This is a genomic window from Pseudomonas sp. T8 (assembly GCF_024610635.1).
GTDB lineage: Bacteria > Pseudomonadota > Gammaproteobacteria > Pseudomonadales > Pseudomonadaceae > Aquipseudomonas > Aquipseudomonas chlororaphis_I.
On the sequence record NZ_CP102374.1, the window covers coordinates 3,068,963 to 3,296,348 of the forward strand.

Consider the following 227,386-nt stretch of genomic DNA (forward strand, 5'->3'; position numbering starts at 1 on the left):
TCAACAACATGGCCTGGTTCGTCTTCGGCAACTTCACCGATCCGACCACTGGCGCCCTGGTCACCGGGGATATCTCGCGTTACTTCGCCGGCGATCCCAAGGGCGGCCAGTTCATGACCGGCATGTTCCCGATGATGATCTTCGGCCTGCCCGCCGCCTGCCTGGCGATGTATCGCAACGCCTTGCCGGAGCGGCGCAAGGTGATGGGCGGGATCCTGCTGTCGATGGCCCTGACCTCGGCCCTCACCGGGGTGACCGAACCGGTGGAATTCGCCTTCATGTTCCTCGCCCCCTTTCTCTACCTGGTGCACGCCCTGCTGACCGGCCTCGCCATGGGCCTGACCAACTTCCTCAATATTCACCTGGGCTTCACCTTCTCCGGCGGCGCCATCGACATGGCCCTGGGCTGGGGCAAGTCCACCAACGGCTGGCTGATATTTCCCGTGGGCCTGCTCTATGCGGTGATCTACTACACGGTCTTCGACTTCTGCATCAAACGCTTCAACCTGAAAACACCGGGCCGCGAAGACACCCCAAGTACCGAAAAAGCCGCCATGACCAACAATCAGCGCGCCGGTGCCTATATCCGGGCCCTGGGCGGCGCGGACAACCTGATCACCGTCGGCGCCTGCACCACCCGCCTGCGCCTGGAACTGGCCGACCGCAACAAGGCATCGGACAGCGAGCTCAAGGCCCTTGGCGCCATGGCCGTGGTGCGTCCCGGCAAGGGCGGCAGCCTGCAAGTGGTGGTCGGCCCGCTGGCCGACAGCATCGCCGATGAAATTCGCCTGGCCATGCCCAGCGCCGGCAAGCCACTGGAGCAGCCAGGCCCCGCCGCTGCGGCCTTCGAAGCACCGGCAGCGGTGAGCATCGCGCCCCAGGAAGCCGTGAAATGGCTGGACGCCTTCGGCGGCAGCGACAATGTGCTGCAACTGGACTGCGTGGCCATGACCCGCCTGCGGGTGCAACTGGGCGACAACAAGGCGCTGTCGGAATATCAGCTGAAGAGCCTTGGCTGCCAGGGCTCGAGCCAGCTCGATGATGGCGTCTGGCACCTGCTGATCGGGGAAAAGGCCGCGAGCCTGGGCCAGGCGCTGGATACCCTGATCAACCGCAGCGAGGTCAGCGCCAAGGTCTGACGGGCTCGCATGCTGTAGGAGCGAAGCTTGCTCGCGATCAGGTCCACAGTGAAGAAGATGGCGCCTGGACGGGCGCTATCGCGAGCAAGCTTCGCTCCTACGGGGGTGGCAGCGAACCGGCACAAAAAAGCCCGCTGACCGTTACCGGTTCAGCGGGCTTTTTCATGGGCGGGGCCTTAGAAGTCTTCCAGACGCCAGACTTCATAAGCCGGTGTCTCGTAGGGATGGCTCTGCTTGAGGGCCATCACCACGCTGCGGATCAACTCGTCGGCCACCACCAGCTCGACTTTCCATTCCTGCACCTGCTCGACCTGGCCGGTCTGCCCGAGAAACGGCTGGCTGCCGTCCAACGGGCGGAACTGGCCCTGGCCCAGCACCTGCCACGCACACTGGTCGTAAGCGCCGATCCGTCCGCCACCGGCGGCGAATACGGCGTTCTTGACCACTTCCACGTGGCTGGGCGGGACGAAAAAGCTGAGCTTGTACACGGGCCTTAGTTCACCCACACGCGAGCGTTACGGAACATGCGCATCCACGCCGCATCTTCGTTCCACTCTTCCGGACGCCAGGAGTTCTGCACGGCACGGAATACCCGCTCAGGGTGCGGCATCATGATGGTGACGCGACCGTCGCGGCTGGTCAGGCCGGTGATCCCGCGCGGCGAGCCGTTCGGGTTGGCCGGGTAGCTTTCGGTGACCTTGCCGTGGTTGTCGACGAAGCGCAGGGCCACGCAACCGGACAGGTCGGCTTCGAGCAGCGCTTCTGCGCTTTCGAATTCCGCATGGCCTTCGCCGTGGGCGATGGCGATCGGCATCCGCGAACCGGCCATGCCCTGCAGGAAGATCGAGTTCGACTCCTGGACCTGGACCATCGCCACACGGGCCTCGAACTGCTCGGACCGGTTGCGCACGAAGTGCGGCCAGAACTCGCTGCCCGGGATCAGCTCGTGCAGGTTGGACATCATCTGGCAACCGTTGCACACGCCGAGGGTGAAAGTGTCGTTGCGCTCGAAGAAGCCCTGGAAGGCGTCGCGGGCACGGCTGTTGAACAGTGCCGACTTGGCCCAGCCCTCGCCGGCGCCGAGTACGTCGCCGTAGGAGAAGCCGCCGCAGGCGACCATGCCCTTGAAGTCGTTGAGGTCGACGCGACCGGCGAGGATGTCGCTCATGTGCACGTCGATCGCGTTGAAGCCAGCGCGGTCGAACGCCGCGGCCATTTCCACCTGGCCGTTGACGCCCTGCTCGCGCAGCACCGCCACCTGAGGACGCACGCCTTTCTTGATGTAAGGCGCGGCGATGTCCTGGTTGACGTCGAAGCTCAGCTTGACGCTCAGGCCCGGGTTGTCTTCTTCCAGCAGGACGTCGAATTCCTGCTCGGCGCAGTCGGCGTTGTCGCGCAGGCGCTGGATCTGGTAGCTGGTTTCAGCCCACTGGCGCTGCAACAGGCGACGCTCGCCGGCGAAGACGCTTTCGCCGTTGAAGCTGATGTTGATATGGCCGTTGTTGACCGGCTGGCCGATCACCGCCACGCAGTCGCCCAGGCCGGCGGCGCTGAATTGCGCCAACACGCCCGGGGTCGCGTCCTGGCGCACCTGGATCACCGCACCCAGTTCTTCGTTGAACAGGATGGCGGCGATCTCGGTCGAGGTCTCGGCCAGGGCGTCGAGGTTCAGGTTCAGGCCGCAGTGACCGGCGAAGGCCATTTCCACCACGCTGGTCAGCAGACCACCGTCGGAACGGTCGTGGTAAGCCAGCAGGTGACCGTCGGCGTTGAGGCCCTGGATCACCGCGAAGAAGGCTTTCAGGTCTTCGGCGTCATCGACGTCCGGAGCCTGCTTGCCGAGCTTGCCGTGCACCTGGGCGAGGATCGAGGCGCCCATGCGGTTCTGGCCGCGACCGAGGTCGATCAGGATCAGATCGGTGGTGCCCTTGTCCATGCGCAGTTGCGGGGTCAGGGTCTGGCGGATGTCGGCCACAGGCGCGAAACCGGTCACGATCAGCGACAGCGGCGAGGTCACGCTCTTGTCGACGCCCTTGTCGTTCCAGCGAGTGGCCATGGACATGGAGTCCTTGCCCACCGGGATGGTAATGCCCAGCTCAGGGCACAGCTCCATGCCAACCGCTTTCACGGTGTCGTACAGACGAGCGTCTTCGCCTGGGTGACCGGCAGCGGACATCCAGTTGGCCGACAGCTTGATGTCGGAAATCTTCTCGATGCGCGAAGCGGCGATGTTGGTCAGGGTTTCGCCGATGGCCATGCGGCCCGACGCCGGAGCGTCCAGCAGCGCCAGCGGAGTCCGCTCGCCCATGGCCATGGCTTCGCCGGTGTAGACGTCGAAGCTGGTGGCGGTGACGGCAACGTCGGCCACCGGAACCTGCCACGGGCCGACCATTTGGTCACGGGCCACCAGGCCGGTGATGGTGCGGTCGCCGATGGTGATCAGGAAGCTCTTGCTGGCCACGGCCGGGTGATGCAGGACGCGCTCGATGCTTTCGGCGATGTCCAGGTTGGCCGGATCGAAATCGTCGCCCAGTTCAGTCTCGCGAACGGCCGAACGGTGCATGCGCGGAGCCTTGCCCAGCAGCACTTCCAGCGGCATATCCACCGGGCTGTTGCCGAAGTGGCTGTCGGTCACGGTCAGTTGCGGCTCGGCAGTGGCTTCGCCGACTACCGCGAACGGGCAGCGCTCACGCTCGCAGATGGCCTGGAAGCGTTCGAAATCAGCGGCGCCGACGGCCAGGACGTAACGTTCCTGGGATTCGTTGGACCAGATTTCGTGCGGGGCCATGCCCGGCTCGTCGTTCGGAATATTGCGCAGTTCGAAGCGACCGCCACGGCCGCCATCGTTGACCAGCTCCGGGAAGGCGTTGGACAGGCCGCCCGCGCCGACGTCGTGGATGAAGCTGATCGGGTTCTTGTCGCCCAGCTGCCAGCAGCGGTCGATGACTTCCTGGCAACGGCGTTCCATTTCCGGGTTTTCACGCTGTACCGAGGCGAAATCCAGGTCGGCCGAGCTGGTGCCGGTGGCCATGGAGGAAGCAGCGCCGCCGCCCAGGCCGATGAGCATCGCCGGGCCGCCGAGGACGATCAGCTTGGAGCCGACGGTGATCTCGCCTTTCTGTACGTGTTCGGCGCGGATGTTGCCCATGCCGCCCGCCAGCATGATCGGCTTGTGGTAACCGCGAACTTCTTCACCGCGCGGGGTGTTGATGGACTGTTCGAAGGTACGGAAGTAGCCGGTCAGGGCCGGACGGCCGAATTCGTTGTTGAACGCCGCGCCGCCCAGCGGGCCTTCGATCATGATGTCCAGGGCGTCGACGATGCGCTCGGGCTTGCCGTACGGCTTTTCCCATGGCTGTTCGAAGCCCGGGATCTGCAGGTTGGACACGGTGAAACCGGTCAAGCCGGCTTTCGGCTTGGCGCCGCGACCGGTCGCGCCTTCGTCGCGGATCTCGCCGCCGGAGCCGGTGGAGGCTCCCGGGAATGGCGCGATGGCGGTCGGGTGGTTGTGGGTCTCGACCTTCATCAGGATGTGCACCGGCTCCTGCACCGCGCCGTACTGGCGGGTATCCGGATTCGGGTAGAAGCGCCCGGCAACGGAACCGACGATGACCGCCGCGTTGTCCTTGTAGGCCGACAGCACACCTTCGTTGTGCATCTGATAGGTGTTCTTGATCATGCCGAACAGGCTTTTTTCCTGGCTCTGGCCGTCGATATCCCAACTGGCGTTGAAGATCTTGTGGCGGCAGTGCTCGGAGTTGGCCTGGGCGAACATCATCAGTTCGATGTCGTGCGGGTTGCGCTTGAGCCCCTGGAAGGCGTTGACCAGGTAATCGATTTCGTCTTCGGCCAGGGCCAGGCCCAGCTCGGTGTTGGCCTGCTCCAGCGCGGCGCGGCCACCACCGAGGATGTCGATGGCGGTCAGCGGCTTCGGCGTGGCATGGCTGAACAGGCCGGCAGCCTGTTCCAGGTTGCCCAGCACGATCTGGGTCATGCGGTCGTGCAGGGTGTCGGCGATCAACTGCGCTTGCGCGTCGCTGAATTCACCGGCCACGTAGAAGGCAATACCGCGTTCCAGGCGCTGGATCTTGCTCAGGCCGCAGTTGCGGGCGATATCGCTGGCCTTGCTCGACCATGGCGAGATGGTGCCGAAACGCGGCAGCACCAGGAACAGACGACCGGTAGGTTCTTGCACCGGTACGCTTGGGCCGTACTTCAGAAGGCGCGCAAGCACCTGCTGTTCGTCGCCGGTCAGGACGCCGGTAACTTCGGCGAAGTGAGCGAATTCAGCATACAGGCCACTGACAGCTGGAACCTTCTGGCTCAGTTGCTCAAGGAGTTTGCTGTGGCGAAAGGCAGAAAGGGCAGGAGCGCCGCGCAGGATCAACATCTTCGGGACAGCCTCGGGAAGGGGGTGTGCTTTGAGGCCGTGCATTCTAGCCTAAACCGCCCGCGACGGCACCCGAAACGGCACGCCCGAGCACGGCCAGACGTCGGCCCGTGCGCAGCCCCCTGCGACAAAGGCTTATCCGGCCCCTTCGGAAGGGTTATTTGAACCCTCTCGGCAAGCCGCGAAGGCCCACTCCCGAGGGCTTTGGCCGGGGGCCGGGACCTCTAGCAGACAAGCCCTTCGCTGTCGAGATATGGCGGTTGTTGTCCTTTGCGTATACTGCGCAGATGTTTTCCCCAATGGCTTTACGTCCGCGCTGTGCCCGATGGCTCATCGCAACCGGACTCTTCCTGATGCTCAGTGCCTGCGTTGAGAAACCCAGCACACTGGAGCGAGTAAAGGAGGATGGCGTGCTGCGGGTGATCACCCGTAACAGCCCGGCCACCTACTTTCAGGATCGCAATGGTGAAACCGGCTTCGAATACGAGCTGGTGAAACGCTTCGCCGACGATCTGGGGGTGACGCTGAAGATCGAAACCGCGGACAACCTCGACGACCTCTTCGACCAGCTGGGTAAACCTAACGGCCCGGTGCTGGCTGCTGCCGGTCTGGTCAGCAGCGAGAAACGCAAGCAGCAAGTCAGGTTTTCCCACACCTACCTGGAAGTCACCCCGCAGGTCATCTACCGCAACGGCCAGTCCCGCCCCACCGATGCGGGCGACCTGGTAGGCAAGAAGATCATGGTGCTCAAGGGCAGCACCCACGCCGAGCAACTGGCCGAACTCAAGCTGAAATACCCCGGCATTCAATATGAAGAGTCCGACGAGGTCGAAGTGGTCGACCTGCTGCGCATGGTCGACGAAGGGCAGATCGACCTGACCCTGGTGGATTCCAACGAAGTGGCGATGAACCAGGTGTATTTCGCCAATATCCGCGTCGCCTTCGACCTGGGCGATGCCCGCAACCAGAGCTGGGCCGTGGCCGCCGGCGAAGACAACAGCCTGCTCAACGAAATCAACGACTTCCTCGACAAGGTGCAGAAGAACGGCACCCTGCAGCGCCTGAAGGACCGTTATTACGGGCACGTGGACGTCCTCGGTTATGTCGGCGCCTACACCTTTGCCCAGCACCTGCAGCAGCGCCTGCCCAAATACGAGAAACACTTCAAGGCCTCGGCCAAGGAAGAAAAGGTCGACTGGCGCCTGCTGGCGGCCATCGGCTACCAGGAATCCTTGTGGCAACCGAGCGTCACCTCCAAGACTGGCGTGCGCGGCCTGATGATGCTGACCCAGAACACTGCCCAGGCCATGGGCGTGTCCAACCGCCTGGATGCCAAGCAAAGCATCCAGGGCGGCGCCAAGTACCTGGCGTACATGAAGGATCAACTGGACGACAAGATCGAAGAGCCGGACCGCACCTGGTTCGCCCTCGCCGCCTACAACGTCGGCAGCGGCCACCTGGACGACGCCCGCAAGCTGGCGCAAAAGGAAGGGCTGAACCCGAACAAGTGGCTGGACGTGAAGAAAATGCTGCCGCGTCTTTCGCAGAAGCAGTGGTACAGCAAGACCCGCTATGGCTACGCCCGGGGCGGCGAGCCGGTGCATTTCGTCGCCAACATCCGTCGTTACTACGACATCCTGACCTGGGTCACGCAGCCGCAGCTGGAAGGCGACCAGGTGGCCGAAGGCAATCTGCATGTGCCGGGCGTGGACAAGACCAAGCCGACCCAGGAAACCCCGCCGCTTTAAACCGCATCGCGAGCAAGCTCGCTCCTACAGAGATAGACGGAGGCCACTATTTCCGTGCACGCCGCCAACCCTGTAGGAGCGAGCTTGCTCGCGATAGCATCAAAGACTGTTACCTGGCCGCCGCCAGGATTAGCGCCTTCATCTCCGCCACCGCACCCTTGAAGCCGACGAACAGCGCATGGGCCACCAGCGCATGGCCGATGTTCAGCTCGTTGATGCCCTTGATCGCCGCGACCGCCTCGACGTTGTGGTAATGCAGGCCGTGGCCGGCATTGACGATCAGGCCCTGGCCCAGGCCGAACGCCACGCCATCGGCCACGCGTTGCAGCTCCTCGGCCACCTCGCTCGGCGTTTCGGCATCGGCGTAACGCCCGGTGTGCAACTCGATGGCAGGTGCGCCCACCCGACGGGAGGCTGCAATCTGCCGCTCATCGGCATCGATGAACAGCGACACTTCGGCGCCGATCTTCGACAGGCGCTCTACCGCCGCCTTGATCCGCGCCTCCTGCCCGGCGACATCCAGGCCGCCTTCGGTGGTCAGCTCCTGGCGGGTTTCCGGAACCAGGCAGATGTGCGCCGGACGGATGCGCTCGGCGAACGCCATCATTTCCTCGGTGACGCCCATCTCGAAGTTCATGCGGGTTTGCAGCACGTCCTTGAGCAGCAGCACGTCGCGCTCCTGGATATGCCGGCGGTCCTCGCGCAGGTGCACGGTGATGCCGTCGGCCCCCGCCTCTTCCGCGTCCAGCGCCGCCTTGACCGGATCAGGGTAACGAGTACCCCGGGCCTGACGCAGGGTGGCTACGTGGTCGATGTTCACGCCAAGAAGAATGCGATTGCTGGTGGTCACGGAAGCGCTCCTGAGGAGTTAGAGATTCGGTGCACAGCATATAGTGTCCGCTGGCGAAAATAACTGCCGGCGTTCGGCCGTGCAGCCCTCAAAGTCGAGTCGGATCAGGATTCAAGCGGATTTGTGCAACAAGACAGGCTAAGGCTTGCGAAACAATTCGCGACTGACCAATGGCCGACCGCCCAGGTGCACCGCCAGCGCCTGGCGCATCAGGCGCTTGGCTGCCACCAGCGCCCCGGGGGCGCTCCAGTCGGCTTGCGCCATGGCCAGCAGCTCGGTGCCGTTGAACAGGCCCGGTTGCAACAGCTGAACCTGCTCCAGGCCGGCATCCACCTGCAGGCGATACATGCCCTGCGCCTCAATCGGCGCGCCGTGGATATCCGTGTCCAGGGCAAAACCGTAGCCCAGGTCGTCCAGCAGGCGCCACTCGAAGGCACGCAGCAAGGGTTCGAGGGCCCTGCCCTCGGCCAACGCCAGCAAGGTCGCCGCATAGTGCTCGAAGATCGCCGGATGCGGATCTTCGGCGGGCAGCAGGCGGATCAGCAGCTCGTTGAGGTAGAGACCGCTGAACAGCGCCTCGCCGTTGAGCCAGGTGGAGGTTCCCGCGCTCTCCATGCGCCCGACGTTTTTCAGCTCGCCGCGCCCACGAAACTCCACTTCCAGCGGCACGAACGGCCGCGCCAGGGTCCCGGCCTTGCCCCGCGCGCCACGCAACACCGCGCGCAGCCGCCCTTGGGGCGTGAGGAAGTCCACCAACGCACTGCTCTCGCGATAGGCGCGACTGTGCAGGACGTAAGCGGGCTGGCCGATGGGAGGGTTACTGGACATAGGTGTCGGGGGATCTCAAGGCTTGAGAAAGTGACAGGTCCGGAATTATCGCGAGCAGCACACCCGCTCCCTTGTAGGAGCGAGCTTGCTCGCGATTGAGCGCAAAGCGCTCGCAGGAGTTACAGGTCGCCGTAGCCCAGCGAACGCAGGGCGCGCTCGTCGTCGGACCAACCGCCTTTGACCTTGACCCACAGGTTGAGCATGACCTTGGAGTCGAACAGCAGCTCCATGTCCTTGCGCGCTTCCATGCCGATGCGCTTGATGCGCTCACCCTTGTCGCCAATGATGATTTTCTTCTGGCCATCGCGCTCGACGAGGATCAAGGCATGAATGTGCAGGGTCTTGCCCTGCTGCTTGAACTCTTCGATTTCCACGGTGATCTGGTACGGCAGCTCGGCACCCAGCTGGCGCATGATCTTCTCGCGCACCAGTTCGGCGGCGAGGAAACGGCTGCTGCGGTCGGTGATCTGGTCTTCCGGGAAGAAGTGATCGTTTTCCGGCAGGTGCTTGGCGATCAGGCCTTCCAGGGCTTCCAGGTTGTGGCCCTGCTGGGCCGACACCGGAACGATCTCGGCATTCGGCAACTGTTCCTGCAACCAGGTCAGGTGCGGCATCAGCTCGGCCTTGTCCTCGATGCGGTCGGTCTTGTTGATCGCCAGGATCACCGGGCCCTGCACGTACTGCACACGTTCCAGCACCAGTTGGTCTTCGTCGGTCCACTTGGTGCGGTCGACGACGAAGATCACCACGTCGACGTCTTTCAAGGCCGCCGAGGCGGTCTTGTTCATGTAGCGGTTCAGCGCCTTCTCGTTGCTCTTGTGCATGCCCGGGGTGTCGACATAGATCGCCTGGATGGCGCCTTCGGTCTTGATGCCGAGCATGTTGTGCCGCGTGGTCTGCGGCTTGCGCGAGGTGATGGCCAGCTTCTGCCCCAGGATATGGTTCAGCAGCGTGGACTTGCCCACGTTCGGACGGCCGACGATGGCGACATAGCCACAGCGTGTTGCGGTTGTATCAGTCATGGCCATTCTCCACGCCCAGGGCAATCAGTGCTGCGGCGGCCGCTACCTGTTCGGCAATACGACGGCTCACACCCTGACCTCGGCTTTTTTCGTTCAGTAGGGTGATTTCACATTCGACGAAGAACGTCCGGCAATGGGGCTCACCCTGGATATCCACCACTTCGTAGCGGGGCAATTCACAGGCACGCGACTGCAGGAACTCCTGCAGGCGGGTCTTGGGGTCCTTGTTGGTGTCGACCAGCGTCAGGCTGTCGAACTCGGACGTCAGCCAGGACAGCACACGCTCACGCGCGACCTCCATGCCAGCATCCAGGTAGATCGCACCGATCAGCGCTTCCAGGGCATCGGCGAGGATCGACTCACGGCGGAAGCCGCCGCTTTTCAACTCACCGGAACCCAGGCGCAGGTATTCGCCCAGATCGAAACCGCGGGCCAGTACGGCCAGGGTTTCTCCCTTCACCAGGCGCGCGCGCAGACGCGACAGCTGGCCTTCGCGGGCCTGGGGAAAACGCTCGAACAGCGCTTCGCCGGCGACGAAGTTGAGGATGGCGTCACCGAGGAATTCCAGGCGTTCGTTGTTGCGCCCGGCAAAACTGCGGTGAGTGAGGGCCAGGACCATCAGCTCCTGGTCCTTGAAGGTGTAACCGAGCTGACGCTCGAGACGGCTCAAAGAAACGCTCACGGTTTACCCACGCTGAGTTCGTGGTTGAATTTCACCACCTTGGAGACGAGGCACGAGGTGCCTGTGGCAATTAACGCTGTGTTCAAATCCACATCCTGAATATCGTTGACTGCTGCTTCTGGTGACGCCTGGGAGGCTGCCGAACCTGGCGGGCCGGTGTTCTGCAAGATCCAGAAAAGCATTCGGCGCTGTGTTCAACAGCGCCGTGTTTGATTACTTGATCAGGCCAACCCGCGAGAAATTCGGCAGGTGGCTGAGTTTCGGTTCGGGCCAGCTCATCCAGACTGCGAAGGCCTTGCCGACGATATTCTTGTCGGGAACCATGCCCAGCAGGTCCTTGGGAATGCTCGGGTCATCCCAGTAGCGGCTGTCGTTCGAGTTGTCGCGGTTGTCGCCCATCATGAAGTAGTGCCCGGCAGGCACGGTCCACTGACGGTCCGGGGTCGCCCGGTAGCGGCTCATTTCCTTGCGGATCAGGTGCTCGGCGGCGCCGAGTTTTTCCTTGTAGAGCTCCGCGCTGCCCAGGGTGCCCGGCTCGGAGCCGACCAGCTGTTCGGCGACCGACTGGCCGTTGACCAGCAGGCGCTTGTCGCTGGTGTAGCGCACTTCGTCGCCCGGCAGGCCAACCACACGCTTGATGTAGTTGACGTTCGGATCGCTCGGGTAGCGGAACACCATCACATCGCCGCGCTGCGGATCACCGACCTCGATGATTTTCTTGTCGATCACCGGCAGGCGGATCCCGTAAGAAAACTTGTTCACCAGGATGAAGTCGCCCACATCCAGGGTCGGTTTCATCGATCCCGAAGGAATCTGAAACGGTTCCACCAGGAACGAACGCAGCACCAGCACGATGAACAGCACCGGAAAGAACGATTTGCCGTACTCGACCAGCATCGGCTCCTTGTTCAGTTTCTCGATGACCAGTCCATCCGGCTGGCTGACGCTGCCCTGATAGTTGGTAATGGCGGCACGCCGACGCGGCGCCAGAAAGACCAGATCGAGCAACGCCAAGAGGCCGCAGACGGCGACGGCGATGACCAGCAACAGCGGGAAATTTAGCGACATAGGACCTAACTATCCAACCTGAGCACGGCAAGGAAGGCTTCTTGTGGAATCTCCACGTTACCCACTTGCTTCATGCGTTTCTTACCGGCCTTCTGCTTTTCCAACAGCTTGCGCTTACGGCTAACGTCACCACCGTAGCATTTGGCCAGTACGTTCTTTCTGAGCGCCTTGACGGTTGTCCGCGCCACAATCTGCCCGCCAATGGCGGCCTGGATTGCCACGTCGAACATCTGCCGAGGAATCAGTTCCTTCATCTTCTCGGTCAACGCACGCCCTTTGTAGTGCGCGTTGTCACGGTGCACGATCAATGCCAGGGCGTCGACTTTCTCACCGTTGATCAGCACATCCAGCTTGACCAGATTAGCCGATTGGTAGCGATCGAAATGATAATCCAGCGAAGCATAGCCACGACTGGTGGATTTGAGGCGGTCGAAGAAGTCCAGGACCACTTCGTTCATCGGCAGGTCGTAGGTCACCTGGACCTGGCTGCCGAGGAACAGCATGTCGTGCTGTATGCCGCGCTTCTCGATGCACAGGGTAATGACGTTACCCAGGTGCTCCTGCGGCACAAGGATATTGGCCCGCACGATCGGCTCGCGCATGTCCTCGATGGACGACAGATCCGGCAACTTCGACGGGTTATCGACGTAGATCGTCTCACCATTCTTCAGTTGCAGCTCGAAAATCACCGTCGGCGCCGTGGTGATCAGGTCCAGGTCGTATTCGCGCTCCAGGCGCTCCTGGATGATTTCCATGTGCAGCATGCCGAGGAAGCCGCAACGGAAGCCGAAGCCCAGTGCGTCGGAGCTTTCCGGGGTGTATTGCAGCGACGAGTCGTTCAGCGTGAGCTTTTGCAGGGCTTCGCGGAAGTCTTCGAAGTCGTCGGAGCTGACCGGGAACAGGCCGGCGTAGACCTGCGGCTGAATGCGCTTGAAGCCGGGCAGCACTTCGACGTCAGGGGTCGAGCTCAGGGTCAGGGTGTCACCAACCGGTGCACCATGAATGTCCTTGATGCCGGCGATGATGAAGCCCACTTCACCGGCCTTCAGGTCGGTGGTGGCGGTGTGTTTCGGGTTGAATACACCGACGCTGTCCACCAGGTGGATCTTGCCGGTGGATTTCACCAGGATCTTGTCGCCCTTTTTCACGCGGCCATGGCGCACGCGAACCAGGGACACGACGCCCAGATAGTTGTCGAACCAGGAGTCGATGATCAACGCTTGCAGCGGATCCTCGATGTTGCCGGTCGGCGCGGGAATGGTGGTTACCAGGCGCTCCAGCACCTCGTCGACACCCAGGCCGGTCTTGGCGCTGCAGGTCACGGCGTCGGTGGCATCGATACCGATGATCTTCTCGATCTCTTCCTTGACCCGGTCCGGATCGGCCTGCGGCAGGTCGATCTTGTTCAGCACCGGCATGACCTCCAGGCCCTGCTCGATGGCGGTGTAGCAGTTGGCGACCGACTGCGCTTCCACGCCCTGGCCAGCGTCGACCACCAGCAAGGCGCCTTCACAGGCGGCCAGCGAGCGGCTGACTTCATAGGTGAAGTCCACGTGGCCCGGGGTGTCGATGAAGTTCAGCTGGTAGGTGATGCCGTCGCGAGCTTTGTAATAGAGGGTAACGCTGTGGGCCTTGATGGTGATCCCGCGTTCACGCTCAAGGTCCATGGAGTCCAGAACCTGGGCTTCCATTTCGCGCTCGGCCAGGCCGCCGCACATCTGGATGAAGCGATCGGCCAGAGTCGACTTGCCATGGTCAATGTGGGCGATGATGGAGAAATTGCGGATATGACTCAAATCACTCACGGATCAACACTCAAAAAGGCTGCAGGCATAGCCCGCCGAAAAATAGCCGGGAATTGTACCTGATAGACGACGCAAGCGTCACGTTCGCCTGTCAGTGGTGCATAAACGCAAAACGCCCCGGTCTTTCGACAGGGGCGTTGCTCTTGCGCGTGGCGTCATTGGCGCCGGTCAGCCGGCCCGGCGCATCAGCCAGAACCCGGCCAGGGCACAGAAACCGGCGGGAACCAGCACCGCGAACAGCGGCGAGAAGCCAAATACCAGGCTCGACGGGCCCAGCAGGTCCTGGGCGATGCGGAAGGTGAACCCCACCAGCACGCCGGTGAATACCCGCTGGCCGAGCGTCACGGAACGCAACGGACCGAAAATGAACGAAATCGCCATCAATACCAGGGCCGCGGTGACCAGCGGTTGCAGCACCTTGACCCAGAACGCCAGCCAGTAGCGACCGTTGTTCAGGCCCTGATCGGCCAGGTAGTGGATATAGCCCCACAGACCGCTGATCGACAGGGACTCCGGCGCCATCACCACAGTGCTCAGCAGTTGCGGGCTCAAGGCCACGTCCCAGCGTTCCTGAGGGGTATTGATGACTTCGGTATGGCCTTCACGGAAATAAGTGGTGGTGACGTCGCTCAGCTGCCAGTAGTTCTCTTCGAAGCGGGCCTGGCGGGCGAAGCTCGAGGACAACATGTGCCGTTGATCGTCGAAGTGGTAACGGGTCACGCCATACAGCAGGCCATTGGGTTGCACGGCGTTGATGTGGATGAACTCCTCGCCCTGACGGTGCCACAGGCCGCGCTTGGAACTTTGCGCGTCGCCCGAACCCTGGGCCAGCGCGCGACTGGCCTGTGCCTGGCTTTCCGTGGCGGGAGCGACGTACTCGCCGATCAGCACACCGGCCAGCATCAGGAACAGCATCGGCTTCATCACCGCCCAGACGATCCGCCCGATGGACACGCCAGCGGCGCGCATAATGGTCAGCTCGCTGTTGCTGGCCAGGCTGCCCAGGCCGATCAGGCAGCCGATCAGGGCCGCCATCGGCAGCATTTCGTAGAGCCGGCGCGGCGCCGTCATGACCACGAAACTCAGCACATCCATCACGGTGTAGTTGTCGCTGACACTACCCATTTCGTCGATGAAGGCGAACAGCGACGCCAGGCCGAGAATGATCCCCAGTACCGCCAGAATGGCCAGCAGGACACTGTTGCCGATGTAGCGATCGAGCTTAACCACGAGCCACCTCCTTCATGCTGCGGCGGCTCGCCAGTTTCAGACGCAAGGGTTCCCAGTACAGCAATCCGAGGCCAATCAATAGAAACAGTCCGTGTACCCACCACAGGCCCAGCGCCTGCGGCAGCTTGCCCTTTTCCAGCGAGCCACGGGCCGCGATCAGGATGGTCAGGTAAGCCATATAAAGAAGAATCGCCGGCAGCAGTTTGAGGAAGCGGCCCTGGCGCGGGTTGACCCGGGACAGCGGCACCGCCATCAGGGTCACGACAAACACCAGCAGCGGCAGGGAAATACGCCATTGCAGCTCGGCATGGGCGCGCAGTTCCGGGTTGCCGATCAGGTCGCGGGTCGGCATGGCGTCGCGGTCGGTGACTTCGTCGCTGACGTCCGGCTTGGCCAGCAATACGCCGTAGGTGTCGTACTTGATGACCCGGTAATCGGCCTGGCCGGGGTTACCGTCGTAGCGGTAGCCGTTTTCCAGGATCAGGTAGCGGTTGCCGTCCGGACGAATGTCCTGGTGCCCCTTCTCTGCCACCAACACCGAGATGCCCTGGTCCTTCTTGTCCTGGCTCAGGCGTTTTTCCGAGATGAACACACCGCCCAGGTTGGCGCGGTCATCGGACAAGTGTTCGGTATAGGTCACCCGGGTACCGTCGTTGAGCGCCTGGAAGCGCCCCGGCACCAGGGTGTCGAATTCGGTCATGGCGTCCTGCTTGTTCAGCAGCAGCTGGAACTGATTGGCCCCCTGCGGCGCCAGGCTCAGGCTCAGCCACGCCACCAGCAGGGCCACCAGCGCGGCCGGGATCATGGTCATGCCCAGCAGGCGCTGCTGGCTCATGCCGGTGGCCGACAGCACGGTCATTTCGCTTTCGAGGTACAGCCGGCCGTAGGCCAGGAGAATGCCGAGGAACAACCCCAGCGGCAGGATCAGTTGCAGGAAGCCTGGCAGGCGAAAGCCCATGATCAGGAACAGCGAGCCCGGGTCCAGTGCGCCCGAGGCCGCTTGCGCGAGGTATTTGACGAAACGTCCGCTCATGATGATGACCAGCAGAACGGCACTCACGGCGCTCAAGGTCAGCAACACTTCGCGGGATAGATAACGGAAGACGATCAAACCAGACACTCCAGGGTTGTCAGGCTAAGGCGGCCAAACAAGCAAACACGGCCCGTGAAGCCGAGCCGCCGAAAAAAGATGGCGCATTATCCTGTGATTGCATGCGCCTGTCACTGCGCATGCTCACGCAGGCCTCTAAAGCGGCGAAGTTCGCTCATGGGAGGGTTGTCAGCCTCGACCGCCCGGGTTCAAACTGGCGGCCCTGTCGTTGGCCGCTGCCGACGCCTCTCCTTATAAAAGCTACAGACATGACAAGCCTGGCGCACGGCATTGGCCCTGCGCTCTTTGACCATTAATTCAGGGACCCGGACATGGAACTGGTTGTAAAAAGCGTTAGCCCGGAAACGTTGAAGACCGCCACCCTGGTGGTCGCCGTCGGCGAAGGCCGCAAGCTCGGCAGCGTTGCCAAACAACTCGACGAGCTCAGCGGAGGCGCCATCGGCGCGGTACTCAAGCGCGGCGACCTGGACGGCAAGGTCGGCCAGAGCCTGCTGTTGCACGCCCTGCCGAACCTGAAGGCCGAACGTGTCCTGCTGGTCGGTACCGGCAAGGACGCCGAACTGGGCGACCGCCCGTTCCGCAAGATCGTCAGCGGCATCCTCGCTACCCTCAAGGGCCTGGGCGGCAGCGATGCCGTGCTGGCGCTGGACGAAGTGGTGGTCAAGGGCCGCGACAGCTACGGCAAGACTCGTCTGCTGGCTGAAACCCTGGTGGACGGCGAATACAGCTTCGACCAGTTCAAGAGCCAGAAAGCCGAACCGCGCGCCCTTAAGAAAATCACCCTGCTGACCATCAAGGCCGCGCTGGCCGAAGTCGAGCGCGCCGTGGTCCACGCCAAAGCGATCGCCAACGGCATGGCCTTCACCCGCAACCTGGGCAACCTGCCGCCGAACATCTGCCACCCGACCTTCCTCGGCGAACAGGCCAAGGCCCTGGGCAAGGAATTCAAGGCCCTGAAAGTCGAAGTCCTCGACGAGAAGAAGATCAAGGAACTGGGCATGGGCTCGTTCTATGCCGTGGGCCAGGGCAGCGCCCAGCCGCCACGCCTGATCGTCATGCAATACAACGGCGGCAAGAAATCCGAGAAGCCGTACACCCTGGTCGGCAAGGGCATCACCTTCGACACCGGCGGCATCAGCCTCAAGCCTGGCGCCGGCATGGATGAAATGAAGTACGACATGGGTGGTGCCGCCAGCGTGTTCGGTACCCTGCGCGCCGTGCTGGAACTCAAGCTGCCGATCAACCTGGTGTGCATCCTGGCCTGCGCCGAGAACATGCCGAGCGGCACCGCTTCGCGTCCGGGCGATATCGTCACCACCATGAGCGGCCAGACCGTGGAAATCCTCAACACCGACGCCGAAGGCCGCCTGGTGCTGTGCGATGCCCTGACCTACGCCGAGCGCTTCAAGCCACAGGCGGTGATCGACATCGCCACCCTGACCGGTGCCTGCGTGGTCGCCCTCGGCTCCCATACCTCGGGCCTCCTGGGCAACAACGACGAGTTGATCGGCCAGTTGCTGAGCGCCGGCGTCCAGGCTGACGACCGTGCCTGGCAACTGCCGCTGTTCGACGAGTACCAGGAACAGCTGGACAGCCCGTTCGCCGACATCGCCAACATCGGCGGCCCGAAAGCCGGCACCATCACCGCTGCCTGCTTCCTGTCGCGCTTCACCAAGCAGTACAACTGGGCGCACCTGGATATCGCCGGGACCGCCTGGACCAGCGGCGGCAAGGACAAGGGCGCCACTGGCCGTCCGGTTCCCCTGCTGACCCAGTACCTGCTGGACCGCGCCAAAGCCTGAAACCTATGACCTCGGGGTGCGCCGCCCACCCGCGGCGCACTCCCGGGTTCAGGAACCGCAATGACCAAAGTCGACTTCTATATCCTTCCCAGCGCGGATCCTTCGGCACGCCTGGACTTCGCCTGCAAGCTCACCGACAAGGCCTGGCGCATGGGGCACCGCATCTACCTGCATTGCAGCGACGCGGCCCAGCGCGATGAGCTCGACGCCCGGTTGTGGCGCTTCAAGGGCGAAACCTTCGTGCCCCACGGCCCCGCCGAAAGCGAGCCGGATGGCCTGATCGTTCTCGGCCTGGGCGACGACCCCGGCGAGCACCATGACCTGCTGGTCAACCTGGACCTGAAAGTCCCGGCATTTGCCCAGCGGTTTGCCCGCATCGCCGAAGTGGTGGTGGAAGACCCGACTATCCGCCAGGCCGCTCGCGAGAGTTTCCGTTTCTACCGCGAACAGGGCTATCCTCTGCAAGATCACCGTTTACAGCGACTCTGAGCCATCGATGGACACTCCCAAACCGCTGCAAAAGTCCGCGCACCTGCTGGATGACCTCGAGTCCATCCGCCAACTGCTCGGCGATGACGACCTGCAACCTCCGCTGCTGACCGAGACCGTCGACGGCGAAGTGCAGATTCCACTGCTGTTCGATATGGTCGGCGGCAAGCCTGCCGTCGAAACCCTCGAAGAGGCGCCGGCAGAGCCACAACCGGCCCCCGCTCCGGTGGTCGAACCGCCACCTGCTCCTGTAGCGGCCGCTCCAGCCCCTGCACCAGCACCGACACCAAAACCCGCTCCAGCGCCCAAGAGCCAGGATGCCCTGCTGCACCTGGACAGCGAACTGCGCGCCGCCGCGCAACTGATCATGCAAGACGTGATCGACGACTTCGCCCCGCACATCGAAACCGAAATCAAGCGCCGCCTCGACGCGCGCATGGATCGCTTGCTCGCCGCAGCGACAAGCGGCAAGCCATAAGTCGCAAGTTGCAAGTTGCAAGTTGCAAGCAAAAGCCGGGTATGGCGATCTTGTCACTTGGAACTTGCCGCTTGTGGCTTGCAGCTACCCCCCTCCGCTATACTTCCCGGCTTTTCCTGAATAAATGCCAATAGGGTCCCGCCGCGCATGGATAAGACCTACCAGCCGCACGCCATTGAAACTTCCTGGTACCAGACCTGGGAGTCAGAGAATTACTTCGCCCCGCAAGGCGCGGGCGACTCGTACACCATCATGATTCCGCCACCGAACGTCACTGGCAGCCTGCACATGGGCCATGGCTTCAACAACGCGATCATGGATGCCTTGATCCGCTTCCGCCGCATGCAGGGCCGCAACACCCTGTGGCAGCCGGGTACCGACCACGCCGGTATCGCCACCCAGATGCTGGTGGAGCGTCAGATCGAAGCCCAGGGCCAGAATCGTCACGATCTGGGCCGGGAAAAATTCCTCGAGAAAGTCTGGGAGTGGAAGGATCAGTCCGGCGGCAACATCAGCCGCCAGATCCGCCGCCTGGGCTCGTCCGTGGACTGGAGCCGCGAGCGCTTCACCATGGACGACGGTCTTTCCGAAGCCGTTAAAGAAGCCTTCGTGCGCCTGCACGAAGACGGCCTGATCTACCGCGGCAAGCGTCTGGTCAACTGGGACACCAAGCTGCACACCGCGATCTCCGACCTCGAAGTGGAAAACCATGACGAGAAAGGTTCGCTGTGGAACCTGCGCTACCCGCTGGCCGACGGCGCCAAGACCGCCGAAGGCCTGGACTACCTGATCGTCGCCACCACCCGTCCGGAAACCATGCTCGGCGACTCCGCCGTGGCCGTTAACCCGAACGACGAACGCTACAAGGCGCTGATCGGCAAGTTCGTCGAACTGCCGCTGGTGGGCCGTCGCATCCCGATCATCGGCGACGACTACTGCGACCCTGAATTCGGCACCGGCTGCGTGAAGATCACCCCGGCCCACGACTTCAACGACTACGAAGTCGGCAAGCGCCACAACCTGCCGCTGCTGAACATCTTCGACAAGAACGCCGAAGTGCTGCCGGCTGCCCAGGTGTTCAACCTGGACGGCACGCTGAACGAAAGCATCGATGGCAAGATCCCGGCCGAATTCGCCGGTCTCAACCGTTTCCAGGCGCGCAAGGAAATCGTCGCCGCGTTCGACGCCGCCGGCCTGCTGGTCAGCGTCGACGACCACGCCCTGAAAGTGCCGAAAGGCGACCGCTCCGGCACCATCATCGAGCCGTGGCTGACCGACCAGTGGTACGTCTCCACCAAGCCGCTGGCCGAGCCGGCCATTGCCGCCGTGGAAGACGGCCGCATCGCCTTCGTGCCGAAACAGTACGAAAACATGTACTTCTCCTGGATGCGCGATATCCAGGACTGGTGCATCAGCCGCCAGCTGTGGTGGGGCCACCGCATCCCGGCCTGGTACGACGAGTCGGGCAAGGTCTATGTCGGCCGCGACGAAGCCGAAGTGCGCGCCAAGCACAACCTCGGGCCTGAGGTTGCACTGCAACAGGACAACGACGTCCTCGACACCTGGTTCAGTTCGGGCCTGTGGACCTTCTCCACCCTGGGCTGGCCGGAGCAGACCGAGTTCCTCAAGACCTTCCACCCGACCGACGTGCTGGTGACCGGTTTCGACATCATTTTCTTCTGGGTCGCCCGGATGATCATGCTCACCATGCACCTGGTGAAGAACGAAGACGGCACCCCGCAGGTTCCGTTCAAGACCGTGTACGTACACGGCCTGGTTCGCGACGGCCAGGGCCAGAAGATGTCCAAGTCCAAGGGCAACGTCCTTGACCCGCTGGACATCATCGACGGTATCGAGCTCGAAGCCCTGGTGCAGAAACGCACCACCGGCATGATGCAGCCGCAACTGGCGAAGAAGATCGAGAAGCAGACCCGCCAGGAGTTCGCCGACGGCATCGCCAGCTATGGCACCGACGCCCTGCGCTTCACCTTCTGCTCGCTGGCGTCCACCGGCCGCGACATCAAGTTCGACATGGGCCGCGTCGAAGGCTATCGCAACTTCTGCAACAAGATCTGGAACGCCGCGCGCTACGTGCTGGACAAGGGCGAGGACTGCGGTCAGAACGGCGAAGCCTACGAGCTGTCGCTGGCCGATCGCTGGATCATCTCCCAGCTGCAGCGCACCGAAGCCGAAGTGACCCGCCAGCTGGACCAGTTCCGCTTCGACCTGGCGGCCCAGGCGCTGTACGAGTTCATCTGGAACCAGTACTGCGACTGGTACCTGGAATTGTCCAAGCCGGTGCTGTGGGACGAAAACGCGCCGGTCGAGCGCCAGCGCGGCACCCGTCGCACCCTGGTGCGTGTACTGGAAGTGGCGCTGCGCCTGGCCCATCCGTTCATGCCGTTCATCACCGAAGAAATCTGGCAGCGCCTGGCGCCGCTGGCCGGCATCCAGGGCAAGACCATCATGCTGCAACCCTGGCCGGTGGCCGTTGAAGCGCGCATCGACCAGGCCGCCGAAGACGACATCGAATGGCTCAAGGGCCTGATGCTCGGCACCCGTAACATCCGTGCCGAAATGAACATCGGCCCAGGCAAGCCACTGGCATTGTTCCTGAAGAACGCCAGCGCCGAAGACCAGCGCCGCCTGAGCGAAAACGAGACCCTGCTGAGGAAGCTGGCCAAACTCGAATCGATCACCGTGCTACAAGCCGGCGACGAAGCACCGCTGTCCGCCACCGCCCTGGTCGGCGAGATGGAAGTGCTGGTGCCGATGGCCGGCCTGATCGACAAGGGTGCCGAACTGGCGCGCCTGGACAAGGAAATCCAGCGCCTGCAAGGCGAAGTGCAGCGGGTCGGCGGCAAGCTGTCCAACGCCGCCTTCGTCGACAAGGCCCCGGCCGAAGTGATCGACAAGGAACGCGCCAAACTGGCCGAAGCCGAACAGGCTCTGGGCAAGCTGGCCGAGCAGCACGCACGGATCTCCAGCCTGTAACGGCGATTCGAGCGGTCATAAAAAGGGAGCCCTGCAAAGGGCTCCCTTTTTTATACCCGACCGAAAGGCTCATGCCTCTGTAGGCGCGAGGCTTACCCGCGAAGCGTTATTCCTGGCACACCGCGTTATCCTGGCGGCGCCGCTGCCGGGGCAGATATGGGACAATGCGCGCCACTTTGAGCCATACCCGAACCGATTTCGCCCATGACCGCCCCCCGCCCTCCCAAAGTTCCGCGCAAAAAGCCTCAACCTCCTGCCCCGGCCAAGGCCGTCGCGCCGCGAGAAAAGGCCAGCCTGCACCCGCGCAATCGCCATCAAGGCCGCTATGACTTTGCGCAGTTGATCAAGAGCACCCCGGAACTGGGGGCTTTCGTGATCATCAATCCCTACGGCAAGGAGAGCATCGACTTCGCCAACCCGGCGGCGGTGCGGGTGTTCAACCGGGCATTGCTCAAGGCGTTCTACGGCATCGCCCATTGGGACATCCCGGCCGACTTCCTCTGCCCTCCGGTACCCGGTCGCGCCGATTACGTGCACTTCCTCGCCGACCTGCTGGCCGCGCATAACGAAGGCGTAATTCCCCGCGGCGCGGCGGTGCGGGTGCTGGACATCGGGGTCGGCGCCAACTGCATCTACCCGCTGATCGGCCACTCCGATTACCGCTGGCAGTTCCTCGGTTCCGACATCGACACCACCGCCCTCGCCGCCGCCAAGGCAATCGTCCAGGCCAACGGCCTGAACAAGGCCATCGGCCTGCGCCAGCAAGCCAACCGCAAGCAGATCCTGCTGGGGCTGCTGGAGAGCGACGAGCGCTTCGACCTGACCCTGTGCAATCCGCCGTTCCATGCCTCCCTGGAGGAAGCCACGCGCGGCAGCCAGCGCAAATGGCGGGCCCTGGGCAAGGCCGATCCCAAGCGCAAGCTGCCGGTGCTGAACTTTGGCGGCCAGGCGGCGGAGTTGTGGTGCGAAGGTGGCGAAGCGCGCTTCGTGACCCAGCTGATCGGCGAAAGCGCCCAGGTGGCGCAACAGGTGCTGTGGTTCAGCACCCTGGTGTCGAAAGCCTCGAACCTGCCGGCGATTCAGGCCGCGCTGAAAAAGGCCGGGGCGCTGGAGAGTCAGGTGGTGGAGATGTCACAGGGGCAGAAACAGAGCCGCTTCGTCGCCTGGACCTTCAAGGACAAGGCACAGCAACAGGCCTGGCGCCAGGAGCGTTGGGTTCGGAAGGGATAGTACGAGGGGGAAAACGGCGATTTACCTTGCGTAAATCGTTGCGGCCTTAAAGCCTGAAAACCGTGCCCGGAAGTGTTCCGAGGCACGGTCTTACTGCAGTCTTACTTGTTGATCGAGTCGGTCAGGCCTTTAGCCACAACCAGCTTGATAACTTTCTTGGCAGCGATTTCGATGGCAGCGCCAGTCGATGGGTTACGGCCAGTACGGGCAGGACGCTCGGTCACTTTCAGTTTGCCGATACCTGGCAGAGTGATTTCGCCGCCATTTTCCAATTGATCAGCAACGATCTGGGCCAGTTGGTCCAGAGCGTTACGCGCGGTGGTTTTCGGCGCGTCGATAGCTTCAGCGATATCAGCGATCAGTTGGTCTTTAGTAATAGCCATTGTGGTGTTCCTTCCCTATCAAATTCATTTGGATTGCAGAGTGCAGTGTCAGCCATCGAGCCAGATCTTGTGGATCTGGCACCCCGGTCACAACCACGAAAGATCGGGGTTATAGATACCGAAATCAGGGTTTGGTTCGACCTGACAAATGCTGAATGCACGCTTAACGCCGAGACATCGCGTAAGACGGGGCAAAACTAGCACAGAGACGGGGAAATATCCGCCTCTACCTAGCCATTTGGTCAGCTTTATTGCTCTAAATCCGTAAAAAAATGCATAAGCTTGACCCAGGCCGCCCTCCACACCCTTCAAACAGCGCCAAAACCAGCGGGTGCGGTACACTGGGCACTTTTTCGGGGAGTCACGCCCTCTCCCGCCAACCAGCCGAGAAGCCCATGCCGATCCGCCATTGCATCGTCCACCTGATCGACAAAAAACCCGACGGCACACCCGCAGTTCTGCACGCCCGCGATTCCGAACTGGCTGAATCCGCGGCCATCGAGAACATGCTCGCCGATCTCAACGAAAGCTATAACGCCAAACAGGGCAAAGCCTGGGGCCTGTTCCACCCGGAGTCCGGCGCGTTTCCCTTCAGCGGCTGGCTGAAGGAATACCTCGACGGCGGCCAGGACTTCACCGCCTTCAGCCGCGTCGCGGTCGAGCACCTGCAAAAGCTGATGGAAGAATCCAACCTGTCGGTCGGCGGCCACGTGCTGTTCGCCCACTACCAGCAAGGCATGACCGACTACCTGGCCATCGCCCTGCTGCACCACAGCGAAGGCGTGGCGGTGACCGACGAGCTGGACGTGACCCCGTCTCGCCACCTGGACCTGGGCCAGTTGCACCTGGCCGCGCGGATCAACGTCTCCGAGTGGCAGAACAACAAGCAGTCGAAACAGTACATCTCGTTCATCAAGGGCAAGAACGGCAAGAAAGTCTCGGAGTACTTCCGCGACTTCATCGGCTGCCAGGAAGGCGTCGACGGCCCGGGCGAGACCCGCACCCTGCTCAAGGCGTTCAGCGACTTCGTCGAAAGCGAAGACCTGCCGGAAGAATCCGCCCGGGAAAAGACCAAGGCCCTGGTGGACTACGCCAGCAGCCAGGCCAAGCTCGGCGAACCCGTGGGCCTGGAAGAGCTCTCGGAGCTGATCGACGAGGACCGCCCCAAGGCGTTCTACGATCACATCCGCAACAAGGACTACGGCCTGTCGCCGGAGATCCCGGCGGACAAGCGCACCCTCAACCAGTTCCGCCGCTTCACCGGCCGCGCCGAAGGCTTGTCCATCAGCTTCGAGGCGCACTTGCTGGGCTCGAAGATCGAGTATGACGAAGAAGCCGGGACCCTGATCATCAAGGGCCTGCCGACCCAACTGACCGATCAGCTCAAGCGCCGCAACTGATGCTGCAGGGCGTGCTGAAGAAGTTCCTGCTGATCCTGCTGGTGGTCGTGGCGTACCAGAACTGGGGCAAGCTCGAGCGCCTGTTCAACCCCTCGCAGGCCGCCTCGGAGCAGGTCCGGACCAATGCCCGGGTGGTGCTCTACGCCACCGACTGGTGCGGCTACTGCAAGGCCACCCGGCGCTTTCTCGATCAGAAGGGCATTGCCTTTCGCGAGTTCGATATCGAGAAGGATGCCGAGGCGCGCAAGACCTATGAAGCCCTGGGTGGACGAGGAATTCCGATCCTCGATGTGAACGGCACGCTGATCCGCACCTACGACCCGGACCAGATCATGGCGGCGTTGCAGCGCTAAAACCTTCATCACGGGCCAGCTCACTTCTACAGCGAGCTGGCCCGCGATAAATTCTCAGCCTTACAGCGCCTCGATGCGGAACCCGAAATGCGGGAAGTGCACATGCACCACCCCGCCGCGCGGGTCTTCACGACGCAGGATCAACTCCTCGCGCCCGGCAAACAGCAACTCCCCCTCCACCGGATCGACGCCATAGTCGGTCGCCGCAATCCGCACCCGCTGGCCGGCGTGGAAACCGTTCGGATCGATGAAGACTTCATCCGGCAAGGCTGCCGGGGTAGCCCTGCGCGCCACTTCCAGCGCCTCCTCGGAGGTCATGGCACTCGAAGCGCCATGGCCGAAACCCAGTACCCGGGCCAGCCATGCCGCCACCGCCGGATAGGCGTCCACCAGCGGTGCGGTCACCGGCGTGCCCTTGAGGAACCACAGGGGGTGGGCCATGGCGAAGTCGGCAATCGACGGATCGCCGAACAGGAAGTCGCCCTCCTCGCGCTGCAACTGCTGTTCCAGGCGCGCCATCAGCGTCGGCCATTGATGCTTGGCCAACTCCAGCGGCACTCGGGCAGAACTACCGCCGCTGAACAGCCCGGCGCGGTCGGCCATGAAGGCCTTGACCGCTTCCGGCGGCAAATGGCCGAAACGCACGGCCGCCGACTCCGGCTGGAACACCAGGCTCACCGTATGCTGGAACACCACCGAATCGGCCCAGGCCGCGAAGGTCGCGCTGACCATTTCCCGGCCTTCAGGAAACAGTGCCGGCGAGGCCTTTTCCTGCTCCAGCCGCCGGGCGATCAGCGCCGTGTCGCAATAAATGTCGGCGCCGACCTGCAGCACCGGGGTCTTGCGGTAACCACCGGTGAGCGCGGTGAGATCGGGTTTGGGCATCACCGGTGAGATCTTCACCGAGCGCCAGGACAAGCCCTTGAAGCCGAGCAACAGCCGGGCTTTTTCCGCGAAAGGAGAAGTTGGGTAATGATGCAGAATCAACTCTGACATGCTGGGGTTCCACTGGATAAGTAGGAAGAGCCAGCTTAGCGTGCAATCTCCTGACAGCCCACCGATCTGCCTGATGGCAACGTATCAGTCCGCTTGATAAGCCACGACGGCCGAGGCCACCAGGCATTCCTTGGCGCTTTTCCGGAGTTTCTTGATCAGCCGTTCCTGGCGCAGGGCTTCGCTCTTGTCGCGGCAGGCTTCGGTGTAGACCAGCGCGACGGCGGGGCTGGAGAGGAAGAAGCGTGCGCCCTTGCCGCTCTGGTGCTTGGCGAAACGCTTGACCGGGTCGTCGCTGATGCCGCAGTACAAGGCGCCGTTGGCGGCACGCACCAGGTAGACAAACCAGGGTTTGCTCACCACGGGTACAGATTCTGCGTCGTTGGCGGGGGATTGGCTGGGGCGGGTCACGGTGATCGCGGCATGTGGATAACAAGCCGCGATCTTACCAGAGGCAACGATTCAGCGGCCGGCCTGGAAGGCTTTCAGGCCCTTGCGGGCCTGGGCGCGCACGGTGTTTTTCAGCAGCGGGGTCCAGCCGAGGATCAGGCCCTTGGTGCCCAGGGCCTGGCGGGCCCAGCGCCACATATTGAAATGATCGTGGTGCTCGCAGATCTTGCCGTCACGGAACACGAAACGCGCCTGGATATCGTTGACCACGGTATTGCCGGTCTGGCTGAACAGGTAGGTCGCCACCCAGTGGGCTTCGCCGCTGCGCTCATCGGCGCGCACCTTGTCGAAGGTCAGGGAGAAGTCCTTGGCCCGGGTGGTGAGCATGCGCCACATGTCCCCGGCATCGCGGCCGCGCAGTTCGCCGAACGCCGGATCACTGAACAGCACATCCTCGGTGTAGCAGGCGGCCATGGCCTCGGCATCCAGGCGCTGGAAGGCGCTATAGAACTCAGTGATCAAGGCGCGGTGGGCGTCACTCATGAAACAGGCTCCGACTCAGGGAAAGATGCCTGCACGATAGTCTGCAAACCCGGGAAACACTATCGGCATTCGCCGCGCAAATACCGACAGTGGGACGGATCAGATTTTTTCGCTTTCGACCTGCACGTAGAGCGCACGCCCGGCGCCCAGGCCAGCCACTATGGCCCCCAGGCCGATCACCGCGAAAATCCAGCCCAGGGCGGTCCAGCCACCGGTCCAGTCATGCACCAGGCCGACCGCGAACGGGCCCATGGAGGCCAGGGTGTAGCCGATGCCCTGGGCCATGCTCGACAGGTTGGCCGCCACATGGGCGTCCTTCGAACGCAGGACGATCAGGGTCAGCGCCAGGCTGAAGGTCCCGCCCTGCCCCACGCCCAGCAGGATCGCCCAGCCCCACAGGCCGTCGATAGGGGCATACAGGCAGCCGAACAGGCCGCCGAGGGTGAGCAGCATCACCACCACGATCGCCAGGCGCTGGTCCTTGCCCCGCGTCGCCAGCCAGGGCGCGGCCAGCGAACTGGCGAGCTGGACGATCACCGAGCCGGACAGCACCAGCCCCGCCTGGGTCGGGCTCAGGCCACGGCCGATCAGGATCGACGGCAGCCAGCCAAACACGATGTAGGCCAGCGAGGATTGCAGGCCCATGTACAGCGTCACTTGCCAGGCCAGCGGATCGCGCAGCAAACCGCGCACCCGATAGGCCACATGGTGCGCGCCTTGCCGCTTGCCGACCTGGGGCAGCCAGAACAGCGCCGCCGCCAGCGCCGGCAACGCCCAGAAACCGAGGCCCAGCGCCCAGCTGTTATCAAAGTGCTGGCTCAAGGGCACGGTCGCCCCCGCGGCCATCGCCGCGCCCAGGCACAGGGCCATGGTGTAGACCCCGGTCATGGTGCCGGCGTGTTTGGCGAAGTCGCGCTTGACGATGCCCGGCAGCAACACCCCGATCACACCGATGCTGGCGCCACCGAGGATGCTGCCGGCGAACAGCCCGACGTCCCCCAGGGAGCTGCGCAGGATAATCCCGCACGCCAGCGTCAGCAGAATGCCGAGCACCACCCGCTCGGCACCAAAGCGCCGCGCCAGCACCGGGGCCAGCGGGGCGAACAGGCCCAGGCACAGCACCGGCAAGGTAGTCAGCAGGCCGGCCTGGGCCGCCGACAGCCCGAGGCTGCGCGACACCTCGCTGAGCAGCGGCGCCATGCTCGACAGCGCCGGGCGCAGGTTCAGCGCCACCAGGATCAGCCCCAGCAGCAACAGCCACGGGCGACGCGGCGCCGGGTGGCTCTGCTGGACCTCGGCATCGTCGGCCTCGGCGTCGATCAGCAGCTCTTCGAGCTCGGCCTCGCGTCGAGGGACAGCAATAGGTGGCGGGTTATTGGCCTGGTGGCTGGACATGGTGCTCTCGGTCTCAAGGTTCATTGATCAGCTGCCGGGAAATGGCCTTGGCCCGCTCCGGGTCGCGCTGCTCGACGGCGTCCAGCAGGTCGATGTGCAGATCGAACACGGCCTGGCGCCGGGGATGGATGTTCAGGGTCTGGCGCAGTTGCGCGCCGACCACGCTGGAGAAATAGCGGTACAGCTCGCTGAGGGTGGGGTTATGCGCGGCGTCCACCAGGCGCCCGTGAAACACCAGGTCGCAGGCGATGTAGCTCTCCAGATCGCCGTGATAGTGATCGCCGCTGAGGGCCAGGGCTTCGCGCAATTCCAGCAGATCCTGGTCGGTACGTCGCAAGGCCGCCAGGCCGATGGCCTCCGTCTCGATGATCTGCCGGGTTTCGCGCGCCTGCTCCAGGGAGCACTGGGACAGGGCCTTGAGGGTATCCAGCGGATCGACCACCGCGCGCAGGTAACTGCCGTCGCCCTGGCGAATCTCCACCAGGCCGGAAAACGCCAGGACCCGCATGGCCTCGCGCACAGTGTTACGACTGATGCCCAGTTCCGCCGCCAGCTCCGGCTCGGTCGGCAGGCGCTGGCCGATGCTCCATGCACCGTCATTGATGCGCTGGCGCAGTTGTTCCAGGGCCTGATCGACCAGGGAGCGTTTAATCAAAGGAGAAATTTCTGTCATATGCAGTCGCCTTTTCATCCAATCATCGGATGAATTTTTTTGGCATATTAGTCAGCTTCGCGTGGGTGAACAACAAAGCCGATGCACGCAGGTAGCAAGCGGAAAGGAAATCCGATTGCTAAAAAACCCTTTAAGGGTAATTTCATCTCGACTCCAGGTGTCTTATGGAAAAGCACACACCTCATTACGACCTGTCGGTGATCAAGGCGGATGTCGCCCGGCTAGGGGCAGTCGCCTTTACCCGCACCGCCCTGGTCAGCGGCCGGCACCTCGGCCTGACCTGCCGGGACATGCAGCAGGTGATTGCCGGGCTGCTGGGGAAAATGCTCTACAGGTCGATGACCAGCTATCTCGATCATCGAATCTGGCAGGACGTGTATTACACCCACATCGATTCCGTGGAGCTGTACATCAAAGTCACTTACCGCCCCGGCGGCGGTCCCCCTGTGATCTCCTTCAAGGAGAAACACCCATGAAACAAAGACAATGCGTCAGCTGCGGTGCCCCGGCCGGCATGCAGCCGTTCAACAATCGCAGCGAGCTGATCGATTACAAGCACCTGCTGCGGCAGGTCGACGGCCTGGATGGCTGGGAATGCCAGGCCTGCGGCGAAATCGAATTCGACCCGGCCAGCGCCGAACGCTACGCCAGCGCCGGCGACCAGTTGCTGGAGGACGGCCGACAGTTCATGGCCAGCGAGATGAAGCGCATCCGCCGCAAGCTGCACCTTTCGCAGAAGGATGCGGTGAGGCTGCTCTCCGGCGGTGGGCATAACGCCTTCTCCCGCTACGAGCGCGGCGAGGTCGCCCCACCCCAGCCGCTGTTCATGCTGATGCGCCTGCTCGATCGTCATCCCGAACTGATGGCCGAGGTACATGCCCTCAGCGCGCAGCAGGCCCCAGCGACGACCGACGACCAGCCGCAGCAGCCGCGCCTCGCCACCTCATGAACGCCGGGCAAAAATAAACCCGGCGCCAGGCCGGGTTCATTTTCAAGGCTGTGCCTGGATCAGTGCAGGATCTGGCTCAGGAACAGCTTGGTCCGCTCGTTCTGCGGGTTGTCGAAGAAGTCGTTAGGCGCGGCCTGTTCGACGATTTCACCCTTGTCCATGAAGATCACCCGGTTGGCCACGGTACGGGCGAAGCCCATTTCGTGGGTCACGCAGAGCATGGTCATGCCGTCTTCGGCCAGGCCGATCATGGTGTCCAGCACCTCTTTCACCATCTCCGGGTCGAGGGCCGACGTCGGTTCGTCGAACAGCATGATCTTCGGCTTCATGCACAGCGCCCGGGCAATCGCCACACGCTGCTGCTGACCGCCGGAGAGCTGGCCCGGGTATTTGTTCGCCTGCTCCGGAATGCGCACGCGCTCCAGGTAATGCATGGCGATTTCCTCGGCCTTGCGCTTGGGCATCTTGCGTACCCACATCGGCGCCAGGGTGCAGTTCTGCAGGATGGTCAGGTGCGGGAACAGGTTGAAGTGCTGGAACACCATGCCGACTTCCCGGCGGATCGCTTCGATCTGCTTGAGGTCGTTGGTCAGCTCCACGCCATCGACCACGATGCGGCCCTGCTGGTGTTCTTCCAGGCGGTTCAGGCAGCGGATGGTGGTGGACTTGCCCGAGCCCGAAGGCCCGCACAGGACGATGCGCTCGCCCTGCTTGACGTTGAGGTTGATGTCCTTGAGCACGTGGAACTGGCCGTACCACTTGTTCACGCCCTGCATCTGAATAATGCCTTCAGGGCCCACAGGCTTTTTGATCGCTTCACTCATGGAGATACTCCTAACGCTTGTGGCCTGTGTCCAACTTACGCTCCAGATGCATGGAGTAGCGGGACATACCAAAACAGAAAATCCAGAACACCAGGGCCGCGAAGACATAGCCTTCGGTGGCCATACCCAGCCATTTCGGGTCGGCGGCGGCTTGTTTCACGCTGTTGAGCAGGTCGAACAGGCCGATGATGATCACCAGGCTAGTGTCCTTGAACAGGGCGATGAAGGTGTTGACGATGCCGGGGATCACCAGCTTCAGGGCTTGCGGCAGGATCACCAGGCCCATGCTGCGCCAGTAGCCCAGGCCCATGGCCGCAGCCGCTTCGTACTGCCCCTTGGGAATCGCCTGCAGCCCGCCGCGCACCACTTCGGCGATGTAGGCCGACTGGAACAGGATCACCCCGATCAGCGCCCGCAGCAGCTTGTCGAAGTTCATGCCTTCGGGCAGGAACAACGGCAGCATCACCGAGGACATGAACAGCACGGTGATCAGCGGCACGCCGCGCCAGAACTCGATGAAGGTCACGCAGACCACACGAATCGCCGGCATGTTCGAGCGTCGTCCCAATGCCAGCACAATGCCCAGCGGCAAGGCGCCGACGATGCCGACAGTGGCGATCACCAGAGTCAGCATCAGGCCGCCCCATTGACTGGTCGCCACGTTGCTCAGGCCGAGATAGCCACCGTGCAGCAGGCTGTAGGCAATGATCGGGTACAGCACCAGGAAGCTCAGGCCATAAATGGCCTTGTGCGGAACCCGGGCGATGAACAAGGGCGCCACGCCGATCACCGCCAGCCACACGGTCAGGTCCACGCGCCAGCGCAGGTCCACCGGGTAGTAGCCGTACATGAACTGGCCGAAGCGCTGCTGGATGAACACCCAGCAGGCGCCTGACTGGGTGCAGTCGGCGCGGGTGGTGCCCACCCAGTTGGCGTCGAAGATCGCCCAGCTGAGGATCGGCGGCACCACCAGGTAGATCAGGTAGAAGGCAAACAGGGTCAGCAGGGTGTTGATCCAGCTGGAGAACATGTGTGCCCGCATCCACGCCACGATCCCGATGCTGCTGCTCGGAGGTGGCATGTCGGGTTTGAAAGTATGAGTGCTCATGCGCGTTTCCTCACCGCTCGATCAGCGCAATGCGCTTGTTGTACCAGTTCATCAGAAGGGAAATGCTGATGCTGATCGCCAGGTACACGCTCATGGTGATGGCAATGACTTCGATGGCCTGGCCGGTCTGGTTGAGCACGGTACCGGCGAACAGCGAAACCATTTCCGGGTAACCGATACCGGCCGCCAGGGACGAGTTCTTCGCCAGGTTCAGGTATTGGCTGGTCAGCGGCGGAATGATCACCCGCAGGGCCTGCGGGATGATCACCTTGCGCAGGGTCGGACCGTTGCGCAGGCCGAGGGAACGGGCCGCCTCGGTCTGGCCATGGCTCACCGACTTGATCCCCGAACGCACGATCTCGGCGATGAACGCCGCGGTGTAGACGGTCAGGGCCAGGGTCAGGGCCAGCAGTTCCGGGATCAGCACCCAGCCACCGACGAAGTTGAAGCCCTTGAGCTCCGGCATTTCCCAATGCACCGGCGCGCCGAAAATCAGCGTGCACAGCGCCGGGATCACCAGGAACAGCGCCAGGCCGACCCAGAACTTGTGGAACGGCACGCCGGTGTCTTCGAAGCGCTTGTTGGCCCAGCGGCACATCAGCACGATGGCGACAATCGCCACCACGATGCTGATCACGAACGCCCAGAAGCCGTCGGCCACCAGGGCCGCCGGCATGTTCAGGCCGCGACTGCTGACAAAGAAGGTGTCACCGAAGTTGTGGCTGTTGCGCGGCCCCGGCATGGTCAGGAACACCGCGAAATACCAGAACAGGATTTGCAGCAGCGGCGGAATGTTGCGGAACACTTCCACATACACGGTCGCCAGTTTGCTGATGATCCAGTTCTGCGACAGGCGCGCCACACCGATGATGAAACCGAGGATGGTCGCCAGGATCACGCCGATGAAGGTGACCAGCAGGGTGTTGAGCAGGCCGATCACGAACACCCGGGCATAGCTGTCCGCTTCGGTGTAGGAGATCAGGTGCTGAGCGATGCCGAAGCCGGCGCTGCGCTCGAGGAAGTCGAAACCGGAAGTGATCCCCCGGTGCGCGAGGTTGGTTTGAGTGTTGTTGAACAGGAACCAGCCCAGCGAGATCACCGCGACAATCGTGACGATCTGGAATAACCACGCACGCACTCGTGGATCGCTGAGACTGAGCCTCTGCTTTGGTGCGCCGATTGAATTTTGCATGAAGTGCCCCAGGAATAATGGAACAGAACATCACCCGGTGGTTGGCCCACCGGGTGATAGAACCATCAGCGCACAGGTGGTGCGTATTGAATGCCGCCGTTGTTCCACAGCGCGTTCAGGCCGCGGTCGATGGCCAGTGGAGTGCTCTTGCCGAGGTTCTTCTCGAACACTTCACCGTAGTTGCCGACTTGCTTGACGATCTGTACTACCCAGTCCTTGCGCAGCTTCAGGTCCTTGCCGTATTCACCGTCGGCGCCCAGCAGGCGAGCGACGTCCGGGTTCTTGGTGGACTTGGCTTCGGCCTCGACATTCTTCGAGGTGATGCCGGCCTCTTCGGCATTGAGCATGGCGAACAGGGTCCACTTGACGATGCTGAACCACTCTTCGTCGCCTTTACGCACCACCGGGCCCAGCGGCTCCTTGGAGATGGTTTCCGGCAGCACGACGTAGTCGGTCGGGGTCGCCAGCTTGCTGCGCTGTGCGTAGAGCTGGGACTTGTCGGAGGTCAGCACGTCGCAGCGGCCGGACTCCAGCGACTTGGCGCTTTCATCGGAGGTGTCGAAGGTGATCGGGGTGTATTTCAGGCCGTTGCCACGGAAGTAGTCGGACACGTTCAGCTCGGTGGTGGTACCGGCCTGGATGCAGATGGTCGCGCCGTCCAGTTCCTTGGCGCTCTTCACGCCCAGCTTGTTGTTCACCAGGAAACCGATGCCGTCGTAGTAGGTCACGCCGGCGAACACCAGGCCCATGCCCGAATCGCGGGAACTGGTCCAGGTGGTGTTGCGCGACAGTACGTCGATCTCGCCCGATTGCAGCGCGGTGAAACGCTCCTTGGCATTCAACTGGCTGAATTTCACTTTGGTCGCATCGCCGAATACCGCGGCGGCTACGGCGCGGCAGACGTCGGCGTCGATGCCGAGGATCTTGCCGGTGGCGTCCGGTACCGAGAAGCCCGGCAGACCGTCGCTCACACCGCACTGCACGAAGCCTTTCTTCTGCACGGCATCCAGGGTCGCACCCGCCTGTGCGAAGCCGCTCATGCCCAGTACCGCGGCGGCCGTGACCACAGCCAGGGTGGATTTCAACATCTTCATTCAAACCTCCAGTTTTGCTCTTGTTGTGTCGGAGCTTGAGTCCTGCCGCACCCTTATGAGGCGCTGTTGACCCTTGTTGGCTTTTTATGGGGTCAAGCGGCGTAGGACTTTAGCTATGAGTCTAGTAGGAGAAAATCCATTTAAGAGAAAACCCATACTCACCAAGCGACCGAACGGGCTGTAGCCCTTGCATGTTCGCGAAGCCCGTAGCGGCCATTGGCGAACGTCCATCATCGGATCTTTGCTATCCCACACCCGCCAGTAGCCTGATAGTGTTACCGGCAGGGTGAACGCAATCACTTCACGCAACGGCTATAGCAAAGCCCGTACCAGAGTGCCGGCTAAAGCGGTTCCGGCAGGGGTCAAGAGCAAAACTTGCAGCCTTGCGACATCTTCTTCACTGATCAACCGACCGCGCACCTCGATCACGCACCGCTTGGGCGCGTGCGCACATATTTGGAGCAACCATGACCGAGCCCTTGATTCTTCAGCCCAGCAAGCCCGTCGATGCCTGTGTGATCTGGCTTCATGGCCTGGGCGCCGACCGCTACGACTTCCTGCCGGTGGCCGAAGCGCTGCAGGAAAGCCTGCTGACCACCCGCTTCGTCTTGCCCCAGGCACCGACCCGCGCCGTGACCATCAATGGCGGTTATGCCATGCCCAGCTGGTACGACATCCTGGCCATGAGCCCGGCGCGGGCGATCAACCGCGAACAGCTGGAGGAGTCGGCAAAACGCCTGAGCGACCTGATCGAAGAACAGCGCGCCAGCGGAATAGACCCTTCGCGGATTTTCCTCGCCGGTTTTTCCCAGGGTGGCGCGGTCGTCCTGCACACCGCCTTCCTTAAATGGCAGGGTCCGCTGGGTGGCGTGCTTGCCCTCTCCACCTATGCCCCGACCTTCAGCGACGAACTCGAACTGTCGGCCAGCCAGCAACGGATTCCGACCCTGTGCCTGCACGGCCAGTACGACGAGGTGGTGCAGAACGCCATGGGCCGTACCGCCTACGAGTACCTGAAACACCATGGTGTCACCGTGACCTGGCAGGAATACCCAATGGGGCACGAAGTGTTACCCGAAGAAATTCGCGATATCGGCGCCTGGCTCGGCGAGCGTTTGCGCTGAATCGATAAGTTAGGTAGCCCGTTGAGCAATCCACTACGCCGCGCCCGATTCTTGCATTACACTGCCCGGCGTACATTCCTTAACCAATTGATGAGATGACCGTGCTCAAAGCACTCAAGAAAATCTTCGGTAAAAGCGAGGCTGAGCAGCTCGCGCCAGGCTCCAGCCCATCTTCCTCCAGCCCCAGCAGCCGCACCGACGGCCATCAGCCGGAACGGACCGCGCCTGCCCCCGTGGCCAAGCCAGAGCCGGTGACCGCAGCCGCCCCGACGGCCCAGACCGCGCGCAGCGACAAGCCAAAGGCCGAGCAGCCGCGCCGCCCACGCGCCCCGAAGCCACCGGTGAGCACCTGGAAACTGGAAGACTTCGTCGTCGAACCGCAGGAAGGCAAGACCCGCTTCCACGACTTCAAACTCGCGCCGGAACTGATGCACGCGATCCACGACCTGGGTTTCCCCTACTGCACGCCGATCCAGGCGCAGGTCCTGGGGTTCACCCTGGCCGGCAAAGACGCCATCGGCCGCGCCCAGACCGGTACCGGCAAGACCGCCGCGTTCCTGATCTCGATCATCACCCAGCTGCTGCAGACCCCGCCGCCGAAAGAACGCTACATGGGCGAGCCAAGGGCGCTGATCATCGCGCCGACCCGCGAGCTGGTGGTGCAGATCGCCAAGGATGCGGCCAGCCTGACCAAATACACCGGCCTCAACGTGATGACCTTTGTCGGCGGCATGGACTTCGACAAACAGCTCAAGCACCTCGAAGCCCGCCATTGCGACATCCTGGTCGCCACCCCGGGCCGCCTGCTGGACTTCAACCAGCGCGGCGACGTGCACCTGGACATGGTCGAAGTGATGGTGCTGGACGAAGCCGACCGCATGCTCGACATGGGCTTCATCCCCCAGGTACGCCAGATCATTCGCCAGACCCCGCCGAAAAGCGAACGCCAGACCCTGCTGTTCTCCGCCACCTTCACCGACGATGTGATGAATCTGGCCAAGCAGTGGACCACCGACCCGGCGATCGTCGAGATCGAAGCCGAGAACGTGGCCAACGCCAACGTCGAACAGCACATCTACGCGGTGGCCGGCGCCGACAAATACAAGCTGCTGTACAACCTGGTCAACGACAACGGCTGGGAACGGGTCATGGTCTTCGCCAACCGCAAGGATGAAGTGCGGCGCATCGAAGAACGCCTGGTACGCGACGGCGTGAACGCCGCCCAGCTGTCCGGCGACGTGCCGCAGCACAAGCGCATCAAGACCCTGGAAGGCTTCCGCGAAGGCAAGATCCGCGTGCTGGTGGCCACCGATGTCGCCGGTCGCGGCATCCACATCGACGGCATCAGCCACGTGATCAACTTCACCCTGCCGGAAGTGCCGGACGACTACGTGCACCGTATCGGCCGTACCGGCCGGGCTGGCGCCGACGGCGTGTCCATCAGCTTCGCCGGCGAGGACGACTCCTATCAGCTGCCGTCGATCGAGGCGCTGCTGGGCCGCAAGATCAGCTGCGAAATGCCGCCGACCGAGCTGCTGCGCCCCGTGGAGCGCAAACGCCCAAAAGCCTGAGCAGCATCGTTGTAGGAGCGAAGCTTGCTCGCGATGAACGATAACGCGCAGTGTCAGCAATGACGCCTCGCGGGTAAGCCTCGCTCCTACAGATACAAGCCTGCCCGCAAAAAAACGCAGCCCGACCACAGGCTGCGTTTTTTTTCGCCTGGATATTGCCCGACAAAACTAAAAGTCCATAATGGACAAATTAGTTTATTTCTTGGGAGCACCCGCATGTCCAGCACGCCTTGCGTGATTACCCAGCCTCAAGCCCGCCAGTTGCTGGCGCAGGTCGACGTCCCGCAGATCCTGCGCAAGCTGTTCCACGACCTGGCCGCCGGGCTTGCCGTGCAGCCGGCGCAGCAACTGGTGGAGTTTCCCCAGGGCGCCGGGGACTTCATCAACTACCTGGGCGTGCTGGCCGAAGAGCGGGTCTACGGGGTCAAGACCTCGCCCTATATAGTCCGCGCCGAAGGTCCGCTGGTCACCGCCTGGACCCTGCTGATGTCAATGGACAGCGGCCAGCCGCTGCTGCTCTGCGACGCTGGCGAACTGACCACCGCGCGTACCGCGGCCACCACCGCCGTGGCCGTCGATGCCCTGGCAACAACCGATGCCCGGCACCTGGCGATCATCGGCAGCGGCCCCGTGGCCCAGGCGCACCTGCATTACGTGAAAGCCCTGCGCGAGTGGCAATCCATCCGCCTGTACTCCCCTGGCCTGGCCGGCAAATCCGCCGAGGACATCACGCGCCTGAAGGCCCTCGACCCACGCCTGCAGATCGTCAGCCAGCTCGATGACGCCTTGCAGGACGCCGACGTGATCATGCTCTGCACCTCCTCCGCCAGCCCGGTGATCGACCCGCGAACCTTGCACAAGCCGGCGCTGATCACCTCCATCAGCACCAACGCGCCACGGGCCCATGAAGTACCGCCCGCCGCGCTGAAGGACATGCAGGTGTATTGCGACTATCGTCAGACCACCCCCGGCTCGGCCGGCGAGATGCTGATCGCCGGCGAACGGCACGGCTGGGACAAGGCCGAGATTCTCGGCGACCTGCCCGAACTGCTCAGCGACTTGGCCCAACGACCGGAGCCGGGGCGCCACGTGTTCTTCCGCTCCATCGGCCTGGGCCTGGAAGACATTGCCCTGGCCAGTGCGCTGTACCGCTTGCAACGCACTCACTAAATACCAATGGCATATCTGTAGGAGCGAAGCTTGCTCGCGATTGACGGCCCCGAGCGAACCACCGTGACAGGCTCAAGATCGATCGCGGGCAAGCCTCGCTCCTACAGACGCGCGTTATCCATTTTTACGGAGGCTCGAATGACCCAGGCAGACTTCATCATCATTGGCGGCGGCATCGCCGGGGCATCCACCGGCTACTGGCTGTCACGCCATGGCCGGGTGCTGGTGCTGGAACGCGAATCGCACCCGGCCTACCACTCCACCGGGCGCTCCGCGGCGCTCTATACCGCGGCCTACGGCACGCCCCAGGTGCGCGCGCTGACCCTGGCCAGCCGGGATTTTTTCGATGCCCCGCCGCCAGGTTTCTGCGAACACCCGCTGCTGAGCCCGCGCGGCGAAATGACCGTGGACTTCACCGGCGACCCCACCGAGCTGAACAACCAGTACCTGAGCGCCAAGGCCACGGTGCCGGAGATGCAGCTGCTGAGCGCCGACGAAGCCTGCGCGCGCCTGCCGATCCTGCGCCGCGAGAAGGTCCACGGCGCGCTCTACGACCCGAGCGCCAGCGACATCGACACCGACGCCCTGCACCAGGGTTACCTGCGCGGCATCCGACGCAACCAGGGCGAGGTGCGCACCGACTGTGAAGTGCTGGGGCTGAGCCGCGACCAACAGGGCCAGTGGCAGGTCCAGACCGCCGGCCAGACCTTCAGCGCGCCCATCCTGATCAACGCCGCCGGTGCCTGGGCCGACCAGGTCGGCGTCATGGCCGGCGCCCGGCCCCTGGGCCTGCAGCCGAAACGCCGCGCGGCCTTTATCTTCGCCGGGCCCGAAGGTGTCGATATCCATCACTGGCCGATGCTGGTGAGCCTCGACGAATCCTTCTATATGAAGCCCGACGCCGGCATGTTCCTCGGCTCGCCGGCCAACGCCGACCCGGTGGAACCCCACGATGTGCAGCCGGAAGAGCTGGACATCGCCATGGGCATCTACCAGATCGAAGAAGCCACCACCCTGACCATTCGCCGCCCGACCCGCACCTGGGCCGGCCTGCGCAGCTTCGTCAGCGATGGCGACCTGCTGGCCGGCTTCGACACCCAGGTCCCGGGCCTGTTCTGGGTCGCCGCGCAAGGCGGCTACGGTATCCAGACCTCGCCGGCCATGGGCCAGGCCAGCGCCGCCCTGGTGCGTGGCGAAGCCTTGCCCGAGCAACTGGCGCGCTTTGGCCTGGACGCCGCCATGCTCTCCCCTGCCCGCCTTGGCTGACCCGCTCAGGTGACGCGCCCCAACGATTGCGGCACACTCGCAGCGCCCCGCCTCGCGGGGCGCTGACACCGCCTGGAGAACCGCCCATGACCTCACCCGCGCAGGACCCTGCCCTGGACAACTTCCGGACGATCGCCGACGCCATCGCCACGCTGTTCTTCCCCCATGCCGAGGTGGTGCTCCACGACCTGCGCACGCAGAAGATCGACTACATCGCCAACAACATCTCCAAGCGCGAAGTGGGCGACGATGCGGCCCTGGACGACATGCTCGGCGAGGACAGCAACGAGCGGAATATCGGCCCCTATGAAAAGCTCAACTGGGACGGCCAGAAGATCCGCAGCCTCAGCAGCGTGCTGCGCGACAGCAACGGCCAGCCGCTGGCGGTGCTGTGCATCAACCTGAATATTTCGCTGTTCGAGAATGCCAAGGCGGCGCTGGACCTGTTCCTCTCGCCGAGCAAACTGATCCCGCAACCGGACTCGCTGTTTCGCGACGACTGGCAGGAACGCATCAACACCTTCCTGCACAACTGGCTGCGCGAACGGCAGCTGGGCCTCAACCTGCTGACCCGCGAACACAAGCGCGAACTGGTACTGGCGTTGCACGCCGAAGGCGCGTTCAAGGGCAAAAGCGCCGCCAACTATGTGGCCAACGTGCTGAACATGGGGCGGGCGACGGTGTACAAGCACCTGAAGGAATTGAAGGGCTGACCACCCTCTGAAAAGCATCGCGGGCAAGCCTCGCTCCTACAAAACGGTAGGAGCGAGGCTTGCCCGCGATGGCGTCCTCACGAACGCCACACGGCATCAGTCGCCGTAGATGTCGGACTTGAAGTACTTCTCGGAAATCTTCTGATACTCGCCACTGGCGCGAATGCCATCGATGGCGGCATTCAACTGGCTGACCAGCTCGGCATTGCCCTTGCGCACCGCGATCCCCGCGCCCTCACCCACGTATTTCGGGTCCTTCAGCTCCGGCCCGACAAACGCATAGCCCTTGCCGCGCGGCATCGACAGAAAGTCATTCAGCGGAATGGTGTCAGCGAAAATCGCATCGAGACGCCCGGCCGCCAGGTCCATGTAGATCTCTTCGTTGTTGCTGTAGCGCTTGACGTTGATGCCCTTGGGCTCGAACACCTCGGTGGCGTAGCGGTCGGTGGTGGTCGCCCGTTGCACACCGACATTCTTGCCCTTGAGGCTGGCGTACTGGTCATCGACCGTCGCGCCTTCCTTCATCACCAGCCGCGAGGAAGTGAAGTAGTACTTGTGGGTGAAGTCGACCGACTTCTTGCGGTCTTCATTGATGGTCATCGACGACAGCGCCATGTCGATTTTCTTCACTTTCAACGAAGGAATCAGGCCATCGAATTCACCCTCGACCCATAGGCACTTGACCTGCATCTGCGCGCACAAGGCATTGCCGATGTCGTAGTCGAAACCGACGATCTCACCTTTGTCGGTTTTCGAGGCGAACGGCGGATAAGCCGCCTCGATGCCGATGCGCAGGGTTTTCTCGGCGGCGAACAGGCTGCTGCACGCCAACAGGCTCAGGACCAGGCCACTGATGAGGGGGAGTTTCTTCATATTCGTTCTCTCGCGGGTTGTTGTTGGTTTGGCAAGACAGAAGAAAGGAGTGAAACGGTGAAGCCTTGTTTTGTACTTGTAAATCCATACTGGACTTTTACGTATATTTCGTCAACGGAGCGGATACGCTTCGTCCCGCCTTTGGTCGAGATACCAAATCGAGAGAGAAACAGGGAAGTCGAGGGTGTAACTGAGGGCCTATCGCGGGCAAGCCTCGCTCCTACAGACGGTGTTGATCGTAGGAGCGAGGCTTGCCCGCGATGGCGGACTTGCGGTCAATACAGAGGGATCAGGACGTCACTCTTTCCAGCGATCCGCCGCCGCATGATCGCTGTCACGGCCTTCCACCCAGCGCGGGCCATCGGCGGTGGTTTCCTTCTTCCAGAACGGCGCGCGGGTCTTCAGGTAGTCCATGACAAAGGCACAGGCATCGAATGCCGCCTGGCGGTGGGCGCTGGCGGCGCCGACGAAGACGATCGGCTCGCCCGGCTCCAGCGCACCGATGCGATGCAGCACTTCCAGCTTGAGCAGTGGCCAGCGCTGTTCGGCCTCGGCGGCGATCTTGCCCAGGGCCTTCTCGGTCATGCCCGGGTAATGCTCGAGAAACATCCCCGCCACGTCCAGGCCGTCGTTGAAATCACGCACGTAACCGACAAAGCTCACCACCGCGCCGACGCCGACATTCGCCGCATGCATCGCGTTGACTTCCGCCCCTGGATCAAAGGCGCCCGATTGCACGCGAATCGCCATATCAGCCCCCGGTCACGGTAGGAAAAAACGCCACTTCGTCGCCGTCGCTCACCGGCTCGTCGAGCTGGCAGAGGTCTTCGTTGCGGGCGCACATCAGGTTCTGCTCGCTGAGCACCTCGGCGCCCTCGCGCTGGGCCAACAGCGCGCGCACATCGTCGACCGTGGTGAAATCGCCGGCGACCCGCAGCGAATCCACGCCCAGCGCCTCGCGGTAGCGGGCGAAAAACTTCACGGTCAGGTTCATTGCTCGTCCGCCTGGTAATGGCCGCTCTTGCCGCCCAGTTTCTCCAGCAGGCGCACGCCTTCGATGGTCATGCCGCGGTCCACGGCCTTGCACATGTCGTAGATGGTCAGGGCCGCGACACTGGCGGCGGTCAGGGCTTCCATTTCCACCCCGGTCTGCCCGGCCAGCTTGCAGCGGGCAACGATGCGCACGCTGTCCTCGCCTTCGGCGCTGAGCTCGACCTTGACGCTGGTGAGCATCAGCGGATGGCACAGGGGGATCAGATCGCTGGTCTTTTTCGCCGCCTGGATGCCGGCGATGCGCGCCACGGCGAACACATCACCCTTGGGGTGACCGCCGCTGACGATCATTTGCAGGGTTTGCGGGAGCATGCGCACCCGGGCTTCGGCCGTGGCTTCGCGGGACGTCACGGCTTTGTCGGTGACGTCGACCATATTGGCGCGACCTTGGGAATCGAGATGAGTCAGCACAGCCTTACTCCTGATCAGGAAAGGCGATTGTAAACCCGAGGGTCAATTTTCCGCACGCCTGATTATCCGCGTGCCCCCGATCCCGTAGGAGCGAGGCTTGCCCGCGACCCAGGCAACGCGGTGCAGCAGTACAAGCACGGTGATGCCATCGCGGGCAAGCCTCGCTCCTACGGAAGACAGGTTTTGTTCGGGCACAAAAAAACGGGCGGCCTTGCGGCCGCCCGTTGGGTGAAGGTTACAGATGGGATTCGGCGTATTCGGCCAGGATCGAGCGGGGAACCCCTTGCAGGGTGATGTGCACCCCGTTGGGGAAGTCCTTGAAGCGTTCAGTCAGGTAGGTCAGCCCGGAGCTGGTCGCGGACAGGTAAGGGGTATCGATCTGCGCCAGGTTGCCCAGGCACACCACTTTGGAACCGGCGCCGGCACGGGTGATGATGGTTTTCATCTGGTGCGGGGTGAGGTTCTGGCATTCGTCGATCAGGATCAGGCTCTGCTGGAAGCTGCGGCCGCGAATGTAGTTGAGGGATTTGAACTGCAGCGGCACCTTGCTGAGGATGTAGTCGACGCTGCCATGGGTGTTTTCGTCATCCATGTGCAAGGCTTCGAGGTTGTCGGTGATGGCGCCGAGCCAGGGCTCCATTTTTTCCGCTTCGGTGCCCGGCAGGAAGCCGATCTCCTGGTCCAGCCCCTGCACGCTGCGGGTGGCGATGATGCGCCGATAACGCTTGCTGACCATGGTCTGTTCGATGGCCGCGGCCAGGGCCAGGATGGTCTTGCCTGAACCTGCGGCCCCGGACAGGTTGACCAGATGGATATCCGGATCGAGCAGGGCGAACAGCGCCAGGCCTTGATAGATATCGCGCGGTTTCAGGCCCCAGGCTTCCTGGTGCAACAGGGGTTCCTGATGCAGGTCGAGAATCAGCAGCACATCGGCGCGAATCTCCTTGATCCAGCCGACGAAACCCTGTTCGTCGATGATGAACTCGTTGATGTGCACCGCCGGCAGGTTGTCGGTGAGTTGCACCTGGTGCCAGGTGCGGCCGTGGTCCTGGCGGGTTTCCACCTTGCTCACGCGGTCCCAGAAGGAGCCGGTCATGTTGTGGAAGCCGTTGGGCAGCAAGGCCACGTCGTCGACCAGCTGGTCGGTGCTGTAGTCTTCGGCGGCGATCCCGCAGGCGCGCGCCTTGAGGCGCATGTTGATGTCTTTGGTCACCAGCACCACGCGCAGCTCCTTGTTGCGCGCGTGCAGGTCGATCAACTGGTTGATGATGATGTTGTCGTTGAGGTTTTCCGGCAGCAGGCTGTTGGGCTCAGAGCGTTTGCTCATGAGGATCGACAGCAGGCCTTTGGGGCCGCTCTTGCCACGCTGGATCGGCACACCCAGCTCGACATCTTCCGGCGAGGCCTCACCCAGGGTCTTGTCGATCAGGCGAATGGCCTGGCGGCATTCCGCTGCAACGCTGTGATGGCCGCTCTTGAGCTTGTCGAGTTCCTCCAGGACGATCATCGGGATCGCCACATGGTGTTCTTCGAAGTTCAGCAGGGCGTTTGGATCGTGAATCAATACATTGGTATCGAGTACATAAAGGATTGGCTGGTTGGAGGAAGGGCTACGTCCGTGGTCATCCATACTCGGTCACCTTATGTGGGGGCCAGTCGACGCAATACCATGGCGGTGCTGCGCCTCGAATCGACCGTCGAATTCACCCGCGAAGGTTCGAGTGAAGTGCACACAAAAGGAGTCTTGGGAGACGCCACCTGTGTTGCAGGTTTCGGCGGTCTGACTTCGTAATACTCCAAAACCTGTGACAGGAAAAAGCACTTTGACGCTTTTTTTAAGTTTATTTTGCAGAGTGACGAATAGCCCTTGGCGCGCTGCCCAAGCACCGTTAAAGTCGGAAGTCCGCTTGTATCGAAATCCTCGCCAAAATCGGCAACCTTCCCCCTTCGCCCCGCAAATACGGACCTTTCGTCGTTTCTAGCGAAACGCGTCCTGACAATCCTCCCAACCGATTCCGCTCTGCGCCGTCTGTGTCAGCAGCCAGGGCAACGCCGTCTTCACCGCGTCCTGCCGGGCATTGAAATTAATCACCCCGTGCCGCCACAACAGCATCAGGGTCAACACCCGCTGGCCGCTCTGTTCGCCCTTGAGCTTGCCGGCGCCGTCCTGCGGATCGATGTCCCACAGCGCCACCTGCAAACCCTGGGCATTAAAGAAGGCCTGCGCGTCGGCCCGGCGCTGACCGTAGGGCGGGCGGAACAGCGGCACATAGTTTTCCGGCAGCTTGCCCTTGACCAGCTCGACGCTGCGCTCGATCGAGTCCTGCCAGTCCTGCCAATGGCTGTGGGAACGATACTCCCAGCCCTGGACGCCCACGCACTGCTGCGAATACAGGGCCTGCAGGCTGGCCACCGAACGTTGTTCCAGGCGGCTCTGCAGCTCGCTGCCGAGTACGAAGAAGGTGCCGTTCATGTTCGACTTGCGCAGGTATTCAGCCAGCCAGGGGGTGTTGTCCGGGGCGAGATTGGCGGCGCTGTCGAAGGTCAGCAAAAACAGTCGGTCATTGAGCTCGTCGCCGTTGCGCTCGTAGTCGCCAAAACGCTCAATCTCGCTGGCGGTCTGGGGAAACAGCGCGGCCTTGCGCAGCAATTCGTCCAGGTACTGCTCATGGAAGGCCCGGCTCGGCTCGGCCCAGCGAGCGTAATAAGAGTCATCGCCCAACTGGAACTTGCCGGCCTGCTCGCGCAGGGTGTCCAGGTCTTCCACCAGGAAACAGAAGGAGGCGTCCTGGTCGCAGCTCTGCTGGGCGAAGTTGTAGTTGGCCAGCAATTGCTGCCAGAGCCGCTGGCGAACGGCATCGATCGACGCCATGTTGATGATCCGCAGGCCCAGGCGCTGCTTCAACGAGCCTTCATCCCAGGCCTCGCTGACCAGCAGGGCGCGGGCAAAGGTGAGGATCTCCGCCCGCGACGCCACGTCGAACAGGGTCGGGTTGCTGAGCTGTTCCGGCCAGGTGCTGCGATCCAGGGTCGCCACCTCGCTCGGGGCCGCCAGGGCGCCGAAGCTCAACAGCCAGATCGAAAGAAAAAACGCGCTGCGCAAAGGGATGTCTCCATAACAAAACCCGCGCGGCACTATAGCCGATGCCACAACCCCGACCCTATTCGAATCCCCATCCCCTCTGTAGGAGCGAGCTTGCTCGCGATGCTCGTCAACGATGACGCATATCGCCTGATACCTTGCGCTGCTCTCCGGTTCATCGCGAGCAAGCTCGCTCCTACAGAAAGCAGCAGACAACGGACGACGGCCTCCCCTATTGCCTTCATAGGTGGAGTCAAATCGCCCAAGCCCCTAGAATCCCCCGACGCTTACAGGAGACGACTTCATGCTGATGGTGATTTCACCCGCCAAGACCCTCGATTTCGAGACCCCGCCCGTCACTCAACGCTTCACCCAGCCGCAATACCTCGATCACTCCCAGGAACTGATCCTGCAATTGCGCGAACTGAGCCCGGCGCAAATCAGCGAACTGATGCACGTCTCCGACAAGATCGGCGGCCTCAACGCCGCGCGTTTCGGTAGCTGGACCCCGGCCTTCACCCCGGCCAACGCCAAGCAGGCGCTGCTGGCGTTCAAGGGCGACGTGTACACCGGCCTGAACGCCGAAACCCTGAGCGAAGCCGATTTCGACTACGCCCAGCAGCATCTGCGCATGCTCTCCGGCCTGTACGGCCTGCTGCGCCCGCTGGACCTGATGCAGCCTTATCGCCTGGAAATGGGCACCAAGCTGGCCAACGCCCGCGGCAAGGACCTGTACGCCTTCTGGGGCACGCGCATCAGCGAATGGCTCAATGAGGCCCTGGCCGAACAGGGCGACGACCTGCTGCTCAACCTGGCGTCCAACGAATACTTCTCGGCGGTCAAGCGCACGGCCCTGAACGCCCGGATCATCAATACCGAGTTCAAGGACCTGAAGAACGGCCAGTACAAGATCATCAGCTTCTACGCCAAGAAAGCCCGGGGCATGATGAGCCGCTTCGTCATAGAAGAACGCATCAACGACCCGGCGGCACTCAAGCAATTCGATGTCCAGGGTTATCGCTACAGCGCCGAACAGTCGAAACCCGACAATCTGGTTTTCCTGCGCGATCACGCACCGGAATAACGCACCCGGTCGACGCACTGGTTTCGCGCAAACGAGTGCGTCGACAAGCGGTCACTTTCCTCTTTGACCCCCGCCAAAACGCCAAACAATTGGCGCCAAAATATTTTCTTCTGAATTTATAACTTTTGTTTCACTCGACAGAGGTCATTTTTTTCAGTAGTGGCACGCAATTTTTTTATCGGTAGTGGCATAAAAATATCCCCGCGCTTTAACTCCCCATAACTAAAGGCTGAAATGGTAAGTGCTATCAATATGAAAGCAGTGCCATCTTTTGCAATATTTCAAGAAATTTCAGAAAACAGGATCAGCGGTCTGGAACTATGTCCTGAACCACCGCTCATACCACCGGTAACGATTCTCGACGAGTTTGTAGGAGATGACTTACATGGGATCCAACGACAGTAGCGAAGTTGTCATATTGTCCTGACCTACTGCTCTAGGACTCGAACTCAGGGTCAATACACAGGAGATAATGCACCATTACTATCCCCTACAAGGCCATGGCATAGCCCGCCTTAAAACGCTTCCGGGAGCGTGTAACTACCTGATTATCATGGGCCTGCGCCTATAAATCAGGATTATCGCCAACCTCGGAGCTGCCTTCCAGCAGGAAGGACGGCGACATTTAAGGGCAGCCCCTACAACAAGGCCAAGTTGCGCACAACTTGAGTGCACTTATTTAGACACTCGGAACTTAGTCTGCCTGCACTGGATATATCAACGCTTGTTCGTTGAACTTCCGAGTGCGCAATTAAAGCTGGCAAACATTAACTCCGGCCATCTAATGGCGTGAATAACACAGAGGTAAATGCGATGCGCATCAGCATATTTGGTTTGGGTTACGTCGGTGCAGTATGTGCCGGTTGCCTGTCTGCACGGGGCCATGAGGTCGTTGGCGTCGATGTTGCCAAGGACAAGATCGATATGATCAACGCAGGCCGTTCGCCGATCGTTGAACCGGGTCTGGGTGAACTTCTGGCGCAAGGTATTCAAACCGGTCGTCTGCGCGGAACCACCAACTTCGCCGAGGCGATTCGCGACACCGACTTGTCGATGATCTGTGTCGGCACGCCAAGCAAGAAGAACGGCGACCTGGAACTCAACTACATCGAGGCGGTATGCCGCGAGATCGGTTTTGTCCTGCGTGACAAGACCTCCCGCCACACCATCGTGGTGCGCAGTACCGTACTGCCGGGCACCGTGGCCAACGTGGTGATCCCGATTCTCGAAGACTGCTCCGGCAAGAAAGCCGGCGTCGACTTCGGCGTCGCGGTCAACCCTGAGTTCCTGCGTGAAAGCACCGCGATCAAGGACTACGACTTCCCACCGATGACCGTGATCGGCGAGTTCGACAAGGCTTCGGGCGACGTCCTGCAATCGCTGTACGAAGAACTCGACGCACCGATCATCCGCAAGGACATCGCCGTCGCCGAGATGATCAAGTACACCTGCAACGTGTGGCACGCCACCAAGGTGACCTTCGCCAACGAGATCGGCAACATCGCCAAGGCCGTCGGCGTCGACGGTCGTGAAGTGATGGACGTGGTCTGCCAGGACAAGACCCTCAACCTGTCCCAGTACTACATGCGCCCAGGCTTCGCCTTCGGCGGTTCCTGCCTGCCCAAGGACGTGCGCGCCCTGACCTTCCGCGCCGGCTCCCTGGACATCGAAGCACCGCTGCTCAACTCGCTGATGCGCAGTAACGAGTCCCAGGTGCAGAACGCCTTCGACATCGTCTCCAGCCACGAAAAACGCAAAGTCGCCCTGCTCGGCCTGAGCTTCAAGGCCGGTACCGACGACCTGCGCGAAAGCCCGCTGGTGGAACTGGCGGAAATGCTGATCGGCAAGGGTTTCGACCTGAGCATCTACGACAGCAACGTCGAGTACGCCCGTGTCCACGGTGCCAACAAGGACTACATCGAGTCCAAGATCCCCCACGTCTCGTCCCTGCTCAACGCGGACTTCGATTCGGTGATCGACAACTCCGACGTGATCATCCTCGGCAACCGCGACGAGAAGTTCCGCGCCCTGGCCGAAGACGTGCCGCACGGCAAGCAGGTCATCGACCTGGTCGGGTTCATGTCCAAGGCCACCAGCGCGAATGGCCGGACCGAAGGTATCTGCTGGTAACAGCGGTATCGGGGGCAGTTCCCCGTTCCTGTAGCCGCTGTCGCAGGTGCGATCGAGCCCGAAGGGGTCGCGACGCACCTGCAACTGCCGGAGGTTATCGCAGCCTCCGGCAACGGCTACAGGAATGTGTCCCTTTGGCTTTTTTGCCTGCCTTAACCCCATCGGGCCACCCCACAGGCTCGCCCGAGATCGAGACGGATGCAGATTATGCACAGGCTAAAGCACGGCCTACTCCAGGCCGCAGGTTGGCTGTTTTTCTTGAGTTTACTGATGGGTCTCGCCCTGGCGTTGCCCGCGTCCACATTCGACTCCGAATCGAAGGACTTCATCTTCCTGATTGGCGCCGTGGGTATCTGGCGCTACTCGATGGGTGCCACGCATTTCGTGCGCGGCATGCTGTTTCTCTACGTGGTCTACCCGCACCTGCGCCGCAAGGTCCGCAAGCTGGGCAAGGCCGCCGATCCGTCCCACGTGTACCTGATGGTCACCAGTTTCCGGATCGACGCCCTGACCACCGCCCAGGTCTATGGCTCGGTGATCCGTGAAGCCATCGACTGCGGCTTCCCCACCACCGTGGTCTGCTCGATCGTGGAAATGTCCGACGAGCTGCTGGTGAAAAGCCTCTGGGCCCGCATGAACCCGCCGGCCCACGTCAAGCTCGACTTCGTGCGCATCCCCGGCACCGGCAAGCGCGACGGCCTGGCCTTCGGTTTCCGCGCCATCTCCCGCCACCTGCCGGACGACCGTGCCGTGGTCGCGGTGATCGACGGCGACACCGTGCTCGGCGAAGGCGTGGTGCGCAAGACCGTGCCCTGGTTCCAGCTGTTCGGCAACGTCGGCGGCCTGACCACCAACGAGTTCTGCGAAGTGCGCGGCGGCTACATCATGAGCGAGTGGCACAAGCTGCGCTTCGCCCAGCGTCACATCAACATGTGCTCCATGGCCCTGTCCAAGCGCGTGCTGACCATGACCGGACGCATGTCGGTGTTCCGCGCCAGCGTGGTCACCAACCCGGACTTCATCGCCGACGTGGAAAGCGACTCGCTGCAACACTGGCGCCTGGGCCGCTTCAAGTTCCTCACCGGCGACGACAAGTCCAGCTGGTTCAGCCTGATGCGCCTGGGCTACGACACCTTCTACGTGCCCGATGCGGCGATCAACACCGTGGAGCACCCGCCGGAGAAGAGTTTCATCAAGGCCAGCCGCAAGCTGATGTTCCGCTGGTACGGCAACAACCTGCGGCAGAACTCCCGGGCCCTGGGCCTGGGCCTCAAGCGCCTGGGGCTGTTCACCAGCGTGGTGCTGTTCGACCAGCGCGTGTCGATGTGGACCTCCTTGCTGGGCCTGACCGTGGCCCTGATCGCCAGCTTCAAGTACGGCACCGCCTTCATCCTGGTGTACCTGCTGTGGATCGGTATCACCCGCCTGCTGCTGACCCTGCTGCTGTCCTGTTCGGGGCACCGGATCGGCCCGGCCTACCCGTTGATCCTCTATTACAACCAGATCGTCGGGGCCCTGGTGAAGATCTACGTGTTCTTCCGCCTCGACCAACAGTCCTGGACCCGCCAACCGACTGCTCTGTCCCGTGACCTCGCCAGCTTTCAACGTTGGTTCAACACCTGGTCGTCTCGGACCATGACCTTCTCCGCCGGCAGCATTTTCGTCGCCGCGCTGCTGCTGATGGTCTGACCCGCCTTGCCTGAATTAACTAGGAAATCGCCCTTATGAACACCGCCGTGAACGTCAACGTAGTGCATGAATCCGAAGCCCAACGCCAACACGCCCGGGTCAAAATCCCGGCCAAGCTGCGCTTCTTCGGCCCCGACCGGACCCCGGTCGAAGCGCGGGTCATCGACCTCTCCGCCGGCGGCCTGAGCTTCAACTGCGGGCAGTTGCCGATCAAGGTCGGCGACGTGCACAAGGGTCGCCTGCAGTTCGTCATCGACAACCTCGGCCTGGCCATGGACGTGGAGTTGCAGGTGCGCTCCGTGGATCGCCAGAGCGGTCGTGTCGGTTGCCAGTTCCAGAACCTCGAGCCCCAGGACATCTCGACCCTGCGCCAGCTGATCACCTCGCACCTGGCCGGCGACATCGTGACCATGGGCGACGTGCTCGCCACCCTGCAGCGCGACAACTTCACCAAGGCGCGCAAGACCAAGGACGCCGGCCACGGCATGAGCGCCCTGGGCCGCCTGCGCGCGGTGACCTTCAGCGCCGGGATCTTCGTCGTTGGCCTGGCGGCCTTCGGCTTCATCCTCAAGTCGGTGTACGGCATGTACTTCGTCAGCCATGCCCAGGCCGGCCTGGTCAGCGCGCCGGGGATGAACGTCACCATGCCGCGTGACGGCACCGTGCAGAGCCTGATCCAGGCCGACGGCGTGGCGGCCAAGGGCGCCCCGCTGGCGACCTTCAGCACCAGCATGCTCGACGTGCTCAAGGGCCACCTGAACGAAGACCAGCTGCAACCGGCCAAGGTCGAGGAACTGTTCGGCAAGCAGATGACCGGCACCCTGACCTCGCCCTGCGACTGCACCGTGGCCCAGCAGATGGTTGCCGACGGCCAGTACGCCAGCAAGGGCGACGTGATCTTCCAGCTGGTCCCGCGGGGCAGCCAGGCCAACATCGAGGCGCGCTTCTCCTACCGCCAGTTCGCCGACGTGCGTCCGGGGACCAAGGTCAGCTTCCAGATCGCCGGCGAAGACGACGTGCGCACCGGCACCATCGTCAGCAGCACCAGCCTCAACAGCAGCGACCTGTCCTCGGACATTCGCGTGCAGATCAAGCCCGATGCCCCGCTGAGCAGCGCCTTCGCCGGCCGTCCGGTGGAAGTCAGCAGCGACCGCGGCCCATCCGTGAACTGGCTGATCGACAAAGCCATGGCTGCCGGTCTCTAAGCGGAGGACATGCCTGTGACTAGCCTTTCCATTCGAATCGGTGCCGGCTGCGAGATCCTTCGCGAGCAAGCTCGCTCCTACACGAGCGCTGCAGCCACCTGTAGGAGCGAGCTTGCTCGCGATAAATCCCAGGGTCGTCGCGCGCTGGCCCTGTGCTCGCTGGCCCTGGCCGTGAGCCTGGCCGGTTGCGCCGGCCTGCCCGACCAGCGCCTGGCCAACGAAGCCCTGAAGCGCGGCGACACCGTGCTCGCGGAGCAGAACTACCGGCAACTGGCGGACCTGGGCTACAGCGACGCCCAGGTCGGCCTGGCCGACATCCAGATGGAAACCCGCGACCCGGCGAAGATCAAGCAAGCCGAGGCGACCTACCGCGCCGCGGCCGACACCTCGCCGCGGGCCCAGGCACGCCTGGGCCGCCTGCTGGTGGCCAAGCCCGGCTCCACCGAGGCCGAGCATCACGAAGCCGAAGGCCTGTTGAAAAAGGCCTTCGCCAACGGTGAAGGCAACACCCTGATCCCGCTGGCGATGCTCTACCTGCAATATCCGCAGAGCTTCCCCAAGGTCAACGCCCAACAGCAGATCAGCCAATGGCGCAGCGCCGGCTACCCGGAAGCCGGCCTGGCCCAGGTGCTGCTGTACCGCACCCAGGGCACCTACGACCAGCACCTGGCCGAGGTGGAAACCATCTGCAAGGCGGCGCTGAACGTCACCGATATCTGCTACGTCGAGCTGGCCACCGTCTACCAGAAACGCGGCCAGCCGGAACAACAGGCCGAGCTGCTGAAACAGCTGCAGGCCGGGCACGCCCGCGGCGCCATCAGCGCGCAACGAGTGGACAGCGTGGCCCGGGTGCTGGGCGACGCCAGCCTGGGCAAGACCGACGAGAAAACCGCGCAGGCGCTGCTGGAGCCGATCGCTCCCGGCTACCCGGCCTCCTGGGTCACCCTGGCGCAACTGCTCTACGACTTCCCCGAACTGGGCGACGTCGACAAGATGATGCAGTACCTGGACAACGGTCGCGCCGCCGACCAGCCCCGCGCCGAACTGCTGCTGGGCAAGCTCTACTACGAAGGCAAGATGGTCCCGGCCGACGCCAAGGTCGCCGAAGAACACTTCAAGAAGGCCCAGGGCAAGGAAGTCGCCGCCGACTACTACCTCGGCCAGATCTACCGCCGTGGCTACCTGGGCCAGGTCTATCCGCAAAAGGCCCTGGACCACCTGCTGACCGCCGCGCGCAACGGCCAGAACAGCGCCGATTTCGCCATTGCCCAGCTGTTCTCCCAGGGCAAGGGCACCAAGCCCGACCCGCTCAATGCCTATGTCTTCAGCCAGCTGGCCAAGACCCAGGACACCCCGCAAGCCAACGAGCTTGCGCAACAACTCGAAGCCCAACTGCCGCCAGGCCAACGCGCCGAGGCCCAACGCCTGCTGCAACAGGAGCAGGCCGTACGTGGCGCCTTGAGCCAGAACACGTTGGAACTGCACGCGCTGCAGGAAGAAGACGGTGAGGAATCCCTATGAAGTTCACTCCATCCAGCCACGCCAATCCTGTAGCCGCTGCCGCAGGCTGCGATCGAGCGCGCAGCGCTCGCCAACCAGGCGACCGAGATCTGTCAGTGGCACCGCGTGCGCAGGTTTTGCGGCCGCTGCGCAGCCAATCGCAGCCTGCGGCAGCGGCTACGGGAAAACTGTTCAGCCTGTCGAAGCTGGGTGTGGCCCTGGGTTTTGCCCTGGTCTGGTCCAACCCGACGCTCGCGGCCATCACCGAGAGCAAGAACTTCGGCCTGGAAGTGAAGATCACCGGCCAGTCCGAAGACGACCGTGACCTCGGCACCCTGGGCGGCGGCGACGTCAACGGCGTCGGCCTCGACCTGCGCCCCTGGGTGTACGGCGAAAGTGGCAACTGGAGCGCCTACGCCATGGGCCAGGCGGTGACCTCCACCGACATCATCGAGACCGACACCCTGCAGCAGTCCGACGGCGCCAGCACCGAAAGCAGCAACAACAGCGACCGCAAGAGCAAGAAGAACTACCTGGCGATGCGCGAGTTCTGGATCGGCTACAGCGGCCTCACCCCCTACCCGGGCGAGCAGTTGAAGTTCGGTCGCCAGCGCCTGCGCAACGACGACGGCCAATGGCGCGACACCAACATCGAAGCCCTGAACTGGACCTTCGACACCACCCTGCTGCGCGCCAACGTCGGCATCGCCGAACGTTTCAGCGAGTACCGTACCGACCTCAAGGAGCTGGCGCCGGAAGACAAGGATCGCCTGCACGTCTATGGCGATGTGGCCTACCAGTGGACCCCGGGGCATTGGGCCGGCGTCCGCGCCCATCACAGCCACGACGACGGCAAGCTCGACTACCCGGTACCGGGCGAAGCCACCGACTCCCTGGACAAGCGCCAGAACGGCGACCTGACCTGGCTCGGCCTGGAAGCCAACAGCGACGCCTACAACTGGCGCAACACCAACACCGTCAACTACTGGGCGAGCATCACCGGCATGAGCGGTGACCGCGACAAGGTCAACGCGCTGAACGCCGACGGCACCCGCCCGGCCCAGGCCAAGAGCGGCGAGAACCTCGACGGCTGGGCCACCGACCTCGGCGTGCGCCTGCGCCTGGACCCGAAATGGCAGGTCGGCGCGGCCTACGCCCGTGCCAGCGGCGACTACGAACAGAACGGCCTGGAAAGCAACCGCTCGAACTACACCGGGACCCGCTCGCGGGTGCACCGTTTCGGCGAAGCCTTCCGCGGCGAAATGAACAACATGCAGACCGCCACCCTGTTCGGTTCCTGGATGCTCGCCGACGAATATGACGCCAGCCTGATCTACCACAAGTTCTGGCGCGTGGACGGCAACAAGCCGGTGGGCAGCAACGGTATCAACGCCGTGGAAAACAACTACGACGACGCCACCGGCGCCCTGCTCTCCAGCTCGTCCCTGCCGCTGCGCGATGGCGAGAAAGACCTCGGCCAGGAAGTGGACCTGGTGGTCACCAAGTACTTCAAGCAAGGCCTGCTGCCGGCCGCGCTCAGCCAGTCGATCGACGAGCCTTCGGCGCTGGTGCGCTTTCGTGGCGGCGTGTTCAAGCCGGGCGATGCCTATGGCAAGAACGTCGACTCGTACATGCACCGCGCCTTTGTCGACGTGATCTGGCGCTTCTGATGCGAGTCGCCAAGGGAGTGCCTGAGATGAACAGCCCGATGAACAGCCCTGCGGTGCGAGGCTCGATCAGCCTGTTGGCCGGCGCCATGCTGCTGGCCAGCAGCGCCGCCTTCGCCAACGTCGAACCGGCCCCGGCCGCCACGCCCGGCAAGCAACCGACCGTGGCCAAGGAGCTGCAACAGGCCAAGACCTACACCGTCAGCAGCGCGCCCACCGCGCCGCTGAACCTGGCCAAGCCGACCTTGCCCGACCTCTCCGGCTACACCGCTGAAGCGGCAGCGGCGAAGATCGTGCGCAGCAAGCCCGGCAAGATCAGCGTGCGCCGCATGATGCAGGAAGACGCGCTGAAGGACTTTATCGGCGGTGACAACAAGATGGCCGAATGGGTGGTGCGCCAGCACGGCATCCCCCAGGCGATCTTCATCGACGACGGTTACGTCAACCTCAAGGAGCTGGTGAAGAAGCTGCCCAAGCAGTACATCAGCGAAACCTCGCCGGGCGTGTACCTGGCGCGGCTGCCGATCGTGGTCGGGCGCAAGGGCATCCTGGAAATCGACCAGCAGACCCAGGAACTGCGCCTGTCCCAGGAAGGCGGCTCGTTCCTGGTCAACGACGGCCAGCTGTTCGTGCGCGATACCAAGGTCACCGGCTGGCGCGAGAAGGACAACGGCCCGGCGACCTTCAACTCGCCCAAGGAATTCCGTCCGTTCCTGCTGGCCTGGGGCGGTACCGAGACCTACATCGTCAACAGCAAGATGGCCAGCTTCGGCTACGCCAACAGTAAGTCCTACGGCGTGAGTATTTCCCAGTACACGCCGAACATGGCCAAGGTGCTCAAGCGCCCCGAACCCACCGGCTGGATCATCGGCTCGGAGTTCTCGGACATGTGGTACGGCTTCTACTGCTACGAGACCCGCGACTTCGTGGTCAAGGGCAATACCTACAAGGACAACATCGTCTACGGCATCGACCCCCACGACCGTTCGCACCGGCTGATCATCGCCGACAACACCGTCTACGGGACCAAGAAGAAGCACGGGATCATCATTTCCCGGGAAGTGAACGACAGCTTCATCTTCAACAACCGCAGCTACGACAACAAGCTCTCGGGCCTGGTGATCGACCGTAACAGCGTGAACAACCTGATCGCCGACAACGAGATCTACCGCAACCACACCGACGGCATCACCCTCTACGAGAGTGCCGACAACCTGCTGTGGGGCAACAAGGTGATCAGCAACCGGCGCCACGGCATCCGCATTCGCAACAGCGTGAACATCCGCCTGTACGAAAACGTCGCCATGGCCAACGGCCTGACCGGCGTCTACGGCCACATCAAGGACCTCTCCGACACCGACCGCGACATCAAGCTCGACCCGTTCGACGCCCAGGTGTCGCTGATCGTGGTCGGTGGCGAGCTGGCGGCCAACGGCAGCGGCCCGATGTCCATCGACTCGCCGTTGAGCGTCGAGCTGTACCGCGTGTCCATGCTCGCCCCGACCAAGAGCAGCGGCATCAGCTTCTCGGGGATCCTCGGCGAGCGCCAGGACGAAATTCTTGACCTGCTGGTGCGCCAGCAGAAAGCCGTGCTGATCGACCCTGTCGAACGCCAGACCGAAATGCGCGATTGAGGATGACTGTCATGCGCCCACACCTGATCAAACTCTTGAGCCTCTCGGCATTGACCGCGGGCATTCTCGCCGCCGGCAACAGCGCCCGCGCCGACGAAACCCAGACACCGAAGTTCACCGCCGAGCCGTGCTGCAACCTGTGCCCGGCAGCCCACGACGCAAAAAACTACACCACCCGCTACCAGCAGAACTTCACCACCCTGGTGCAAGCCCAGGGCGACTGGCTGTTCCGCACCCAGGAAGACCTGCGCACCGAGTTCAACACCACGCCGGAAGGTTATCGCCGCCTGCAACAGCTGCACGACGCCTTCAAGAGCAAGGGCGTGGAGCTGGTGCTGGTCTACCAGCCGACCCGTGGCCTGGTGAACCGCAACAAGCTCAACCCGCAGGAGAAGGCCAGCTTCGACTACGACAAGGCGCTGAAAAACTACCAGGGCATGCTCGGCCGTTTCGCCCAGATGGGCTACGTGGTGCCGGACCTGTCGCCGCTGACCAACGAGCAACTGCCGGAGACCCTGCCGGCCCACGATTTCTACTTCCGCGGCGACCAGCACTGGACCCCGTACGGCGCCCAGCGCACGGCGAAGATCGTGGCGCAGAAGGTCAAGCAACTGCCCGCCTTCGCCGACATTCCCAAGCGTGAGTTCGAGACCCACAAGTCCGGGCGCATGGGCAAGACCGGCACCCTGCACAACATGGCCGGCCAGCTGTGTGGCACCAGCTACGCGATCCAGTACATGGACCAGTTCACCACCGAACCCAAGGGCGAAGCCGGCGACGGCGACCTGTTCGGCGATTCCGGCAACCCGGAAATCACCCTGGTGGGCACCAGCCACAGCGGCAAGAACTACAACTTCGCCGGCTTCCTGCAGGAAGAAATCGGCGCCGACATTCTCAACGTCGCCTTCCCCGGCGGTGGCTTCGAAGGCTCCATGCTGCAGTACCTGGGCAGCGAGGAATTCCAGACCAAGCCACCGAAGATCCTGATCTGGGAATTCTCGCCGCTGTACCGCCTGGACCAGGAAACCATCTACCGGCAGATGATGGCCCTGCTCGACAACGGCTGCGAAGGCAAGCCGGCGCAAATGAGCGCCAGCGCCACCCTCAAGCCCGGCAAGAACGAGCTGATGGTCAACAGCAAGAACATGGACCTGCGCAACAGCAGCCACCAGGTCGATATCCGCTTCGCCGACACCTCGGTGAAAACCCTGCAAGCCACCCTCTGGTACATGAACGGGCGCCACGAGGACATCAAGATCGAAAAACCGGAAACATCCGACACCGACGGGCGTTTCGCCTTTGAACTGCGCACCGACGAAGACTGGGCCTCGCAGAACCTGCTGGCGGTCGAAGTCCAGGGTCCGGAAGCGGGCGCCGCGGCGCAGAAAGTCGAAGCGAAAATTTGCAAACGCAACGTATTCCCGGACGCCGGTCAACGCACCGCGCAAATCGGGCAATGAGGCTCCTATGCAAAGCAAAACGCTGAAACAGTTCTTGGCCCCGAGCCTGTTGAGCCTGGCGCTGTTCGCCGGCGCCACCCAGGCCGCGGCCCCACTGCGTCCGCCCCAGGGGTATTACGCGCCGGTGGATAAATTCAAGAGCGGCGACCACAGCGAAGGCTGCGACACCATGCCCGCGCCTTACACCGGCTCGCTGCAATTTCGCAGCAAGTACGAAGGTTCGGACAAGGCCCGCGCGACCCTCAACGAACAATCGGAAAAGGCCTTTCGCGACAGCACCGCCGACATCACCAAGATCGAGCGCGGCACCAGCAAGCGGGTCATGCAGTTCATGCGCGACGGTCGTCCGGAACAACTGGACTGCACCCTCAGCTGGCTGAGCGCCTGGGCCCAGGCCGATGCGTTGATGTCCAAGGACTTCAACCACACCGGCAAGTCCATGCGCAAATGGGCCCTGGGCAGCATGGCCTCGGCCTACCTGCGCCTGAAGTTCTCCGACTCCCATCCGCTGGCTACCCACCAGCAGCAAGCGCAACAGATCGAGGCCTGGTTCAGCAAGATGGCCGACCAGGTGGTCAGCGACTGGGACAACCTGCCGCTGGACAAGACCAACAACCACTCGTACTGGGCCGCCTGGTCGGTGATGGCCACCGCCGTGGCGACCAACCGCCGCGACCTGTTCGACTGGGCCGTGAAGGAATACAAGGTCGGCGCCAACCAGGTCGATGCCGACGGTTTCCTGCCCAACGAACTCAAGCGCCAGCAACGCGCCCTGGCCTATCACAACTACGCCCTGCCGCCGCTGGCGATGATCGCCAGCTTCGCCCAGGTCAACGGTGTCGACCTGCGCCAGGAAAACAACGGCGCGCTGAAACGCCTGGGCGAGCGGGTGCTGGCCGGGGTGAAGGATCCGGACGAATTCGAAGAGAAGAACGGCAAGGAACAGGACATGACCGACCTCAAGGTCGACTCGAAATTCGCCTGGCTCGAACCCTTCTGCAGTCTCTACACCTGCGCCCCGGATGTGCTCGAACGCAAGCACAAGATGCAACCGTTCAAGACCTTCCGCCTGGGCGGCGACCTGACCAAGGTCTACGACCCCTCTTTTGAGAAGGGCAACAAGGGTTCGTAAGAAACACGCAAAACCCTGTAGGAGCGAGCTTGCTCGCGATAGCCGCAAAGCGGCGATTCAACCGACACCGCGTCATCGTTGAGTTTTTTCGCGAGCAAGCTCGCTCCTACAGGACACGCAAGACTCATAGCCGCAGCCAAGGCATGTGATGAATGCAATACGCCTCCCCGGTTTTTCACGGGGGGGTTTGGGGGGGGCTCCGGCCCTTTACTGTTGGTCAAACATGGAGAGATCGGGATGGTTTTCTCATCCAATGTGTTCCTGTTCCTGTTCTTGCCGATCTTTCTCGGCTTGTACTACCTGAGCGGGCAACGCTATCGCAACCTGCTGCTGCTGATCGCCAGCTACGTGTTCTATGCCTGGTGGCGGGTGGACTTCCTGGCGCTGTTCGCCGGCGTCACCCTGTGGAACTACTGGATCGGCCTGAAAGTCGGCGCCGCCGGAGTCAGGACCAAGCCGGCCCAGCGCTGGCTGCTGCTCGGCGTGGCGGTGGACCTGTGCATCCTCGGCTACTTCAAGTACGCCAACTTCGGCGTGGACAGCATTAACGCGATCATGACCTCCATGGGTCTGGAGCCGTTCATCCTGACCCACGTGCTGTTGCCGATCGGTATCTCGTTCTACATCTTCGAGTCCATCAGCTACATCATCGACGTCTATCGCGGCGACACCCCGGCGACCCGCAACCTGATCGACTTCGCGGCGTTCGTGGCGATCTTCCCGCACCTGATCGCCGGCCCCGTGCTGCGTTTTCGTGACCTGGCCGACCAGTTCAACAACCGCACCCACACCCTGGACAAGTTCTCCGAAGGCTGCACGCGCTTCATGCAGGGCTTCATCAAGAAAGTGTTCATCGCCGACACCCTGGCGGTGGTCGCCGACCATTGCTTCGCCCTGCAGAACCCGACCACGGGCGACGCCTGGCTGGGCGCCCTGGCCTACACCGCGCAGCTGTACTTCGACTTCTCCGGCTACAGCGACATGGCCATCGGCCTGGGGTTGATGATGGGTTTCCGCTTCATGGAAAACTTCAAGCAGCCCTACATCAGCCAGTCGATCACCGAGTTCTGGCGGCGCTGGCACATCAGCCTGTCCACCTGGCTGCGCGACTACCTGTACATCACCCTGGGCGGCAACCGCAAAGGCACGCTGATGACCTATCGCAACCTGTTCCTGACCATGCTGCTCGGTGGCCTGTGGCACGGCGCGAACATCACCTACGTGGTCTGGGGCGCCTGGCACGGCATGTGGCTGGCGATCGAGAAGGCGCTGGGCATCAACACCACGCCACGCACGCTGAACCCGATCCGCTGGGCGCTGACCTTCCTGCTGGTGGTAATGGGCTGGGTGATCTTCCGCGCCGAGAACCTGCACGTCGCCGGGCGCATGTACGGCGCCATGTTCAGCTTCGGCGACTGGTCGCTGTCGGAACTCAACCGCGCCAGCCTCACCGGCCTGCAAGTGGCGACCCTGGTCGTGGCCTACGCCACCCTGGCGTTCTTCGGCCTGCGTGACCTGTATCGCAACCCGACACCGGTCAAGAGCAAGCCTGAAATCAACACCGAGGCCGACGGTCCGGCCACCGCCCAGCCGGGCCTGATCAAGGCCGTACCTGGGGACAAGCCGGGCAGCATCCACCAGCCGGGCTACAGCGTGGGCGTCGAAGCCCAGGTACAGCCGGCCTACTGGGTCGCCGACTGGCCGCGTTACGTGATGCGCGCCCTGGTGCTGCTGCTGTTCATCGCCTCGATTCTCAAACTCTCGGCGCAAAGCTTCTCGCCGTTCCTTTACTTCCAGTTCTGAGGGATCTGACCATGACCCGCTCATTACGCGTCTTCTACATTGCCCTGTTCCTGGTGACCCTGATGGTCCTGGGCCTGTGGTCGGTGCGCAGCTTCTTCGGCTTCAGCACCAACAACGACGCCACTGTGCTCAACGGTCGCTGGGCCAAGGCTGTGGAAACCCACTACGACGACGAGTTCCCGATCAAGCGCCTGGGCACCAACCTGTGGGCGGCCCTGGACTTCAAGCTGTTCAACGAAGGTCGTCCGGGCGTGGTGCTCGGCCGCGACCAGTGGCTGTACAGCGATGAAGAGTTCCACCCGATCGTCAACGAAGAACTCAACCTGCAAGGCAACTACGCGCTGGTCGAAGGCGTGCGCCAGGCCCTGAAAGAGAAAGGCGTGAAACTGGTGATGGCGATCGTGCCGGCCAAGGTGCGCCTGTACCCGGAACACCTGGGCGACGTCCAGCCGGCCAGCATCCACGCCAACCTCTACCAGGACTTCCACGCCCGGGTGGCGGCCGACAAGATCCTCGCCCCCGACCTGCTGGGCCCGTTGCAACAGGCCAAGCAGAACGGCCAGCAAGTGTTCCTGCGCACCGACACCCACTGGACCCCGGCCGGCGCCGAAGTCGCCGCCAACCAGTTGGCCAAGGCGATTGCCGACAAGGCACCGCTGATGGGCCAGCCGCAACGCTTCGTCACCGAAGCCGAGCAGACCGTGGTGCACAAGGGCGACCTGCGCCTGTTCCTGCCCCTGGACCCGCTGTTCGAAAACCTGATGCCGGCCAAGGAGCCGCTGCAGAAACGCGTGACCCGCGCCGCCGACGATCAGCCGGCCGCCGACGACGCACTGTTCGCCGACAACGAAGTGCCGGTGGCCCTGGTGGGCACCAGCTACAGCGCCAACCCGAACTGGAACTTCGTCGGCGCGCTCAAGCAGGCCCTGCACAGCGACGTGGTCAGCTACGCCGAAGACGGCCACGGCCCGGTGTTGCCGATGCTCAGCTACCTGAAAAGCGATGCCTTCAAGAACAGCCCGCCCCAGGTGCTGATCTGGGAGTTCCCCGAACGATATCTGCCGGTCAATAACGATATCGGCGACGCCGACCCGCAGTGGGTCGCAGAGCTCAAACAAGCCGGCGCCCGCCAACAGAACGTAGCTGCACTCAACAAATCCGAGACGCCCGATCGGGCGCAAAACTGAAAGAGAGGTACACCATGACTTTCACTATCACTCCGCGTCGTCTCGCCAAGGCAATCACACTGGCTGCCGGCATGAGCGTCCTGTCCCTGCCCGCCTTCGCCGGTGGCGACGCCGCGCTGTACGGCCCGACCGCGCCCAAGGGCTCGTCCTTCGTGCGCATCTACAACGCCAGCAACCAGGAAGTCAGCGCCACCGTCGGCAGCACCAATGTCAGCGACGTCGCGCCGCTGGCCAGCAGTGACTTCAGCTTCATGCCCGGCGGCGACTACACCGCCAAGGTCGGCAGCCAGAGCCTGCCGGTGAAACTCGCCGCCGACCACTATTACACCCTGGTCAACAACGCCAGCGGCCAGCCGCAGCTGATCGAAGAACCGCCGTTCAAGAACAAGCAGAAGTCCCTGGTCCGGGTGCAGAACCTGAGCGACAAGGCCCTGACCCTGAAGACCGCCGATGGCAAGACCGACGTGGTCCAGTCGGTGGCCGCCAAGGGCCGTGGCGAACGTGAAATCAACCCGGTGAAAGTCAGCTTCGCGCTGTACGAAGGCGAGAAAAAAGTCAGCGACCTCAAGCCGGTCGCCCTGGAGCGCGGCGAAGCCGCGGTGCTCTACGTCACCGGCAATGGCAGCAGCCTGTCGCCAGTCTGGGTCAAGCGCCCGGTCTCGACACGTTAACAGCAGCTGCAAGCCTCGAGCCTCAAGCGGCAAGAGAAGTGCTTTTTCTTGCCGCTTGAAACTTGCTGCTTGCAGCTGCTCCCCCGGACAAAAACAAGAGAGTGAAACGACAGAACGCAGTAGCTCTAACCCAAACGATTTTTGAAGGAGTAACAACATGATTCCGGTGATCTTGTCAGGTGGTAGTGGCTCACGTCTTTGGCCGCTTTCGCGCAAGCAATTCCCTAAACAGTTCCTCGCCCTGACCGGCGAACACACACTGTTCCAGCAAACCCTCGAGCGCCTGGTGTTCGAAGGCATGGACACGCCGATCGTGGTCTGCAACAAGGACCACCGCTTCATCGTCAACGAGCAGCTGGCGGCGCGCAAACTCGAAGCCCAGCGCATCCTGATGGAGCCGTTCGGCCGCAACACCGCGCCGGCCGTGGCCCTGACCGCGATGATGCTGGTCAACGAAGGTCGTGACGAGCTGATGCTGGTGCTGCCGGCCGACCACGTGCTGGAAGACCAGAAAGCCCTGCAACGCGCCCTGGCCCTGGCCACCGTGGCCGCCGAGCGTGGCGAGATGGTGCTGTTCGGCGTGCCGGCGACCAAGCCGGAAACCGGTTATGGCTACATCAAGTCGACCAACGATGCGCTGCTGCCGGAAGGCGTGAGCCGCGTCTCGCACTTCGTCGAGAAACCCGACGTCAAGCGCGCCGCCGAGTTCGTCGAGGCCGGCGGCTACTTCTGGAACAGCGGCATGTTCCTGTTCCGCGCCAGCCGCTTCCTCGAAGAGCTGAAAAAGCACGACCCGGACATCTACGACACCTGCCTGCTGACCCTGGAACGCAGTGCCCAGGACGCCGACACCGTGGACGTCGACCCGGCCACCTTCGCCTGCTGCCCGGACAACTCCATCGACTACGCGGTGATGGAAAAGACCCAGCGCGCCTGCGTGGTGCCGCTGAGCGCCGGCTGGAGCGACGTGGGCTGCTGGTCGTCGCTGTGGGATGTGCATGAAAAGGACGTCAACGGCAACGTCAGCAAGGGCGACGTGGTGATCCAGGACAGCCGCAACTGCATGATCCACGGCAACGGCAAGCTGGTGTCGGTGATCGGCCTGGAAAACATCGTGGTCGTCGAAACCAAGGACGCCATGATGATCGCCCACAAGGACAAGGTCCAAGGCGTGAAGCAGATGGTCAACACCCTCAACGAACAGGGCCGCAGCGAAACCCAGAACCACTGCGAGGTCTACCGTCCGTGGGGCTCCTACGACTCGGTGGACATGGGCGGGCGCTTCCAGGTCAAGCACATCTCGGTCAAGCCGGGCGCGTGCCTGTCCCTGCAGATGCACCACCACCGCGCCGAACACTGGATCGTGGTCAGCGGCACCGCCGAAGTCACCTGCGACGAAAACGTGTTCCTGCTCACCGAAAACCAGTCCACCTACATCCCGATCGCCTCGGTGCACCGCCTGCGTAACCCGGGCAAGATCCCGCTGGAGATCATCGAAGTGCAATCGGGCAGCTACCTGGGCGAAGACGACATCGAACGCTTCGAAGACATCTACGGCCGCTCCACTCCGGTGGAACGTGGCGTCGCGGTGAAAACCATCGCCCAGTAACCACAGCGACAAGTTTCAAGCGGCAAGCTGCAAGTAAAAGCAGGGAGTCGTTGTCAGCAAGTCCTTGCCCCCCGTCCGACCGACTGCGTCCCCTATCCGCAGGCGGTTGGGCGGGGGCTTTTTTATGCCCGCGCGCCTCTCGAATGCTCACATCCCTGTAGCCGCTGCCGAGCCCTGGCGAGGCTGCGATAGGACCGAAGGTCCTCCAGCGATCTCAAGACCCTGCGCCCGCTGCGCGGTCGATCGCAGCCTCGCCAGGGCTCGGCAGCGGCTACAGGGATAGGCGTTCAGCCATTCCTACGAGACATTTAGAAAGCGCCGCCGGGCGTTTCAGATAGCTCTCAGCGACTTCATCCATGCAGCTCATTAGGGTTTCGGGAGGTAAAGACACATAGCGAAAACAGCGATGAGGCAGCGGATACACACGCAAGAAAAGGCAACCGAAAGTGCTGCCTGCACCGACCATGGTGCCTGCCACAGCCACGGGACAAAGACCGATGGCTGAGCAACCCTCCGGCAACAAATACACCACCGATTCCCGTGGCGAACCGACCCCGATGCCTCGTGTGCTGCGCCCCGCCAACCCGAATCCTCCGCTGCCGGGTGCACGGATAAAGAACACCTCGATACTGACCACGCCTCAAGGTCTCGACGCTCCTGCGAAACCCTCACAGGTCCAGCCCTCTACACCCGTTGCCCCCGGCTTCTACATCGTGCCCCGGAGCATGCCCCTGAGCGAACTGCAGCGCCGCCTGTTCAACAGCCCCTCACCCGGCGTCCTGGCCAAATACCTGGCCCTCAATCCAGGCCTTGGCGATACGGTCAAAGCCGGCAGCCTGATCGTGCTCAGCGATCCGGCCAACCACGCCTGCACCTACGAGGAAGCGCAACTCATGCTCGCCGCCGAGCAGGTTAAGATCGCTCTCGCCCCCCTGACACCCGAAGCCGCCGACTTCATGGTTCGCCATCAGGCCGAGATCGCCGGCTTCACCAGCCAGGCCTCGACCTGGCTGGGCATCGGCACCTCGGTGATGGGTAAACACCTGAACAAACTACGCGAGACCTTGCAAGACATGGAACGCCTGCATCAGGACAGCTACCGCCAACACGGCCACCTCAGATCCCCCGATTTCCTCGCCCGCCGCCGGCGCCTGCTGGCGCAGTTGGACGCACAACTGCTGACCTCCACCCGCCTGCGCGGCTACACGCCCCTGGGCGACCACCCCAAACTGAAAACCGCCCTCGGCCTCTCCAGCCGCAGCCTGGTACACCACTGGAACAAAGCCGGCGCCCCCGGACAGATCCCGGGATACGCCACCCACGTGAACGCCGTCAGCCGCGCGGCGAAGTACATGCAGACGGGTGGGTACATTGGTGTTGCGATTGGCGGAGTGTCGTCGGCGTTGAGGATTCAGGAGGTTTGTCAGGCGGGTTCGGGTGATGAGAGTTGCAGGAAGGTGATGTTTACTGAGACGGGGAAGTTTGCGGGATCTGCATTCGGAGGAAACCTAGGGGCGAACGCCGGATATGTAGGGAGTACATTTGTCTGTGCTGCATTCGGCGGGGTAGGAGGAGTGATCTGCGGTGCCATTCTGATAGGCACTGGAGCATGGCTTGGGTCAGATACTCTTGGCGCATATGGAGAAAGAATGGGTGAAATTCTTTACGAGAGAACACTCCCATGATGACAGAACAGTTCTGGCACTCCTGGCTCGCCTTTGCGCTTTTGCTAGGTCCGATTCTGTTAGCCGCCACAAGCCTTGCATTCAGCTACTACCTCAGCCAGCGCTACTTGCGGGAAATGCTCGAGGCCTTTCAGCGGAGCCGCTATTTCCATCGATGGACTGACAGGCTTCAATACTTGGGATGGTTCGAACACTTTCTGATGTTTGGCCGCGTAAGAGGAATGATGCTCTGCCCCGGTCCAGGACTACGTAAAGGACTACTTTCACCGGAGGATGTACACAACTTCCCCCCCCGACTCAAACGCCTTCTGAGCATACAGAACAGATTGGACGGTATTCTTTTCGTCTGGTCCGCAATCATGTATGCGTTGCTGAAGTTGACGGGCTGACGATGCATACGCTCCCTCCGCTAATCGCCCTTATTCTGACTGGAGGCTTGCTTTTGCTTGCCCTCATCAGTCTCCTCTTCAGCTACTACATGAGTCGACGCTACCTCGACGGGATGCTGGGTGCGCTAAAGGGGAGTAACTATTTCGCAGGCTGGGCAACCTACCTGCCTCATCAGGGATGGCATCCTCGCTATCTGATGTTCGCAAAACTCAGGGGCATGATGTTCTGGCCTGGGCCGGGAATACGCAGGGGGATAATTTCCCCAGACGATGTGCGCAACTTCCCACCGCAGTACAAGCGCCTTTTAAAAACACAGAACGTGCTCGATGGCGTGATTGTCGTGTGGGGCACATTTGTGTACCTGCTGATAAAGCTTTAGTCATTCATCTGCAACCACTGACCAGTGCACCTTCCCAACTATCCATGGAAAGCTTTTATGCATGCACAAGATCTTTGCGAACAGACATCGCCATGACAGGGCAACAATTCTGGCATTCCTGGCTCGCCTTCATCCTTTTGTTATGTCCATTGTTGCTGGCCGTGACAAACCTCTCCTTCAGCTACTACCTAAGCCGGCGATACCTGAAAGAGATGCTGGAAGCCCTACGGAGAAGCCAGCACTTTTATCGCTGGACCGACAGCCTTCCTCACGAGGGATGGTTCACGCATTTTCTAATGCTGGCAGCCGTTCGAGGATCGATGCTTTGGCCCGGCCCTGCGGTTCGCAGAGGCTTTCTTTCCTCGGAAGACGTAGACAATTTCCCTCCCCATCTCCAGCGCCTGCTGACCATCAGAAACTGGATGGATGTCGTGCTTCTGGTCTGGGGTTCGATCATGTATACGCTGTTGAAACTGACTAAGCACTGACGTGGCGCGCGGGTACGGATGCAGTAGCACTGTCACAGCACCTTCCAGCTGGCTGTGGTTCCTATCCGCAGCCGGCTGGACGGGGGATTCTTTTGTGCCCTGGCGAGGCCCACCGACCTAGTTCATGAACAGTGGCAAATACCCCAGCTCCACCAGCTTGATATCGATCTCCGCCACTCGCTGGACATCAGCCCGTTTGCCCTCATCCATCACCTGTGGACAACTCACGATCAGCGTGCCGCGTTTTGGAATGTCGATGAGCTGGTCGGCGCTCGGAAAATCCCCGGCCCGCAACACGTGTGGACAAAACCCGACCCAGCCGACGGTCTGCCGGTCCTTGAACACCTTGGTGCGCAAATAGTGGTCTTTTGGCGCCAGCACACACCAGTCAAGTTCAGGCCACAGTTCAACGGCCAACTGAATCACCCTGATCACTATCGGTCTCACATCGGGAATGGCTGCCACAAGCGCCCCGCCATCTTCGAAGCGCATGCTGGCGACTGAGTCCAGGTCGTGGGCGTTGTAATGAAAGGCCAACCCACCCTTGAGGGGATCATCCAGGCCATTCCACACGGAAAACTGCAACTTCGTGGGGAAGTCGTCGTTATGGTTGCTCCGCGCTTCTTCACGCAGGTACTCGAAGTCGTCATTGATCCGCTTGCGCAGCGACTCCTCCCTGGAACCGGCCTGCAGATACCAGTCCTGCAACAGAGGATGAATCTCGCCAAGGCCCTGGAAAAAGCGCTCGGCTCTTTCCAGCTGCTCCTCATGCGGGACCGCGGAGATCTTCTGTTTGTCGAAACGCAGAACGAATGAAAATTTTCTGAACAAGCGCTCGTCCTCAGTCAGGCTTCAAAAACACGGTCGGGATTTTCACGGCGGTACTCATCCCACTCTTTCTGCTCTTTTGCACGTTGCTTGATGTACTCATCATGATCCTTGGTGCCCGGCATCGGGTTCCAGTAGGCGGTCAGGTTGGTAAGCCCCTTCTCTGCGTACTGTTCGGCACAATACTCATAGACCACCCTTTGCAGGAAATGCCATTCCACCGAAACCGGTGGGCTGGGCCGGGCTTTCAGGGAATGTATCTCGGCCGGGGTAATCAGGGTTTTCTCCACATTGGCCCAGGGGCGCGGCAGCCCGATAAGCGGAATGAACATGAACGCGTAATTGGCCTTGGCTTCCAGCAAGGTGCAACGCGGTTTGTCGAAACCATCCCACCAGGTGTTGTTCCACCACCACTCGTAGGGCGTCGGGAAAGCAGTCACCCACGCCTGATAGAGCGCGGACTGGGCGGACATACTATGACCTTTGCCGTTATTGGGTATCGTCATGGTCCCCTGCTCGGGGGGGCATTTCACACAGTCCTTGTCCCGCTTGGCCTTGCAGTCGCGCTCGGCTTCCCGAGTCCGTTCAGCGGTCGTCGGAGGCGCATCCACCCTGGGTTTTGCCTGGGGTTGCGTCTGCGGCAAAGGGACGGGCTGCGGGATTGGCCGGGGCGCCGGCAGTGGCTGAGTGGGCCTGGGCGTCGGCATCGGCATTGGCCGTGGAGGGGGCATCGGCAGCCTGGGAGTCGGGGTTGGAATCTCGAATGGTAAACGTGGCCCCAAGCGAGGCGTCATGCGTAGAGCCATGGGCCCTGTGCTTGGCAGAATCCCCAATCCACTCATGGTCGAATCTCCCCGACGGCTTGCATGTCCCGCCAGTGCTGCATGTTCATCCTGAACACCACGATATCCTCGTAATCCTCGAACCGCCGCTCGGGGCTATCCGCTACAGGCCTGTTCATGAACTCGATAAAGGCCGGCTGCTTGTCAAAGTCGGTAAAGGTCAATCCATGCCGCAGAAAATGCTCGACGGACTCGGGCTCCCTGATGCCAAAACCCCACGCACGCTCACGCAGGTCTTTCAACATCTGCAAAGCTGGCATCAGCCCCTTTCTGGACAACCACTCAGGGTTCTCTTGCTGTACTTCCAGTAACAGCCGCTCAAATACTTCGTTCTGACGAATGTCATCCAGTTGTGAAAGCTGTTCGGCACTCAACTCAAGCATGTTGCTCCCCCACTTGCTCGACGCCGTAGCTGAGATAGCAACCTTGCAGGGGTTGCCAGACCAGCCAGTCCTGGACATGACGCATGAGCTGCTGGATCTGGGAGGGTGATATCACCTTGTCCAGCGCACGCCTGACCTCAGGACTGTAGTAACGAAACAGTGCTCGACGCCCATCCGGCATTTGGCTGAACAACAGGTCCTGGTGATAGTCGCGCAGGGTTTCGAACGGCTGATCACTCCAAAGCCAGGAAACCATCGGTGCCTGCTGGTCTCGTGTAACCAGCCAATTGTCGAATGCCCCGCGCAAACCGCTCCTGGAGTCAGGAAACTCAACCAGTACCGGGCCGGCATGGCGAATTTCATCCAGTGCGCCAGCGCTCAGGAGCCAGTGAAAACGGATGCTGTCGTCCGCCTCTTCAAGGCGTTTGTTCAACGTCAGATAGCGGGCACCATCGATAAGGGCAAGCAGTCTGGACGATGACCCGGAGGGCTCCGAGAGCCGCCAGAACAAGGAGCCGACACGCCTCATGCGCTGCTCCCCAGGGCTTCCAGCGGTACAAAGGTCTGATTGCGCTGAGCGGCCAGCAGCAGGCACTTCAAACATAATCCGGGCACGGAGGGGAATGCGGCTACTGCGGAAGACGCCGCACCGCCGCCACTGTTGCCGATGATGATCGTCCCCGAACCACCCACAATCACATTGCCGTGACTGCCCAGGGAACCCAGGACAGCGACCGGCTTTCCGTTGATCAGTACGTTGGGAATGACATTGGCGTTCAATGCTGAACCGCAAGCCGTCGGGTCACCTTCCCGTGCGACGGGCAGGTGATCAAAGAGGACATCAGGCGAGCCACTGGTAATCGGATTGGTACCGTGGCCAGGCAAAGGACAGACGGTTGGATCTCCAACGCGCGCGGCAGGTTTCCCAGACATTTCAACTTCCCTATCGAAACTGGCGAGAAAACCGACTCTGCCGAATGCTCAAAAAACATACAATCAACAATCCTTTTCAAAGTTTTTCCGAACAACAGCGATCCCGGTCTCCTCCCCCCGATAAGTCACCAGGGGGCTCAGTCCCGGGATCAGGGTTGGTCAATCCCACCTACGCTTAGGTAGGATGGCTGCACTATTTCCCCCGAGGTTCACCTCATGTTCATCGGCGTTCTGCTGGTTATCACCTGGCTGATCCTGCTGGTCCGCTACCCCGCCAAGGCCTTGCCGGTGTCCATGGCCGCCGCTGTCGGCCTGGGCCTGGTGGCGGTGTGGGTGGTCTGGATGGATAACCGCGAAGCCCAGCAACTGGCGCGCCTGGAATTGCGCATCAGCTACGCCCCCGAGCATTGCCCGGCGGATCGCCCGCTGCTGTTGAAGATGAACAACGGCAACGATGTGCCGCTGACCGAACTGCGCTGGCGCGTCGCCGCCTATGCGCCGGGCGACACGGTAAACCTGGCCGACAACCAGTACAGCGCCCCGCGTTATCGCGGCCCCGGCGAGTTGCAGGCCGGCGCCAATTGGGAAGACTGCCTGCCCCTGCCACCGCTGCGTCCCGGCTATCGCCCGCAAACCCTGGAGTTTCGCGCCGAGCGCTTGCAGGGTAGTTTCTCCGACTGATTCCCCCTTCCCTCTTTTTGCACAAGGACCGCGCCATGCCCGTTGCGCTGATCACCGGTTGTTCCAGCGGCATCGGCCGCGCCCTGGCGGATACTTTCAAGGCCGCCGGCTTCACCGTCCTGCCCACCGCCCGCAGGGCCGAAGACGTGGCCATGCTGCAAGCCGCGGGTTTCAACGCGGTGCAACTGGACGTCAACGATGGGCCGGCGCTCACCGCCCTGGGCGAGCGCATCAACCAGCAACACGGCGGCCTCGACCTGCTGATCAACAACGCCGGCTACGGCGCCATGGGCCCGCTGCTGGATGGCGGTGTCGAGGCCATGCAGCGGCAGTTCGAAACCAATGTGTTCGCCCTGGTCGGCGTGACCCGGGCGATGTTTCCAGTGCTGCGCCGCAGCCGCGGGCTGGTGGTGAATATCGGCAGCGTGTCGGGCGTCCTGGTCACGCCTTTTGCCGGTGCCTACTGCGCCTCCAAGGCGGCGGTGCATGCCTTGAGCGATGCGTTGCGCATGGAGCTGGCGCCGTTCGACATCCGCGTGATGGAGGTCCAGCCCGGCGCCATCGCCTCGAGCTTCGCCAAGAATGCCGGGCATCAAGCCGAGCAACTGCTCACCGAACAATCGCCCTGGTGGCCGCTGCGCGAAGGCATCCGCGCACGGGCCCGGGCCTCACAGGACCACCCGACACCCGCCAACGAATTTGCCGCCAGGCTGCTCAAGGCGGTGCAGCAGGACAAGCCTGCGCGTCTGGTTCGGATTGGTAATGGCAGCCGCGCATTGCCCTTGATGGCCAGCCTGTTGCCCAGAGGCTTGCTGGACAAGGTGCTGATGAAGCGTTTTGGCCTGGGCGCAAAGCTGTAACGGCCGATCACTGGCGGCGGAGCGTCGCCCGGCCATTCCCACAGGTTCTAGAAAATTCCTTTTAGTCGCCGGCGACGCAGCCCCTGCGGTTAAGGTTGTACCCTCTCCCAATCCCAGTAGAATGCGCGCACTCGAGGCCTCCAGGGCCTCGATCAGGCCGCATGGATCGCTGGCGCACCGCTGAAACTCCCCTTCTTCCATGCTCGCCGCCATTCAATCGTCGATCAGGGAATATCCATTGAAACCTCAACACCTGCTGCCGCTGGCCTTGGCCACTGTATTGATCGGCTGCGCGCCGTCGCCAGACGAGGAGCTGAACGCCACCCTGCCCCAGCTCAGTCTCAAGGAGCTGTTGCCGCAAGCCGTCGCCAACGAGTACTGCAACCCCAAGCTGGACAGCGATCTGCTGTATGGCATCGGCTACCAGCTGTACAACGACGACAAACCCGAGCAGGCCCGCAGTTGCCTGATCATGGCCGCGCCCGCCCACGACCGGGCCCTGTGTTATCTAGCGAGCATCGCGGAACAGGACAGCAGCAAGGACAGCGCCGAGCGCGACCGCGAAGCCTTCGGCTACATGGCCTATTCCGCGGTGAAGAATGACGCCTGCGCCGAGTTCGGCATGTTCCAGAACTTCACCTACGGCATGCGCGGGCAGACCCCGAACAGCGACCTGGGCCTGCGCTGGCTGGAGCGTTCCGCGCGTCACGGCGATGCGGATGCGCAACAGACCCTGGTGCGTCTGCACAGCAACAAGGGCAATCTGCCGCTGGCCTACAGCTGGGCCAGGATCCTCGATGACCAGGCACAGATCGACGCCCTGAAACAACGGATGAACCCGCAGCAAATCAGCGAAGGCGAACAAGGCTTCGAGCAACTGGGCAAGATCGTCACCAGCAAGGACGCCGTGCGCAAAGAGGCCCGCGAGGAGAACATCGCGGTGTACTCGGCGAACATCCATATGGAATACCCCGAGACCTTCAAGGGCCTGTCGGTGGCCGAGCGTCATGCGCTCATGGAGCAGGCCGTGGCCACGGTGAGCGCCCGTCCCGAGTTCAGCACCCGTGGCCAGCTTTACGCCTATGTGATCATCGCGCGGCAGGCCCAGTTGAAGCAGGCCGGCGTCGATGTACTGCAGAACCCGCAGATTGTGCAGCTGCTCAGCGATACCGAGCTGCAAGTGAGTGAGGCGGTAAAGAAGGCCGACGTGATCCTCGGCCAGGCCGCCCTGTAACAGCGGGGACACCGCCGGCCGCGCCTACAGGGGCCTTATACATGGCCGCTGTCTTGTAGGTGCGAGCTCCTACAAGAGGGCGGGGTCAGGTTGTTCACCCAGCTGATGAAGCGTTTCGGATTAAGCGCCAGGCTCTGAGCATTCAACGCCGGCCATCACGCGCATGACACCGTTGTATGCCGCGCCGATGCCCGTAGAATGCCCGCACTCCAATCGCAGGGAAGCGGCACCTCAAGCACGGAGCGGCTGCACCCCGCCCCTGCTCATGCCCTCTTGGCGTCCTCCCTTTACCAGTGAACCTCAGGGACTCTCCATTGAAATGTCGTAGCCTGCTGCCCTTGGCCATCTTCACTCTGCTGCTGGGCTGCGATGCCTCGTCGCCGGACGAAAAACTCAATAATTCCCTGCCGGACCTGAGCCTCGAGCAGATCCTGCCCAAGGTCGAGGCCAACCCGTACTGCACGCCGGAGATGGACAGCGAATTGCTGCTCGGCCTCGGCATCCGACTGATCGATGAGGACGAGGTACTGTATGGCGCAGGCCGTACCTTGCTGGCGAGCAAGGAAATAAAAATGGCCCGCAGCTGCCTGATCATGGCCGCCCCCCGCTACACCACGAGCTTGTGCATCCTGGGCAAGATTGTCGGCGCCAGGCAAAACAACTATGACAAAAGCGAAGCCTTCAACTACATCGCCTACGCCGCCAAGCACAATGAATCCTGCGCGGAAGCAGGCCTGTACGACATCTACAGCGTTGGCAAGCTGGGCCAGCCACCGAACAAGGAATTGGCCATGGGCTGGCTTGAGCGCGCCGCTCGGCACGGCGACCAGGACGCGCAACAGGACATGGTGCGCTGGAGCAGCGAACAGGACCATTTCCCGGTGGCCTATGCCTGGGCCAGGGTCCTGAATGAGGCAAAAACAATCGAGGCCGTGCAGCGCAAAATGAGCCCTCAGCAAATGGCCGAGAGCGAGCAGCACTACACCCGTCTGCTCAGCCAACTCACCCCCGAAAAGGATATTGAGCAGGCGCTGCGCAAGGACCTCATCGCCCTGAGCTCAGGGGATCTGTACTACAGCCACCCGGAGGTATTCGAGGGCATGTCCCCTGTGCAACGGCATGCTTTCGTGGCCCAGTTGGTGGACATGCTGGACCTCTACCCGAAGTTCCACACGCGAGGCCAAGTGGTGGCCTACGCCTTGATTTCCCGCCTTGTGCAAAGTACCGGGCCGGCCGTGGACCTGTGGCAGGACCCGGCACTGCATGCCTTGCTGGTCAATGATGACCTGAGCGTGGAAGAGACCGTGGCCAAGGCCAAAACCATCCTGGCCAAGCGCAAGCCATAACTGGAGCGGCTGGCACTACTCCTCTTGAAGCCGCCGCCGAGGTGTCGCGCGCGCAAGGCCCGAGGGCCATCTGCTGCGGCTAAACAGGTGCTGCGGTTTCGGTTGTACGCCCTCTCAAACCCAGTAGAATCCCCGGTCTTGAGCGCCCGCGCTCAAGCAGCATGGAATCGCTGGCGTCGACACTGAAGCACGGAACTGCTCAAGCTCCCCCTCTCCCGTCCTGTCCCTGCGTCATTCCATGCGCCTCTTCATTCAATCGCAGATCAGGGAATATCCATTGAAATTGTTCAACGTGCTGCCACTGGCATTGGCTGTCTTGCTGGCGGCCTGCGCCACCACGGCTCCGGAAAAGACCGAGCCGAAAATCCCCGAACTGAATGACACCCTGCCCAAGCTGAGCCTGCAGACGCTGCTGCCGAACGTGGCCGACAACGAATACTGCAACAGCCGGATGGACAGCGACATTCTCTACGGCATCGGGCTTTCGCTGTTCAACAACGATGATCAGCCGGCAGCTAAAAGCTGTCTGGTGATGGCGGCGCCCAAACACAACCGGGCCTTCTGCTACCTGTCGATGATCGCCGAGCAGGAAACCGACAAGAGCCCTGAGCAACGTGATCGCGAGTCCTTCAACTACATGGCCTATTCCGCCTCGCAGAACGATTGGTGCGCGGAGTACGGTCTGTACCAAGTCTATCTGTCCGGCAGCAATGCCGTTCCTGTGGACAGGCCCCTGGCGCTGCGTTGGCTGGAGCGTTCAGCCATGCACGGCTATCCCGTGACGCAACAGATCCTGGCGGAACAATATGAAGAGCAAGGTGACCTGGCTTCCAGCTATGCCTGGCTGAAAATCATCGACAACAAGAAAGACACCCATGAGCTGGATGAGCTGAAGGCCAAGCTGACGCCCGAGCAATTGGCCGCCGGCGAGCAACGCTACAACGAACTGCGCGCCCAGGTCAGCAGCAAAGAAACCCTGTATGCCGAAGCCCGGGAAGAAGATGTCGCCCGCTACTCCGCCGATATCCACCTGGCGTATCCGGATACCTTCAAAGGCATGGCCTCGGCCGAGCGTTACGACTTTGTCAAACGGACCATGTTCAAGGGTATCGATCTGCCGTACATCCACAACCGTGATCAGGTCACCAGCTACATTGTGGTCGCCCGCCGTGCCCAGCTGAAAAAACCTGGTGCCGATGTACTGCAGAACAAGCAGATCGTATCTGTACTCAGCGATGAAGAGCTGTCCGTGGATGACGCCGTGAAGAAGGCCCAGGCCATTCTCAACAAGGCCTACAAGTAATCCATGCACCTGCAGGAGCCGGCAGACCGGTTCCTGCAACAAGGTATCAGCTCAAACTCACTCCTCCCCACCCTCCTTCACCACCACCGTGCAGGTAATTCCCGCCGCCAACAGCACGCCCTCCGGCACTTCATCGATATGGATGCGCACCGGCACACGCTGGGCCAGGCGTACCCAGTTGAAGGTCGGGTTGACGTCGGCGATCAGCTCGCGGCTTTCCGGGTTGTCGCGGTCGTAGATGCCGCGGGAAATACTCTCCACATGGCCCTTGAGCACCTCGCCGCTCATCAGCTGCATATCGGCCTTATCGCCGACGCGCACATGGGGCAGCTTGGTCTCCTCGAAGAAGCCGTAGACCCAAAACGAATGCATGTCGACCACCGCCATCTTCGGTTCGCCGATGCGCGCATAGTCGCCGCGGTGCACGTTGAGGTTGGTGACGTAGCCGTCGACCGCTGCGCGCACCTGGGTGCGCTTGAGGTTGAGTTCCGCGGCTTCCAGCTGGGCCTGGGCCTGCTGGTAGTCGGCCAGGGCCGAGTCGGCGATGTTGCTGGCGTCGTCGCGGTTTTCCTTGGAGATCACCAGGTTGTCCAGGTCGGCGCGGCGGTGGGCGTTGACCTTGCGCATCTCCCAGGTGGCCTTTCTCGAAGCCACCAGCGACTGCGCCTGCTTGACCGCGATCTGGTAGTGCTCGGGGTCGATCTGCATCAGCAGGTCGCCCTTTTTCACCAGCTGGTTGTCGCGCACCGGCACGTCCACCACTTCCCCGGTGACGTCGGCGGCGACGTTGATGATGTCGGCGCGCACCCGGCCGTCGCGGGTCCACGGCGTGTTCATGTAATGCACCCACAGGGTGCGGCCGATCCACAGGGCCAGGGCCAGCACCAGCAGGGTCGCGAGCAGGCTGAAAAACTTTTTCATCGTGGGACTCTCAACGGTAAACAGTGAGCGCCATGGCGCCGAACAGACAGCAGAACAGGCTCAGGCGCAGCAGCGCCGGGTGCCAGAAAAAACGGTACAGGTCATAACCCGAGATGAAGCGGTCCAGGGCCCAGGCCAGGGCCGCGGCAATGAAGAACATCAGGGTCATGGTCGGCATGTACACGCCGTGGAAGGCGATTTCACGAGGCATGTTCAAGTCCTTGGGGCGGGGCCTGTACGGCTGGCGGCGCGGCATAGGCGGCCAGCGGCGATTGCGGGTCGAGCAATGAGCTGCGGATGAAGTGCAGGTAGCTCTTCACCCGGCGCAACACCGAGGTATCGAAGTGCGGGGCGAAGGGTTCGTCGCTGGCCTGGACCCGGCTGATCGCATGATCGACCGCGACCAGCGCGCGCTCCAGGTTGCTCTGGCCCGGTTGCAGGAACAGCCGCACCAACGAGCGGCCCATCACCCGGATCGCCTGGCGCCACGGCTGGGATTCGGCGTAGGCCGGGTGCACCGGGAGGATCGCCTGTTCCTTGCGCAGCTCGATGATGGCGTGCCCCACCTCCAGCACCACAAACATCCAGCGCAGCAGCTCGCGCTGCACCTGCGGCTGCCCCGCCGCCAGGCCATAGGCCTGGTGCAGCAGGTCGCGGGTGCGGCTTTCGAAGCTCGACGCCAGGCCCTTGAGCTTGCCGCTGATGGCGTACACCACCTGGCCGCGCAGGTCCTGCTCCAGGCGGCGCCACAACCAGCGGCTGTTGGGCGGCAGGATGATCGCCCCGGCGGCGGCACAGACCAGCATGCCCATGATCATGGCGATGTAGTCGTTGATGAAGGCGTAGGGGTTGTAGACGGTCAGGTTGTCCGGCACCGAACCGGTGCTGAAAAAGATCAGCAGGCCCAGGCCCACGCCAGCGTACTGCGGGCGTGAAGCGAGGAACGAACCGAGCACGATCACCGGCGCCAGCATCACGCACAGCAGCGGAAAACCGTCGATCCAGGGGAACACGAAGAACATCTCGACGAAGCCGACCACGGCCCCGATCAAGGTGCCGCAGGCCATCTGGAAGGCCATGCGTTTCGGGTTCGGCGTCGCCGCCGAGAGACCGACGGTGGCCGCCGCGATCAGGGTCATGGTGGCGCCGCTGGGCCAGGCGGTGGCGACCCAGTAACTGCCGAGCACGATCAGGATGAACGAGGCGCGGATCCCCGAGGCGGCCGAGGCCAGCCAGTTGGTCTGCGGGGTGAAGGGCTCGTCCCAGCGCTCGCGCTCGTGGCTGTGTTCGGCCAGGGACGCGTGGGTCTGCGCGTAGCTGTGCAACTCGTCGACGAAGCGATAGAGCAGCTCATAGGCGGTATGGAAATCCAGTTGCTCGGCATCGCTCGGCTCGTGCTCCTGGAACAGCGCGCGCATGCTGCGCACCCGCGCCGGCAGCTCGGCCTTGTAGCTCGCCAGCTGTTCGGCCAGGCGCGCGGCATCGGGGCTGGTCAGGGCGCGGCCGGAGAAACCGTCCAGCAGTTCGGCGAGGTCCTGCAACCCGGGTTTGGTCGCCGCCAGCACATACTCGGCGGCGCTGCCGCGCAGGCGCTCGAGCAACTGATGCAGGGCGTTGAAGCGGGTGGTGATGCCCATGAACTCGCTGTTCAAACGGCTCAGGCGGCCGTTGCGTCGGCGCATGTGCGGGTCTTCGAACACCGTGACGCTGCGCAGGCCTTCCAGGCCTACCGCTTCGGCGATGAAACGCACGTTGCCGCTCTCGAACGCATCGCGCTGGCTACGGCCGCGCAAACCGTCGGTGACGAACAGGGCGAACACCCCGAAGCGCTGGTACAAGGCGTTGCGCATCGCCGCGCTGGCGGTCTGCGGCAGGATCGCAGCGCTGACCAGGGTCGAGCAGAGAATCCCCAGGGAGATTTCCAGCACCCGCCACACCGCCGCCATAAAGGCCCCGTCCGGATGGGCCAGGGCCGGCAAGCCGACCATCGCCGCGGTGTAGCCGGCAAGCACGAAGCCATAGGCGCGGAAGTTGCGATAACGGGCGGCGCCGGCCGAGCAGATGCCGACCCAGATCGCCAGCGAACCGAGGAACAGTTCGGTGTTCTGGGCGAACAGGGCGATCAGCGCCACCATCACCGCCGACCCGGCCAGGGTGCCGAGAAAGCGATAGAAGCTCTTGGCGAACACCTGGCCGCTCTGCGGCTGCATGACGATGAACACGGTGATCATCGCCGTGCGCGGTTGCGGCAGCTCCAGGCGCATGGCCAGCCACAGGGTGAGGAACGCGGCGGCCAGGACCTTGAAGATATAGACCCAGGTCACGCCGTCGCTGCGTGCCCAGTCGAAGAAGCCCCGGCGCCATTCAAGGGAGTACAGCCAGCGCAAGGGTGCAGGCAAGGGAGTCATGGGGTCTTACTCAGTGATCAGCACTTGGGGGTCGGCTTTTAATGGTCAGCTCTTAATGATCGAAGACAGCCAGCGCCGCCGGAGTCTTGCTCGGTTGGGTCTTGCTGTCCTCGGGCACGTCCCGCCCTGCCTCCAGGCCACCGCCCAGGGCCGTCACCAGCTCGGCATGGGCGCTCAGGCGCGCGGCCTGGACCTGCTGCTGGACCTGTTGCTGGCGGAACAGCATGCCCTGGGCATTGAGCACATTGAGGTAGTCGGTGAGGCCACGCTGGAAGGCGACCATGGCGATGTCGTAGGTCTTCTGCGCCGACGCCACCGACTCGGCGGCGAACGCGGCCTGCTTGTCCATGGACTCGCGGCGGATCAACTGGTCGGAGATGTTCTTCAGGGCGTTGACCAGGGTCTGGTTGTAGTGGGCCACGGCGATGTCGTAGCCGGCCGCGGCCTCGCCCAGTTCAGCGCGCAGGCGGCCGCCGTCGAAGATCGGCAGGCTGATGGCCGGGCCGACGTTGTAATTGAGCTTCTTGCCGGTGAGGAACTCCAGCGCCCCGCCGCCGGTGGCCATGTAGCCAAGGCTGCCCACCAGGTCGACGTTGGGGTAGAAGCCGGCGTGGGCGACATCGATGCCGCGCGCCTGGGCCGCCACCTGCCAGCGGCTGGCGACCACGTCCGGACGCTGGCCGAGCAGTTCGGCGGGCAGCGCCGACGGCAGTTTCAGCGGCGCGGCCAGGGACAGGCTCGGCCGTTGCAACTGCGCGCCCGCCCCCGGTCCCTTGCCGGCCAGGGCGGCGATCTGGTTGCGACCCAGGGCGATTTCTTCGTCCAGGGCATCCAGCTGGCGATGGGTTTCCGGCAGCGGGGTCTGCGCCTGGCTGACTTCGAAGTGGGTGCCGATGCCGCCGGCCAGGCGCTTTTGCGCCAGTTCGAGAATCTGTTCCTGCTGCTTCAGGGTGGCCAGGACGATGTCGCGCTGGGCGTATTGCAGCGACAGCTGGATATAGGCGCGCACGACATTGTTCTGCAGTTCCAGCTGGGCCTGGCGCGCCTCGGCGGCGCTCATGTGCGCCAGGTCCACGGCACGCTCGCTGGCATTGCTTTCCCGGCCCCAGAGGTCGAGGGCGTAGCTGAAGCCGAGCGCGGCGTTGTTGTCCCAGGTGGTGCTGTTGGCCAGCTCGCCCGGGCCATAGAACTGGTCGGTGGGCCAGTTGTGGCGCTTGAGGGTGGCGTCGCCCTTGATCTGCAGCGACTCGGCCGACTCGGCGATGCCGGCCATGGCACGCGCCTGGCGTACCCGGGCGGCGGCCATGGCCATGCTCGGGCTGCCCTGCACGGCCAGGTTCACCCACTGGTTCAACTGCGCATCGCCATAGGCCTGCCACCACTGGGCGGTGGGCCAGCGGGCGTCGCGCGCGGCGCTCTGGATCGCCTCGTCGGTGGCCAGTGTATTGGCCGGTAGTGCCTTGCCTTGCGGGGCAATGCCCCCGGTTCCGATGCAGCCGCTGATTGCTAACGATAAAGCCCAAACACTGAGAGTCTTCAGCTCTCTGCTGATGCGACGCGGCACTGCTGCGAATTCCTGAAATAGGGAGAAGGCGGATCCCTGTAGGAGCGAGCTTGCTCGCGAGACGGTGTCACTGACCCACCGCATTGCACGGGGCTCCGGCAGCCGGCCCCTACAGATCGGCGCAATTCTAGGCGGCGGGCTTTGCGGCGATAAGCTGGGATTCCTGTGAATCTTTATTACCGTTCGCGCGATAATCCCTTGGTGGAATAGCCAACAATCTGTTACTTCGTGTCACAATTTGCCATCTCCCGAGAGAGCACCCCATGGACACTTTGCAAAACATGCGCGCCTTCAGTTGTGTCGCCGAAGCCGGCAGCTTCACCGCCGCCGCCGTCCAGCTCGACACCACCACGGCCAACGTCTCGCGCGCGGTCTCCAATCTGGAGGCCCATCTGCAAACCCGCCTGCTCAACCGCACCACTCGCCGCATCGCGCTCACGGAGGCCGGCAAGCGCTACCTGCTGCGCTGCGAACAGATCCTGGCCTATGTCGAAGAAGCCGAGGCCGAGGCCAGCGACGCCCACGCGCGCCCGTCCGGCCAGCTGAAAGTCCACACCATGACCGGCATCGGCCAGCACTATGTGATCGACGCCATCGCCCGGTACCGCAAGTCGCACCCGGACGTGACCTTCGACCTGACCCTGGCCAACCGCGTGCCGGACCTGCTGGACGAGGGCTACGACGTGTCCATCGTGCTGGCCAGCGAACTGCCGGACTCGGGCTTCGTCTCCCAGCGCCTGGGCATCACCTACAGCATCGTCTGCGCCTCGCCGGCCTACGTGAAAGCCAATGGCTGCCCGAGCAGCCCCAGCGACCTGTCGAACCATGCCTGCCTGCGCCTGGTGAGCCCGGTGATCGCCCTGGACAAATGGCTGTTCGACGGCCCCGAGGGCCAGGAAGGGGTCACGCTCAACGGCTCGCCGTTCCTGGTGAACTCCGCCGACGCGCTGAAAACCGCGATCACCAGCGGCATGGGCCTGGGCGTGCTGCCGGTGTACGCGGCCATCGAGGGCCTGCGCAACGGCACCCTGGTGCGGGTCATGCCCAAGTACCGCTCCCAGGAACTGAACCTGTACGCCATCTACCCATCGCGCCAGTACCTGGATGCCAAGATCAAGACCTGGGTCGAGTACCTGCGCAATACCCTGCCGGAGATTCTCGCCGCCCATCAGGCGGAGCTGACGGCCTATGAACTGAGCGGCGGCCTCAGCGGCGTACGCCTGACCACTTGAGCCAAGCCCTTCGGGGCTTTGTCATGCTTCCCCCCTGTAGCCGCTGCCGCAGGCTGCGAAAGGTCCGCAGGACCTCCTGCGATCTCAAGAGCACGTCTCCTGCGGAGCCGATCGCAGCCTGCGGCAGCGGCTACAGTCGCAGAACCTTCTTGCCCTCACAGCCCTGTGCAGCCGCTACAAAAAGCCCGTGGGGAATGTTAGCTTGCTTGGCATTCTCCTCCGCCTGACGAGCTTTCCCGCGATGAAAAAGACCGTACTTGCCTTCAGCCGCATCACCCCGGACATGATCGAGCGCCTGCGCCAGGACTTCGAGGTGATAGTGCCCAACCCCAAGCTGGGCGATATCGGCGCGCAATTCAACGAAGCCCTGCCCCACGCCCACGGCTTGATCGGCGTCGGTCGCAAGCTGGGCCGCGCGCAGCTGGAAAACGCCAGCCAGCTGGAAGTGGTCTCCAGTGTCTCGGTGGGCTACGACAACTATGACCTGGCCTACTTCAACGAACGCGGGATCATGCTCACCAACACCCCGGACGTGCTCACCGAAAGCACCGCCGACCTGGCCTTCGCCCTGCTGATGAGCAGCGCCCGGCGCGTCGCCGAACTGGACGCCTGGACCAAGGCCGGGCAGTGGCAGGCCAGCGTCGGCGCACCGCTGTTCGGTTGCGATGTGCACGGCAAGACCCTGGGCATCGTCGGCATGGGCAATATCGGCGCGGCCATCGCCCGACGCGGTCGCCTGGGCTTCAACATGCCGGTGATCTATAGCGGCAACAGCCGCAAGACCGCGCTGGAACAGGAGCTGGGCGCGCAATTCCGTAGCCTCGAGCAGTTGCTGGCCGAAGCGGATTTCGTCTGCCTGGTGGTGCCGTTGAGCGAGAAGACCAAGCACCTGATCAGCCACCGCGAACTGGCGCTGATGAAGCCGAGCGCGATCCTGGTGAACATCTCCCGCGGTCCGGTAGTGGATGAGCCGGCGCTGATCGAAGCCCTGCGCAACGGCACGATTCGCGGCGCCGGCCTGGATGTCTACGAGAAGGAACCGCTGGCCGAGTCGCCGCTGTTCCAGCTGAAAAACGCCGTGACCCTGCCGCATATCGGCTCGGCCACCCATGAAACCCGCGACGCCATGGCCAACCGCGCCCTGGCCAACCTGCGCAGCGCCCTGCTCGGCGAACGCCCGCAGGACCTGGTCAACCCGCAGGTGTGGAAAGGCTGAAACCAACGCGGTCCACTGTAGGAGCGGCCGGTCGACGCTCGATTGCCCGCGATAGGCACGACGCGGTGTACCTGAGACACCGCTATCGCGAGCAAGCTTCGCTCCTACAGAAGCTCCTCAAACCCTGCAGCAGCCGCGCTACCCATCAGGCGAGCCGGGGATCGCGGACGGCCAGCGGCTTGGGCTTGCGGAACACCAGCACGTTGCCCAGCATCACCAGGACCAGCCCGGCCAGCGCCGGGGCGGTCCATTGGTAACCTTCGGCGAAGGCCGAGACATTCAGCGCCACCACCGGGAACAGCACGGTGCAGTAGGCCGCCCGCTCCGGGCCCATGCGGCCGACCAGGGTCAGGTAGGCGGTGAAGCCGATCACCGAACCCGGGATCACCAGATACAGCAAGGAGCCGATGTAGCGCGCGTTCCACTCCATGTCGAAAGGGATGCCCTTGACCAGGCAATAAGCCGCCAGCATCGCCGCGCCATAGGCCATGCCCCAGGCGTTGGTGGTCAGCGGTTTGAGGCCGGCTTTCTGTTGCAGGCTGGACAGCATGTTGCCCGCCGAGAAACACAGGGTCCCCAACAACGCCAACCCCAGGCCGAGCAGGGTTTGCGGGCTGGCGCTATGGCCGGCCAGCTCCGGCCAGAACAGCAGGCCCAGCCCCAGCAGCCCCAGCGCCCCGCCCAGCAGTACGTTGCGGGCGATCTTCTGGGCGAAGAACACCCGGGCATTCAGGGCGTTCCACAGGGTCGCCGTGGAAAACACCACCGCCACCAGGCCGCTGGGAATCCACTGGCTGGCGTGCAGGAAACACATGAAGTTGATACAGAACAGGCACAGCCCCTGGGCCAGGCAGATCAGGTGCCCGCGACGGTTCATCACTTGCAGCTTGCGGCTGAGCAGCAGCATGACGAACAGCACCAGGGCCGCCAGGGCAAAGCGATAGACGATGGACACCGGAATCGCCACCACCCCCAGCTGCAGCTTGAGGGCGATCCAGGTGGTGCCCCAGATCAGGACGGTGAGCAGATAAAGCGAGAGGTTCATGGCGCGGGACTCCTGTGCAGGGCAACCCAGTCTCAGGCCATTGCGCGCCCGGGCGCTTGCATAAACTTGCGCTTTTGTCGGTTACCGGGCTGGCAGCGCGTTGCCTACGGAGTAGGATGCGAAACATCTGACTTCGCTCCTGTAGCCGCTGCCGAAGGCTGCGATAGGCCGGGGTCGCGCTCGACCCGCAGGACCTTCTTGCGATCTCAAAAGCGCGTCTCCTGCGGAGCCGATCGCAGCCTGCGGCAGCGGCTACAACGTGCCACCCTTTATCGAATCAAAACCATGTCTACCCTGGAAACCCTGCAAGTCTTTCAAGCCCTGAACCGCTCGCCCAATGCTCGCCTGGAGCACAGCGCCGAGCTCGGTGACGGCCTGGCCGCAGCCTTGTGGAGCAACCATCACGACGCCCAGGACTACGAAGCGCCGAGCCATCACACCCTGTCATGCTACATCGCCGGCGGCACCGGGACCTTTCGCCGCGGCCAGCCGGGAACCAAGGGCGGCCCGGACAAGCTGTGCATCCTGCCCGCCGAGCACCGTTCGGCCTGGGTGATCAACGGCGAGATCCGCCTGGCCCACCTGTATTTCAGCCCGGAACAATTTGCCCTGGGCTGCGTGACCCTGCTGGACCGCGAACCCCGCGAGCTGCAATTGCAGGAAAACACCTTCCTCGACGATCCGCAGCAGGCCAGGCGCTTTCGGCAACTGATCCAGCTGAACTGGGACGAACCCGGCGAGCGCCTGCTGACCAGCAGCCTGGCCCACGAGATGCTCAGCCACGCCCTGCTGACCCAGATCGGCCAGCGCCAGGGGCTGCGCCTCAAGGGCGGGCTGGCGGCGCATCAGCGTCGGCAACTGGTGGAGTACATCGACAGCCAGCTGGCCGAACCGCTCAGCCTCGGGCAACTGGCCGCGCGCTGCGCCTTGTCGGAATACCACTTTGCGCGGATGTTCCGCGCAAGCTTCGGCCTGCCGCCCCACCAATACCTGCTGGCACGACGCCTGAAACACGCTCGCGACCTGCTGCGCAGCACCCGCCTGCCCCTGGGCGAGATTGCCCTGGCCTGCGGTTTCGCCAGCGCCAGCCACTTCACCAATCGCTTTCGCCAGGCCCTGGGTGGCACGCCCGGGGAATATCGCCAGGCGTTTCTTGGCTGAGTACAGCCGCCAGTTACAGCGCGTCGCCTTTATCGCGAGCAAGTCGGATCGCCGCCCGTTCGCTCCTACAGAAGCACCGCGCCCGCCCTCACACCGCACACCCCGTAGGAGCGAGGCTTGCCCGCGATGGCGATGTGTCAGGCAAACCCGATCCCCAGCCTTATTGCAGCAGCGCCTGCGTCACCCGATCTTCCAGGGCCTTGATGTGCGCGCCGTCGGCCCGGTAGTTGTTCGACAGCATCACCAGCACCAGCCGGCGGCCATCGGCCGCGCGCAGATACCCGGACAGCGACGACACGCCCTGCATCGAGCCGGTCTTGGCATGCAGGTTATCCACAGCCCCAGTGCCTTGCAGGCGATAACGCAGGGTGCCGCCAGTCATGCGCTGGGCATCGCCGGCCACCGGCAGCGCCGCGTACCAGGTGGCGAACCAGGGCTGCTTGCGCGCCACCAGCAACAGGTCGCTGAGGCTCTGGCTGGAAATCTGGTTGCGCCGCGACAGCCCCGAGCCATCCACCTGCACCAGCCCTTGCGGGCTCAGGCCCTGGCGCCGCAGGAAGCCCTCGATGGCCGCCACCCCGGCAGCCGCGGTGCCGGCATTGGCGGTCTTGCGGCCCATGGCCTTGAGCAGCACTTCCGACATGTTGTTGTTCGACAGCTTGAGCAGCGGCGTGATCAAGCCCGCCAGCGGCATCGACGAGTGACTGGCCAGCACCCGGGCGGCGGACGCCGTGGGCTGGCCGAGGCGCACCTGGCCCTGCACCGTCACGCCCTGCTCGGCCAGCGCTTGTTGGAACACGTCCGCCACCAGCCGGGTCGGCTCCCACACGCTGACCCAATGGCGCCGCGACTGCCCCGGCGGCAAGGCGCCGCTGACCAACAGCAGGTTGCTGCCATGCTCACGGCCGACCTGCAGGCTGTCCGTCGTTCCGACCCGGCCCTGATTGCGCAGGCTCATCAACCGGTTTTCCGGGCTGACGCGTACCGCCAGCGGCGCTCCCGGCATCGTCGGCGCCGTGACTGACACCAGCACGCTGCCGGCGTCGAAGTCGTCGTTGGGGGAAATATTGAGGGCGGAAATCTGCGCCGCGTAATACAGGCTTTCATCGTCGCTGGCCCAATCGACGCCGAGCCGCTGGTCATCGAAGGCGGTGTCGTCGAGCACCAGGTCACCTGCAATCTGACGAATGCCGGTGCGCGCCACCGCCGCCGCCAGCTCCTGATAATCCTTGGCCTGCATGCTCGGATCGCCGGAACCGCGCAGGTAGAGATTGCCCAGCAGGCGCTCGCCCTGCTGCGCGCCGTCGCCCAGCACCTCGGTGGCGAAACGGTAGTCGGGGCCGAGCACGTCCAGCGCGGCGGCGGTGGTCAGCAGCTTGAGGCTCGAAGCCGGGATCAGGCGGCTGTCGGGGTTGTGCTGATACAAGGCCGCGCCGCTCTCGGCATCGCGCACCGTCAGCGATACCGTGGCGCCCTGCAGCGCCGGGTCGGCCAGGACCTGATCCAGGCTGGCGGCGTAGCGGGCGCCGGGATGGCTGGCGCAAGCCGCCAGTGACAGGGCCAGGAACAACCCCAGCCCGCGAGTGTAGAAACGATGTGCTGAACCCATGAAAAACGTATTTCCTTGATGACCTCGAACCCGCGCCGACAACCTTGCAGCCGCGGCGACGGGCGCCCAGATAACGATTGGCGAGGGGTTCGTGTCAACGAACAATCGAGCCGGCCCCTCAGGCCCGGCGCTGCAGAACGCTCATTGCGCCAACGCGGCCAGCGGGCTGACCAGCAATCCCAGCCCCGCCGCCAGCAACGCCAGGCGCGGTTGATACGGCAGCAACAGCACCAGCGACAAGGCGCTGAGCATCAAGGCCGCGCACCATTGCACCAGGCCCAGGCCCCAGCCGGCCGCCGCGATCGCCGCCCACAGCGAGCCGGCCAGCAGCAGCCAGCCGCCAATGCGCAAGCCAGAGCGGCGACAGGCCGTGGGTTTGTAGCCCAGGAGTTCGGCGTGATGACGGTCCATCGACAGGCACAAGCCGGCAAAGCCTGGGTAACACAACAGCAGCGCCAGGAGCATTCAGTTCACCTCGGTTTCAAGGGCGGCCCGTCGCGAGCGGGCGGCAACGGCAGGCTGGGCGACAGGACGCGACATCTTCCAGGCCCCCCAAGCGAGGAACAGCCCCGCCGCCAGGCAGGTCAGGTCGAAGCCGGCGCGGACCCAGTCGCCATGCACCAGGAAACCATCCAGCACATCGGGCATCGTCAGCGCATCGAGCAGCGGCACGCTGGCCAGCAACAGCGCCGCCAGGCCCAACTGCTCGACCCAGGCCTTGCGCCCGCGACGCAGCGCGGCGTGCAGCAGGCTCAGGCCCCAGACGATAAAGAAGCTGTTCACTTCCCAGTCCGCCCGCCCGGCAAGGCTCACCGGCAACAGGCGATTGGCCCAGAAGAAGGCGGCGACGGCCAGCACCAGGCCGGACATGCTGGCGATGTTCAGCACTTCCACCAGGCGCAGTTCGAAGGGCGTCACTCCACTCTTGGCATGCTTGAGCTGGCGCTTGCCCAGCCAGATCACCAGCCCGGTGCCGATCATCGCGGTGGCGGCCAGGCCGCAGATAAAGTACAGCCAGCGCAGCAGCGGCCCGGCGAAGAGGCCCATGTGCAGCCCGTAAAAACTGCCGTTGATGGCCAGGGCCGTCGACTGCGGCGGCGACACCTGCAACAGCTTGCCGCTGACCCCGTCGAACGTGACCACGTTGCCAAAGTCGCGGACCACCTGGTCGCCACCATGACGCATGACATTCACCGAGGCATTGGCGTCCCCCGGATTGTTCACCGTGATCCGCCCCACGCGGCCACCCGGCCACTGCTCGCGGGCCTGCTCCAGCAGCGGTTCAAGTTGCACCAGGTGCGCCGGCTTGCCTGCGGCCGGGGCGGTTTTGCTGGCGGGGAACACTTCGTTGAAATACGCCCGGGTGTCGTTGCCGTAGGTGGCCAGGATGCTCGCCGGCATGACCATCGACATGAAGATCACCAGGCTGCTGTAGGTGATCATCAGGTGGAACGGCAGCACCAGCACGCCCACCGCGTTGTGCCCGTCGAGCCAGGAGCGCTGGCCCTTGCGGGGGCGGAAGGTGAAGAAGTCCTTGAAGATTTTCTTGTGGGTGATGATGCCGCTAATCAAGGCGACGAACATCAGCATGGCCGCCGCGGTGGACAGCCAGCGGCCCCACGGATGAGGCATCTGCAACTGGAAATGGAAGCGGTAGAAGAACTCGCCGCCGCGGGTATCGCGGGCCTGCAGCTCGGCACCGGTGGCCGGGTCCAGCAGTTTCTGGGTGAAGGCGCCGCGCTCGCCGGGCTTGCCCGGGAACTGCCACATCACCGACAACCCCGGCTCACGGGCATCGGGCAGGTTGATGAACCAGCGCGAGGCGCCCTGGGCGTGCTGCTGCAGATAACTCTGGGCGAGGATCAGGCTGGTTTCGTTGCTGACCGAGCGCGACGGCACTTCGGGCTGCATCCAGTGGCTGATTTCGTCCTTGAAGTAGGCCAGGGTGCCGGTCAGGAAAATCGCCAGCAGCAGCCAGCCGAATACCAGTCCGGCCCAGGTGTGCAGCCAGGCCATGGACTGGCGAAATCCCTCCTTCATGAAAGATTCATCCCGTGCGCCCACGCAGAAATCGCCGCCAACCCCAGCGCCGGCAGCAGCAAACCGAGCCAGGCCTGCCAGGCCGTGCGGCAGGCAAAGCACCAGAGCACCGCCACCAGATAGAACAGGAAGGAGGTCATCATGCCGCTGACCACCGCATCGGCGCGGGACACGGGGAGCAGCAGGGTCATGCAGACGCTGGACAACGCCGCCAGCAGGTAACCGCCGAATACCGCGGCCAGCACTCGCGACGTCACCGCCAGACGGTAGGAAGAGGGGATCGTGGCAACTTTGCTTTTCATGTTTCGACCTTGAAACCAGGACCGCCCGGCGCAGGGAATTCCCCTACCCGGACTCAAGTCGGCGCAATATTAATGATAAATATTCTCATGCGCAAAAAATCACCGATCTGTCGTGGGATCTTCCGCCGGTCCGGGTTGATTGCCCAATGCCATGCCAGGCCACTACAATGCGAACAATTCTTGTTCTCTTAAGCATTTTCATGCTGCCGGAGCGTTCGGCTTGGCTCACTCCTCTACCGTCGAAGTCCTCTATCACGCCCATCACAGCTGGCTGAACGGCTGGTTGCGGCGTCGGCTCGGCTGCCCCGACAGCGCCGCCGACCTGGCCCAGGACACCTTCATGCGGGTGCTCAGCACCCGGGAAACGCCGTCGATCGTCGAGCCCCGGGCGTTCCTCACCACCATCGCCAAGCGGGTGCTGTGCAACCATTACCGGCGCCAGGACCTGGAACGGGCCTATCTCGAGACGCTGGCGCAGATGCCGGAACTGCTGGCGCCGTCCGAGGAAGACAAGGCGATCATCCTGCAGACCCTGCTGGAGCTGGACCAGTTGCTCGACGGTTTGCCGCGCCTGGTGAAACGCGCGTTCCTGCTGGCCCAGGTCGATGGCCTGAAACATGGCGAGATCGCCCGCGAGCTGGGGATCTCCATCGCCACGGTCAAGCGCCACCTGCACAAGGCAGCCCTGCGCTGCTACTTCGCCCTGTGAACACTGGCCTCCCCCGCCCGCCGGACATCGGCGCCCAGGTCGCCGAACAGGCCGTGCACTGGCTGCTCGAAATGCAGGCGGGCCCGCTCAGCCCACGCCAGCAACGGGCCTGGCAGCAATGGCACGACGCCCACAGCGAACATCAACGGGCCTGGGAACATATCCAGCGGGTCAATTCGCGGCTGCGCGGCCTGTCTTCGCCCCTGGCCCATGCCGCGCTCACTGCGCCGAAGTCCTCCAGCCGGCGCCAGGCGCTGAAACTGCTGCTGATCCTCGGCGCCGGTTCCGCGGCGGCCTGGGGCTTGCGCGAACACAACCCGCTGACCCCGCTGATGGCCGACTACCGCAGCCCGGTGGGCCAACGGCGCAAACTGCAATTGAGCGATGGCAGCCAGTTGCAGCTCAATACCGACAGCGCGGTGGACGTGAGTTTCGACGGCCAGCAACGGCTGATCCGGCTGTTAGCCGGGGAGATCCTGCTGACCGCCGCGGCCGACCGCCGGCCGCTGCTGATTCAGAGCGCCCAGGGCGTTTTACGCCCGCAAGGCGCCCGGCTGAACCTGCGCCAGTTCAGCCAGCGCACCCAGCTGGCGGTGTTCGAAGGCAACGTCAGCCTCAGCCCGTCGGATTATTCGGGAGCGCCGTTAGTGGTAAGCAAGGAACAGCAATTGAGCTTCACCCGCAGCGCCTGGGACAACCCGCGGCCGCTGGACGCCGGCAGCGGCGCCTGGAGCGAAGGCATGCTGGTGGCCGCCCAGATGCGCCTGGCGGACTTCCTCGACGAGTTGGGGCGCTACCGTCGCGGCCAGCTCAACTGCGATCCACGGGTCGCCGACCTGCTGATCTCCGGCAGTTATCCACTGGACGATAGCGAACGGATCCTCGACCTGCTGGAAATCAGCCTGCCGGTGAAGGTCCGCCGCTTCACCCGCTACTGGGTCACGGTCGAAGCCCGCGCGTGACCTGTAGCCGCTGCCGCAGGCTGCGATCGGCCCCGAAGGGGACGTGCTCTTGAGGCCCTCGAAGGCCCTTCGGGCCTTATCGCAGCCTGCGGCAGCGGCTACAGGCGTCGATTCAATGTTTTTTCAGGTGTGCCGTTTTTTTTCATTTTGTGTGAGCCGTTTTCCAGCACTCGCGTGACAGAGAAGGAAAGCCCCCTTGACTGCAACCTTCTCAGGATCGATGTCCATGCCCCAGCAACCCACTCGCCTCACGCCCCTTGCCCGCACCCTGCGCCAGTTGCTGCTGGGCGCCAGCCTGAGCTTGGCCGCCCTGCCGCCGGCCATGGCCGCCGATGGCCTGTCGCGCGATTACCACATCGCCGCGTCGTCGCTGGAAAACGCCCTGAACCAGTTCGGCCGTGAAGCCGGGGTGCTGATCTCCTTCGGCTCCCAGGTCGCCAGCGGCGTGCAGAGCCAGGGCCTGGAAGGCAGCTACACCACCGAAGAAGGTCTGAATGCCTTGCTCAAGGGCACCGGCCTGCAAGCCCGCGCCGAAGGCGGCAATGCCTTCAGCCTGCAACCGGTGAGCGCCGAGGGCGCACCGGCGGCCCTGGAGCTGGGCACGTCCAGCGTGGTCGGCGACTGGCTGGGCGATGCGGCGCAGACCAATGTATTCGAACACCCGGGTGCCCGTGACGTGATCCGCCGCGAAGCATTCGAACGCCAGGGCGCCACCCAGGCCCGCGACGTGCTCAACCGCATCCCCGGGGTCAATGCCCCGGAAAACAACGGCACCGGTAGCCACGACATGGCGCTGAACTTCGGCATTCGCGGGCTCAACCCACGCCTGGCCTCGCGCTCCACGGTACTGATGGACGGCATTCCGGTACCCTTCGCGCCCTATGGCCAGCCGCAGCTGTCCTTCGCCCCGGTCAGCATGGGCAACATGGACGCGGTGGACGTGGTGCGTGGCGGCGGCGCCGTGCGTTACGGGCCGCAGAACGTCGGCGGCATCGTCAACTTCGTGACCCGCGCCATCCCCGATGCGCCCACGGTCAAGGGCGGCTTCCAGACCGAGACCAGCCCGTCCTCCAGCCACGACGGTTTCAAGACCACCGGCAACCTGCTGGCCGGCGGCACCGCCGACAACGGCCTGGGCGGCGCCCTGCTGTACTCCGGCACCCGTGGCGGCGACTGGCGCGAACACAGCGACACACAGATCGACGACCTGATCCTCAAGGGCCACTACCAGCTCGACGACGCCAACAGCTTCAACGCCATGGCCCAGTACTACGAGGGCGAGGCCGATATGCCCGGCGGCCTCAACGTTGCCGACTACAAGGCCGATCCGTATCAGTCGACCCGCCCGTACGACAAGTTCTGGGGCCGCCGTACGCTGATCAACTTCGGCTACCGCTACCAGGAAGATCGCCGCGAATTCACCGTCAACAGCTTCTTCACCAAGACCCTGCGCAGCGGCTACCTGGACCAGGGCAGCTTCCTGTCGCTGTCGCCACGCGAATACTGGGTGCGCGGCATCGAAACCCGCTTCGCCCAGGGCTTCGACCTCGGGCCGACCAGCCATGAGCTGGGCATCGGCTACCGCTACATCAACGAGGCCGGGCACGAGTTGCGCTACCGCACGCCGATCAGCGCCAACCAGCAGTTGCCCAGCACCAGCAGCCGCAACGACCGCGATACCCGCGGTGGCACCGAGGCCAATGCGTTCTTCGTCGACGACCGCATCGACATCGGCAAGTGGACCCTCACCCCGGGCATCCGCTACGAGATGATCGAGTCCCAGCAGACCAACAACCTGACCAACGTCAAATACAAGGGCGACTACAACACCGCGCTGCCGGCACTGAACGTGATGTACCACCTGACCGACAGCTGGAACCTCTACGCCAACACCGAGGGTTCGTTCGGCAGCGTGCAGTACAGCCAGATGCCCAACCGCGTGAGCAGCGGCGAAGTGAAACCGGAAAAGGCCCGCACCTGGGAACTGGGCACCCGCTATGACGACGGCAGCCTGCGGGCGGAGATCGGCGCGTTCCTGATCAACTTCGACAACCAGTACGACAGCAACCAGACCAACGACTCGGTGATCGCCCGTGGCGAAACCCGCCACCAGGGCATCGAGACCAGCGTCAATTACGCACTGGACGGCCTGAGTCCGGCGCTGGCCGGTTTCGATCTGTACGCCACCTACGCCTACGTCGACGCCACCATTCGTGAAGACGGGCCGAACAAGGGCAACCGCGTGCCGTTCTCGTCCAAGCACAAAGGCACCCTCGGCATCGGTTACACCGAAGGCCCGTGGAAACTGAACTTCGACAGCAGCTACCAGAGCAGCCAGTTCGCCGACAACGCCAACACCTCCACCGAAAGCGCCGACGGCAGCACCGGACGGATTCCCGGCTACATGCTGTTCAGCAGCCGCGCCGCCTACGACTTCGGCCCGCAACTGTCGGACCTCAACGTGGCGGTCGGGGTGAAGAACATCTTCAACCACCAGTACTTCACCCGCTCGTTCGACGACAACAACAAAGGCAAATACGTGGGCGAACCACGGACCCTGTACGTACAGACCTCCGTGGCGTTCTGAGCCAACGTGCTCCTGCAGAACAGCACGTCCCCGTGCTTCTGTAGGAGCGGCCGGTCGACGCTCGATTGCTCGCGATGGCGCCCGGCCTGACACACCGCGGCATCTGCATCGCGAGCAAGTCGGATCGCCGCCCGCTCGCTCCTACAGAAACGCGGCGCACAAAAAAGGGCCTGCATGTGCAGGCCCTTTTTGCTAGGTGCTTCTTGGTTGGGTACTTGCGCCGTCAGCTATTGAGCGCGGCCTGTTCGTTTTCCAGGAATTCCTCTTCAAGCAAGGCGTCGGCCTGACCGGCGCGGGCGCTTGGCGCTGCCGCGGCGCGCTTGTTGCGCAACCGGCCGAACAGGTGTTCCAGGGAGTTCTCCAGCTTGGTGGCCGCTCCTTCGATGGCCAGTTCCAGGGATTCGGCTTTGTGGGTCACGGAAATCGGTTGATGGCCTTTTGGCCGCGCCTCCAGTTGGCAGCGCAAATCGTGGGGACCGGGCTTGTCGCCGTTCTCGTCCCGCAGATGAACCTCGACTCGGGTCAGGTCCTCCTCGTAGCGTTCGAGCGTGCTCTCAATGGTAGTACGTACCCACTCCTCCAGTCGGATGCTGCTTTGAATATGGTTATCGCTATTGACCTGGATTTGCATAGTTCTTCCCTTATTTCAGCTAGCTCGCGAGAGGAACCGCGTGCCCCTGAGGGCGTACTTTTTGCGGCCTCTTGGTTACAGAGTTGGGCAGAGCGCAGAACAATTCAACCCCTTAAAAAAGATAAATATCTATTGGCAAATAAAGCCGGACAAAGCGCAAAAGCGCTGTTAATGTCGGGAGTTGGGTCGCCTCACTCCCCTGTCCTTTCTGCTTACCCGTGTCCCCCTCCCAGCGGGTGCAAACCGCGAAATATCTCCGCCTCTTCCACCAGCCAGTCGTGCACCGCGCGCACGCCCGGATGGCTCAGCGCGCCCGGCGCATACAGCAGCACATAACGCTTGTGATTGGGCACCGCGAGGCCAAACGGCACGATCAGGGTGCCGCGCTCCAGTTCATCGTTGAGCAGGGTGCGCCGGGCAATCGCCACCCCCATCCCGGCAGTCGCCGCCTCGATGGTCAGGTGGTTGCGGTTGAAGGTGTGCCCGCGCCGCACATCCGCGCCCTCGAAGCCGATGGCATTGAGATAGAACTCCCACTCCGCGTACTCGTAGCTGCCGCGCCAGGCAGTGATGTCGTGCAGCAACGGGAAATGCACCAGGTCTGCCGGACCGTGCAGCGGCGGCCGCCCGCGCAACAGGCCCGGGGCACAGACCGGGAAGATCTGCTCATCCAGCAGGGCTGTGGATAACAGTCCCGGATAGCTGCCGTCATTGAGGTCGATGGCCAGGTCGAAATCACCTTCATGCAAGGCCACGCTGCTGTCCTCGGCCACCAGCCGTAGCTGAATGTCCGGAAAACGCTGCTGCAGCCGGGGCAGGCGCGGGGTCAGCCACTTGCCGAGAAACGACGGGATCGAGCGCAGGCGCAAGGTGCCGCTGATCATCCCGGCATCCAGCCGGCGCAGTTCGGCGTCGATGCTGCCGTAGGCCTCGTTCACCGTGATCGCCAGCCGCTGCCCCTCGGCGCTCAGTTCCACTCCGCGGGCGCGGCGGTGAAACAGGCGAAAACCGAGCCGCTCTTCCAGCAGGCGGATCTGCTGGCTGACCGCCCCCGGGGTGATGTGCAGTTCTTCCGCGCAACGGGTGAACGACAAGTGCCGCGCGGCACAGGAAAACACATGCAGCCAGACATAGGTCTGGGCATGAAATTGACGACTCATCGTTTAGTCCTGCTAAAGGCTGTCTTAGGAAAATTCGTTGGTCAGTATTGACCGAGCTAGGCAGTATCGCCGACCTAACGCTCGGCCTACAAAAAATGGCAGCGATTTCTCTTCCATTGCTTGTAAGGCTTTAGCATGGCTATCAGTGTTTTCGATCTCTTCAAAGTCGGCATCGGCCCGTCCAGTTCCCACACCGTCGGCCCGATGCGCGCCGCCGCGACCTTCGCCCAGGGGCTGTTCGAGCAAGGGTTGCAGGCGCAGGTGCAGCGGGTGGAAATCCGCCTGTACGGCTCGCTGTCCGCCACCGGCGTCGGCCATGCCACCGACCGCGCCTGCGTCATGGGCCTGATGGGCGAATGGCCCGACAGCATCGACCCACGCAGCATCGGCCCGCGCATCCAGCAACTGCGCGAAAGCGGCGAGCTGAGCCTCGGTGGCCGCTCGACCATCGCCTTCGACTGGCACCGCGACCTGCTGCTGCTCGACGAAAGCCTGCCCTACCACCCCAATGCCATGTCGCTGTCGGCCTTCGGTGCGGACGGCCTGCTGTGGCGGCAGACCTACTACTCGGTGGGTGGCGGTTTTATCGTCGAGGAAGCCGAAGTGGCCGAAGGCGCTCCGGCGGCCAACAGCGTCGAGCTGCCCTACGACTTCAACAGCGCGGTGGAACTCCTGGCCCTGTGCCAACGGCATCAATTGCGGGTCTCGGAACTGATGATGGCCAACGAGCGGGCCTGGCGCAGCGACGCCGAAATCCGCAGCGGCCTGCTGCACATCTGGGCAGTGATGCGCGAATGCGTCGAGCAAGGCCTGCGCCACGAAGGCACCCTGCCCGGCGGCCTGGATGTGCCGCGCCGCGCCGCCAAGCTGCATCGCAACCTGCTGGAAATCGGCAAGCCCAACGTCATCAGCTCGACCCTGTCGGCCATGGAGTGGGTCAACCTGTTCGCCCTGGCGGTGAACGAGGAAAACGCCGCCGGCGGGCGCATGGTCACCGCACCGACCAACGGCGCGGCGGGGATCATCCCGGCGGTGCTGCATTACTACATGAAGTTCAACCCCGAAGCGTCGGACGACGACGTGATCGACTTCTTCCTCGGCGCCGCCGCGGTGGGCATCCTCTGCAAGAAAAACGCCTCGATCTCCGGCGCCGAAGTCGGCTGCCAGGGCGAGGTGGGCTCGGCCTGCGCGATGGCTGCGGCTGGCCTGGCCGAGGTGCTCGGGGCCACGCCGGAGCAACTGGAAAACGCCGCGGAAATCGGCCTGGAACATAACCTCGGCCTGACCTGCGACCCGGTCGGCGGCCTGGTGCAGGTGCCTTGCATCGAGCGCAACGCGATCGCCGCGGTGAAGGCGATCAACGCCACCCAGATGGCCCTGCGCGGCGACGGCAAACACTTCATTTCCCTGGACCGGGTGATCCGCACCATGCGCGATACCGGCGCCGACATGCACGACAAATACAAAGAAACTTCACGGGGCGGCCTGGCCGTGAGTTGGGTGGAGTGCTGATCCCCCTCTCCTGACCGTCCGCCCCACGTGAGCCCGAGCAAAAATAATAACGAGGCGATACCGATGACCGATGTACGAACACCCGCTGCCGAAAACCCTGCCGTAGAGACTGCCCGCGACACCACGACCACCAGCCAGGGCTGGAGCAAACACGACACTACCTGGATGCTCGGCCTGTACGGCACCGCCATCGGCGCCGGCACCCTGTTCCTGCCGATCAACGCCGGGGTCGGCGGCTTCTGGCCGCTGATCGTGCTGGCGCTGCTGGCCTTCCCGATGACCTTCTTCGCCCACCGCGGGCTGACCCGCTTCGTGCTGTCCGGGCGCTCCGGCGACATCACCGAAGTGGTGGAAGAACACTTCGGCATCGGCGCCGGCAAGCTGATCACCCTGCTCTACTTCTTCGCCATCTTCCCGATCCTGCTGGTGTACAGCGTGGCGCTGACCAACACCCTGGGCAGCTTCATGGAACACCAGCTGCACATGACGCCACCGCCGCGGGCGATCCTGTCGCTGGTGCTGATCCTCGGCCTGATGGCCATCGTGCGCTGTGGCCAGGGCGTGATCGTGCGGGCCATGAGCGTGCTGGTCTATCCCTTTGTCGCCGCGCTGTTGCTGCTGGCCCTCAGCCTGATCCCGAACTGGAACGGCGCCTTCTTCGCCTCGGCCAATGACGGCATGTCCATGCCGCTGTTCCTCAAGACCCTGTGGCTGGCGATCCCGGTGATGGTGTTCTCGTTCAACCATTCGCCGATCATCTCCGCCTTCGCCGTCGACCAGAAGCGCCACTACGGTGCCCAGGCCGAGCGCAAGAGCAGCGGCATCCTCGCCGTGGCCCACGGCATGATGGTGCTGACGGTGATGTTCTTCTGCTTCAGCTGCGTGCTGGCCCTGTCGCCGGCCGACCTGGCCGCGGCCAAGGCGCAGAACATCTCGATCCTGTCGTACCTGGCCAACCACTTCCAGACCCCGGTGATCGCCTATGCCGCGCCACTGATCGCGCTGGTGGCGATCACCAAGTCCTTCCTCGGCCACTACATCGGCGCCAGCGAAGGTTTCCAGGGGCTGATCGTGAAAAGCCTGCGCAGCCGTGGCCGGAGCCTGTCGTCGCGCTGGCTGGAGCGTTGCACCGCGCTGTTCATGGTCCTGACCTGCTGGGCCGTGGCCACCTTCAATCCGAGCATCCTCGGCATGATCGAAACCCTGGGCGGGCCGGTGATCGCCTGCCTGCTGTTCCTGATGCCGATGTACGCAATCCGGCGGGTGCCATCGCTGCGCCAGTATTCGGGCCAGCTATCGAATCTGTTCGTGGTGCTGATCGGCCTGATCGCACTGTCAGCGATCATTTATTCGTTCATGCCCTGAAACGGGTAGCCAAAGAAAAACGGACCTTTTGGTCCGTTTTTTTTCGCCCCCGGATTTATTGGCCGGCGGTTTTCCCGGCATGCCCTTTGCTTTGCAAGAGCGGAGGAATACGGACGTTAACCAACCTCAGCGAACGGCCTGCCAGTGGTCTGGAGATGCGAACTAATCCCGACCACAGCCGGTCAATGACTGCACGATACAATCAGGCGGTGACGCACATGGATAACCCCTTTCAGCTGATTACCGATGCTTTCGCCCCGGAATACCGGGTCAACCTGAGCATCCAGGGCCTGGACGGCAGCATCATGCTGACCCTGTCCAAGGCCGGCCGGGTCGTGGCCAAGCGCATGATCAGCGCCGAGCAGCGCAACGATCCGCAGCGGCTCAAGCGCCTGGTGCAAAGCATTCAGTTCGGCATCGCCATCGAGCAGGGCCACAGCGCCATGGCCATCCTCGAAGCCATGACCAACAGCGACAGCTTCAAGCTGCCGCTGCCGGCCGCCAAGGGCCGGCCCGCTAACCGGCCGCCCCTGACCGTAGCGATTTAAAGCTCGCCCTTCTCGACTTCCGGATGCTCGCTGGAACCCGCGCCGACCTTGCGTTGCGGGTGTTCGATCTTCACCGACGGGAACTGCGACGAGGCATAGCGCACCACCAGGATGGAGAAGGCCAGCAGCAGGATGCCGCCACACAGGTAGATGATCCCCAGGTCCGGCGGGTTGTGGTGCGACACGTTGGAGATCAGCAGGCGGGTCAGCGCGGTGATCGCCACGTAGATCAGGAAGCGCACCGGCATGTGGTTGGTCTTGAAGTAGATGCCGACCATGGCGCCCAGTTCGAGGTAGATGAACAGCAGGAGAATGTCATCGATCTTGATATGACCTTCTTCGAGCATCCCGAGAAATTCCATCACCGCCGCCCAGGCCGTCACCGCGCCGATGGCGAACAGCGCCAGGTAGTGAAAGGTCTCGACGAACAGGTTGCCCAGGGACTCGGCCAGCTGGTGGACGTTCTGCCGCAGTTTCTCGGCCCAATTGATTTTCACGATGGTTTTTCCTTAGGTCGACTCGACCGGATGATGCGGGTTGGACGTGACGGTTGTTCTGCATGCAGAAAAAAGGCCAGCGTCTGGGGGTGAGATGGTGGCTGATGCAGACAAGGCACGTTCAGGCCGGCGGCAATCTGTAGGAGCGAGCTTGCTCGCGATAGCGTCTATTCAGACAAGGTGGTGAATGGCCGCTGCGCGGATCGCGAGCAAGCTCGCTTCTACAGGGGAGGGCTGACAAACCCTGAAACCCGGCTAGATTAAAAAGCCACTATTCAAAGCAGCAGGATTCGCTTATTCTGCGCGCTGTATATAAATACAGTAGTAGCAAAGACCCATTATCGTGAAGGCATGTGAGGTGGTGAATGGCCGTCGAAGTGGTATACCGCAGCAGCCGAGATCTGGAGCGCTTGTTCATGGATAAAGCCGAAGCTGACCGTCATGACAAAATGCTCGAACTGGCTGAATTGCTGGCGCAAGTGTTGCAAAAAGCTGTGCCGTCCCTGAGCGAGCAGCAGGTGGAAGAAGCCGGGATCTACATGGCGAAGAACCGCGACGTGTTCGCCAAGGCCTTCAAGAGCCAGCCGGACGCCCTGTCCGAACTGCTCAGCGCGCCGGTTGCGGCGGCCGAGCCAGAGGCTCCGCTGGCAGCCCCCGAAGCCGCAGCACCGGCCAAGCCCGCCAAGGCGAGCAAAGCCGCCAAGTAAGCAGGCTCGAATTGAACAGGCCCTGAGTCTTTGGCTCAGGGCCTTTTTCATGCCTGTGGAAAACTAAAGCTCGGGTTGCTCCAGCGCTTCGACCAGCGCCTTGAAAAACCGCGCCGCCTCGCCGCCGGTGACCACCCGATGATCGAAGGTCAACGACAGCGGCAGCAGCGGATGCACCACCACCGCGCCGTTCACGGCCACCGGCTCGTCGCGGATCACCCCGGCGGCGAGGATTGCCACTTGCGGCGGCACCACCACCGGGTTGGCATAACGGCCGAACAGGGTACCGAAGTTGGACAGGGTCAGGGTCGCGCCCATCATCTCCTGGGGGGGAATCGAACGCGCCTGCACATCGGCGCGCAAGCGCGTCACTCCAGCCTTGAGGTCGTCCGCGTCGCGCTGGCCGACATTGCGCAGCACCGGCACGAACAGGCCATCGGGGGTGTCCACGGCAATGCCCAGGTCGAGGTGCTGGTGCTGCTTGATCGACAGGGTCTTGCCGTCGAACGCGCTGTTGAGCACCGGTTCCACCGCGCAGGCCGCCGCCAGCGCCTTGGCCAGGCGGATCAGCGGATCGCGGGCCTGCCCCCAGCGGTGCAGGTCGGCATCGCCGTAAATCGTCACCGGCACCACCTCGGCATGGGAGCGGGCCATGTTCAGCGCCATGCTCCGGCGTACCCCGCGCAGCCGGTCGCCGCCGAACCGCTCGCGTTCCTGCTGCGCGGCGTTTTCCACATCGCTGCGGGTGACCAGCCCGTCCTTGGCCGAACCGCTCAAGGCATTCACATCCACGCCCAGTTGCCGGGCCAGTTGGCGCACCGCTGGCGTGGCGCGGGCCGCCATATGCTCGCGGGTCGAGGGTGCGGCGCCGACAAAAAACCGGTCCTCCTGACTGGCCCCGCCACCTTCGAGGCGCCCGACCACGGTGCCGGCATCCGCCTCGCCTTCGTAGCCGAGCAAGGGTTCGCCGACATGCAGGATGTCGCCCGGCGCGCCGTAGGTTTTCGCCACCACCCCGTCATAGGGCGCGGGAATGTCCACCAGGGCCTTGGCGGTTTCCACCGACACCAGCAACTGATCGGCCTTGACCGTATCGCCGGCCCTGACGTGCCATTCGACGATCTCCGCTTCCTGCAGGCCTTCGCCCAGATCGGGCAGTTTGAAATATTTCATCGCAGCCTCCTCAGGCGAAGTTCAGGGTGCTGTCGCAGGCGTGAAGAATGTCTTCGACGCCGGGGATGTACAGCGACTCCAGGCGATACAGCGGCGGTGGAATGTCCGGCGCGGTGACCCGCAGGATCGGCGCCTGCAATTCCAGCAATGCCCGCTCGTAGAGGCTGGCGGCGATTTCCGCGCCGACCCCGCAGGTGCGTGGCGCCTCGTGCACGATCACGCAGCGCCCGGTCTTGCGCACCGAGGCTTCCAGGGTGTCGAGGTCCAGCGGCTTGATGCAGGCGACGTCGATCACCTCCGCCGACACGCCCTGCTCGGCCAGCGCGGCGGCGGCCTGCAAAGTCTCGACGATGCTCGCGCCCCAGCTGACCAGGGTGATGTCGCTGCCTTCGCGCAGGGTGAAACAGCTGTCCAGCGGCAGGCGCTTGCCGTCGTCCACCAGCGGTTGCGGGTTCATGCGGTAGAGCCGGGTCGGCTCGAGGAACAGCACCGGATCCGGGTCGTCGATGGCCGCCAGCAGCAGCCCATAGGCCCGCGCCGGCGAAGACGGCACCAGCACCCGCAGCCCCGGGATATGGGCGAACAGCGCCTCGGTGCTTTCACTGTGGTGCTCCGGTGCGCGAATGCCCGCGCCCATGGGCGTGCGCAGCACCATCGGGCAGGTGATGCGCCCGCGGGTGCGGTTGCGCATGCGGCTGGCGTGGGACACCAGGTGCTCCATGGTCGCGTAGATAAAACCCATGAACTGGATTTCCACCACCGGCTTCAGGCCCTGGGCGGCCATGCCGATCACCAGACCGCCGAGCATGGTTTCCGCCAGTGGCGAGTCGATCACCCGCTTGAAACCGAAACTGTCGCGCAGCCCCAGGGTGGCGCGGAACACCCCGCCGTTCACCCCCACGTCCTCACCCAGGACAATCACGTTCTCGTCCTCGGCCATGGCCCGGTGCAACGCCAGGTTCACCGCTTCCAGCAGGCTGAATGTGCCATTACTCATGGTCCGCACCTCCCGCCCGCCGCGCCAGCCGTTCGAGGAACATCTCGCGCTGCTCGGCCAGGGCCGCCGGCCACTGCGCGTAGACGTAGTCCAGTACCGACTCGGGGGCTTGGGTACCCGCCGCCTCGAAGTTATCCACAGCACGCTGCACCAGCGCCTGGCATTCCCCCATCAGCGCCTGCTCGCGGTTTCCCTCCCAGACACCCTGCCCGACCATGAAGCGTTGCAGGCGTTTGATCGGTTCTTCCAGCCAGGCCTGCTTGACCTCATCCGCGGCCCGATAGCGCGTGGCATCGTCGGCGGTGGTGTGGTCGCCCAGGCGATAGCTCAGGCATTCCAGCAGCACCGGTCCCTTGCCGTGCCGGGCACGCTCCAGGGCCACCTGCACCCGGTCGTACACCGCGAGCATGTCGTTGCCATCGACCTGTTCGCCGTGGAAGCCGGCGCCGATGGCCTTCTGCGCCAGGGTCGGCGCGCCGCACTGGATACGCCGTGGCACCGAGATTGCCCATTGGTTGTTGTTGACCACGAACACCACCGGCAACTGCCAGGTGCCCGCCACGTTGAGGGCTTCGAGGAAGTCGCCCTTGCTGGTGGCGCCGTCGCCACAGGTGGTCACCACCACCCGATGCTCGCCACGGATCTTGAACGCGCTGGCCACGCCGCAGGCATGCAGGGCCTGGGTGGCGATCGGCACGCAGATCGGGAAATCCTCGGCCACCGCCGGGTCGACGAAATCGCTGCCGCGCTCGTCGCCGCCCCAGTACAGCAGGATCTCCTCCATGCGCACTCCGCGCATCAGCTGCACGGCGGTGTCGCGGTAATAGGGCACCAGCACGTCTTCGGGCCGCATCAGGCTGCCGATGGCCACGCCAATGGCTTCCTGGCCGAGGGTCGGCGCGTAGGTGCCGATACGTCCGGTGCGTTGCAGGGCCACGGCTTTCTGGTCGAACAGGCGGGTCAGGACCATCTGCCGGTAGAGCCGGGTCAGCAGATTGAAGTCGTCGGCCCAGGCCGGCAGGTCGCCGAGCAACTGGCCGTCGGGGGACAAATAGCGGGTATAGGGAAGTGCAACCTTGTGAGGCATCACATGGCTCCTGGCACGCCGGGTCAGCGTGCAGTTGTTGCGCCCCGTGCTTGTGGCGCGGGGCCTACAGGGCGAAATGCCGGGTAAGGCCTTCGCCCCTAGCGGTACAGCACGCGCTCCGCCAAGTCGTCGGCCACCCGCGCCGGGGAGCGCTTTTCAGCCTGGGCGTGGGCGAAGACTTCGGTGAGCCGCTGGCTGATCTTCGACAGGTGGGCGGTGATGGTCGCCAGGTCTTCACCGCGATGCTTGAGCGAAACGTAGATCAGCCCGCCGGCGTTGATCACGTAATCCGGCGCGTAGAGGATGCCGCGGTTTTCCAGCTGGTCGGCGACCTGCAGGTTGGTCAGCTGGTTGTTGGCCGAACCGGCCACCGCCGAGCAGCGCAGTTGCGCCACGCTGTGGCTGTTGAGCACGCCGCCCAGCCCGCAGGGCGCGAGGATATCGCACGGGGTGCTGAGCAAGGCTTCGTTGGCGATCGGATGGGCGCCCAGTTGCTCCATGGCCAGTTGCACCTTGCCGGAATCGATATCGCTGACCAGCAACTCGGCACCCGCGGCATGCAGCTGTTCGGCGAGGGCGAAGCCGACATTGCCCAGGCCCTGGATCGCCACCCGCAAACCTTCGAGGTTGTCGCTGCCCAGGCGGGCCATGGCGGTGGCACGGATGCCGGCGAACACGCCCATGGCGGCATGCGGTGCCGGGTCGCCGGAAGCGGTGGTGCTGGTGACGTGCTGGGTGGTTTGGGCGATGCAGTCCATGTCGGCGACCGAGGTGCCGCTGTCGATGGCGGTGATGTAGCGGCCATCGAGTTGCTCGACGCAGCGACCGAAGGCTTCGAACAGCGCGGCACGGCTTTCGACGTGTGGCGGACGGATGATGACGGCCTTGCCGCCACCGTGGGGCAAGCCGGCCAGGGCGGCCTTGTAACTCATGCCCTGGGCCAGGCGCACGGCATCGACCACGGCACTTTCGTCGTCGGGGTAGGCCAGGTAACGACAGCCTCCCAAGGCAGGCCCCAGGCGGCTGCTATGAATGGCAATCACCGCCTTCAACCCGGTGGCCGGGTCAACGCTCAGGTGCAGCGATTCAAGGCGAGTGCTTTGCATGAGAGCGAACATCGTCGGGCTCCCGAATCACTTCTTGTAGTCGCCAGTATAGGCTTGTGCATGAAAATTGCTGGAGCGCGCGGGAATAAGCCGGACACCTTTTCAGGCTTTAGGAAATAACCTGCTACGGCATGTGTGCGGCACTGGACGAACGCCCGCGACGGGGCTAAAACGAGGCATTCGCCGGAGATTTCGATGAACCCGCGTCAAGCTTTTTTCGCCTGCCTGCAACAGTCCCCGCCCGCCCTTTTCGAGGCGGCGCTGTGGATTGCCGCCGAGCACGACAAAGAGGTGTCGCCCGAACAGTTGCTGCAGGATTTCAAGGAGCTGCAACAGCGGGTCAGCTCCGGCTTGCCGCTGCTGCCGGTCAGCGAACTGGGCCAGCCGCTGCTGCGGCGCATGAACGACCTGGGCTTCCAGCAGGACGAGTTCCTGCCGCTGCGGCCACAGGCGGCGCTGCTGGACAAGGTGCTGCACACCCGGCGCGGGCAACCGCTGGCGCTGGGGCTGATCGCCCTGGAGCTGGCGCGGCGCCTGGAAATCCCCATGGTCGGGGTCAACTTCCCCGGGCACTTTCTATTGCGCGTGCCCGGCGCCGATCACCTGCTCGATCCCTGCGGCGGGCGCCGCCTGTACCCCAACGACTGCCGTGAACTGCTGGAGCGCCAGTACGGGCCGAACATCAAGCTGGCCGCCGAGCACCTGGCCACCGCCAGCCCGCAGCAGATGCTCCAGCGCCTGTCGCGCAACCTGCGCCAGTTGCACCTGAGCCACGACGACCATCTCAATGCGCTGATCGATGCCGAGCGGGTCCTGGAACTGGGCAATGGCAGCGCCTCCGACTACCTGGCCCGCGCCAGCCTCTACCAGCACCTGGACTGCCCCAACGCCGAACGCTTCGACCTGGAGCACGCCCTGCTGCTCAGCGAAGACCCGATCCAGCGCCTGCGCCTGACCGAACGCCTGGGCCATCTGCCGCCCAATACCATCGTGCACTGACGGGGCGCTCTGCCTCCATGCCACAATGCCCGGCAACGACTCTCCGTTTGCTTCAAGGATGAACAGCATGAACAGCGCCGAACGCTTTCTTCAGGACTTTCACCAGCGTCGCCCCGGCACCACGCCGCCGGCCTTTTCCGGACTGAGCCTGCCAGGGCGCGGTTCATCCTACGAGATGCTGGCAGCCACGCTCGCCACCGCTCAGCCTCGCGCGCGGGTGCTGGACCTGGGCTGCGGCGACGGTTTCCTCCTGGAGCTGCTGGCCAGGGAATATCCCGAAGCGCGGTTGATCGGCGTGGACATGAGCGCCACCGAACTGCAAGCGGCACACACCCGCCTCGCGAACCGCAGCGTGCTGCTCAATGAGCGGGCCCAGTGCCTGTCGATGGCCACCGGCAGCGTCGATGCCGTGGTCTCGCACCTGGCCCTGATGCTGATGAGCGATATCGAACAGGTGCTGGAGGAAATCCATCGGGTCCTGGCCAAGGGCGGGCAACTCTCGGCCATCGTCGGCCGGGCCTTTCTGCTGGGCGAGCCGGGCCAGCACTACGTGCAGGCCTTCCGCGCCGCCGCCCGGCGCGACCAGCTCCGTCCCCTGCCCCTGGTGGATCCCCGTACTCAGTCACAGAGTGGATGGCGGGCGCTGTTGGACCACCACTTCAGCTCACTGCAATTCGAGGAACTGGACCTTGAGTGGACGCCCACCTTCGAGGAGCTCTGGGACTCGTTGGGAGAAACCTACGACCTGGATCGCCTGACACCTGCCAATCGCGCCTTGATGAAGAGCGAACTGCGCACGGCCATACAACCCTTGCTCCGGGCGGACGGCACGCTGCTGACCGGCTGGGGGCTGCTGCTGATCCAGGCCAGGGCGGCATGACAGCCCCGTCCGGGTTCTGCCAGGATGCTCGGCTCACACCAGGGAATGGGCACAGCATGCTGATCAGAAAAGCTCATGGCGACGACGCGCAACGCGTCTTCGTCATTCGCAACCAAGCCATCAACCACCAGTGCAGCGGCCATTACCCCGCCGCGGACCTGCAGGTCTGGACCGCCGGCAGCCTGGGGGACTACTTCGTCGAAGTCCTGGAGAAGACCGGGCACGTAGCCGTCATCGACGATCAGGTCACCGCCAGCGGCATGCTCGACCTCGAGTCGGGGCAGGTCGATGCGGTGTTTGTCGATCCGGCGTACATGGGCCGCGGGATCGGCCGGCAGATGATGAACTACCTCGAACAACTGGCGCGGCAGGCCGGCCTGCCGCACCTGGCCCTGGACTCGACCCTGAACGCTGCGGACTTCTATCGCCACTGCGGCTTCGTCGGCGAACGGATTGCCCAGTACCAGTCGCCCCGGGGCCTGACCCTGGCCTGCGTGCCGATGATCAAGCATCTGGCACGCTGAGCCCGCGCTCGTTCAGGGTTTGAGCGGCGCCTGCAGTTCCGGGGCAGGCCCCGCGCCTGCCGAAGAAGCCTCGGACGGCGAACGCACCTGGATGATCAGCAACGCCGCAATCACCGCCGGAATCGCGCAGAAGAAAAAGATCTGCTGCACCGGGATGTGCATCGCCAGCAGCAGGCTGCCGAACAGCGGGCCGAGGATCGAGCCGAAGCGGCCGACGCCCAGGGCCCAGCCGGTGCCGGTGGCGCGGACATGGGCCGGATAGAAGTTGCTGGCGAAGGCGTTGAGGGTCAGTTGGCCGCCGATGATGCAGAAGCCGGCGGCGAAGACGAAGGCCACCAGGTAGCGCGGGTTGTCGTGGTTCAGGCCCAACAGAAGGGTGCACAGCGCCGCGCCGGCCAGCACCGCCGAGAGCAGCCGCACCTTGCGTTGCAGGCGGTCGGCGAACCAGGCCATGCAGATCGCCCCCAGGGTACCGGCGAACAGGAACATCGAGGTCACCAGGTTCGCCTCGTTCAGGCCCAGGCCACTTTCCAGCAGCAGCGACGGCAACCAGCTGATCATGAAATACAGCAGGATCAGGCTGACGAAAAAGGTCGACCAGATCAGCAGCGTCGGACGCGCATAACCGTGGCGGAACAACTCGATCACCGTGAGCTTGCTGCCCTGCTCGGCCTGGTTCTGCGCGGCCGAGGCGGCCGGTGGCTGCCAGTCCGGCAACATGCGCGCGGTAACCTTGCGCAGGCGGGCATAAGGCGGCTGATCGCGCAGCAGGCGCGGCAGCGACTCAGGGAGGAACCAGACCAGGAACGGGAACAGCAGCAACGGCGTGACACCGCCGGCGAGGAACACCGCCTGCCAGCCGAAGCTGTCGATGAAGCCCGCGGCGACAAAACCGCCGGCCGCGCCACCGAAGGAGAAACCACAGGCGGCCAGGGTCACCATCAGGGTGCGCAGACGCGGCGGCGAATATTCCGACATCAACGCCATGGCGCTGGGCATCGCCCCGCCCATGCCGATGCCGCAGATAAAACGCGCGACCATCAGGCTGTTCAGCGAATCGGCGAACACCATCATCACCGTGAGGCTGGCGTAGATCAGCACGCAGGCCAGCAGGATCCGCCGCACGCCAAAACGGTCCGCCAGCGGCGTCACCGCCAGCGAGCCCAGGGTCAGGCCCAGCAGGTTGGCACTGAACACCGGACCGAACGCGGCTTTCTCCAGGCCCCAGTCCTGGGCCAGGGCCGGCACCACATAACCCAGCACCTGGGCGTCGTAGCCATCGGTGACCAGCAACAGGGCCAGAAGCAGAAGAAGCAACCACTGATAACGCGACACGGGACGGGCGTCGAGCGCCTCCCGGAAGCTGGCAATCTGATTGTGCATCGCAAGGTACCTGATAGTTTTTTATGGTTATGGGGCGCTACGCCTCTGGACGGGCGTGGTCACCCTGTAGCCGCTGCCGCAGGCTGCGATAAGGCCGAAGACCTTCAGCGATCTGAAGACCTACGCCCCTTTGGGGCGATCGCAGCCTGCGGCAGCGGCTACAGAGGTCAGGCAGGTGTATCGGGTTGGTTGGCCGGATGGGCCTTCTGGAACGCCGGGTGTTCGGCGGCCAGGGCGGCGACCCGGCGAATCCGCGGGTAGGCGTCCAATGGCACCTTGAAACGCTCGGCCGCGTACAGCTGGGGAATCAGGAAGGTGTCGGCCAGCCCCGGTTGCTCGCCGAAGCAATAACCCTGCTCGCCGATCAACTGCTCGACCGCCGCCAGGCCATTGCTGATCCAGTGGCCGATCCACTCCAGCACCCGGGCCTCGTCGTAGCCCCACTGGCGCAACAGGTTCTGCGTGCTGGAGTTGTGCAGCGGATGGATATCGCAGCCGATCAGCAACGCCACTGCCCGCTCGTGGGCGCGGGCCGCCAGCTCCTGGGAGAGCAGCGGCACCTGTGGATAACGTTCCTCCAGGTACTCGATGATGGCCAGCGACTGGATCAGCAGCTCACCGTCATCGGTGCGCAAGGCCGGCACGCGGCCTTGCGGGTTGATCCGCAGGTATTCCGGCTGGCGGTTGGCACCGCCGGCGGGGACCAGCAGGTTGACCGGCAGCGCCTGGTAATCCAGGCCCTTGAGCGCCAGGGCGATGCGCACCCGGTAGGAGGCGGTCGAGCGGTAGTAGGTATAGAGCTCCATGACGCGCACCTCTTCTTAACGGGCAGGCAGGATTTTGCCGCGGCATTCGCCGAAACCGATGGAGGCGAAACCCTCGCGGCGGCAGCGGCCGCGCAGGATGATTTCGTCGCCGTCCTCGAGGAACTTGCGCACTTCGCCGGAGGCCAGCTCGATCGGCTTCTTGCCGCCTTCGGTGATCTCCAGCAGGCTGCCGAACTGGCTGCTTTCCGGGCCCGACAAGGTGCCCGAACCGAACAGGTCGCCGGCCTGCAGCTGGCAGCCGTTGACGCTGTGGTGGGCGACCATCTGCGCCACGGTCCAGTACATGTACTGGGTGTTGCTCAGGGTCAGGCGGTGGGCCGGCAGGCCTTGTTCGCGCATCGCTTCGGTGAGCAGCAGCACTTCCAGCTCGATGTCGAAACCACCGGCGGCCTGGTCGCGCTTGTCCAGCAGGTACGGCAGCGGCTGCGGGTCGCCTTCGGGACGTGGCGTCTGGGCACGGCGGAACGGCTCCAGGGCTTCGGCCGTCACCACCCACGGCGAGATGCTGGTGATGAAGCTTTTCGACAGGAACGGGCCCAGCGGCTGGTATTCCCAGGCCTGGATATCCCGCGCCGACCAGTCGTTGAGCAAGCAGAAACCGGCAATGTGCTCGGCGGCGTCGCCAATGGCGATCGGCTCGCCTATTTCATTGCCCTGGCCGATCCAGATGCCCAGTTCCAGCTCGTAGTCCAGGCGCGCGCATGGGCCGAAAGTCGGCTCGCTCTGGCCGGCGGGCAGGGTCTGGCCTTTCGGCCGGCGCACATCGGCACCGGAAGGGCGGATGGTGGACGCGCGGCCGTGGTAACCGATCGGCACGTACTTGTAGTTCGGCAGCAGCGGGTTGTCCGGGCGGAACAGCTTGCCGACGTTCTGCGCATGCTCGATGCCGACGTAGAAGTCGGTGTAGTCGGTGATCTTCGCCGGCAGGTGCATCTGGCAATCGGCGGCCAGGGGCAGCAGCTTCGCCCCCAGGGCCTCGACCTTGCCGCGCAGGCTGCTGCCTTCGCCGAGCAACTCCAGCAGGCGTTCGCGCAGGGCGACTCGGGCCGGGCGGCCCAGTTCGAAAAAGGCATTCAACTGGCCGCCACGGGTGGCTTCCACCGCAGCCTTGGCCGGGCCCTCGAACAGCCCGGCGTCGAGCGCCGCTTCCAGGTCGAAGATGTGCTCGCCGATGGCCACGCCGCTGCGTGGCGCCGAACCCTTGTGGCTGAACACCCCCAGCGGCAGGTTCTGCAACGGGAAGTCGGCGTGGTCGTTGGCGGAGGCAACCCAGCTGCGGGTGATGGTTGGCTGATTCATGGGTTATTTCCGATTCGGGTTGAAGGTGGCGGGCAGCGAGGCCCAGCAAGCATCGTAGTCGTTCTGCAATTGCCGGCACTCCAGGGCGAACTGGCTCGGACGCAGCACCTGGCTGGTCTCGAACATGAAGGCCATGGTGTTGTCGATCTTCGCCGGTTGCAGCTCGGCGTTGATGGCCTTGGTGCAGCTTTCGCCATCCGGGCCGTGGGCGCTCATGCAGCTGTGCAGCGAAGCGCCGCCGGGCACGAAACCTTCGGCCTTGGCATCGTAGGCGCCCTGGATCAGGCCCATGTATTCGTTCATCAGGTTGCGGTGGAACCACGGCGGCCGGAAGGTGTTCTCGGCCACCATCCAGCGCGGCGGGAAGATCACGAAGTCGAGGTTGGCCAGGCCGTGCACGCTGGTGGGCGAGGTCAGCACGGTGAAAATCGACGGGTCCGGATGGTCGAAGCTGACGGTGCCGATGGTGTTGAAACGGCGCAGGTCATATTTGTACGGCACATTGTTGCCGTGCCAGGCCACCACGTTCAGCGGCGAATGATCCAGCTCGCAGCCCCACAGCTCGCCGAGGAACTTCTGCACCAGGGTGGTCGGCTGCTTGAGGTCTTCGTAATGGGCGACCGGGGTCAGGAAGTCCCGCGGGTTGGCCAGGCCGTTGCTGCCGATCGGCCCCAGGTCGGGCAGGCGCAGGGGCGCGCCGTGGTTTTCGGCTATATAGCCACGGGCCTGCGGGTCGAGCAGTTCGACGCGGAATTTCAGGCCGCGGGGCAATACCGCGATCTCCAGCGGCTCGACTTCCAGTACCCCAAGCTCGGTGGCGATACGCAGGCGGCCCTGTTCGGGCACCAACAGCAACTCGCCGTCGGCGTTGAAGAACACGCGCTCCATGGAGCGGTTGGTGCGGTAGGTGTAGATGCTGATCCCGGCCGGTTTCTGCGCCGCCGAGTTGGCGACCATGTTCACCAGGCCGTCGATGAAATCGGTGGGCTCGCTGGGAATATCCAGCGGGTTCCAGCGCAACCGGTTGGGGGTGATTTCGCCCAGCGGCCCGCCCGCCAGCTGGCGGTCCAGCTTGACGAAGGCCGGGTGGTTGGCCGACGGCTGGATGCGGTACATCCAGGTGCGCCGCGCTTCGCTGCGGGCCATGGTGAAGGCCGTGCCGGAGAAGAGTTCGGTGTAGAGACCGTACGGAGCTTTTTGCGGGGAGTTCTGGCCAACGGGCAAGGCGCCTGGCAGGGCCTCGCTGGAAAACTGGTTGCCGAAGCCCGACTGGTACGCCAGCCCGGACGCCGTGGAATCGAGGTTCATGGAGCCTCCTGGAAGTGGAGTTGGCAGCGGCCAGCGACTCCATGGGAAGAGCTCTCGGCACGCCTGCGTTATTTTTATCGTAATTCAATTACGGATAACGTAATTTGATTGGTATTGACCGTCAAGCTATAAAGACGCCCATTCGTCCCGGGATCACACCGCCTCCATGGAAAAGCCGCGCAGCACCAGCGACAGCAACGGTAAACAGAAAGTCCGCTCGGCCGAGGTCGGCACCGACATCCTCAAGGCGCTGGCCGAGCTGTCGCCGGCCACCTCGCTGTCGCGCCTGGCCGAACACGTGCAGATGCCGGCGAGCAAGGTCCACCGTTATCTGCAGGCATTGATCGCCAGCGGTTTCGCCGAACAGAACACCGCCACCAACCACTATGGCCTGGGCCGCGAGGCCTTGCGGGTGGGCATGGCGGCGCTGGGCAGCATGGACGTATTGAAGGTCGCCGCCCTGCCCCTGGCCGAGCTGCGGGATGAGTTGAACGAGACCTGCTTTCTCGCGGTATGGGGCAACCAGGGCGCGACCGTGGTGCATATCGAACCGGCCGTGCGTGCGGTGACGGTAGTGACGCAACTGGGTTCGGTGCTGCCGTTGCTCAGCTCGTCCACCGGGCTGGTATTCGGTGCCTACCTGCCGAACCGCGAGACCGTCGATTTGCGCGAGCAGGAACTCAAGGCCCACGCGCCTCACGCGCTGGCGGACGATCAGGTGTATGCCGCCCTGTGCGAGCAGATTCGCCAGCGCGGCCTGCACCATGTGCACGGCCTGCTGATGCCCGGTGTGGATGCCTTGTCGGCCCCGGTGTTCGACGCCACCGGCAAGGTCGCCGCCGTGCTGACGGTGGTCGGCCCGACCTCGCTGTTCCACGCCGACGAAAACGGCCCGGCGGCGCAGCGCCTGCTGGCGGCATCCCAGGCGGTGAGCTGGCGCATGGGCTACCAACCCTGAAGCCCCCTGTAGCCGCTGCCGCAGGCTGCGATCGACGGCGCAGCCGTCGCTACCTCTGACGACGCGGTACCTCCGATAATTCGCAAAGCCTTCTGTTACGACGGCTACATCGGAATACCGCCCACACCGATCGCAGGCTCCGCCAGCGGCTACAGCATCAACCCCAACGTCTTGGCCTTGGCCACTGCCTGAGTGCGACGCTCCACCCCGAGTTTGCTGTGAATACGCCGCGCGTGGGTTTTCACCGTGTGCAGGGAAATGAACAGCTGCTCGGCGATCTGCTGGTTGGAACTGCCCAGGGCAATCAGTTGCAGCACCTCCAGCTCCCGCTGGCTCAGCGGGCTCTCCCCTGCCGTCGGCAGCGGCACTTCTTCGGGCTCAGCCACTTGCTGGACGTCAAACATCCGCGGCTGGCGCAAACGCAATTCATGCAGTGCCTGGTGCAGGTTGCAGCGCGCACCGAGCGCCAGCCCCTCCTGCAAGGCATGGCTGGACAACGCCCGATCCCCCAGCAAAAAAGCCACCTCGGCCAGGGCCAGCTGCAACTCGGTCTGCAGGCACAACATGCCCCGTTGCCGGGCCTGTTCGAGCAGGCGCTGCAAACTTGCCACGGGGGCCTCGGCGCGCTGCAGGTACACCTCGGCCAGCACCAGCAGGTATTCGATACGTGGAATCAGTTCGAGGCTGGCCGGTGGCGCCTGGCGCGCCTGCGGCCCGCGGTAGTGGCGCAGTACCCGCCTCAAGGCCTCCTGAACCAGTTCCGGCCGCCCCTGCTGCAACCAGAACACACTGCTGACCTGCAGCAGCACGGCGCGGTACACAGTGTCGGGAATCTGCCGTTGCTGCATCAGTCGCTCGGCATCGCGCAGGCGTACAAAGGCATAGGCGTAGTCGCCCTGGTTGGCGGCCAGAAACGCCTGGCCGAGAAATCCGTACAAGGCGCGTTTGTCATGACTGAGCAGGCAGAGCTCGAGCCCGTCCTGGAAATGCCCGGCGGCCTGTTCCGCCTGGCCCTGACGCAAGGCCAGGCGCCCGCGACGCAAGGCGATCCGCCCCAGCAGCGGGCCGACCCGATAAGCCTGGCGACTCAATAATCGCTGCACCTCGTCCAGTAGGCTCTGCGCCCTGTGGGGCGCCCCGCGCTGCTCCAGCAACTGCGCATGGTCCAGCTCCAGCAGCGCTTCGAACACCAATGAATGCTGGGCCCGGGCCAGGCACAGCGCCTCGCGGTTGAGCATCTGCGCCACCTCCAGTTCACCCCTGAGCAAAGCCTGCTGGGTCAGGCCCGAAAGGCACAGCAGGCGGGTCGGCCAGGCATGGGCCGGCAGTTCGGTCAGCGCCTCGAGAAAATGCATCCGCGCCGGTTCCATCAACCCTTGCAGATGCAGCAGCCACCCTTGCTGCGCCTGCCAGCGCGCCACCAGTTGCCGCTGCCCGGAGGCCGTCGGCTGCGGCGCGAAACGCGCCATCTGCGCCACGCAGGATTGCGCCTGATCGAAACGCCCGGCGAACAGCAAGGCCGCCGTCAACAGCCCCACCAGTTGCGGGCTGCCGAGCAGCAGTTCGTCGCCCTGCTGTTCATGCAGACGCAACAGCAACACCACGTTCTGCTGCTCGAACAGCTGCTCGAAACTGAAGTGCTGCAACAGGCTGACCGCCACTTCGTATTCCTGCGCCAGCAACGCCTGCTCGAACGCCACCTGCCAGTCCTCCTGCGCAGCGAACCACTGGCAGGCGCGGCGATGCCAGGAGCGTCCCGCCGGCCAGGGCTCGTCACGCATCAGCCGGGCCAGGGGGGCGAACACTTGCAGCCACTCCGGCGCAGGGTCCCAGGGTTCGATGAAGCAGCCCAGCTCCTGCAACGCCCGCAGATACTGAGCCCCCTCCCCGGCGCCGAACAGGTGCTCGCACAACGCGGCATTGAAACGCGGCAGGTGCGCCAGCACATGCCAGACCTCGGACAGTTCCGCCGGCAACACGCTGAACAGTTCGTGCTCCAGGTATTCCAGCAGGGTATTGGGCCGCCCCTGCCGGCACGGCGCGGCCGCCAGGTCGCTGCCTTCGAGCAGGGCGATGCGCACCCCGGCGCACCAGCCGGCACTGCGCTGGAAAATCCGGCTGGCGGTATGGATCGACAAGGGTTGCGGCAGTTGCTGCAGCAGTCGCTCGATGTCCTCCTGGGTGAATGCCAGCTCGGGCCCCGTGCATTCGTGGAGCTGGTCGTCGAGCAGCAGCCGCGGCCAGTTGCATTGCGGCCGGCGGCGGCCACCCAGCCACCAGGTCAGCGCCGGGTTGCCGATCGCCAGCAGGCGGTCGAGCAGCAGGTCCAGCTGCGGCGCGACGACCCGGCAGTAGTCGTCGAGGAACAGCCAGGTCGGGGCCTGCACCTGCGCCAGATGCTCCAGCACCGCAGCCTCGTCCGCCGCGGCCAGGCCCAGCGCCCGCGCCAGCTCGCCGCACAGTTGCAGCGGTGTCTGCGCCGCCCCGGCCTGGGGCAACCAGCACACCCGGCATGCGGCCGGCGCCTGCAACAGGCACTCGGCGAGCAAGGCCGTCTTGCCGCTGCCGGCCGGCGCACAGAGCAGTTTCACCCGCGCCGGCGATGCCAGGAGCGGGGCACTCAGACGGCTGCGGGACAGGTGATGGGAGGACAAACGGGGCAGGAATCCAGGACAGGGGGTCATGGCGGTCATTGCGGCGTGCCTTTTTTATAGTTTTAGCCTGCGTGCCCTCACCCTAGCCTTGTCGCCGGTGCTTGTTGAGAAGTATTCAGCGCGCTGATCCGCGCCCATAAAAAAGGCGACCGGTCGGTCGCCTTTTGCCATCGTTTGCATCCAGGGCCTTACCGCACGCCGGCTGCGCGCAGGGCGGCCGGGGTGTAGTCGGCGGCCTTGGCGGCGAAGCCGAACTCGAAGCTGTGCTTCTCTTCGTTCTTCATCCCCAGGGCGATGTAGCGCCCGGCGATGATGTCGTACAGTGCTTCGAGGGTGTAGGCCGGCACCTGCGCGTTGTAATAGAACTGCGCATGCCCTTCGGCCACCCGCCACAGCTGGCCGCGACCGTCGTAGTGATCCACCAGCGCCACCTGCCAGCTGTCTTCGTCGATGTACATGTGGCGCTTGGCGTAGATATGCCGCTCGCTCGGCTTGACCGTGCCGATCACCTCCCAGACCCGGTGCAGTTCGTAGCGGGTCAGGTCCTGGTTAATATGCCCGGCCTTGATGATGTCGTCGTACTTGAGGCTCGGCGAATCCAGCTTGTAGCTGTTGTAGGGAATGTACATCTCCTTCTTGCCCACCAGCTTCCAGTCGTAGCGGTCCGGCGCGCCGGAGAACATGTCGAAGTTGTCCGAAGTGCGCAGGCCGTCGGCGGCGGTGCCCGGCCCGTCGTAGGCCACTTGCGGGGCGCGGCGCACCCGGCGCTGGCCGGCGTTGTAGATCCACGCCAAGCGTGGCTCCTTCACCTGGTCGAGGGTTTCGTGCACCAGCAGCACGTTACCGGCCAGGCGCGCCGGAGCGGTCACCGCCTGCTTGAAGAAGGTCAGCACGTTGGCGCCTTTTTCCGGGTCCAGGTCGGGGATCTGCTGCGGCACCGCCACTTCTTCCTCGAAGCGGATCGGCGTGTAGCTGCCGTTGGTCTGTGGCGTGGCCTGGGTGATGATCCGGCGCAGGTTGCCGCCGCGATAACGGGTGGTGTGGTTCCACAGCACTTCCACGCCGTTCTTCGGAATCGGGAAGGCGTAGTAGCGGTTGCCGGTGAAGTTGGCCAGGCCGTTGCCTTCGTTGATCGAGGTGACGTTCAGCGCGCTGCGCTTGGCCGACTCGTAGATGTCCGCCGGCAGGCCGACCGTGCGATGAGTCGGGTAGACCGGGATCTTGTAGGTTTGCGGGTAGCGCTTGAACATCGCCACCTGGCCGTCGGACAGCTTGTCCTTGTACTTGTCGACAGTGGCCGCGGTGATGGTGAACAGCGGCTTCTCGCTGGCGAACGGGTCGGCGAGAAAGCCCTTGGCGTCCACCGCCCCGGCGTTCTTGCCGATGCCGCCGGTCCAGGCCGGGATCGAGCCGTCGGCATTGCCGGCCTTCTGGGCACCGAGCGGGGTCAGGCTGGTGCCGAGCTTGTCCGCTTCCTGCGGAGTGACCGCCGCCATCACGTTGGCCGCCAGCAGGGTCAGGGCCAGGGCACCGCATTGCAAAATCGTCTTGCGCATAAAGTTGTCCTTCCTGGGTCGGGTCAGAAGTTCACGCCAAAGCTCAACGCGAGGAAGTCGCGGTCTTTGAGGGTGTTGTAGTCGCCGCCGAAAAAGTCGGTGTAACTAAGGCTGGCGGTATAGGTGTTGCGGTAGTCGGCATCGACCCCGAGGCTCACCGCCTTGGCGCCTTCGTTGAACAGGCCGTTGGGCCCGTAGCCGTTGACGTCGTGGGACCAGGACAGGTTGGGCTTGAGGTTGATCCCGGCGATCAGGTTGTTGTAGTCGAGGATCGCCCGGGCGCGATAACCCCAGGACGTGGCCGTGACGAAACCGTCGGTATCGCCGCCGAAACCGTACTGGCCGTAGACCGAGTCGCGGCCGTAGCGCAGCTGGCTTTTCGACTCCAGGCCACCGACATGCACGATGGCCGCCTCGCCCACCAGGGTCAGGCGGTCGGCGCCCAGCACCTGATCGAAGAACTGGGTCAGGGTGCTCTGGACCTGGGTGATTTCCTTGCGCCGGTAACCGGTGTTGTCGGCCCCCGCCGAGGTCCGCACCGGCGACGCCAGGCCACCGGCGATCGGGTTGACCAGGGCCAGGGTCAGGTCGTTGGTGTTGACCTGCACCGGGGCGTTGGGCCGGTAGCTGATCTCGCCGGTCCAGGCGGTGCCGGTGGGCAGCGTGGTGGAGAAGCTGGCGCCGTACAGGCGGATGTCTTCCGGGTATTCGAGGTAGTACTGGCCGCGACCGAGCATCACGCTCTGGGCCAGGGCCGAACCGGTGCCCGGAGCGATCCTGTTGGCGCTGCTGACGATCCCCGGGATGCTCGCCAGGGTGCTGCTCCCGGCGGTGATGGTGCCGACCGTCGGGGTGCGGGCGTGGTAGTTCATGAAGTACAGGCCGTACTCGGTGTCGTCGCCCAGCCAGCGCAAAGCGGTGCCCCACTGCCCGGAGTCGCGGGCATCGCGGTCGCCGGCGCGGCCGATCACCACGCCTTCGGGGGCCACGGTGAAGCCCTGGCCGAACGCCGCGGCAATCGGTTGCAGCGGCCGGATCGCCGGGCTGCCGACGGTGTATCCCGTGGTGCAGCCGTCCGCCACCACGTCGTTGCCGAAGAAGGTGCCGCAGTTGTCGACCACGGTCTGGTCCCACTCCAGCTGATAGAAACCTTCCACGGTCAACTGGTCGGTCAGGCCCTGGGAAGCGAACAGCATGTTCACCGGGATCAGGCCTTCCTTGATCTCCGCGCCAGGACGACGGAAAGCGGACACGTCGATCGGGTTGATGCTGTTGATCGAGTTGCCGATGAAGGTGCTCTCGCCCCAGCTGACCACCTGCTTGCCGGCGCGCACAGTGCCCGGCAGGTCGGCGATGGAATAGTTGTGATAGATGAAGGCGTCGAGGATCTGCCCGCCGGACGACTTGGCGCCCTCCTTGCGGTTGTGGTCGCTGATGGGCTTGAACTCGCGGTCTTCGTCCTTGAGTTCGAAGTCGTACCAGTATTTGCCCCGGACGAAGACGCCGGTGTCGCCGTACTTCAATTCAAGGTCGTGGATGCCCTTGAAGATCTTCGAGAAGGTCTCGCCCTTCTTGAAGTTCAGGCGCCCGTCGTCGCCGGTGGAGGACTGCCCGCGACCGCCGTTGGAGACACCCACCAGGTCCTTGTCGGCATCGCGCATGCCCCAGCTGGCGCCAATGGACAGCGAAGAATCGAACTGCCCCTCGATCTCCCCGATGTTGAATGAAACGGCCTGCGCCTGGGCGCAGCCCCCCAAGGCCACCGCGACGGCCAGCGTCCGCGGTGTGAAGATGGCGCGCATTGTTGTTTTTGTCATGCGTCTTCCCCGGTGAGTGACAGAAGGCCTCACCCTACTGCCGGGGCACGGGAGCGATAAGCGCACCAAGGAGGTATTCGCGCTGTCGCCCGAAAGGATGAATGCTCCCGCCAGCCGGGCCTTTGCGCGGTGCATCGACGGGCTGGATGGACGGGTATCAGGTGGATGGATTGCGCACTTGCAGGGCATGTCCGCACGGCGTGCACTACTATTGCCCAGGCTGTAACAGTCCTTGTCCACAATCGCTATTTTTCATTGAGCGGCCAGCCCTTATTCTGGCCTCGCTCTCACGGCAAACAGCCACGCAGAGTCGCCCAGAGGTGTGATCACGCCACCTTGTGGCAAGAGGATTCAGAAGGTTTGAAGCAACGATATTCAGATCTTCACCGGGTGTTCACTGACGTTGATTTGTTGCTCCTTGATCTAACGTCTTCCTTCGGCCGCTGCCTTGCAGCGGCCTTTTTTATGCCCACAGTTTTCTGTAGGAGCGAGCTTGCTCGCGAAGAACCTCAACGATGATGCGGTGTGGCTGATGGAGCGCCGCTTTGCGGCTATCGCGAGCAAGCTCGCTCCTACAGGGGGGGCATTTCAGCCCTTGGGCTCGTCGGGTTCGCAGTGAAAGCGGTGCAACAGACGATGGGCCACCGGCGCCAGGATCAGGCCGAAGGCAGCGACGAACACCAGGTTGGTATAGAGGCCGTAGCTGGCGAAGAACAGCTTGCCCCCCGCCGTGGCGGGCATGGCCGCGGGCCCGATACCGCCGAGCATCATCGCGGCGTTGAACAGGGCGTCGTAGCCGCTGACACCCGGCTCGAAATACAGATGCCCGGCAATCCCCAGCAACAGCGAGACGCCGATCAGGCCCAGGGTGGCCAGGACGTGCAGAAACAAGCGGCGCAGAAACAACAGGCGCGATAACAGCGGCTGGGTCTTGGATTCGTACATGGGCTGCGTGTCCTTATGCGGTCGATGTTCGACGAGCATAGTGACCCACGCATCAGGCGTACAGCCGCGCGGGCCGCGGCTGTACGGGGCGGCCGGAGGGCTGCTTCAGATCGTGTATTTCTGCAGGTTCTGCATCATCTCTCTCAAGGCTTCGATATTGTCCTTGGGGTGCACCGCGCCTTCGAAGTCGCAGATCTGCTGCCAGTGTGCGGCGACATCTTCCGGGGAGAAACCTTCGCGCGGATCGAAGCCCAGGCCCAGGCTGCGCTCCCAGCGCACCTTGCCCATCCAGCCACCGCCGACCTCGAACAGGCCGGACGTCTCCTGGCAGTTCTCGCTGCCCAGGTACACCACCAGCGGGCTGACCAGCTCCGGCTTGAGTTGCTCGAACACCTGCGGCGGGATCAGCCCTTCGGTCATCCGCGTGCCGCCGGTCGGTGCGATGGCGTTGACCAGGATGTTGTTCTTGCGGCCTTCGATGGCCAGGGTGCGGGTCAGGCCGTAGAGGCCGAGCTTGGCCATGCCGTAGTTGGACTGGCCGAAGTTGCCGTAGATGCCGGACGTGGACGCGGTGAAGATCACCCGGCCATAACCCTGCTCGCGCATGTGCGGCCAGGCGGCGCGGGTCACCTTGTAGGCGCCTTCGACGTGGACGCGGTACACCAGGTCCCAATCGGCGTCTTCCATCTTGTGGAAGGTCTTGTCGCGCAGGATGCCGGCGTTGTTCACCACCACATCCACGCGGCCGAAGGCATCCAGGGCGTTCTGTACGATCTTGTCGCCGTCGGTCACCGAGTCATGGTTGGCCTCGGCGATGCCGCCGGCTTCGCGGATCTGCGCCACTACCCGGTCCGCCGCCGAGGCATTGGCGCCCTCGCCCTGGGTCGAGCCACCCAGGTCGTTGACCAGGACCTTCGCCCCGTGCCTGGCGAACAGCAATGCATGAGCCTGCCCCAGACCGCCGCCGGCACCGGTGACGATCACGACTTTATTCTCGAAGCGTACAGACTCACTCATACCGAACTCCCACAGGCCAGATGGACAACAGACGGACAACGACTTCGAGTCTCAGGCACGCGGCTGGCGGTCACAATAAACACGGCTGGAGCTGAATGGTGCGCAATAAGGCAGGGGGATGATCGAGGGGTAACGACGGTGTGGGGCGTATCAGGGCCTGGCGTGCACAGGCCAAGTTCGCAGCATCGCGATAGCTGCGGACAGCGGGTGTCTCAGGAACAGGCCAGTTTGCGCGGTGGAAACTCCAGGCTGTCGCGAAAGGCCAGATAGTGCTTGAGCACCTGGACCGGGGCTTCGGTCTGCGGGTAGTGACCGATACCGGCCAGCAGCACGGTATCCGGGGCAGGGATCAGTTCGCAGTAACGCTCGACCATGTGCGCCCCGGAAATCGGATCCACCGCGCCGTCGATCACCCGCAGCGGCACGTCGCCGCGCTGCATCGCACTCACCCAGCGGTCGCGCTGCACCCGGCGCTCGGGAATGTAGCCGATCAGCTTGTGCAGGATCCGCGGGCCGTTATTGGCCTCCACCAGGCTCCAGAAGTCATCCAGCACGCTTTCGCTGGGCCGGGTCTGCGGGCCGAAGATCTGGGCGAAGCTCTTGGCCAGGCCCTCACGGCTGAAGACGCGGCCGAGCATCCAGCCCAGCGGGCTGAGCAGCAGCTTCTGCGTCAGCACCGGACGATGGGTTTCCGGGAACAGGCCGCCATTGAGGAACACACAGCTGGCAATGTCGCAGCGCTCTTCGTAGTGCCGGGCGAGCATTTCCTGGGCGACGCTGTCGCCATAATCGTGGGCCAGCAGGTGCACGGGGGTATCGACCCCCAGGTGCTCGAGCAAGGCCTGTTGCAGGTCCGTCTGCTCCAGCAGGCTGTACTCGTGGTTCCGCGGCTTGGCCGAGTCGCCAAACCCCAGCATGTCGCAAGCGATCACTCGATAGCGCTGGGCCAGGGGTTGCCACAGGTAATGCCAGTCCCAGGCAGCGGTGGGAAAACCATGGATCAGCAGCAGTGGCTCGCCCTGCCCTGCGGTCCAGTAGCGAATGGCATGGCCGCGAAACACGAAACTATGTCCGCGCTTGCGCCACACGCACAGAGGAATCTCGGCCATAGGCATCAGAGTTTATAACCCGCGTCGTGTTTATCGAGTTTGCGCAGCAGTGCCGGCCATGCCAGCGCGCCGCCCATGCCTTGAGCGCTTTTGGTGACCCCGGCGATCATCGCCTTGGCCCCGGCCAGAATCTGCGGCTCGATGGCGATCAGTTGCGCCGCACCGTTCTGCGCCAGCACCTGGATCTCGCAGGCGCGCTGGAAGGTGAACATCATCAGAAAGGTGTCGGCGATGGTGCCACCACAGGTCAGCAGACCGTGGTTGTGCAGCATGAGGAAATTGCTGTCGCCGAGGTCGGCCTGCAGCCGGGCCTTTTCCTCGTGGTTCAGGGCCACGCCTTCATAGGCGTGATAGGCCAGGCTCGACAGCACGAACAGCGACTGCTGGCTGATGGGCAACACCCCCTGCTGCTGCGCGGACACCGCGACCCCGGCCGCGGTGTGGGTGTGCAGCACACAGGCCACATCGTGCCGCACTTCGTGCACGGCGCTGTGGATGGTGTAGCCGGCGGGATTGATCTCGTAGGGGCTGTCCATCAGCTTGTTGCCGGCCTGGTCGACCTTCACCAGGCTGGAGGCGGTGATCTCATGGAACATCAGGCCGAACGGGTTGATCAGGAAATCTTCGGTGCCAGGGACCTTGGCGGAGATGTGGGTGAAGATCAGATCGTCCCAGCCATGCATCGCCACCAGGCGATAGCAGGCGGCCAGATCGACGCGGGTCTGCCATTCGGCGGCGCTGACCTGGTCTTTCACACTCGATGTCGACGGAACGGAGGATAGGCTCACGGCAAGGACCTCAGTGACGGCAGTTTTTTTATTATTTTTTCGGACGTGGAGTCAGTCTAGTCAGCCCCTCGGGTTCAGGTAGTTGCCTTTGCAGCCAGCTTACTGACCGAGCGAGTCAGTGGTCATTTTAGTTCCAATCGGCACAGGTCAAACGTCAAAGCAACGACGCCAATAAAGGGGCGGCGAACAGGTTCAGCAGGCCGGTGAGAACCATCACCAGCCCCGCCACCGAGCCCTCTTCACCGCCGACTTCATGGGCGCGGCTGACCCCGGCGCCGTGGGCGCCGACCCCAAACAACGCACCGCGAGCCAGGGCGCTGCGCAGCGGCAGCCACTTGAGCAGGACACCGCCGAGCATGGCGCCGAACACTCCGGTGAACATCACGAACACCGCCGTCAGTTCGGGTACGCCGCCCAGGTCATGGGCCAGCGGCATGGCGAAGGGCGTGGTGATCGAACGCGGCACCAGGGACATAGTCACCGAGCTGTCCAGGGCCAGCACCCGCGCCAGTCCGAAAGAGCTGGCGATGGACGCCGCGCTGCCCGCCAGCATGCCCAGCAGCAATGCCGGCCAATGGCGTATCAGCAGTTGCCGCTGCTGCCAGATCGGCACCGCGAAGGCCACGGTGACCGGTCCCAGCACCAGCATCAGCCAGTGGGTGTTGGCGGAGTATTCGGCATAGGCGGTGTGCAGCGGCACAGCGATCGCCAGCAACAGGGCCGGCACCAGGATCAGCGGCGACAGCAGGTAGCGCCCGGTGCGCCGGTAGATCCAGCGACTGAACAGATAGGCCGCGAGTGTCAGCAGCAGCCAGAACATCGGCATGGGTTCAAGCGTCATGGCGCATTCTCCAGCGGCACACCCATTCCACCGTGAACGCGGTGACCAGCATCACCATCAGCGTACTGACGCCAATCACCAACAGGATCCGCCAGCCGTCCTGGCGCAGCAGGCCGCCGTAGTCCAGCAGGCTCATCAGCGCCGGAATGAAGAACAGCAGCATCTCGGCCATCAGCAGGCCCGCGCCCATCTGCAATGCCGCCGGCTTGATCCAGCCCAGGGCGAACGCCAGCAACAGCAGGGCCAGCCCGACCACCCCGCCAGGAATCGGCCACGCCAGCCACCCGGCCAGCTGGCAGCCGAACAGATAAATAGCCAGCAACACCGCCAGTTCGGATAACAGGCGACCCAGGTGTTTCAAGGTGGAAGCGTTCATGGAATTCGGTCCTCGCAGGCCTGCATTTTAGGCAAGCGCCTGCCATCACCGAAGCGAATTGTTAGACTGGAAGCCATTCCAGAATGGAATTCAGAGCACGGACCCAAAACATGGATTTCAAACAGCTGCGCAGCTTTGTCGAAGTGATTCACCAGGGCGGCTTCACCCAGGCCGCCAAGACCCTGCACATCAGCCAGTCGGCGGTGAGCAAGCAGATCGCCCAGCTGGAGCAGAGCCTGGGCACGCCATTGCTGGATCGCCAGGGCTCGCACATTCACCTCACTGCCGCCGGCAGCGTGGTGCTGCAACGCGCCGAAGGCATGCTGCGCCTGCGCAATGAGCTGCTCTGCGAGCTCGACGACCTGAGCCAGTTGGCCCGCGGGGAATTGCGCCTGGGCCTGCCCCTGCTGGGCAGCGACGCACTGTTCGCCGGCCTGTTCGCCGAGTACCGCCGACGCTACCCGAACATCAGCGTGCAGTTGCTGGAAGGCGGCAGCCTGAATATCGAGCAGGCGGTGCTCAACGGCGAACTGGAGATCGGCGGCAGCCTGACGCCCAAGGATCCGACCTTCGCCTACCAGCCGTTCTGCGACGAACCGCTGGATGCCTTGCTACCGGCCGATCATCCGCTGGCGATCAAGGCCCAGGTGCGCCTGGAGGAACTGGCGGACACGCCGTTCCTGCTTTATCAGCGCAGTTTCGTGCTCAACGATCGGCTGTTGCAGGCCTGTCAGCAGGTGGGGTTCACCCCGAAGGAAGGCGGGCGCAGCGGCCAGGCGGACTTTCTCGCCGCCCTGGTGGCCGCCGGGCAAGGCGTGGTGCTGTTGCCCAGCGTGGTGGCGCGCGGCCTGGTCCGGCCCGGCGTGGTGCGCCTGACGCTGAAAGCGCCCGACTACCTGCGTTGGGACATCGCCTTCATCTGGCGTCAGGGCGCCTATCTGTCCAAGGCCGCGCAAGCCTGGCTGGCGCTGCTGCGCGAGCGTCCGGTCAGCCGCGCAGAGCGCTGATCAGCTCGGCCAGCCAAGGCTCGGCGTCGGTTTCCGGGGTCACGCTTTCGCTGGCGTCCAGGCGCAGCATTTCCAGCACTTCCCGCACGCCCAGTTCGGCGAACAACTCGCGCATCTGCTCGCCACCGCCGCAGAAGGTGTCGCCATAGCTCGAATCGCCCAGGCCGATCACCGCGCCGGGCAAACCGCGCCAGGCCGCCGGCAGTTGATCGCGAATGGCCAAATACAGCGGCAACAGGTTGTCCGGCAGCTCGCCCATGCCGGTGGTCGAGGTCACGGCCAGGAAGGCCTCGGGGCCGAACGCCTGGACGTCCGCGAGGGTCGCGCGCGGGTTGTGCCAGGCCTCGAAACCTGCGGCATTGAGGAGTTTGGCGGCGTGCCGGGCGACTTCTTCAGCCGTGCCGTACACCGAGCCGGAAAGGATGGCGACTTTCATCAATCTGATCCTGAAGCTGAGTAAAAGGCTGGGATATTAGCAGCTGCGCGATAAAATCCAGCCTTGTAGCGCGATTTACCCATAATGGCCAGTGGACAGCTTCGCGCCATGTCTTAGAATTGCCGCCACTTGCCGATCGCTTGCGGAAGCTCCCGATGATCAACGCCCACCTGCTGCAACTGGTGATCAACGCCTCCAACGACGGGATCGTCGTTGCCGAACAGGAAGGCGAAGACAACATCATCATCTACGTGAACCCGGCGTTCGAACGCCTCACCGGCTACAGCGCCGACGAGGTGCTGTATCAGGACTGCCGCTTTCTCCAGTCGGGCGACCGTGACCAACCGGGAATCCCGCTGATTCGCCAGGCCCTGGATAGCGGCCAGCCCTGCCGCCAGGTACTGCGCAACTACCGCAAGGACGGCAGTCACTTCTGGAACGAGCTGTCGATCACCCCGGTGTTCAACGAAAGCGACCAACTGACCTATTTTGTCGGTGTGCAGAAAGATGTGACGGTCCAGATCAAGGCCCAGCAACGGCTGGCGCAGGTGGAAAAGGAGCTGGCCGAAACCCGCGCGAAACTCGCCGATTACCAGGCGACGAATGGCGCTAACAAGATGTCGAATTAGTTGTCAGTACGCTTAATCACCAATGATTTTGTCACTTTCTCCTTCGAGCAACATCATGCGCCGTGACGCTCTCCTCACCCAGGATGAACTGGACTTCATTCAGACCATGCAGCACAACCCGCAACTCAACGTGCGGGATGCGAACTCGAGCCTGCTGGTCAACGGGGGCTCACAGATCCGCGACTTGCTCACCCGCCTGGCGGCCAACGAGCAAGTGACCATCCAGGCGCACTTTGAAAACCAGCAGATAACCTTTCCCCTGCATCTGGTGGAGGACGAATTCCACGCCCTGCATCTGCGCCTGGGCGTGCCGAGCATCTTCGAGGACGGGCCGAGGGTCCGCCCATGGCGCCTGACGCTGGCGGAGCCGGTGGCCCTGGAAAACGCCAAGGGGCAGCCCACTGCGCTGTGGGTGCATGAGGTGTCGTTCAACAGCGTGTTGCTGGAGATCCGCAACCGGGCCAAAGCGCCGAAGCAGTTCGCCCAGTGGTTCAGCCCGTCGGGCTACGAGCGCATCGCCCTGCGCGGCCGCCTCGAACGCCAGACCGAGGCAGGCTTCTATGCCTATCGGTTGAACCAGAGCGACAAGGATGAAACCGAGCGCCTGCGCCAGTTCATCCTGCAGCAGCACCGCCTGGCACACCCCAACCTGCACGTCTGAAGTCGCGCGTTTCTCTGCCTGGGTATGAACTCAGGTATCGAGCGTGCCGCTGAGAAACTGCCGCAGGCGCTGCATCATCAAACGTCCGTCACTCCCCAGGCAGCCCACCGGCGAAGCGCTCAGGCTGTCCTGGGCCAACTCGGCGACATCTCCCGCCAGCATCAGCGGACACTCCAGGGTCAGCGCCAGGCGGTTCAAGCGTCGAGGCAGCTCTGGCGCCGGGGCGTGATTGGAAAACAGCACCAGTGCCTGGGGTTTGATCTTCTCGCAGACCAGGGTCAGCTCATCGAACGGCTGCCCCAGCGCCAGCACCCGCACTTCCACTTCAGCACTGCCAAGCATCAGCGCCGCCACCAGCAACTCCAGCTCCCGGCATTGCCCGGCAAGCGCCGCCAGCAGCACCGGGCGCGGCTGGCTGCCGCGCTGCAACAGCAGGCGCTGGGAGATCCGCGAACGCAGGAATTGATCGAAGAACAGCCATTCGCTGGTGTGGCCGTAAGGTTCCTGGTGCTGCGCCAGCTGCCGCCAGAACGGCATGAGAATGTCCTGGAACACCACCGACAGCGAATAGCTGGAGAAGATCTGGCCGTACAGCCGCTCCAGGTACGGCTCGTCGAATTCGCCAACCGCCCGCTTGAGCTGCCCCTGCCACTGCAGGTAATCGCCCGATTCGCTGTCGCCCGGCATGGCCTGTGGCGCCTCGCGGGCGGCCCGGGTCTTGGCGAGGATCTTGCCGACCTTGCTGACCGCGACACCACGATCGATCCAGCCGAGGATCTCGCGGACGGTCTCGACATCGTGCATCGAATACAGACGATGCCCACTTTCGGTGCGTGTCGGCTGGATCAAGCCATAACGACGCTCCCAGGCCCGCAGGGTCACCGGGTTGATCCCCGTGAGCCGTGAAACTTCCCGGATCGGAAACAGATCGTCCTGCGAGGGCTGGTCGAGGGGCTGTGTCGGGCGGGCAAGTTCAGTAATGACGGGCATCTGGGCAGAAAACACCGATGGATAAAGTGACGGCCATTCTACTCCCCATCGGTGACAGTTCTTCAACACAGGGCAAAGCGACCGCTGCCTCTGGTGTATTTGTCACAATCAGGAATAATCCTTGCTTGCTTCCAAGACGCAGCCCAATACCCCGCAGCTGCGTCCGGCGTACTGCCTTACCCAGGCAACGCATTGGTTTTACGGAGATACATAATGTCTACCTCACCCGTCACCCTGATGGTCGCCCGGCGTGTCGCCGATGGCCGTTACCAGGACCTGATCGCCTGGCTGCGCGAAGGCGAACAATTGGCCACCGACTTCCCCGGTTATCTCGGCTCCGGCGTGCTCGCCCCGCCGCCCGACGATGACGAATTCCAGATCATCTTCCGCTTCGCCGACGAGCAGACCCTGCACGTCTGGGAACACTCCGCCTCGCGCACGGCCTGGCTGGCCCGCGGCAGCGACCTGTTCGCCCATCCCCATGAACAGCGGGTCAGCGGCATAGACGGCTGGTTCGGCGCGGCCGGCCAGCGTCCACCCCGCTGGAAGCAGGCGGTGGCCATCTGGCTGGCCTTCTTCCCGGTGTCGCTGATCTTCAACTTCATCCTCAACCCGCTGCTGGGTGAACTCAGCCTGGTGCCGCGGGTGCTCGTCAGCACCCTGGCCCTGACGCCGCTGATGGTCTACTGGTTCATTCCGCTGTCCACCCGCCTGTTGTCCGGGTGGTTGAACAGCACGCCGGCCCGTCCGCTGCCGACAACCCCTTCCCCACAGAGCCACCTGTAGCAGCCGACTCGCCGGCGATGAGCGATAACGCGGTCTGCCAGACAGACCGCGGCGCCATCATCGCGGGCAAGTCGAATCGCCGTCCGCTCGCTCCTGCAGCGGCTTGGGCGAACCCCGCCCGGCGCTGGTATAGTTTTGCTCTACCTGCGACGCGAGCCGTTCATGACTACTTCCCCTGCCCCGATCCTGATCACCGGCGCCGGCCAGCGTGTCGGCCTGCATTGCGCGTTGCGCCTGCTGGAAGACGGTCATCGGGTGATCATCAGCTACCGCACCGAGCGCCCGGGCGTGCAGGCCTTGCGCGAGCGTGGCGCGATGGCCCTGTTCGCCGACTTCTCCAGCGAAGCCGGGATCCAGGCCTTCATCAGCCAATTGCACGAGCACACCGACAGCCTGCGGGCGATCGTGCACAACGCCTCGCAATGGCTGGAGGAAACACCTGGCCAGGAAAGCGCGGCCTTCGTCGACATGTTCAGCGTGCACATGCTCGCGCCCTACCTGATCAATCTGCATTGCGCCGACCTGCTGCGACGCGCAAGCCCCGCCGACATCGTGCACATCGGCGACGACGTCACCCGCCGCGGCAGCAGCAAGCACATCGCCTATTGCGCCACCAAGGCCGGCCTCGACAGCCTGACCCTGTCCTTCGCGGCGAAATATGCCCCGACGATCAAGGTCAACGGCATCGCCCCGGCTCTGTTAATGTTCAATCCCGACGACGACGCGGCCTACCGCGCCAAGGCCCTGGCCAAGTCCGCCCTGGGCATCGAGCCCGGTTGCGAAGTGATCTACCAGAGCCTGCGTTATCTGCTCGACAACCCTTATGTCACCGGCACTACCCTGACCGTCAACGGCGGGCGGCACCTCAAGTAAGGCTTCCCGCGAGGACGTTACATGACGCTTTCCCTGCCCCAGCATTACCGCGAGATCCTCAAGGATCTCGGCGAAGACCCCGAGCGCGAAGGTCTGCTCGACACCCCGCAACGCGCGGCCAAGGCCATGCAGTACCTGTGTCATGGCTACAGCCAGTCGGTGGACGAGGTGGTCAATGGCGCGCTGTTCGCCTCCGACAACGATGAAATGGTCATAGTCGCCGACATCGAGCTCTATTCGCTGTGCGAACATCACCTGCTGCCCTTCATCGGCAAGGCCCATGTGGCTTATATTCCCACCGGCAAGGTGCTGGGCCTGTCGAAGATCGCCCGGATCGTCGACATGTTCGCCCGCCGCCTGCAGATCCAGGAAAACCTCACGCGGGAAATCGCCGACGCGGTGCAGCGGGTGACCCAGGCCGCCGGCGTCGCGGTGGTCATCGAAGCCCAGCACATGTGCATGATGATGCGCGGCGTCGAGAAGCAGAACTCGACCATGCACACCTCGGTGATGCTCGGCGTCTTTCGCGAGTCGAGCACCACGCGCCAGGAATTCCTGCAATTGATCGGACGGAGCAAGTAGCAATGCCACAACTTCAGCCAGGAATGGCTCGCATCCGGGTCAAGGACCTGTGCCTGCGGACCTTCATCGGAATCAACGAGGACGAGATCCTCAACAAGCAGGATGTGCTGATCAACCTGACCATCCTGTATGCCGCGCAGGAAGCCGTGCGCGACAACGACATCGACCATGCGCTGAACTACCGCACCATCACCAAGGCGATCATCGCCCACGTGGAGGGCAACCGCTTTGCCCTGCTCGAGCGCCTGACCCAGGAGATCCTCGATCTGATCATGGCCAACGAATCGGTGCTGTACGCCGAGGTCGAGGTCGACAAACCCCACGCCCTGCGTTTCGCCGAGTCGGTGTCGATCACCCTCGCGGCCAGCCGCTGATATCATCCGCGCCACATTTGATCGCACAGAGCCGAACATGACCGAGCAACAACGCCTGGAACTCGAAGCCGCCGCCTTCCGCCGCCTGGTCGCGCACCTGGACAGCCGCAAGGACGTGCAGAACATCGACCTGATGAACCTCGCCGGCTTCTGCCGCAACTGCCTGTCCAAGTGGTACAAGGCCGAGGCCGACGAGCGCCAGATCGAGGTCAGCCTCGATGACGCCCGTGAAGTGGTGTATGGCATGCCCTACGCCGAGTGGAAGACTCTCTACCAGAAAGAAGCCAGCGCCGAGCAGCAAGCGGCGTTCGCCAAAGGAAAACCCCATGACTGACCTGAACACCCTGCGCGCCAGCCTCAAGAGCGGCGAGCACGTCTTCGCCGACACCCTGGCCTTTATCGCCGCTGGCTACGACTACCAGCCACAGGCCTTCGACAACGGCGGCGTGGAGAACGCCGCCGGGCAGAACGAAGGTTCGTGCAAGACCCTGGGCCTGGCCCTGCTGGAAGGCTTGAGCGACGAAGAAGCGCTGCTGGCGTTCGGCGAGCATTACCGCTCGGTGCTGGCCACCCCTGAAGGCAGCGACCACGGCAATATCCGCGCGCTGATCGCCCATGGCCTGGCGGGTGTGAAGTTCGCGCAGCAGCCACTCAAGCGCCGCTGATCTCTGTAGGAGCGAGGCTTGCCCGCGATGATCACCATGCGGTCTATCTGAAGCACCGCGTTGTCTGGATCGCGGGCAAGTCGGATCGCCGCCCGCTCGCTCCTATAGAAGCAACAGATACAAAAAAACCGGCCTGGGCCGGTTTTTTCATTTCAACGGTCTCAGAACGAAGCGTTCTGCAGGCCGTCCAGGTAGCGCTCGGTGTCCAGCGCAGCCATGCAGCCGGCGCCGGCCGAGGTGATGGCCTGGCGGTACACGTGGTCGGCCACGTCACCGGCGGCGAAGATGCCTTCGATGCTGGTCGCGGTGGCGTTGCCTTCACGGCCGCCCTGCACCACCAAGTAGCCATCCTTGAGTTCCAGCTGGCCTTCGAACAGCGAAGTGTTCGGGGTGTGGCCGATGGCGATGAACACGCCGTCGACCTTGATCTCGTCGAAGCTGCCGTCGTTGTTCTTCAGGCGCGCACCGGTGACACCCATGTTGTCGCCCAGCACTTCGTCCAGGTTGGCGTTCAGCTTGAGCTCGATCTTGCCTTCGGCAACCCGGGCATTGAGCTTGTCGATCAGGATCTTCTCGGCGCGGAAGATATCGCGACGGTGGATCAGGGTGACCTTGCTGGCGATGTTGGCCAGGTACAGGGCTTCTTCGACAGCGGTGTTACCGCCACCGACCACGGCCACTGGCTTGTTGCGATAGAAGAAGCCGTCGCAGGTCGCGCAAGCCGACACGCCTTTGCCCATGAAGGCTTCTTCCGAAGGCAGGCCCAGGTAACGGGCGCTGGCGCCGGTGGCGATGATCAGGGCGTCGCAGGTGTAGGTCGCGCTGTCGCCGGTCAGGGTGTAAGGCTTGGCGGCGAAGTCCACGGCATTGATGTGATCGAAGACGATTTCGGTTTCGAAACGCTCGGCGTGTTCACGCATGCGCTCCATCAGCGCCGGGCCGGTCAGGCCGTGGACGTCGCCCGGCCAGTTGTCGACTTCGGTGGTGGTGGTCAGCTGACCGCCGGCCTGCATGCCGGTAATCAACAGCGGCTTCAGGTTGGCGCGGGCAGCATAGACCGCGGCGCTGTAACCGGCAGGGCCGGAACCGAGAATAATCACACGCGAATGACGTACATCAGACATGACTCACTCCTATCGACCGGCCCGGATCACTGGCGCGGAACGCCGGATTGCCGGCTGGAATAAAAAAGGACAGCGAAAGCACTTGGGGAAGGCTTCAGGTTCGCCCGTCCGAAAATAATGGGTGCAGCGTATAGAGGGGGCGAAGATTAAGGAAATACGGTTTAACAATCCAGCTCATAGGAGGTCTCTATCCGGTATCGGTGTATTTACCGGCGCCTTTGTTACAGTTGATGTCGACCTTGCGACCGCGCTTTCGCCGGTGGGGCAAAGCCGGTAAGGTCGGCGCGTTTTCCCCTTGCACGGAGCTCCCTATGCCCGCCCCCGTTCTGTCCGGCCCGCAATACCTGCGCGAAGGCCTCAAGCTGGTGCTCAGCCCCGGCCTGCGTCTGTTCGTCCTTTTGCCCCTGGCCATCAACCTGGTGCTGTTCGTCGGATTGATCTATTTCGCTGGCCACCAGTTCAGCCTGTGGGTCGACACCCTGATGCCTTCTTTGCCGGACTGGCTGAGCTTTCTCAGCTACATCCTCTGGCCGCTGTTCGTGGTGCTGGTGCTGCTGATGGTGTTTTTCACCTTCACCATGCTGGCCAACGTGATCGCCGCGCCCTTCAACGGTTTTCTCGCGGAGAAAGTCGAAGTGGTGGTCCGCGGCACCGACAATTTCCCGCCCTTCAGCTGGGCCGAACTGCTGGCCATGATCCCGCGCACCCTGGCCCGGGAAATGCGCAAGCTGGGCTACTTCCTGCCGCGGGCCATCGGCCTGTTCATCCTGTCCTTCATTCCGGTGGTGAACCTGGTGGCCGCGCCGCTGTGGCTGCTGTTCGGCGTGTGGATGATGGCGATCCAGTACATCGACTACCCGGCGGACAACCACAAGCTGGGCTGGAACGAGATGCTCGCCTGGCTGCGGGAAAAGCGCTGGCAGAGCATGAGCTTTGGCGGGATCGTCTACCTGGTGCTGCTGATCCCGGTGGTCAACATCCTGATGATGCCGGCGGCGGTGGCCGGGGCGACGCTGTTCTGGGTGCGTGAGCGCGGCGCGGAAAACCTGGTGGTCCAGCAACGCTGAGCAGGTCATAAATCCATCATCGCAACGTCACAATGACGACATGGCCTCGGCTGACACTGAGGTCATGACGACAGCTCTGCATATCACTCTGATCACCGAAACCTTCCCACCGGAAATCAATGGCGTGGCCAATACCCTTGGCCGCTTGTGCGATGGATTGCGCGCCCGTGGACACCAGGTGGAACTGATCCGCCCGCGCCAGGGCAGCGATCAGAGCCGGGTCAGCGACGACGGTCTGCTGCTGTGCCGTGGCTGGCCGCTGCCAGGCTATCCGGGGCTGCAATGGGGCCAGTCGTCGATGCACAAGTTGTTGCGGCGCTGGAAACGCCATCGCCCGGATGTGCTGTACATCGCCACCGAAGGCCCGCTGGGCCTGTCCGCGCTACGAGCGGCGCGGCGCCTGGGGATTTCCGTGGTCAGCGGTTTCCACACCAACTTCCAGCAGTACTCCAGCCAGTACGGCCTGGGTTTGCTGACGCGCCTGCTGACCCACTACCTGCGCTGGTTCCACAACCGCTCCAAGCTGACCCTGGTGCCCAGCGCCAGCCAACGCCTGGAACTGGAGCGGCGTAACTTCGAACGCCTGGCACTGCTGTCCCGCGGGGTCGACAGCCAACTGTTCCACCCAGCCAAACGCCTCAACAAGCTGCGCGAAAGCTGGGGCCTGGGCAGCGACGATATCGCGGTGATCCATGTCGGCCGCCTGGCGCCGGAGAAGAACCTGGGCCTGCTCAAGCGCTGCTTCGCCCAGCTGCAGGAGACTTATCCACAGCAGTCCATGAAGTTGATCGTGGTGGGCGATGGCCCGCAACGCGCGGTGCTGCAGAAGGAGTTGCCGGACGCAGTGTTTTGCGGCTCGCAGCGCGGTGAAATACTGGCCAGTCACTATGCCTCGGGGGATCTGTTTCTGTTCCCGAGCCTGACCGAAACCTTCGGCAACGTGGTGCTCGAGGCCCTGGCCTCGGGGCTGGCCGTAGTGGCTTACGACCAGGCCGCGGCGGCCCAGCATATTCGCCATGGCTACAACGGCGTGCTGGCAATGCCCGGGGACGAATCTGCGTTCTGTGATGCGGCCAGTTGGCTGCTGGAGGAGCGCGAGACCTTGCGCCGGGTACGCCTCAATGCCCGCCAGCACGCCAGCCGTCAGGGCTGGGCGGCGATCATCGAACAGTTTGAAACCCAGCTGCGGGGCGTCTGTACGGAAGAAGTGCTGGTGCCTGAGGGGCGGTTGTTGCCCTAGATTAAAAAGCATCGCGGGCAAGCCTCGCTCCTACAGAATCACCGTTCGTACAGGAGCGAGCGGGAGGCGATCCGACTTGCCCGCGATAGCCTTTCCAGGCGCTGCGCTCAGACCAGCGTCATCAACGCCTCACGGCTGAACGGCAGGATGTCCTGCTCGCGGCCGTCACGCACCTTCTGCGCCCAGTCCGGGTCCACCAGCAATGCGCGCCCTACCGCCACCAGATCGAACTCATCATTGTTCAGGCGCTCCAGGAGCTTTTCCAGGCTTGCCGGCTGCGCCACCTTGTCGGTGTTGACCATGAACTGCAGGAACTCGCCGTCGAGGCCGACGCTGCCCACGGTGATGGTCGGCTTGCCGGTGAGCTGGCGGGTCCAGCCGGCCAGGTTCAGCTCGGATCCTTCGAACTCCGGCTCCCAGAAACGCCGGGTGGAGCAGTGGAAGATATCCACACCGGCCTCCGCCAGCGGCTTGAGGAACTCACCCAGGGCCTCGGGGGTTTGTACCAGGCGGGCGCTGTAGTCCTGCTGCTTCCATTGCGAGAAGCGGAAGATGATCGGGAAGCCAGGGCCCACCGCGGCGCGCACGGCCTGGATCAGTTCGATGGCAAACCGCGAGCGCTGGGCCAGGTCGCCACCGTATTCGTCAGTGCGCTGGTTGCTGCCGTCCCAGAAGAACTGGTCGATCAGGTAGCCGTGGGCGCCATGGATCTCCACGCCGTCCATGCCGATGCTCTGGGCATCCTTGGCGGCCTGGGCGAAGGCGGCGATCACTTCACGGATATCGTCCTGGGTCATGCCGTGGACCACCACCTGGCCGTCCTTGAGTTTTTCCGACGGGCCGTAACCCGGCACGCTGGCATCCGGCTCGGTGCCCAGGCGGCGCACGTTGCCCACATGCCACAGCTGCGGAACGATCTTGCCGCCTTCGGCATGCACCGCGTCCACCACCTTCTTCCAGCCGGCCAGGGCCGCTTCGCCATAAAAGCGCGGCACGTTCGGATAACCGTTGGAGGCCTTGTGCCCGACCGTGGTGCCTTCGGTGATGATCAGGCCGACCCCGGCCGCGGCGCGACGACGGTAGTACTCGATGACTTTCGAGTTCGGCACGCCACCCGGGGAAAACGAACGAGTCATCGGCGCCATCACCACACGGCTCGACAGCTCCAGGGCACCCAGCTGAAAGGGTTTGAACAAGGCTTGAACGGGCATGCTGTACTCCAGGGCTGAGGGTCTGAATCGCGGGAAGCGGCAGGTCGGGCGGGTGCGCCGACGGCCTTATGATGGCGATAATATTCCGTGTCCCAAGCAACGCCCAGCACTATTGACCGGGGTGATTAAGGTGCCAAAGCGCAGAGAAGCGAGGGATGCGCGAACGCGCGGTAAAACCGGCCGGGCAGCGGGGCCCGGCGTGCAGATTCAGCTCAAGGCTTTTTCGATGGCCTGGACCACGGTCGGATCATCGGGTGCGGTACGTGGGGAGAAACGCGCCAGGACGCGACCGTCCTTGCCCAGCAGGAACTTCTCGAAGTTCCAGGTGATGTCGCCCGGGAATTCCGCCCCTTCGCCCGCCAGCAGACGGTACAACTGATGGCGCTCCGGACCGTTGACTTCCAGCTTGCTGCTCAACGGAAAGGTCACCCCGTAGTTGAGGCTGCAGAACTCCTGGATCTCCTGCTCGGAGCCCGGCTCCTGCCCGGCGAACTGATTGCACGGCAGGCCCAGCACGCTGAACCCCTGGCCTTTGTATTGCTGGTAGAGGTTCTCCAGCGCCGCGTATTGTGGTGTCAGACCACACTTGGAGGCGACGTTGACCACCAGCACGACGTGCCCCTTGAAAGGCGCGAGCGGTAGCTCCTGACCATCCAGGGCTTTCAATTTAAGGTCGTGAAAAGCACTCATGACGAACTCCAAATTCCCGTGTTCTTACAAAAAACAGCCACTCGACAGTACCGCCTGTTGTCCGGCGATAAAAGCCGCCGACTAAAAAGGCGCCCTCGGGCGCCTCTCCAGTCAGATTTGAGCTTAGCGCAGAAATCAGTGGTGATGGCCACCTTCGCCATGGACGTGACCATGGGCGATTTCTTCCTGGCTGGCGTCACGGATGTCGACAACCTTGACCTTGAAGTTCAGGCGCTGGCCGGCCAGCGGGTGGTTGCCGTCGACGGTCACGTCGTCGCCGTCCAGGTCGCGGATGGTGACGATCTGCATCTGGCCGTCCGGAGCGGAAGCGTGGAACTGCATGCCCACTTCCAGTTCGTCGACGCCTTCGAACATGCTGCGGCTCAGGGTGCTGACCAGTTCGGCGGCGTATTCGCCGTAGGCATCTTCCGGCTCAACGGCAACGCTCAGCTCGTCGCCGACGTTCTTGCCTTCCAGGGCCTTTTCCAGGCCTGGAATGATGTTTCCTGCGCCATGCAGGTAGACCAGCGGGGCGCCGCCGGCAGAGCTGTCGATGACCTCACCAGCGTCGTTGGTGAGGGTATAGTCGATGGAGACAGCCTTATTGGCGGCGATCAGCATGGGGCGAGACCTTTTGCATAAGAATGAAGAACGTCCAAGTTTAGCGAAGCAATCGCCCGAAAGCGAACGGAACCCGGACAAACGGAACGCGGCGCCAGGCTCGACGATCGTCGGCTTTCATCAGGATGAAGACGGCCACTGGGTCGTCGAGCTGTCCTGTGGCCATACCCAGCACCTGCGCCACCAGCCGCCCTGGCAATCGCGGGCCTGGATCCTGGATCCGCACAAACGCCTGGAAAAAATAGGCCAGCCCTTTGCCTGCGGTTGGTGCGCACAAGGCTCGGTTAGCGCTAACCTTGGCGCCTGAATTTCCGGTAGAGCAGTACACATAAGCGACTCACCGTTGCCATGCACCCTTCGAGAATCCGCATGCAAACTTTTTTTATCGCACCCACCGATTTTGGCGTGGGTCTGACCTCCATCAGCCTCGGGCTGGTGCGTACCCTGGAACGGGCCGGCCTCAAGGTCGGCTTCTTCAAACCCATTGCCCAGCCGCACCCAGGCGATACCGGCCCTGAGCGCTCGACCGAGCTGGTGGCCCGCACCCACGGTCTGAAACCGCCGCAGCCGCTGGGCCTGGCCCATGTCGAACGAATGCTCGGCGACGGCCAGTTGGACGAGTTGCTGGAAGAAATCATCACCCTGTACCAGCAGGCGGCCGTCGGCAAGGACGTGCTGGTGGTCGAAGGCATGGTGCCGACCCGTAGCGCCAGCTATGCCGCACGGGTCAACCTGCACCTGGCGAAAAGCCTGGATGCCGAGGTGATCCTGGTGTCGGCCCCGGAAAACGAAGTGCTCACCGAGCTGTCCGGCCGCGTGGAGTTGCAAGCGCAGTTGTTCGGCGGCCCGCGCGACCCGAAAGTGCTGGGGGTGATCCTCAACAAGGTGCATACCGACGAAAGCATGGAGGCCTTTTCCGCCCGTCTGAAAGAGCACTCGCCCCTGCTGCGCAGCGGCGACTTCCGCCTGCTCGGCTGCATCCCCTTCCAGCCGGAACTGAACGCACCGCGCACCCGCGACGTCGCCGACCTGATGGGCGCCCAGGTGCTCAACGCCGGCGACTACGAAAGCCGGCGCATGACCAAGATCATCATCTGCGCGCGCACCATGCGTAACACCGTGGAACTGCTCAAGCCCGGCGTGCTGGTGGTGACGCCCGGCGACCGCGACGACATCATCCTCGCCGTGAGCCTGGCGGCGATCAACGGCGTGCCCCTGGCCGGGTTGCTGCTGACCAGCGACACCCTGCCCGACCCGCGGATCATGGACCTGTGCCGTGGCGCCTTGAATGCCGGCCTGCCGGTGCTGTCGGTGAGCACCGGTTCCTACGAGACCGCCAACCAGCTGAACAGCCTGAACAAGGAAATCCCCATCGATGACCGCGAGCGCGCGGAGATCATTACCGACTTCGTCGCCAGCCACCTGGACGCCAAGTGGCTGCACCAGCGTTGCGGCACGCCGCGGGAAATGCGCCTGTCGCCGGCGGTGTTCCGCTACCAGTTGATCCAGCGCGCCCAGGAAGCCAACAAGCGCATTGTCCTGCCCGAAGGCAGCGAGCCGCTGACCGTGCAAGCCGCGGCGATCTGCCAGGCGCGCGGCATCGCCCGCTGCGTGCTGCTGGCCAAGCCGGCAGATGTCGAGGCTGTCGCCCGGGCCCAGGGTATCGAGTTGCCGCCTGGCCTGGAAGTCATCGACCCGGACCAGATTCGCGAACGCTACGTCGAGCCGATGGTGGCGCTGCGCAAGAGCAAGAGCCTCAACGCGCCGATGGCCGAACAGCAACTGGAAGACCCGGTGGTGATCGGCACCATGATGCTGGCCCTGGACGAAGTCGATGGCCTGGTCTCCGGCCTGATCCACTCCACCGCCAATACCATCCGCCCGGCCCTGCAACTGATCAAGACCGCGCCGGGCTGCACCCTGGTGTCGTCGGTGTTTTTCATGCTGTTCCCCGAGCAGGTGCTGGTCTACGGCGACTGCGTGATGAACCCGCACCCGAGCGCCAGCGAACTGGCCGAGATCGCCCTGCAAAGCGCCGACTCGGCGGCCGCGTTCGGCATCACCCCGCGGGTGGCGATGATCAGTTACTCCAGCGGCGAGTCGGCCAGCGGTGAAGAAGTGGAGAAAGTCCGCGAAGCCACCCTGCTGGCCCATGAAGCCCAGAACTCGCTGCTGATCGACGGCCCGTTGCAATACGACGCCGCGGCCAACGAAGCCGTGGCCCAGCAACTGGCACCCAACAGCCAGGTCGCCGGCAAGGCCACGGTGTTCGTGTTCCCCGACCTGAACACCGGCAACACCACCCACAAGGCCGTGCAGCGCAGCGCCGACTGCGTCAGCCTCGGGCCGATGCTGCAAGGCCTGCGCAAGCCGGTGAACGACCTGCCCCGTGGCGCCCAGGTCGACGACATCGTCTACACCATTGCCCTGACTGCGATTCAAGCCGCCAACCGACCTCTGGATGTGTAAATGCTGGATTTTCTACCTGCACCGCTGCGAGGCGTGATCGCCTCGCTGTTGTTGGCACTCAACACCATCGTCTGCTGTACACCGTTGTTCGTGGTGGCGATCTTCAAGTTGCTGCTGCCTTTCCCGGCGGCCCAGCGCTTCACCGACTGGCTGATGAGCCACATCCATGAAGCCTGGATCAGCAACAACAAGGCCTGGATGAACCTGTTCGGGCACACCCGCTGGCACCTCAGCGGGCTCGACGGCCTGGACTACCGGCACTCGTACCTGATCACCAGCAACCACCAGAGCTGGGTCGACATCATGGTCCTGCAGTACGTGCTCAACCGGCGTATCCGCCCGCTGAAGTTCTTCCTCAAGCAGGAACTGATCTGGGTCCCGGTGATTGGCCTGGCCTGGTGGGCCCTGGGCTTCCCGTTCATGAAGCGCTACTCCAAGGCCTACCTGGAAAAACACCCGGAGAAAAAGGGCAAGGACCTGGAGACCACCCGCAAGACCTGCGCGAAGTTCCGCGACAACCCGGTGGGCATCTTCAACTTCGTCGAAGGCACACGCTTCACCAAGGCCAAGCATGCGCAACAGGCCTCGCCGTTCCGCCACCTGCTCAAGCCCAAGGCCGGCGGCATTGCCTTCGTGCTGGACGCCATGGGCGAGCAACTGGAGTCCATCGTCAACGTCACCATCCACTACCCGGCGGGCCAGCCGGGTTACTGGGACCTGTTGTGCGGCAAGGTCAATGAAGTGGTGGTGCATTTCGAGGAGCTGCCGATTCCACCGCAGTTCATCGGCAAGAACTACGACCAGGATGGCGTGTACCGCCTAGAGTTCCAGGGCTGGATCAACCAGCTGTGGCAGAACAAGGATGCGCTGCTGGAGCAGATGCATCGGGAGTATCCGGGGAAGTAATGAAGCGCCTGTAAGGGCCTCATCGCGGGCAAGCCTCGCTCCTACAGAAGCGAGCGTGTTGCTCCTGTGTAGGAGCGAGGCTTGCCCGCGATAGCCTTCTCAAGGCCACAAAAAAGCCCGCCGTCGATCACTCGACGGCGGGCTTTTTATTGGACGCTAAGGCTTAGATCGCGCCGCGCTTGCGCAGCAGTTCCAGCACTTGCTTGACGCCTTCTTCCAGCGACACGGACTGGGTGTCGATCACCAGATCGGCATCCAGCGGCACGTCGTACGGGAAGGACTCGCCCGGGATGTTATCCCCACCCGCGGCGTACAGGCCCTGCGGATCACGCTCGGCGCAGACCGCCGGCGAAGCCTGGACGTAGACCGTCAGCAGACGCTCCTTGCCGATCAGCTCCCTGGCCTGTTCACGACCTTCCGCACTCGGTGCGACGAATGCCGCCAGGGTCAGCAGGCCGGCTTCGTTGAACTGACGCGCCACGTGCGCGGCACGCCGCCAGTTCTCGGTGCGCCCGGCGCGATCCTGGGGCAGGCCCTTGTTCAGGTCGTGACGCAGGTTCTGGCCGTCGAGGACGAACACCGCACGACCCATGTCGAACAGCTTGCGCTCGACCGCATAGGCCAGGGTGCTCTTGCCGGCGCCGGACAGGCCGCTGAACAGCACGGTGGCCGGTTGCTGGCCGAAGCGCTGGGCGCGCTCCTCGGTGGCGACATGGGCCAGCTTGCCATGGTGCGTGGCGCTGCCATGCACCACAGGCTGGGCGACGATCATGCCGGCGCCGACGGTGCCGTTGGTCAAGCGGTCGATGACGATGAAGGCACCGGTGGTGCGGTTGCTGTCGTAACCGTCGAGGGCGATCGGCGCATCGAGGGCGATCTTGACCTTGCCGATCTCGTTCAGCTGCAGAGCGCTGGCCGGACCTTCTTCAAGGGTGTTCACGTCGACTCTGTTGACGATGCTGGCGATGGAGCCCGGCACGTAACTGGTGGCGCGCTTGATGTCGTATTTCTTGCCCGGCAGCATCGGCTCTTCGGCCATCCATACCAGCATGGCTTCGAAGCTGTCGGTCACCGGCGGTACGTTGTCGGCATGCACCAGCAGGTCGCCACGGGAGATGTCGATCTCGTCTTCCATGGTCAGGGTCACGGCCTGGCCCGGGCCGGCATGCTCCAGCTCGCCTTCGAAGGTGACGATGGATTTCACCCGGCTGCTCTTGCCCGACGGCAGCACCACGACTTCGTCGCCCTTGTGCACGATGCCGCTGGCCAGGGTCCCGGCGAAACCACGGAAGTTCAGGTTCGGACGGTTGACGTACTGCACCGGGAAACGCAGGTCGGTGAAGTTGCGATCGCCCGCCACTTCCACGGTCTCGAGGATTTCCATCAGCGACTGGCCGGTGTACCACGGCGAGCGCTCGGACTTGTTCACCACGTTGTCGCCCTTGAGGGCCGACATCGGCACGAAGTGCAGGCTGGTGGGCTTCATCTTCAAGCCTTCGGCGAACTTCAGGTAGTCGGCCTTGATCGACTCGAACACGCCCTGGTCGAAGTCCTTGAGGTCCATCTTGTTGATGGCCACGACTATGTGCTTGATGCCCAGCAGGGAGGCGATGAAGCTGTGGCGACGGGTCTGGGTCTGCACGCCGTAGCGGGCATCCACCAGGATGATCGCCAGGTCACAGGTGGAAGCACCGGTGGCCATGTTGCGGGTGTACTGCTCATGGCCGGGGGTGTCGGCGATGATGAATTTGCGCTTGGCGGTGGAGAAATAGCGGTAGGCGACATCGATGGTGATGCCCTGCTCACGCTCGGCCTGCAGGCCGTCGACCAGCAACGCCAGGTCGATGTCGTCACCGGTGGTGCCGACTTTTTTCGAGTCGCGGGTAATGGCTTCCAGATGGTCTTCGTAGATCATCTTCGAGTCGTGCAGCAGGCGCCCGATCAGGGTGCTCTTGCCGTCGTCGACGTTACCGCAAGTCAGGAAGCGCAGCAGTTCTTTGCGTTCGTGCTGGGCCAGGTAGGCGAGGATGTCCTCGCTGATCAATTCGGATTGATGCGACATGTTAGACCCTACTTAGAAATAGCCCTGACGTTTCTTGTCTTCCATGGAACCGGCGCCATCGTGATCGATGACCCGGCCCTGGCGCTCGGAAGTTCGCGTCAGGAGCATTTCCTGAATGATGTCCGTCAGGCTTTCGGCCTCGGACTCCACCGCGCCCGTCAACGGGTAGCAGCCAAGGGTACGGAAACGCACCTTCTTCTTGACGATGCGGGCCTTCTCCTCGTCGGAGAGGTGCTCGAGGATGCGCTCGTCGTCGATCATGATCAGGGTGCCGTTCTTCTCGATCACTTCGCGCTCGGCGGCGAAGTACAGCGGCACGATCGGGATGCCTTCGAGGTAGATGTATTGCCAGATGTCCAGCTCGGTCCAGTTCGACAGCGGGAAGACGCGGATCGACTCGCCCTTGTTGACCTTGCCGTTGTAGACGTTCCACAGCTCGGGGCGCTGGTTCTTCGGGTCCCAGCGATGCTTGCTGTCGCGGAACGAGTACACGCGCTCCTTGGCGCGGGACTTCTCTTCGTCACGCCGGGCACCGCCGAACGCCGCATCGAAACCGTACTTGTCCAGCGCCTGCTTGAGGCCCTCGGTTTTCATGATGTCGGTGTGCTTGGCACTGCCGTGGGTGAAGGGGTTGATGCCCTGCGCAACGCCTTCCGGGTTGACGTGGGTGATCAGTTCCAGGCCCAGCTCCTCGACCATGCGATCGCGGAACTTGTACATCTCCTGGAATTTCCACTGGGTGTCGACGTGCATCACCGGAAACGGCAGCTTGCCCGGGAAGAACGCCTTGCGCGCCAGGTGCAGCATCACGGCGGAGTCTTTACCGATGGAGTACAGCATCACCGGGTTGTCGAACTCGGCGGCCACCTCGCGGATGATGTGGATGCTTTCCGCCTCCAGCTGTTTCAGATGCGTCAGTTTGTCGACCATGGCTACTCACGAAAGCTTTCTTATGGACGGCCTGCGGGCCGTGTTCGAGCGGGGCATGCTAGCACAGCGACCTCTTCTAATCAGGACGCCAGCTAGATCGAAACGGTATATGAATATACCCGCCTGTTTGCTGTGTTTACGCCTCTCTGTAGCCGCTGTCGCAGGCGTGCTCTGAAGGCCCTGGGGGCTTTGTTGCAGCCTGCGGCAGCGGCTACAGGACAAGGCTTTATATAGGGTTCGGGCAGTCGATGAACAAGTGCTCGAGGGCGAAGCGGCGGGCCAGGTAATCCCCCAGCGCCTGCACGCCGTAACGCTCGGTGGCGTGGTGACCGGCGGCGATAAAACTGATGTCGTTTTCCCGGGCGCTGTGGAAGGTCTGCTCCGAGGCCTCGCCGCTCAGGTACAGATCGACGCCGGCCAGCACCGCCTGGTCGATGTAGCCCTGGCCGCCGCCGGTGCACCAGCCGACACGCCGGATCATCTTGCTGCCTTCGACCACCAGCGGCTCGCGCCCCATCACCTCCTGGACCTTGCGCGCGAAGTCCCGCGCGGTCATGGGCTCGGCAAGGGAACCGACCAGCCCGACGATCTTCAGGTTGTCCGGGTCCAGCGGACCTTCCACAGTAATATCCAGTTGCCGCGCCAGTTGCACGTTGTTGCCGACGTCCGGGTGCAGGTCCAGCGGCAGGTGATAAGCCAGCAGGCTGATATCGTGCTTGAGCAGGGTTTTCAGCCGACGCTGCTTCATGCCGGTGATGCAGGGGTTCTCGCCTTTCCAGAAATAGCCGTGATGCACCAGCACCAGATCGGCATTGGCCTCCACCGCGGCATCGAGCAATGCCTGGCTGGCCGTGACGCCGCTGACGATGCGCAGCACCTGTGGACGACCTTCGACCTGCAGGCCATTGGGGCAGTAATCGGCAATTCGCGAACTGCCCAGGTAGCGGTCCGCCTCCTCTACCAGAGTGCTCAGGGCAACGGCCATAAAAGACTCCTAAATATCCCGTTCAGAGGCGCGCGCGGCCTCGTATAATGCGCGACATTATGGGCCGTCCCGGGCGGCCTGCAACCTCTCAGGACTTGCTCAATGCTCAAGGCTCTGCGTTTTTTTGGCTGGCCGCTGTTGGCCGGCGTGCTTATCGCGTTGCTGATAATTCAGCGTTACCCGCAATGGGTCGGCCTGCCCAGCCTGGACGTCAACCTGCAGCAAGCCCCGCAAACCAAGGCGCTTCGACAAGGCCCGGTGTCCTATGCCGATGCCGTGGCAATCGCCGCGCCGGCGGTGGTCAACCTGTACACCACCAAGGTCATCAACAAACCGGCGCACCCGTTGTTCGAGGACCCGCAGTTCCGCCGTTTCTTCGGCGACAACCTGCCCAAGCAGCAGCGCATGGAGTCGAGCCTGGGTTCCGGAGTGATCATGAGCCCCGAAGGTTATCTGCTGACCAACAACCACGTGACCTCCGGCGCCGAGCAGATTGTGGTGGCGCTCAAGGACGGTCGTGAAACCCTGGCCCACGTAATCGGCAGCGACCCGGAAACCGACCTGGCGGTCCTCAAGATCGACCTGAAGAACCTGCCCTCGATCACCGTCGGGCGCTCCGACAGCATCCGCATCGGTGACGTGACCCTGGCCATCGGCAACCCGTTCGGGGTCGGCCAGACCGTGACCATGGGCATCATCAGCGCCACCGGACGCAATCAGCTGGGCCTGAACAACTACGAAGACTTCATCCAGACCGACGCGGCGATCAACCCGGGCAACTCCGGCGGCGCGCTGGTGGATGCCAACGGCAACCTGACCGGGATCAACACGGCGATCTTCTCCAAGTCCGGCGGCTCCCAGGGCATTGGCTTCGCCATCCCGATCAAGCTGGCCATGGAGGTGATGAAGTCGATCATCGAGCACGGCCAGGTGATTCGTGGCTGGCTGGGCATCGAGGTGCAGCCGCTGACCCAGGAACTGGCCGAATCGTTCGGCTTGTCCGGGCGTCCGGGCATCGTGGTGGCGGGGATTTTCCGCGACGGTCCGGCGCAAAAGGCCGGCATGCAGTTGGGTGACGTGATTCTCAGCATCGATGGCGAACCGGCCGGCGATGGCCGTCGCTCGATGAACCAGGTGGCGCGGATCAAACCCAGCGACAAGGTCAGCATCCAGGTGATGCGCAACGGCAAGGAGCTCAAGCTCACCGCCGAAATCGGCCTGCGCCCGCCACCGGCGCCGGTCAAGGAAAAAGAGTAAAAGCATCGCCAGCCAGCTCGCTCCAACAGGAGAGAGCTGGCTGGCGATAGGGCTTACAGCTCGCCCAGGCCGTCGATCAGGGCCTGGTTCTGCTCCGGCGTGCCGATACTGATCCGCAGGAACTGGGCAATCCGCTCCTGCTTGAAGTGCCGGACAATCACCCCCTGCTCCCGCAGCTTGGCCGCCAGGCCCGCCGCATCGTGTTGCGGATGACGGGCGAAAATGAAGTTGGCGGCCGACGGCAGCACTTCAAAGCCCTTGGCACGCAACTGCGCCACCACCTGCTCGCGGCTATCGATCACCAGCTGGCAGGTCTTGGCGAAGTACTCGCGATCCTCGAATGCCGCCGCGGCGCCGACGATCGCCAGGCGATCCAGCGGGTAGGAGTTGAAGCTGTTCTTGATCCGCTCCAGCGCTTCGATCAGGTCCGGGTGCCCCACCGCCAGGCCGACCCGCAGGCCCGCCAGCGAACGGGACTTGGACAGGGTCTGGGTCACCAGCAGGTTCGGGTAACGGTCCACCAGGCTGATGGCGGTTTCACCGCCGAAGTCGATGTACGCCTCGTCCACCACCACGACCGAATCCGGGCTGGCCTTGAGGATCTGCTCGACGGCCTCCAGGGCCAGCAGGCAGCCGGTCGGCGCGTTCGGGTTGGGGAAGATGATCCCGCCGTTCGGCCTGGCGTAATCGGCTGGGCGGATCTGGAACTGCTCGTCCAGCGGCACCGCGTCGAAGTCGATGCCATACAGGCCGCAATACACTGGATAGAAGCTGTAGCTGATGTCCGGGAACAGCAGCGGCTGGTCGTGCTGCAACAAGCCGTGGAAGATGTGCGCCAGCACTTCGTCGGAACCGTTGCCGAGGAACACCTGGTTGCTCTGTACCCCGTAATACCGGGCCACCGCCTGCTTGAGCAGGTCGCTGTTGGGGTCGGGGTACAGGCGCAGGTTATCGTTCAGTTCACCCTGCATCGCGGCCAGCGCCTTGGGCGAAGGGCCGTAAGGGTTTTCGTTGGTGTTGAGCTTGACCAGCTTGGTCAGCTTCGGCTGTTCGCCCGGCACATAGGGCACCAAGCCCTTGACGAACGGACTCCAGAATTTACTCATGCTTATTGCCCCTGTTCCTGGTCAGCGATGATCCGGTATTCCGCACTGCGGGCGTGGGCGCTCAGCGACTCGCCACGGGCCAGCACCGAGGCGGTCTTGCCCAGTTCGGAAGCGCCCTGCTCCGAGCAGAAAATGATCGACGAACGTTTCTGGAAGTCATACACCCCCAGCGGCGAAGAGAAGCGCGCCGTGCCGGAAGTCGGCAACACGTGGTTCGGACCCGCGCAGTAGTCGCCCAGGGCCTCGGAGGTGTGACGACCCATGAAGATCGCACCGGCATGACGGATCTGCGGCAACCAGGCCTGCGGATCGGCGACGGACAGTTCGAGGTGCTCCGGAGCGATGCGGTTGGCCACGTCGATGGCCTGTTGCATGTCGCGCACCTGGATCAGGGCGCCACGGCCGTTGATCGAGGTATTGATGATTTCCGCGCGTTCCATGGTCGGCAGCAGCTTGGCGATGCTGGCGGCGACCTGATCGAGGAACGCCGCGTCCGGGCTGACCAGGATCGCCTGGGCGTCTTCGTCGTGCTCGGCCTGGGAGAACAGGTCCATGGCGATCCAGTCCGGATCGGTCTGGCCGTCGCACACCACCAGGATCTCCGAAGGACCAGCGATCATGTCGATGCCGACCTGGCCGAATACGTGACGCTTGGCGGTGGCCACATAGATGTTGCCCGGGCCGACCACCTTGTCCACCTGCGGCACGCTCTCGGTGCCATAGGCCAGGGCGGCTACGGCCTGGGCGCCACCGATGGTGAACACCCGGTCGACGCCAGCGATACAGGCCGCGGCCAGCACCAGTTCGTTAACCTCGCCGCGCGGGGTCGGCACCACCATCACCACTTCGGTGACGCCCGCCACTTTGGCCGGGATGGCATTCATCAACACCGAGGATGGATAAGACGCTTTGCCGCCCGGCACATACAGGCCGGCGCGATCCAGCGGCGTGACCTTCTGGCCCAGCACCGTGCCGTCGGCTTCGGTGTAGCTCCAGGAGTCCTGTTTCTGTTTTTCGTGGTAGCTGCGCACCCGCGCCGCGGCTTTTTCCAGGGCTTCGCGCTGGGCCACGGTGATCCGGGTCAGGGCCAGTTCCAGGCGCTCGCGCGGCAGGATCAGGTCGGCCATGGACGCCACTTGCAGGCCGTCGAAACGCTGGGTGAACTCCACCAGCGCCGCGTCGCCGCGCTCGCGCACCGCCTTGATGATGTCCAGCACCCGCTGATTGACCGAGTCGTCAGACACACTTTCCCAGCTCAGCAGATGATCCAGATGATGCGCGAAATCCGGGTCAGCAGCGTTGAGTCGGCGAATCGAAGTGGGAGCGGTCATAGCGAGGGCCTCATTGAATGGCTAATGCTCAGGCACCCTAAGCTACCAGTCCATTCGCGCGGGCACCTGAGAAAATTGGCTATGACACGGATAGACGGGCGCGGCTCGCGCCGCGCGAGTGAATCAACCGCGGTGTCGCGACTCCACTGCTTTGCGCAGGGTGTCGATCAGTGCCTGGATGCGGGCGTGCTGCATTTTCATGGAGGCCTTGTTGACCACCAGACGGGAACTGATCATGGAAATCAGCTCCTGGGGCTCCAGGCCGTTGGCCCGCAGGGTGTTGCCGGTGTCGACCACGTCGATGATCTTGTCGGCCAGACCGATCAGCGGCGCCAGCTCCATCGAGCCGTACAGCTTGATGATGTCGACCTGGCGACCCTGCTCGGCGTAGTAACGCTTGGCAACGTTGACGAACTTGGTGGCGACGCGCAGGCGGCCCTTGGGCTCGACCGCGCCGATGGCACCGGCGGTCATCAGCTTGCACTGGGCGATCTGCAGGTCCAGCGGCTCGTACAGGCCCTGGCCGCCGTATTCCATCAGCACATCTTTACCGGCGACGCCGAGGTCGGCGGCACCATGTTCGACATAGGTCGGCACGTCGGTGGCGCGCACGATCAGCAAGCGCACGTCGGCCTGGGTCGTGGGGATGATCAGCTTGCGGCTCTTGTCCGGATTCTCGGTGGGCACGATGCCGGCTTCAGCCAGAAGCGGCAGGGTGTCATCAAGGATGCGGCCCTTGGACAGTGCGATGGTCAACATGGGAAACGTAAGTCCTTATCAGGATACTCATGCCCGGTCGCAAACGGCGCCAGACACGCATCGAGCCTGAACACAGGCTCGACTTGGAACGAAACCTTGGGGCACGTCCCTGTGCCCATCACGCAAACTAGCCCGGTACGCGGCGGATCTTGGCGCCGAGCATCTGCAGCTTCTCTTCGATGCACTCGTAACCACGGTCGATGTGGTAGATGCGATCGATCAGGGTGTCGCCTTCGGCCATCAGGGCCGAGATCACCAGGCTGGCCGAAGCCCGCAGGTCGGTGGCCATGACAGGGGCACCCTTGAGGATTTCGGTGCCGGTGACGATGGCGGTGTTGCCTTCGACCTGGATCTTCGCGCCCATGCGGTGCAGTTCGTAGACGTGCATGAAGCGGTTTTCGAAGATGGTCTCGATCACTGCACCCGTGCCTTCGGCAATGGCGTTGAGCGAGATGAACTGGGCCTGCATGTCCGTCGGGAACGCCGGGTACGGCGCGGTGCGCACGTTGACCGCCTTCGGACGCTTGCCGTGCATGTTCAGCTCGATCCAGTCCTCGCCGGTGGTGACTTCGGCGCCGGATTCCTTGAGTTTCTCCAGGACGGCTTCGAGGATGGTCGGATCGGTGTCCTTGACTTTCACGCGACCGCCGGTCACGGCGGCGGCGACCAGGTAGGTGCCGGTTTCGATACGGTCAGGCATGACCTTGTAGGTCGCCGAGTGCAGGCGCTCGACACCGTCGATGGTGATGGTGTCGGTACCGGCGCCGGAAACCTTGGCGCCCATGGCGTTGAGGAAGTTCGCCAGGTCGACCACTTCAGGTTCACGGGCGGCGTTCTGCAGCACGCTGCGGCCTTTGGCCAGGGCAGCGGCCATCATGATGTTCTCGGTACCGGTCACACTCACGGTATCGAAGAAGAAGTGCGCACCGCGCAGGCCGCCTTCAGGCGCCTTGGCCTTGATGTAGCCGCCTTCGACGTCGATCACCGCACCCATGGCTTCGAGGCCACGGATGTGCAGGTCGACCGGACGCGAACCGATGGCGCAACCGCCAGGCAGCGCGACTTCGGCTTCGCCGAAACGGGCAACCATCGGGCCCAGCACCAGGATCGAGGCGCGCATGGTCTTGACCAGCTCGTACGGCGCGACCAGGGTCTTGATGGTGCGCGGGTCGATTTCGACGCTGAGCTTCTCGTCGATCACCGGCTCAATGCCCATGCGACCGAACAGCTCGATCATGGTGGTGATGTCGTGCAGGTGCGGCAGGTTGGCGACCGTGACCGGGCCATCGCACAGCAGGGTTGCAGCCAGAATCGGCAGGGCAGAGTTCTTTGCCCCGGAAATGCGGATCTCGCCATCAAGACGAACGCCGCCGGTAATAATCAATTTATCCATAAGAATCTCGACGCCCTTGGGCTCAGGTGCGCTCGGCCCAGGCCGCGCTGCTGAAAAATTTCATAGTGACCGCATGGATGCTGCCATCGGCGATCCACGGGTTCAAATGGGCATAGATGCTCTGCTGACGCTTGACCGGACTCAAGGCCACCAGTTCGTCACTGATCACGTTCAGCTGAAAGTTGCAGCCTTCGCCCTCAACTTCTACCTGAACGGATGAAAGAGTCTCGGACAGCTTTCCTTCAAGGAAGCTCTTCACTTCGTTGGCCTGCATGCTCAACCTCAATCGGCGCCCTGTGCGCGCGGGTCGGACATCATACAAAAAAGCCCCGCGCCTGCGAACCCCGCATAGCAGGACTCTGACGGGGGGCTTGCTTGTCGATGGGTTACTAAGGCTGCGCCAGCAGCTCGGTCAAACCGGAAACCTCGGCGATTTCGCGCATGTCGTCAGGCAACGCACGAATGCTGACGGCCTTGCCGGCTGCCGCGGCATCGCGCATGAAGGCCAGCAGCAACGACAAGCCGACGCTGCTGGACTTCTCCACCGCCGAACAGTCGAGCACCAGCGCCGCCGCGGTGCTCGAGCCGATCAGGGCCTGCCCCTGCTTGCGCAGGCCCGGGCCGGAGCGATAGTCCAGCACACCGCTGATCAGCAATTCGCCGGCTTCACCCAGACGGACGGCCGACTCACTCATTGCGTGACCTTCTCAGGCGAGTTTTCGGTCGCTTCCTTGGCCTTGGCCACTTCGCCGGCCCAGTTGTTGATGGTCTTGTCCAGGTCGTTGCCGTTGCGCTGCATGGCATCGGCGAACTGATCGCGGAACAGCTTGCCGATATTGATGCCGTTGATGATCACGTTGCGCAGCTTCCACTCGCCGTTGATCTTCTCCAGCGTGTACGACACAGGATAGATCGCGCCGTTACTGCCCTTGACCGTCATGCCGACGCTGGTACGGTCGCCCGACTCGTCCCTGGCAGGATCAACGACGATGCCCTGGTTGTTGTACTCCAGCAAGGCGTTGCCATAGAACTGGAACAGGCCCTTCTTGAAGTTTTCCTCAAAGGTGCGCATCTGTTCCGGCGTGGCTTTGCGCGAGTACTTGACCGTCATGATGCTCTTGGAAATACCTTCGGCATCCACGACCGGGCCCACGATGCTGTTCAGCGCCGCATAAAAGTCTTGCGGGTCCTGCTTGTACTTTTCTTTGTTGGCGGCCAGGTCGGCCAGCAGACGGTTGGTGGTGTCCTGTACCAGATCATGCGCGGAAGGCGCCGCCACGGCGTGAGCCATCAACGGCAATGCCGCCAGTAATACCAACAGGCTACGTCGCAAGGTAGAGATCATGAAAAAATCCTCATTTGGCGTCTTTGCTAACGGTATTGAGCAGGAATTTACCGATCAGGTCCTCAAGCACCAGTGAAGACTGGGTGTCGTGGATGGTCCCACCATCCTTGAGCAACGTGTCTTCGCCGCCGACGCTGATACCAATGTATTTCTCGCCGAGCAGCCCAGCGGTCAGGATAGATGCAGTCGAGTCGGTCGGCAGGTTATCTACGCGCTTTTCCAACTGCAGCGTGACCCGACCGGTGAAACTGTCGCGGTCCAGATCGATAGCCGTGACCTTGCCGATGGTCACACCGGCCATGGTCACCTTAGCTCTGACCGTCAAACCGGCGATATTGTCGAAATATGCGTAAAGTTTATAAGTATCGGTGCTCGAGGTCGGGGACAAGCCACTGACCCGCAAGGCAAGCAACAGCAAAGCCAGGATGCCAGCCAGCAGGAAAAGGCCGACACCGATTTCCAGGGTGCGGTTTTGCATCAGAAATCTCCAAACATCAAGGCGGTCAGAATAAAGTCCAGGCCGAGTACAGCCAACGAGGCGTACACAACGGTCTTGGTAGTGGCACGACTGATCCCCTCTGAAGTGGGCTCGCAGTCATAGCCTTGGAATACGGCGATCCAGGTCACGACAAAGGCGAAAACGATGCTCTTGATGATGCCGTTGAGCACGTCCTCATTGAACGTCACGCTGTTTTGCATGTTCGACCAGTAGGAACCTTCATAGACCCCCAGCCAGTCGACGGCCACCCACGAACCGCCCCAGATGCCCACCACGCTGAAGATAATCGCCAGCAACGGCAGGGAAATGAAACCGGCCCACAGACGTGGCGCGACAATGTATTTGAGCGGGTCGACACCGATCATCTCCAGGCTGGAGAGCTGTTCGGTGGCTTTCATGTTGCCGATTTCCGCGGTCAGCGCCGAGCCGGCCCGGCCCGCGAAGAGCAATGCCGTGACCACCGGCCCCAGTTCACGCAGCAGGGTCAGGGCGACCATCTGCCCCACCGCCTGCTCCGAACCGTAGCTGGACAGGATATTGAAGCCCTGCAGCGCCAGTACCATGCCGATGAATATCCCGGAGACCACGATGATCACCAGCGACATCACCCCCACCGAATGCAACTGCTTGACCAACAGGCCGAAGCTGCCGCCGATACTGCCGCGACCGAACAACACATGAAACAGCATCAGGCTCGAACGCCCGAGCACCGCGAGAACGTCAATGCCCGAGTGACCGAACAGACGAATTCGCTCCAATAAAGATACTTTGCGCATCAGCGCTTCCCCAGAAGATCTGCGCGGTAATCCGGCGCTGGAAAGTGAAAGGGTACCGGACCGTCGGGATCGCCTTTCATGAACTGGCGGATCCGCGGGTTATCGGAATCCATCAACTCGTCGGGCGTGCCCTGCCCCAGCACCTGGCCATCGCCCACCACATAGATGTAGTCGGCGATGCTCGCGGTTTCCGCCAGATCATGGGAAACCACGATACTGGTGATACCCAGCGCATCGTTGAGCAGACGGATCAGGCGCACCAGCACGCCCATGGCAATGGGGTCCTGGCCTACGAACGGCTCGTCGTACATGAGGATCTGCGGGTCCAGGGCGATGGCCCGGGCCAGGGCCACACGACGCTTCATGCCGCCGGACAGCTCGTCGGGCATCAGGTCGATGGCACCGCGCAACCCGACCGCCTGCAACTTGAGCAGGACGATATCGCGGATCATTTCATCCGGCAGCTGGGTATGAACGCGCAGCGGAAAGGCGACGTTCTCGAACACATCGAGATCGGTGAACAGCGCGCCGCTCTGGAACAGCACGCCCATCTGCTTGCGGGCGTCGAACAGATCGCCGCGCGACAATTTGGGCAGGTTCTGGCCGTTGACCCAGACTTCACCGCTGCTGGGACGCAATTGCGCGCCCATCAACCGCAGGAGCGTGGTCTTGCCGCAACCGGAAGGCCCCATGATGCCGGTGACCTTGCCCCGCGGAATACGGATATCGACATTATTGAAGATGCTGCGCGCACCGCGCTTGAAGGACAGTCCCTTCAGCTCGACCGCGTAGGCGTTATCGGCACTCATCTAAACTCCTTGCGATGCAGCCTCTCACTCGGACGCTTGGCTCCCTGCCGGGAGTACATGCACCCAGGGCAGACCGAACTGGCGGCGAACTATATCACTGCTGATACGGAGCCCCCAAGGCCGAAGCCATCCGTGTTCAGGATCACGACAGGCTAAAACGGGCTTCACAGAGCAATTCCAGCCTATAGAAGGACAAAGGCTGACGAACTTGCGTGAGGGAATCGATCATTACCGCTATAATCGCCGCCTTTTCATCAGGCTATACGATTTCTGACATGAGCCAATCCAGCGACCTGATTCAATCGGCACAACGCACCATCCGCCTCGAGATAGAAGCCGTACAAGGCTTGCTGCCACATATCGACGCAGATTTCGTACGCGCTTGCGAGATGATTCTGGCCAGCAAAGGCCGCGTAGTAGTGGTCGGCATGGGCAAGTCCGGGCATATCGGCAACAAGATCGCCGCCACCCTGGCCAGCACCGGCACCACCGCGTTTTTTGTCCATCCGGCCGAAGCCAGCCATGGCGACATGGGCATGATTACCCGGGACGACGTGATCCTGGCCCTGTCCAACTCCGGCTCGACCAATGAAATCGTGACCTTGTTGCCGCTGATCAAGCGCCTGGGCATCCAGCTGATCAGCATCACCGGCAACCCTGATTCGGCGCTGGCCAAGGCCGCCGAGGTCAACCTCAACGTCCAGGTCAAGCAAGAGGCCTGCCCGCTGAACCTGGCCCCGACCTCTTCGACCACCGCCGCCTTGGTCATGGGCGACGCCCTGGCCGTGGCGCTGCTGGAAGCCCGCGGCTTCACCGCCGAAGACTTCGCCTTCTCCCATCCGGGCGGCGCGCTGGGCCGGCGCCTGCTGCTGAAGGTCGAGAACGTCATGCATGCCGGCGAACAGTTGCCACAGGTCCAGCGTGGCACGCTGCTCAAGGACGCCCTGATGGAAATGACCCGCAAGGGCCTGGGCATGACCGTCATTGTCGAGGCCGACGGCCGCCTGGCAGGGGTCTTCACCGACGGCGACCTGCGCCGCACCCTGGACCGCACCATCGACATTCACCACACCACCATCGATGAAGTCATGACCGTTCACGGCAAGACCGCCCGCGCCGAAATGCTCGCGGCCGAAGCCCTGAAAATCATGGAAGACAATCGAATCAACGCACTGGTCGTAGTGGACAAGGACGATCGCCCGATCGGCGCCTTCAACCTGTCCGACCTGCTGCGCGCGGGAGTCATGTAATGAGCACGGATCTGCTGCAACGCGGCAAGAACATCAAGCTGGCGGTATTCGACGTGGATGGCGTACTGACCGACGGTCGCCTGTACTTCCTCGAGGACGGCAGCGAGTTCAAGACCTTCAACACCCTCGATGGCCAGGGCATCAAGATGCTGATGGCCACGGGCGTGCAGACGGCAATCATCAGCGGTCGCAAGACGCCGGTGGTCGAGCGCCGGGCGAAAAACCTGGGGATTCCCCATCTGTTTCAGGGTCGCGAAGACAAACTGGTGGTGCTGGACGGGCTTCTTGCCCAACTGGGCCTAAGCTATGAGCAGGTCGCCTACCTGGGCGACGACCTGCCGGACCTGCCAGTGATCCGCCGGGTCGGCCTGGGCATGGCCGTCGCCAATGCCGCCAGCTTTGTCCGTGAACACGCCCATGGCGTCACCCAGGCCCGTGGCGGCGAAGGTGCCGCCCGCGAGTTCTGCGAGTTGATCCTGCGCGCCCAAGGCAGCCTTGAAGCGGCCCACGCCGCCTACTTATAGAGCCTCCCATGCTGAGCAAAAAGATTCGCAACATCCTGATCTTCGGCATCATCACCGTGCTGTTCCTGGCGGTGGGGTACTGGAACATCAGCCCGGAACGCTTCCTCGACAAGCCGGTCGCGCAGGTCGACGAAAGCGCCATCGACTACTACGCCATCAACGCCCGTAGCGTGCAGTACCTGCCCGACGGCAAGCTGCAGTACGAAATGACGTCCGACAAGGTCGAACACCTCAAGGCCACCGAGGTGACACTGTTGACCAAGCCGGACCTGCAGATGTATCGCGGCACCGCCTTCCCCTGGCACGTCCAGAGCGAGCACGGCGAAGTCAACCCGGATGGCACCCAGGTCGAGCTGATCGATTCGGTACGGGTTTCGCGCACCGACGAGAAAAATCGCAACCTGCTGATCACCACGACCCGCATGACAGTATTCCCGCAGAAGCAATATGCGCAGACCGATCAAGACGTTAGAATCGACGGCGCCGGCGGCGTGACGACTGGCAAGGGAATGAAAGCGTATTTGAAAGACGGCAGGATGAACCTGCTATCGAACGTAAGAGGACAGTATGAGGCTCGTTAAAACCCTCCCTATTTTGCTCGGTCTGGGCGCAGCACTGGGAAGCGTGAGCGCCTGGGCTCTGCCGAACGATAGCCAGCAACCAATCCGCATCCAGGCCGACGACGCTCAACTGGACGACAAGAATGGCGTAGCCACCTACAGGGGCGACGTGATCATCACCCAGGGCTCGATGAAGGTCACCGGCAATACCGTGACCATCACCCGCACCCAGACCGGTGACATCGACGTGGTGACCTCGGTGGGCAACCTGGCCTACTTCGAGCAGATCCAAACCCAGGGCGATACCAAGCCGGTCCAGGGCTATGGCGTGACCATCCAGTACCACGCTGCGCAGAACCGCGTCGTGCTGATCGACCGTGCCAAGGTCGTCGACAAGGACGGCAACATCACCCAGGGCGAGAAAATCGTCTACGACACCAACAAGAAGCTGGCCAGCGCCGGTCGCGCTACCGGCAGCAAGGTCACCGAGTCGCGCCCACGGATCGACATGGTCATCCAGCCGAAAAAGAAAACTGACGAAAAGGCCCAGTAATGGCAACTCTGAAAGCTCAGCACCTGGCCAAGAGCTACAAGAGCCGCCAGGTCGTGCGTGACGTCAGCCTGTCCATCGACAGCGGCCAGATCGTCGGCCTGCTCGGCCCTAACGGCGCCGGCAAGACCACCTGCTTCTACATGATCGTCGGCCTGGTCCAGGCCGATCAGGGACGCATCCTGATCGACGACCTGGATGTCAGCCACCAGCCGATGCACGGCCGCGCCCGCGCCGGGATCGGCTACCTGCCGCAGGAAGCCTCGATCTTCCGCAAGCTCTCGGTGGCCGACAACATCATGGCCATCCTCGAGACCCGCAAGGAGCTCGACAAGGCCGGCCGTCGCCAGGAACTGGAAAGCCTGCTGCAGGAATTCCACATCAACCACATTCGCGACAACCTGGGCATGAGCCTTTCCGGCGGTGAACGTCGCCGCGTGGAAATCGCTCGCGCACTGGCCACCGCCCCCAAGTTCATCCTGCTCGACGAACCCTTCGCCGGCGTAGACCCGATCTCGGTAGGCGACATCAAGCAGATCATTCATCACCTGAAAGCCAAGGGCATCGGCGTACTCATCACTGACCACAACGTCCGTGAAACCCTGGATATCTGCGAAACCGCCTATATCGTCAACGACGGTCAGCTGATCGCCGAAGGCGACGCCGAAACCATCCTCGCCAACGAGCTGGTCAAGGAAGTTTACCTGGGCCATGAGTTCCGCCTGTAAGCCCTGAGGTGTTTGGCTGGTCGCCAGAGCGCCCGCCCCAATAAAACCCTGCTGTTTTTATTGTTACAGCGCTCTAGGCAAACACTTCAGTTTCAGGCATATAATTTGCTTATGTTTGGCGCTCACGCGCCCTGTAGTGGATGGCGCATGTGCGCCGGCGAATAAGGTGTTAAGCCCCTGCCATGAAACCATCGCTAGTCCTCAGAATGGGCCAGCAGCTGACGATGACACCGCAGCTGCAACAGGCCATCCGCCTGCTCCAATTGTCGACCCTGGACCTGCAACAGGAAATCCAGGAGGCCCTGGAGTCCAACCCGATGCTCGAGCGCCAGGAAGAAGGCGACGACTTCGATAACACCGATCCGCTGGCCGACAACGCCGAGCAGAAGCCCAATACCGATATCCAGGAACCCTCTTACCAGGAAACCGCCCCGACGGTGGACAACCTCGAGGACGGTGAATGGAACGAGCGCATTCCCAACGACCTGCCGGTCGACACCGCCTGGGAAGACGTCTACCAGACCAGCGCCAGCAGCCTGCCCAGCAACGATGACGACGAGTGGGATTTCACCACCCGCACTTCGGCCGGCGAAAGCCTGCAGAGCCATCTGCTCTGGCAGTTGAACCTGGCGCCCATGTCCGACACCGATCGCCTGATCGCCGTGACCCTGATCGACTGCATCAACAATCAGGGCTATCTGGACGAAACCCTCGAGGAAATCCTCGAAGCCTTCGATCCGGAGCTGGACATCGAACTCGACGAAATCGAGGCCGTCCTGCATCGCATCCAGCAATTCGAACCCGCCGGCATCGGCGCCCGCAACCTGGGTGAGTGCCTGCTGCTGCAACTGCGCCAGCTACCCGCCAAGACCCCTTGGCTGACTGAAGCCAAGCGCCTGGTCACCGACTTCATCGACCTGCTCGGCAGCCGCGACTACAGCCAGCTGATGCGGCGCATGAAGCTCAAGGAAGACGAACTGCGCCAGGTCATCGAACTGGTGCAGAGCCTCAACCCACGACCGGGCTCGCAAATCGAATCCACCGAAGCCGAATACGTGGTTCCCGACGTCATCGTGCGCAAGGACAACGAACGCTGGCTGGTGGAGCTGAACCAGGAGTCCGTGCCGCGCCTGCGCGTCAACCCGCAATACGCCGGTTTCGTGCGACGCGCCGACACCAGCGCTGACAACACCTTCATGCGCAACCAGCTGCAGGAAGCCCGTTGGTTCATCAAGAGCCTGCAGAGCCGTAACGAAACCCTGATGAAAGTCGCCACCCAGATCGTCGAGCATCAGCGCGGCTTCCTCGAGTACGGCGATGAGGCGATGAAACCGTTGGTCCTGCATGACATCGCCGAAGCGGTGGGCATGCACGAGTCGACGATTTCCCGGGTGACCACGCAAAAATTCATGCATACCCCACGGGGCATTTATGAACTGAAATACTTTTTCTCCAGCCACGTAAGTACCTCCGAAGGCGGTGAATGCTCGTCCACGGCGATCCGCGCGATCATCAAAAAACTGGTCGCCGCGGAAAATCAGAAAAAGCCGTTGAGTGACAGCAAGATCGCTGGTTTACTGGAGGCACAAGGCATTCAGGTAGCCCGTCGTACCGTCGCCAAGTACCGTGAATCCCTGGGGATCGCGCCTTCCAGCGAACGGAAGCGGTTGATGTAGCCGCCGGGCTCGCCACAGCGTTCCAGTGGCAGGTCAATCGACCTGCCGCTTTATGCACTGGCAACGAAGGAGAAGCTGTATGCAAGTCAACATCAGTGGACACCAACTGGAAGTGACCGAACCTCTGCGCGCTTACATCGGCGAAAAACTCGACCGACTGGAGCGGCACTTTGACAAGATTACCAATGTGCAGGTAACGCTGGCCGTCGAGAAACTGAAGCAGAAAATCGAGGCCACGCTGCACATCCATGGTGGGGAAGTCGTCGCCAATGCAGAACATGACGATATGTATGCCGCAATCGACTTGCTCACGGACAAGCTTGACCGCCAACTGAAAAAGCATAAGGAAAAGCAACTCCACCTTCTCCAAGGCACGGGTCGCTAACACTCCCCTCCCATGATCCGACTTGAAAGCATCCTGACCCCCGGCCGTTCCCTGGTGAACGTGCCGGGCGGCAGTAAAAAACGTGCCCTCGAACAAATTGCCAACCTGATCAGCCGCGAAGTGCCTGATCTGGAGATGCAAGATGTCTTCGAAAGCCTGATTGCCCGTGAAAAGCTGGGTTCTACCGGTTTTGGCAACGGCATCGCCATTCCACACTGCCGCCTCAAAGGCTGTGAGTCGCCCATCAGTGCCCTGATGCACCTGGACGCCCCCATCGATTTCGACGCCATCGACGGCGCACCGGTCGACCTGCTGTTCGTACTGCTGGTCCCGGAAGCCGCCACCGATGCGCACCTGGAACTGCTCCGGCAGATTGCCAGCATGCTGGACCGCAAAGAGGTGCGCGACAAGCTGCGCAGCGCCACCAGCAATGAAGCCTTGTACAAGGTTGTCCTGGACGAACAGAACGGTCAGTAATCATGCGTTTGATCATCGTCAGCGGCCGGTCCGGCTCGGGTAAAAGCACCGCCCTCGATGTACTCGAGGACAATGGCTATTACTGCATCGACAACCTGCCGGCCGGGCTGTTGCCCGAATTGGCCGAGCGAGCGCTGATCCATACCGAGCTGACGCAGCCACTGGTCGCCGTGTCGATCGACGCCCGCAACCTGCCAAGCCACTTGTCGCGCTTTCCCGAACTGCTCGAGGAAGTACGCAGCCGGCATATCCAGTGCGATGTGCTGTACCTGGACGCTGACGAAGAAACCCTGCTCAAGCGCTTTTCCGAAACCCGCCGTCGCCACCCCTTGAGCAGCAACAATCGCTCGCTGGCCGAGGCGATTCAAGACGAAAGCCACCTGCTGGGTCCGATTGCCGACCTCGCCGACCTCAAGGTCAACACCACCAACCTGAACCTGTACCAACTGCGCGATACCATCAAGTTGCGCCTGTTGAACCAGCCGGAACCGGGCACCGCCTTCCTGGTGGAGTCTTTCGGATTCAAGCGTGGCATGCCGGTCGACGCCGACCTGGTGTTCGATGTGCGCTGCCTGCCCAACCCGTACTGGAAGCCCGAGTTGCGCGCCCAGTCCGGGCTCGACCAGCCGGTTGCCGAATACCTGGCCGCCCAGCCGGACGTCGAGGAAATGTTCCAGGACATCTCCAGCTACCTGCTGAAATGGTTGCCACGCTTTGCCGCCAGCAACCGCGCCTACGTCACTATTGCCATTGGCTGTACGGGCGGCCACCATCGCTCGGTCTACCTGACCGAACGCTTGGGCCAAGTCCTGCAAAAGTCCCTGAAGAACGTCCAGGTTCGCCACCGCGACCTTAGCTGAAAGGATCTACCCCGCGATGCCTGCTCTGGAAATTGAAATCATCAACAAACTGGGTCTGCATGCCCGTGCCTCGGCAAAGTTCGTCGGCGTGGCCGGTCAGTTTCCTTGCCAGATCCGTGCAGGGAGAACGCCGGAGTCGATGGTCGACGGCAAGAGCATCATGGCGATGATGATGCTGGCCGCCGGCAAAGGCACCAAGATTCATCTGAAGACCGAAGGCGAACAGGAGCAGGAGGCGCTGGAAGCGCTGGTGGCACTGATCAATAACTTCTTCGACGAAGGCGAGTAAGGTCGGCGGGGCAAGCCCGCCGAAAGGCACTCAGGCGAGTGCCGTATCCATGACCATCATCAGGCAAAAGCCGACACACAAGCCCAGGCTCGCCAGCTTTTCATGACCGTTGCGTCGTGATTCGGGGATCACTTCGTGGGTCACCACCAGCAGCATGGCCCCCGCCGCCAACGCCAACCCGAGCGGCAACAGCATCTCGGCCAGGCTCACCAGCCACGCACAAAGCAAGGCGAACACCGGCTCCACCAGGCCCGAAGCGGCACCGATCAGGAATGCCTTGACCCGGGACATGCCGGCGCCAGCCAGCACCAGAGCAATCACCAGGCCTTCCGGCACATCCTGCAAGGCGATGCCCATGGCCAGGCTATCCGCCTCCGGCATACCGCCACCCGCGGAAACGCCCACGGCCATTCCCTCGGGAATGTTGTGGGCGATGATGGCAAACACAAACAGCCAGATTCGCGGCGGGATGACCGGGTGCTCAAGGGTGCCCACCAATTTCTCCGGGTTGCCCCCCGACACCTTGCGATCCACTAGAAACAACCCCAAAGCACCGAGCATGATGCCGAAGCTGATCAGGCCGCTCGAAACCCAGGGCGACAACCCGAGTTTTTCCGCCGCGGCGATCCCGGGCACGATCAGCGAAAAGGCCGTGGCCGCCAGCATCACCCCGGCGCCGAATCCCAACAGGGTGTCACTCAGCGCCAGCGGCATCTTGCGAATGACCAGCACCGGCACTGCCCCCAGCGCGGTTCCCAGGGCACACACCGCCCCGCCCTGCAACGCACGCAACAAGCGCGGTTCCAGCTCCAGCCAGGACAAGCCCTGGGCAACCAGCAATGCAGTACCCGCCAACAGCAACAGCGAACCGAACGCGTAACGAAACATCCGCCCGCTGCTGATCGTCAGTGTTTCAGTGCCCATAGTCAGCCTTAGGTCTTTTTATCGGTGGGGGCTCAAACCAGTGCGGCCTGATAGCGCTGGGCTACTTCAGGCCAATTGATCACGTTGTAGAACGCATTGATGTATTCCGGCCGCCGGTTCTGGTAACGCAGGTAATACGCGTGCTCCCACACGTCCAGACCGAGAATCGGGGTATTGCCATTCATCAACGGGCTGTCCTGGTTACCGCTGCTCTCGACCACCAGGGTCTTTTGCGGGGTCACGCTGAGCCAGGCCCAACCGCTGCCGAAACGGGTGAGCGCGGCCTTGGTGAAGGCTTCCTTGAAGCGCTCGAAACCACCCAACTGCTCATCGATTGCCTTGGCCAGCGCACCGTCCGGCTTGCCTCCGCCAGTTGGCGCCATCACTGCCCAGAACAACGAATGGTTGGCATGGCCACCGCCCTGGTTGATGACCGCCGCCCGCAGCTTCTCCGGCAACTGCTGGACCCCGGCCACCAGTCTTTCCACCGACCAGTCGGCCCATTCAGTGCCTTCCACGGCCGCGTTGAGGTTGTTGATATAGGTCTGGTGATGCTTGGTGTAGTGAATCTCCATGGTCTGCGCGTCGATGTGCGGTTCCAGGGCGTCGTAGGCGTAGGGCAATGCAGGCAAGGTAAAGGACATATCAATGTGCTCCGTAATGAGGGGCATTCGGGGTCGCGGCGCCGGAAGTCGATTGCGCGACATTGCGCTCCAGCAGGCGATGCGTACGGGGGTATTCACCGTACTCACTGATGAAGTTGAGCAACTCGACGTAGGTCTTGCTGCTCTGGCGCAACGCAGCTTCCCGCAGCGCTGGCGCCAGGCGGTTGTCCTGCATGGTCTGCAACAGCCGCTGATGGATGGCGCAGAGGTATTCCGCGCTCTCCTCCGGCTGGTTCAGGCGCAGGTGCAGGTCCGCCAGGTTGTGATGGGAGATGACACAGGCCGCGACCGCTTCATCGGCATCGCTCCAGCGCTCGAACAACACCTGCGCCAGGGCCAGGGCCTGCAAGTAATACTCACGGGCGTCCACCAGGTCGCCCTGCATGAAGAAACGGTTTGCCCTTTCGATCGTGCGTTTCCAGTGCTCCATGGTGAACCTCCAAAGCAATGTCGGGATTTACACGCCGCCCGCGGTGAGTTTTTCCGGGTCGAGCAGGATCTCCAGCTGGCTGCGTGACAGATCAGTGTGTTCAAGGGCGACGTCGATTACCGGGCGCCCCTGCTTGTAGGCGGTCTTGGCGATTTCAGCGGCCTTCTGGTAACCGATGATCGGGTTGAGCGCCGTGACCAGGATCGGGTTGCGCGACAGCGCCTCCTTGAGCTTGGGCTCGTTGACCTTGAAGCTGGCAATCGCCTTGTCCGCCAGCAGGCGGCTGGAGTTGGCCAGCAGCTCGATGCTGCTCAACAGGTTCTGGGCGATGATCGGCAGCATGACGTTCAGCTCGAAGTTGCCCGACTGCCCCGCCACCGTGATCGTGGTGTCGTTGCCGATCACCTGGGCCGCCACCATCGCCGTGGCTTCCGGAATCACCGGGTTGACCTTGCCCGGCATGATCGAGGAACCCGGTTGCAAACCTTCCAGCTCGATCTCGCCGAGGCCGGCCAACGGCCCGGAGTTCATCCAGCGCAGGTCGTTGGCGATCTTCATCAAGGTGACCGCGATGGCCTTGAGCTGGCCCGAGACCGCCACCGCGGTGTCCTGGGAACCGATCAGGGCAAACAGGTTCTTGCCCGGCGTGAACTGCACCTGGGTCAGGCTGCTCAGTTGCCGGCTGAAACCCACGGCGAACTGCGGGTGGGCGTTGATCCCGGTGCCCACCGCGGTACCGCCCTGGGCCAGGGATTGCAGGCTCGGCAGCAGATCCTGCAGATGACCGATATTGGCCTTGAGCTGCTGCGCCCACCCTTCCAGCACCTGGCTCATGCGCACTGGCATCGCGTCCATCAGGTGAGTGCGACCGGTCTTGATGAACGGATGGACCTCGACCGCCTTGCGTTCGATGACCTGTACCAGATGCACCAGCGCCGGCAGCAGTTGTTCATGCAAGCCCAGCGCGGCGCTGACGTGAATAGTGGTCGGGATGATGTCGTTGCTGCTCTGCCCGCAGTTCACATGGTCGTTGGGGTTGACCGGCTCGCCGAGCAGACGGCTGGCCAGGGTGGCGATGACTTCGTTGGCGTTCATGTTGGAACTGGTGCCGGACCCGGTCTGGAAGATATCCACCGGGAAGTGCTGCATGAAATCGCCTTCCAGCAGGCCCTGGGCGGCATCGACTATGGCCTTGCCCTGGGATTCGCTCAGTTGCTTGAGTTCGACGTTGGCCTTGGCCGCGGCCGCCTTGGCCAGGATCAGCGCGCGGATGAACTGCGCCGGCATGCGCTGGTGGCTGATGGGAAAGTTATCCACTGCACGCTGGGTCTGTGCGCCATACAGCGCCTGCTCCGGAACATGCAGCTCGCCCATGCTGTCGCGTTCGATACGGGTATTACTCATCGGGAAATCCTTGCACCAGTTCGATAAGGGGAATGGATGGCAGCAACGAGCAGGTCGCCAGTTGCCAGGCATGGCTTTGCCAGCGCTTGAGCCGGCATTTGCAGAAAGACAGGCGTTCCAGGTCACGCAACGGACGCCAGGCCTGGTCCAGGCACTGGCTGCGCCAATGCCAGGGCAGCGCGGTATCGGTAGCGGTATCGAGCAACAGGCGAAATGAGGTTTCGGCGATCAGCCAGGGCGAGGTGGCGGTGCAACACGCCAGGTAGCGCCCTTCAGCCAGGTAATGCTCGATCAGGCGCGGCTCGTCCGGATCGAGGGCACAACGGATCTGGCGGCTCATCCAGCGCCAGCTTTCGAGGTAAGGCTGCTCGTGCAAGGCAGAACTCATGACCTGGGCTCATTCGATAATGAGATTTATTATTATATGATATTGAGAATCAAAACAAGCTCGAGACCAAGCGAGCCCTGCACAGGTGGCTAGGGTTGGTCAGTGTTCAAAAGCCGGGCAATAAAAAAGCGCGCGCCCCCGGACGGGACGCGCGCTTTCGTTGCCGCTGCTGCGATTTAGCTGCCGGCGACCGTCATGCGTTCGATCAATACCGAACCGGTGCGGATGTTGCTGCGCAGCTCCAGATCGTTACCCACGGCGATGATCTGCTTGAACATGTCGCGCATGTTGCCGGCAATGGTCACTTCCTGGACAGCGAACTGGATTTCGCCATTTTCGACCCAGAAACCGGCCGCGCCCCGAGAGTAATCGCCGGTGACCATGTTCAGCCCGTGGCCCATCAGCTCGGTGACCAGCAGGCCCCGGCCCATGCGGCGCAGCAAGGCCGCCTGGTCTTCCTCGCCATGGGTCACGAACAGGTTGTGCACGCCACCGGCGTTGGCGGTGCTGGGCAGGCCGAGCTTGCGCCCGGAATAAGTCCCCAGCACGTAGGACACCAGTTCGCCGTTCTCGACGAAAGGCTTGGCGTAGGTAGCCAGGCCATCGCCATCGAAGGCCGAACTGCCCAGGGCGCGCATCAAGTGCGGACGCTCATCGATGGTCAGCCACTCGGGGAACAGCCGCTGTCCCAGCGCGCCCTCGAGGAAGGACGACTTGCGGTACAGGTTGCCGCCGGAAATCGCCCCCAGGAAACTGCCGAACAATCCACCAGCCAGTTCCGCGGAAAACAGCACCGGCACTTCGCAGGTCGGTACCGGGCGCGCGCCCAGACGACTCGCGGCCCGTTGCGCGGCGCGCTGGCCGATGGTCACCGGGTCCGTCAGCAGATGGCCCTGGCGATTGACGTCATACCAGTAGTCACGCTGCATCTGGCCGTCGGCCTCGGCGATCATCACGCAGCTCAAGCTGTGTCGGGTCGAGGCGTAACCGCCGATAAAACCGTGGCTGTTGCCGTACACACGGCAGCCCTGGTGGGTGCTCAGGGTAGTGCCGTCGGCGTTCTTGATCCGGCTGTCGGCGGCAAAGGCCGCGGCTTCACAGGCCAGTGCCCGTTCGATGGCTTGCTCCGGGGTAATGTCCCAAGCGTGAAACAGGTCGAAGTCCGGCACGTCCCGGGCCATCAGCGCGGCATCGGCCAGCCCCGAGCTTTCGTCTTCCGAGGTGTGCTTGGCGATGGCCAGGGCCGCGGCAACGGTTTCGCGAATCGCCTCGGGACCACTGGCCGAAGTGCTGGCCGAGCCCTTGCGCTGGCCGACGTACAGTGTGATGCCAAAACCCTGGTCGCGATTGAATTCGACGGTTTCCACTTCCCGCTGGCGAACCGAAGTCGACAGGCCCTGCTCCAGAGAAACCGCCACTTCGCAGGCACTGGCGCCCTGGCGCTTGGCCTCGGCGATGATCTGCTCGACTTGTTCCTGCAGTGCCGGCAAAGCCTGCGGGCCGACGCTTTGTGCTGCACTCATGGTTTTCTCCACTCAAATTCTGCTTTCGGTTAAGGCCTTCGAGCGACCGGGCCGGACAAGCGGCCCCCGACTGGTTATCATGGCGGCGTTTCTTTGCGGACTGCCACCATGGTTGATTCTTACGACGACTCCCTCGATGGGGAGAAAAGCAAATCCCAGGTCAAACGCGAGCTGCATGCTCTGGTTGACCTCGGCGAGCGCCTTACAACACTCAAGCCCGACTTGCTGAACAAACTGCCGTTGACCGACGCCCTGCGCCGGGCCTTGGCGGATGCGCCCAAGCATGTCGCCCATATCGCGCGTAAACGCCACCTGCAATTCATCGGCAAGCTGATGCGCGATCAGGACACCAGCGCGATCCTGGTGCTGCTGGACCAGCTCGACGCCTCGACTCGCCAGTACAACGAACGTTTCCATGGCCTGGAGCGCTGGCGCGATCGCTTGATCGCCGGCGATGACGCGGTCCTGGAGAAGTTCGTCGCGGACTATCCGGAAGCGGATCGTCAGCAGTTGCGCTCCCTGATTCGTCAGGCCCAGCATGAGGTGGCCCATAACAAGCCGCCTGCCTCCAGCCGTAAAATCTTCAAATACATCCGCGAGCTGGACGAGACTCAACGCGGCCTGCGCTGAGCCTCGATTCGGGTGGGTTGCCCTGCAACTCACCCGCCGCTTCACGCCTCAAGCGCCCGTGCCACCCACGGTGATCGCATCGATCTTCAAGGTCGGCTGGCCGACACCCACCGGCACCGACTGCCCATCCTTGCCACACGTCCCCACGCCACTGTCCAGCGCCAGGTCGTTACCGACCATCGACACCCGGCTCATGGCTTCCGGCCCGTTGCCGATCAGGGTTGCGCCTTTGACCGGCGCGGTGATCTTGCCGTCTTCGATCAGATACGCCTCACTGGTGGAGAACACGAACTTGCCACTGGTGATGTCCACCTGACCGCCACCCAGGTTGGCGCAGTAGATGCCTTTTTTCACCGAGGCGATGATTTCCGCCGGATCGCTTTCGCCACCCAGCATGTAGGTGTTGGTCATGCGCGGCATCGGCAGGTGCGCATAGGATTCGCGGCGACCGTTGCCGGTGCGGGCCACGCCCATCAGGCGGGCATTGAGCTTGTCCTGCATATAGCCCTTGAGCACACCGTTCTCGATCAGGGTAGTGCACTCGGTCGGGGTGCCTTCGTCGTCGATGCTCAGCGAACCACGCCGCCCGGCCAGGGTGCCATCGTCAACGATGGTGCAGAGTTTCGAGGCCACCATCTCGCCCATGCGCCCACTGTAGGCCGAGCTGCCCTTGCGGTTGAAATCGCCTTCCAGGCCGTGACCCACCGCTTCGTGCAACAGCACGCCGGACCAGCCGGAACCCAGTACCACCGGCAGAGTGCCAGCTGGCGCAGGGATGGCTTCCAGGTTGACCAGGGCCTGACGCAAAGCCTCACGGGCATAACCCATGGCGCGGTCCTCACTGAGGAAATAACGGTAATCGGTGCGCCCGCCGCCGCCATGACCGCCACGCTCGCGGCGGCCGTTCTGCTCGACGATCACGCTGACGTTGAAGCGCACCAAAGGCCGCACATCCGCCGCCAGGCCACCGTCGGTGGAAGCGACGAGGATGCGTTCCCAGACCCCGGCCATGCTGACGCTGACCTGCTGGATGCGTGGGTCTAGAGCGCGGGTCGCGGCGTCGACACGCTTGAGCAGCTCGACCTTTTCCGCGCGGCTGATGACTTCCAGGGGGTTGTCCGGCGCATACAGCTGGGCCACGTCCTGGGTGGTAAAGGCCTGCACGGTGCCGTTCTGCCCGGCACGGGAAATCGAGCGCGCGGCCCGGGCAGCCAGGCCGAGCGCTTCGAGGGTGATGGCATTGCTGTAGGCAAAGCCGGTTTTCTCACCCGACTGCGCCCGCACGCCAACGCCCTGGTCCAGATTGAAGCTGCCTTCCTTGACGATGCCGTCTTCCAGCGACCAGGACTCGGAAATCTGCCCCTGAAAATACAGGTCGGCGGCATCGATGCCCGGGCCGGCCAGATCGCCGAGCACGCCCTGCAGGCTTTCCAGGGTCACGCCGCCGGGCGCCAGAAGGTGTTCACTGACTGAAGATAACAACCCGCTCATATGCTTTACGCCTTAAATTCGTCGTTCTTAAGCAAGTCGCTGCGCGCCTTGCGAGAAAAAGCGCCGGTGACTGGCCACCGGCATGCGCGCCCGGATGGACGCCTGTTCGCTGCTGTCGCGCTCGGCCAGCAGCACGGCCTCGTCTTGATCCTGTTGCGCCAGCACCCGGCCCCAGGGGTCGACGATGGCCGCATGGCCGAAGGTCTCCCGGGGTCCCGGATGAATGCCGCCCTGCGCCGCCGCCAGCAGGTAACACTGGGTTTCGATGGCCCGGGCACGGATCAGTACATCCCAATGCGCCGCGCCGGTCACGGCGGTGAACGCCGAAGGAGCGCTGATCAGTTCCGCCCCGGCGGCTCGCAATTCGCTGTACAGCTCGGGGAAACGCAGGTCGTAGCACACGGTCAGGCCAACCCGGCCCACCGGCGTATCCGCCACCACCACCTGCTCTCCATGAGCATAGTCATCCGACTCCCGGTAACGGCCGCGATTGTCGGCCACGTCCACGTCGAACAGATGCAGCTTGTCGTAGCGCGCCACTTGCTCGCCGTGCTCGTCGATCAACAGCGAACAGGCACGGGCCTTGGCCTCCGGCTGGTCCACCGGGGGCAGCGGCAAGGTGCCGGCCACTATCCATAACTTGAGGTCGCGGGCGGTCTGTTTCAACCAGGGCAGGATCGGACCTTCGCCCTGGGCCTCGGCACGACCGATGGCCGCCGCGTCGCGGCGTCCCATGGCGGCGAAGTTCTCTGGCAGTACGGCCAGCCGCGCACCGCCGGCAGCCGCCTGTTCCAGCAGGCTGCGCGCCTGCTGCAAATTAGCCAGCACGTCGCTCTGGCTGACCATTTGAATCACCGCGAGAGACATGGCGCACTCCAGGTTGGATATGTGGCCATGCTACTCCATAGACCCGGGCCGCGGTTTTTCAAAAAGGCTTGTCGAAGGTGATTTTCGGGTCCTTCCAGGGCCCCTTGACGCTGTACTGGACGCTGGCGAAGCGCGACACCCGGTCGCCGATCAGCTTGTCGATCAGGAACAGCGCCCCGCCGACCGCCGGCGCACCGACGATCAGCGCGGCGATCGGCAGGTTGTTGGTCACCGGCAGCGTCACCAGCAGCTTCGAATCCACCTGGTCGGCCACCAGGTCCAGGGTGCCATTGAGTTCCAGGTTGCTCGACGGCCCGGTCAGGGTGATGGGTTCGCGGGTCACGTAGACGCCGTTGCTGGCCACCAGCAAACCCTTGACCCGGTCGTAGCTCAGGCCCTTGCCGAACAGGTCGGAGAAGTCCAGGCGCAGGCGCCGGCCGATGGAGTTGAAGTTCAGCAGGCCGAAGACCCGCAGGGCCTGTGCCCCGCCTTCGACTTCCACGAACTGGCCTTTGCGCAGGGTCGCATCCAGGCTGCCCGAGAACCGCTTGAGCCCGACCCAGGCCGGCGACCCGGGCCAGCGCCCGTCCACATCCATATGGAATTCTTCGCTGGTCACGGTCGGCGCAAAGCCCCAGCCCTTGAGCACGTCCGCCAGGTTCTTGCCGCCCAGGCGGCCCTTGTACCAGCTGGTGGCCGCGCCGGGTTCGCCTTCCCAGCCGCCGGCGCCTTGCAGGACCATGCCCTTGAGGCCCAGGTCGAGGCTGTTGAAGGCCATGCCCTTGGCGGTCGGGCGCACTTTCAGCGACCAGGCGCCGATCAGGTCGTTGCCCTGGTACAGCTGATTGATCGAGAGATCCAGCGCCGGGACTTTCTTCGGGTCGACCGAGGCCAGCGGGTCCGGTGCGTTCTCGTCGGCCTGCACCGTCGGATCGGCGGCTGGCAGGCGCACGTACTGCAGATTGACCGCCATCGGCGCGGCCTTGGCATCGGGAATCGCCACGTTGCCCTTGGCCTGCTGGCTGTCGAGCTGCAGGGCCCAGGAGGATGGCTTGCGCGTCAACTGCACACGGGCCTCATCCAGGGTTGTGCCAAAACCGCTGAGCTTGCCGACCCGGAAGTCGGCGCCACTGAGCAGTTGCTTGGCGCTACCGCCCGCGTCCTGCCCGGCATAGCGATCGACCAGCGCCTTCCACGGCTCCACATCCAGTTCCGACAGCACACCGCGCACCCGCAGGCCCTTGCCCCCCGGCAACACGGCGTCGCCCTCGCCGAGGAACAACTCGCCACGGCCATCGGCAAAATTGCCGCTCGGCGCAGCGAAAGTAAAGTTGGCCAGATCGCCGTAATCGAACCAGTAACGCCGCTCGGCGCCCTGCAAGGTCATGCGCAATACACTGTCACGCCCCTGGCTGGCCGCTATGCCGAAAGGCGCGGGCAAGTCGACGGCAACCCCCTTGAGGCTGGAACTGACCATCAGTTGGCTGTCCGCACCGTCGAGGTTGAGCTGCAGCTGGTAGGGAATATCGCCGGAAACCGGCAACGGCTGGTTGTATTTCAGCCACTCCGTGAGCTTATTGACCGACACCTGGCCCTTGGCGACGACCCGGGTATCGAGTTTGCCGGGACGGCCATCGGCAAAGATCTGCGCGGTCACCGGGCGCTCGAAGGCCTGGGCGCTGATGCCCTGGCCGCTCAAGCCTTTGCTGCTGTCGAAACGGAAATCGCCCTTGAGCTGGCTCAACTCCAACTCCGGTTCGCTCAACTTGAGCCGTGCCTTGTTGGTCTTGAAGTCCACCAGCACCTTCGGCTCTTCGCCCTTGACCAGCGGGATATCCAGCTTCAGCTTGCCCTGCAGGTCGCCCTCGCCCTGCCAGCCGGCAAAGGTCGGGCCCGTGCCGATCGGCGCTTCCTGAAGAATTTTCAGACCATCACCCAGGCCGCCGGCGAACTCGCCGTCGATGAACATATGGGTGCTTTGCCCCGCGGGTACATGGGGAATATTGACGTAGACGTCGCTCACCTGGGTGTCGAGCAACTGGCCCTTGCTGGCCAGGATGCGCACACCGCTGTCCTCGATGAACACATCGCCGCTGACCTTGCCGATATGCGGCCAGCCCGGCTGGAAGGCCAGCTCGGCATCGTGCACCTTGAAGAACAGGCTGATGCTGCGCGCGGTGTCGGCCGCGCCATGGTTCAGCGAACCCTGGTACTGGAAGAAACCTTCATCCACCGCGCCCTTGAGGATCGCCGTGCGCAGCCATTCGTCCAGGGCCGGGCTGAGCACTTCGGGCAGGTACTTGGCAGTATAACGACCGTCGCCATCGACCAGGCCGACCCGCAGGTCCATGTAGTCTTCCTGGGTGTGGTCGAAATGCAGGCGGATCAGGAAGTCGCCGGCGATCTTGCCCTCCTCGCCCAGGACCTTGAGGTACGGCGCGATCAGGGTGAAACCCTGCTGGTCGAGCTTCCAGGTCAGCCGGGCATTGGCCTGGAGGTACTGCCAGGGCTTGGCGAAGATCGGGTCCAGGTGCAAGGCAAAGTCCTTGCTGTCCATGCGCAACTCGCCCTGCCCCAGGTCGCCGCTGATGCTGCCGCTGACGTTACGGGCCGCCGGCGCGCCGTGATAGGCGTTGAACCCGACCTGTTCCAGGTTGGCAGCAAAACTCAGGCGCTGATCGCCGCTGACCTGCGGCCGGAAGTCGAACAGGATGTTGCGCAGCGCGCCCGTGACCTTGAGGTTGTCGATGATGGTCGCGACCTTTTCCGGCAACGGCGCCCAGGCATCCAGGACCGGCGTGAGCGGCGTCAGGTCGAGGCGGTCGGCCTGCAAGTGCCAGAGCTCTTCGGCACTGTTGACGGTACCGGTCTGTTGCAACTGCAGGCGGGACTCCCAGCGCGTCTCGCCGATGTTCATGGCCAGCGAGTCGAAGGCGACGCTGAGGCCCTGGTCGTTGCGCTGGAAATAGGCATTGAGCGCCAGGTTCTTCACGGTGATTGGTTTGCGCTCGTCATAGGCCCCGCTGACCTGCGGTGCATTCAGGCGCGCGACCAGGCTCTGCAATAAACCATCGCCCCAGCTGAGCCAGAACTCGCCACCGGCCTTGAGCTCGGAGAACTGCCACTGCTGGGTCACGTGCGGCGGCAGCCATTTCGCCCAGTTGCTTTGTGGCAGGCTCAGGTAAGCGTCGACCTGCCCTTCGCGCCAGGCGCTGGCGCGGACTCGCGTGCGCAAGCTGACCGCCAGAGGCTGGCCGTCCGGCAGGGTCAGGCGCGCATCCAGGCGTTGACGGCTGGGGCCGGCACGCAGATTGAGGCCAACGTAGGTCAAGGCGATCGCGGGATGGTCGAGCGGTTGCAGGGTCACCTGGCTGTCGAGCACCGACAGCTCACTGACCATCTGCATGCGGTTGAGCAACTGCTCGGGGTCGATAGGCTGGTTATCCCGCACTGGCAGGCCTTCGAGCGCCCAGCGCCCATCCGGACCTTCCTTCAGGCTCAGGTTGAGGCCACTGAACTCAAGATGCTTGATCCGCAGCTGGCGCGCCAGGGCGCTGCCGGGCAGATCGGGCGCCACCCGCACCTGATCCAGGCGCAAGGCATTGGCGCCCTCGCCGACTATCACGTCGCGGGCCAGCAGGATCGGCGAAAAACCGCTCCAGCTGCCTTCCAGCCGGCCGACCTGCACCGGCATACCCAGGGCTTCCTGAGCCTTGGCCTGGACCTCGGCCTGATATTCAGCCACCAGCGGGGTCAGTTCCCGACCCAGGCTGACGTACAAGGCCGTCAGCACCAGCAGCAATGCACAAAGCCCCAGCCCCCAGCGGGTCAGAGCAGCGAGAAAGCGCATCAGACGCTCCATGTCAGTTGGCCCCCGTGGCAAGAGTCATGCACAAACCGAGGCCAGCTGTATCCGGTAAATGTAAGGTACGCGGACTCAGAGCAGCACCACGTCGTATTGTTCCTGGGAATACATGGTTTCGACCTGAAAACGGATGGTCCGGCCGATAAAGGCCTCCAGTTCCGCGACGTTGCCCGACTCTTCGTCGAGCAGCCGGTCGACCACTTTCTGGTTCGCCAGGACCCGATAACCTTCGGCCTGATAGGCCCGCGCCTCCCGCAGGATTTCCCGGAAGATTTCGTAGCAGATGGTCTCCGGGGTTTTCAGCTTGCCGCGGCCCTGGCAGCTGCTGCAGGGTTCGCACAGCACCTGCTCCAGGCTCTCCCGGGTACGCTTGCGGGTCATCTGCACCAGGCCCAGCTCGGTGATGCCGATGATGTTGGTCTTGGCATGATCGCGCTCCAGCTGTTTTTCCAGGGTGCGCAGCACCTGGCGCTGGTGTTCTTCATCTTCCATGTCGATGAAGTCGATGATGATGATCCCACCCAGGTTGCGCAGGCGCAGCTGGCGGGCAATGGCGGTCGCCGCTTCGAGATTGGTCTTGAAGATGGTTTCTTCGAGGTTGCGGTGACCGACGAAAGCCCCGGTGTTGACGTCGATGGTGCTCATGGCTTCCGCCGGGTCGACCACCAGGTAACCACCGGACTTGAGCGGCACCTTGCGCTCCAGGGCTTTCTGGATTTCGTCTTCGACGCCATACAGGTCGAAGATCGGCCGCTCGCCCGGATAGTGCTCCAGGCGATCGGCGATTTCCGGCATCAGTTCGGCGACGAACTGCGTGGTTTTCTGGAAGGTTTCCCGGGAGTCGATGCGGATCTTCTCGATCTTCGGGCTGACCAGATCGCGCAGCGTACGCAGGGCCAGGCCCAGGTCTTCGTAAATGACGCTGGGGGCGCCGATGGTCTTGATCTGCGCGCCGATCTGGTCCCACAGGCGACGCAGGTAACGGATGTCCATCATGATTTCGTCGGCGCCCGCACCCTCGGCGGCGGTACGCAGGATAAAACCACCGGCTTCCTTGATGCCTTCCTGGGCCACGCAATCGCTGACCACCTGTTTCAGGCGCTCGCGCTCGGCTTCGTCCTCGATCTTCAGCGAGATGCCGACATGGGCGGTGCGCGGCATGTACACCAGATAACGCGAAGGGATCGACAACTGAGTAGTCAGGCGCGCGCCCTTGGAGCCGATCGGGTCCTTGGTCACCTGCACCACCAGGCTCTGCCCTTCATGGACCAGGGCGCCGATGCTTTCCACCGCCGGCCCTTCGCGCAGGGAGATTTCCGATGCATGAATGAACGCCGCGCGATCCAGGCCGATATCGACGAACGCCGCCTGCATGCCGGGCAGAACCCGAACCACCTTGCCTTTATAGATATTGCCGACAATTCCGCGACGCTGGGTACGCTCGACATGGACTTCTTGCAGCACACCGTTTTCGACCACCGCCACGCGCGACTCCATCGGCGTGATGTTGATCAGAATCTCTTCACTCATGGCAGGGTCTCGTTCAGGCATATTCACTATGGATGGCCGCATCAGCAGGTACGGCGCTTAGCGCACTGCAAGGTTTTGCCAACAGGGTATGCCGAAATGGCCAAGTAGTTCTGCGGTTTCGCATACCGGCAAGCCGACGACAGCGGAATAACTGCCATTGAGCCCTGCCACGAATATCGCCGCAAGCCCCTGGATGCCATAGCCGCCGGCCTTGTCACAGGGCTCGCCGCTGGCCCAGTAGCGGGCTGCCTCGTCATCGCCGATCGCCCGGAAGCGCACCAGGCTGCGCACCACCCGCGACTCGCAGCGCTGGCCATCGAGCACGGCAATGGCGGTCAGCACTTCATGTTCGCGATCCGACAGGGCCATGAGCATCGACTGCGCATCGGCCTGGTCCAGGGGCTTGCCAAGAATTCGCCCATCCAGGACCACCGCGGTGTCGGCGCCCAGGACACAGGCCGCAGACGGTTCATCGGCGATCAGCGCATACCCGGCCGCCGCCTTGTCGCGCGCCAGGCGCTCGACATAGGCCACCGGGCTTTCATCGGGGAAAGGAGTTTCGTCGATATCCGCGCTTATGGCGGTAAAAGGCACGCCGATCTGCGTGAGCAGTTCGCGTCGACGGGGCGAGCCTGAGGCGAGGTAAAGCGATTTCATCAAGACATCTCCCTGTCGAGGTACGGGCAAATGCCTGACCGAATCAGTTGATTTTGAAACGTCGGCGCAACCCGCGCAAACCGAAGCTGACCCAAGGCCAGAGCAAGGCACTGACCAATGCCGGCAGAACCAGCGCAAGGGTCGGTTGACGGTTGCCGGTCAAGGCGCTGAGCCACAGCTGGACCAGTTGCGCCAGGCCGAAGATCACCAGGATCACCAGGCTTTGCTGCCACATCGGGAACATGCGCAAGCGTTGTTGCAACGACAGCACCAGGAAAGTGATCAGGGTCAGGATCAGCGCGTTCTGCCCCAGCAATGTGCCGTACAGCACATCCTCGGCCAGCCCCAGGCACCAGGCCGTGACCATGCCGACCTTATGCGGCAGGGCCAGGGCCCAGAACGCCAGCAGCAAGGCCAGCCAGAGCGGGCGCAGGATTTCCATGAATTGCGGCAAGGGGGACACGCTGAGCAGCATGCCGATGGCGAAGGTCAGCCAGACCATCCAGCCGTTTCGGGACATTATTCTCTTCCTCCCGTGGAGGCCGGGGCCGCGGCAGGCGGCTTGGGCGCGGCGGATCTGGTGACGGCTGGCTTGACCGGAGCCGGATGGGCCACGGGCTTGACCGGGGTCGCGGCGGCTGGTGTCGCGGGGGCTGCGGCTGGAGCAGCCGGAGCAGTTGGAGCGGTCGCGGCCGCTGGCGTCGCGGGCACGACAGGCTTGGGCACGGTCGCCGGAACCACCGGAGTGACGGCGCCACCCTGCTGATCCTGCGCTTCCTGAGCCTGGGCGGCGTCGTTGGCACGCTCTTCGGCGGTGCGGTTATCGCTGAACACCAGCAGCAGGTATCGGCTGCGGTTCAAGGCGGCCGTCGGCACGGCGCGCACTATGGCGAATGGCTGGCCGGAGTCATGGATCACCTCCTTGACCGTCGCTACCGGGTAACCCGCAGGGAAACGCTGGCCCAGGCCGGAGCTGACCAGCAGGTCGCCTTCCTTGATGTCCGCGGTGTCGGCCACATGACGCAGCTCAAGGCGCTCCGGGTTGCCGGTGCCGCTGGCAATCGCCCGCAGACCGTTGCGGTTTACCTGGACTGGAATGCTGTGGGTGGTGTCGGTGAGCAGCAACACGCGGGAGGTGTAAGGCATCAGCTCGACCACCTGCCCCATCAGGCCGCGGGCATCGAGCACCGGTTGCCCGAGCACCACGCCGTCGCGCTCACCCTTGTTGATGATGATGCGATGGGTGAAGGGGTTGGGGTCCATGCCGATCAGCTCGGCCACTTCGACCTTCTCATTGACCAGCGCGGAAGAGTTGAGCAACTCGCGCAGGCGAACGTTCTGCTCGGTCAAGGCAGCAAGCTTTTGCATGCGGCCCTGGAGCAACAGGTTTTCGGTCTGGAGTTTTTCGTTTTCGGCGACCAGCTCGGTGCGGCTACCAAACTGACTGGCCACACCCTGCCATAGCCGTTGCGGCAGGTCGGTGATCCAGTAGGACTGCATCAGCACCAGCGACATTTGGCTACGCACTGGCTTGAGCAGTGTGAAGCGGGCATCGACCACCATCAGCGCGACCGATAGCACGACCAGCACCAACAGGCGTACGCCCAATGAGGGGCCTTTGGCGAAAAGCGGTTTAATAAGCCGCTCCTCCCAGGCAAATGTTCTCTTTATTCATACGGCTTCAAACCGGCCTGGAGCAGAATGACAGAAGATAAACGCCAACAGGCAGCACTGCAAAGTGCTGCCTGCGAGCGGAACACATGGATGCACCCGGCGCGATTATTCGCTGGAGAGCAGGTCCATGGTGTGTTTGTCCATCATTTCCAATGCACGGCCACCGCCGCGGGCTACGCAGGTCAGCGGGTCTTCGGCGACGATCACCGGCAGACCGGTTTCCTGAGCCAGCAACTTGTCCAGGTCGCGCAGCAGGGCGCCACCACCGGTCAGCACCAGGCCACGCTCGGCGATGTCCGAAGCTAGTTCCGGAGGCGATTGCTCCAGCGCGCTTTTCACGGCCTGAACGATGGTTGCCAGGGACTCTTGCAGAGCTTCCAGCACTTCATTGGAGTTCAGGGTGAATGCGCGTGGCACGCCTTCGGCCAGGTTACGGCCACGAACGTCGACTTCACGGACTTCGCCGCCCGGGTAGGCAGTACCGATTTCCTGCTTGATGCGCTCGGCGGTGGATTCGCCGATCAGGCTGCCGTAGTTGCGACGCACGTAGGTGATGATCGCTTCGTCGAAACGGTCGCCGCCGACACGTACGGATTCGGCGTACACCACACCGTTCAGGGAGATCAGGGCGATCTCGGTGGTACCGCCACCGATATCCACGACCATCGAACCGCGAGCTTCTTCGACCGGCAGGCCGGCACCGATCGCGGCCGCCATCGGCTCCTCGATCAGGAACACCTCACGGGCACCGGCACCGAGGGCCGATTCACGGATGGCACGACGCTCAACCTGGGTGGACTTGCATGGAACGCAGATCAGCACACGAGGGCTGGGCTGCAGAAAACTGTTTTCGTGAACCTTGTTGATAAAGTATTGCAGCATCTTTTCGCAGACACTGAAGTCGGCGATCACGCCGTCCTTCATCGGACGAATGGCAGCAATGTTGCCCGGAGTACGACCGAGCATGCGCTTGGCTTCGGTACCGACAGCCACGACACTTTTCTGATTACCGTGGGTCCGAATGGCCACAACCGATGGTTCATTCAGGACAATACCGCGCTCGCGCACGTAAATAAGGGTGTTGGCAGTGCCCAGGTCAATGGAAAGATCGCTGGAAAACATGCCACGCAGTTTCTTGAACATGGGAAAGGGACCCTAGGCAACGCGTGGGTAAAAAAGTGCGGCAAACTCTAACAACGACAGGGATTTTGGGCAAGGCGCCAATATGTTAAATTGACTGCTTTTCTGTGCACCAACCCCCACAATCGCGGCCTTATGACCGTAGAAATGCGGTAGTGTTCCGACAATCTAACACACGGACGAGATCCGTTCTGTTTTCCACTGGAGAATCCCATGGCGCTTGAACGCTCCGACGTGGAAAAAATCGCTCATCTGGCCAGCCTTGGCCTCAATGAAGCCGATCTTCCACACATCACCTCCGACCTGAACAGCATTCTCGGGCTGGTGGATGCAATGCAGGCAGTCGATACCGACGGTATCGAGCCCCTGGCCCACCCGCTGGAAGCCAGCCAGCGCCTGCGCGCAGACGTTGTGACCGAGTCCAATCATCGCGAGGCCTATCAGTCCATCGCACCAGCGGTCGAAAACGGCCTGTACCTGGTTCCGAAAGTCATCGACTAAAGGGAAAGAGCCTGCAATGCATCACATGACCCTGGCCGAGATCGCCCGCGGACTCGCCGACAAGAAGTTTTCCTCCGAAGAGCTGACCAAGACCCTGCTGGCGCGTATCACCCAGCTCGACCCGCAGCTCAACAGCTTCATCAGCCTCACCGAAGATCTCGCGCTGCAGCAGGCCAAGGCCGCTGACGCCCGTCGCGCGAACGGTGAGAGCGGCGCCCTGCTCGGCGCGCCGATCGCCCACAAGGACCTGTTCTGCACCCAGGGCATCCGCACCAGCTGCGGCTCGAAGATGCTCGACAACTTCAAGGCGCCCTACGACGCCACCGTGGTCGCCAAGCTGGCCGCCGCCGGAACCGTGACCCTGGGCAAGACCAACATGGACGAATTCGCCATGGGCTCGGGCAACGAGACCAGCTATTACGGCGCGGCGAAAAACCCATGGAACCTGGAACGCGTTCCGGGCGGTTCGTCCGGCGGTTCGGCCGCCGCAGTGGCCGCGCGCCTGTTGCCTGCCGCCACCGGCACCGACACCGGCGGCTCGATCCGCCAGCCGGCGGCACTGACCAACCTCACCGGCCTGAAGCCGACCTACGGTCGCGTTTCGCGCTGGGGCATGATCGCCTACGCCTCCAGCCTCGATCAGGGCGGCCCGCTGGCGCGCACCGCCGAGGACTGCGCGATCCTGCTGCAAGGCATGGCCGGCTTCGACCCGCAGGACTCCACCAGCATCGACGAGCCGGTTCCGGACTACAGCGCCAGCCTCAACGGCTCGCTGCAGGGCCTGCGCGTCGGCGTACCCAAGGAATACTTCAGCGCCGGCCTCGACCCGCGCATCGCCGAGCTGATCCACAACAGCGTCAAGGAGCTGGAAAAGCTCGGCGCCGTGATCAAGGAAATCAGCCTGCCGAACATGCAGCACGCGATCCCGGCGTACTACGTGATCGCTCCTGCGGAGGCCTCCTCCAACCTGTCGCGCTTCGACGGCGTGCGGTTCGGCTATCGCTGCGAAGATCCGAAGAACCTCACCGACCTGTACAAGCGCTCCCGCGGAGAAGGTTTCGGCAGCGAAGTGCAGCGCCGGATCATGGTCGGTGCCTACGCCCTGTCGGCCGGTTACTACGACGCCTACTACCTGAAGGCGCAGAAGATCCGTCGCCTGATCAAGAACGACTTCATGGCTGCCTTTAATGAAGTCGACATCATCCTTGGCCCGACCACGCCGAACCCGGCCTGGAAAATCGGCGACAAGAGCAGCGACCCGGTCGCTGCGTATCTGGAAGACGTTTACACCATCACCGCCAACCTCGCGGGTCTGCCGGGCTTGTCCATGCCCGCCGGCTTCGTCGACGGCTTGCCGGTCGGCGTGCAACTGCTCGCCCCGTATTTCCAGGAAGGCCGTCTGTTGAACGTTGCCCACCAGTATCAGTTGCACACTGACTGGCACACCCGCACACCAACCGGCTTCTGAGGAGAAACACATGCAATGGGAAGTCGTGATCGGGCTGGAGATTCACACCCAGCTCACCACCAAATCGAAGATTTTCTCCGGTAGCTCCACCGCCTTCGGTGCCGAGCCCAACACCCAGGCCAGCCTGGTAGACCTGGGCATGCCCGGCGTACTGCCGGTGCTGAACCAGGAAGCGGTGCGCATGGCGGTCATGTTCGGCCTGGCCATCGACGCCGAGATCGGCCAGCACAACGTGTTCGCCCGCAAGAACTACTTCTACCCCGACCTGCCCAAGGGCTACCAGATCAGCCAGATGGAACTGCCGATCGTTGGCAAGGGCCACCTGGACATCCCGCTGGAAGACGGCACGGTCAAACGTGTCGGCATCACCCGCGCGCACCTGGAAGAAGACGCCGGCAAGAGCCTGCACGAAGAGTTCAACGGCGCCAGCGGCATCGACCTGAACCGCGCCGGCACCCCGCTGCTGGAAATCGTTTCCGAGCCGGACATGCGCAGCGCCAAGGAGGCCGTGGCCTACGTCAAGTCGATCCACGCCCTGGTGCGCTACCTGGGGATCTGCGACGGCAACATGGCCGAAGGCTCCCTGCGCTGCGACTGCAACGTCTCGGTACGCCCGAAAGGCCAGGCCGAGTTCGGCACTCGCTGCGAGATCAAGAACGTCAACTCGTTCCGCTTCATCGAGAAAGCCATCAACTCGGAAGTCCAGCGCCAGATCGAGCTGATCGAGGACGGCGGCAAGGTCATCCAGCAGACCCGCCTGTACGACCCGAACAAGGACGAAACCCGTCCGATGCGCAGCAAGGAAGAAGCCAACGACTACCGTTACTTCCCCGACCCGGACCTGCTGCCAGTGGTCATCGAGGACTCGTTCCTCGACCAGGTACGCGCCACCCTGCCGGAACTGCCGCCGCAGAAACGCGAGCGTTTCCAGGAGCAGTTCGGCCTGTCGGTCTATGACGCCAGCGTACTGGCCTCAAGCCGTGAGCAGGCGGACTACTTCGAGCAAGTAGTGAAGATCGCCGGTGACGCCAAGCTGGCGGCCAACTGGGTCATGGTCGAGCTGGGCAGCCTGTTGAACAAGCAGGGCCTGGAAATCGACGAGGCGCCAGTCTCGGCCGAACAACTGGGCGGCATGCTGCTGCGCATCAAGGACAACACCATCTCCGGCAAGATCGCCAAGACCGTGTTCGAAGCCATGGCCAATGGCGAAGGCCAGGCCGACGAGATCATCGACAAGCGCGGCTTGAAACAGGTCACCGACACCGGCGCCATCTCCGCCGTATTGGACGAAATGCTGGCGGCCAACGCCGAGCAGGTCGAACAGTATCGCGCCGCCGATGAAGCCAAGCGCGGCAAGATGTTCGGCTTCTTCGTCGGCCAGGCGATGAAGGCCTCCAAAGGCAAGGCCAACCCGCAACAGGTCAACGAACTGCTGAAAAGCAAACTCGAAGGCTGATAGCGGCGTGGATGGCGGGCATTCGATAGTGCGCCGCCCTGTGCAGGAGCGAACTTGCTGGCGATACGTTGTCTCAGACACAACGCTATCGCGAGCAAGTCCGCTCCTGTATCTGCATTTAGGGCTCCCTTTTATGAAGTCGCTACTGGCTGCCTGTTCCCTGCTCTTTCTCCTGGCCGGCTGCGCCAGCCATGTCGTCGACCCGCGGGGTTACGACAAGACCGGCGTCGCCTCCTATTACGGTGCCAAGCATCACGGCAAACGCACCGCCAGCGGCGAACCCTTCAACCAGCACGGCATGACCGCCGCGCACCGCGAGCTGCCATTCGGCACCCGCGTCAAAGTCACCAACCTCAATAACGACAAGAGTGTCGTGGTCCGGATCAACGACCGTGGCCCGCATACCCGTGGCCGCCTGATCGATTTGTCGCGTGCCGCCGCGCAACAGTTGGGTATGATCAGAAGCGGCACCGCCAAGGTGCGCGTGCAAGCCATCAGCGACTGACCCACGGAGCCCTGATCATTTTCGGATTAACCGATTTACCGCTGCTCAGCGTCCTTCAATTGTTCAGCGGCCTGGTCCTGCTGGTCGCCGGCGCCGAGTTGCTGGTACGCGGCGCGGTCCGCCTCGCCGCCCGCCTGCGTGTACGGCCGCTGATCATCGGCCTGAGCATCGTCGCCTTCGGCAGCAGCGCGCCGCAGATGGCCGTCAGCCTGCAAGCCACCCTGGCCGAAAACACCGACATCGCCGTCGGCAGCGTGATCGGCAGCGGCATCTTCAACATCCTGGTAACCCTCGGCCTGTCCGCCCTGATCATTCCGCTGCGGGTATCGCGCCAGCTGGTGCGGCTGGACATCCCGTTGATGATCCTCGCCAGCCTGCTGGTGTTCACCCTGGCCTACAACGAAGAACTGACGCCCCTCGACGGCCTGATCCTGCTGGCGACCCTGATCCTCTACCTCGGGTTGCTGCTGCGCCAGTCGCGGCACTCGGCGCGCCCGCCTTCCCAGCAAGCCCCAGACGTGCCCCGCGTGCACTGGTTGAGCAGCCTGCTGTGGATGATCGGCGGCCTGCTCCTGCTGGTGTTCGCCGGCCATCTGCTGGTCGAAGCGGCGGTGGAAGTCGCCACCGACCTGGGGCTGTCCGAGCGCATCATCGGCCTGACCATAGTCGCCGTCGGCACGTCCCTGCCGGCCCTGGCCACCTCGCTGATCGCAGCCTTGCGTGGCCAGCGCGACATTGCCGTGGGCAACGTCATCGGCAGCAACCTGTTCAATCTGCTGGGGGTCCTGGGTTTCACCGCCCTGGTGGCACCGACGCCCCTGTCGGTATCGCCCAACGCCGTGGACTTCGACCTGCCGGTGATGCTCGGCGTCGCCGTGCTGTGCCTGCCGGTGTTCTATTCGGGTTATCGGGTCACTCGCGCCGAAGGCCTGCTGTTTCTCGGCCTGTACCTGGCCTATGGGCTGCACGTGGTGTCCTTCACCACCGGCATGCCGCTGGCCGGCAAGCTGGAAGACCTGATGCTGTTTTTCGTCCTGCCAGTGCTGGTGGCGTTCCTGCTGTTCAGTTCGCTGCGGGCCTGGCGCCGCCAACATAAAAAAGGGGAAGCGCAATGACCGAGAATAAAAAGCAGGGCGTGGAAATGCGTCGCCAGGTGATGGGCGATGCCTTTGTCGAACGCGCCCTGGGCAACGCCACCGAGTTCAGCCAGCCGCTGCAGGACTTCGTCAACGAGCATGCCTGGGGCAGTGTCTGGAACCGCGAAGGCCTGCCGCTGAAAACCCGCAGCCTGATCACCCTCGCCGCCCTGACCGCGCTCAAGTGCCCGCAGGAACTCAAGGGCCATGTCCGCGGCGCCCTGAATAACGGCTGCACGGTGGAAGAGATTCGCGAGGCGCTGCTGCATTGCGCGGTGTACGCCGGCGTACCGGCGGCGATCGACGCGTTCCGCGCCGCCCAGGAAGTGATCGACACTTACCAGAAACCCGAGTGATCGGTAGGAGCGAGGCTTGCCCGCGATAGCGACCTGCCTGACACACCGTTATCGCGGGCAATCGAGCGTCGACCGACCGCTCCTACAAGAGCACTAGATCCACCCGCCCCACTGCAGCAGGAAGATCCCGATATTGGTGGTCACCGCCGCCATCAGCGTGGTGATGACGATGATCGCTGCCGCCAGTTCATGATTGCCATTGGCCGCCCGGGCCATGACAAAGCTCGCCGCCGCGGTCGGGCTGCCGAAATACAGGAACAGAATCCCCAGCTCCGCCCCGCGGAATCCGCAAAGCCAGGCCCCCAGGGTGGCGAGGACCGGCAGGCCGACCATTTTCACCAAGCTCGAACTCAGGGCCAGGTCGCCGCTCTCGCGCAGCGCCGCCAGGGACAGAGTGCCGCCAATGCAGATCAAGGCCAGCGGCAGGGTCATCTGCGCCAGGTACTGGCCGGACGTCTCCAGCCAGGTCGGCAGGTCGATCTGAAAAACCGCGAAAGGCGTGGCCGCCAGGACACTGATGATCAACGGGTTGCTGACCACGCTTTTGCAGATGCTCCACGGATCGGACTTGATCACCGGGCTGTACACCGCCAGGACGATGGTCGACAGGGTGTTGTAGAACAGGATCACCAGCGCCGCGAGAATCGCCCCGAGGGAAATCCCGTAGTCGCCGTACATGCTGGCCGCGAGTGCCAGGCCGATGACCCCGTTGTTGCCGCGAAACGCGCCCTGGGTGTAGATGCCCCGGTCTTCCCGCGGGCAGCGCCAGATCGCCCAGCCCCAGGCGAAGGCAAAGCTGGCCAGGGTGGCCACGGCGAAATAGATCAGCAGCCCCGGCTTGAGCGCCGAATGCAGATCGGCATGGAGGATGCCGAGAAACAGCAGCGCCGGCATGGTGACGTTGAACACCAGGGCCGACGCCGTGTGGATAAAACCGTCGTTGATCCAGCCGATGCGCTTGAGCAGCACACCGAGAAACAACATGGCGAATACCGGCGCGGTGATATTCAGCGTTTCGAGAAAAATGGCCAGCATGCCGGGTCAACCTTGAACCTGTCGTTAGGCGGCTAATGATAAGCCAGCCCGCGCCCTTAAGCCCGATGGATTTGCCCTAACCGCAAGCAGATCCATCGGACCGCAGGCGTTCGCGGCTATCAAACGCCACGCCCGCGCTGCACGCCGATCGCAGCCTTCGGCAGCAGCCACACGGATTGCGACATGCCATTCAACGGATCCTGACACGGACTCTGTAGCCGCTGCCGAAGGCTGCGATCGCCCCGAAGGGGCGTTGGCGCCCCCACCTACGCTGCAGATCCTGCGGCAGCGACTACCGATCAGGTAATCGGCGCCGGATTGAACAAGGTGATGTCGTTGTGCAGCTTGTGCCGCTCGGCCCAGGTCTGCTGCTTGCCACTGGCCACGTCCAGGTAGAAATGGAACAGCTCCCAGCCCAGCTCTTCGATACTCGCCCGCCCGGTGGCGATGCGCCCGGCGTCGATGTCGATCAGGTCCGGCCAGCGCTGGGCCAGTTCGGAACGGGTCGAGACCTTGACCACCGGCGCCATCGCCAGCCCGTAAGGCGTGCCACGCCCGGTGGTGAACACATGCAGGTTCATCCCCGCCGCCAGTTGCAAGGTCCCGCAGACAAAGTCGCTGGCCGGCGTCGCGCAGAAGATCAGGCCTTTGCGGGTGAAGCGCTCGCCCGGCCCCAGCACGCCATTGATCGCGCTGCTGCCGGACTTGACGATGGAGCCCAGGGACTTCTCGACGATGTTCGACAACCCGCCCTTCTTGTTGCCCGGCGTGGTATTGGCACTGCGGTCGGCCTCGCCCTTGGCCAGGTAACGGTCGTACCAGTCCATCTCGCGCACCAGCTCCCGGGCCACCTCTTCGGACTCGGCGCGGGAAGTCAGCAGATAGATGGCATCGCGCACCTCGGTGACTTCGGAAAACATCACCGTCGCGCCGGCCCGCAACAGCAGGTCCGAGGCATAGCCCAGGGCCGGATTGGCGGTGATCCCGGAGAAGGCATCGCTGCCGCCGCACTGCATGCCGAGGACCAGCTCCGAGGCCGACACGGTTTCCCGGCGCCGCTGATCGAGCTTGCGCAAACGCACCTCGGCCAGCTCCATGATCTGCTCGATCATCTCGGTAAAACCCTGGCTGGAGTCCTGCAGGCGGTACAACCAGGGCTCGCTGAGGTCCACCGAACTGTCGCCTTCGTGCATCACCTGCCCGGCCTGCAGCTTCTCGCAGCCCAGGCTGATCACCAGGGCCTCGCCCCCCAGGTTCGGGTTGCGCGCCAGGTTACGCACGGTACGGATCGGGATATAGGCATCGGTGGCGGTGATCGCCACGCCGCAGCCATAGCTGTGGGTCAGCGCCACCACATCGTCGACGTGGGGATACTTGGGCAGCAGTTCGTCCTTGATCCGCTTGACCGCATGATCGAGCACCCCGGTCACGCATTGCACGGTGGTGGTGATGCCCAGGATGTTGCGCGTGCCGACCGTGCCGTCGGCATTGCGATAGCCCTCGAAGGTGAAACCTTCCAGCGGCGCCTGGGCCGCCGGCACCTCGGTGGACAGCGGCAGGCTGTCCAGCGGCGGCGCGCTGGGCATGCGCAACTGCTCCTCCCTGACCCAGCTGCCGCGGGCGATCGGCTGCAAGGCATAGCCGATGGTCTGGCCGTAGCGAATCACCGGGCCGCCTTCGGCGATGTCTTCCAGCGCCACCTTGTGGCTCTGGGGGATAAAGTCCAGGGTCACCAGGCCGTCGGCGAACGCGGTGCCCGCCGGCACGCCCTGGTCATTGACCACAACCACCACGTTGTCCCGCTCGTGCAGGCGGATGTAGCGCGGCGAATCGGAATGTTCAATCAACTGCATGACGCCGCCCCTTCAGGAATGCGCTTGGGAAAGTTGGGTCAGCTCGGGGCCGTTGCTCGGTGGCTCCTTGAGCACCACGCGCTTGATCGGACCGACGATCACCAGGTAGCTGAACACCGCCAGCAGTGCGTTGCAGCCGACGAACACCAGCGCCCATTTGAACGAGCCGGTGGAACTGATGATGTAGCCGATGACGATCGGCGTGGTGATCGACGCCAGGTTGCCAAAGGTGTTGAACAGGCCGCCGCTCAAGCCGGCGATCTGCTTCGGCGAGGTATCGGACACCACCGCCCAGCCGAGCGCGCCCACGCCTTTGCCGAAGAACGCCAGGGCCATGAAGCCCACCACCATCCATTCGATGTCCACATAGTTGCAGGCCACAATGCTGCTGGAGACCAGCAGGCCGGCGATGATCGGCGCCTTGCGGGCGAAGGTCAGGGAATGCCCCTTGCGCAGCAGGTAGTCGGAAATCACCCCGCCGAGCACCCCACCGATAAAACCGCAGATGGCCGGCAAGGAGGCGATGAAACCGGCCTTGAGAATGGTCATGCCACGCTCCTGCACCAGGTACACCGGGAACCAGGTCAGGAAGAAATAAGTGATGCCGTTGATGCAGTACTGGCCCAGGTACACGCCGAGCATCATGCGGTTGGTCAGTAACTGGCGCAGGTAGTCCCATTTCGGGCCGTCGCTGCGTTTGCCCTGGACCTTGTCCTGGTCCATGTCGACCATGCCGCCGTTGTCGGCGATGTGCTTGAACTCGTCCTCATTGATCAGCGGGTGCTGGCGCGGGCTGTAGATCACCTTGAGCCAGACCAGCGAGAAGACGATGCCGATCGCGCCCATCACGATGAACACGTGCTGCCAGCCGAAGTGATAGACGATCCAGCCCATCAGCGGCGCGAACAGCACCGTGGCGAAGTATTGCGCCGAGTTGAAGATCGCCGAAGCCGTACCGCGCTCGGCGGTGGGGAACCAGGCCGCGACAATCCGCGCGTTACCGGGGAAGGATGGCGCCTCGGCCAGCCCCACCAGGAACCGCAGCATGAACAGCGCCACCACCGCGGTGGAAATGCCGAACTCACCGACATAACCCTGCAGCACGGTGAACAGCGACCAGGTGAAGATGCTCAAGGCATAGATTTTTTTCGAGCCGAAGCGGTCGAGCAGCCAGCCGCCGGGGATCTGCCCCGCCACATAGGCCCAGCCGAAGGCGGAGAAGATATAACCGAGGGTGACGGCGTCGATGCCGAGGTCTTTCTGCAGGCTGGAGCCCGCGATGGCGATGGTGGCGCGGTCGGCATAGTTGATCGTGGTCACCAGGAACAGCATGAACAGGATCAGGTAGCGGACGCGAGTCGGCTTGGTCGCTTGCATATGGATGTACTCCCACTAATTATTTTTATGCGGGTAAAACATTCGCTTCATCGACCCCGCCGGGCCTCAGGCAAAGGCTGGCGGGGGGTACAGCGGGGCTTACGATCCGATGTAGGAGGTCTTCACCACGGTGTAGAACTCCTGCGCGTAGCGACCTTGCTCGCGGGAACCATAGGATGAACCTTTGCGACCACCAAAAGGTACGTGGTAATCGACGCCGGCCGTCGGCAGGTTGACCATGACCATCCCCGCCTGGGAGTGGCGCTTGAAGTGGTTGGCGTATTTCAGCGACGTGGTGGCGATGCCCGCCGACAGGCCGAATTCGGTGTCGTTGGCCATGGCCAGCGCCGCCTCGTAGTCGGCAACGCGCACCACGTTGGCCACCGGGCCGAAGATCTCTTCGCGGCTGATGCGCATCGAGGCCTGGCTGTCGGCGAACAGGGTCGGCGCGAGGAAATACCCCTCGGTATCGCAGGTCACCAGGCCGCCACCGCTGACCAGCCGCGCCCCTTCGGACTGGCCGATATCGATGTACTTCAGGTCCTGTTCGAGCTGCGCCTGGGATACCACCGGGCCGATATCGGTACCGGCCTTCAGCGCATGGCCGACCTTGATCGAGCGCATGCGCTCGGCCATCGCCTCGACGAACCGGTCATGGATGCCCGCGGTGACGATCAGCCGGCTGGAAGCGGTGCAACGCTGCCCGGTGGAATAGAAGGCACTCTGTACCGCCAGCTCCACCGCCTGCTTGAGGTCGGCATCGTCGAGGATGATCTGCGGGTTCTTGCCGCCCATTTCCAGCTGCACCTTGGCCTGGCGCGAGACGCAGTTGACGGCGATCTGCCGGCCCACGCCCACGGAACCGGTGAAGCTGATGCCGTCGACTTTCGGGCTGTTGACCAGGGCGTCGCCGACCAGCCGGCCGCTGCCCATCACCAGGTTGAACACCCCGGCCGGGAAACCGGCACGGGAAATGATTTCCGCCAGGGCCCAGGCACAGCCCGGCACCAGCTCGGCGGGCTTGAGCACCACGCAGTTACCGTAGGCCAGGGCCGGGGCGATCTTCCACGCCGGGATGGCGATCGGGAAGTTCCACGGGGTGATCAGGCCGACCACGCCCAGGGCTTCGCGGGTCACTTCGACGTTGACGCCCGGACGCACCGACGGCAGGTAATCCCCCGAGAGGCGCAGGCATTCGCCGGCAAAGAACTTGAAGATATTGCCGGCGCGGGTCACCTCGCCGATGGCTTCGGGCAGAGTCTTGCCCTCCTCCCGGGCCAGCAGGGTGCCGAGTTCTTCACGACGGGCTAGGATCTCGCTGCCGACCTTGTCCAGGGCATCGCTGCGCGCCTGGATACCGGAGGTCGACCAGGCCGGGAATGCATCGCGCGCCGCATCGATCGCGGCATGCACCTGAGCCAGGTCGGCCTTGGCGTATTCGCCAATGACATCGGACAACTCGGACGGGTTGATATTGGTCGAGTAGTCGGCACCGGCAAGCCACTGGCCACCGATGTAGTTATCGAAGCGTTTTACCTCTGCCACGCGCCCTCTCCTTACACAAAAGCCTTACGCAAAAGGCCGCTGATCGCTCAGCGGCCCCGGGGATGGATTACTGCGCGCCCTGGGCATCGATCAACGCCGCCAGCGCTTCATATTCTTCCGGCAACAGATCGGTCAGCGGCGCCCGCACCGGGCCCGCGTCATGGCCGACGATGCGGGCTCCGGCCTTGACGATGCTCACCGCGTAACCGGCCTTGCGGTTGCGGATATCCAGGTAAGGCAGGAAGAAGTCATCGATGATCTTGCCGACCGTGGCGTGATCTTCCCGGGCAATGGCGTGGTAGAAATCCATCGCGGTTTTCGGGATGAAGTTGAACACCGCCGAGGAGTACACCGGCACGCCCAGGGCCTTGTAGGCCGCAGCGTAGACTTCGGCGGTCGGCAGCCCGCCCAGGTAGCTGAAGCGATCGCCGAGGCGACGGCGGATCGACACCATCAGCTCGATATCGCCCAGGCCGTCCTTGTAGCCGATCAGGTTCGGGCAGCGCTCGGCCAGGCGCTCCAGCAGCGGCGCGGTCAGGCGGCAGACGTTGCGGTTGTAGACCACCACGCCGATCTTCACCGATTTGCACACCGCCTCCACATGAGCGGCGACCCCATCCTGGCTGGCTTCGGTCAGGTAGTGCGGCAACAGCAACAGCCCCTTGGCCCCCAGGCGCTCGGCCTCCTGGGCGTATTCGATGGCCTGGCGGGTCGAACCGCCGACCCCGGCCAGGATCGGCACGCTGGTGGCGCAGGTGTCGACCGCGGTCTTGATGATTTCCGAATATTCGCTGGCCGCCAGGGAGAAAAACTCACCGGTGCCGCCTGCGGCGAACAGCGCCGAGGCGCCGTAAGGGGCCAGCCATTCCAGGCGCTTGATATAGCCCGCGCGATGGAAATCGCCCTGGGCATTGAAATCGGTCACCGGGAAAGACAGCAAGCCGGAGGAGAGGATGGACTTCAGTTCTTGTGGATTCATTATTCGAACACCCTGGGACGCACATTGTGATGAGAAACACATCAGCCTTGGCCGAAGTTGTAAGTCATCGTACAACTTAAAAAGCAATCGTCAACAGCAATTCGTCAGCCACCGCCAAAATACGCGGCAAAAAATACCTGCTTGACGGGTCAGGATTTTGCTTTATGCTCGCAAAACAACTGTATATACATACAGCTGTATTTTTGAAATACCTACGACATATCAAGGAGCTAGAAATGTCAGGTCTACACACTCAGCAGCGGGAACAGCTGCAGCACAAAAGCCAGATCGTTGCCGATCTGGACAGCCTTTTCAGCGAACGCGGCATTGCCATTTCCGGTGACGGCGACCATCTGGTACTGATCGCCGACGGTCATCACACCATCAAGTATCACAAGCCCGGGATCCTCCCCGCGGCACCGGGCAAAAACCTCAAGGCCCTTCCCCAGCTGCGTTTCGAGGGTGGCGAGCACACCGCCATCGGCGACGCCACCCTGTTGCGTTTCGTCAAGGACGCCCCCGGTGTTCCGGCCTGGCAGGTCGAATTGCACCTGCCCAACGGCCTGGCCCTGACCTACGGCCAGGTGGTGGCGCTGGGTGGCGATTTTTATGGCATCCCCGACCAGCCGATCTGCGAAGGCGCGACGCCGGTGGATCGTTTGCAGCGTTTTACCGCCGCGTTCAACTCGCTTGCCGTGTTGCCGGCGGCCAAGGACGAGGCGAAACAGATTCTCGCGGTGATGCAGAAGGAAATCGCCGCCGCCAACCAGGCGCTCAAGGACGGCCGACAACCTCACGAGGCGTATGACGCCCTGGGAGATACGTTGTCCGAAGAGTGGAACAAGATCACCGGCGGCGGCAGTTTCGTCTCGGCGCTGTTCCCCCTCGGTCGCTACCTGAAGCTGGCGGCCAACAATGCCGACCATTTCGGCGAATGGGCGCTGCTGGCCTATATCGCCGGGCACACCGCGGCCCTGCAGCAGGCGGTGCTGGCGCACAAGAACGCCGACGAGAAGCAGCTGGAACTGGCCTACGCCATGAACGCCTTCGCCGATCACTTCCTCACCGACCTGTTCTCCGCCGGCCATGTGCGGGTACCGCGCAAGCAGCTGGCGGCGGTGGTCACGCCGAGCGACCTGGGTTCGCTGATCACCCGCTTCATGCACGACGAAGACAGCAAGTTCGGCCTCAACGTCAGCAACGCCCAGGGCGACCGCTGGCATGCCTATGGCGACAAGCGTTATTTCGACACCATCGACAGCAACAACCGCAAGCAGGTCAAGCTGGCGGTGCAGCGCTCGGCGGACGAGATTTTCGAAAGCTACCTCAGCGGAACGGCCCCGACGCCCGGCAACTTCACGGCGCTGAAGCTGCTGCCGGACCTGAACGCTGCCAAGAGCGGCAACTTTTCACCGCTGTTCGTGATGCAGGGCGACAAGGTGCTGCGACGCAGCGACGTGAACAACCTGAACGATACCAAGACCATCGACAACTGGTGGGGCTGGAGCACTTACCTGCTGCTCAAGGACTACAAGCCCAACAAGCCGGCGGGCTACCTGGAAGCACCGACGCTTGCCCCGAGCATCCAGGCCAATAGCTGGCAGAGCCAGGCACCCAGCGAACCCAACTGGTTGCCGGGCAATGCCGTGCGTTATGCCTTCAGCTACACCAACGGTTTGAACGAGTCGTACATCGGCCCCTGGTCCGCCTACGCCGAACTGAGCGACCGCTTCCAGCCAACCCTGAATGTGCCGGTGGATACCGGCAGCGGTTCCAGCGGGCGTAACCTCTTTCGCCAGTTCCGCGGCGGCTCGCCGGAGTTGATCGCCTCGATCGACAAGACCGCCACCACCTACATCGACCGCAATGCCTGATAAGGACATCGACATGGCTATCAATCTGACTCTAGAACTGGCCTCTGGCCAATCCCTGCAGGGCGCGCCCCTGGAACTGCTGGTCAACGGCGCTCCCGTCGCGCGGGCAACCGTCGACCAGCAAGGGCGCGTGGCTTTCGATGCCAAGCCCGCTGCCGGGCAACTGGCCGTGAGGGTGGACCGCTCGATTCTCAAAGGCCGCTAAAAGCAGCACGAGCACGCTTCGCCCCTACCGAAGACGAACAGTGTTTCTGTAGGAGCGAGCGGGCGGCGATCCGACTTGCCAGCGATAAAGGCTGCCCAGGCGATGATTTTCTGCCGGCAGAACAGCGCTAGCCCTTTAGGACGCTGCTACGCATTCGATGGAAAGCCTGCTCGCGACAGCCGACAACAGGCGCCAAACCTCCCCGGTCTGGCGCCTGTTGCATTTACCCGCGCTGCGCTTCTGCCTCTTCATGGGCATGGCGCAGCCGTTCGCGGCTGTTGGTCAGGTGCAGGCGCATGGCCGCTCGGGCCGCATCCGAATCCTGGCGGGCAATGGCTTCATAGATTTCTTCGTGTTCACGGCTCAGGCGGCTCATGTAGTGCTGCTGATCGTCGTGGGCCAGGCGCGCCGAATTCAGGCGGGTGCGCGGAATGATGCTGGTCCCCAGGTGCGTCATGATGTCGGTGAAATAGCGGTTGCCCGTGGCCAGGGCAATCTGCAGGTGGAACTGGAAATCCGAGGCCACCGCATCGCTGTCGTGGGCCGCGCTTTCATTGAGGGCATCCAGCGCCGCGCGCATCGCCGCCAGTTGCTCGGTGCTGCGCCGCTGCGCGGCCAGCCCGGCCGACTCCACTTCCAGGCTGATGCGCAGTTCCAGGATCGCCAGCACATCGCGCAAGGTCACCACGGTCGCCGGATCGATCCTGAAGCCGCTCGGGCTCGGCGTGTCGAGCACAAAGGTGCCGATGCCGTGGCGGGTTTCCACCTGGCCCGCGGCCTGCAACCGGGAAATGGCTTCGCGCACCACGGTCCGGCTGACGCCATGGGCCTCCATGATCGCCGACTCGGTGGGCAACTTGTCACCGCGCTTGAGCTGACCGTCGCGAATCTGCTCCGACAGCACGGTCACCAGTTCCTGGGCGAGGCTACGGCGCTTGCGTGGAAGGCGGGGCGCCGTGTTCTGGTTGTCCATGGTGAAGATCTTTCTCCGAAAACTGATGACGCATCATAGCTCAGCCAAGTTGTACGATCACTGTTGACTACACCGTCACCGCCTGGTCGACCAGATGCCCGCGCTCGATGCGGATGTGCCGCGGGTGGAAACGCTTGAGGCTGCTGCGATGCCCGACGCTGACAATGCTCAGCCCCGGAAGCTGGTCGATCAGCGCCTGGTACAGGGTCGCCTCGTCTTCTTCGTCCATGGCCGAGGTGGCCTCATCCATGTACAGCCATTGCGGCGCATAGAGCAACGCACGGGCAAAGGCCAGGCGTTGCTGCTCGCCCGGGGACAACATGCGCTGCCAGTGATTGCTCTCGTCCAGGCGGGACACCAGGTGCGGCAGGCGGCAGGTTTCCAGCACCTGTGCATAACGCTCCTGCGGGTAGGTATCGCCCGACTGTGGATAACTCAAGGCTTCACGCAGGCTGCCGATCGGCAGGTAAGGCTTCTGCGGCAGGAACAGATAACGCTCGGCAGGCATGCGGATGCTGCCGTGACCGGCCGGCCAGAGCCGCCCCATCGCCCGCAGCAGGGTACTCTTGCCGCTGCCGGAGCGGCCACCGAGCATCAGCCGTTCGCCGGGGCTCACGGTCATCTCGGCACCGGCCAACAGGTGCCGACCATCCGCCAGATCCAGGCCGAGGTTATGCACTTGCAGGGTTTCGCCCTGGTTCTGCACGTCGATGGCGGGCGCGCGCTCTTCGTTTTCGCTCATGGCCTGGCGGAAGCTCAGCAGACGGTCGCAAGTGGCGCGCCATGCCGCGAGCTCGGAATAGGCGGTGATGAACCAGCTGAAGTTCTCCTGGACGTTGCCGAATGCCGAGTTGATCTGCATCAGCTCACCCAGCTCGATCTTGCCTGTCAGGTAACGGGGGGCCGCGACGATGAAGGGGAAAATGATCGCGATCTGGCCGTAGCCCGAGGTGAAGAAGGTCAGGCGCTTGGACACTTTCATGATGTCCCAGAAGTTGTGCCAGACCATGCCGAAGCGAGCGCTCAAGCGTTTGTTCTCGTTCGGCTCGCCGTCATACAGGGCGATGCTCTCGGCGTTCTCGCGCACGCGCACCATGGAGAAACGCAGGTCCGCCTCGAAACGTTGTTGGTTGTTGTTCAAGCCGATCAAGCGTCGACCGATCAGGTGGGTCAGCCAGCTGCCGACGGCGGCGTACACCAGGGCGCACCAGAACATGTAGCCGGGAATGGTGTAGCCGAAGACTTCGATACTGCCCGACACGCCCCACAGGATGATCGAGAACGACACCAGGCTGACCACGGTCCGCAGCAGGCCCAGGGCGAGCCCCAGGGTATTGCTGGTGAAACTGTTGAGGTCTTCGGAAATCCGCTGGTCCGGGTTATCGGTGTAGCCGCCCTGCTCCAGCTGGTAGTAATTCTTGTGGCCCAACCAGCGGGCGAAGTGTTTTTCCGTGATCCAGGCGCGCCAGCGGATGGTCAGCATCTGGGTCAGGTAGAGCCGGTAGACCGCGGCCAGGATGGCCACCGCGGCAATCCCGCAGAAATACAGGATCAGTTGCCAGAAGGCTGCTTCATCCTTCCTTTGCAGGGCGTTGTAGAAGTCCTTGTACCAGCTGTTGACCCACACCGAGATCGCCACGCTGAACAGGGTCAGGGCGACCACCGCGAACAGCAGCAGCCAGGCCTTGCCCTTCTCCTCGCTGCGCCAGTAAGGCGTAGTCATTTCCCAGACACGACGGAAAAACTGCCCGCGCACAGTATCGTTGACCGCGGAATACTCAGCGTTCTGATTCATCATCAAGGCTCGATTGTGATAAGGACAAGCATCGAGCCGATCATAGAGGATCGGCTCGCTTTTTCACTCGTCCCGAGGACATTCGTTCAGTCGCGGTTCAGCGACGAACCGGGCGCTTCTGCAACTTGCGCTGCAGCGTTCGGCGGTGCATGCCCAGGGCGCGGGCAGTGGCGGAGATATTGCCTTCGTGTTCGGTCAGCACCCGCTGGATATGCTCCCATTGCAGGCGGTCCACCGACATCGGGTTTTCCGGCACCAGGGTGTCGAGGTCGGCGTGCTCGGAGAGCAGCGCGGCCAGCACGTCATCGGCGTCGGCCGGCTTGCACAGGTAGTTGCAGGCGCCGCGCTTGATCGCTTCGACCGCGGTGGCGATGCTCGAATAGCCGGTGAGGATCACCACGCGCATTTCCGGGTCGAGCTCGAGCAGCTTGGGCAGCAGCACCAGGCCGGAGTCGCCGTCCATCTTCAGGTCCAGCGCGGCGAAGTCCGGCAGGTCCTGCTGGGCGAGGGCCAGGCCTTCCTCGGCGGAACCTGCGGTGCTGACGCGAAAGCCGCGACGGCTCATGGCCCGCGCCATCACCCGGGTGAAGGTGGCGTCGTCATCCACCAGCAACAGATGCGGCAGTTCTTCGCCTTCGACTTGGATTTCGTCACTCATGTTGGTCTCCTCGGGCGCCGTGGGGCAGACGCAGCTCGGTGAGCGTGCCGCCTTCCTCATGACTGTAGAGTTTCACTGAGCCGCCGGCGCGTGTCACGCTGGCTTTGCTCAAAAACAGGCCCAGGCCGAAACCTTTGCCCTTGGTGGTAAAAAACGGTTTGCCGATCTGCTCGGCGATGGCCAGCGGCACACCGGCGCCGTGGTCGCGAATGCTGATGGTCAGGGTCTCGGCGTCCCAATCCAGTTGCACTTCCAGCCCTTCCGGACAGGCGTCGGCGGCATTGTTCAGCAGGTTGAGCAGCGCCTGGGTCAGGTCCGGCGGCGGCGCTACCCGCGGCATCGGGCCCTGGCCCAGCAACTGGAAACGATAGGTGGCTTCGGGGCGCATCAGGTGCCAGCGGTTCAGCGCTTCATCGAGCCAGACGGTGACATCCTGCATTTCCACGGCCATCCGGCGGTTGGCCTCGGCGGCGCGCACCAGTTGCTGCAGGGTTTCCTTGCACAGCTTGACCTGATCCTGGAGCACGCCCAGGTCATCCTGCAGCAGCGGGTCGAGGTTGTCCTGGCGCATTTCCTTGAGCAGCACGCTCATGGTCGCCAGGGGCGTTCCCAGTTCGTGGGCGGCGCCAGCGGCCTGGGTCGCGACAGCCAGCAACTGCTGGTCGCGCAGGCCCTCTTCGCGGCGGATCGCCCGCAGTTCCTCCTGGCGTCGCAGCTCCTCGGCCATCCTCGCGGCGAAGAAGGTGATCACCGCCGCAGCCAGGGCGAAGCTCAGCCACATCCCGTAGATCTGCAGGTTTTCCCGGGCGATGGGGAAAGTCTGCAGCGGGTAGAACTGCGCCAGCAGCAAGGTGTACATGGTCAGCGCGATGCCGGAAAGGACCACCGAGTAGCGCCATGGCAAGGTCACGGCGGCGATGGTCAGCGGCACCAGGTAATAGGAGACGAAGGGGTTGGTCGAACCGCCGGAGAAATACAGCAGGGCACTGTGGATAAACAGGTCACAGGCCAGTTGCACGGCATATTCCAGCTCGGTGACCGGCCACGAGGTGCGCAGGCGAATGGCGGTGAAGGCGCAGAGAATCAGCGACAGGCCCAGGGTGACAGCCAGTTGCAGCCAGGGCAGCGGCAGCAGGTCGAACCAGTAGGCGAGCCCCACCGAACCGGCCTGAGCGGCCAGAACCAGGATGCGGATGAAAGTCAGACGCCAGAGGTTCTGGCGAGTGGCGGAAAGCAGTTGTACGGGGGCGAGCATGAGCTCTCCTGATGAGCGCTCCAGGCGGATCGCGACGAGTATAACCAAGCAGCGGCCCAGACAGGCAAAACTGCGGCAAACCGCCACAGTCTTGGGCAACGGCCAATCGCAGGCAAGCCTTGCCTGCACAAGCACCATTTGCCTGTAGGAGCGAGGCTTGCCCGCGATAGAGCGCAAGGCGCTCGCCATCCCCATCCCGGAGTCCGACTCGCGAACAGATTGCGACTGCTGCGCAGTCGAGCGCAGGCTTCGCCAGCGGCTACCAAAGCCCCCGCACTTGGTATTGGGTAATAGATGTATAGAAGTTGTTAACGGGCCGAACCAGACAATAAAAGCTAGAGTCTGATGGTTTCACGCAGGCTGGGACCCAATACCTGCGGACCGTACTCAAGGAGTTTTCATGCATACATTCAGTCGCAGCGCCGCCCTTCTCGCCCTCAGCGCCGGCACCCTCGCCAGCCTGCCGGCCGTGGCCGCCGATGAGCTTCATTACAACCAGATCTCCCTGCGCGCCGAAGTCAGTCAGGAAGTGGCCCGCGACCTGATGATCGTCACCCTCTACAGCGAATCGCAGAACGCCGACCCGGCCAAGCTCGCCGCGGAAATCACCACCACCATGAACAAGGCCCTGGGCCAGGCACGCCAGGTCAAGGACATCACCTTGCGCCAGGGCAGCCGCAACAGCTACCCGATCTACGACACCAAGGGCCAGAAGATCACCGGCTGGCGTGAACGCGCCGAGCTGCGCCTGGAAAGCTCGGACTTCGCCGCGCTGTCCAAGCTCACTGGCGAACTGCTGACTGATCTGAAAATGGGTGGCATGGACTTCGCCATCGCCGATCCGACCCGCAAGGCCAGCGAAGACAAGCTGCTCAAGGAAGCGGTCGACGCCTTCAAGGCACGCGCGCAACTGACCACCGAAGCGCTGGGCGGCAAGGGCTACAAGATCGTCAACCTGAACCTCAACAGCAACGGTTATCCACAGCCGTACCTGCGTGGCCAGATGATGATGAAAGCCGCGGGCATGGATGCGGCGCCGGTCACTCCGGAAGTCGAAGCCGGTACCAGCCAGGTCAGCATGACCGCCGATGGCTCGATCGAAGTGCTGATGCAGTAACGTTTTCCCTGCCTTCCGAAACGGCGGTAACCTCCAGCAAAATCAGGTTACCGCCTTTTTTCTACCCTCTATTTCAACCCGAGCCTGAGGGCCTCGCCTTGGGGGGCTGAACTCGGCCAGGTCGGTGATGCTAAAGTTACCGACCTCGGTCGCCCATCAGACGTCATTGATGTCCACCGGGTATACTGCGCCTTTCCTATAAGAGTCTCTCCAAATGACCGCAGATCGCATCGGCGAACGCCTGCGTCGCTATCGCCGCGCCGCCAAGAAAACCCTGCGCCAGATCGCCAGCGAATCCGGTCTGACCGCCAGTTTTCTCTCCCAGGCGGAACGCAATCTCACCGGAGTCTCGATCTCCTCCCTGGTCAACATTGCCAAGTCTCTGAACGTTCCGCTGAACGCCCTCTTCGACCAGCCGACCCAGGCCCAACCCGACTCCCACGACGGCAAGCGGGTGCGCTACACCATCGAAGGCCAGCCCCTGTCCTACGAGCGGCTGTCCAGTTCCTTTCCCGGCAACCTGATCAACGCGGTGAAGATGAACATACCGGTGGGCTACCAGTCGGAACTGATTTCCCATGATGGCGCCGAGTTCTCCTACGTTCTTGCGGGGCAGATTGTCTACACCATCGAGGGGCAGCAGTATCCCCTCGGCGTCGGCGACTCGGTGCACTTCGACTCGACCAAACCGCACTACCTGGCTAACGCCGGCAACGACCCGGCAGAAGTATTGACCGTCACGACCATGGGGCTGTTCGACGACCATTCAGCGGCCTGAAACCCGGCCCATGGTCGCCTGCGCAACCTCACAGACACCCTGTGCGCAAGAGAAATGTTAGTCACGCTTAATTTTCGTTGACCACGATTTCAGCATGACTTAATTTCGGCATCGGCGAATCGTCAATCAACCACATAACAAGCGATCGCCGTCGCCACACAGGGTCCATGGGGGTGCATCCATTCCCCATAGAAGGCGAGTTGTCCCGGCCCACAAGGCCAATCCTCAGATGCGCCCCAGAAAAAGAAAAAATTGAGGTTTGCATGCGTAAGACCTTTCCGCTCCAGGTTTGGCAGACAGCGGGGCTGATCCTCGGCGTCCCACCGTCACACGCCACCCGCAACCTCCACAGTGACAACTTCACTGCGAGCCACAACGTCAACACCGCCGACGATGTGCTGTTCACCCGCCATCGCCTGCAAGATCCCGGGCATCCGTTCTCCACGGCCTCCCTCAGCAAGCCGCTCTACTTCATCCGGTCAACCCAATGCGCCCAACATTTGCGCCAGACAGGCCAGGCCAGGCGGCTCAACCAGAAGCCAGTCGACACCCGCTCCAGCGACGCACCAATCGGAGGCACGGTTCGCCCTGGATGCCCCGCAAGAAGGCAACCCATGCACCAGAAAAAGCCAGCGCATACGGTCAAATTCGTCAATATTTATACAAATGCGTCATTCCTGTACGTTCGTTCCACTCCTTGATACTTGTGACAGCCCCGCATCTTGCATTGGGTATGGGGCCTGCATAAGTATCGGCGGGTCGACTCATAAGGTCGCCCTCTACACCAAAAATGACAACAAATCATGAGGCCACCATGTTCAAACAAGCAGTCATTCCGCTTTTAGTCAGCGCCGGCTTGCTCGCCAGCGCACCCTTCGCCCAGGCAGCGACTAACCTGGTGTTCTGCTCCGAAGGGAGCCCGGCCGGTTTCGACCCAGGCCAGTACACCACCGGAACCGACTTCGACGCCTCAGCAGAAACCATCTTCAACCGTCTCAGCCAGTTCGAGCGTGGCGGCACCGCCGTCGTTCCTGGCCTGGCGACCAGTTGGGACATTTCCGACGATGGCCTGACCTACACCTTCCATCTGCGCGATGGGGTGAAATTCCACACCACGCCGTACTTCAAGCCGACCCGTGATTTCAACGCCGACGACGTGCTCTTCACGTTCAACCGCATGCTCGACAAGGACATGCCGTTCCGCAAGGCGTACCCGACCGAATTCCCTTACTTCACCGACATGGGGATGGACACCAACATCACCAAGGTCGAGAAAGTCGACGACAAGACCGTCAAGTTCACCCTGAAAACCGTAGACGCCGCGTTCATCCAGAACCTGGCGATGAGCTTCGCCTCCATCCAGTCCGCCGAGTACGCCGACCAGCTGCTCAAGGAAGGCAAGCCGGGCGACATCAACCAGAAGCCGATCGGCACTGGCCCGTTCGTGTTCAAGAGCTACCAGAAAGACTCCAACATCCGTTACACCGGCAACAAGGAGTACTGGAAGCCTGAGGACGTGAAGATCGACAACCTGATCTTCGCCATCACCACCGACCCGTCGGTACGCATCCAGAAGCTGAAAAAGAACGAATGCCAGGTCACCCTGTTCCCACGTCCGGCCGACCTCAAGGCCCTGGGCGAGGACAAGACCCTCAAGCTGCCGCAGCAGGCCGGCTTCAACCTCGGCTACATCGCCTACAACGTGATGCCTGTGCTCAAGGGCCGCACTGACGCCAACCCACTGGCCGACCTCAAGGTCCGTCAGGCGCTGGACATGGCGGTGAACAAGCAGCAGATCATCGACTCGGTCTACCAGGGCGCGGGCCAGCTGGCGGTCAACGCCATGCCACCGACCCAGTGGTCCTATGACGACACCATCAAGGATGCCAAGTACGACCCTGAGAAAGCCAAGGCGCTGCTCAAGGAAGCCGGCATCAAGGAAGGCACCCAGATCACCCTGTGGGCCATGCCGGTGCAGCGTCCGTACAACCCGAACGCCAAGCTGATGGCTGAAATGCTGCAGTCCGACTGGGCGAAGATCGGCCTGAAGGTCAACATCGTCAGCTACGAATGGGGCGAGTACATCAAGCGTTCCAAGGGCGGCGAGAACCAGGCGATGATCATCGGCTGGAGCGGCGACAATGGTGACCCGGACAACTGGCTCGGCACCCTGTTCGGCTGCGACGCCATGAACGGCAACAACTTCTCCAAATGGTGCGACAAGCCGTACGACGCACTGATCAAGCAAGCCAAGGCCACCCCGGACGTGGCCAAACGCACCGAGCTGTACAAGCAGGCGCAACACCTCCTCAAAGACCAAGTCCCGATGACACCTATCGCCCACTCGACGGTGTTCCAACCCATGCGCGCCAACGTGCAGGACTTCAAGATCAGCCCCTTTGGTCTGAACTCGTTCTACGGCGTCAGCATCAGCAAATAAGGGTCTGCAACGGCGACGTCACCTGATGTCGCCGTTGCCTTACCTGCCAGGACTGCCGGAACTCGAACGCTCTTCCTCTTGCTGCGCCCCATCGTGGTGAGTACGGGCATTTCGGAAGTTCCCTACATGTCTTTCAGGCTCTTTGGCATTTACTACCCATGCGGCGACCCCTACCGTCAAAGCATGGAGTGGTGCATCCATTGCCCGGCATTTGCTGCAAGCGAGACTTGGGATCAATGACATGACCGCCTCCGGATGGGGCGACTGCTCATCGATCAAAACAATAAAAAGGGAGAGGGAGCGTCATGCGTCATTCTCTGGTTTTATCCGCCCTGTTGGGCACCGGTCTGTTGACCGCAACCTCCGCCAGCCTGGCGGCCAGCAACAGCCTGGTGTTCTGCTCCGAAGGCAGCCCGGCCGGTTTCGACACCGCGCAATACACCACCGCCACCGACAACGACGCGGCGGAGCCGCTGTACAACCGCCTGGCGGAGTTCGAAAAAGGCGCGACCAATGTGGTGCCTGGCCTGGCCACCCGCTGGGATATTTCCGCGGACGGCCTGCAGTACACCTTCCACCTGCGCGAAGGGGTGAAGTTCCACACCACGCCGTACTTCAAGCCGACGCGTGATTTCAACGCCGACGACGTGCTCTTCACCTTCAACCGCATGCTCGATGCCGAGCACCCTTTCCGTAAGGCCTACCCGACCGAGTTTCCCTACTTCAACGGGATGAGCCTGAACAAGAACATCGCCAAGGTCGAGAAGACCGGGCCGCTGACCGTGGTGATGACCCTGAACTCGGTGGACGCCGCGTTCATCCAGAACATCGCCATGAGCTTCGCCGCGATCCTCTCGGCCGAATACGCCAACCAGTTGCTCACGTCCGGCAAGCCCAGCGAGATCAACCAGAAGCCGGTCGGCACCGGGCCGTTCGTGTTCAAGAGCTACCAGAAAGACTCGAACATCCGCTACACCGCCAACAAGCAGTACTGGGACCCGAGCCGGGTCAAGCTCGACCAACTGATTTTCGCCATCAACACCGATGCCTCGGTGCGCGTACAGAAGCTCAAGGCCGGCGAATGCCAGGTCACCCTGCACCCGCGGCCAGCCGATGTCGAAGCGCTGAAAAAAGACCCGAAACTGCAACTGATCGAAAAGCCCGGCTTCAACCTCGGCTACATCGCCTACAACGTTCGCCACAAGCCCTTCGACCAGCTCGAAGTGCGCCAGGCGCTGGACATGGCGGTGAACAAGCAAGGCATCCTCAACGCCGTGTACCAGGGCGCAGGCCAGCTGGCGGTCAACGCCATGCCGCCGACCCAGTGGTCCTACGACACCAGCATCAAGGACGCCGCCTACAACCCGCAAAAGGCCCGTGAGCTGCTCAAGGCCGCCGGGGTCAAGGAAGGCACGGAAATCACCCTCTGGGCCATGCCCGTGCAACGTCCCTACAACCCCAACGCCAAGCTGATGGCCGAAATGCTCCAGTCCGACTGGGGCAAGATCGGCCTGAAAGTGAAGATCGTCAGCTACGAATGGGGCGAGTACATCAAGCGCATCAAGAATGGCGAGCACGACATCAGCCTGATCGGCTGGACCGGCGACAACGGTGACCCGGACAACTGGCTCGGCACCCTGTACAGCTGCGACGCCATTGGCGGCAACAACTACTCCATGTGGTGCGACCCGCAGTACGACAAGCTGATCAAGCAGGCCAAGATCGTCACCGATCGCGAACAGCGCACGGTGCTCTACCAACAGGCCCAGCAGTTGCTCAAGCAGCAGGTGCCGATCACCCCTGTCGCCCACTCGACGGTCAACCAGCCGTTGAGCGCCAAAGTCGAAGGATTCAAGGTCAGCCCTTTCGGCCGCAACGTGTTCTCGGGCGTCAGCATCGACCAATAAATGATTAGCCAGGCCGCTGGGGGCGATATTCGCCCCCACGCAAATTTGTTGCCTGAATTCGGCGCTCACGCCTCATGCAAACGTTTGCGATGCCTTGAATGAGTTGTAAAGCAAAAGCCGGTCAACCAAAAAGACCGGCATAAAAATAAAGAAAGCAAAGGAGCTTCACCCATGAAACCGAGCAACACCGCGTTACTGGCCCTGGCCATCAGCAGCATCACGGCCATGGCCCATGCGGAAAGCGTGAGCCAGGAATTCGTTCCGACGACCCTGGCCGGTACCAACGCCCAAAGCGAAGCCAAGGGTTTCATTGACGGACAGAGCCTTGGGGGCACCACCCGCAACTGGTACGCCAATGAACTGAAGCGTCGTGACGACACCTTCAGCTACAAGAAAAACAGCGTCAAAAACGATCCCACTGCACCCAAGACCCCGACCGCCCGGCGTATCAACTGGGTCCAGGGCACCATCCTCAACTACACCTCGGGTTTCACCCAGGGCACCGTTGGCGTCAGCACCGAAGTGGCTGCCTACAACGCCATCGCGCTGGACCGTGATCGCAAGGACATTGCCGGTGGCTCCAACCGTACCCTGGCGGACTCCAACGGCGACGCGGTAGATCAGTGGAGCAAACTGGGCCTGGCCAACGTCAAGTTCCGGGTATCGAATACCACGCTGACCGCCGGTCGCCAGAACTTCAGCACCCCGATCATCGACGTCATCGGCAACCGTGCGCTGCCTTCCAGCTTTGAAGGCATCAGCCTGCACAGCGAAGAACTGAACAACCTGTCGTTCGACCTGGCCGGCTTCGACCGCGTTTCGCCACGAAGCGAACAGAGCCTGTCGAAATTCCGTACCGAGTACTCCGCCACCGGCGTGGAAACCGACAAGGTCTACACCGCAGGTGTGAACTACCAGCCGTTCAAGAGCCTGAAGACCAGCCTGTATGGCGCCAAGGTCGAAGACTTCTGGAACCAGTACTACTTCGGCGCCACCCACGAACTGGGCGACAGCCAGGTGCTGAGCCTGACCACCGGCCTGAACTACTACAAGACCGTCGACGAAGGCAAAAAGTTGATGGGCGAGATCGACAACGACACCTACTCGCTGTCGCTCGGCCTGGCTCACCAGGCGCACAGCCTGACCTTCTCCTACCAGGAAGTGAACGGTAACGAGTACTTCGACTACCTGCACGAAACCAACGGTATCTACCTGGCCAACTCCCTGCTTTCGGACTTCAACAGCCCGAACGAGAAATCCTTCCAGATCGCCTACGGCCTCAACATGGCCGAATACGGTGTGCCAGGCCTGAAGTTCAACATCTACCAGGCGCGTGGCTGGGGCATTGACGGTACCCATTACCGCGGCACCGCTTACACCGACCCGGGCGCCCAGCGTGGCGACCTGAGCCTGATGGATGGCGAAACCCACTACGAATACGGCATTGGCGCGTCTTATGCCGTCCAGAGTGGTCCGCTCAAGGCCACCGCCATTCGTGCGACCTACACTACGCACCGGGCCAGCGAACACCAGGCCGACGGCAACATCAACGAGTTCCGTCTGGTCACCACCATCCCGTTCAACATTCTCTAAAAACACACCGGCTGGTTGGCGAATTCATGATGAATTCGCCATTCCAGCTACTCTGGTTCAACCGATTGCAGAGGGTTCTAGATGAAAATGCTATCCCTGAGAGCGGCCATCGCTGCCGCACTGCTGAGCGTCGCCGCAGGCGTCTCGGCCAAGCCCTTGGTGGTCTGTACCGAAGCCAGCCCGGAAGGCTTCGATATGGTCCAGTACACGACTGCAGTCACTGCCGACGCGGTGGCGGAAACCATCTTCAACCGCCTGGTGGACTTCAAGCCCGGCACCACGGACATCGAGCCGGCCCTGGCCGAGTCCTGGGAGATCAGCCCGGACGGCCTGACCTACACCTTCCACCTGCGCAAAGGCGTCAAGTTCCACAGCACCGATTACTTCACGCCGACCCGCGAGATGAACGCCGACGACGTGCTCTGGAGTTTCCAGCGCCAGCTGGACCCGAAACACCCGTGGCATGACAAGTCCAGCGTGGGCTTCCCCTATTTCGAGAGCATGGGCTTCAAGGAGCTGCTCAAAAGCGTCGAGAAAACCGACGACCACACCGTGGTCTTCACCCTGACCCGTCGCGAAGCACCGTTCCTGGCCGACGTGGCCATGGCCTTCGCCTCGATCTTCCCGGCCGAATACGCCGACCAGCTGCTCAAGGCCGGCAAGCCCGGCGACCTCAACAGCAAGCCGATCGGCACCGGCCCGTTCATCTTCCAGCGCTACGCCAAGGACGCCCAGGTGCGGTTCAAGGCCAACCCGGACTACTTCCGTGGCAAGCCGCCAGCCGACGCGCTGATCCTGGCGATCACCACCGATAACAACGTGCGCCTGCAGAAGCTCAAGGCCAACGAGTGCCAGGTCGCCCTGTATCCGAAACCCGACGACATCCCGAGCATCAAGGCCGACGCCAACCTGAAGGTCGACGACCTGGCCGCCATGACCGTGGGCTACGTAGCCCTGAACACCACCAAGAAATACATGAGCGACCCGCGTGTCCGTCAGGCCATCAACATCGCCTTCGACAAGGAAGCCTACGTCAACAGCCTGTACGGCAAGGGCAACGCGGTGGTCGGCACCGGCCCCTACCCGCCGACCCTGCTGGGCTTCAACGCCAGCCTGGGTAACCCGGCCCGCGACCTGGACAAGGCCCGCGCCCTGATCAAGGAAGCCGGCGTGCCGGAAGGCACGGTCTTCACCCTGTTCACCCGCAACGGCGGTGGCCCGACCAACCCCAACCCGCTGCTCGGCGCGCAGATGATGCAGTCCGACCTGGCGAAGATCGGCCTCAAGATCGATATCCGCGTCATGGAATGGGGCGAGATGCTCAAGCGCGCCAAGAACGGCGAGCACGACATGGTTTCCGCCGGCTGGGCGGGGGATAACGGGGACCCGGACAACTTCCTGACCCCCAACCTCAGTTGCGAGGCCGCCAAAAACGGCGAAAACTACGCTCGCTGGTGCAATAAAGCGTTCCAGAGCCTGATCGATCAGGCCCGCGCCGAGTCCGAGCCGGCCAAACGGACCGCACTCTATGAACAGGCCCAGGACATTTTCGACAAGGAACAACCCTGGATCCCCATGGCCTATCCGAAAATGTTCACCGCAATGCGCAAGAACGTCGAGGGCTACCACCAGAGCCCCCTGACCACCAACAACTTCGCTACCACCCAGGTGAAGTAGATAAGAAACGCCCGGCATCCCTGACCCCAGGGATGCCGGACACGCCTAACCGGCTGATGAGGTACACCAGAAGATGTTTAGTTTTATTGCCCGCCGTGTGGGGTTGTTGATTCCCACATTCTTCGGCATCACCTTGCTGACGTTCGCATTGATTCGCATGATTCCCGGCGATCCCGTGGAAGTCATGATGGGCGAGCGCCGGGTAGACCCTGAGATGCATGCCCAGGCAATGGAACGCCTTGGTCTGAACAAACCGCTGTATGCCCAGTACCTGGACTACATCGGCAAACTCGCCCAGGGCGACCTGGGTGAATCCCTGCGGACTCGCGAGAGTGTGTGGAGCGAATTCACTTCCCTGTTCCCGGCGACCCTGGAACTGGCCTCGGCCGCGATGCTGTTCGCCGCCGTGATCGGCCTGCTGGCCGGGGTGATCGCCGCGCTGAAACGAGGATCGCTGTTCGACCACGGGGTGATGGGCATCTCCCTCGCGGGCTACTCGATGCCGATCTTCTGGTGGGGCCTGATCCTGATCATGTTCTTCTCCGTGAGCCTGGGCTGGACCCCGGTTTCCGGACGGCTCGACCTGCTCTACGACATCGAGCCGAAAACCGGCTTCATGCTCATCGACACCCTGCTGGCCGATGACACCAGCGCCTTCTTCGACGCCCTGCACCACCTGATCCTGCCGGCCATCGTGCTCGGCACCATTCCGCTGGCGGTGATCGCACGGATGACCCGTTCCTCGATGCTCGAAGTGCTGCGCGAAGACTACATCCGCACCGCCAAGGCCAAGGGCCTGTCGCCCGCCCGCGTGGTGTTCGTGCACGGCCTGCGCAACGCGCTGATCCCGGTGCTGACCGTGGTCGGCCTGCAAGTCGGCACCCTGCTGGCCGGCGCGGTCCTGACCGAAACCATCTTCTCCTGGCCCGGCATCGGCAAATGGCTGATCGAAGCCATCGGCGCCCGGGACTACCCCGTGGTGCAGAACGGCATCCTGTTGATCGCCTGCCTGGTGATCCTGGTCAACTTCGTGGTGGACATCCTCTACGGCTTTGCCAACCCACGCATTCGCCACCAGCGCTGAGGACAATACTCATGAGCACTCCAACCTCCTCAGTAGCCGTATCCGCCGTGGCCGTGGATCAAAGCCTGCTGTACCCCTCGCCGTACAAGGAATTCTGGCAGGCGTTCTCGCGCAACAAGGGCGCGGTGGCCGGCCTGCTGTTCATGCTGCTGGTGATCTTCTGCGCGATCTTCGCGCCCTGGGTCGCCCCGCATAACCCGAGCGAGCAATACCGCGACTTCCTGCTGACCCCGCCGGTCTGGCTCGAAGGCGGCCAATGGCAATTCATCCTCGGCACCGACGAACTGGGCCGTGACCTGCTGTCGCGCCTGATCACCGGTTCGCGCCTGTCGCTGCTGATCGGCCTGTCGTCAGTGGTCATGTCGCTGATCCCGGGCATCCTCCTGGGCCTGTTCGCCGGGTTCTTCCCGCGCCTGCTCGGGCCGACCATCATGCGCCTGATGGACATCATGCTGGCCCTGCCGTCCCTGCTGCTGGCCGTGGCGATCGTCGCCATCCTCGGCCCAGGCCTGATCAACACCGTGATCGCCATCGCCGTGGTATCGCTGCCGTCCTACGTGCGCCTGACCCGCGCCGCGGTGATGGGCGAGCTCAACCGCGACTACGTGACCGCCGCGCGCCTGGCCGGTGCCGGCCTGCCGCGCCTGATGTTCATCACCGTGCTGCCCAACTGCATGGCGCCGCTGATCGTCCAGGCGACCCTGAGCTTCTCCTCGGCGATCCTCGATGCCGCGGCCCTGGGCTTCCTCGGCCTTGGCGTCCAGCCGCCCACCCCCGAGTGGGGCACCATGCTGGCCTCGGCCCGCGACTACATCGAACGCGCCTGGTGGGTGGTGAGCCTGCCCGGTCTGACCATTTTGCTCAGCGTGCTGGCAATCAACCTGATGGGCGACGGCTTGCGCGATGCGCTGGACCCGAAACTCAAGAACGCCGCCTGAGGAGATTCCCATGTCACTGCTAGAAATCAAGAATCTCAACGTGCGCTTCGGCGACGCCCAGGCCGTTCCCGTGGTGGATGGCCTGGACCTGAACGTGGACAAGGGCGAAGTCCTGGCCATCGTCGGCGAATCCGGCTCCGGCAAGTCCGTGACCATGATGGCGCTGATGGGGCTGATCGAGCATCCCGGCATCGTCACCGCCGACGCCCTCAGCTTCGACGGCAAGGACATGCTCAAGCTCAGCGCCCGGCAACGCCGGCAGATCGTCGGCAAGGACCTGGCCATGGTCTTCCAGGACCCGATGACCGCGCTGAACCCGAGCTACACCGTGGGCTTCCAGATCGAGGAAGTGCTGCGCCTGCACCTGAAGATGTCCGGCAAGGCGGCCCGCAAGCGCGCCATCGAACTGCTGGAAAAAGTCGAGATCCCGGGCGCCGCCAGCCGCATGGACGCCTACCCGCACCAACTGTCCGGCGGCATGAGCCAGCGCGTGGCGATTGCCATGGCGATTGCCGGCGAGCCGAAACTGCTGATCGCCGACGAACCGACCACCGCCCTGGACGTGACCATCCAGGCGCAGATCATGGACCTGCTGCTCAACCTGCAACGCGAGCAGAACATGGGCCTGGTGCTGATCACCCACGACCTGGCCGTGGTCGCCGAAACCGCCCAGCGCGTGTGCGTGATGTACGCCGGGCAAGCGGTGGAAGTGGGCAAGGTGCCGGAGTTGTTCGACATCCCCGCCCACCCCTACACCGAAGCGTTGCTGGCTGCGATTCCCGAGCACAGCATGGGCGCGGCGCGCCTGTCGACCCTGCCGGGCATCGTTCCCGGTCGCTACGACCGTCCGCAAGGTTGCCTGCTCTCGCCACGCTGCCCGTACGTGCAGGAAAACTGCCGTCAGCAGCGTCCAAGCCTCGACCCGAAAGCCGCCAGCCTCGCACGCTGCTTCTACCCGCTGAATCAGGAGGTGGCGTAATGGCCGTCGTTCTTACCGCCCGCAACCTGACCCGCCACTACGAAGTGTCCCGCGGCCTGTTCAAGGGCCATGCGACCGTGCGCGCCCTCAACGGCGTGTCGTTCGAGCTGGAAGCCGGCAAGACCCTCGCGGTGGTCGGCGAGTCCGGCTGCGGCAAATCCACCCTGGCCCGGGCCCTGACCCTGATCGAAGAGCCGTCCTCCGGGTCCTTGAAAATCGCCGGCCAGGAAGTCGCCGGCGCCGACAAGGCCCAGCGCAAGCAACTGCGCAAAGACGTGCAGATGGTGTTCCAGAGCCCCTACGCCTCGCTCAACCCCCGGCAGAAGATCGGCGATCAACTGGCTGAGCCGCTGCTGATCAACACCAAGCTGTCGGCCAGCGAGCGGCGGGACAAGGTCCAGGCGATGATGAAGCAGGTGGGCCTGCGCCCCGAGCATTATCAGCGCTACCCGCACATGTTCTCCGGCGGCCAGCGCCAGCGTATCGCCCTGGCGCGGGCGATGATGCTGCAACCGAAAGTGCTGGTGGCGGACGAACCGACCTCGGCCCTCGACGTGTCGATCCAGGCCCAGGTACTGAACCTGTTCATGGACCTGCAGCAGGAGTTCAACACCGCCTACGTGTTCATCTCCCACAACCTGGCGGTGGTACGTCACGTCGCCGACCACGTGATGGTGATGTACCTCGGCCGGCCGGTGGAAATGGGCCCGAAAGAGGACATCTACACCCGTCCCCTGCACCCCTACACCCAGGCGCTGCTGTCGGCCACGCCGACCATTCACCCGGACCCGGACAAGCCGAAGATCAAGATTGTCGGTGAATTGCCCAACCCGTTGAACCCGCCATCCGGCTGCGCGTTCCACAAGCGCTGCCCGTATGCCACCGAGCGTTGCAGCACCGAAGAGCCGGCCCTGCGCCTGCTCGACACCCGTCAGGTGGCCTGCCATTACGCCGAGCAGTTCCTCGGCTGACCCGGCAAGAAAAAGGCGCCGCGGTTGCTCGCGGCGCCTGATCAGTGTTGACCAAGCCCCTTCTGTCGGATTGCGCATCAGTCCGGCAGAGGGGGTTTTCTTTTTTCCGCAGACGCAAGCTCAGCCCTGGCTAGCCTCGTCTTCGCTGTCGGTATCCGGCTCGTCGGTCGTCGCATCGTCATCGTCCGCGCTGCCACCCTGCCCCTGATCGCCCGGCTCGGACTCCGACTTGGCGATCATCTGCACCCCGTTCTGCAGATGCCCAGGCCCCCAGAAACCCGGCACCCGCGCCGCCTGGTCACTGGCCCAGGCCGCAGACAGGCCGAGCGACAACAGCACCAGCACCTTGAGCAACAGCACAACCCGTTGGAAAACATTCATGTTGATTCCGTCCCTTTGCGTAGGTGAATCAATAATGGCCACAGGCCCTGACCTGCAAGGCGAGGCTTCGTATGAAACCTAGCCCCGAAGCCGGTGCTTTGCCAGATAGCAAGCTATCTATTCGCCCACTGGATAGACGGCTTTCGACTAGGCCTTAAAACCTGCGGTTATGCCTCGCTCCTACGGGGGTATGCGGGATTTGATTCGCGATCTACAAGCACACCACGTATCTGTAGGAACTGCCGGTCGACGCTCGATTGCCCGCGATGGCGTCCATTCGGGCAATGGGATTCCGGCAGAATAGTGGTGGCAGGTTTTGGGGCTGCTACGCAGCCCATCGCGAGCAAGCTTCGCTCCTACAGCAGCATGCGCGGTTCGATCCCTGCCCCGCAGGGTGTGCGGGCATCACCTATCCACGGGCACAAAAAAGCCCCGCGGTTTGGGGCCGCGGGGCTTTTTTGTGAGGCGTCGCTCAGACCTTAGTGATGCTCGCGGGTCGCGCGGAATTTCACGTCCGGCCAGCGCTCTTCCATCAGCGCCAGGTTGACCCGGGTCGGGGCCAGGTAGGTCAGGTGACCGCCGCCGTCCAGCGCGAGGTTTTCCACGGCCTTGTTGGCGAATTCCTCGAGCTTCTTCTTGTCGCTGCAATCGATCCAGCGCGCGGACCACACGGTGATCGGCTCGTAGGAGCACTCGACCTTGTATTCCTCTTTCAGGCGGCTGGCGACCACATCGAACTGCAGCACACCAACGGCGCCGAGAATGATGTCGTTGCTGCGCTCAGGGAAGAACACCTGGGTCGCGCCTTCTTCGGCCAGCTGTTGCAGGCCCTGGCGCAGTTGCTTGGATTTCAGCGGATCCTTCAGGCGCACGCGGCGGAACAACTCCGGGGCGAAGTGTGGGATGCCGGTGAAGCCCAGGGCCTCGCCTTCGGTGAAGGTATCGCCGATCTGGATGGTGCCGTGGTTGTGCAGGCCGATGATGTCGCCAGCGTAGGCTTCTTCGAGCTGTTCACGCTCGGAGGAGAAGAAGGTCAGCGCATCGCCGATGCGCACGTCCTTGCCGGTGCGCACGTGGCGCATCTTCATGCCTTTCTCGTACTTGCCCGAGCAGATGCGCATGAAGGCGATCCGGTCGCGGTGTTTCGGGTCCATGTTCGCCTGGATCTTGAACACGAAGCCTGTGAACTTCTCTTCCTGTGGCTCGACGGTGCGCTCGTTGGCCACGCGTGCCAGCGGCAGCGGCGCCCAGTCGACGACGGCGTCGAGAACGTGGTCGACCCCGAAGTTGCCCAGGGCGGTACCGAAGAACACCGGGGTCAGCTGGCCGTCCATGAACTCCTGCTGGTCGAACTCGTGGCAGGCGCCCTGCACCAGTTCCAGCTGCTCGATGAAACGCTCGTACTCGTCGCCCAGGTGGGCACGGGCTTCATCGGAATCGAGCTTCTCGATGATCTTGGTTTCGGTGCGCTCGTGGCCGTGGCCGGCGGTGTAGACAATGATGTAGTCGCCCGCCAGGTGGTACACGCCCTTGAAGTCGCGGTAGCACCCGATCGGCCAGGTGATGGGCGCCGCCTTGATCTTCAGGACCGCTTCGATTTCGTCGAGCAGTTCGATCGGGTCGCGGATGTCACGGTCGAGTTTGTTGATGAAGCTGACGATCGGCGTGTCGCGCAGACGGCAGACGTCCATCAGGGCGATGGTCCGTGGCTCTACGCCCTTACCGCCGTCGAGCACCATCAGCGCCGAGTCCACCGCGGTCAGGGTCCGGTAGGTGTCTTCCGAGAAGTCTTCGTGGCCCGGGGTGTCGAGCAGGTTGATCATGTGTTCGCGATAAGGGAACTGCATGACCGACGTGGTAATGGAAATACCCCGCTGCTTCTCCATCTCCATCCAGTCGGAGGTGGCGTGGCGGTCGGACTTGCGGGATTTCACCGTACCGGCAACGGCAATCGCCTTGCCCATCAGCAAGAGCTTCTCGGTGATGGTGGTTTTACCCGCATCCGGGTGGGAAATAATGGCGAAAGTGCGGCGTTTCGCGACTTCGGCGGCCTGTTTGGTCATGGGAAATCGCCTGGCAGGTGATTCAAAAAAAGGGCGGCGAGTATAGCGCAAAGCAAGCTCCACGGACCACCGTTCGGCCTGGAGCCTCTGCAACCATTGCCCTGTAGCCGCTGCCGAGCAGCGCGAGGCTGCGATCGATTTGGGCGGCATTCCGACGCAGCAGTCGCAAAACCAGGCAACGCGGTGTTTCAGTCCCATCCCGTGCTCCGTGTTTGCGAGCGCTGCGCGCTCGATCGCAGCCTCGCTGCGCTCGGCAGCGGCTACAGGCGGCCAGGCATCAGAGATATCGGAGTAATGGGATTGAGGGTGGCCAAACGTTGCCAAATATGGAACCTTTTAAAAGGTGGAGGCGTCCACTCCCCTGTTACGAGCTTTCGTCAGGGGTAGAAAAATCAGCAAGTTAGCCTGACGAGGCTATGCGTATGGCTCGATCCGGCGCTGTTTCCAGCGCATCGACGAGCTGCTTCTCGCGACCATTCTTTTGGCAGCCAGGCATGGCCTTGCCACACGAAAGAAGGCTCGCCGACATAAAAAAGGAGTCCGCCTGTGGCTATTCGCTATGGCAAAGGGCTGATAGGAGGCGCGGCGGTTATCGCTCTCCTGGCCCTGCTGGTCCACTGGATCGGCATCAGTACGATCGAACACTACCGCGACGATCTGTTGTTTTACCTGCAAGCCCATCTGTACCTGGTACTCGCTTCAATGTTCGCCGCCCTCGTGGTGGGGATACCCGCCGGCATCTTCCTCAGCCGACCGCAGATGGTCGGGCGTGCCGAGCGCTTCATGCAGCTGTTCAACATCGGTAACACCGTCCCTCCCCTGGCCGTCCTGGCCATCGCCCTGGGGATCCTCGGCATCGGCAGCGGGCCGGCCATCTTCGCTTTGTTCCTCGCCTCCTTGCTGCCCATCGTGCGCAACACCTACGAAGGCCTGAAAAACGTCCAGGGCTCCCTCAAGGAAGCCGCCGTCGGCATCGGCATGACCCCGCGCCAGGTGCTGTGGAAAGTCGAGCTGCCCAACGCCGTGCCGATCATCATCGGTGGCGTGCGCGTGGCCCTGGCGATCAACGTCGGCACCGCGCCGCTGGCCTTCCTGATCGGCGCCAACAGCCTCGGCAGCCTGATCTTCCCCGGCATCGCCCTGAACAATCAGCCGCAACTGCTGCTCGGCGCGGCCTGCACCGCCTTGCTGGCGCTGCTGCTCGACGGCCTGGTGACACTGGCCAGCCGCCTCTGGCTGGAACGCGGCCTGCGCCCGTCTTAAGCCTGCGCGAAGGAATTCACATGAAAAAAATAGCTTTGATCATAGGCTGCGTCCTGCTGTGCGCAGGAATTGCCCAAGCCGCGCAAAAGCCGGTGATCCGCATCGGCGCCCGGGTCTTCACCGAGCAGACGCTGCTGGCGGAAATCACTTCGCAGTACCTGCGCAGCAAGGGTTACGACACCCGGGTCACCGGCGGCCTGGGCAGCAACCTGGCGCGCAGCGCCCACGAAAGCGGGCAGCTGGACATGCTCTGGGAATACACCGGCGTGTCCCTGGTGGCCTACAACCACGTGACGGAAAAACTCGACAGCCAACAGTCCTATGAACGGGTCAAGGAACTCGACGGAAAAAAAGGCCTGGTCTGGCTGACGCCGTCGAAATTCAGCAATACCTACGCCCTGGCCCTGCCGAAAAATGTCGCGGACGCATACCCGCAGATCAACAGCGTCAGCGACCTGAAACACGTCCTCGACGCCGAACGCCAGGACCACCACCTGATCGCCCTGGACACCGAGTTCGCCAACCGCTCCGACGGCCTGCAAGGCATGGTCAAGCTGTACGGCATGGACCTGACCCGCAAGAACATCCGGCAGATGGACGCCGGGCTGGTCTACACCGCCCTGCGTAACGGCCAGGTGTTCGCCGGCCTGGTCTACACCACCGACGGCCGACTCAACGCCTTCAACCTGAAGCTGCTGTACGACGACCTGCATTACTTCCCCGACTACACCGCGGCCCCCGTGGTGCGCCAGGCCTACCTCGACGCCCACCCGCAACTGGCCGCCGACCTCAAGCCACTGGCCGAACTGTTCGACGACCAGACCATGCGCCAGCTCAACGCCCGGGTCGACGTCGACCATGAAAGCCCATCCGCCGTTGCCGCAGATTTCCTGCGCCAGCATCCACTGAACTGAGGGAGGAAAAAGCCATGGAATTGCTCAACGCCTTTTCCCATCTCGACTGGCCGCAAGTCATCCAGCTGACCTGGCAGCACATCACTCTGGTGGGCATCGCCGTGACCCTGGCGATCCTCTTCGGCGTGCCCCTGGGTATCCTGATGACCCGCTTCCCGACCCTGGCCGGTCCGCTGCAAGCCAGCGCCACCGTGCTGCTGACCATCCCGTCGATCGCCCTGTTCGGCCTGCTGCTGCCGTTCTATTCCAAGTTCGGCCAGGGCCTGGGGCCGCTGCCGGCGATCACCGCGGTGTTCCTCTATTCCCTGCTGCCGATCATGCGCAACACCTACCTGGCGCTGACCGGCGTCGAGCCGGGGATTCGCGAAGCGGCCCGTGGCATCGGCATGACCTTCGGCCAGCGCCTGCGCATGGTCGAGTTGCCGATCGCCGTGCCGGTGATCCTCGCCGGCGTTCGCACCGCCGTGGTGATGAACATCGGCGTCATGACCATCGCCGCCACCATCGGCGCCGGCGGCCTGGGTGTGCTCATTCTTGCTTCCATCAGCCGCAGCGACATGTCGATGCTGATCGTCGGCGCCGTGCTGGTCAGTCTCCTGGCCATCTTCGCCGACCTGCTTCTGCAATGGCTGCAACGCTCGCTGACGAGTAGGGGGTGTTCGGTGCAAATGACGGGCGCGCCGTCGCCCCACAAAGCGCAAGACTAGGCATGAGGAGAGAAGTTTGGTTTTTCCAAATGAACGACGAATAACGACGGATTGCGCTTTGTGGGGCACGGCCCTTCGGGTTGGAGCTGTGATCGCTCCGGCCTGCGTTGTGGGACTTGAGAAGGGAACACCATTCCCTGCGTCCCACGCCTTGCCCGGAGCGATCACAACTCCAACGCGCTCCGTCATTTGCACCGAACACCCCCTACCAGGACTGCTCAAATGATCGAACTTCAAAACCTGACCAAGACCTTCCAAAGCAACGGCAAGACCATCACCGCCGTTGACTCCGTAAGCCTGACCGTCAACGAAGGCGAAATCTGCGTGTTCCTCGGCCCGTCGGGCTGCGGCAAGAGCACCACGCTGAAAATGATCAACCGCCTGATCATGCCGACCTCGGGCAAGGTGCTGATCAACGGCGAAGACACCACCGGCCTGGACGAAGTGACCCTGCGCCGCAACATCGGCTACGTGATCCAGCAGATCGGCCTGTTCCCCAACATGACCATCGAGGAAAACATCGTGGTGGTGCCGCGCCTGCTGGGCTGGGACAAGCAGAAATGCCATGAGCGCGCCCGCGAGCTGATGAGCATGATCAAGCTCGAACCCAAGCAGTACCTGCATCGTTATCCGCGTGAGCTGTCCGGCGGCCAGCAACAGCGGATCGGGGTGATCCGCGCACTGGCGGCCGATGCGCCGCTGCTGCTGATGGACGAACCTTTCGGCGCGGTCGACCCGATCAACCGCGAGATGATCCAGAACGAGTTCTTCGAGATGCAGAGGGCGCTGAACAAGACCGTGATCATGGTCAGTCACGACATCGACGAAGCCATCAAGCTCGGCGACAAGATCGCCATCTTCCGCGCCGGCAAGCTGTTGCAGATCGACCACCCGGACACCCTGCTGGCCCATCCGGCGGACGACTTCGTCAGCAACTTCGTCGGCCAGGACAGCACCCTCAAGCGCCTGCTGCTGGTGAAGGCCGAGGACGCCGCCGACAACGCGCCGTCGGTCAGCCCGCAAACCCCGGTGGCCGACGCCCTGGAACTGATGGACGAACACGACCGCCGCTACCTGGTGGTGACCTGCGCCGAGAACAAGGCCCTGGGTTACGTGCGCCGCCGCGACCTGCACCGCCAAACCGGCACCTGCGCCCAGTACCTGCGCGAGTTCAACGCCACCGCGGCCTACGACGAACACCTGCGCATCCTGCTGTCGCGGATGTACGAGTTCAACCGTTCGTGGCTGCCGGTGCTGGACGCCGAGCGGGTGTTCCTCGGCGAAGTGACCCAGGAATCGATTGCCGCCTACCTCAGCTCCGGTCGCTCGCGGGGGATGAAGACCAATATCGTCTCGCCAGCCGAGACTGCGCTGGCCTGAGGCCTGTCCATCAACCCCGTGACATCACGCAAACGAGCCAGACCGAGGTCTGGCTCGTTTGTGCCATGACCGGAAAAACCACCACGCCCGAGTTTTTTATTCGCTGCATTTATGCATCGCAGCAGCGAGAAATCGCTGCGCGACTGCATCAACTCCCGCCCCTACCTTGAACGGCATCCCAATCATTCGAGGAAGCCCTCATGTCCCCCTCCATGTTCGCCATCGAAATCCAGCGCCCCGGCGGTCATGCTGGCCAAGGCCTTCGGCGCGTCGCGGATCTTCACCACGGTTTCCAGCGAGGAACAGCAAAAGGTCAGCCTTGCCCTGGGCGCGGACCAGGCGATCAATTACCGGCAGGAAGATTTCGTCGAGGTGATGATGCAGGCCACCGACGGCAAGGGCGTGGACGTGATCGTCGATATCATTGCCGGGGACTATGTGGCACGCAATTTCGCCGCCGCGGCGACGTACGGCAGGATCGTGCAGATCGGCGTGCACAAGGGCGCGGCCCGGGAACTGAGCCTGTTCCCCTTGCTGAGCAAACGCCTGACGCTGGTGGGCTCGACCCTGCGCTCGCGCAGCCACGACGAGAAAGCCGAAATCGTCGCCGAGCTGGAACGGCAGGTTTGGCGCTGATCAGCGCCGGCCGGGTCAAACCCTATATATTCGAGCGGTTCGCGCTGGAGGATGTGCAGCAGGCCCACCGACTGATCGACAGCGGCCGGCATATCGGCAAGATCATCCTCCAGCTCTTTACCCGCGGCTGATCAGCCCGCCAGCGCCTTGAGCACCAGCGCCGCGACCGCCCCGCCCGATGCCGGGTTCTGCCCGGTGATCAGGCGTTGATCGGCCACCGCGAAGGATGCCCAGGGCTCGGCGGCCTTCTTGTAGATCGCGCCACGCTTGAGCATTTCGTCCTCGGTCAGGTACGGCACGTACTGATCGAGTTCGGCCAGTTTCTCCTCGGCGTTGGAGAAGCCGGTGGCTTCCTTGCCCTTGAGCAGCAGGCTACCGTCGGACAGCTGGATGTTCAGCAGGCCCACGGCACCGTGGCACACCGACGAAACGATGCCGCCCGCTTCATAGATCAAACTGGCGATCTTCTGCAGCGCCTTGTTGTCCGGGAAGTCCCAGACCACGCCATGGCCACCGGCGTAGTAGATCACCGAGTAATCCGCCGGGTTGACCTGCTCCGGTTTCAGCACCGAGCCAAGCCGGGCCATGAACGCGGCATCCTGGTACCAGGCCCAGTCGGTTTCGTCGGCCATGGCCAGGCTGTGGGGATCGATCGGTGTATAACCGCCCTTGGGGCTCACATAATCGACCGCGTAACCGGCCGCCTCGACCGCCTTGACGAAATGCACGGCTTCGCCCAGCCACAGGCCGGTGGCCCGGTTCAGCGTCGGGTACTTGGGAAAACTGGTCAGGACCACTAGCATTTTCTTGCTCATGCTTCACCTCACTGGACATGAATGGCTGCGCGGACCGGCCGCGCGGCCAAGGGAAAGCCACCTTAGCCAGCTCCACCCCGCGCACATAGCCGACGGGCCGCAACTGACTATTTCATTCTTGGAACAGCCCCACGATGTACGACCTGAACGAGCTGTACTTCTTTACCTGCATCGTCGAACACCAGGGAATAGGCGCAGCCAGCCGTAACCTGGGGATTCCCAAGTCCCGGCTCAGCCGTCACCTGAGCGCCCTCGAGGAGCGCCTCGGGGTGCGCCTGATCAACCGATCCACGCGTCAGTTCAGCGTTTCGGAGCTGGGGCTGGAGTACTACCAGCATTGCCTGGCCATGCTCGAAGGGGCCGAGGCTGCGCAGTCGCTGATCGAACACAGCCAGGCCTCCCCCAAGGGCACGGTGCGCATCGCCTGCCCCACCGCGCTGCTGAACTTCCTGGTGGCCGGCATGATCTCGCGCTTCATGGAGCGCTACCCCGAGATCAAGGTGCAGCTGGAAAGCACCAACCGCAGTGTCGACCTGCTGCGTGAAGGGTTCGACATTGCCCTGCGGGTCGACGTTCCACCGCTGGAAGACAGCAGCCTGACCCTCAAGCCGCTGTCCCGCAGCCCCCAGGAACTGGTGGCCAGCCCGGCGCTGCTGGAACGCCTGGGGCCGGTGCGGGCGCTGAGCGACCTCACGGGATTTCCCAGCCTGGACCAGGGGCCGGCCAACCACAGCTATTGCTGGCACCTGGAAGATGACCAGGGGATACAGGCCTCGGTGGCGCACAGCCCGCGGCTGATCACCGACGACATGATCACCTTGCGCCGCGTCGCCCTCGAGGGCGGCGGTATCGTGCAACTGCCCAAGCTGGTGGTGTTCAAGGACATGCGCAACGGCACCTTGCGTCCGGTCCTCGCCGGCTGGAAACCCAGGAGCGCCCAGGTCTATGCGCTGTTCGCCAGCCGTCGCGGCGTCATGCCCTCGGTCCGCGCGCTGCTGGATTTTCTCGCCGAGAACTTTCGCGCCCTGGACTTTGAAAATCTCTACGACGGCTATGCTTTGCGCGGCGACGAGGATGCCTGTTTCCTGACCGACTCCAGGCTCTGAACCGGCGGATCGGCAAGGTCAGCGGACAATGGCGAGGAACATCAGCCTGTCATCTGGGTCGGTTACATAAATGACTGACTCGGACCACGCGACGAACGCGTGCAAAAACGCGACATTTTTTGTTGATCTCAGGCCCCTCACGCCCTAAAGTTCGCGCCGAACGTCCATGCTGGAAACGATCCATCCGGCTCAAGTACTGACGACGAGACAGCAAGGCCAAGGGCAAATACGCCCGTGGCCTTTTTGCTTTCGGCGACATGCCTTGGGAAGTAGGCGAACCAAAGTGGGGATACGGAGGACGTTCATTTGCACCCATTGTTTTTACCCGTTTGCCATTAGGAGCTCCCAGGTATGTCGATTCAGGTCGAAGACTATTTCGCGCGCGAAACCTTTCAGAAAATGAAGGCGTTCGCCGACAAGCAAGAAACCCCGTTCGTGGTCATCGACACCCAGATGATCGCCCAGGCCTACGATGACCTGCGCGCCGGTTTCGAGTTCGCCAAGGTCTACTACGCGGTAAAAGCCAACCCGGCCGTCGAAATCATCGACCTGCTGCGGGAAAAAGGTTCGAACTTCGACATCGCCTCGATCTACGAACTGGACAAGGTGCTGGGCCGCGGCGTCAGCCCGGACCAGATCAGCTACGGCAACACCATCAAGAAATCCAAGGACATCCGCTACTTCTACGAGAAGGGCGTGCGCCTGTATGCCACCGACTCCGAAGCCGACCTGCGCAACATCGCCAAGGCCGCGCCGGGCTCGAAAGTCTATGTGCGGATCCTCACCGAAGGCTCGACCACCGCTGACTGGCCGCTGTCGCGCAAGTTCGGCTGCCAGACCGACATGGCCATGGACCTGCTGATCCTCGCCCGCGACCTGGGCCTGGTGCCTTACGGCGTGTCGTTCCACGTGGGTTCGCAACAGCGCGACATCAGCGTCTGGGACGCGGCGATCGCCAAGGTCAAGGTGATCTTCGAACGCCTGAAGGAAGAAGACGGCATCCACCTCAAGCTGATCAACATGGGTGGCGGCTTCCCGGCCAACTACATCACCCGCACCAACAGCCTGGAAACCTATGCCGAGGAAATCATCCGCTTCCTCAAGGAAGACTTCGGCGACGAGCTGCCGGAAATCATCCTCGAGCCAGGCCGTTCGCTGATCGCCAACGCCGGCATCCTGGTCAGCGAAGTGGTGCTGGTAGCGCGTAAATCCCGCACCGCCGTGGAGCGCTGGATCTACACCGACGTGGGCAAGTTCTCCGGCCTGATCGAAACCATGGATGAAGCCATCAAGTTCCCGATCTGGACCGAGAAGAAAGGCGAGACGGAGGAAGTGGTCATTGCCGGTCCGACCTGCGACAGCGCCGACATCATGTACGAGAACTACAAGTACGGACTGCCGCTGAACCTGGCCATCGGCGACCGCCTGTACTGGCTGTCCACCGGTGCCTACACCACCAGCTACAGCGCTGTGGAATTCAACGGCTTCCCGCCACTGAAATCCTTCTACGTGTAAGCGCCACGCCGTAACGAAAAAGCCCATGACGTGTCATGGGCTTTTTTATGCCTGCGAAATGGCGGTGGCTTGCGTCTATGTAGCGCACGCGTTGCCTCTGTAGGAGCGAAGCTTGCTCGCGATAGGCCGAAGGCCGGTGGCGGCCTTGATACCGTCATCGTGGGCAAGCCTCGCTCCTACAGAAGCTACAGCTGGGCTAACGCCTCGCGGTCGGTTTCGTCACCCAGCTCTGCCGCACGCTGGTGATAAGCCAGGGCCAGGCCGCGGATCTGCGGATGGGCCGCCTGCAACAAAGCGCCACGGGCGATCCGCAGGAAGTTCAGGTTGCCGCCTTCCAGAGCCTTGCCCAGCCAACCCAGCGCCTCGTCGATACGCCCGGCATCGGCCAGCACCGCAGCGTGGCTGAACTGCCCACGGAAATCCCCGCCCTCGGCGGAACGGCAATACCAGTCGCAGGCCGCCGCGACATCCCTGGGGCAGTGACGCCCCTCCTCCAGATAGCGGCCCAGCAGGTTCATGGATTTGGCATGGCCCATGGCGGCCGCGCGCTGGTAGCAGTTCAAGGCCAGGGCGTGGTTTTCAGCGACTCCGCGACCGGTGGCCAGCAGGTTGGCGTAGTTGTACAGCGCCCAGTCCAGCCCGGCTTCGGCCGCCTGGCGATAATGCCCGGCAGCCGCCTTGGCATCGGCCTCGCAGCCCCAACCGTGCTCACAGCAGCGCCCCAGCATGTTGCGCGCCATCGGGTGCCCGCCCTTGGCGGCGATCGTGAACCAGCGCAGCGCCAGCGCCTGGTCGCGCTCGATGCCCAGGCCGTCGAGCAGGATCTGCCCGAGCAGCGCCTGGGCATCCAGCACGCCCTCCCCGGCCGCCAGCAGGATCGCCTGGGCGGCCCGGGCCGGGCTCTGTTCGAGCATGGCGCGCAGCTGCTCGCCGTCGAGGACTTCCTCGCGGCGTAACTGGAAACTCACGGTCTACACCTCGACCCAGCGGCGCAACAGGTTGTGGTAGGTGCCGGTCAGGCGGATCAGCGACGGATGATCCGGCATGTCGCGGGTCAGTTGCTGGATCGCCTCGTCCATCTCGAACAGCAGGGCGCGCTGGCTGTCTTCGCGCACCAGGCTCTGGGTCCAGAAGAACGACGCATAACGGGTGCCGCGGGTGACCGCATTGACCTTGTGCAGGCTGGTACCCGGGTACAGCACCATGTCGCCGGCCGGCAGCTTCACCCGATGGGTGCCGAAGGTGTCCTGGATTTCCAGCTCGCCGCCGTCGTAGTCCTCCGGGTCGCTGAAAAACAGGGTCGAGGACAGGTCGGTCCGCACCCGCTCGACGCTGCCCTTGGGCTGGCGCACGGCGTTGTCGATATGGAAGTCGAAACTGCCACCGGCGGTGTAGCAGTTGAGCAGCGGCGGGAACACCTTGTGCGGCAGCGCCGCCGACATGAAGCGCGGGTGCTGCCACAGGCGCTCGAGCATCGCCGCGCCGATCTCCTGGGCCAGCGGGTGGCCTTCGGGCAGCTGCAGGTTGTGCTTGGCCTTGGCCGACTGGTAACCGGCGGTGATCTTGCCATCGGCCCAGTCCGCCTGCTCCAGGGCCTCACGAATACGCAGCACTTCTTCACGGGAGAACAGGCCGGGAATATGCAGGAGCATGAGGCAATACCTGAAAGCAAAGGGGTGCAAATGATATTGATTCTTATTGCAAATGTAAAATGCGCAGACGAATGAAAACGTAAAAACCGTAAAGCGAAATTGTAAAGAATGTAAATTCTGTGCGAATAGCAATTTTTCGCAATTGATACAAATACTTGTTCGCCTTATATTCCGCCGCCTCAAATCCTTGGGGAGGGGAATCACCATGTCGCGCCAACAACCACCATCACCGCTCGGTTCACCACGCCTGCTGGCGTCTGCAATTGGCGTGGCGATCACCGCCGGTTCCGCAGCCCACATGGCTTTTGCCGCGGAAAACACCGAGAAGAAAGCCGCCGGCAATGCCATTTCCCTGGATGCCACCAGCATCACCGGCGAAGCCCAGGACCAGACGTCCTACCAGGTCGAAAAGGCCTCGTCGCAGAAGTACACCGCGCCGCTGGTCAACACCCCGCGCTCGGTCACCGTGGTGCCTCAACAAGTCCTCAAGGACACCGCCGCCACCTCGCTGCAGGATGCGCTGCGCACCGTGCCGGGCATCACCTTCGGCGCCGGTGAAGGCGGCAACCCGCAAGGCGACCGTCCGTTCATCCGCGGCTTCGACGCCCAGGGCGACACCTACCTCGATGGCGTGCGCGACACCGGCGGCCAGAGCCGCGAGATCTTCGACATCGAATCGATCGAAGTCAGCAAGGGGCCCAACTCCTCCTTCGGCGGTCGCGGCTCGGCCGGCGGCAGCCTCAACCTGGTGAGCAAGACGCCCAAGCAGCAAGACTTCCTCAACGGTGGCTTCACCTATGGCTCCGACCAGACCCGCCGTTATGTGCTGGACGTGAACCGCCAGTTCCTCGACAGCGCCGCCTTCCGCCTGAACCTGATGAGCCACGAGCAGAACGTGGCCGGTCGCGACGCCGTCAACTACGACCGCTGGGGTGTGGCACCGTCCCTGACCTTCGGCCTGGGCACCCCGACCCGCGTCAACTTCAGCTACTACCACATGGAAAGCGACGACCTGCCGGACTCGGGCATTCCCTACGGCTACAGCTCGGCCAGCGCCACCGCCCACAAGCACGACAAACCGACCGACGGCGGCGACAGCGACAACTTCTATGGCTTGAAGGACCGTGACTTCCGCAAGACCCGCGCAGACATCAGCACCATCTCCATCGAGCACGACCTGAACGACAACATGACGCTGAAAAACACCCTGCGTCATGGCAACACCGGCCAGGACTACATCCTCACCCAGCCGGACGACAGCAAGTTCAACGTCAACAAGTACGGCACCGTGTGGCGTCGCGCCAACTCGCGGGTGTCCACCACCGAAACCACCACCAACCAGACCGACCTGTTCGGCGAATTCCAGGCACTGGGCTTCAAGCACAACTACTCCACCGGCCTTGAGTTCACCGGCGAAGAGACTCGCGTCAGCAGCTACAACATCGCCGGCAACACCGCCAAGGTCTGTAACCCGGGCAGCATCCCGAGCTGCACCTCGCTGAGCAACCCGAACCCGGACGATGCCTGGACCGGCGCCATCAGCCGCAACTACTACGGCACCAACACCAAAGCCACCAGCCGCGCGGCCTATGTGTTCGACACCATCGAGCTCGATCCGCAATGGCTGCTGAACGTCGGCCTGCGCTACGACACCTTCGACACCGTGGCCAATACCGACACCGCCACCGGGCGCACCAAGATCAAGGACGACAGCCAGTTCTGGAACTGGCAGGCCGGCCTGGTGTGGAAACCGACGGACAACGGCAGCGTCTATGCCTCCTACGCCACTTCGGCCACACCACCGGGCGGCCTGGTCGGCGAGGGTGCGGACGGCAACCCGCTGTCCGCCGGCGCCAGCGTCAGCGACCTGCAACCGGAAGAAACCGTCAACTACGAGCTGGGCACCAAGTGGGATGTGTTCAACGACCGCCTGTCCCTGACCGCCGCGGTGTTCCGTACCGAGAAGAAAAACACCCGCATCCTGGTGGATGCCCTGACCTACCAGAACGCCGGTGAGTCCCGCGTCGACGGCCTGGAGCTGTCGGCCAGCGGCAAGATCACCGACAAGTGGCAAGTCTTCGCCGGCTACAGCTACCTGAAAAGCGAGCTGGTGGACGCCGGTCTCAACGGTCGTAACGGGGTCGTCAGCGCCGGTTCGAACAAAGGCAATGAAATGCCGAACACGCCGAAAAACAGCTTCAGCCTGTGGACCACTTATGAAGTTCTGCCGAAGCTGACCGTCGGCGGCGGTGCGTTCTATGTCGACGAGGTGTATGGCGATGCCGGCAATACCGTGTATGTGCCGTCCTACACCCGCTACGACGCCATGGCCAGCTACAAGCTGAGCAAGAACGTCGACCTGCAGCTGAACGTGCAGAACCTGACCGACAAGACCTACTACGACAAAGCCTACTCGGCGCACTTCGCCAACCAGGCAGCCGGCCGTACCGCCTTGTTCACCACCAACTTCCACTTCTGACGGGTTTCACCTGTAGCCGCTGCCGCAGGCTGCGATCGACCCCGAAGGGGGCGCAGGATCGTGAAATCGCTGGAGGACCTGCGTGTCGAGCGCGACCCCGGCCTATCGCAGCCTTCGGCAGCGGCTACACCCACGCAAGCCCCATCCACTTCGGTGAGTGGGGCTTTTGTGCGTAAGAAAGAATGTTTCTCGACAACTCACGGCATAATGCGCGCCGTGCACAGACTTACAGAACCAACGAGGCGGTCGATGTGTTGAAGAAAACCCTGTTCCAGTTGCACTGGTTTTTCGGCATCAGCGCCGGCCTGGTCCTGGCCTTGATGGGCATTACCGGAGCGACCGTGTCGTTCCAGGATGAAATCCTGCGTGCCCTCAACCCCTCCACACTGCTGGTGGAAAAACAGCCGGCTGGCGTCCTGCCACCCGCCGAGCTGGTGGAAAAAATCCAGGCTGCCTCGGGCAAGACCGTGTCGATGCTCACCGTGGAAGCCGACAGCGGCAATGCCGCCCGCGTCTGGTTCACCCCGCCGCCGGGCCAGCGCCGCGGCGAAATGCGCTATTTCGACCCCTACACCGGCGCATTCATGGGCGCCGCCCTGGGCCAGGACTTCTTCGGCCTGATGCTTCAGCTGCACCGTTTCCTGGCCATGGGCGACAGCGGCCGGCAGATCACCGGCGCCTGCACCCTGATCCTGATCTTCTTCTGCCTGTCCGGCCTGTACCTGCGCTGGCCGCGCCAGGTGGCGAGCTGGCGCGCCTGGCTGACCCTGGACTGGGCGAAAAAAGGCCGTGGCTTCAACTGGGACCTGCACGCCGTGGCCGGGACCTGGTGCCTGCTGTTTTATCTACTGGCGGCACTGACTGGCTTGTCCTGGTCCTACGAGTGGTACAACAAGGGCCTGAACAAACTGCTGGCCGACTCGCCACAGGGCCAGCGCATGAAGGGCGGCCGGGGCGCGCCGCCCCAGGGCCCGGCGCCGACCGCCGACTACAACGCCATGTGGCTGGGCATCTACAGCACCGCCGGCAAGGACCTGAGTTCCTACAACATCCGCATGCCCGCGGTGGCCGGCAAGCCGGCGACCGTGTTCTATCTGCTCAAGCACTCGCCCCACGACCGCGCGCTGAACCAGATCACTATCGACCCGAACAGCGGCGTGGTCAGCCGCCATGACCGCTACAGCGACAAGAGCCTCAAGGCCCAGTTGCTGACCAGCATCTATGCCCTGCACGTGGGCAGCTACTTCGGCATCGTCGGGCGCATCCTGGTGACTATCGCTTCGCTGACCATGCCGCTGTTCTTTATCACCGGCTGGCTGCTGTACCTGGATCGCCGGCGCAAGAAACGCCAGATCAAGGACGCGCGCCAGGGCCTGAGCGCCGACACCGGCGATGCCTCGGCCTGGCTGATCGGCTTCGCCAGCCAGAGCGGTTTCGCCGAACAACTGGCCTGGCAGACTGCCGGACAATTGCAGGCCGCCGGCGTACCGGCCAGGGTCCAGCCGCTGGCCAGCGTCAGCGAGCAAGACCTGCTGAATACCCAGAACGCATTGTTCGTGGTCAGCACCTTCGGCGACGGCGAAGCGCCGGACAGCGCCCGGGGCTTCGAGCGCAAGGTGCTGAGCCGCGCCTTGTCCCTGGACGACCTCAAGTACGCCGTACTGGGCCTGGGTGACCGGCAATACCCGCACTTCTGCGGCTTTGCCAAGCGCCTGCATGGCTGGCTGGCCGAGCATGGCGGCAACACCCTGTTCGCCCCGGTGGAAGTCGACAGCGGCGACAGCTACGCCCTGCGCCACTGGCAACAGCAACTGGGCCAGTTGATCGGCCAGGCGCCAGTAGACCTGTGGCAGGCCCCCGCCTATGACAACTGGACCCTGAACCAACGCCTGCTGCTCAACCCCGACAGCAGCGGCTCCGGCGTCTACCTGCTGGGCCTCACCCCACCACAACCGAGCAGTTGGCTGGCCGGCGACCTGGTGGAAGTGCTGCCGCGCAACTGCGCATGGGCCATCGAGTTCTTCCTCGACGGCCTGGGCCTGGACGGCAGCGCCACGGTGCAGCTCGACGGCCTGACGGAAACCCTGACCCAGGCCCTGGCCAGCCGCCAGCTCCCGGAAAACCGTGCCCATCTGGTGGGCCTGCACGCCCAGGCACTGGTGGATGCCCTGGTGCCGCTGGCGATGCGCGAATACTCCATCGCCTCGCTGGCCAGCGACGGCCAACTGGAACTGCTGGTACGCCAGGAACGCCACCCCGACGGCAGCCTGGGCATCGGCTCCGGCTGGCTTACCGAGCACGCGCCGGTCGGCTCCAGCATCAGCCTGCGGGTGCGGCGCAACAGCGGCTTCCATCTGCCGGCCGAACCTTGCCCGCTGATCCTGCTGGGCAACGGCACGGGCCTGGCCGGCTTGCGCAGCCTGCTCAAGGCACGCATCGCCGAGGGCCAGCAAGACAACTGGCTGATCTTCGGCGAACGCAACGTTGAGCATGATTTCTACTGCAAGGACGAGCTGCAGGAATGGCTGACCGCCGGCGACCTGCGCCGCCTGGACCTGGCCTTCTCCCGCGATCAGGCCGA

The 227,386-nt window shown here is 63.1% G+C and carries 214 protein-coding genes and 1 pseudogene (2 of these 215 cut by a window edge); 107 read left to right on the plus strand and 108 right to left on the minus strand.

Annotation, left to right across the window (positions count from 1 at the left end):
- On the plus strand, positions 1–1,139 hold the 3' portion of the coding sequence (gene nagE, locus NRG23_RS13780) for an N-acetylglucosamine-specific PTS transporter subunit IIBC (RefSeq protein WP_257374805.1). The gene continues 583 nt to the left of window position 1, outside the view; the window shows 1,139 of its 1,722 coding nt (coding positions 584–1,722); its start codon lies beyond the left edge, outside the window; it ends in the stop codon at positions 1,137–1,139.
- A gap of 176 nt (positions 1,140–1,315) precedes the next feature.
- On the opposite strand, the gene NRG23_RS13785 is transcribed toward nagE, so the two are convergent.
- Both NRG23_RS13785 and purL read right to left on the minus strand, forming a co-directional pair.
- Positions 1,316–1,627 (minus strand): YqfO family protein, encoded by a 312-nt coding sequence (locus NRG23_RS13785; protein WP_009047129.1) that lies wholly within the window; start codon positions 1,625–1,627, stop codon positions 1,316–1,318.
- Between the two features lie 5 nt (positions 1,628–1,632).
- Positions 1,633–5,529: a phosphoribosylformylglycinamidine synthase gene (gene purL / locus NRG23_RS13790; RefSeq protein ID WP_009047128.1), complete on the minus strand. Its 3,897-nt coding sequence runs from the start codon at positions 5,527–5,529 to the stop codon at positions 1,633–1,635.
- Between the two features lie 287 nt (positions 5,530–5,816).
- Here purL and mltF point away from each other — a divergent pair, with 287 nt between their 5' ends.
- A complete protein-coding gene (gene mltF, locus NRG23_RS13795; protein ID WP_257374808.1) occupies positions 5,817–7,277 on the plus strand; it encodes a membrane-bound lytic murein transglycosylase MltF in 1,461 nt (486 codons plus the stop codon).
- A gap of 109 nt (positions 7,278–7,386) precedes the next feature.
- Here mltF and pdxJ read toward each other — a convergent pair whose 3' ends face one another.
- The 9 genes from pdxJ to lptF form a co-directional block, all read right to left on the minus strand.
- Entirely contained in the window at positions 7,387–8,127 is a 741-nt protein-coding gene (pdxJ, locus tag NRG23_RS13800; RefSeq protein ID WP_009047126.1) for a pyridoxine 5'-phosphate synthase, read from the minus strand.
- 138 nt (positions 8,128–8,265) lie between these two features.
- Positions 8,266–8,955, minus strand: a complete 690-nt coding sequence (gene recO / locus NRG23_RS13805) for a DNA repair protein RecO (protein ID WP_257374811.1) — start codon at positions 8,953–8,955, stop codon at positions 8,266–8,268.
- Between the two features lie 119 nt (positions 8,956–9,074).
- Positions 9,075–9,977: a GTPase Era gene (gene era / locus NRG23_RS13810; protein WP_007932155.1), complete on the minus strand. Its 903-nt coding sequence runs from the start codon at positions 9,975–9,977 to the stop codon at positions 9,075–9,077.
- Complete coding sequence (rnc, locus tag NRG23_RS13815; RefSeq protein WP_009042306.1) at positions 9,970–10,659, minus strand: ribonuclease III; 690 nt, start codon at positions 10,657–10,659, stop codon at positions 9,970–9,972. The genes era and rnc overlap by 8 nt, the downstream gene beginning before the upstream one ends.
- Positions 10,656–10,841, minus strand: a complete 186-nt coding sequence (locus tag NRG23_RS13820; protein WP_009047124.1) for a hypothetical protein — start codon at positions 10,839–10,841, stop codon at positions 10,656–10,658. The genes rnc and NRG23_RS13820 overlap by 4 nt, the downstream gene beginning before the upstream one ends.
- 31 nt (positions 10,842–10,872) lie before the next feature.
- On the minus strand, positions 10,873–11,727 hold the full coding sequence (gene lepB / locus NRG23_RS13825) for a signal peptidase I (protein ID WP_007932153.1): 855 nt from the start codon (positions 11,725–11,727) through the stop codon (positions 10,873–10,875).
- Positions 11,728–11,732: 5 nt separating this feature from the next.
- Positions 11,733–13,532: a translation elongation factor 4 gene (gene lepA / locus NRG23_RS13830; protein ID WP_007932152.1), complete on the minus strand. Its 1,800-nt coding sequence runs from the start codon at positions 13,530–13,532 to the stop codon at positions 11,733–11,735.
- Positions 13,533–13,700: 168 nt separating this feature from the next.
- Positions 13,701–14,762 (minus strand): LPS export ABC transporter permease LptG, encoded by a 1,062-nt coding sequence (gene lptG / locus NRG23_RS13835; protein ID WP_016702720.1) that lies wholly within the window; start codon positions 14,760–14,762, stop codon positions 13,701–13,703.
- Complete coding sequence (lptF, locus tag NRG23_RS13840) at positions 14,755–15,873, minus strand: LPS export ABC transporter permease LptF (protein WP_009047122.1); 1,119 nt, start codon at positions 15,871–15,873, stop codon at positions 14,755–14,757. Before lptF ends, lptG begins: the two co-directional genes overlap by 8 nt.
- 311 nt (positions 15,874–16,184) lie before the next feature.
- Between lptF and NRG23_RS13845 the strand changes: the two genes are divergently transcribed.
- The 5 genes from NRG23_RS13845 (at position 16,185) to rlmF (ending at position 22,866) form a co-directional block, all read left to right on the plus strand.
- A complete protein-coding gene (locus NRG23_RS13845) occupies positions 16,185–17,675 on the plus strand; it encodes a leucyl aminopeptidase (protein ID WP_041985812.1) in 1,491 nt (496 codons plus the stop codon).
- Between the two features lie 60 nt (positions 17,676–17,735).
- A complete protein-coding gene (locus NRG23_RS13850; RefSeq protein ID WP_007932146.1) occupies positions 17,736–18,164 on the plus strand; it encodes a DNA polymerase III subunit chi in 429 nt (142 codons plus the stop codon).
- A gap of 7 nt (positions 18,165–18,171) precedes the next feature.
- Positions 18,172–18,642 (plus strand): hypothetical protein, encoded by a 471-nt coding sequence (locus NRG23_RS13855; RefSeq protein WP_038630662.1) that lies wholly within the window; start codon positions 18,172–18,174, stop codon positions 18,640–18,642.
- Positions 18,643–18,789: 147 nt separating this feature from the next.
- Positions 18,790–21,636, plus strand: a complete 2,847-nt coding sequence (locus NRG23_RS13860; RefSeq protein ID WP_009047118.1) for a valine--tRNA ligase — start codon at positions 18,790–18,792, stop codon at positions 21,634–21,636.
- Positions 21,637–21,840: 204 nt separating this feature from the next.
- Complete coding sequence (gene rlmF / locus NRG23_RS13865) at positions 21,841–22,866, plus strand: 23S rRNA (adenine(1618)-N(6))-methyltransferase RlmF (RefSeq protein ID WP_009047117.1); 1,026 nt, start codon at positions 21,841–21,843, stop codon at positions 22,864–22,866.
- A gap of 101 nt (positions 22,867–22,967) precedes the next feature.
- On the opposite strand, the gene NRG23_RS13870 is transcribed toward rlmF, so the two are convergent.
- A complete protein-coding gene (locus NRG23_RS13870) occupies positions 22,968–23,249 on the minus strand; it encodes an HU family DNA-binding protein (RefSeq protein WP_007932138.1) in 282 nt (93 codons plus the stop codon).
- Positions 23,250–23,644: 395 nt separating this feature from the next.
- Here NRG23_RS13870 and yejK point away from each other — a divergent pair, with 395 nt between their 5' ends.
- The gene (yejK, locus tag NRG23_RS13875; RefSeq protein WP_007932136.1) at positions 23,645–24,649 is read left to right on the plus strand and encodes a nucleoid-associated protein YejK; all 1,005 of its coding nucleotides are present in this window, start codon (positions 23,645–23,647) and stop codon (positions 24,647–24,649) included.
- Positions 24,649–25,002: a glutaredoxin domain-containing protein gene (locus NRG23_RS13880; protein WP_257374815.1), complete on the plus strand. Its 354-nt coding sequence runs from the start codon at positions 24,649–24,651 to the stop codon at positions 25,000–25,002. Before yejK ends, NRG23_RS13880 begins: the two co-directional genes overlap by 1 nt.
- A 60-nt stretch (positions 25,003–25,062) precedes the next feature.
- On the opposite strand, the gene NRG23_RS13885 is transcribed toward NRG23_RS13880, so the two are convergent.
- The 5 genes from NRG23_RS13885 to NRG23_RS13905 all read right to left on the minus strand — a co-directional run bounded on the left by NRG23_RS13885 (position 25,063) and on the right by NRG23_RS13905 (position 28,996).
- On the minus strand, positions 25,063–25,998 hold the full coding sequence (locus tag NRG23_RS13885; protein ID WP_257374817.1) for a glutathione S-transferase family protein: 936 nt from the start codon (positions 25,996–25,998) through the stop codon (positions 25,063–25,065).
- Between the two features lie 84 nt (positions 25,999–26,082).
- Complete coding sequence (locus tag NRG23_RS13890) at positions 26,083–26,406, minus strand: GIY-YIG nuclease family protein (RefSeq protein WP_053268259.1); 324 nt, start codon at positions 26,404–26,406, stop codon at positions 26,083–26,085.
- A gap of 51 nt (positions 26,407–26,457) precedes the next feature.
- Complete coding sequence (locus NRG23_RS13895; RefSeq protein WP_216311306.1) at positions 26,458–26,928, minus strand: nuclear transport factor 2 family protein; 471 nt, start codon at positions 26,926–26,928, stop codon at positions 26,458–26,460.
- 99 nt (positions 26,929–27,027) lie between these two features.
- On the minus strand, positions 27,028–28,347 hold the full coding sequence (locus NRG23_RS13900) for a CynX/NimT family MFS transporter (RefSeq protein ID WP_028681716.1): 1,320 nt from the start codon (positions 28,345–28,347) through the stop codon (positions 27,028–27,030).
- On the minus strand, positions 28,337–28,996 hold the full coding sequence (locus tag NRG23_RS13905; RefSeq protein ID WP_009047110.1) for a FadR/GntR family transcriptional regulator: 660 nt from the start codon (positions 28,994–28,996) through the stop codon (positions 28,337–28,339). Before NRG23_RS13905 ends, NRG23_RS13900 begins: the two co-directional genes overlap by 11 nt.
- A 164-nt stretch (positions 28,997–29,160) precedes the next feature.
- Here NRG23_RS13905 and NRG23_RS13910 point away from each other — a divergent pair, with 164 nt between their 5' ends.
- On the plus strand, positions 29,161–29,472 hold the full coding sequence (locus NRG23_RS13910; RefSeq protein ID WP_257374820.1) for a type II toxin-antitoxin system MqsR family toxin: 312 nt from the start codon (positions 29,161–29,163) through the stop codon (positions 29,470–29,472).
- Positions 29,469–29,945 (plus strand): type II toxin-antitoxin system MqsA family antitoxin, encoded by a 477-nt coding sequence (locus NRG23_RS13915; protein ID WP_009047108.1) that lies wholly within the window; start codon positions 29,469–29,471, stop codon positions 29,943–29,945. Before NRG23_RS13910 ends, NRG23_RS13915 begins: the two co-directional genes overlap by 4 nt.
- Positions 29,946–30,004: 59 nt before the next feature.
- On the opposite strand, the gene NRG23_RS13920 is transcribed toward NRG23_RS13915, so the two are convergent.
- From NRG23_RS13920 to NRG23_RS13935, 4 genes are all read right to left on the minus strand, one after another.
- Positions 30,005–30,769: an amino acid ABC transporter ATP-binding protein gene (locus NRG23_RS13920; protein WP_009047107.1), complete on the minus strand. Its 765-nt coding sequence runs from the start codon at positions 30,767–30,769 to the stop codon at positions 30,005–30,007.
- Between the two features lie 10 nt (positions 30,770–30,779).
- On the minus strand, positions 30,780–31,877 hold the full coding sequence (locus NRG23_RS13925) for an amino acid ABC transporter permease (protein WP_009047106.1): 1,098 nt from the start codon (positions 31,875–31,877) through the stop codon (positions 30,780–30,782).
- Positions 31,878–31,887: 10 nt separating this feature from the next.
- Complete coding sequence (locus NRG23_RS13930; protein WP_038630656.1) at positions 31,888–33,069, minus strand: amino acid ABC transporter permease; 1,182 nt, start codon at positions 33,067–33,069, stop codon at positions 31,888–31,890.
- A 65-nt stretch (positions 33,070–33,134) separates the two neighbouring features.
- Positions 33,135–34,163 carry an amino acid ABC transporter substrate-binding protein gene (locus tag NRG23_RS13935; protein WP_025806519.1) on the minus strand — a complete coding sequence of 343 codons (1,029 nt, stop codon included), beginning with the start codon at positions 34,161–34,163 and terminating at the stop codon, positions 33,135–33,137.
- Positions 34,164–34,630: 467 nt separating this feature from the next.
- Here NRG23_RS13935 and NRG23_RS13940 point away from each other — a divergent pair, with 467 nt between their 5' ends.
- From NRG23_RS13940 to NRG23_RS13960, 5 genes are all read left to right on the plus strand, one after another.
- Positions 34,631–35,287, plus strand: a complete 657-nt coding sequence (locus NRG23_RS13940) for an alpha/beta hydrolase (RefSeq protein ID WP_009047103.1) — start codon at positions 34,631–34,633, stop codon at positions 35,285–35,287.
- Positions 35,288–35,382: 95 nt separating this feature from the next.
- Positions 35,383–36,858, plus strand: coding sequence for an ATP-dependent RNA helicase RhlB (gene rhlB, locus NRG23_RS13945; RefSeq protein WP_009047102.1), 1,476 nt, complete (start codon positions 35,383–35,385; stop codon positions 36,856–36,858).
- A 216-nt stretch (positions 36,859–37,074) separates the two neighbouring features.
- A complete protein-coding gene (locus NRG23_RS13950; protein ID WP_257374822.1) occupies positions 37,075–38,028 on the plus strand; it encodes an ornithine cyclodeaminase family protein in 954 nt (317 codons plus the stop codon).
- Between the two features lie 138 nt (positions 38,029–38,166).
- Positions 38,167–39,294 carry an FAD-binding oxidoreductase gene (locus NRG23_RS13955; protein WP_053268254.1) on the plus strand — a complete coding sequence of 376 codons (1,128 nt, stop codon included), beginning with the start codon at positions 38,167–38,169 and terminating at the stop codon, positions 39,292–39,294.
- A gap of 86 nt (positions 39,295–39,380) precedes the next feature.
- Positions 39,381–40,007 (plus strand): transcriptional regulator, encoded by a 627-nt coding sequence (locus tag NRG23_RS13960; protein WP_009047099.1) that lies wholly within the window; start codon positions 39,381–39,383, stop codon positions 40,005–40,007.
- Positions 40,008–40,103: 96 nt separating this feature from the next.
- Here the strand turns inward: NRG23_RS13960 and NRG23_RS13965 are convergent, their stop codons facing one another.
- The 6 genes from NRG23_RS13965 to NRG23_RS13990 form a co-directional block, all read right to left on the minus strand.
- A complete protein-coding gene (locus NRG23_RS13965; protein ID WP_028681710.1) occupies positions 40,104–40,880 on the minus strand; it encodes an ABC transporter substrate-binding protein in 777 nt (258 codons plus the stop codon).
- Between the two features lie 297 nt (positions 40,881–41,177).
- A complete protein-coding gene (moaE, locus tag NRG23_RS13970) occupies positions 41,178–41,630 on the minus strand; it encodes a molybdopterin synthase catalytic subunit MoaE (protein WP_007932098.1) in 453 nt (150 codons plus the stop codon).
- Between the two features lies 1 nt (position 41,631).
- Positions 41,632–41,874, minus strand: a complete 243-nt coding sequence (gene moaD / locus NRG23_RS13975) for a molybdopterin converting factor subunit 1 (RefSeq protein WP_257374825.1) — start codon at positions 41,872–41,874, stop codon at positions 41,632–41,634.
- On the minus strand, positions 41,871–42,344 hold the full coding sequence (gene moaC / locus NRG23_RS13980; RefSeq protein ID WP_009047097.1) for a cyclic pyranopterin monophosphate synthase MoaC: 474 nt from the start codon (positions 42,342–42,344) through the stop codon (positions 41,871–41,873). Before moaC ends, moaD begins: the two co-directional genes overlap by 4 nt.
- A gap of 235 nt (positions 42,345–42,579) precedes the next feature.
- A complete protein-coding gene (locus NRG23_RS13985; protein ID WP_009047096.1) occupies positions 42,580–43,974 on the minus strand; it encodes a PhoH family protein in 1,395 nt (464 codons plus the stop codon).
- 348 nt (positions 43,975–44,322) lie between these two features.
- A complete protein-coding gene (locus NRG23_RS13990; protein WP_016702710.1) occupies positions 44,323–45,447 on the minus strand; it encodes a polysaccharide deacetylase family protein in 1,125 nt (374 codons plus the stop codon).
- 283 nt (positions 45,448–45,730) lie between these two features.
- On the opposite strand from NRG23_RS13990, the gene yaaA reads away from it, so the two are divergent.
- The 17 genes from yaaA (at position 45,731) to NRG23_RS14075 (ending at position 67,139) form a co-directional block, all read left to right on the plus strand.
- Positions 45,731–46,510, plus strand: a complete 780-nt coding sequence (gene yaaA, locus NRG23_RS13995; protein ID WP_009047094.1) for a peroxide stress protein YaaA — start codon at positions 45,731–45,733, stop codon at positions 46,508–46,510.
- A gap of 813 nt (positions 46,511–47,323) precedes the next feature.
- Positions 47,324–48,640, plus strand: a complete 1,317-nt coding sequence (locus tag NRG23_RS14000) for a nucleotide sugar dehydrogenase (RefSeq protein WP_009047093.1) — start codon at positions 47,324–47,326, stop codon at positions 48,638–48,640.
- A 207-nt stretch (positions 48,641–48,847) separates the two neighbouring features.
- Positions 48,848–50,329, plus strand: coding sequence for a mannuronan synthase (gene alg8, locus NRG23_RS14005; protein WP_009042274.1), 1,482 nt, complete (start codon positions 48,848–48,850; stop codon positions 50,327–50,329).
- 35 nt (positions 50,330–50,364) lie between these two features.
- A complete protein-coding gene (locus tag NRG23_RS14010) occupies positions 50,365–51,534 on the plus strand; it encodes an alginate biosynthesis protein Alg44 (protein WP_009047092.1) in 1,170 nt (389 codons plus the stop codon).
- 9 nt (positions 51,535–51,543) lie between these two features.
- A complete protein-coding gene (gene algK / locus NRG23_RS14015; protein ID WP_039967705.1) occupies positions 51,544–53,055 on the plus strand; it encodes an alginate biosynthesis TPR repeat lipoprotein AlgK in 1,512 nt (503 codons plus the stop codon).
- On the plus strand, positions 53,052–54,704 hold the full coding sequence (locus NRG23_RS14020) for an alginate export family protein (RefSeq protein WP_257374830.1): 1,653 nt from the start codon (positions 53,052–53,054) through the stop codon (positions 54,702–54,704). Before algK ends, NRG23_RS14020 begins: the two co-directional genes overlap by 4 nt.
- A gap of 26 nt (positions 54,705–54,730) precedes the next feature.
- Positions 54,731–56,335: a mannuronan 5-epimerase AlgG gene (gene algG, locus NRG23_RS14025; RefSeq protein ID WP_257374831.1), complete on the plus strand. Its 1,605-nt coding sequence runs from the start codon at positions 54,731–54,733 to the stop codon at positions 56,333–56,335.
- Between the two features lie 11 nt (positions 56,336–56,346).
- Positions 56,347–57,795: an alginate O-acetyltransferase gene (locus tag NRG23_RS14030; protein ID WP_257374833.1), complete on the plus strand. Its 1,449-nt coding sequence runs from the start codon at positions 56,347–56,349 to the stop codon at positions 57,793–57,795.
- Positions 57,796–57,802: 7 nt separating this feature from the next.
- Positions 57,803–58,927 carry a mannuronate-specific alginate lyase gene (locus NRG23_RS14035; protein ID WP_257374835.1) on the plus strand — a complete coding sequence of 375 codons (1,125 nt, stop codon included), beginning with the start codon at positions 57,803–57,805 and terminating at the stop codon, positions 58,925–58,927.
- A gap of 237 nt (positions 58,928–59,164) precedes the next feature.
- Positions 59,165–60,730: an MBOAT family protein gene (locus NRG23_RS14040; RefSeq protein ID WP_257374836.1), complete on the plus strand. Its 1,566-nt coding sequence runs from the start codon at positions 59,165–59,167 to the stop codon at positions 60,728–60,730.
- Between the two features lie 11 nt (positions 60,731–60,741).
- Entirely contained in the window at positions 60,742–61,917 is a 1,176-nt protein-coding gene (locus NRG23_RS14045; RefSeq protein ID WP_009047085.1) for an alginate O-acetyltransferase, read from the plus strand.
- Positions 61,918–61,931: 14 nt separating this feature from the next.
- Positions 61,932–62,588 carry an alginate O-acetyltransferase AlgF gene (locus tag NRG23_RS14050; RefSeq protein WP_009047084.1) on the plus strand — a complete coding sequence of 219 codons (657 nt, stop codon included), beginning with the start codon at positions 61,932–61,934 and terminating at the stop codon, positions 62,586–62,588.
- Between the two features lie 157 nt (positions 62,589–62,745).
- The gene (locus tag NRG23_RS14055; protein WP_009047083.1) at positions 62,746–64,197 is read left to right on the plus strand and encodes a mannose-1-phosphate guanylyltransferase/mannose-6-phosphate isomerase; all 1,452 of its coding nucleotides are present in this window, start codon (positions 62,746–62,748) and stop codon (positions 64,195–64,197) included.
- A 725-nt stretch (positions 64,198–64,922) separates the two neighbouring features.
- A complete protein-coding gene (locus NRG23_RS14060; RefSeq protein ID WP_257375072.1) occupies positions 64,923–65,882 on the plus strand; it encodes a hypothetical protein in 960 nt (319 codons plus the stop codon).
- On the plus strand, positions 65,879–66,271 hold the full coding sequence (locus NRG23_RS14065; RefSeq protein WP_016703275.1) for a hypothetical protein: 393 nt from the start codon (positions 65,879–65,881) through the stop codon (positions 66,269–66,271). Before NRG23_RS14060 ends, NRG23_RS14065 begins: the two co-directional genes overlap by 4 nt.
- Positions 66,272–66,324: 53 nt before the next feature.
- Positions 66,325–66,651, plus strand: coding sequence for a hypothetical protein (locus tag NRG23_RS14070; protein WP_372437841.1), 327 nt, complete (start codon positions 66,325–66,327; stop codon positions 66,649–66,651).
- A 92-nt stretch (positions 66,652–66,743) separates the two neighbouring features.
- The gene (locus NRG23_RS14075) at positions 66,744–67,139 is read left to right on the plus strand and encodes a hypothetical protein (protein ID WP_038636440.1); all 396 of its coding nucleotides are present in this window, start codon (positions 66,744–66,746) and stop codon (positions 67,137–67,139) included.
- Positions 67,140–67,256: 117 nt separating this feature from the next.
- On the opposite strand, the gene NRG23_RS14080 is transcribed toward NRG23_RS14075, so the two are convergent.
- The 5 genes from NRG23_RS14080 to NRG23_RS14100 all read right to left on the minus strand — a co-directional run bounded on the left by NRG23_RS14080 (position 67,257) and on the right by NRG23_RS14100 (position 70,125).
- Positions 67,257–67,970, minus strand: a complete 714-nt coding sequence (locus NRG23_RS14080; protein ID WP_028681700.1) for an Imm52 family immunity protein — start codon at positions 67,968–67,970, stop codon at positions 67,257–67,259.
- Between the two features lie 14 nt (positions 67,971–67,984).
- A complete protein-coding gene (locus NRG23_RS32695; protein ID WP_009047077.1) occupies positions 67,985–68,440 on the minus strand; it encodes a Tox-REase-5 domain-containing protein in 456 nt (151 codons plus the stop codon).
- A 365-nt stretch (positions 68,441–68,805) separates the two neighbouring features.
- The gene (locus NRG23_RS14090; protein WP_016703280.1) at positions 68,806–69,192 is read right to left on the minus strand and encodes a hypothetical protein; all 387 of its coding nucleotides are present in this window, start codon (positions 69,190–69,192) and stop codon (positions 68,806–68,808) included.
- Positions 69,185–69,721 (minus strand): DUF4123 domain-containing protein, encoded by a 537-nt coding sequence (locus NRG23_RS14095; RefSeq protein ID WP_257374842.1) that lies wholly within the window; start codon positions 69,719–69,721, stop codon positions 69,185–69,187. Before NRG23_RS14095 ends, NRG23_RS14090 begins: the two co-directional genes overlap by 8 nt.
- Complete coding sequence (locus NRG23_RS14100; RefSeq protein WP_029526655.1) at positions 69,718–70,125, minus strand: PAAR domain-containing protein; 408 nt, start codon at positions 70,123–70,125, stop codon at positions 69,718–69,720. Before NRG23_RS14100 ends, NRG23_RS14095 begins: the two co-directional genes overlap by 4 nt.
- 216 nt (positions 70,126–70,341) lie before the next feature.
- Here NRG23_RS14100 and NRG23_RS14105 point away from each other — a divergent pair, with 216 nt between their 5' ends.
- From NRG23_RS14105 to NRG23_RS14125, 5 genes are all read left to right on the plus strand, one after another.
- Entirely contained in the window at positions 70,342–70,806 is a 465-nt protein-coding gene (locus NRG23_RS14105; protein WP_009047073.1) for a hypothetical protein, read from the plus strand.
- A 35-nt stretch (positions 70,807–70,841) separates the two neighbouring features.
- Entirely contained in the window at positions 70,842–71,666 is an 825-nt protein-coding gene (locus NRG23_RS14110; RefSeq protein WP_124312778.1) for an SDR family oxidoreductase, read from the plus strand.
- Between the two features lie 238 nt (positions 71,667–71,904).
- Positions 71,905–72,900, plus strand: coding sequence for a hypothetical protein (locus NRG23_RS14115; protein ID WP_257374846.1), 996 nt, complete (start codon positions 71,905–71,907; stop codon positions 72,898–72,900).
- A gap of 314 nt (positions 72,901–73,214) precedes the next feature.
- The gene (locus tag NRG23_RS14120) at positions 73,215–74,246 is read left to right on the plus strand and encodes a sel1 repeat family protein (protein ID WP_257374847.1); all 1,032 of its coding nucleotides are present in this window, start codon (positions 73,215–73,217) and stop codon (positions 74,244–74,246) included.
- Positions 74,247–74,523: 277 nt separating this feature from the next.
- On the plus strand, positions 74,524–75,549 hold the full coding sequence (locus NRG23_RS14125; RefSeq protein ID WP_257374848.1) for a sel1 repeat family protein: 1,026 nt from the start codon (positions 74,524–74,526) through the stop codon (positions 75,547–75,549).
- A 57-nt stretch (positions 75,550–75,606) separates the two neighbouring features.
- Here the strand turns inward: NRG23_RS14125 and NRG23_RS14130 are convergent, their stop codons facing one another.
- The 4 genes from NRG23_RS14130 to NRG23_RS14145 are packed head-to-tail and all read right to left on the minus strand — an operon-like array spanning position 75,607 to position 80,442.
- A complete protein-coding gene (locus NRG23_RS14130; RefSeq protein ID WP_257374850.1) occupies positions 75,607–76,470 on the minus strand; it encodes an HlyD family secretion protein in 864 nt (287 codons plus the stop codon).
- A gap of 10 nt (positions 76,471–76,480) precedes the next feature.
- A complete protein-coding gene (locus NRG23_RS14135; RefSeq protein WP_007930063.1) occupies positions 76,481–76,681 on the minus strand; it encodes a DUF1656 domain-containing protein in 201 nt (66 codons plus the stop codon).
- Positions 76,671–78,878 (minus strand): FUSC family protein, encoded by a 2,208-nt coding sequence (locus tag NRG23_RS14140; protein WP_210532755.1) that lies wholly within the window; start codon positions 78,876–78,878, stop codon positions 76,671–76,673. Before NRG23_RS14140 ends, NRG23_RS14135 begins: the two co-directional genes overlap by 11 nt.
- Before the next feature lie 52 nt (positions 78,879–78,930).
- Positions 78,931–80,442 carry an efflux transporter outer membrane subunit gene (locus NRG23_RS14145; protein ID WP_028681693.1) on the minus strand — a complete coding sequence of 504 codons (1,512 nt, stop codon included), beginning with the start codon at positions 80,440–80,442 and terminating at the stop codon, positions 78,931–78,933.
- Positions 80,443–80,705: 263 nt separating this feature from the next.
- Between NRG23_RS14145 and NRG23_RS14150 the strand changes: the two genes are divergently transcribed.
- Positions 80,706–81,674, plus strand: a complete 969-nt coding sequence (locus NRG23_RS14150; RefSeq protein ID WP_016703289.1) for a LysR family transcriptional regulator — start codon at positions 80,706–80,708, stop codon at positions 81,672–81,674.
- 241 nt (positions 81,675–81,915) lie between these two features.
- A complete protein-coding gene (locus NRG23_RS14155; protein WP_016703290.1) occupies positions 81,916–82,890 on the plus strand; it encodes a D-glycerate dehydrogenase in 975 nt (324 codons plus the stop codon).
- Positions 82,891–83,035: 145 nt separating this feature from the next.
- Here NRG23_RS14155 and NRG23_RS14160 read toward each other — a convergent pair whose 3' ends face one another.
- Positions 83,036–83,935 (minus strand): DMT family transporter, encoded by a 900-nt coding sequence (locus NRG23_RS14160; protein WP_009047063.1) that lies wholly within the window; start codon positions 83,933–83,935, stop codon positions 83,036–83,038.
- Between the two features lie 285 nt (positions 83,936–84,220).
- Between NRG23_RS14160 and NRG23_RS14165 the strand changes: the two genes are divergently transcribed.
- Positions 84,221–85,096, plus strand: coding sequence for a helix-turn-helix domain-containing protein (locus NRG23_RS14165; RefSeq protein ID WP_257374858.1), 876 nt, complete (start codon positions 84,221–84,223; stop codon positions 85,094–85,096).
- Between the two features lie 160 nt (positions 85,097–85,256).
- Here NRG23_RS14165 and dacB read toward each other — a convergent pair whose 3' ends face one another.
- The 4 genes from dacB to NRG23_RS14185 form a co-directional block, all read right to left on the minus strand.
- Positions 85,257–86,705 carry a D-alanyl-D-alanine carboxypeptidase/D-alanyl-D-alanine-endopeptidase gene (gene dacB, locus NRG23_RS14170; RefSeq protein WP_257374859.1) on the minus strand — a complete coding sequence of 483 codons (1,449 nt, stop codon included), beginning with the start codon at positions 86,703–86,705 and terminating at the stop codon, positions 85,257–85,259.
- A gap of 141 nt (positions 86,706–86,846) precedes the next feature.
- Complete coding sequence (locus tag NRG23_RS14175) at positions 86,847–87,170, minus strand: DUF3325 domain-containing protein (RefSeq protein ID WP_016703293.1); 324 nt, start codon at positions 87,168–87,170, stop codon at positions 86,847–86,849.
- A complete protein-coding gene (locus NRG23_RS14180) occupies positions 87,171–88,745 on the minus strand; it encodes a PepSY domain-containing protein (RefSeq protein WP_038630634.1) in 1,575 nt (524 codons plus the stop codon). It lies immediately after the preceding gene.
- Positions 88,742–89,047: a DUF3649 domain-containing protein gene (locus NRG23_RS14185; RefSeq protein ID WP_009047058.1), complete on the minus strand. Its 306-nt coding sequence runs from the start codon at positions 89,045–89,047 to the stop codon at positions 88,742–88,744. Before NRG23_RS14185 ends, NRG23_RS14180 begins: the two co-directional genes overlap by 4 nt.
- 220 nt (positions 89,048–89,267) lie before the next feature.
- On the opposite strand from NRG23_RS14185, the gene NRG23_RS14190 reads away from it, so the two are divergent.
- The 3 genes from NRG23_RS14190 to fecA all read left to right on the plus strand — a co-directional run bounded on the left by NRG23_RS14190 (position 89,268) and on the right by fecA (position 93,305).
- Positions 89,268–89,756: a sigma-70 family RNA polymerase sigma factor gene (locus tag NRG23_RS14190; RefSeq protein WP_016703295.1), complete on the plus strand. Its 489-nt coding sequence runs from the start codon at positions 89,268–89,270 to the stop codon at positions 89,754–89,756.
- Positions 89,753–90,718, plus strand: a complete 966-nt coding sequence (locus tag NRG23_RS14195) for a FecR domain-containing protein (RefSeq protein WP_124301156.1) — start codon at positions 89,753–89,755, stop codon at positions 90,716–90,718. Before NRG23_RS14190 ends, NRG23_RS14195 begins: the two co-directional genes overlap by 4 nt.
- 226 nt (positions 90,719–90,944) lie before the next feature.
- Positions 90,945–93,305: a TonB-dependent Fe(3+) dicitrate receptor FecA gene (gene fecA / locus NRG23_RS14200; protein WP_009047055.1), complete on the plus strand. Its 2,361-nt coding sequence runs from the start codon at positions 90,945–90,947 to the stop codon at positions 93,303–93,305.
- 223 nt (positions 93,306–93,528) lie between these two features.
- Here the strand turns inward: fecA and NRG23_RS14205 are convergent, their stop codons facing one another.
- Together NRG23_RS14205 and NRG23_RS14210 are read right to left on the minus strand one after the other, a co-directional pair.
- On the minus strand, positions 93,529–93,936 hold the full coding sequence (locus NRG23_RS14205; protein WP_009047054.1) for an HPF/RaiA family ribosome-associated protein: 408 nt from the start codon (positions 93,934–93,936) through the stop codon (positions 93,529–93,531).
- Positions 93,937–94,148: 212 nt separating this feature from the next.
- Entirely contained in the window at positions 94,149–95,096 is a 948-nt protein-coding gene (locus tag NRG23_RS14210; RefSeq protein WP_007932401.1) for a LysR substrate-binding domain-containing protein, read from the minus strand.
- A gap of 135 nt (positions 95,097–95,231) precedes the next feature.
- Here NRG23_RS14210 and NRG23_RS14215 point away from each other — a divergent pair, with 135 nt between their 5' ends.
- The 3 genes from NRG23_RS14215 to NRG23_RS14225 all read left to right on the plus strand — a co-directional run bounded on the left by NRG23_RS14215 (position 95,232) and on the right by NRG23_RS14225 (position 98,521).
- Positions 95,232–96,608 (plus strand): L-serine ammonia-lyase, encoded by a 1,377-nt coding sequence (locus NRG23_RS14215; RefSeq protein ID WP_009047053.1) that lies wholly within the window; start codon positions 95,232–95,234, stop codon positions 96,606–96,608.
- Between the two features lie 63 nt (positions 96,609–96,671).
- Positions 96,672–97,973 carry a serine/threonine transporter gene (locus tag NRG23_RS14220; RefSeq protein WP_102677216.1) on the plus strand — a complete coding sequence of 434 codons (1,302 nt, stop codon included), beginning with the start codon at positions 96,672–96,674 and terminating at the stop codon, positions 97,971–97,973.
- Positions 97,974–98,191: 218 nt separating this feature from the next.
- A complete protein-coding gene (locus NRG23_RS14225; protein ID WP_009047051.1) occupies positions 98,192–98,521 on the plus strand; it encodes a DUF3509 domain-containing protein in 330 nt (109 codons plus the stop codon).
- Here the strand turns inward: NRG23_RS14225 and NRG23_RS14230 are convergent.
- On the minus strand, positions 98,518–99,018 hold the full coding sequence (locus NRG23_RS14230; protein ID WP_009042237.1) for a phosphate-starvation-inducible protein PsiE: 501 nt from the start codon (positions 99,016–99,018) through the stop codon (positions 98,518–98,520). The two genes, NRG23_RS14225 and NRG23_RS14230, sit on opposite strands and share 4 nt — an antisense overlap.
- Before the next feature lie 365 nt (positions 99,019–99,383).
- On the opposite strand from NRG23_RS14230, the pseudogene NRG23_RS14235 reads away from it, so the two are divergent.
- Positions 99,384–99,641: pseudogene (locus NRG23_RS14235) on the plus strand (YebG family protein); the annotation flags it as partial.
- Between the two features lie 147 nt (positions 99,642–99,788).
- On the opposite strand, the gene NRG23_RS14240 reads toward NRG23_RS14235, so the two are convergent.
- The 4 genes from NRG23_RS14240 to NRG23_RS14255 form a co-directional block, all read right to left on the minus strand.
- On the minus strand, positions 99,789–100,898 hold the full coding sequence (locus NRG23_RS14240; RefSeq protein ID WP_257374867.1) for a dihydrolipoamide acetyltransferase family protein: 1,110 nt from the start codon (positions 100,896–100,898) through the stop codon (positions 99,789–99,791).
- A 10-nt stretch (positions 100,899–100,908) separates the two neighbouring features.
- Complete coding sequence (locus NRG23_RS14245; RefSeq protein WP_124298538.1) at positions 100,909–101,895, minus strand: alpha-ketoacid dehydrogenase subunit beta; 987 nt, start codon at positions 101,893–101,895, stop codon at positions 100,909–100,911.
- Complete coding sequence (gene pdhA / locus NRG23_RS14250; protein WP_009047047.1) at positions 101,888–102,982, minus strand: pyruvate dehydrogenase (acetyl-transferring) E1 component subunit alpha; 1,095 nt, start codon at positions 102,980–102,982, stop codon at positions 101,888–101,890. Before pdhA ends, NRG23_RS14245 begins: the two co-directional genes overlap by 8 nt.
- 98 nt (positions 102,983–103,080) lie before the next feature.
- Positions 103,081–104,100, minus strand: a complete 1,020-nt coding sequence (locus NRG23_RS14255) for a Glu/Leu/Phe/Val dehydrogenase dimerization domain-containing protein (protein ID WP_007932382.1) — start codon at positions 104,098–104,100, stop codon at positions 103,081–103,083.
- A 183-nt stretch (positions 104,101–104,283) separates the two neighbouring features.
- Between NRG23_RS14255 and NRG23_RS14260 the strand changes: the two genes are divergently transcribed.
- The 3 genes from NRG23_RS14260 to NRG23_RS14270 all read left to right on the plus strand — a co-directional run bounded on the left by NRG23_RS14260 (position 104,284) and on the right by NRG23_RS14270 (position 106,491).
- Entirely contained in the window at positions 104,284–105,087 is an 804-nt protein-coding gene (locus tag NRG23_RS14260; protein ID WP_009047046.1) for a SirB1 family protein, read from the plus strand.
- Positions 105,088–105,154: 67 nt separating this feature from the next.
- Positions 105,155–105,967: a class I SAM-dependent methyltransferase gene (locus NRG23_RS14265; protein WP_373922258.1), complete on the plus strand. Its 813-nt coding sequence runs from the start codon at positions 105,155–105,157 to the stop codon at positions 105,965–105,967.
- A gap of 56 nt (positions 105,968–106,023) precedes the next feature.
- Positions 106,024–106,491 (plus strand): GNAT family N-acetyltransferase, encoded by a 468-nt coding sequence (locus tag NRG23_RS14270; RefSeq protein WP_009047044.1) that lies wholly within the window; start codon positions 106,024–106,026, stop codon positions 106,489–106,491.
- Positions 106,492–106,503: 12 nt separating this feature from the next.
- Here NRG23_RS14270 and NRG23_RS14275 read toward each other — a convergent pair whose 3' ends face one another.
- From NRG23_RS14275 to hmgA, 4 genes are all read right to left on the minus strand, one after another.
- On the minus strand, positions 106,504–107,874 hold the full coding sequence (locus NRG23_RS14275) for an aromatic acid/H+ symport family MFS transporter (RefSeq protein ID WP_009047043.1): 1,371 nt from the start codon (positions 107,872–107,874) through the stop codon (positions 106,504–106,506).
- 167 nt (positions 107,875–108,041) lie between these two features.
- Positions 108,042–108,680: a maleylacetoacetate isomerase gene (gene maiA / locus NRG23_RS14280; protein ID WP_016701733.1), complete on the minus strand. Its 639-nt coding sequence runs from the start codon at positions 108,678–108,680 to the stop codon at positions 108,042–108,044.
- Between the two features lie 15 nt (positions 108,681–108,695).
- Entirely contained in the window at positions 108,696–110,000 is a 1,305-nt protein-coding gene (gene fahA / locus NRG23_RS14285; protein WP_216311288.1) for a fumarylacetoacetase, read from the minus strand.
- 3 nt (positions 110,001–110,003) lie between these two features.
- A complete protein-coding gene (hmgA, locus tag NRG23_RS14290) occupies positions 110,004–111,308 on the minus strand; it encodes a homogentisate 1,2-dioxygenase (protein ID WP_124344828.1) in 1,305 nt (434 codons plus the stop codon).
- A gap of 166 nt (positions 111,309–111,474) precedes the next feature.
- On the opposite strand from hmgA, the gene NRG23_RS14295 reads away from it, so the two are divergent.
- Entirely contained in the window at positions 111,475–112,266 is a 792-nt protein-coding gene (locus tag NRG23_RS14295) for an IclR family transcriptional regulator (protein ID WP_009047039.1), read from the plus strand.
- Positions 112,267–112,415: 149 nt separating this feature from the next.
- On the opposite strand, the gene NRG23_RS14300 is transcribed toward NRG23_RS14295, so the two are convergent.
- The 9 genes from NRG23_RS14300 to NRG23_RS14340 form a co-directional block, all read right to left on the minus strand.
- Complete coding sequence (locus NRG23_RS14300) at positions 112,416–114,959, minus strand: LuxR C-terminal-related transcriptional regulator (RefSeq protein WP_257374872.1); 2,544 nt, start codon at positions 114,957–114,959, stop codon at positions 112,416–112,418.
- Between the two features lie 149 nt (positions 114,960–115,108).
- Positions 115,109–116,476 (minus strand): DUF1329 domain-containing protein, encoded by a 1,368-nt coding sequence (locus NRG23_RS14305; protein WP_016701729.1) that lies wholly within the window; start codon positions 116,474–116,476, stop codon positions 115,109–115,111.
- A gap of 23 nt (positions 116,477–116,499) precedes the next feature.
- Positions 116,500–118,293, minus strand: a complete 1,794-nt coding sequence (locus NRG23_RS14310; RefSeq protein WP_009047036.1) for a DUF1302 domain-containing protein — start codon at positions 118,291–118,293, stop codon at positions 116,500–116,502.
- A gap of 588 nt (positions 118,294–118,881) precedes the next feature.
- Positions 118,882–119,238, minus strand: coding sequence for a hypothetical protein (locus NRG23_RS14315; protein WP_009047035.1), 357 nt, complete (start codon positions 119,236–119,238; stop codon positions 118,882–118,884).
- A 105-nt stretch (positions 119,239–119,343) separates the two neighbouring features.
- Positions 119,344–120,255, minus strand: coding sequence for an SDR family oxidoreductase (locus tag NRG23_RS14320; protein ID WP_016701727.1), 912 nt, complete (start codon positions 120,253–120,255; stop codon positions 119,344–119,346).
- 212 nt (positions 120,256–120,467) lie between these two features.
- Positions 120,468–121,370, minus strand: coding sequence for an alpha/beta fold hydrolase (locus tag NRG23_RS14325; RefSeq protein WP_110175437.1), 903 nt, complete (start codon positions 121,368–121,370; stop codon positions 120,468–120,470).
- A complete protein-coding gene (locus NRG23_RS14330; protein ID WP_016701726.1) occupies positions 121,370–122,152 on the minus strand; it encodes a class II aldolase/adducin family protein in 783 nt (260 codons plus the stop codon). The genes NRG23_RS14325 and NRG23_RS14330 overlap by 1 nt, the downstream gene beginning before the upstream one ends.
- A gap of 154 nt (positions 122,153–122,306) precedes the next feature.
- Positions 122,307–122,993: an LrgB family protein gene (locus tag NRG23_RS14335; protein ID WP_016701725.1), complete on the minus strand. Its 687-nt coding sequence runs from the start codon at positions 122,991–122,993 to the stop codon at positions 122,307–122,309.
- Positions 122,983–123,369: a CidA/LrgA family protein gene (locus NRG23_RS14340; RefSeq protein WP_016701724.1), complete on the minus strand. Its 387-nt coding sequence runs from the start codon at positions 123,367–123,369 to the stop codon at positions 122,983–122,985. Before NRG23_RS14340 ends, NRG23_RS14335 begins: the two co-directional genes overlap by 11 nt.
- A gap of 110 nt (positions 123,370–123,479) precedes the next feature.
- On the opposite strand from NRG23_RS14340, the gene NRG23_RS14345 reads away from it, so the two are divergent.
- Positions 123,480–124,376 carry a LysR family transcriptional regulator gene (locus tag NRG23_RS14345; RefSeq protein ID WP_257374875.1) on the plus strand — a complete coding sequence of 299 codons (897 nt, stop codon included), beginning with the start codon at positions 123,480–123,482 and terminating at the stop codon, positions 124,374–124,376.
- Here NRG23_RS14345 and NRG23_RS14350 read toward each other — a convergent pair.
- Positions 124,357–124,812, minus strand: a complete 456-nt coding sequence (locus NRG23_RS14350; RefSeq protein WP_038582045.1) for a flavodoxin — start codon at positions 124,810–124,812, stop codon at positions 124,357–124,359. The genes NRG23_RS14345 and NRG23_RS14350 overlap by 20 nt on opposite strands.
- Positions 124,813–124,967: 155 nt before the next feature.
- On the opposite strand from NRG23_RS14350, the gene NRG23_RS14355 reads away from it, so the two are divergent.
- The gene (locus NRG23_RS14355; protein WP_053268226.1) at positions 124,968–125,441 is read left to right on the plus strand and encodes a PAS domain-containing protein; all 474 of its coding nucleotides are present in this window, start codon (positions 124,968–124,970) and stop codon (positions 125,439–125,441) included.
- Between the two features lie 55 nt (positions 125,442–125,496).
- Entirely contained in the window at positions 125,497–126,102 is a 606-nt protein-coding gene (locus NRG23_RS14360; RefSeq protein WP_028681672.1) for a hypothetical protein, read from the plus strand.
- A 30-nt stretch (positions 126,103–126,132) separates the two neighbouring features.
- Here NRG23_RS14360 and NRG23_RS14365 read toward each other — a convergent pair whose 3' ends face one another.
- Complete coding sequence (locus NRG23_RS14365) at positions 126,133–127,092, minus strand: MerR family transcriptional regulator (protein ID WP_009047025.1); 960 nt, start codon at positions 127,090–127,092, stop codon at positions 126,133–126,135.
- 213 nt (positions 127,093–127,305) lie between these two features.
- Here NRG23_RS14365 and NRG23_RS14370 point away from each other — a divergent pair, with 213 nt between their 5' ends.
- From NRG23_RS14370 to NRG23_RS14395, 6 genes are all read left to right on the plus strand, one after another.
- The gene (locus NRG23_RS14370; RefSeq protein ID WP_124301150.1) at positions 127,306–127,878 is read left to right on the plus strand and encodes an antibiotic biosynthesis monooxygenase; all 573 of its coding nucleotides are present in this window, start codon (positions 127,306–127,308) and stop codon (positions 127,876–127,878) included.
- Positions 127,879–128,040: 162 nt separating this feature from the next.
- Positions 128,041–128,751 carry a dihydromonapterin reductase gene (gene folM / locus NRG23_RS14375; RefSeq protein ID WP_028681671.1) on the plus strand — a complete coding sequence of 237 codons (711 nt, stop codon included), beginning with the start codon at positions 128,041–128,043 and terminating at the stop codon, positions 128,749–128,751.
- A gap of 21 nt (positions 128,752–128,772) precedes the next feature.
- Positions 128,773–129,333 carry a GTP cyclohydrolase I FolE gene (gene folE / locus NRG23_RS14380; protein WP_009047022.1) on the plus strand — a complete coding sequence of 187 codons (561 nt, stop codon included), beginning with the start codon at positions 128,773–128,775 and terminating at the stop codon, positions 129,331–129,333.
- Positions 129,334–129,335: 2 nt separating this feature from the next.
- Positions 129,336–129,707, plus strand: coding sequence for a dihydroneopterin triphosphate 2'-epimerase (gene folX, locus NRG23_RS14385; RefSeq protein ID WP_007929829.1), 372 nt, complete (start codon positions 129,336–129,338; stop codon positions 129,705–129,707).
- A 37-nt stretch (positions 129,708–129,744) separates the two neighbouring features.
- The gene (locus tag NRG23_RS14390) at positions 129,745–130,041 is read left to right on the plus strand and encodes a DUF1244 domain-containing protein (protein WP_009047021.1); all 297 of its coding nucleotides are present in this window, start codon (positions 129,745–129,747) and stop codon (positions 130,039–130,041) included.
- Positions 130,034–130,372, plus strand: a complete 339-nt coding sequence (locus NRG23_RS14395; protein WP_009047020.1) for a HopJ type III effector protein — start codon at positions 130,034–130,036, stop codon at positions 130,370–130,372. Before NRG23_RS14390 ends, NRG23_RS14395 begins: the two co-directional genes overlap by 8 nt.
- Before the next feature lie 161 nt (positions 130,373–130,533).
- Here NRG23_RS14395 and trxB read toward each other — a convergent pair whose 3' ends face one another.
- Complete coding sequence (gene trxB / locus NRG23_RS14400; protein WP_124301148.1) at positions 130,534–131,496, minus strand: thioredoxin-disulfide reductase; 963 nt, start codon at positions 131,494–131,496, stop codon at positions 130,534–130,536.
- Between the two features lie 311 nt (positions 131,497–131,807).
- On the opposite strand from trxB, the gene cysZ reads away from it, so the two are divergent.
- Positions 131,808–132,563 (plus strand): sulfate transporter CysZ, encoded by a 756-nt coding sequence (cysZ, locus tag NRG23_RS14405; RefSeq protein ID WP_009047018.1) that lies wholly within the window; start codon positions 131,808–131,810, stop codon positions 132,561–132,563.
- 40 nt (positions 132,564–132,603) lie between these two features.
- Positions 132,604–133,803 carry a glycosyltransferase family 1 protein gene (locus tag NRG23_RS14410; RefSeq protein WP_124314749.1) on the plus strand — a complete coding sequence of 400 codons (1,200 nt, stop codon included), beginning with the start codon at positions 132,604–132,606 and terminating at the stop codon, positions 133,801–133,803.
- Between the two features lie 107 nt (positions 133,804–133,910).
- Here NRG23_RS14410 and NRG23_RS14415 read toward each other — a convergent pair whose 3' ends face one another.
- The 3 genes from NRG23_RS14415 to NRG23_RS14425 all read right to left on the minus strand — a co-directional run bounded on the left by NRG23_RS14415 (position 133,911) and on the right by NRG23_RS14425 (position 136,325).
- Positions 133,911–135,014: an NADH:flavin oxidoreductase gene (locus tag NRG23_RS14415; RefSeq protein ID WP_038630618.1), complete on the minus strand. Its 1,104-nt coding sequence runs from the start codon at positions 135,012–135,014 to the stop codon at positions 133,911–133,913.
- A 207-nt stretch (positions 135,015–135,221) separates the two neighbouring features.
- Positions 135,222–135,704 carry a glutathione peroxidase gene (locus NRG23_RS14420; protein WP_009047015.1) on the minus strand — a complete coding sequence of 161 codons (483 nt, stop codon included), beginning with the start codon at positions 135,702–135,704 and terminating at the stop codon, positions 135,222–135,224.
- A gap of 135 nt (positions 135,705–135,839) precedes the next feature.
- Entirely contained in the window at positions 135,840–136,325 is a 486-nt protein-coding gene (locus NRG23_RS14425; RefSeq protein WP_007929845.1) for a peptidylprolyl isomerase, read from the minus strand.
- Here NRG23_RS14425 and NRG23_RS14430 point away from each other — a divergent pair.
- The 3 genes from NRG23_RS14430 to NRG23_RS14440 all read left to right on the plus strand — a co-directional run bounded on the left by NRG23_RS14430 (position 136,294) and on the right by NRG23_RS14440 (position 139,700).
- On the plus strand, positions 136,294–136,632 hold the full coding sequence (locus tag NRG23_RS14430) for a DUF3565 domain-containing protein (RefSeq protein ID WP_016701719.1): 339 nt from the start codon (positions 136,294–136,296) through the stop codon (positions 136,630–136,632). The genes NRG23_RS14425 and NRG23_RS14430 overlap by 32 nt on opposite strands.
- A gap of 62 nt (positions 136,633–136,694) precedes the next feature.
- Entirely contained in the window at positions 136,695–138,794 is a 2,100-nt protein-coding gene (gene pta / locus NRG23_RS14435; RefSeq protein ID WP_101281821.1) for a phosphate acetyltransferase, read from the plus strand.
- The gene (locus tag NRG23_RS14440; RefSeq protein ID WP_016701711.1) at positions 138,795–139,700 is read left to right on the plus strand and encodes an acyltransferase; all 906 of its coding nucleotides are present in this window, start codon (positions 138,795–138,797) and stop codon (positions 139,698–139,700) included.
- A gap of 163 nt (positions 139,701–139,863) precedes the next feature.
- On the opposite strand, the gene cysN is transcribed toward NRG23_RS14440, so the two are convergent.
- From cysN to NRG23_RS14455, 3 genes are all read right to left on the minus strand, one after another.
- Positions 139,864–141,762, minus strand: coding sequence for a sulfate adenylyltransferase subunit CysN (gene cysN, locus NRG23_RS14445; protein ID WP_009047011.1), 1,899 nt, complete (start codon positions 141,760–141,762; stop codon positions 139,864–139,866).
- Positions 141,763–141,774: 12 nt separating this feature from the next.
- The gene (cysD, locus tag NRG23_RS14450; RefSeq protein WP_007929849.1) at positions 141,775–142,692 is read right to left on the minus strand and encodes a sulfate adenylyltransferase subunit CysD; all 918 of its coding nucleotides are present in this window, start codon (positions 142,690–142,692) and stop codon (positions 141,775–141,777) included.
- A gap of 226 nt (positions 142,693–142,918) precedes the next feature.
- Positions 142,919–143,677: a Nif3-like dinuclear metal center hexameric protein gene (locus NRG23_RS14455; protein WP_009047010.1), complete on the minus strand. Its 759-nt coding sequence runs from the start codon at positions 143,675–143,677 to the stop codon at positions 142,919–142,921.
- 102 nt (positions 143,678–143,779) lie between these two features.
- Between NRG23_RS14455 and algW the strand changes: the two genes are divergently transcribed.
- Complete coding sequence (algW, locus tag NRG23_RS14460; RefSeq protein ID WP_025806436.1) at positions 143,780–144,934, plus strand: Do family serine endopeptidase AlgW; 1,155 nt, start codon at positions 143,780–143,782, stop codon at positions 144,932–144,934.
- 53 nt (positions 144,935–144,987) lie between these two features.
- Here the strand turns inward: algW and hisC are convergent, their stop codons facing one another.
- The 10 genes from hisC to NRG23_RS14510 form a co-directional block, all read right to left on the minus strand.
- Positions 144,988–146,040: a histidinol-phosphate transaminase gene (gene hisC, locus NRG23_RS14465; RefSeq protein ID WP_009047009.1), complete on the minus strand. Its 1,053-nt coding sequence runs from the start codon at positions 146,038–146,040 to the stop codon at positions 144,988–144,990.
- A 2-nt stretch (positions 146,041–146,042) separates the two neighbouring features.
- Positions 146,043–147,371: a histidinol dehydrogenase gene (gene hisD, locus NRG23_RS14470; RefSeq protein WP_038630615.1), complete on the minus strand. Its 1,329-nt coding sequence runs from the start codon at positions 147,369–147,371 to the stop codon at positions 146,043–146,045.
- Positions 147,372–147,494: 123 nt separating this feature from the next.
- Positions 147,495–148,130 (minus strand): ATP phosphoribosyltransferase, encoded by a 636-nt coding sequence (hisG, locus tag NRG23_RS14475; protein ID WP_007929858.1) that lies wholly within the window; start codon positions 148,128–148,130, stop codon positions 147,495–147,497.
- A 127-nt stretch (positions 148,131–148,257) separates the two neighbouring features.
- On the minus strand, positions 148,258–149,523 hold the full coding sequence (gene murA, locus NRG23_RS14480) for a UDP-N-acetylglucosamine 1-carboxyvinyltransferase (RefSeq protein WP_007929859.1): 1,266 nt from the start codon (positions 149,521–149,523) through the stop codon (positions 148,258–148,260).
- Between the two features lie 22 nt (positions 149,524–149,545).
- Entirely contained in the window at positions 149,546–149,797 is a 252-nt protein-coding gene (locus NRG23_RS14485) for a BolA family protein (RefSeq protein ID WP_007929860.1), read from the minus strand.
- A 115-nt stretch (positions 149,798–149,912) separates the two neighbouring features.
- Positions 149,913–150,218 (minus strand): lipid asymmetry maintenance protein MlaB, encoded by a 306-nt coding sequence (locus NRG23_RS14490; RefSeq protein ID WP_124301144.1) that lies wholly within the window; start codon positions 150,216–150,218, stop codon positions 149,913–149,915.
- A complete protein-coding gene (locus tag NRG23_RS14495) occupies positions 150,215–150,868 on the minus strand; it encodes a phospholipid-binding protein MlaC (protein ID WP_009047006.1) in 654 nt (217 codons plus the stop codon). Before NRG23_RS14495 ends, NRG23_RS14490 begins: the two co-directional genes overlap by 4 nt.
- Positions 150,869–150,878: 10 nt before the next feature.
- On the minus strand, positions 150,879–151,346 hold the full coding sequence (mlaD, locus tag NRG23_RS14500) for an outer membrane lipid asymmetry maintenance protein MlaD (RefSeq protein ID WP_007929863.1): 468 nt from the start codon (positions 151,344–151,346) through the stop codon (positions 150,879–150,881).
- Complete coding sequence (gene mlaE / locus NRG23_RS14505; protein ID WP_009047005.1) at positions 151,346–152,143, minus strand: lipid asymmetry maintenance ABC transporter permease subunit MlaE; 798 nt, start codon at positions 152,141–152,143, stop codon at positions 151,346–151,348. The genes mlaD and mlaE overlap by 1 nt, the downstream gene beginning before the upstream one ends.
- Complete coding sequence (locus NRG23_RS14510; RefSeq protein ID WP_009042197.1) at positions 152,143–152,952, minus strand: ATP-binding cassette domain-containing protein; 810 nt, start codon at positions 152,950–152,952, stop codon at positions 152,143–152,145. Before NRG23_RS14510 ends, mlaE begins: the two co-directional genes overlap by 1 nt.
- Before the next feature lie 275 nt (positions 152,953–153,227).
- On the opposite strand from NRG23_RS14510, the gene NRG23_RS14515 reads away from it, so the two are divergent.
- From NRG23_RS14515 to NRG23_RS14560, 10 genes are all read left to right on the plus strand, one after another.
- Entirely contained in the window at positions 153,228–154,202 is a 975-nt protein-coding gene (locus NRG23_RS14515; protein WP_009047004.1) for a KpsF/GutQ family sugar-phosphate isomerase, read from the plus strand.
- A complete protein-coding gene (locus NRG23_RS14520; protein ID WP_007929867.1) occupies positions 154,202–154,726 on the plus strand; it encodes an HAD family hydrolase in 525 nt (174 codons plus the stop codon). Before NRG23_RS14515 ends, NRG23_RS14520 begins: the two co-directional genes overlap by 1 nt.
- Positions 154,727–154,734: 8 nt before the next feature.
- The gene (gene lptC / locus NRG23_RS14525; RefSeq protein ID WP_009047003.1) at positions 154,735–155,307 is read left to right on the plus strand and encodes an LPS export ABC transporter periplasmic protein LptC; all 573 of its coding nucleotides are present in this window, start codon (positions 154,735–154,737) and stop codon (positions 155,305–155,307) included.
- A complete protein-coding gene (gene lptA, locus NRG23_RS14530) occupies positions 155,294–155,839 on the plus strand; it encodes a lipopolysaccharide transport periplasmic protein LptA (RefSeq protein ID WP_007929869.1) in 546 nt (181 codons plus the stop codon). Before lptC ends, lptA begins: the two co-directional genes overlap by 14 nt.
- Positions 155,839–156,564, plus strand: a complete 726-nt coding sequence (gene lptB / locus NRG23_RS14535; protein ID WP_007929870.1) for an LPS export ABC transporter ATP-binding protein — start codon at positions 155,839–155,841, stop codon at positions 156,562–156,564. The genes lptA and lptB overlap by 1 nt, the downstream gene beginning before the upstream one ends.
- Before the next feature lie 182 nt (positions 156,565–156,746).
- Entirely contained in the window at positions 156,747–158,240 is a 1,494-nt protein-coding gene (locus NRG23_RS14540) for an RNA polymerase factor sigma-54 (protein WP_009047001.1), read from the plus strand.
- 79 nt (positions 158,241–158,319) lie between these two features.
- Positions 158,320–158,625, plus strand: coding sequence for a ribosome hibernation-promoting factor, HPF/YfiA family (gene hpf / locus NRG23_RS14545; RefSeq protein ID WP_007929872.1), 306 nt, complete (start codon positions 158,320–158,322; stop codon positions 158,623–158,625).
- Between the two features lie 12 nt (positions 158,626–158,637).
- Complete coding sequence (gene ptsN / locus NRG23_RS14550) at positions 158,638–159,102, plus strand: PTS IIA-like nitrogen regulatory protein PtsN (protein WP_007929873.1); 465 nt, start codon at positions 158,638–158,640, stop codon at positions 159,100–159,102.
- 2 nt (positions 159,103–159,104) lie between these two features.
- Positions 159,105–159,962: an RNase adapter RapZ gene (rapZ, locus tag NRG23_RS14555; protein ID WP_007929875.1), complete on the plus strand. Its 858-nt coding sequence runs from the start codon at positions 159,105–159,107 to the stop codon at positions 159,960–159,962.
- A 16-nt stretch (positions 159,963–159,978) separates the two neighbouring features.
- Positions 159,979–160,251 (plus strand): HPr family phosphocarrier protein, encoded by a 273-nt coding sequence (locus NRG23_RS14560; protein ID WP_009046999.1) that lies wholly within the window; start codon positions 159,979–159,981, stop codon positions 160,249–160,251.
- Between the two features lie 30 nt (positions 160,252–160,281).
- Here NRG23_RS14560 and NRG23_RS14565 read toward each other — a convergent pair whose 3' ends face one another.
- From NRG23_RS14565 to pmbA, 6 genes are all read right to left on the minus strand, one after another.
- Entirely contained in the window at positions 160,282–161,175 is an 894-nt protein-coding gene (locus NRG23_RS14565) for a ZIP family metal transporter (RefSeq protein ID WP_124301143.1), read from the minus strand.
- A 32-nt stretch (positions 161,176–161,207) separates the two neighbouring features.
- Positions 161,208–161,819, minus strand: coding sequence for a superoxide dismutase (locus tag NRG23_RS14570; RefSeq protein WP_009046997.1), 612 nt, complete (start codon positions 161,817–161,819; stop codon positions 161,208–161,210).
- A 1-nt stretch (position 161,820) separates the two neighbouring features.
- Entirely contained in the window at positions 161,821–162,270 is a 450-nt protein-coding gene (locus NRG23_RS14575; RefSeq protein WP_009046996.1) for a hypothetical protein, read from the minus strand.
- A 27-nt stretch (positions 162,271–162,297) separates the two neighbouring features.
- Complete coding sequence (locus tag NRG23_RS14580; protein WP_038630613.1) at positions 162,298–163,674, minus strand: aspartate ammonia-lyase; 1,377 nt, start codon at positions 163,672–163,674, stop codon at positions 162,298–162,300.
- Positions 163,667–164,062, minus strand: a complete 396-nt coding sequence (locus tag NRG23_RS14585; RefSeq protein WP_007929895.1) for a hypothetical protein — start codon at positions 164,060–164,062, stop codon at positions 163,667–163,669. Before NRG23_RS14585 ends, NRG23_RS14580 begins: the two co-directional genes overlap by 8 nt.
- Positions 164,063–164,238: 176 nt before the next feature.
- On the minus strand, positions 164,239–165,585 hold the full coding sequence (gene pmbA, locus NRG23_RS14590; RefSeq protein WP_009046994.1) for a metalloprotease PmbA: 1,347 nt from the start codon (positions 165,583–165,585) through the stop codon (positions 164,239–164,241).
- Between the two features lie 108 nt (positions 165,586–165,693).
- On the opposite strand from pmbA, the gene yjgA reads away from it, so the two are divergent.
- Positions 165,694–166,215, plus strand: coding sequence for a ribosome biogenesis factor YjgA (gene yjgA / locus NRG23_RS14595; protein ID WP_009046993.1), 522 nt, complete (start codon positions 165,694–165,696; stop codon positions 166,213–166,215).
- A 48-nt stretch (positions 166,216–166,263) separates the two neighbouring features.
- Here yjgA and tldD read toward each other — a convergent pair whose 3' ends face one another.
- The 8 genes from tldD to mreB form a co-directional block, all read right to left on the minus strand.
- Complete coding sequence (gene tldD / locus NRG23_RS14600) at positions 166,264–167,706, minus strand: metalloprotease TldD (protein ID WP_007929903.1); 1,443 nt, start codon at positions 167,704–167,706, stop codon at positions 166,264–166,266.
- 27 nt (positions 167,707–167,733) lie between these two features.
- Positions 167,734–168,573 (minus strand): carbon-nitrogen hydrolase family protein, encoded by an 840-nt coding sequence (locus tag NRG23_RS14605; RefSeq protein ID WP_257374911.1) that lies wholly within the window; start codon positions 168,571–168,573, stop codon positions 167,734–167,736.
- Positions 168,574–168,631: 58 nt separating this feature from the next.
- Entirely contained in the window at positions 168,632–172,435 is a 3,804-nt protein-coding gene (locus NRG23_RS14610; protein WP_257374912.1) for a YhdP family protein, read from the minus strand.
- A 75-nt stretch (positions 172,436–172,510) separates the two neighbouring features.
- Positions 172,511–173,968, minus strand: coding sequence for a ribonuclease G (gene rng / locus NRG23_RS14615; protein WP_007929907.1), 1,458 nt, complete (start codon positions 173,966–173,968; stop codon positions 172,511–172,513).
- A gap of 57 nt (positions 173,969–174,025) precedes the next feature.
- Entirely contained in the window at positions 174,026–174,625 is a 600-nt protein-coding gene (locus NRG23_RS14620; protein ID WP_124354606.1) for a nucleoside triphosphate pyrophosphatase, read from the minus strand.
- 43 nt (positions 174,626–174,668) lie between these two features.
- A complete protein-coding gene (gene mreD, locus NRG23_RS14625) occupies positions 174,669–175,145 on the minus strand; it encodes a rod shape-determining protein MreD (protein ID WP_009042183.1) in 477 nt (158 codons plus the stop codon).
- Positions 175,145–176,233 carry a rod shape-determining protein MreC gene (gene mreC / locus NRG23_RS14630; protein WP_219733753.1) on the minus strand — a complete coding sequence of 363 codons (1,089 nt, stop codon included), beginning with the start codon at positions 176,231–176,233 and terminating at the stop codon, positions 175,145–175,147. Before mreC ends, mreD begins: the two co-directional genes overlap by 1 nt.
- Before the next feature lie 171 nt (positions 176,234–176,404).
- Positions 176,405–177,442: a rod shape-determining protein MreB gene (gene mreB / locus NRG23_RS14635; RefSeq protein ID WP_002555108.1), complete on the minus strand. Its 1,038-nt coding sequence runs from the start codon at positions 177,440–177,442 to the stop codon at positions 176,405–176,407.
- A gap of 210 nt (positions 177,443–177,652) precedes the next feature.
- On the opposite strand from mreB, the gene gatC reads away from it, so the two are divergent.
- The 6 genes from gatC to NRG23_RS14665 all read left to right on the plus strand — a co-directional run bounded on the left by gatC (position 177,653) and on the right by NRG23_RS14665 (position 182,861).
- Positions 177,653–177,940: an Asp-tRNA(Asn)/Glu-tRNA(Gln) amidotransferase subunit GatC gene (gene gatC, locus NRG23_RS14640; protein WP_009042181.1), complete on the plus strand. Its 288-nt coding sequence runs from the start codon at positions 177,653–177,655 to the stop codon at positions 177,938–177,940.
- A gap of 16 nt (positions 177,941–177,956) precedes the next feature.
- Positions 177,957–179,408, plus strand: a complete 1,452-nt coding sequence (gene gatA / locus NRG23_RS14645; RefSeq protein ID WP_009046988.1) for an Asp-tRNA(Asn)/Glu-tRNA(Gln) amidotransferase subunit GatA — start codon at positions 177,957–177,959, stop codon at positions 179,406–179,408.
- A gap of 10 nt (positions 179,409–179,418) precedes the next feature.
- Positions 179,419–180,864: an Asp-tRNA(Asn)/Glu-tRNA(Gln) amidotransferase subunit GatB gene (gatB, locus tag NRG23_RS14650; protein ID WP_016701701.1), complete on the plus strand. Its 1,446-nt coding sequence runs from the start codon at positions 179,419–179,421 to the stop codon at positions 180,862–180,864.
- Between the two features lie 133 nt (positions 180,865–180,997).
- Entirely contained in the window at positions 180,998–181,369 is a 372-nt protein-coding gene (locus tag NRG23_RS14655; protein ID WP_016701700.1) for a septal ring lytic transglycosylase RlpA family protein, read from the plus strand.
- 59 nt (positions 181,370–181,428) lie between these two features.
- Positions 181,429–182,484, plus strand: coding sequence for a calcium/sodium antiporter (locus tag NRG23_RS14660; protein ID WP_038630608.1), 1,056 nt, complete (start codon positions 181,429–181,431; stop codon positions 182,482–182,484).
- Positions 182,481–182,861, plus strand: coding sequence for a carboxymuconolactone decarboxylase family protein (locus NRG23_RS14665; protein WP_009046984.1), 381 nt, complete (start codon positions 182,481–182,483; stop codon positions 182,859–182,861). Before NRG23_RS14660 ends, NRG23_RS14665 begins: the two co-directional genes overlap by 4 nt.
- Before the next feature lie 93 nt (positions 182,862–182,954).
- Here the strand turns inward: NRG23_RS14665 and NRG23_RS14670 are convergent, their stop codons facing one another.
- The 5 genes from NRG23_RS14670 to kdgD form a co-directional block, all read right to left on the minus strand.
- Positions 182,955–183,896, minus strand: coding sequence for an AEC family transporter (locus NRG23_RS14670; protein ID WP_038630607.1), 942 nt, complete (start codon positions 183,894–183,896; stop codon positions 182,955–182,957).
- A 299-nt stretch (positions 183,897–184,195) separates the two neighbouring features.
- On the minus strand, positions 184,196–185,749 hold the full coding sequence (gene garD / locus NRG23_RS14675) for a galactarate dehydratase (protein ID WP_038630606.1): 1,554 nt from the start codon (positions 185,747–185,749) through the stop codon (positions 184,196–184,198).
- A 12-nt stretch (positions 185,750–185,761) separates the two neighbouring features.
- The gene (locus NRG23_RS14680; RefSeq protein ID WP_257374922.1) at positions 185,762–187,126 is read right to left on the minus strand and encodes an MFS transporter; all 1,365 of its coding nucleotides are present in this window, start codon (positions 187,124–187,126) and stop codon (positions 185,762–185,764) included.
- Positions 187,127–187,225: 99 nt separating this feature from the next.
- On the minus strand, positions 187,226–188,671 hold the full coding sequence (locus NRG23_RS14685; protein WP_101281809.1) for an aldehyde dehydrogenase family protein: 1,446 nt from the start codon (positions 188,669–188,671) through the stop codon (positions 187,226–187,228).
- A gap of 67 nt (positions 188,672–188,738) precedes the next feature.
- Complete coding sequence (kdgD, locus tag NRG23_RS14690) at positions 188,739–189,650, minus strand: 5-dehydro-4-deoxyglucarate dehydratase (protein WP_009046979.1); 912 nt, start codon at positions 189,648–189,650, stop codon at positions 188,739–188,741.
- A 236-nt stretch (positions 189,651–189,886) separates the two neighbouring features.
- Between kdgD and NRG23_RS14695 the strand changes: the two genes are divergently transcribed.
- Complete coding sequence (locus tag NRG23_RS14695) at positions 189,887–191,524, plus strand: phospholipase (protein ID WP_257374925.1); 1,638 nt, start codon at positions 189,887–189,889, stop codon at positions 191,522–191,524.
- 13 nt (positions 191,525–191,537) lie between these two features.
- Complete coding sequence (locus tag NRG23_RS14700; protein WP_009046977.1) at positions 191,538–191,729, plus strand: hypothetical protein; 192 nt, start codon at positions 191,538–191,540, stop codon at positions 191,727–191,729.
- Positions 191,730–191,952: 223 nt separating this feature from the next.
- Here NRG23_RS14700 and NRG23_RS14705 read toward each other — a convergent pair whose 3' ends face one another.
- The 4 genes from NRG23_RS14705 to NRG23_RS14720 form a co-directional block, all read right to left on the minus strand.
- A complete protein-coding gene (locus NRG23_RS14705; protein WP_009042168.1) occupies positions 191,953–192,702 on the minus strand; it encodes a FadR/GntR family transcriptional regulator in 750 nt (249 codons plus the stop codon).
- A gap of 67 nt (positions 192,703–192,769) precedes the next feature.
- Positions 192,770–194,497 (minus strand): ABC transporter ATP-binding protein/permease, encoded by a 1,728-nt coding sequence (locus tag NRG23_RS14710; RefSeq protein ID WP_257374929.1) that lies wholly within the window; start codon positions 194,495–194,497, stop codon positions 192,770–192,772.
- A 97-nt stretch (positions 194,498–194,594) separates the two neighbouring features.
- The gene (locus NRG23_RS14715) at positions 194,595–195,155 is read right to left on the minus strand and encodes a response regulator transcription factor (protein ID WP_009046975.1); all 561 of its coding nucleotides are present in this window, start codon (positions 195,153–195,155) and stop codon (positions 194,595–194,597) included.
- Entirely contained in the window at positions 195,148–196,410 is a 1,263-nt protein-coding gene (locus tag NRG23_RS14720) for an ATP-binding protein (protein ID WP_009046974.1), read from the minus strand. Before NRG23_RS14720 ends, NRG23_RS14715 begins: the two co-directional genes overlap by 8 nt.
- 400 nt (positions 196,411–196,810) lie before the next feature.
- On the opposite strand from NRG23_RS14720, the gene NRG23_RS14725 reads away from it, so the two are divergent.
- The 11 genes from NRG23_RS14725 (at position 196,811) to NRG23_RS14775 (ending at position 209,894) form a co-directional block, all read left to right on the plus strand.
- Positions 196,811–197,527, plus strand: coding sequence for an SIMPL domain-containing protein (locus NRG23_RS14725; protein WP_009046973.1), 717 nt, complete (start codon positions 196,811–196,813; stop codon positions 197,525–197,527).
- A 214-nt stretch (positions 197,528–197,741) separates the two neighbouring features.
- A complete protein-coding gene (locus NRG23_RS14730) occupies positions 197,742–198,305 on the plus strand; it encodes a helix-turn-helix domain-containing protein (protein ID WP_009046972.1) in 564 nt (187 codons plus the stop codon).
- 263 nt (positions 198,306–198,568) lie between these two features.
- Positions 198,569–199,006 (plus strand): hypothetical protein, encoded by a 438-nt coding sequence (locus tag NRG23_RS14735; RefSeq protein ID WP_028681663.1) that lies wholly within the window; start codon positions 198,569–198,571, stop codon positions 199,004–199,006.
- 113 nt (positions 199,007–199,119) lie between these two features.
- Positions 199,120–200,745 (plus strand): ABC transporter substrate-binding protein, encoded by a 1,626-nt coding sequence (locus NRG23_RS14740; protein ID WP_009046971.1) that lies wholly within the window; start codon positions 199,120–199,122, stop codon positions 200,743–200,745.
- A 305-nt stretch (positions 200,746–201,050) separates the two neighbouring features.
- Complete coding sequence (locus NRG23_RS14745) at positions 201,051–202,652, plus strand: ABC transporter substrate-binding protein (protein WP_257374935.1); 1,602 nt, start codon at positions 201,051–201,053, stop codon at positions 202,650–202,652.
- A 171-nt stretch (positions 202,653–202,823) separates the two neighbouring features.
- The gene (locus NRG23_RS14750; protein WP_257374937.1) at positions 202,824–204,245 is read left to right on the plus strand and encodes an OprD family porin; all 1,422 of its coding nucleotides are present in this window, start codon (positions 202,824–202,826) and stop codon (positions 204,243–204,245) included.
- An 81-nt stretch (positions 204,246–204,326) separates the two neighbouring features.
- Complete coding sequence (locus NRG23_RS14755; protein WP_096373074.1) at positions 204,327–205,922, plus strand: ABC transporter substrate-binding protein; 1,596 nt, start codon at positions 204,327–204,329, stop codon at positions 205,920–205,922.
- Between the two features lie 73 nt (positions 205,923–205,995).
- On the plus strand, positions 205,996–207,006 hold the full coding sequence (locus NRG23_RS14760) for an ABC transporter permease subunit (RefSeq protein ID WP_023969582.1): 1,011 nt from the start codon (positions 205,996–205,998) through the stop codon (positions 207,004–207,006).
- Positions 207,007–207,017: 11 nt separating this feature from the next.
- Entirely contained in the window at positions 207,018–207,944 is a 927-nt protein-coding gene (locus NRG23_RS14765; RefSeq protein ID WP_007927027.1) for an ABC transporter permease subunit, read from the plus strand.
- Positions 207,945–207,954: 10 nt separating this feature from the next.
- Positions 207,955–208,923 carry an ABC transporter ATP-binding protein gene (locus NRG23_RS14770; RefSeq protein WP_009046966.1) on the plus strand — a complete coding sequence of 323 codons (969 nt, stop codon included), beginning with the start codon at positions 207,955–207,957 and terminating at the stop codon, positions 208,921–208,923.
- The gene (locus tag NRG23_RS14775) at positions 208,923–209,894 is read left to right on the plus strand and encodes a peptide ABC transporter ATP-binding protein (protein ID WP_016701689.1); all 972 of its coding nucleotides are present in this window, start codon (positions 208,923–208,925) and stop codon (positions 209,892–209,894) included. Before NRG23_RS14770 ends, NRG23_RS14775 begins: the two co-directional genes overlap by 1 nt.
- Positions 209,895–210,014: 120 nt before the next feature.
- On the opposite strand, the gene NRG23_RS14780 is transcribed toward NRG23_RS14775, so the two are convergent.
- Together NRG23_RS14780 and NRG23_RS14785 are read right to left on the minus strand one after the other, a co-directional pair.
- Positions 210,015–210,275 carry a hypothetical protein gene (locus tag NRG23_RS14780; protein WP_016701688.1) on the minus strand — a complete coding sequence of 87 codons (261 nt, stop codon included), beginning with the start codon at positions 210,273–210,275 and terminating at the stop codon, positions 210,015–210,017.
- Positions 210,276–210,754: 479 nt separating this feature from the next.
- Positions 210,755–212,338: a peptide chain release factor 3 gene (locus NRG23_RS14785; RefSeq protein ID WP_009046963.1), complete on the minus strand. Its 1,584-nt coding sequence runs from the start codon at positions 212,336–212,338 to the stop codon at positions 210,755–210,757.
- Positions 212,339–212,884: 546 nt separating this feature from the next.
- On the opposite strand from NRG23_RS14785, the gene NRG23_RS14790 reads away from it, so the two are divergent.
- The 6 genes from NRG23_RS14790 to NRG23_RS14815 all read left to right on the plus strand — a co-directional run bounded on the left by NRG23_RS14790 (position 212,885) and on the right by NRG23_RS14815 (position 217,369).
- Positions 212,885–213,601, plus strand: a complete 717-nt coding sequence (locus NRG23_RS14790) for an ABC transporter permease (RefSeq protein WP_028681655.1) — start codon at positions 212,885–212,887, stop codon at positions 213,599–213,601.
- Positions 213,602–213,621: 20 nt separating this feature from the next.
- On the plus strand, positions 213,622–214,515 hold the full coding sequence (locus NRG23_RS14795; protein WP_257374943.1) for a glycine betaine ABC transporter substrate-binding protein: 894 nt from the start codon (positions 213,622–213,624) through the stop codon (positions 214,513–214,515).
- Positions 214,516–214,529: 14 nt separating this feature from the next.
- On the plus strand, positions 214,530–215,222 hold the full coding sequence (locus NRG23_RS14800) for an ABC transporter permease (RefSeq protein WP_016701686.1): 693 nt from the start codon (positions 214,530–214,532) through the stop codon (positions 215,220–215,222).
- A 222-nt stretch (positions 215,223–215,444) separates the two neighbouring features.
- Complete coding sequence (locus tag NRG23_RS14805; RefSeq protein ID WP_009046959.1) at positions 215,445–216,602, plus strand: betaine/proline/choline family ABC transporter ATP-binding protein; 1,158 nt, start codon at positions 215,445–215,447, stop codon at positions 216,600–216,602.
- 246 nt (positions 216,603–216,848) lie between these two features.
- Positions 216,849–217,238 carry a zinc-binding dehydrogenase gene (locus NRG23_RS14810; protein WP_016701684.1) on the plus strand — a complete coding sequence of 130 codons (390 nt, stop codon included), beginning with the start codon at positions 216,849–216,851 and terminating at the stop codon, positions 217,236–217,238.
- Complete coding sequence (locus tag NRG23_RS14815) at positions 217,229–217,369, plus strand: zinc-binding dehydrogenase (protein ID WP_009046957.1); 141 nt, start codon at positions 217,229–217,231, stop codon at positions 217,367–217,369. Before NRG23_RS14810 ends, NRG23_RS14815 begins: the two co-directional genes overlap by 10 nt.
- Here the strand turns inward: NRG23_RS14815 and NRG23_RS14820 are convergent, their stop codons facing one another.
- Positions 217,370–218,053 (minus strand): type 1 glutamine amidotransferase domain-containing protein, encoded by a 684-nt coding sequence (locus NRG23_RS14820; RefSeq protein WP_009046956.1) that lies wholly within the window; start codon positions 218,051–218,053, stop codon positions 217,370–217,372. It abuts the gene before it with no gap.
- Positions 218,054–218,187: 134 nt separating this feature from the next.
- Here NRG23_RS14820 and NRG23_RS14825 point away from each other — a divergent pair, with 134 nt between their 5' ends.
- A complete protein-coding gene (locus NRG23_RS14825; protein ID WP_009046955.1) occupies positions 218,188–219,159 on the plus strand; it encodes a LysR substrate-binding domain-containing protein in 972 nt (323 codons plus the stop codon).
- Between the two features lie 351 nt (positions 219,160–219,510).
- Entirely contained in the window at positions 219,511–220,674 is a 1,164-nt protein-coding gene (locus NRG23_RS14830) for a type III PLP-dependent enzyme (RefSeq protein ID WP_007923836.1), read from the plus strand.
- Between the two features lie 185 nt (positions 220,675–220,859).
- Here the strand turns inward: NRG23_RS14830 and NRG23_RS14835 are convergent, their stop codons facing one another.
- Both NRG23_RS14835 and NRG23_RS14840 read right to left on the minus strand, forming a co-directional pair.
- Entirely contained in the window at positions 220,860–221,642 is a 783-nt protein-coding gene (locus NRG23_RS14835) for a tetratricopeptide repeat protein (RefSeq protein ID WP_257374946.1), read from the minus strand.
- Positions 221,643–221,645: 3 nt separating this feature from the next.
- A complete protein-coding gene (locus NRG23_RS14840; RefSeq protein ID WP_257374947.1) occupies positions 221,646–222,326 on the minus strand; it encodes a Fe2+-dependent dioxygenase in 681 nt (226 codons plus the stop codon).
- Between the two features lie 205 nt (positions 222,327–222,531).
- On the opposite strand from NRG23_RS14840, the gene NRG23_RS14845 reads away from it, so the two are divergent.
- On the plus strand, positions 222,532–224,805 hold the full coding sequence (locus tag NRG23_RS14845) for a TonB-dependent siderophore receptor (protein WP_101281805.1): 2,274 nt from the start codon (positions 222,532–222,534) through the stop codon (positions 224,803–224,805).
- 251 nt (positions 224,806–225,056) lie between these two features.
- Positions 225,057–227,386: the 5' portion of a sulfite reductase flavoprotein subunit alpha gene (locus NRG23_RS14850; protein ID WP_257374948.1), read on the plus strand. 199 nt of this gene lie beyond the right edge of the window; the window shows 2,330 of its 2,529 coding nt (coding positions 1–2,330); the start codon lies at positions 225,057–225,059; the stop codon falls past the right edge of the window.

Excerpts from the sequence above, each read along its gene's own strand:
- purL (WP_009047128.1), bottom strand. The coding sequence starts at position 5,529 with ATGTTGATCCTGCGCGGCGCTCCTGCCCTTTCTGCCTTTCGCCACAGC.
- mltF (WP_257374808.1), top strand. The coding sequence starts at position 5,817 with ATGTTTTCCCCAATGGCTTTACGTCCGCGCTGTGCCCGATGGCTCATC.
- recO (WP_257374811.1), bottom strand. The coding sequence starts at position 8,955 with ATGTCCAGTAACCCTCCCATCGGCCAGCCCGCTTACGTCCTGCACAGT.
- era (WP_007932155.1), bottom strand. The coding sequence starts at position 9,977 with ATGACTGATACAACCGCAACACGCTGTGGCTATGTCGCCATCGTCGGC.
- NRG23_RS13820 (WP_009047124.1), bottom strand. The coding sequence starts at position 10,841 with ATGCTTTTCTGGATCTTGCAGAACACCGGCCCGCCAGGTTCGGCAGCC.
- lepB (WP_007932153.1), bottom strand. The coding sequence starts at position 11,727 with ATGTCGCTAAATTTCCCGCTGTTGCTGGTCATCGCCGTCGCCGTCTGC.
- NRG23_RS13845 (WP_041985812.1), top strand. The coding sequence starts at position 16,185 with ATGGAACTGGTTGTAAAAAGCGTTAGCCCGGAAACGTTGAAGACCGCC.
- NRG23_RS13850 (WP_007932146.1), top strand. The coding sequence starts at position 17,736 with ATGACCAAAGTCGACTTCTATATCCTTCCCAGCGCGGATCCTTCGGCA.
- NRG23_RS13855 (WP_038630662.1), top strand. The coding sequence starts at position 18,172 with ATGGACACTCCCAAACCGCTGCAAAAGTCCGCGCACCTGCTGGATGAC.
- NRG23_RS13860 (WP_009047118.1), top strand. The coding sequence starts at position 18,790 with ATGGATAAGACCTACCAGCCGCACGCCATTGAAACTTCCTGGTACCAG.
- rlmF (WP_009047117.1), top strand. The coding sequence starts at position 21,841 with ATGACCGCCCCCCGCCCTCCCAAAGTTCCGCGCAAAAAGCCTCAACCT.
- NRG23_RS13870 (WP_007932138.1), bottom strand. The coding sequence starts at position 23,249 with ATGGCTATTACTAAAGACCAACTGATCGCTGATATCGCTGAAGCTATC.
- yejK (WP_007932136.1), top strand. The coding sequence starts at position 23,645 with ATGCCGATCCGCCATTGCATCGTCCACCTGATCGACAAAAAACCCGAC.
- NRG23_RS13880 (WP_257374815.1), top strand. The coding sequence starts at position 24,649 with ATGCTGCAGGGCGTGCTGAAGAAGTTCCTGCTGATCCTGCTGGTGGTC.
- NRG23_RS13885 (WP_257374817.1), bottom strand. The coding sequence starts at position 25,998 with ATGTCAGAGTTGATTCTGCATCATTACCCAACTTCTCCTTTCGCGGAA.
- NRG23_RS13895 (WP_216311306.1), bottom strand. The coding sequence starts at position 26,928 with ATGAGTGACGCCCACCGCGCCTTGATCACTGAGTTCTATAGCGCCTTC.
- NRG23_RS13900 (WP_028681716.1), bottom strand. The coding sequence starts at position 28,347 with ATGAACCTTGAGACCGAGAGCACCATGTCCAGCCACCAGGCCAATAAC.
- NRG23_RS13905 (WP_009047110.1), bottom strand. The coding sequence starts at position 28,996 with ATGACAGAAATTTCTCCTTTGATTAAACGCTCCCTGGTCGATCAGGCC.
- NRG23_RS13910 (WP_257374820.1), top strand. The coding sequence starts at position 29,161 with ATGGAAAAGCACACACCTCATTACGACCTGTCGGTGATCAAGGCGGAT.
- NRG23_RS13915 (WP_009047108.1), top strand. The coding sequence starts at position 29,469 with ATGAAACAAAGACAATGCGTCAGCTGCGGTGCCCCGGCCGGCATGCAG.
- NRG23_RS13920 (WP_009047107.1), bottom strand. The coding sequence starts at position 30,769 with ATGAGTGAAGCGATCAAAAAGCCTGTGGGCCCTGAAGGCATTATTCAG.
- NRG23_RS13925 (WP_009047106.1), bottom strand. The coding sequence starts at position 31,877 with ATGAGCACTCATACTTTCAAACCCGACATGCCACCTCCGAGCAGCAGC.
- NRG23_RS13930 (WP_038630656.1), bottom strand. The coding sequence starts at position 33,069 with ATGCAAAATTCAATCGGCGCACCAAAGCAGAGGCTCAGTCTCAGCGAT.
- NRG23_RS13935 (WP_025806519.1), bottom strand. The coding sequence starts at position 34,163 with ATGAAGATGTTGAAATCCACCCTGGCTGTGGTCACGGCCGCCGCGGTA.
- NRG23_RS13940 (WP_009047103.1), top strand. The coding sequence starts at position 34,631 with ATGACCGAGCCCTTGATTCTTCAGCCCAGCAAGCCCGTCGATGCCTGT.
- rhlB (WP_009047102.1), top strand. The coding sequence starts at position 35,383 with ATGACCGTGCTCAAAGCACTCAAGAAAATCTTCGGTAAAAGCGAGGCT.
- NRG23_RS13950 (WP_257374822.1), top strand. The coding sequence starts at position 37,075 with ATGTCCAGCACGCCTTGCGTGATTACCCAGCCTCAAGCCCGCCAGTTG.
- NRG23_RS13955 (WP_053268254.1), top strand. The coding sequence starts at position 38,167 with ATGACCCAGGCAGACTTCATCATCATTGGCGGCGGCATCGCCGGGGCA.
- NRG23_RS13960 (WP_009047099.1), top strand. The coding sequence starts at position 39,381 with ATGACCTCACCCGCGCAGGACCCTGCCCTGGACAACTTCCGGACGATC.
- NRG23_RS13965 (WP_028681710.1), bottom strand. The coding sequence starts at position 40,880 with ATGAAGAAACTCCCCCTCATCAGTGGCCTGGTCCTGAGCCTGTTGGCG.
- moaE (WP_007932098.1), bottom strand. The coding sequence starts at position 41,630 with ATGGCGATTCGCGTGCAATCGGGCGCCTTTGATCCAGGGGCGGAAGTC.
- moaD (WP_257374825.1), bottom strand. The coding sequence starts at position 41,874 with ATGAACCTGACCGTGAAGTTTTTCGCCCGCTACCGCGAGGCGCTGGGC.
- NRG23_RS13985 (WP_009047096.1), bottom strand. The coding sequence starts at position 43,974 with ATGGATGACCACGGACGTAGCCCTTCCTCCAACCAGCCAATCCTTTAT.
- yaaA (WP_009047094.1), top strand. The coding sequence starts at position 45,731 with ATGCTGATGGTGATTTCACCCGCCAAGACCCTCGATTTCGAGACCCCG.
- NRG23_RS14000 (WP_009047093.1), top strand. The coding sequence starts at position 47,324 with ATGCGCATCAGCATATTTGGTTTGGGTTACGTCGGTGCAGTATGTGCC.
- alg8 (WP_009042274.1), top strand. The coding sequence starts at position 48,848 with ATGCACAGGCTAAAGCACGGCCTACTCCAGGCCGCAGGTTGGCTGTTT.
- NRG23_RS14010 (WP_009047092.1), top strand. The coding sequence starts at position 50,365 with ATGAACACCGCCGTGAACGTCAACGTAGTGCATGAATCCGAAGCCCAA.
- algK (WP_039967705.1), top strand. The coding sequence starts at position 51,544 with ATGCCTGTGACTAGCCTTTCCATTCGAATCGGTGCCGGCTGCGAGATC.
- NRG23_RS14020 (WP_257374830.1), top strand. The coding sequence starts at position 53,052 with ATGAAGTTCACTCCATCCAGCCACGCCAATCCTGTAGCCGCTGCCGCA.
- algG (WP_257374831.1), top strand. The coding sequence starts at position 54,731 with ATGAACAGCCCGATGAACAGCCCTGCGGTGCGAGGCTCGATCAGCCTG.
- NRG23_RS14030 (WP_257374833.1), top strand. The coding sequence starts at position 56,347 with ATGCGCCCACACCTGATCAAACTCTTGAGCCTCTCGGCATTGACCGCG.
- NRG23_RS14035 (WP_257374835.1), top strand. The coding sequence starts at position 57,803 with ATGCAAAGCAAAACGCTGAAACAGTTCTTGGCCCCGAGCCTGTTGAGC.
- NRG23_RS14040 (WP_257374836.1), top strand. The coding sequence starts at position 59,165 with ATGGTTTTCTCATCCAATGTGTTCCTGTTCCTGTTCTTGCCGATCTTT.
- NRG23_RS14045 (WP_009047085.1), top strand. The coding sequence starts at position 60,742 with ATGACCCGCTCATTACGCGTCTTCTACATTGCCCTGTTCCTGGTGACC.
- NRG23_RS14050 (WP_009047084.1), top strand. The coding sequence starts at position 61,932 with ATGACTTTCACTATCACTCCGCGTCGTCTCGCCAAGGCAATCACACTG.
- NRG23_RS14055 (WP_009047083.1), top strand. The coding sequence starts at position 62,746 with ATGATTCCGGTGATCTTGTCAGGTGGTAGTGGCTCACGTCTTTGGCCG.
- NRG23_RS14060 (WP_257375072.1), top strand. The coding sequence starts at position 64,923 with ATGCCCCTGAGCGAACTGCAGCGCCGCCTGTTCAACAGCCCCTCACCC.
- NRG23_RS14065 (WP_016703275.1), top strand. The coding sequence starts at position 65,879 with ATGATGACAGAACAGTTCTGGCACTCCTGGCTCGCCTTTGCGCTTTTG.
- NRG23_RS14075 (WP_038636440.1), top strand. The coding sequence starts at position 66,744 with ATGACAGGGCAACAATTCTGGCATTCCTGGCTCGCCTTCATCCTTTTG.
- NRG23_RS32695 (WP_009047077.1), bottom strand. The coding sequence starts at position 68,440 with ATGTCCGCCCAGTCCGCGCTCTATCAGGCGTGGGTGACTGCTTTCCCG.
- NRG23_RS14090 (WP_016703280.1), bottom strand. The coding sequence starts at position 69,192 with ATGCTTGAGTTGAGTGCCGAACAGCTTTCACAACTGGATGACATTCGT.
- NRG23_RS14095 (WP_257374842.1), bottom strand. The coding sequence starts at position 69,721 with ATGAGGCGTGTCGGCTCCTTGTTCTGGCGGCTCTCGGAGCCCTCCGGG.
- NRG23_RS14100 (WP_029526655.1), bottom strand. The coding sequence starts at position 70,125 with ATGTCTGGGAAACCTGCCGCGCGCGTTGGAGATCCAACCGTCTGTCCT.
- NRG23_RS14105 (WP_009047073.1), top strand. The coding sequence starts at position 70,342 with ATGTTCATCGGCGTTCTGCTGGTTATCACCTGGCTGATCCTGCTGGTC.
- NRG23_RS14110 (WP_124312778.1), top strand. The coding sequence starts at position 70,842 with ATGCCCGTTGCGCTGATCACCGGTTGTTCCAGCGGCATCGGCCGCGCC.
- NRG23_RS14130 (WP_257374850.1), bottom strand. The coding sequence starts at position 76,470 with ATGAAAAAGTTTTTCAGCCTGCTCGCGACCCTGCTGGTGCTGGCCCTG.
- NRG23_RS14135 (WP_007930063.1), bottom strand. The coding sequence starts at position 76,681 with ATGCCTCGTGAAATCGCCTTCCACGGCGTGTACATGCCGACCATGACC.
- NRG23_RS14140 (WP_210532755.1), bottom strand. The coding sequence starts at position 78,878 with ATGACTCCCTTGCCTGCACCCTTGCGCTGGCTGTACTCCCTTGAATGG.
- NRG23_RS14150 (WP_016703289.1), top strand. The coding sequence starts at position 80,706 with ATGGACACTTTGCAAAACATGCGCGCCTTCAGTTGTGTCGCCGAAGCC.
- NRG23_RS14155 (WP_016703290.1), top strand. The coding sequence starts at position 81,916 with ATGAAAAAGACCGTACTTGCCTTCAGCCGCATCACCCCGGACATGATC.
- NRG23_RS14160 (WP_009047063.1), bottom strand. The coding sequence starts at position 83,935 with ATGAACCTCTCGCTTTATCTGCTCACCGTCCTGATCTGGGGCACCACC.
- NRG23_RS14165 (WP_257374858.1), top strand. The coding sequence starts at position 84,221 with ATGTCTACCCTGGAAACCCTGCAAGTCTTTCAAGCCCTGAACCGCTCG.
- dacB (WP_257374859.1), bottom strand. The coding sequence starts at position 86,705 with ATGGGTTCAGCACATCGTTTCTACACTCGCGGGCTGGGGTTGTTCCTG.
- NRG23_RS14175 (WP_016703293.1), bottom strand. The coding sequence starts at position 87,170 with ATGCTCCTGGCGCTGCTGTTGTGTTACCCAGGCTTTGCCGGCTTGTGC.
- NRG23_RS14180 (WP_038630634.1), bottom strand. The coding sequence starts at position 88,745 with ATGAAGGAGGGATTTCGCCAGTCCATGGCCTGGCTGCACACCTGGGCC.
- NRG23_RS14185 (WP_009047058.1), bottom strand. The coding sequence starts at position 89,047 with ATGAAAAGCAAAGTTGCCACGATCCCCTCTTCCTACCGTCTGGCGGTG.
- fecA (WP_009047055.1), top strand. The coding sequence starts at position 90,945 with ATGCCCCAGCAACCCACTCGCCTCACGCCCCTTGCCCGCACCCTGCGC.
- NRG23_RS14205 (WP_009047054.1), bottom strand. The coding sequence starts at position 93,936 with ATGCAAATCCAGGTCAATAGCGATAACCATATTCAAAGCAGCATCCGA.
- NRG23_RS14210 (WP_007932401.1), bottom strand. The coding sequence starts at position 95,096 with ATGAGTCGTCAATTTCATGCCCAGACCTATGTCTGGCTGCATGTGTTT.
- NRG23_RS14215 (WP_009047053.1), top strand. The coding sequence starts at position 95,232 with ATGGCTATCAGTGTTTTCGATCTCTTCAAAGTCGGCATCGGCCCGTCC.
- NRG23_RS14220 (WP_102677216.1), top strand. The coding sequence starts at position 96,672 with ATGACCGATGTACGAACACCCGCTGCCGAAAACCCTGCCGTAGAGACT.
- NRG23_RS14225 (WP_009047051.1), top strand. The coding sequence starts at position 98,192 with ATGGATAACCCCTTTCAGCTGATTACCGATGCTTTCGCCCCGGAATAC.
- NRG23_RS14240 (WP_257374867.1), bottom strand. The coding sequence starts at position 100,898 with ATGAAATATTTCAAACTGCCCGATCTGGGCGAAGGCCTGCAGGAAGCG.
- NRG23_RS14245 (WP_124298538.1), bottom strand. The coding sequence starts at position 101,895 with ATGAGTAATGGCACATTCAGCCTGCTGGAAGCGGTGAACCTGGCGTTG.
- pdhA (WP_009047047.1), bottom strand. The coding sequence starts at position 102,982 with ATGCCTCACAAGGTTGCACTTCCCTATACCCGCTATTTGTCCCCCGAC.
- NRG23_RS14255 (WP_007932382.1), bottom strand. The coding sequence starts at position 104,100 with ATGTTCGCTCTCATGCAAAGCACTCGCCTTGAATCGCTGCACCTGAGC.
- NRG23_RS14260 (WP_009047046.1), top strand. The coding sequence starts at position 104,284 with ATGAACCCGCGTCAAGCTTTTTTCGCCTGCCTGCAACAGTCCCCGCCC.
- NRG23_RS14265 (WP_373922258.1), top strand. The coding sequence starts at position 105,155 with ATGAACAGCGCCGAACGCTTTCTTCAGGACTTTCACCAGCGTCGCCCC.
- NRG23_RS14270 (WP_009047044.1), top strand. The coding sequence starts at position 106,024 with ATGCTGATCAGAAAAGCTCATGGCGACGACGCGCAACGCGTCTTCGTC.
- NRG23_RS14275 (WP_009047043.1), bottom strand. The coding sequence starts at position 107,874 with ATGCACAATCAGATTGCCAGCTTCCGGGAGGCGCTCGACGCCCGTCCC.
- maiA (WP_016701733.1), bottom strand. The coding sequence starts at position 108,680 with ATGGAGCTCTATACCTACTACCGCTCGACCGCCTCCTACCGGGTGCGC.
- fahA (WP_216311288.1), bottom strand. The coding sequence starts at position 110,000 with ATGAATCAGCCAACCATCACCCGCAGCTGGGTTGCCTCCGCCAACGAC.
- hmgA (WP_124344828.1), bottom strand. The coding sequence starts at position 111,308 with ATGAACCTCGATTCCACGGCGTCCGGGCTGGCGTACCAGTCGGGCTTC.
- NRG23_RS14295 (WP_009047039.1), top strand. The coding sequence starts at position 111,475 with ATGGAAAAGCCGCGCAGCACCAGCGACAGCAACGGTAAACAGAAAGTC.
- NRG23_RS14300 (WP_257374872.1), bottom strand. The coding sequence starts at position 114,959 with ATGACCGCCATGACCCCCTGTCCTGGATTCCTGCCCCGTTTGTCCTCC.
- NRG23_RS14305 (WP_016701729.1), bottom strand. The coding sequence starts at position 116,476 with ATGCGCAAGACGATTTTGCAATGCGGTGCCCTGGCCCTGACCCTGCTG.
- NRG23_RS14310 (WP_009047036.1), bottom strand. The coding sequence starts at position 118,293 with ATGACAAAAACAACAATGCGCGCCATCTTCACACCGCGGACGCTGGCC.
- NRG23_RS14315 (WP_009047035.1), bottom strand. The coding sequence starts at position 119,238 with ATGTACGAATCCAAGACCCAGCCGCTGTTATCGCGCCTGTTGTTTCTG.
- NRG23_RS14320 (WP_016701727.1), bottom strand. The coding sequence starts at position 120,255 with ATGAGTGAGTCTGTACGCTTCGAGAATAAAGTCGTGATCGTCACCGGT.
- NRG23_RS14325 (WP_110175437.1), bottom strand. The coding sequence starts at position 121,370 with ATGCCTATGGCCGAGATTCCTCTGTGCGTGTGGCGCAAGCGCGGACAT.
- NRG23_RS14335 (WP_016701725.1), bottom strand. The coding sequence starts at position 122,993 with ATGACGCTTGAACCCATGCCGATGTTCTGGCTGCTGCTGACACTCGCG.
- NRG23_RS14340 (WP_016701724.1), bottom strand. The coding sequence starts at position 123,369 with ATGAACGCTTCCACCTTGAAACACCTGGGTCGCCTGTTATCCGAACTG.
- NRG23_RS14345 (WP_257374875.1), top strand. The coding sequence starts at position 123,480 with ATGGATTTCAAACAGCTGCGCAGCTTTGTCGAAGTGATTCACCAGGGC.
- NRG23_RS14350 (WP_038582045.1), bottom strand. The coding sequence starts at position 124,812 with ATGAAAGTCGCCATCCTTTCCGGCTCGGTGTACGGCACGGCTGAAGAA.
- NRG23_RS14355 (WP_053268226.1), top strand. The coding sequence starts at position 124,968 with ATGATCAACGCCCACCTGCTGCAACTGGTGATCAACGCCTCCAACGAC.
- NRG23_RS14360 (WP_028681672.1), top strand. The coding sequence starts at position 125,497 with ATGCGCCGTGACGCTCTCCTCACCCAGGATGAACTGGACTTCATTCAG.
- NRG23_RS14365 (WP_009047025.1), bottom strand. The coding sequence starts at position 127,092 with ATGCCCGTCATTACTGAACTTGCCCGCCCGACACAGCCCCTCGACCAG.
- NRG23_RS14370 (WP_124301150.1), top strand. The coding sequence starts at position 127,306 with ATGTCTACCTCACCCGTCACCCTGATGGTCGCCCGGCGTGTCGCCGAT.
- folM (WP_028681671.1), top strand. The coding sequence starts at position 128,041 with ATGACTACTTCCCCTGCCCCGATCCTGATCACCGGCGCCGGCCAGCGT.
- folE (WP_009047022.1), top strand. The coding sequence starts at position 128,773 with ATGACGCTTTCCCTGCCCCAGCATTACCGCGAGATCCTCAAGGATCTC.
- folX (WP_007929829.1), top strand. The coding sequence starts at position 129,336 with ATGCCACAACTTCAGCCAGGAATGGCTCGCATCCGGGTCAAGGACCTG.
- NRG23_RS14390 (WP_009047021.1), top strand. The coding sequence starts at position 129,745 with ATGACCGAGCAACAACGCCTGGAACTCGAAGCCGCCGCCTTCCGCCGC.
- NRG23_RS14395 (WP_009047020.1), top strand. The coding sequence starts at position 130,034 with ATGACTGACCTGAACACCCTGCGCGCCAGCCTCAAGAGCGGCGAGCAC.
- trxB (WP_124301148.1), bottom strand. The coding sequence starts at position 131,496 with ATGTCTGATGTACGTCATTCGCGTGTGATTATTCTCGGTTCCGGCCCT.
- cysZ (WP_009047018.1), top strand. The coding sequence starts at position 131,808 with ATGCCCGCCCCCGTTCTGTCCGGCCCGCAATACCTGCGCGAAGGCCTC.
- NRG23_RS14410 (WP_124314749.1), top strand. The coding sequence starts at position 132,604 with ATGGCCTCGGCTGACACTGAGGTCATGACGACAGCTCTGCATATCACT.
- NRG23_RS14415 (WP_038630618.1), bottom strand. The coding sequence starts at position 135,014 with ATGCCCGTTCAAGCCTTGTTCAAACCCTTTCAGCTGGGTGCCCTGGAG.
- NRG23_RS14420 (WP_009047015.1), bottom strand. The coding sequence starts at position 135,704 with ATGAGTGCTTTTCACGACCTTAAATTGAAAGCCCTGGATGGTCAGGAG.
- NRG23_RS14430 (WP_016701719.1), top strand. The coding sequence starts at position 136,294 with ATGGAGACAGCCTTATTGGCGGCGATCAGCATGGGGCGAGACCTTTTG.
- NRG23_RS14425 (WP_007929845.1), bottom strand. The coding sequence starts at position 136,325 with ATGCTGATCGCCGCCAATAAGGCTGTCTCCATCGACTATACCCTCACC.
- pta (WP_101281821.1), top strand. The coding sequence starts at position 136,695 with ATGCAAACTTTTTTTATCGCACCCACCGATTTTGGCGTGGGTCTGACC.
- NRG23_RS14440 (WP_016701711.1), top strand. The coding sequence starts at position 138,795 with ATGCTGGATTTTCTACCTGCACCGCTGCGAGGCGTGATCGCCTCGCTG.
- cysN (WP_009047011.1), bottom strand. The coding sequence starts at position 141,762 with ATGTCGCATCAATCCGAATTGATCAGCGAGGACATCCTCGCCTACCTG.
- cysD (WP_007929849.1), bottom strand. The coding sequence starts at position 142,692 with ATGGTCGACAAACTGACGCATCTGAAACAGCTGGAGGCGGAAAGCATC.
- NRG23_RS14455 (WP_009047010.1), bottom strand. The coding sequence starts at position 143,677 with ATGGCCGTTGCCCTGAGCACTCTGGTAGAGGAGGCGGACCGCTACCTG.
- algW (WP_025806436.1), top strand. The coding sequence starts at position 143,780 with ATGCTCAAGGCTCTGCGTTTTTTTGGCTGGCCGCTGTTGGCCGGCGTG.
- hisC (WP_009047009.1), bottom strand. The coding sequence starts at position 146,040 with ATGAGTAAATTCTGGAGTCCGTTCGTCAAGGGCTTGGTGCCCTATGTG.
- hisD (WP_038630615.1), bottom strand. The coding sequence starts at position 147,371 with ATGACCGCTCCCACTTCGATTCGCCGACTCAACGCTGCTGACCCGGAT.
- hisG (WP_007929858.1), bottom strand. The coding sequence starts at position 148,130 with ATGTTGACCATCGCACTGTCCAAGGGCCGCATCCTTGATGACACCCTG.
- murA (WP_007929859.1), bottom strand. The coding sequence starts at position 149,523 with ATGGATAAATTGATTATTACCGGCGGCGTTCGTCTTGATGGCGAGATC.
- NRG23_RS14485 (WP_007929860.1), bottom strand. The coding sequence starts at position 149,797 with ATGCAGGCCAACGAAGTGAAGAGCTTCCTTGAAGGAAAGCTGTCCGAG.
- NRG23_RS14490 (WP_124301144.1), bottom strand. The coding sequence starts at position 150,218 with ATGAGTGAGTCGGCCGTCCGTCTGGGTGAAGCCGGCGAATTGCTGATC.
- NRG23_RS14495 (WP_009047006.1), bottom strand. The coding sequence starts at position 150,868 with ATGATCTCTACCTTGCGACGTAGCCTGTTGGTATTACTGGCGGCATTG.
- mlaD (WP_007929863.1), bottom strand. The coding sequence starts at position 151,346 with ATGCAAAACCGCACCCTGGAAATCGGTGTCGGCCTTTTCCTGCTGGCT.
- mlaE (WP_009047005.1), bottom strand. The coding sequence starts at position 152,143 with ATGCGCAAAGTATCTTTATTGGAGCGAATTCGTCTGTTCGGTCACTCG.
- NRG23_RS14510 (WP_009042197.1), bottom strand. The coding sequence starts at position 152,952 with ATGAGTGCCGATAACGCCTACGCGGTCGAGCTGAAGGGACTGTCCTTC.
- NRG23_RS14515 (WP_009047004.1), top strand. The coding sequence starts at position 153,228 with ATGAGCCAATCCAGCGACCTGATTCAATCGGCACAACGCACCATCCGC.
- NRG23_RS14520 (WP_007929867.1), top strand. The coding sequence starts at position 154,202 with ATGAGCACGGATCTGCTGCAACGCGGCAAGAACATCAAGCTGGCGGTA.
- lptC (WP_009047003.1), top strand. The coding sequence starts at position 154,735 with ATGCTGAGCAAAAAGATTCGCAACATCCTGATCTTCGGCATCATCACC.
- lptA (WP_007929869.1), top strand. The coding sequence starts at position 155,294 with ATGAGGCTCGTTAAAACCCTCCCTATTTTGCTCGGTCTGGGCGCAGCA.
- lptB (WP_007929870.1), top strand. The coding sequence starts at position 155,839 with ATGGCAACTCTGAAAGCTCAGCACCTGGCCAAGAGCTACAAGAGCCGC.
- NRG23_RS14540 (WP_009047001.1), top strand. The coding sequence starts at position 156,747 with ATGAAACCATCGCTAGTCCTCAGAATGGGCCAGCAGCTGACGATGACA.
- hpf (WP_007929872.1), top strand. The coding sequence starts at position 158,320 with ATGCAAGTCAACATCAGTGGACACCAACTGGAAGTGACCGAACCTCTG.
- ptsN (WP_007929873.1), top strand. The coding sequence starts at position 158,638 with ATGATCCGACTTGAAAGCATCCTGACCCCCGGCCGTTCCCTGGTGAAC.
- rapZ (WP_007929875.1), top strand. The coding sequence starts at position 159,105 with ATGCGTTTGATCATCGTCAGCGGCCGGTCCGGCTCGGGTAAAAGCACC.
- NRG23_RS14560 (WP_009046999.1), top strand. The coding sequence starts at position 159,979 with ATGCCTGCTCTGGAAATTGAAATCATCAACAAACTGGGTCTGCATGCC.
- NRG23_RS14565 (WP_124301143.1), bottom strand. The coding sequence starts at position 161,175 with ATGGGCACTGAAACACTGACGATCAGCAGCGGGCGGATGTTTCGTTAC.
- NRG23_RS14570 (WP_009046997.1), bottom strand. The coding sequence starts at position 161,819 with ATGTCCTTTACCTTGCCTGCATTGCCCTACGCCTACGACGCCCTGGAA.
- NRG23_RS14575 (WP_009046996.1), bottom strand. The coding sequence starts at position 162,270 with ATGGAGCACTGGAAACGCACGATCGAAAGGGCAAACCGTTTCTTCATG.
- NRG23_RS14580 (WP_038630613.1), bottom strand. The coding sequence starts at position 163,674 with ATGAGTAATACCCGTATCGAACGCGACAGCATGGGCGAGCTGCATGTT.
- NRG23_RS14585 (WP_007929895.1), bottom strand. The coding sequence starts at position 164,062 with ATGAGTTCTGCCTTGCACGAGCAGCCTTACCTCGAAAGCTGGCGCTGG.
- pmbA (WP_009046994.1), bottom strand. The coding sequence starts at position 165,585 with ATGAGTGCAGCACAAAGCGTCGGCCCGCAGGCTTTGCCGGCACTGCAG.
- yjgA (WP_009046993.1), top strand. The coding sequence starts at position 165,694 with ATGGTTGATTCTTACGACGACTCCCTCGATGGGGAGAAAAGCAAATCC.
- tldD (WP_007929903.1), bottom strand. The coding sequence starts at position 167,706 with ATGAGCGGGTTGTTATCTTCAGTCAGTGAACACCTTCTGGCGCCCGGC.
- NRG23_RS14605 (WP_257374911.1), bottom strand. The coding sequence starts at position 168,573 with ATGTCTCTCGCGGTGATTCAAATGGTCAGCCAGAGCGACGTGCTGGCT.
- NRG23_RS14610 (WP_257374912.1), bottom strand. The coding sequence starts at position 172,435 with ATGGAGCGTCTGATGCGCTTTCTCGCTGCTCTGACCCGCTGGGGGCTG.
- rng (WP_007929907.1), bottom strand. The coding sequence starts at position 173,968 with ATGAGTGAAGAGATTCTGATCAACATCACGCCGATGGAGTCGCGCGTG.
- NRG23_RS14620 (WP_124354606.1), bottom strand. The coding sequence starts at position 174,625 with ATGAAATCGCTTTACCTCGCCTCAGGCTCGCCCCGTCGACGCGAACTG.
- mreD (WP_009042183.1), bottom strand. The coding sequence starts at position 175,145 with ATGTCCCGAAACGGCTGGATGGTCTGGCTGACCTTCGCCATCGGCATG.
- mreB (WP_002555108.1), bottom strand. The coding sequence starts at position 177,442 with ATGTTCAAGAAACTGCGTGGCATGTTTTCCAGCGATCTTTCCATTGAC.
- gatC (WP_009042181.1), top strand. The coding sequence starts at position 177,653 with ATGGCGCTTGAACGCTCCGACGTGGAAAAAATCGCTCATCTGGCCAGC.
- gatA (WP_009046988.1), top strand. The coding sequence starts at position 177,957 with ATGCATCACATGACCCTGGCCGAGATCGCCCGCGGACTCGCCGACAAG.
- gatB (WP_016701701.1), top strand. The coding sequence starts at position 179,419 with ATGCAATGGGAAGTCGTGATCGGGCTGGAGATTCACACCCAGCTCACC.
- NRG23_RS14655 (WP_016701700.1), top strand. The coding sequence starts at position 180,998 with ATGAAGTCGCTACTGGCTGCCTGTTCCCTGCTCTTTCTCCTGGCCGGC.
- NRG23_RS14665 (WP_009046984.1), top strand. The coding sequence starts at position 182,481 with ATGACCGAGAATAAAAAGCAGGGCGTGGAAATGCGTCGCCAGGTGATG.
- NRG23_RS14670 (WP_038630607.1), bottom strand. The coding sequence starts at position 183,896 with ATGCTGGCCATTTTTCTCGAAACGCTGAATATCACCGCGCCGGTATTC.
- garD (WP_038630606.1), bottom strand. The coding sequence starts at position 185,749 with ATGCAGTTGATTGAACATTCCGATTCGCCGCGCTACATCCGCCTGCAC.
- NRG23_RS14680 (WP_257374922.1), bottom strand. The coding sequence starts at position 187,126 with ATGCAAGCGACCAAGCCGACTCGCGTCCGCTACCTGATCCTGTTCATG.
- kdgD (WP_009046979.1), bottom strand. The coding sequence starts at position 189,650 with ATGAATCCACAAGAACTGAAGTCCATCCTCTCCTCCGGCTTGCTGTCT.
- NRG23_RS14695 (WP_257374925.1), top strand. The coding sequence starts at position 189,887 with ATGTCAGGTCTACACACTCAGCAGCGGGAACAGCTGCAGCACAAAAGC.
- NRG23_RS14700 (WP_009046977.1), top strand. The coding sequence starts at position 191,538 with ATGGCTATCAATCTGACTCTAGAACTGGCCTCTGGCCAATCCCTGCAG.
- NRG23_RS14705 (WP_009042168.1), bottom strand. The coding sequence starts at position 192,702 with ATGGACAACCAGAACACGGCGCCCCGCCTTCCACGCAAGCGCCGTAGC.
- NRG23_RS14710 (WP_257374929.1), bottom strand. The coding sequence starts at position 194,497 with ATGAATCAGAACGCTGAGTATTCCGCGGTCAACGATACTGTGCGCGGG.
- NRG23_RS14715 (WP_009046975.1), bottom strand. The coding sequence starts at position 195,155 with ATGAGTGACGAAATCCAAGTCGAAGGCGAAGAACTGCCGCATCTGTTG.
- NRG23_RS14720 (WP_009046974.1), bottom strand. The coding sequence starts at position 196,410 with ATGCTCGCCCCCGTACAACTGCTTTCCGCCACTCGCCAGAACCTCTGG.
- NRG23_RS14725 (WP_009046973.1), top strand. The coding sequence starts at position 196,811 with ATGCATACATTCAGTCGCAGCGCCGCCCTTCTCGCCCTCAGCGCCGGC.
- NRG23_RS14730 (WP_009046972.1), top strand. The coding sequence starts at position 197,742 with ATGACCGCAGATCGCATCGGCGAACGCCTGCGTCGCTATCGCCGCGCC.
- NRG23_RS14735 (WP_028681663.1), top strand. The coding sequence starts at position 198,569 with ATGCGTAAGACCTTTCCGCTCCAGGTTTGGCAGACAGCGGGGCTGATC.
- NRG23_RS14740 (WP_009046971.1), top strand. The coding sequence starts at position 199,120 with ATGTTCAAACAAGCAGTCATTCCGCTTTTAGTCAGCGCCGGCTTGCTC.
- NRG23_RS14745 (WP_257374935.1), top strand. The coding sequence starts at position 201,051 with ATGCGTCATTCTCTGGTTTTATCCGCCCTGTTGGGCACCGGTCTGTTG.
- NRG23_RS14750 (WP_257374937.1), top strand. The coding sequence starts at position 202,824 with ATGAAACCGAGCAACACCGCGTTACTGGCCCTGGCCATCAGCAGCATC.
- NRG23_RS14755 (WP_096373074.1), top strand. The coding sequence starts at position 204,327 with ATGAAAATGCTATCCCTGAGAGCGGCCATCGCTGCCGCACTGCTGAGC.
- NRG23_RS14760 (WP_023969582.1), top strand. The coding sequence starts at position 205,996 with ATGTTTAGTTTTATTGCCCGCCGTGTGGGGTTGTTGATTCCCACATTC.
- NRG23_RS14765 (WP_007927027.1), top strand. The coding sequence starts at position 207,018 with ATGAGCACTCCAACCTCCTCAGTAGCCGTATCCGCCGTGGCCGTGGAT.
- NRG23_RS14770 (WP_009046966.1), top strand. The coding sequence starts at position 207,955 with ATGTCACTGCTAGAAATCAAGAATCTCAACGTGCGCTTCGGCGACGCC.
- NRG23_RS14775 (WP_016701689.1), top strand. The coding sequence starts at position 208,923 with ATGGCCGTCGTTCTTACCGCCCGCAACCTGACCCGCCACTACGAAGTG.
- NRG23_RS14780 (WP_016701688.1), bottom strand. The coding sequence starts at position 210,275 with ATGAATGTTTTCCAACGGGTTGTGCTGTTGCTCAAGGTGCTGGTGCTG.
- NRG23_RS14785 (WP_009046963.1), bottom strand. The coding sequence starts at position 212,338 with ATGACCAAACAGGCCGCCGAAGTCGCGAAACGCCGCACTTTCGCCATT.
- NRG23_RS14795 (WP_257374943.1), top strand. The coding sequence starts at position 213,622 with ATGAAAAAAATAGCTTTGATCATAGGCTGCGTCCTGCTGTGCGCAGGA.
- NRG23_RS14800 (WP_016701686.1), top strand. The coding sequence starts at position 214,530 with ATGGAATTGCTCAACGCCTTTTCCCATCTCGACTGGCCGCAAGTCATC.
- NRG23_RS14805 (WP_009046959.1), top strand. The coding sequence starts at position 215,445 with ATGATCGAACTTCAAAACCTGACCAAGACCTTCCAAAGCAACGGCAAG.
- NRG23_RS14810 (WP_016701684.1), top strand. The coding sequence starts at position 216,849 with ATGCTGGCCAAGGCCTTCGGCGCGTCGCGGATCTTCACCACGGTTTCC.
- NRG23_RS14820 (WP_009046956.1), bottom strand. The coding sequence starts at position 218,053 with ATGAGCAAGAAAATGCTAGTGGTCCTGACCAGTTTTCCCAAGTACCCG.
- NRG23_RS14825 (WP_009046955.1), top strand. The coding sequence starts at position 218,188 with ATGTACGACCTGAACGAGCTGTACTTCTTTACCTGCATCGTCGAACAC.
- NRG23_RS14830 (WP_007923836.1), top strand. The coding sequence starts at position 219,511 with ATGTCGATTCAGGTCGAAGACTATTTCGCGCGCGAAACCTTTCAGAAA.
- NRG23_RS14840 (WP_257374947.1), bottom strand. The coding sequence starts at position 222,326 with ATGCTCCTGCATATTCCCGGCCTGTTCTCCCGTGAAGAAGTGCTGCGT.
- NRG23_RS14845 (WP_101281805.1), top strand. The coding sequence starts at position 222,532 with ATGTCGCGCCAACAACCACCATCACCGCTCGGTTCACCACGCCTGCTG.